Below are 227,664 nucleotides of genomic sequence, written 5' to 3'. Positions count from 1 at the left end.
GGTGCCGGGGCCGAGGACGGCGATGCCCTGCCGCGCCGTCTCGGCGAGCTGGGCCTGGGACCGGGCGGCGGCGATCATGCCCTGGAACCAGAGCTCGTTGTCGACGAGATAGCGGTCGCGGCGGCGTTCGTCGCGCTCCCGGCGGATGAGGTCCAGTCCTTCGAGGAACGTCGTCGCCTTGGAGATGGACGCCGGGCTGACCTGGAGGCGCTGGGCCAGCTCGGACGCGGTCAGGCTGCCCGCGTCGGTGGTGTAGAGACAGGCCAGCACCCGGGCCGTCATCTTGGGCAGCCCCTGCTGCATGAAGAGGGTCGTGAACGTCTCCACGTACTCGCGCACCGCCTCGGAGTCCCGCCCATGGGCCTGCGGGGGCGCCTTCGGGTCCCGGGGCGCGGCCTGCCGACGCCGGTGGGCGCGGTGCTCGGTGGCGCGGTGGGCGAGGTCGGCGCGGTAGGCGGTGGGCCCGCCGTTGCGCATGACCTCACGGGTGACGGTCGAGGTCGGGCGGTCGAGACGTCTGGCGATCTCCGCGTAGGCGAGGCCGTCGGCCAGTCCCAGCGCGATCTGCTGCCGTTCCTGCTGGGTGAGTCTGCCTCCCGGCATCGCGGTTCTCCTTAGTGGTCCATGGAGTGCTCAGCATAGCGTTCACTCCCGAATCATTGCAACGAGTGAGATGTGTCTTGTTGCATTAGAATCAGACTCATTGCAATGAAATCTAGGCTATGAGCTGCACAGATAGAGGTGATGTGCAACGAGTGTGTTGCTGATTTCATGAACGCAACGTAGCGTTTCCAATGTCAGAAACGGAAACGAGCACAGGAGCACACACCATGCAGAACTTCGACACCACCGCCCCGATCTCCGTCGTCCTCGACATCCCGGCCGGGCACATCCGGCTCATCGCCGCCGACCGCACCGACACCACGGTCGAGGTGCTGCCCGCGAACGCCGCCAAGAGCCGTGATGTGAAGGCGGCCGAGCAGATCGAGGTCGCCTTCGCCGACGGAGTGCTGCGGATCTCGGCGCCGGCGGCGAAGAACCAGTACCTCGGCCCCTCCGGATCCGTCGAGCTCACGGTCCAGCTGCCCACCGGCTCCCGGCTGGAGGGCAAGGTGGCCGCCGGTGAACTCCGGGGCGTCGGACGGCTCGGCGACGTCACCTTCGAGACCGCTCAGGGCCCGGTCAAGCTCGACGAGACCTCCGGTGCCCGCCTCACCGTCCTCGACGGCGACATCTCGGTCGGCAGGCTGAGCGGCCCCGCGGAGATCAGCACCCAGCGGGGCGACATCCGCATCGCCGAGGCCGTGCGCGGCGCGGTCGTCCTGACCACCCAGCAGGGCGACGTGTCCATCGAGGCCGCTCGCGGCGTCTCCGCCTCCCTCGACGCGGGCACCGGATACGGCCGTATCGACAACGCCCTCAAGAACGCCGACGGCACCCCCGCACTGACCGTCCGCGCGACCACCTCCCACGGGGACATCACCGCCCGCAGCCTCTAGTCACCCGCGGGCCGGCAGAGGCAGGTCGGCCGATGGGTGGCCCAGGGCGTGGAACAGGCCCGTCGCCAGCACCATGCCCTCGCGGGCGATCGACGCGAGCAGATGCTCGTCGGGGGCGTGCTGGCGGCAGCCGGGATAGGAGTGCGGCAGCCAGAGGGTCGGCAGGCCCAGGACGTCGGTGAAGACGGCATTCGGCAGGGAACCGCCGATGTTGGGCAGGACCGCGACCGGCCGTCCGGCGACCGACTCCAGCGCCGAGCGGGCCCAGTGCGCCCACGGGTCGTCGAGCGGTGTACGGCTCGCGGCGAAGCTGCCGAGGAGCCGGACGTCGACCATCGGATACCCGTGCTCGGCGAGGTGCCCGGCGACGGCCCGGGCCGCCCCGTCCACGTCGGTGCCGGCGACGTACCGCAGTTGAAGGACCGCGCGGGCCCTGCCGGGTATCGCGTTGACGGGGTGCTCGACGTCGCCCGCGCCGATGCCGAGCACCTCCAGGGTGTTCCACGCGTACAGCCGCTCGGCGGCGGACAGACCGGGCTCGCCCCAGCCCTCGTCCGGCACCGGATCGCCCGGCTCGCCCGCGACCGTGACACCGCTGAGCGCCGCACGGACCGTGCCCGGCACGGCGGGCGGCAGCAGCGCCGGTACGCGGATACGGCCGTGACCGTCGACCAGAGTGGCTATCGCGCCCGCGAGGGTGGTGGCGGGGTTGCGCAGTACGCCGCCCCAGTTGCCCGAGTGGTACGAACCGTTCCGTAGATCGGCGTCGAGGAGGAGCTGGACCCCGCCGCGCGAGCCGAGGAACAGCGTCGGGGTCGTGGCGTCCAGGCGCGGTCCGTCCGAGGCGAGCAGGACATCGGCCCGCAGCTCCTCGCGGTGCGCGGCGGCGAACTCGGCGAGGCCGGGGGAGCCGACCTCCTCGCCCGACTCGAACAGGAACTTCAGGTTGAAGCCCAGCGCGCCCCGCTCGGCGAGCAGCAGCCGCAGCGCCGCGAGATTGACGAGGTGCTGGCCCTTGTTGTCGGCGGCACCGCGCCCGTACCAGCGCTCGCCCTCGGCGATGAGCGTCCACGGATCGCGTCCCTCGCTCCACCGGCCGGCCTGTCCGTCCACGACATCGGCGTGGCCGTAGCACAGCACGGTGGGCAGATCCGGTGACTCGATCCGAGTGCCCAGCAGGAAGGGACCGGCGGCATCGGCGCTCTCGTACCGGGTGACCCGGCAGCCGAGTCCCGTCAGCGCGGGCGCCAGGACCTCGTCCAGGTATGCGTCCAGAGCAAGGCGGCCTTCCGGGCGGGCGCTCTCCGTCGGGTACGCGACCATCGAGGCGAGCTCCTCGAAGAAGCCACCCGAGTCGACGAACTCCTCGGCCTTGCACACCAGTTGCTCGGGAACCACAGGCAGATCCTCCAGGGATTACGGCGTCGTCCCCGCAGCGTAGGACGGATTCCCGGTCCGCGGCCATTGCCGTTTGTGCCTCTCCGCGTTCTACTTTCGGCAAGGCGGCGGTTGTTGATTGCTGGAGGAGAGCCGATGCGGCTGTTGCCCGTGAACCTCACGTACTTCCTGGAGGTCGCCCGCTCCGGGTCGGTCACCGAGGCGGCGCAGGTGCTGGGTGTCGCGCCGTCGGCGGTGAGCCGGCAGATCGCCAAGCTGGAGTCAGGGCTCGGTGTCCCTCTGTTCGCCCGGCATCCGCGCGGCATGACCCTGACCGACGCCGGTTCCCGGCTGCTGGCCCACGCCCGCCGCACCGAGACCGAATCGGCGGCGCTGGTCGAGGAGCTGAGGACGGGCGGCGGGGCCGAGGAACGCGCCGTCCTGGTGGCCTGCTCGGAGGGGTTCGCGCGCCGTCTCGTACCCCGGGCGATGGCACGGTTCCGGCACCAGCACCCCGACGTGTCGTTCCGCCTCGACGTCGTGCCCCGCCAAGAGGCGACGCGCCGGGTGGTGGAGGGCGTCGCCGACGTGGCCGTCACCTATGCGATGGGGCCGCAGCACGACGTCCGCGTGGAGTGCGCGGTCGTGGTGCCGGTGTGTGCCGTGGTCCCGCTCGGCCACGAGCTGGCCGGCCGCGACCGGATCGGCCTCGCCGAACTCTGCGCCCATCCGCTGGCGCTGGCCTCACCCGGCTCCAGCCAGCGCGAACTCTTCGACATCGGCGCACAACTGGAGGGCCTGACCGTACGCCCCGCCCTGGTCTGCGACTCCCTCGCCCCGCAGTACGAGTTCGTACGCTCCGGAGGCGGCCTCGCCCTCGTCGGCGACCTCGGCGACGCGCAGCGGGACGGCGATGCCGAGGGCGTGACCCACGTCCGCGTCGACCACCCGGTCTTCCGGCAGCGCGAGGCCCAGGTACAGACGGCGGCGGGGCGACGATTGCCGGGGGCTGCCGCCCGGTTCAGCGCGTTGTTGGGGGCGATGCTGAGTGGGGGGGCGGGGTGCGGGTTCAGGGTGAGCAGGAATTCGCGGGCTCGTGGGGGTGGGGGTACGGCTGCGGGGTTTGGCGGGTGTGGGGCATCTTGCGGGCGGGGGTTGTAGGGCGGGTGTCGGACGCTTCGTAGGGGTGGATCGGTTCGCGGCTGACCGACGGATCACGGGTGGCGGGACCTGCGCCGGTGGCCGGGGGGTGGGGCGTGGCGGGGGTCTGGTGCGTGGCTGGGGCGCGGTGCCTGGTGGTGCTCGCGTGGGTGGCCGATGACTCGCCCGTGCCCGACGACTCGCCCGTAGCCGATGCCTCGCCCAAGGCTGAAGCCTCGCCCGTGGCCGGGGTCCTGGCCGTGGTTGGAGTTTCCCGTCCGGGTGTGGTGCGGCTCGTGGTCGGAGTTTCTCCTCCCGGCGAGGTCCGGCTCGTGGTCGGAGTCTCTCCTCCGGGCGCAGTCCCATCCGTGGCCGGAGTCTCCCGCACGGGAACAGTCCCGCCTGTCGCTGCAGCCTCTTGCCCGGCGGCAGCCCCTAGCCCGGGCGCAGCCCCTTGCCCGGCCGCGGCCCCCTGCCCAACCTCAGCCTCACGCCCAGCCCCACCGCTCACAGATGCCCCACCCGCAGCGTCCGGCATCTCCCGCCCCGCCGGCATCCGCAGCAGCAACAGCGCCGCGTCGTCGTGCAGGCGGCCGCCCACGTGGGTCTGGAGTTCGTTGTGCAGTGCGGTGACCGTGTCGACCGGCTCGTCGCAGGTGTGGCGGGCCAGGGCCTCGGCGAGCGGGTAGAACTCGCGGTCGTGGTTACGGGCCTCGGTGACGCCGTCGGTGTAGAGCAGCAGTTGGTCCCCGGCCGAGAAGGGCAGGACGTGCAGTGCGGGCGTCTCGCCGGACAGGGCGCGCAGGCCGAGCGGCGGGGCGGGGCGGGCCGGGTCCACGGGGACGACGGTGGAGTCGCGCACCAGCAGCGGCGGGGCGTGACCGCAGTTGACGACCTCCAGCTGGCCCTCCCGGGGATACCCGGCGACCACGGCGGTGACGAAGTCGTCGCTGCCCAGGTTGCGCGCGAGGCTCCGCTCGATCCGCGCGACGACGTCGAGGAGATCGGGCTCGTCATGGGCGGCCTCCCGGAACACGCCGAGCACCAGGGCCGCCGTACCCACGGCCGGCAGTCCCTTGCCGCGTACGTCGCCGACGATCAGCCGGACCCCGTACGGGGTGGACACCAGCGCGTACAGGTCGCCGCCGATCCGGGCCTCCGCCGCGGCGGCGCTGTAGCGGACGGCCACCTGGAACGGGCCGACGGTCGCCGGTACGGGCTGCAGCAGCGCGTGCTGGGCGGCCTCGGCGACCGAGCGGACGGCGGCCAGCACCCGCTCACGCCGACCGCGCAGCGCGCTGGTCGCACCGCAGGCGAGGGTGACGACCAGCAGGGCGCACAGCGCGACCGCGAGCTGGCTGTCCGGGGCGTCGCCGCGCAGGCCGAGGCTCACGCCCACGGCGGCGGACAGCAGCCCCACGCCCAGGACGGCGCGCGGGCCGCAGGTGGTGGTGGCGGCGAGCGCGGGTCCCGTGGCGAGCAGCGGTACCCATGTCATCTCCGATCCGCCGACGAGATCGACGAGCACGAGGGCGGTGACGATCACGATGGGCAGGAGGGGCGAGGCGGCGATCAGCCGCTTCGGCCAATGGTCACGACCGTGGTCGGGGGCGTGGCTCATGTCTTGTCCGCTGTCCTCACCTGGGTGTGGGGGCATGCGCCCGGGGATATGTCCGCTTTATTTAGGAAATCGGTTCGACCCCGGGTGGGACAAGGACTCGGATTTCAGATAGTGAGCGACAGCCCCCTGGTCACGCGGTTCGCGGTCGGCAGCAGCCGCGCCCGGACCTCCTCCAGTCGCGCGATGGTCTCCTCCAGCCGGGAGCGCCGGTCGGCGCGCAGCGAGACACCGAGCGAGCCGAGGGTGTCTCCGCTGTAGACGGGCACCGCGACACAGACCGTGCCGAGGGCGTACTCCTCCATGTCCGTGACCGCGGGGGCCAGCGGCGAGGAGTCCAGCCGCCGCAGCAGCTCCGGGGTGTCGGTGATCGTCCTCGGTGTGAGGTCGGCGAGCGCGTGCCGCGACAGGTAGTCCTTGCGCGCCTCGTCGTCCAGCTCCCGCAGCACCGACTTGCCCAGCGCCGTGGCGTGCCCCGCGTCCTCGAACCCCACCCACAGGTCGACCCGGGGAGCGCGCGGACCGTCGACGATCTCGGCGACCCGGATCTCGCCCTCCTCGTAGAAGGTCAGATACGCGGCGCTCGACAGTTCGTCCCGCAGTGCGGTGAGCGTGGGCCGGATCCTGCTGAGCAGTGCCTGTGTACGGCCCGCCGTGTGCAGCGTCTGGAGCCGCTCGCCGAGGATGAACCCGCCGTCGTCGAGCTTGCGCACATAGCCGTCATGGACCAGCGTCCGCAGCAGGTGGTAGGCCGTGGCCAGCGGCAGCTCCGTCTCCCGGGCCAGCTGCTTGGCCGGCGCACCGTTCTCGTGCGCGCTCACCGCCTCCAGCAGACGGAAGGCACGCTGCACCGAGCCGATGAGCGTAGGGCCGTCCTGGGCACCCATAGGAACAGCGTGCGCCGGGCACACGGCACGGGCAAGGCGGATCGGGTCCCACCCGGCGGAGCGCTACTGGACCCGGGCCACCAGCAACGCCACATCATCGTGGTCGTCAGGATGCCGCAGCCCGTACAGCAGCAGGTCGCACGTCTCCTCCAGGGGCCTGCGCGGCTCGTCCAGGAACCCGAGCAGGACGTTCAGCCGGTCGTCGATCGAGTGGTGCCGGGTCTCGACCAGACCGTCGGTGTACAGCACCAGCAGATCCCCGGACCGCAGATCGACCGTGGTGGTCCGGAAGGCGATCCCGCCGACCCCGAGCGGTGCACCCGTGGGCAGCTCCAGCAGCCGCGGTGCCTCGCCGGGGCGGGCCAGGGCGGGCGGCATATGGCCGGCGTTGGCGATGTGGCAGCGGCCGGTGTGCGGGTCGAACACCGCGTACAGGCAGGTGACGATGTAGTGCTCCAGATCGCAGGTGATCTTGTCCAGGTGCCGCAGCACGGCACCCGGATCGAGGTCGAGGTCGGCGTAGGCGCAGGTCGCGGTGCGCAGCCGGCCCATGGTGGCGGCGGCGTCGATGCCGTTGCCCATGACATCGCCGACGACCAGCGTGGTCTTGTCGTCCTCCAGCGGGATCACGTCGTACCAGTCGCCGCCGACCTCGCTGGTGGCCTGCGCGGGCTGGTAGCGGGAGGCCAGTTCCAGGCCGGTGTGATGCGGCGGATGGTCGGGCAGCAGGCTGCGCTGGAGGGTGAGCGCGGTGTTGCGGACGCTTTGGAACCAGCGGGCGTTGTCGATGGCCACGGCCGCCCGGCTGGCCAGCTCACCGGCCAGCACCACGTCGTCCTCGTCGAACGGCGCCGGATTGCGCGTCCGCTTCAGATCGAGGGCGCCCAGCACCTCCCCGTGCGCGATCAACGGCACCGCGAGATAGGAGTGCACGCCCGCCCGCGCCAGCAGGGAGGTCGCCTCGGCGTCCCGGGCGATGCGCCGCAGATCGTCGTCGCCGACATGCCGTACCAGCACCGGCCGCCCCGTGTGGACGCACAGGGTGACCAGCCGGTCCCCGTCGTACGCCGCGAGATCACCGGGCGGGTCGGCGGCGCGCAGCGCCACGCTCGGGTACGACGCCTTGAGCGCGAGCGCGCGGAACAGCTCGGGGCCGTTGTCGGGGCTGCGCATCCGCCGGCACGCGAGCGCGGAGTCCAGCACATCGACGGCGACCACGTCGGCCAGCTCAGGCGAGGCCACCTCCGCCAGCTCGCGCGCGGTGCGATCGACCTCCAGCGTGGTGCCGACCCGGGTGGAGGCGTCGGCGATCAGGGCGAGGCGCCGCCGGGCCCGGTCGGCCTCGGCGGCGGCCCGGTGCCGCTCGGTGACGTCGACGAACGAGACGGCCGCGCCCAGCACCCGCCCGCCGGGGTCCTCCAGCCGGTAGAAGGACAGCGACCAGGCGTGCTCGCGCTCGGGGTCGGCCGGCGGGCGGCCCACGTGGTACTGGTCGAGCAGCGGGGTGCCGGTGGTGAGCACCTGACGTATGCAGGACTCGATGGTGTCGATGTCGGGCAGCGGCAGGGTGTCGCGCAGCGGGCGGCCCACATGCTCCTCGGCGGGGGTGCCGTCGATGCGCTCCAGGGCCGGGTTGACCAGCAGGAAGTGCAGATCGGGGGCGACCAGGGCGAGACCGATCGGGGACTGGTTGATCAGGCGTTCGCACAGCGCCAGGTCCGTCTCGACGCGCTGCAGCAGCGAGTGGTCGGCGGCGATGCCCAGGGCGTAGACGTCCCCGAGGTCGTCGAGGAGCCGCATGTTGCGGAACTCCGTCAGCCGGGTGCTGCCGTCCTTGTGCCGCACCGGGAACGCCCCGGCCCAGCTGCGGCCGGTCTCCAGCACCTCGGTGAACAGCTGCACCACGGCCGGCAGATGCTCGGGGTGGATGAACAGCCGGGCCGCGGGCGTGCCCAGCGCCTCCTCCGCGGTGTAGCCGAAGAGATCCTCGGCCTGCGGGGTCCAGAACACCACGCGTCCGTCGGCGTCCACGACCACCGCCGCCACGCTCAGCACATCGAGCAGACCGGTCGGCCGGGGCGGCTCGGCACCGTACCCTCGACCGTCGGACTCGAAGGACTCGGCTGTCATCCCAGCGCCTCCTCCACCGGCCGGCAGGGCACACCGGCGGTGACTGCCGTGTACCACGGACGCGACGACCTGCACCTCCATGCTCCCCCCAGCCCGCCGCCCTGCCCAGTCAAGGCCCGATGCCCGCCGCCCCGTGCACATCGGGCGGACAAGCAGGAACATGGGTCGTGTCAGAGGATGGGACCCATGGACGTTGCGTGAGGACCCGTGGACGCTCCGCGAGAAAGCCCAGACGACTCGACGTCCGCCGAACCGCGGACGCCCTTCGACGCGTCCAGCGACGCCGCGGCCGTGGTGTCCGGACACGGAGTCGTGCTCGGCTGGACCCGGGCCGCCGAGGAACTCCTCGGCCACTCCGCGCCGGAGATCGTCGGGGCCTCGGCCTCCCGGCTGCTGGCCATGCCCGGCGATCCGGCCCGGGTCACCGGGATCGCGGAGCGCTGCCGGGCCGGTGTGGGGTGGAGCGGCCACATCCCGCTGCGCCATCGCGACGGCCATCGCGTCGACGTGGATCTGCGGGTCTCCGCGTCCTTCCGGATCGGCGCCGACGAATGCTTCCTGATCTCGGCGCGCGAGCAGCGCCGCCCGTGGGAGGTGGGCCAGTCCGTCCTCGACGGATTCCTGACCCGCTCCCCGGTCGGCATGGCCGTGATGGACACCCAGCTGCGCTACATCTGGCTCAACGACACCCTGGAACGCTTCGGCGGCGTCCCCCGCGAGCAGCGCCTGGGCCGCCGGCTCAGCGAGGTCCTGCCCGGGCTGCAGGCGGAAACCATCGAGGGCCTGATGAGCAAGGTCCTGGACACCGGGGTCCCGGTCACCGAGTACGAGTACGTGGGCTGGAGCTGGGCCGATCCACGCCGCCAGCACGCCTACTCGACGTCGTTCTTCCCCCTCGTGGGCACCGGCGACACGATCACCGGCGTCTGCTACATGGTCTCGGACGTCACCGAGCGGTGGAACGCCCGCCAGCTGCTGTCGCTGGTCAACGAGGCAGGGACGCGCATCGGCACCACCCTCGACGTGTTGTGGACGGCACAGGAACTGGCCGACTTCGCCGTGCCCCGGTTCGCGGACTTCGTCGTCGTGGACCTGCTGGAGCCCGTGCTCAGCACCGAGGGGCACGGGGCATGGCTGACCGACGCGGGCCCGGCGCCCGCCAAGCCGGTGATGCGCCGGGCCGGTCTGAGTTCGGTGCGCGAGGGCGCCCCGGAGGCCGTGGCACGGGTCGGGGAGCGGGTGGACTTCGTGCCGCCGCCGCACGACGCGCATCTGCTCATCGACGGCGAACCGATCCACATCCCCGTCCTCGACCCGTCCGACGAACTGTGGGTCGCCGAACAGCCCGCGCGGGCCGCCAGCATCCGCGAGTTCGGCCTGCACTCCCTGATCTCCGTGCCGATGCGGGCCCGCAACACCGCGCTCGGCCTCGCCACGTTCATCCGCTCCCTCAACCCCGTCTCCTTCCAGCCCGACGACGTACTCGTCGCCCAGGAACTGGTGGCCCGGGCCGCGCTGTGCGTCGACAACGCCCGCCGCTACACCCGGGAGCACACGGCGGCCGTCACCCTCCAGCGCAGTCTGCTGCCGCAGGCCCTGTCGGGCGGTACGGCACTGGAGGTGGCCTCCTCCTATCTGCCGGCGGACCCGACGGGTGGCGTCGGCGGCGACTGGTTCGACGTGATCCCGCTGTCCGGCGCCCGCGTCGGCCTCGTCGTCGGCGACGTGGTCGGGCACGGCATCACCGCCGCGGCGACCATGGGCCGGCTGCGCACCGCCGTACAGACCCTCGCCGACATGGAGATGCCGCCCGACGAACTGCTGGCCCACCTCGACGACCTGGTGCTCCGGCTCAGCGAGGAACGAGCCGACGGCGGGCCCGAGGCCGCCCAGCGGGACACCACGGGCATCCTCGGCGCGACCTGTCTGTACGCCGTCTACGACCCCGTCACCCGACGCTGCACGATGGCCCGCGCCGGACACCCGCCGCCCGTCGTCGTAGCCCCTGACGGCCAGGTCTCCTTCCCCGAGCCCCCGCCCGGCCCACCGCTGGGGCTCGGCGGCATGGGGTTCGAGGCCAGCGAGATCGAGCTCGCCGAGGACAGCCTGTTCGGCCTGTACACCGACGGACTCGTCGAGGCCGCCGACCGTGACATGGAGCACGGCATGACCCGGCTCGGCGCGCTGCTGTCCCGGCGCGGACTCGACCTCGACACGCTGTGCTCGTCCGCGGTGCGCGAACTGGTGCCCGCGCCACAGCCCGACGACATCGCCCTGCTCCTGGCACGCACCCACGCCCTGGGCGCCGAGCACGTCGTCTCCTGGGAGGTGCCCGTGGACCCGGCCGCCGTCGCCGACGTCCGGGCCCGCGCGACCCGCCAGGTGGCGGCCTGGGGCTTCGGGGAACTCGCCATGACGACCGAGCTGATCGTCAGCGAGCTGGTCACCAACGCCATCCGCTACGCCGAACCCCCCATCCGGCTACGGCTGCTCCGTGACTCCCGGCTGACCTGCGAGGTCGCCGACGCCAGCAGCACCGCCCCGCGTCTGCGCCACGCCCGCAGCACCGACGAGGGCGGCCGCGGCCTGTTCCTGGTGGCCCAGCTCGCCCACCGCTGGGGCGCCCGCTACACGGCCGACGGAAAGATCATCTGGGCCGAGCAGGAGATCCCTTAACGCACGGCATCCGAAAGGGACTTGACGCCGCCATGCGCGGTGAGACCCCCGTCCACCGGGATCTCCGCACCCGTGATGAACGACGCGTCGGCGGACAGCAGGAACACCACCAGCGGGGTGATCTCGTCCACCGTGCCGGTGCGGCCGAGCGGCGTCTCGCGGATGTTCGCCGCGCGGAAGGCGGGGGCAGCGGAGGCCGTCATCTCGGTCTCGATATAGCCGGGGTGGATGGTGTTGACGCGGATCCCGCGCGGTCCGAGCTCCAGCGCCGCCGTCCTCGACAGACCCCGCAGCGCCCACTTGCTCGCCGTGTACGCCACCGGATAGTGCCCGGTGAGCGCGGCCGTCGAGCCGACGTTCACCACGGACGACCCAGGCGGCATCAGCGGGGCGAGACGCTGGATGCCGAGCAGCGGACCGGTGACATTGACCGCATGTACACGGCCGAAGTCCTCCGGACGTACGTCACCGAGCCGGGCCCGCCAGGTGATGCCCGCGTTGTTGACCAGGCCGTCGACCTGGCCGTACGACTCCCCGAGCTCGGCGGCGAGTTCGGCCCACTCCTCGTCGCTGGTGACGTCGAGCCGCCGGCAGCCGGGGGCGTCGGTGACGTCCGTCGCGATGACCCGGGCACCCTCCCGGGCGAGCGCCTCCGCCTCGGCCGCCCCCTGTCCCCTGGCCGCCCCCGTGACGACGACGACCTTCCCGAGGAGCCGCAGGGGATTCACGGCCGCTCCCGACCACGTCGGCGCCCGGCCGGCAGCGGCACCGGATCGACGCCGCCGACCACGGTGTTGGACACGGACCCGATGCCCTCCACCGTGAGCGTGACGGTGTCGCCGGGCTTCAGCGGCGGGGGGTCCCGGCGCCCGCGCACGCCCCACAACTCCGCGAGACAACCGCCGTTGCCGCAGGTCCCGGAGCCGAGGACGTCTCCGGGGCGCACCCAGGTCCCGCGCGAGGCGTAGGCGACCATCTCCTCGAACGTCCAGCTCATGTGGGACAGCAGATCCTCGCCGACCACCTCGCCGTTGACCTCGGCGGTCAGCGCCAGCCGCAGAAAGCCGTCGGCGTCGCGGTACGGCTCCAACTCGTCGCCGGTGACGAGATACGGCCCCAGCGTCGTGGCCGTGTCCTTGCCCTTGCAGGGGCCGAGGCCCACCTTCATCTCCGCCGACTGGAGATCACGGGCTGACCAGTCGTTGAAGACCGTGTAGCCGAGGATGTGCTCCCGCGCCCGCTCGGGCGTCAGGTCGCGCCCCTCGCGGCCGATCACCGCGGCGACCTCCAGCTCGAAGTCGAGCACCGCCGACCCCGGCGGCACGGGGATGTCGTCGTGAGCGCCGTACACCGCGTAGGGGTTGGCGAAGTAGAAGGTCGGCGCCGCGTACCACCGCTCGGGCACTCCCGACGCCCCGTCCACGGAGCGCCGTACGCCCTCCACATGCTCCTCGAAGGTGACGAAGTCCCGCACGGTGGGCGGCTGGAGGGGCGGCAGCAGACGTACGTCCGTCAGCGGGACGGCCGGGCCCACGGGGCGGGTGGCGGCGGCGTCGAGGGGGGAGGTGCCGTCCGGGAGGGCCCGGACGACGGTGCCCTCCACGATCCCGCAGTGCCGGCGCCCCTCGTACTCGTAACTGGCGATGCGCAACGGTCCGCGCCCCCTCACACCGGCGGGGCGACGAACACGCCCCGGTCGACGTCGTTGAACGACTCCTTGGCGACCAGCTCGTTCATCGGGTTCGCCGTGCCCCACTGGTCGGTGACCTCGGGCCGGGAGAAGTCGTAGACGTGCGGATGCCAGGTGTCCTCGTCGAGTTCCTCCAGCTCGGTGGTGTACTCGACGGTGTTGCCGTGCGGGTCGAGGAAGTACGTGAAGGTGTTGTCCCCGGCCATATGCCGCCCGGGGCCCCAGATCTTCTGCGCCCCGGCCCGCATCACCCGCCCCGAGCCGCGCATGTACTCGTCCAGTCCGCGCATCTCGAAGGAGATGTGGTGCAGGGAGGTGTGCGGGCACTGGGCGATGGCCATCGAGTGGTGCTGGTTGCTGATCCGCATGAAGTGCATGACCTCGCCCATGTGCGGCGAGCTGAGGGTGTCGGAGAGACGGAAGCCGAGGTGGGTCTCGTACCAGGCGCGGGTCTTGTTCAGATCGGGGGAGTTGAGGACGACGTGCGACAGCCGGACCGGGATGGCCTCCTTCTCCTCGATACGGCGGTGCTGCCGGGCCTCGACATCGGCGGACACCTCGATGGTGCGCCCGTCACCGTCGAAGAACCGGAAGCCGTAGCCGCCGCCGGGGGTGTCCACTTTCCCGGGCTGTGAGATCAACTGCACGCCCTGGGCGAGGAGTTGCTCGGCGAGAGCGTCCACATCGGCGGGGCTGCCGGCGCCGTAGGAGACGAGGTCGAGCCGCTTCTCCTCGGCCTTGCGCAGCCGTACGACGTACTGCTCGGGCGAGCCCTCCGCCGCGAGGAAGGAGATACCGGAGTCCTCGGCGACCTTGGTCAGGCCCCAGACACCGGCGTAGAAGTCGAGCTGCTTGTCGTAGTCCGGCACGGCGAGGTCGACGTGCCGGAGGTGGGTGAGCAGACGATTGGTCATCGGGGGGTGCCTCCTCGGGCGAGGTTCAGCAGGGCGGCGGCGTTGCCGCCCCGCACCGCGTGGAAGTCGTGGTCGGGCAGACCGGCCGCGCGCAGGGCGCCCAGCGGATCGTCGGTGCCCATGTCGAAGGGGAAGTCGGAGCCGAGCAGGACGCGGTCTGCGCCCGCGACGCGGATCAACTCCCGCAGTACGTACGGGTCGTGGACGAGGGAGTCGAAGTAGAGCCGGCGCAGATAACTGCTCGGTTCATGGGCGCAGGCCCGTGCGTCGGGGCGGGTCCGCCAGGCGTGGTCGGAGCGGCCGATGTGGGTGGGGAGGTAGCCGCCCCCGTGCGCGGCCAGCAGCTTCAGTCCCGGATGGCGGTCCAGGACCCCGGAGAAGATCAGATGGGACAGGGCGACGGCGTTCTCGGTGGGCTGGCCGACGGTGTTGGACAGGTACCACTGGTCGAGACGGGCGTCGAGGGTGCAGCCGAAGGGGTGCAGGAAGATCAGCGCGCCGGTCCGCTCGGCCCGCGCCCAGAAGGGGGCGAGGCGTGGGTCGGACAGCTCCACGTCCCCCGCGTGCGAGGAGATCTCGACGCCCCGCAGCCCTTGCTCCAGAGCGTGATCGAGCAGGGGGGCCGCGAGGTCGGGGTGCTGGAGGGGGACGAGGCCGAGGCCGTACAGCCGGTCGGGGGCCTTGGCGCAGTGCGCGGCGGTGCCTTCGTTCGCCAACTGGCTTACAGCGTCGGCTAGTTGAGGATCCGCCCAGTAGTGGTAGTGGTTGGGTGAGGGGCTCACGAGCTGTATGTCCACGCCGGTCGCGTCCATGGCCGCCAGGCGGACGTGGACGTCCGTCAGCCGCGGCAACCGTGCGGCCACCATGGGGCCGTTCACCGCGAGGGCCGCCGGGCCGTTGCGGCGGGCGTCCAGGGCGCGGGCCTCCTCGTGGCCGGGGTGTCCGGCGACGGTCTCCTCGATCTCCGGGAGGAGGAGGTGGGCGTGGACGTCGATCGTCGGGGTCGCGGTCACGGGTGTTCCTTCAGCGCGGTCATGGTGCGGTCCATCAGCGCCGCCACGTCCCTGCCGCGCTCCTGGTCGGGCGCCCGGTCCAGCAGCCACCGGCCGATCTGCACGGAGGTGTCGACCACCATGCGCACCCGGGGAAGCCGTCGGCCGTGGTAGTCGTGGAAAAGCCGCTCGTCCCAGTCACCGCGGCCGGTCAGCAGCTCGGCGAGGACCAGGACGTCCTCCAGGGACATCGCGGCACCCTGGGCGAGAGTGGGCGGACAGCAGTGGACGGCGTCACCGACCAGCACGACCCGGCCGCGATGCCAGGCGCCCTCGACCAGAAGCCGGTCGAAACAGGCGTAGTTGACGACCTTCGGGTCGGTGAACGAGGCGCGTATCTCCTCCCAAGCCCCGCCGTAGCCCTCGCTGAGGCGTCGCATCTCGTCGGCGTATGTGTCGGGATCCAGCTCGGCCCGGTCGCGGGCGGGTTCGACGAGGTAGGCGTAGACCGTGTCCTCGCTGGTCGGGCAGTATCCGGCGACGAAGCACCGGCCGCTGTAGACCATGTCGGTACGGGTGACCCCGGCCGGCCGGGGCGCGGGGGCTCGCCAGATGGCCATGCCGGTGGGTTCCGGTTCGTCCGTGATGCCGATCATGCGGCGGGTCGCGGAGTGCAGTCCGTCGGCGCCGACGACCAGGTCGTAGCGGCGGGCCGTGCCGTCCGAGAAAGTGACGTCGACGCCCTCACCGTCCTGCCGGAACGCGGTGGCCCTGGTGCCGAGCCGGACATCGGCACCCGAGGCGCGCACCTGCTCGATGAGGAGCTGCTGGAGACGGGGCCGCTGCATGCCGATGTGGGCGGGCAGGTCGTCGCCGCCGGTCCGGAAGTCCGGGTGGGCGGCGAGCTCGGTGCCGTCACAGGCGAGGATCCCGACGCCGTCGACGGCACAGCCGTCCTTCTCTATACCGTCGAGGACACCGACCTCGCGCAGCACGCGCAGGGCATTGCCCTGAAGGGTGATGCCGGAGCCGGCCGCGGACTTCCAGTCCGGGCTGGCCTCGACGAGATCGACGGCGATCCCGGCGCGGCGGAGCAGCACGGTCAGGCTGTTGCCGGAGGTGCCGCCTCCGATGACGAGGACGGAGCGGGGGCTGGGAGTGTCGGTCATTTCGGGGTCCCTCCCGAGGTCGGTCCACCCGGCGGCGAGCGGGGCTGACGGGTGGTGGTTTGGGGCCTGCCGGCCTGCGGATGCGGCTACTTGACGGCGATCGGGTTGACGGGTGACCCGACCGCGCCGGTGATCGGCAGGGGCGCGGCGGTCAGCCAGAACTCGTGGATCCCGTCCGCCGCACAGTCCTCGGCGAGCTCCTCCAGGTCCCACATCTCGCCGATCAGCAGCCCCATGTTGGGGATGACGACCTGGTGCAACGGCTGGAAGGCGTTCTCGAATTCGTTCGGCCGCACCTCGAAACCCCAGGTGTCGGTGGCGATCGCGGCGATCTCCGTACGGTGCAGCCACCCGGCCGTGCCGAACGACAGCCCCGGCGCGGGCCCGCCCGCATAATCGCCCCACCCGTCGCGGCGCACCCGGGCCAGCTGCCCGGTCCGTACGACGACGAGGTCACCGCGGCCGACACGCACTCCGTGCGCCTCGGCGGTCGCGGTCAGATGCTCCTCGGTGACGGCGAACCCGTCGGGCAACTCGCCGTCTGTGCCCACGACTCGGCCCACATCCAGCAGGACACCGCGCCCGGCGACGTACGGAGCCATGTGCTCGATACCGGTGACCAGGTCACCGTCGGAGGTGACGACCTTCTCGGCGGCCCGTCCGTTCCAGGCGTGGCCGTGGTCGAAGATGTGCCCGAGCCCGTCCCACTGGGTGGAGCACTGCAACGGCATCGCGATCACGTCGTCGGCACCGCCGATACCGTGCGGGAAGCCCTGATTGCCGAGGGCCGCGTCGGTACCGGTGTCGAGCATGGTGTGGACGGGATTGGTGCGCCGGCGCCAGCCCTTCTGCGGCCCGTTCATGTCGAACCGCTGCGAGAGGGAGAAGCTCACCCCGCGCCGTACGAGTGCCGCACCCACGCGCCGCTTGGCCGCGTCGAGGAAGTTGAGGGTGCCGAGCACATCGTCCGCGCCCCAGCGCCCCCAGTTCGAGTACGCCTTGGCGGCCTCGGCGACGGCGCCCTCGGGATCGTGCCGGTTCAACGGGTTCATGAGGTCTCCTCGACACAACGCGTGCGCTGCGCGCCCAGCCCCGTGATCGACCCCTCCATGACGTCGCCGTCGCGCAGCAGCCGCCCCCAGTGGATGCCGTTGCCCGCCGGACTGCCGGTCAGCACCAGGTCACCCGGCAGGAGCCGCGCGGTCCGCGAGATGTACGACACCAGCCGCGCGACGCCGAAGAGCATGTCCTTGGTGGACTCGTCCTGCATGGTGTCGCCGTTGAGCCTGAGGGTGACCTGCAGATCACCGGGGTCGGCGACGGATTCGGCGGGCACCAGCCAGGGCCCGAGCGGGGTGAACCCCGGGGCGTTCTTGCAGCGCAGCCAGTCGGTGCCGATGGCCTTCATGTCCCGCCGGAAGACGGTGGCCCGGTCGGTGAGGTCATTGGCGATCGTGTACCCGGCGACGTACTCCAGGGCCTCCTCGACGGACACCCGGTACGCGGGCCTCCCGATCACGGCCGCCAACTCCAGCTCCCAGTCGGGCTGTTCGGCCCAGTCCGGTAGGACGACATCGTCGTACGGCCCGGCGACGGTGCTCGGCAGCCCGATGAAGACGTACGGCAGATCCTCGGCGGCCCGCCGGTCCATCACCGCGGCGATCTCGGCCCGCGCCTCCTCCACCGTGCGCGGATCGTCGGGGGAGCGGTGGGCGACCTCCAGGTCGATCACATGCTGCCGGTAATTGGCACCGGACTGGAAGATCTGCCGGGGCTCGACGGGGGCGTGCACCCGCAGCCCCTCCAGCGCCCGCCAGTCCCGGGTGTCGTCGTCCGCCAGGGCGCGCAGGGCGGGGAGCGTCTCCTCCCACCGTTCCAGTACGGCACGTATGCCGGACGGGGCCCAGCCCAGGGCGCCGCCGCTCAGATCGAGGACCCGTTCCTCGGCCAGGAGACCGGGGAACGGATCCCCGTCCGGGGCGGAGAACGTGCCGAGCGCGAACCGGCCGGCAGGTTGCACGAGCGTGGCCATCAGATTTCCTCCTGCTGGGTTGCGGTCTACTCTGGCGTCGATCGACGGATCACGGAAATAGATCCTGTGGATGAGAAGTATTCGTGCGTTGGATGGCTCTGCTTATGGCTCTGTCTGCCCTGTGCTCTGGTGGTGACCGGTGAACCTGTCTCGACTCGACCTCAACCTCGTGCTCGCCCTGCGTGCCCTGCTGGAGGAACGCAACGTCACGCGGGCCGGTGAGCGCGTCGGGCTGAGCCAGCCGGCGATGAGTGCGGCACTGTCCCGGCTGCGCCGCCACTTCGACGACGAACTCCTCGCCCGAACCGGCAACTCCTACGAACTCACCCCGCTCGGCGTCGCGTTGCGGGACCGCAGCGCCACCGCGTGCGATCTGCTGGAGCGCGTCTTCGCCAGCCAGGCCGACTTCGACCCGGCCGCCGAGAGCCGCGAGTTCACACTGCTCGCCTCCGACTACGGCGCGGCCGTGTTCGGCGCCGCGCTCGCCCGCGCCCTGCACCGGGAGGCACCCGGGATCCGGCTCACGTTCCAGCATTCGACGCCCGCGGTGGTCGAGAACACCGGGACGGTGCTGAGTACGGTCGACGGGTTGTTGCTGCCGCACGGGATCATCGACGGCTTCCCGGCTGTCGATCTGCACCAGGACCGTTGGCTGTGCATGGTCGCCGACGACAATCCGGAGGTCGGTGACGAGCTGACCCTCGACCAGCTGTCGCAGCTGCCGTGGGCGGTGTATCAGCGGCCCTACGACGCCCCCGCCGCCCGCCAGCTCAGCATGATCGGCATCAGCCCACGCGTCGAAGTGTCCGTGCAGACCTTCCAGTTGCTGCCCCATATGGTCGAGGGCACCCGGCGGGTCGCGATGATCCAGGAACGGCTGGCTCGGGGCGCGGTGCGGGCGGCGGGGGTGCGGGTGCTGCCGTGTCCTTTCGAGGCGGTGCCGGTGCAGGAGGCGATGTGGTGGCATCCGGTGCATGCGCAGGATGCGGCGCATATTTGGTTGCGGGGGAAGGCGACCGAAGTTGGGGCGACGTTGGGGTGAGTGCCGCGACTGGTTGTGGTTTGGCTGCGGCGCCGTCGTGGCTGGTCGCGCCCACGCGGCGGAGCCGCAAATCGATACAGCCCCGCGCCCCTTAAGGGCGTTGCAGCGAAGCCAACCGATTTGGTTGCCGCCTCGCGGCTGTCCGTAGTCCCACCGCAACCAGTCCCGTGGTCAGCCCCAGCACACCCACCGCCCCCGCCAGGCTGCCCACCGCCGACTCCCCGGCCAGCAGCACCAGCGGGCATACGAACTCTCCGCCGAAGAACGCCGCCATCCACAGGCCCGTCCCACGTCCACGGTCCTCGAAGGCCAGGCGGGACATGGCGCTCGTCAGCAGGGCGGGCAGCAGCATGCCCGTGCCCAGGCAGTTGATCACCGCGCCTATGACGAGCAAGGGCGCATTGCCCGCCAGGAACATGACCCCGAAGCCGGTCGCGCACAGGGCGAGGACGGTGGGCAGCAGCGGGCCGGGGGCGCGTTTCAGGCGGGCGAAGGTGATCGCGCCGCCCACGGTCGCGGCGCTGGCGACGGCGGTGGACAGGCCGATCACACCGGAGTTCTCCACGCCGAGGTCGTCGAGCAGGTACGACATCTCGACGGGGACCGTGTAGAAGACCATCGCGCCGAAGAAGGTGAGGGCACAGATGCCCGCCATCTGCCGTAGGGGGAAGGGGCGGTGGGGTTCAACGGTCCTGTCGCCTGCCTCGCGTGCCGCCGGATTGGGCAGCGCGGAGGCCATCAGCGGGGCGAGGACCAGACTCACGGCGTAGATCCAGAAGGGCACCTTCCAGCCCGCCGCGCCCACCGCACCGCCGAGCACGAAGAAGACGGTGGCCGATGCGGAGGCGCACATGGTCTGCAGGGCGAGATACCGCACCCGCTGGTGACCGCTGTAGTAGTCGCCGATCAGCGTGGTGCAGCAGGTCATGATCGCCGCCTCGGCGACACCCACCAGGGCGCGGCTGGCAATGATGCCGCCGAGCGAGTCCAGCCAGAGGGGCGCGGTGCCGAACACGGCGTACAGCAGGGTCGTGACGATCAGCAGACGCTTACGGCCCAGCCGGTCCACGATCACCCCGGCGAACGGGGCGAGCAGCGCGAGCGACAGCGCCGGCACGGTGAGTGCCAGCGGTACGAGTGCCTTCGCGCCGGGTGTCGAGGCGAAGTGGTCCTGCATCCTCGGCAGCACCGGGGCGATCAGTACGGCCCCCAGGATCGGCAGACAGCTGCCCGCCATCAGCAGCGTCACGCGCAACCGATGGGCCGGGCCGGAGACGGGCAGGGTCGAGGAGACGGCGTCGTCGACCGCGGCGGGCGGCGGGACGGAACCGGGCATGGCGACTCCAGGGGACGGATTGCGGGAGCGGGCATGCCGGTCACGGGCGCCTACGACGCACGGCATGCTGTTTCGGGGGCCGCACGACTGCGGCTGGTCCGGACAGCGGCGTGCGGTAGCCATGACTATGGGCCGCCCGATTCGCCGCCGCCATCCTCCGGACGATCCGAATCCCGTATCCACTTCATCCACGACATGGATGAGCAGCCTCCACCCCACGCCGTCCGCGATCACACCACAAGGGCGATGCCGGGCCCGGACACTCCGGACCCGGCATCACCGGGGCTGCACCAGCGAGGATCAGCTGCTCCTGGTTACCACTGGTCCTTCTGGTGCTTGGTGTGGGTGGGCTTGGACGGGTAGTCGGGCTTCACGGGGTGAGCCGGCTTGCTCGGGTAGTCGGGCTTCGCCGGGTGGGCGGGCTTGGAGGGGTAGTCAGGCTTGGCGGGGTGAGCGGGCTTGCTCGGGTAGTCGGGCTTGGCGGGCTTCGCGGGGTACGCGGGCTTGGACGGGTAGTCGGGCTTCGCCGGGTGGGCCGGCTTCGACGGGTAGTCGGGCTTGGCGGGCTTGGCCGGGTACGCGGGCTTCGACGGGTACTCGGGCTTGGCGGGCTTCGCGGGGTAGGCCGGCTTTGACGGGTAGTCGGGCTTGGCGGGCTTGGCCGGGTACGCGGGCTTCGACGGGTACTCCGGCTTCGCCGGCTTCGCCGGATACGCGGGCTTGCTCGGGTAGCTGGGCTTGGCCGGGTACTCGGGCTTGGCCGGCTTCGCAGGATAGGCAGGCTTCACCGGGTAAGCAGGCTTGGCGGGATAGGCCGGCTTCGCGGGCTTGCTGGGGTACGCGGGCTTCGACGGGTAGTCGGGCTTCGCGGGCTTGGCCGGGTAGGCCGGCTTGCTCGGGTACTCGGGCTTGGCGGGCTTCGCGGGGTACGCAGGCTTCGCCGGGTACGCAGGCTTCGCGGGGTACGCGGGCTTTGACGGGTAGTCAGGCTTGGCGGGCTTGGCCGGGTAAACGGGCTTCGCGGGGTAGCTGGGCTTGGCCGGGTACTCCGGCTTGACCGGCTTGGCGGGGTAGACGGGCTTGGCGGGATACACCGGCTTCGCGGGCTTGGCCGGATACACGGGCTTCGCGGGATACGCGGGCTTGACCGGCTTCGCCGGGTACTCGGGCTTCACCGGCTTGACGGGGTACTCGGGCTTGGCCGGCTTCGCGGGATAGGCCGGCTTCACCGGGTGCGCGGGCTTGCTCGGGTACTCCGGCTTGACGGGCTTGGCCGGATAAGCGGGCTTCGCCGGGTGCTCGGGCTTGGCCGGATACACGGGCTTCACCGGATGAGCGGGCTTCGCCGGGTGGACCGGCTTGGCAGGGTGTTCCGGCTTCGCCGGGTAAGCGGGCTTGCCCGGGTGCACCGGCTTGCCGGGATGGGCCGGCTTCGCCGGGTACTCCGGCTTGGCGGGGTGGCCCGGCTGGCCCGGGTGGCCCGGATGTGTGGGCTTTGGTGCGTGGGCCGGGCTGCTCGGGTACGGCGGGTGTGGGTTCGTGTGGCCATCGGCGTAGGCGGCGCTTCCGCTCGCCAGGGCGGCTGCGGCTAGCGCGGCGGCCATGGCTGGCGTAAGAACAGATCGCCATCTCGGCGATGTCGTCATCTTCCACTCTCCTCGACTTGGTTCAGGGCCTTGTGACGGCTGGTCAGCACCAAGAGCCGGACAGTGGAATGGATAGGAAATCGGCTGATATGAAAAACACTGTGGGGCCAGAAGCCCCCGGATGGTGTAGTGCGGGGAGGCCAGTTGGCCCGGCGTCACGCCGCCGGACGCACCAGACCGGACTCGTACGCGAAGGTCACCGCCTGCACCCGGGCCCGCGCCCCGATCTTGGTGAGGATGTTGCTGACATGCGTCTTCACGGTGGTCGGCGCGATGGACAGCCGCTCAGCGATCTCGGCGTTGGACCAGCCGGAGGCGACGGCGACGAGGACGTCCCGCTCACGTCCGGTGAGGACGTCGAGCCCGGACGCGCGCGGCAGGATGCGTGCGGCGCGCTGGTCGCGGACGGCATCGATGAGTGCGCGGGTCAGGGCCGGGGTGACGACGGCGTCCCCGGCGGCCACGACCCGGACGGCCGAGGCGAGCTCGTCGGGGGCGGCGTCCTCCAGGAGGAACCCGTCCGCACCGGCGCGGAGGGCGGCGTAGGCGTGGTCCTCGTCGCCGGCCGGCGTGAGCAGCAGTACGCGCGGGGTGTGCGGTTCCGTGTCCGTGGCCGGGAGGGGCTGAGGGAAGGGGCGCCGGTGAGTGAGGCGCCGTACCGTCTCGATGCCGTCCGTGCCCGGGAGGTGCCCGGCGATCAGGACGACGTCGGGGCGGAGCCGTGCGTTCATCCGGATCGCCTCGGCGCCGCTGGTGGCCTCCCCGGCGATGCTCAGGTCGGGCTCGGCGCCCAGGAGCATGCGCAGGGCGAGGCGCTGTAGGGACTGGTCGTTCACCACGAGTACGGAGACCATGGCTGTCTTCTTCCTGGCCGGTGGAGGCGGGTGGCGGCCTGCCCTGCGGAACGAAACGGTTTCGTTCACCACGTTAGCGTAGCTCGTGTAAAGGCGGAGTAGGAGGCCGGTCAGGACTTCGCCCGTACCAGCCCGGCGTCGTAGGCCATGATCACGGCCTGGACGCGGTCGCGGGCGCCGATCTTGGCGAGGACCCGTCCGACGTGCTTCTTCACGGTGGACTCGGTGAGGACCAGCTGCTCGGCTATCTCCGAGTTGGTCCAGCCCTGGGCGATGGCGACGAGCACCTCGCGCTCGCGGTCGCTGAGGGTGCGCAGGCGGGGGTCCTCGGGCAACGGGGCGTCGGCCGGGGCGAGGACTTGATGGGCGTAGGCGTCGAGGAGGCGGCGGGTCAGGCGGGGCGCCACCACGGCGTCGCCGGTCGCGACCGCGCGGATGCCCGCGACGAGTTCCTCGGGGCGGGCGTCCTTGAGCAGGAAGCCGCTGGCGCCGGCGCGCAGTCCGTCGTAGGCGTACTCGTCGAGGTCGAAGGTGGTGAACGCCATGACCTGCGGGACGAGATACGCGGCCACCGTGAGGCCGGCCAGGACGTCGCCGCGCAGCCAGGAACGGCGGTAGCCGAGCAGGACGACGACCCCCGGCACCAGGCGACGCCACCCCGGAACCCGCCCCTCCTTGCCCTGTCCCATCAGCCACCCTCCTCCGCCCGGCGGCCCCTCAGGATCCACCGCCCCGCCCCGAACCGCGACAGCCGAGCCGCGGGCGGCCGGTCATGCACCCCGAAGTGCGTTGCGTACAGGGCCGGTCGGCCCCTCGCGGGGACTTGCGGCCCCTGCCGGCGGTCCCGTCCGCGGACCAGGCTCGCATCGGCGGGCCCGATGCCAGGACGCGGAGAACTCCGGGGAGTTGAGGATGACGGACATGCCGACCGTCGTCGGCGTCGACGGCTCCGAGCCGAGCCTGCGGGCCGTCGACTGGGCGGCCGACGAGGCCGCCTCGCCCAAGTGGACGTGACCGCTGAAACCCCCGACCAGGAGGGGGCCGGTGCCGCCGATCACCGGTCCCCTCCGTCGGGAACATGGGCACGGCGGGCGTCGTCGTCCGGTCCGGTCACCTCCCCGCACCACCCCCGCCCGAAGTCAGCAGCATGCCCGTCACCAGGTCGGGTCGGATGCGGATCGCCTGGTCCATGGTCTGGTCGATCCACGGGTGCACCAGGGTTCGGCAGTGGGCCAGGTCGTCGGGGTCGGTCACGAGGCGGGCGTAGCCGGTGACCACGACGCTCCAGCCGAGGTGGGTCCGTGGGTCGGGGGCGTCCGCTTCGTAGGCGACGACGACTCCGGGGCCGTCGGCCCGTTGGGTGTGCGAGGTGAGTGCGGAGCCCTCGTGGGTGCGGATGACGATGTCGCCGCGGTCCAGGGCGTGGTTGACCGGGCGTACGGTCGGCAGCGCGTGGCGGGTGAAGACGATCCTGCCCAGCGACACACTGCCGAGCAGCCGCAGCGCCTCGGCGCCGTCGAGCTCGATGCGGTGGCGCGGTTCCGAGAGGACCGGCCGGCTGTCGTCGTGGACCATGACGGGCTTCCGTTGGGGTGCGTTGCTGACGGGGCGGCCCGGACCCGCGGCTCGCCCTTCGGCCCGGATGCGCACGGAGCGACACCGCGGGGGATCGGTGCCGCTCCTGACTCCACTGTCCCCCTCGCCACGGCCGCTGCCAAGGGCCGATGGGCCCGGGTGCGGGCCGAACGGCCCAGGTGTCCGGCCGGGGTGCGCGCTCCGGACCCCGGATGCCCCCAGGGGTCGATTCCATGCCGTCCGCTCGTGGAGGCCGGTAGCGTGAGCCGTAACCGGAGCGACGGGTGTCGGACCGCCCACGGGACCGGAGGAGACGCAGGTGGGAAGCCCTGAGGAGGCCGGGGAAGCCCGCATACGGCTGCCGCAGCTGAGGCTGGACGAGCTGCTGGAGGAGCTCCAGGCCCGGCTGGACGCGGCCCGCGGCACCCGTGACCGGGTGCACAGCCTGCTGGAGGCGGTGCTCTCGGTGGGCAGGGAGCTGGATCTGGAGCAGGCCCTGCACAGCATCGTGGAGGCCGCCGCCGTACTGGTCGACGCGGAGTACGCGGCCCTCGGGGTGATCGGACCGGACGGGCGGCGGCTGTCCGGTTTCCACACGGTCGGGGTGAGCGAGGAGCGGATCGCCCAGATCGGCCACTATCCGGAGGGCCACGGCATCCTCGGCGAGCTGATCCGCCACCCCGAGCCGCTGCGCCTGGCCAGGATCTCCGAGCACCCGGCGTCGTACGGTTTCCCGCCGAACCATCCGCCGATGAACACCTTCCTCGGCGTCCCCATCCGGGTGCGCGACCAGATCTTCGGGAACCTGTATCTGACCGAGAAGCGGGGCGGGGCCCAGTTCGACGACGAGGACGTCTCGGTGACGTCGACGCTGGCGGTCGCGGCCGGTGTCGCCATCGACAACGCGCGTTTGTACGAGGAGTCCCGGCTGCGTGAGCGGTGGCTGCGGGCGACCGCGGAGATCACCCACCGGCTGATGTCGGGCAGCGAACAGGGCGAGGTCCTCGGGCTGATCGCCGACCGGGCCCGGGAGATCACGGGAGCGGCGCTCGCCGTGGTCGCGATGCCGATGCGCGACACCGGCTCGCTCGGCGTGGAACTCGCCATAGGGCCGGGTGCCGAGACCCTGCGCGGCCTGGTGCTGCCGGCCGACGCGGGCCTGATCGGCGAGGCCTTCTCGACGGCCGCCCCGGTCACCACCGCGGACGTCTCCGCCTCCGACCCGCCGCGTTTCGCGGGCCTCGGCCCGGCGGCAGCCGTTCCGGTGGGGACGGGGGACGGCGGCGTACGGGGAGTGGTGCTGCTGGTCCGTGAGGCGGGGCGGACGGTTTTCACGCACAAGGAGATCGAACCGCTGCTGGGTTTCGCGGCGCAGGCCGCCGTGGCGATGGAACTCGCGGAACGCCGGCAGGACGCCGAGGAGGTCGCCGTGCTCAAGGACCGCGACCGTATCGCCCGCGATCTGCACGATCTGGCGATCCAGCGGCTGTTCGCCACGGGGATGACGCTGCAGAGCGCGGGCCGTTTCATCGAGCATCCCGAGGCGTCCGAGCGGGTGGTGCGCGCCGTGGACGACCTGGACGAGACCATCAAGATCATCCGGTCGACGATCTTCGGCCTGCGTTCCCGCGAGGGCGCCGCCGGTGCCGGACTGCGGGCCCGTGTGGTCCGGGTCGCGGGCGAGGCCGCGCCGGTGCTCGGATTCGCCCCCAGCGTGCGGATGGAGGGCCTGGTCGACACCCGCGTCCCGCGCGAGATCGCCGACCATGTGATCGCCGTCCTCTCCGAGGCCCTCACCAACATCGCCCGCCACGCCCACGCCGACCGGGCCGACATCGCCCTCACCACGGACCCCCACCGGATTCGCCTCACCGTCTCCGACAACGGCGTCGGCATCCCGGCGGACGGCCGCCGCAGCGGACTGCGCAACATGGCCGAACGCGCGCACCAGCTGGGTGGCGAACTCGAACTGACCAGCCCGCCCGGACAGGGCACCACACTCGTGTGGCAGGTACCGACACCACCCGAGTGACGACACCGAGGAGAACAGGTACGTGGAAGACCGGAAGCAACAGGAACAGGCGAGCCCCGCGGTCCGCAAGCGCGTCCAGGACAACTTCGACCGGCAGGGTCTGATGGCGCACCTCGGCGCTCGGATCACCGAGATCGCACCGGGCCGTGTGCACATCGTGCTTCCGTCCCGTCCCGAGGTGTCCCAGCAGCACGGCTTCATCCACGCCGGCGCCACCAGCGCGATCGCCGACAGCGCCGGCGGCTACGCGGCGCTCACGCTGCTCGCCGACGACAGCGAGGTCCTCACCGTCGAATACAAGATCAACCTCCTCGCGCCCGCCGTCGGCGACCACATCGAGGCGATCGGTACGGTCCTGAGGTCCGGACGGACCCTGACCGTCTGCCAGTTGGAGGTGTACGGCGTCCGCGACGACGGCGAGCGCAAGCTCGTGGCAAACGGCCAGCAGACGCTGATCCGCGTGAGCGGAGACGGGGGCGGTACCAGGTGAGCGACGCAGTCGAGGCCGCCGAGGTCCGTCGCTTCTGGGGGGAGCTCGGCCTCCCCGGCCTGATCGACGTCCACACCCACTTCATGCCCGAGCGTGTCCTGCACAAGGTCTGGGAGTACTTCGACACCAACGGACCGCTGATCGGCGGCCTGGACTGGCCGATCGCCTACCGCACACAGGAGACGGAACGGACCGCCCTGCTACGGGAGTTCGGCGTCCGTGCCTTCACCTCGATGCTCTACCCCCACAAGCCCGGCATGGCCCGATGGCTCAACGAATGGGCCGCCGACTTCGCCCGCCGCACACCCGACTGCCTGCACACCGCCACCCTCCACCCCGACCCGGACGTCGAGACCTACGTCCGCGAGGCCATCGAGGCAGGTGCGCGCGTCTTCAAGGCGCATGTGCAGGTGGGGGCGTACGACCCGGCCGACGACCGTCTCGACCCGGCGTGGGGACTGCTCGCCGAGACCGGGATCCCCGTGGTGACGCACTGCGGCTCCGGTCCCGCGCCCGGCAAGCACACCGGCCCCGAGCCCATCGCGCGCGTGCTCGCACGGCACCCGCGACTGCGGCTGATCGTCGCGCACCTGGGCATGCCCGAGTACGAGGAGTTCCTCGACCTCGCCGAGCGGTACGACGAGGTGCGGCTGGACACGACGATGGCGTTCACCGACTTCACGGAAGGGTTCCTGCCGTTCCCACGCCGGGCCCTGCCCCGGCTCGGCGCCCTCGGCGACCGCATCCTGCTCGGCACCGACTTCCCCAACACCCCGTACCCCTATCTGCACCAGCTCCAGTCCCTGGAGCGCCTGGGACTCGGCCGGGAGTGGCTGCGGGCGGTGTGCCACGACAACGCGGCGAGGTTGTTCGGCCTGTAGCGCGGTCGGAACACGGCGTACGCCTTCGCGTCGGCGACGGAGACCCGCAGGAAGCAGTGAAAATTGCTCCCACTGAACGCGGACGACATCGCCGCCGGGAGGCATGGATGAGTGCACGATCCGAGATGGTCCAGGCATGGCTGGAGCCGCGGGCCGGGGAGATGGTGGACTTCCTCGCCCGTCTCGTTGCCGAGCCCACCGAGAACCCGCCCGGGGTGGGGCTCGGCCGGTGTGCGCGGGTGCTGGGCGAGGAGATGCGGGGGCTGGGTCTGGAGCCGGAGCTGCTCGACATCACGGGGGCGCACAGCCTGGAGGACCCCTACGTCGTGCGCGGCACCGCGGGGGAGGGAGGGAAACTGCTCTACTTCCACGGCCATTACGACGTGGTCCCGGTGCAGGACCGCGAGCAGTTCGCCATGCGGCGCGAGGGCGGCAGACTGATCGGCCGCGGCACGGCCGACATGAAGGGCGGCATCGTCAGCATGGTCTACGGGGCGGCGGCCGCGAAGGATCTGGGGCTGATCGGTGACGGCCGGATCGTGATCCATCTCGTCCCGGACGAGGAGACCGGCAGCGTCGTCGGCGCGGGCCAGCTGCGCGAGCACCACCTGATCGACCCCTCCGCGATGGCGATGGTCACCGGCGAGCCCAGCGGCGGCAACATCTGGAACGCCGCGCGGGGTGCCATCAGCCTCAAGGTCGGCTTCGAGGGCCGCGAGGCGCACGTCGGACAGGCCTCGTTCGGCATCAACACCTTCGCGCACATGGTCCATGTGGCCCGGCCGCTGCTGGCCTACGCCGAGGAGATGGCCGCCCGCCCCACCGGCTACGCCATGGACCCCGCCGACCCGACGGGGTCGATGGTCGTCGTCGGCGGACTGTCCGGCGGCGGGTCGAACTTCAACGTCGTACCCGCCGACGCCTGGTTCACCGTCGACAGCCGCTTCAACCCCGAGGAGGACCTGGACGCCGAATTGGAACGGATGACCACGATCATCCGCGAGGCGGCGGCCGAGGTCGACGCGAAGGTCACCATCGACGTCACCCAGTTCCAGCCGCCCGCCGGAACCCCCGCCGACCATCCGGCGGGAGCGGCGCTGGCGCGCTGTGTCGGCGAGGTCCGCGACGAGCCGGCCAGGTTCGAGATGTGCGGCGGGATCCTGGAGAACCGCTGGTACGACCAGCTGGGCATCCCCGCGTTCGGATTCGGCGCCGGCCGTCTGGACGTATCCCACGGCCCCCATGAGCACGTCGACGAGCGGGAGTTGTTCCGGGTCGCCGCCGTCTACGCCCTCTACGCCGGCGAACTCCTCGGATGACGGTTCCGCCGGAGGCGTTCAGGCAGCGGTGTGCGGTAATCGGGCAGCAGCCCCTGCGCGCGCAACGCCGACCTCAGGAAGATCCGGACGACCCGCTCGCGACGGGCGGTCATCCAGCCGATCCCATGGAGCCGGCAGACGCGTTCGCCGGCGAGGTAACGCGTCACGTCCCTGCCGAACGGCCGTAAGGGCGCCGGGAACCAGCGCTCGGCGAAGAAGTCCATCATCGCGGTCGCCACCCGCCGGCCGGCCTCCGTCCGCTGGTACGGCCGGGCGTCGAACTTCGCGGCGAACTCGTTCATCGCGTCCCAGTCCTCGGGGAACGCCTCGTCGGCCAGCGGCCCGGACGAACGCTCCAGGAGCCGGAACAGCGCCCGCGCCCAGTGGTGCCAGGCGGTCTTCATCGGCTCGCCGATGCCGGGCAGCCCCAGCGAGGTCCGCAGCCGGTCGCCGGAGGTGGCCAACAGGACCAGGGGATATACGAAGTCGTCGACGCCGTCGAAGTTGCCGGGCAGGTGCGGGGTCCCGCGGTCGACGGCCCGGTGGATACGGTTCAGCCGCTCGGCGGCCTCGCGGCCCGCCGGGCTGGACAGGCCGTCGACCATCCATGCCGTCAGGAACGCGTTGCCGTCGTGGAAACGTCTGTGGGGCCGCGTCTCCAGCTTCGACGTATGCGCGAGGGTGGCGGCCGTCGCACTCGGCTGCATCATGCGCATCGTGCCCGGATAGATCATCATCGCGAGGCCGAACTCCGGGACACGATGGCCGACATAGAGCGAGACCATCCGCTCCCAGTCCCGCTCCGGATCCATCCGCGCCAGCTCACGGTCCACCCACCTGTACCCACGGCGCACTGTCGATTCCCTTGGTCTCGTGGCCCCGTGAGAGGAGGACGCGCGCGCCTTCACCGTCCGATGCCGCGATCCCGTGTGACGTGAGCCACATTCCCCTGCGGTGGCGTTCAGGGCATCGACGGTCATCCCGGGATACTGGCCGCATGGATGAGGTCAAGGTCGTCGTCGCCCACTCCGAGCGCGCGACCCTGCGCGTCGGCGATGTGTTCCTGAAGGTGGACGCCGATCAGGCGCGTATCGACGTCGAGGTCGAGGCGATGGCCCTGGCGCCGGTCCCGACCCCGGAGATCCTGTGGCGCGAGCCGCCCGTGCTGGCGATCGCCGCAGTCCCGGGGACGGTGCTCGGCCGCCTCGGTGAGCCGTCGACCGCGTCGCCGGCGGTATGGGCCGCGGCGGGCGCCGCCGTCCGGAAGCTGCACGACGCGCCGTTGCCGCCCCGGCCCGGCGGGGCGGGTCGGGCCCTCGACGAGCTGACGGAGGAACTCGACCGCGAGTGCGAGCTGCTCGTGGCGAGCGGCGCCCTGCCCGCCGACCTGGTCACACGCAACCGCCAGGTCGCCCAGGCCGCGCTCCGCCCATGGACCCCGGTGTTCACCCACGGCGATCTGCAGATCGCCCATGTGTTCCTCGACGGCGACGAGGTCACCGGCATCATCGACTGGTCCGAGGCGGGCCGGGGCGACGCCCTGTACGACCTCGCCACCCTGACGCTCGGACACGAGGAGCACCTCGACGACGTCATCGCTGGCTACGGCACCGACGTCGACCGCGATGTGATCCGCGCATGGTGGTCGCTGCGAAGCCTGCTGGCGGTCCGCTGGCTGATCGAGCACGGCTTCGACCCGTCGGCGCCGGGCTGTGAGGTCGATGTGCTGAGGGCCCGGATGTGAGGGGAGCGAACCTGGTGGGGGATGTGGCGACGGGACCGCCGGCAGCGGATCTGGCGCAGGTCGGCCACGGCGTCGTCAGTCCTCCCGCACCGGGCCCGCGCACCATCGAGTGCGACGCCGCCGCCTCCCGAGCGGGCATCAGTCTCCCGGCGTCCTTCGCCCAGGGCAGTGCGGCACCTGCAGGACGACCCTCGTCTCCGGCACCGTCGACATGCGGCACAACGGAGGCATAAGGCCCCGAGAGTTCGCCCGGAACAATATCCTGCTCTGCTGCCCGAAACCCGGGATGGCCCGTTCCGGCTGCCGACCCCCGCGCGCGCGGATACAGTGCTGCCGACCAGTGGGGGAGACGACATACATGGACGAGCTGACCTTCACCGCGACGACGGTGTTCGCGGCACTTCTCGGCCAGGCGACACAGGACACCTACGCCAAGGCGCGGGACATCATCCAGCGCCTGCTGCGACGCGGCGACCAGCCGGACGCCGCAGCCGAGTTGGCCCGCCTCGACCGGGATCGTGCGACCGTGGCCGAGTGCTCCGCGTCCGAGCGGGAAGAGGTGGCGCGCAGGGCGGCGGCCGGGTGGGCGCTGGGCCTGGAAGGACTCGTACGCGCGGACCGTGAGGCCTTCGAGGAGCTGCGGGCGCTCGTGGAGCGGGACGGGCCGACCACGGTGGTGAACCAGCACAACCACGGCACGGGCACCTTCATCAACGGCAGTGTCGCCGGGGGGCTCACCATCAATCACGGTGCGGCGCATGGCAGAGACACCTGAACCCCCGGCCAGGCTGGACCAGCACAACCACGGACCCGGCATCTTCATCGCCGGTGACGTCATCGGTGACGTCATCGGCGATGTGCACCACCATCCTTCGTCCCGGCCGGCCTCCCACCGGACCGGGCCCGTCGAGGCGCCAGCGCCGCACGAGAACGAGACGGACAGGAAGAGCCCGCTCAAGTCCCTGATGGGGAACGGCTTCGGGGCCTTCATGCTGTTCGGCACGGCCGGCTACGGTCTGGCAACCGTGTTCATGCCGACGCATCCGACATCGGAACGCGTCATGTCGGTCCCCTTGGCGGCTGCTCTGGCCTTGGGCGGTCTGGTGCCCCTGGTATCCGCACTCGCCGCGCTCGCCGAACTCTGCGCCACGGGCGCGGCCAACGCGGCCCACGCGGCCGGTTCGGCGGGCGCACGAGCACGGGACGGCCGACGTACCGCCGCCCACTTGGGCCTGCGACACGCACAGCTGCTCGCCCGCACGGCCCACTTCAGCGCGGTGCTCGCCGGTTTCGTGCCGGTGCTCATCGGCTTCTGGGCCCCGAGCGGAAGGGCGGCGAACCGCGCCCAGGACGCCGGTGATCGTGCGGAGTCGGCGGTCGCCGAGGCGCGTGAGGTTCTTGAGCGGCGTGATCCTGGCAGGTGACGGCGGCTACTCCGTGCCGTCCGCCGGCAGGCGCTCCGGCAGCCCGAGCCGCGGGAACCGGTCGTCGTGGAACGTGACGATCTCGGTGATCGTCCCGCCGGTGACGCGCAGGACGTCGATCGTCAGCGGCAGGTACGCGCCCTCCTGCTTGTGCCAGAGGTAGAAGGCGACGGCGGGCTGGCGGTTCACGGAGGTGAGGACGGTGCGCAGGCCCCGCATGCCCTCGAAGCCGCTGTCGACCCAGTCCTTCACCACGGCGTCACGGCCGACGAACAGGCCCGGCGTGGGCGGCATCGAGCAGCGGACGTCGTCCCGGAGCAGGGTGGCGAGCCTGCCGATGTCCGTGGCCACGCTGGCGTCGGTGTAGCGGCGCACCAACTCCCGTGTCCCGGCGTCCTGTTCGCCGCCGGTCCAGTCCTGCCGCTCGGCGGGCAGATGTTCCCGCATGCCGGCGCGGGCCCGCTGCAGCGCGCTGTTCACGGAGTTGACGGAGTCCCCGAGGAGCTTCGCGACGTCCTTCGCGGGCCAGCCGAGCACGTCCCGCAGGATCAGCACGGCCCGTGGGCGCGGCGCGAGGTGCTGGACGGCGACCACATACGCCAGCTCGATCGTCTCCCGCGCGACGGCCACGGACTCCGGCTCGTCCGCGTCACCCGCGGGCAGCTCGTCGAGCAGCCGGTCCGGGTAGGGCTGCAGCCACAGCACCTCGCCGCCGGTCGCGGGCTCCGGGCGGTGCTTGGCGAGCAGGTCGAGGCAGGCGTTGGTGGCGATCCCGTACAGCCAGGCCCGGAACGTCGACCGCCCCTCGAAGGTCTCCCGGCGCCGCCAGGCCCGGAGGAACGTCTCCTGCACGGTGTCCTCGGCGTCCTCGAACGACCCGAGCATCCGGTAGCAGTGCACATGCAGCTCCCGCCGGTGCCGCTCCGCCAGCCCCGAGAACGCCCGCTCGTCGACCTCGCCCAGCCCGCTCACGCCCTGCTCCGCACTCATCACGTCATCCTTCCACCGCGTCGTGTCCCGACGTAGGTGTGACGGGTACGGGCGCGAAAACTCATCACCGGGTCGGCGGCGGCGCCGGCCGGACCGGGACGCCCGTGGCGCCCCGGCCCCCTGGAAACCCCGTGGTCAGGGTGCGGGCGGCAGCTCGCCTCGGACCCTGCGGGCGGCGCTGACCAGGTTCTCCAGCGACGCCCGGGTCTCGGGCCAGCCGCGGGTCTTCAGGCCGCAGTCGGGATTGACCCACAGCCGCTCGGCCGGGATCGCCTCCAGGCCGGTGCGCAGCAGCTCCGTGGCCTCCTCGGCGCTGGGGACACGGGGTGAGTGGATGTCGTAGACACCCGGTCCGGCCTCGCGCGGATAGCCGTGCGCGGCCAGCTCGCGGGCCACCTGCATATGGGAGCGGGCCGCTTCCAGGCTGATGACGTCGGCGTCGAGGTCGTCGATGGCCTGGACGACGTCCCCGAACTCGGCGTAGCACATATGGGTGTGGATCTGGGTGTCCGGCCGCACTCCGGCTGTGGTGAGCCGGAAGGCCTCCGTGGCCCACTCCAGATACGCGGAGCGGTCGGCGGCGCGCAGCGGCAGCGTCTCCCGCAGGGCCGGTTCGTCGACCTGGATGACGGAAGTGCCGGACGCCTCAAGATCGTCGACCTCGTCGCGCAGGGCGAGGGCGACCTGGCGGGCCGTCTCGCCGAGCGGCTGGTCGTCGCGGACGAAGGACCAGGCGAGCATGGTGACCGGCCCGGTGAGCATGCCCTTGACCGGGCGGGCGGTGAGGGACTGGGCGTACGTCGTCCAGCGCACCGTCATCGGCTCGGGCCGGGAGATGTCGCCGGCCAGGATCGGCGGACGGACGTACCGGGTGCCGTAGGACTGGACCCAGCCGTGCTGTGTCGCCAGATACCCCGTCAGCCGCTCGGCGAAGTACTGGACCATGTCGTTGCGTTCGGCCTCGCCGTGCACCAGCACGTCAAGGCCGGCCTTCTCCTGGAAGGCGATGACCTCCCGGATCTCGGCCTTGACGCGCTCCTCGTAGCCGGCTGTGCCGATCCGCCCGGCGCGCAGGTCCGCGCGGGCCACGCGCAGTTCGCCGGTCTGCGGGAAGGAGCCGATGGTGGTGGTCGGCAGCAGCGGCAGCCCGAGGTGGGCGCGCTGCGCCGTGGCGCGTTCGGCGTACGGCTGGGCGCGTCGGGCGTCGGCGTCGGTGACCGCCCCGGCACGGTCGCGTACGGCCGGGTCACGGGTGATCGGCGAGCCCGCGCGGGACGCCAGGTCGGCGCGGTTGGCGGCGAGTTCGGCGGCGATGGTGTCGGTGCCCCGGGCGAGGCCGCGCGCGAGGGTGACGATCTCGGCGGTCTTCTGCCGGGCGAAGGCCAGCCAGCGCAGGATCTGCGGCTCGATGTCCCGCTCGGCGGATGCGTCGAGCGGCACATGGAGGAGGGAGCAGGAGGCGGCGACGTCGACCCGGTCCGCGAGCCCGAGGAGGGTGCCGAGGGTCGTGAGGGACTTCTGGAGGTCGTTGATCCAGATATTGCGGCCGTTGACGACCCCGGCGATCAGGCGCTTGCCGGGGAGCCCGCCGACGGCGGCCAGGCCGTCGAGGTTGGCGGCAGCGGACTCGGTGAAATCCAGGGCGAGACCCTCCACCGGGGCCTTGGCCAGGACGGGCAGGGCGTTGCCGAGCCGGTCGAAGTAGGAGGCGATCAGCAGCTTCGGGCGGTCGGGGAGGGCGCCCAGTTCCCGGTAGGCACGTGCGACGGCGTTCAGCTCGGCCGGGGTGCGGTCCTGCACGAAGGCGGGCTCGTCCAGCTGCACCCACTCGGCGCCGGCCGCCCGCAGGTCGGCGAGCACTTCCGCGTACACCGGCAGCAACCGGTCGAGGAGGCTGAGCGGCTCGAAGTCCGCGGGGACGCCCGGCGCGGGCTTGGCGAGGAGGAGGTAGGTGACGGGGCCGACCAGCACCGGCCGCGCGGTGAGACCGAGGGCGAGGGCCTCCTTCAGTTCCGCGACCTGCTTGGCGGAGTTCGCGGTGAAGCCGGTGTCGGGGCCCAACTCGGGGACCAGATAGTGGTAGTTGGTGTCGAACCACTTGGTCATTTCCAGCGGGGCGACGTCCTGGGTGCCACGGGCCATGGCGAAGTAGCCGGCCAGCGCGTCCGCCTCTACGGCGGATCGGTGGCGCTCGGGGATCGCGCCCACCATGACGGTCGTGTCGAGCACATGGTCGTAGTACGAGAAGTCACCGGTCGGCACCTCGTGGATGCCGGCGTCGGCGAGCTGCCGCCAGTTGGCGGCACGCAGACCGGTGGCGGTGGAGCGGAGGGCGTCGGCGGTGACGCGGCCCTTCCAGTAGCCCTCGATGGCCTTCTTCAGTTCCCGGTTCTGTCCCTGGCGGGGGTAGCCGTACACGGTGGCCCGTGCTGCCGCGGCTGCGGACTTGCTGGTCACGGAGATCTCCTTCGCGAGACGATTCCCTGAGATCCCGGAGACGGGACGAGAACGCGAAGGGGTGACGAACCGGACGGATTCGATCTCGCGCGGCTAAGCACGGTCGTCCGCCTGGTATGTACGCCGACCCGCCCTCGAGGTCACCGGGATCTCCGTGCGCGGAACGGTCCGCGCACGGGCAGTTGGCAGGTCTTCGGACTCGCGGGCCCGCCCTCCTGACCGGAGGACACCTACTGGCCGTCGCTTCCCGGGCCCGGTATGTCGGACCCAGTGCGTATGACGGCGGTCGTTCCCGCTCACCGCTGCGGGGCAGTCCCGGATTCCCACCGGGTTCCCTCTTGCGACACCCCGTCTGGCGGACGGGGCGAACCAGCTGCTCACGCCAGCCTATGGGTTCTCACGCCGCGGGGAAGAACGACGTCCAGCATCCGGAAGGTGACGCGGAACACGCCGGAAGCGGTGCGCCGAAGGGACGGGAAGCGGTGCGCGAAGGGCGGGAAGCGCCGCACACGCGCCTCCCGCCCCTCTTCCCAGTCGCGCCGCGCGGGGCCCTCACCCCCGCGGCGGATGCGGGCCCCTCAGCCCGCGTCGTAGCAGGCCCTCAGTCCTGGTCGTAGGTGTGAAAGCCCCGGCCGGTCTTCCGGCCCAGCAGTCCCGCCTCCACCATCCGCTGGAGCAGCGGGGGAGGGGCGTACAGGGGCTCCTTGAACTCGTCGTAGAGGGACTCGGCGATCGAGGCGACGGTGTCCAGGCCGATCAGGTCCGCGAGCTTCAGCGGCCCCATGGGATGGGCGCAGCCCAGCTCCATGCCGGTGTCGATGTCGCCGGCGGTGGCGAAGCCGGACTCGGCCATGCGGATCGCCGACAGCACGTACGGCACGAGCAGCGCGTTGACGACGAAGCCCGCCCGGTCCTGGGAACGGATCACGGTCCTGTCGAGGACGCGGGTCGCGAAGTCCTCGACCGTGGCGATGGTCGCGGCCGAGGTGTGCAGCGAGGTCACCACCTCCACGAGCGGCAGGACCGGCACCGGGTTGAAGAAGTGCAGGCCCACGACCCGGTCCGCGCGTCTCGTGGCCATGCCGAGCCGCATGATCGGGAAGGAGGAGGTGTTGGAGGCGAGCACGGCCGACGGATCCTCGACGATCTTGTCGAGCGCGGCGAAGACTTCCGACTTGGCGCCGGCGTTCTCGACGACGGCCTCGACGACGAGCTGCCGGTCGGCGAGTTCGTCCAGGCCGCCGGTGAAGGTGAGCCGGGCGAGGGCGTCGCCGGCGGCCTCCTTGCTCAGCTTGTCCCGCCGTACGGCCCGGTCCAGGGAACCCGCGACCCGGTCCCGGGCGGCACGGGCGGCGATCGCGTCCGCCTCGCACACCACGGTGTCCAGCCCGGCCCGCGCGCACACCTCGGCGATCCCGGCCCCCATCTGCCCGCCCCCGACCACGCCGACGCGTCCGATCACCGTACTCATGCCTGCGCCTCCGTCCGCCGCACGAGGTGCCGGGTGTAGGCGTCCGGCGTGAAGAACAGCGGCAACTCGCCTGCCAGGGCGATCCGTTCGAAGAGTGCGCGGATGTCGTCGACGGGCGCCCACGGGTACTCGGCGCCCAGCGCCACCACCTCGTCGTCGAGCACCCGCTCCACCGTCTCCCGGTCGACCACCCGGTGCCGCAGCCACTGCCAGATCTGCACCCGGGCGATCTCGGCGGTGGCCGCGTCCTCCATCAACCCGTTTACGGCGACCGCTCCCTGCCCCCGCAGCCAGGCGGCGAAGTACCGCAACGCCACAGCGACGTTGGTGCGCACCCCCTCCGCCGTGGGCGGCCCGCTGACCCGCCGCACCGACAGCAGCTCGGCGGCGGTCACCTCGACATCGTCGCGCGTCCGGTCGATCTGGTGCGGCCGGTCGCCGAGGACCCCGTCGAAGACCTCGCGGCAGACGGGGACGAGGGCGGGGTGGGCCACCCACGATCCGTCGAATCCGTCCTCCGCCTCCCGCTCCTTGTCCAGCCGCACCTTGGCGAGCGCCGCCTCGTTCGCGTCCGGGTCATTTACGGGCACCTGCGCGGCCATGCCACCGATGGCATGCGCGCCGCGACGGTGGCAGGTGCGCACGAGGAGTTCCGTGTAGGCCCGCATGAAGGGCGCGGTCATCGTGACCTTCGCCTGGTCGGGCAGGAGGAAGTCCGTACGGTGCCCGAAGGTCTTGATCAGGCTGAACAGATAGTCCCAACGGCCCGCGTTCAGCCCGGAACTGTGCTCGCGCAGCTCGTGGAGGATCTCCTCCATCTCGAACGCGGCGGTGATCGTCTCGATCAGGACGGTCGCCCGGACCGTGCCGCGCGGGATGCCCAGCAACTCCTGGGCCAGCACGAAGATGTCGTTCCAGAGCCGGGCCTCGTACCTGTTCTCCAGCTTCGGGAGGTAGAAGTACGGACCGTGGCCGGCGTCGATCTGACGCCGAGCGCAATGGAAGAAGTACAGCCCGAAATCGACGAGCGCGGCGGGCACGGGTCGGCCCTCGAACTCCAGATGCTCCTCGTCGAGGTGCCAGCCGCGCGGCCGGACGACGATGGTGGCGAGCCGCTCGTGATCGCCGAGCCGGCGCTCGATGGCGTCGAGCAGGGTGAGCTGCCCGTCGATCAGATTGCCCCAGGTCGGGGAGGTGGCGTCCTCGAAGTCCGCCATCCACACCCCGGCCCCGGAGTTGAGCGCGTTCACCGCCATACGCCGGTCCGGCGGCCCGGTGATCTCCACGCGCCGGTCGACCAGTCCCGGGGCGGGCGGGGCGACTTGCCAGGTCGGGTCGGCACGGACGGCGGAGGTGACCATGGGGAAGTCGAGAGCGGAGCCTGCGGCGAGCCGGAGGGCCTGTCGTCGACGTTCCTTGAGCAGTTCCCGCCGCCGCTCCCCGAAGGCGGCGGCAAGGTGGCCGATGAAGTCGAGGGCGGCGGGGGTGAGGATCTCGTCGTGCCGCTGACCGGCAGAGGCGAGGACGCGGACATGGTGTGTCAGTGCAGCGGTGGACATGGGGTCTCTCTCCTGATCAGGCGCGGGGGAGCGCCCCTTTCTTGGGGGCGCGGGGCTGAATCGGTATGCGGCTCCGCCGCGGGGCGCGACCAGCCCCCATACACCCGCACACGACAACCGGACCTAGTGGAACTGCTCTTCCTCCGTAGAACCGGCCAGCGCAGTCGTAGAAGACGCAGGATTCACAGCCGTAGACACAAGATCGAAATACCCCGTCCCAACCTCCCGCTGATGCTTCACCGCCGTAAATCCCCGTGCCTGCGCGGCGAACTCCCGCTCCTGCAGATCGACATACGCGGTCATCCCCTGCTCGGCATAACCCCGCGCAAGATCGAACATCCCGTGATTCAGCGAGTGGAACCCGGCCAGCGTGATGAACTGGAACCGATACCCCATCGCCCCCAACTCCCGCTGGAACTTGGCGATCTGGTCGTCGTCCAGCGCGGCCTTCCAGTTGAAGGACGGCGAGCAGTTGTAGGCGAGCATCTGGTCCGGGTACCGCGCGTGAATGGCCTCGGCGAACTCACGGGCCTGCGCGAGGTCCGGCGTCCCCGTCTCCACCCAGATCAGATCGGCATACGGCGCGTAGGCGAGCCCGCGTGCGATGACTGGCGCCATGCCGTTGCGGACCCGGTAGAAGCCCTCGGCGGTGCGTTCACCGGTGACGAACTCGGCGTCACGCTCGTCGACATCGGTGGTCAGCAGGTTCGCGGCGAGGGCATCGGTGCGGGCGATGATGACCGTCGGCACACCGGCGATGTCCGCGGCCAACCGCGCCGCGTTCAGGGTGCGGATGTGCTGCGAGGTCGGCACCAGCACCTTGCCGCCGAGGTGCCCGCACTTCTTCTCCGACGCGAGCTGGTCCTCGTAGTGGATGCCGGCGGCCCCCGCCGCGATCATCGCCTTGGTCAGCTCGAAGGCGTTCAGCGGGCCGCCGAACCCGGCCTCGGCGTCGGCGACGATCGGCGCGAGCCAGTCGGTGGTGTCCTCGCCGCCCTCCGCGGTGGCGATCTGGTCGGCGCGCAGCAGGGCGTTGTTGATCCGACGGACCACTTGGGGAACGGAGTTGGCCGGGTACAGGCTCTGGTCGGGGTAGGTGTGCCCGGCCTGGTTGGCGTCGGCGGCGACCTGCCAGCCGGAGAGGTAGATCGCCTGGAGGCCGGCCTTGACCTGCTGTACCGCCTGGCCGCCGGTGAGCGCGCCCAGCGCGTGGATGTAGTCCTGCTCATGCAGCTGCCGCCACAGCCGTTCGGCGCCTCGTCGGGCCAGGGTGTGCTCCTCGCGGACGCTGCCGGACAGCCGTACGACGTCCTCGGCACCGTAGGTGCGCTCGATGCCCTGCCAGCGCGGGTCGGTGGCCCAACGCTGGGCCAGCTCCTCGGCCGCCGGGGTCCTCGCTTCTGCCATGACTGTCACCGTTTCCTCGGTCTGTACTGGCGGATGGCACTGCGTGTCGTCCTACTGCGATGCGGCCCGCCGTCATCCCGAGGGCGAAGCTGAGCAATGCCGGGTCCGGCGGGCCGCACTGAAGACTCTGGCACTGGCACTGAGTGCCAACAACCTTGGCTCAATGCCAACTTCTGCGAATCTTCGCGCCGCAATTTGCCAACTTTGCGAAGCCCTGAGCAGAGGGATCCGTGCCATACGCTGACCCGGTCGGGATGCCCGGTCCGTAGGAGGAGCGCAGGTGAGCAAGACGTACGCGGGTGCGCGGCTGCGGCGGCTGCGCGAGGAGCGGCGGATGAGCCAGGCCGAACTCGCCCGCACGCTCGGCATCTCCCCGAGCTATCTGAACCAGATGGAGCACGACTCCCGCCCGCTCACCGTGCCCGTCCTGCTCCGGTTGACGGAGACCTTCGGCGTCGACGCCGCGTTCTTCTCCGAGCGCGACACCGCCCGCCTGCTGGCCGATCTGCGTGAGGCGATGACGGGCGAGATCGCCGCCGCCCGGGTCTCCCCCTCCGATCTGGCCGAACTGGCGTCACGCATGCCCGCGGTCGCGCAGGCCCTGCTCGACCTGGGCCGCCGCAACCAGCAGCTGTCCGAGCGGCTCTCCGGAGCGGCCGACGGCCGTGAGGCGGGCGTCGACCTGCCCCGCTCACCCCACGAGGAGATCAGGGACTTCTTCTACCGGCGCCAGAACTACCTCCACGACACCGACCTCGCCGCCGAGCGGCTGGCCGCGAGCATCGGCATCCGGCCCGGCGAGGTGATCGGGGCCCTCACCGCGAGACTCTCCGAAGCCCACGGCATCCGTCTCGACACCGAGACCGGCGAACGACTGCACCGCTACGACCGCGGAAGCCGCACCCTCCACCTCTCGACCCGTCTGCGCCCAGGCCAGCGCGCGTTCCGCATGGCCACCCAGCTGGCCATGCTGGAACACGGCGAGGACCTCGACCGGCTCGCCGCCGAGGACTTCCCACCCGGCACACCCAGCCACGCCCTGGCCCGCATCGGCATCGCCAACTACTTCGCCGCCGCGCTGATCCTGCCGTACACCGCCTTCCACACCGCGGCCGAGGAGTTCCGCTACGACATCGAACGCCTCACCGACCACTACGGCCTCGGCTACGAGACCGTCTGCCACCGCCTCAGCACCCTCCAGCGCCCGCGCCTGCGCGGTGTCCCCTTCTCCTTCGTCCGGGTCGACCGGGCCGGCAACATGTCCAAACGCCAGTCCGCGACCGGCTTCCACTTCTCCCGCGCCGGCGGCACCTGCCCGCTCTGGAACGTCTACGAGGCGTTCACCTCACCCGGCCGCATCCATGTCCAGATCGCCGAAATGCCCGACGGCCAGCGGTACTTGTGGACGGCACGGGCCCTCACACGGCACGGCGGCGGCTGGGGGGAACCCGGTAAGACCTTCGCCATCGGCCTCGGCTGCGAGATCCGCCACGCCCACCGACTCGTCTACTCCGACGGCCTCGACCTCATCAGCCCCTCCACCGCCACCCCCATCGGCATGGGCTGCCGCGTCTGCGAACGCCTCAACTGTGCCCAGCGCGCGGCACCGCCCCTGGGCCACACCCTGCGAATCGACCAGAACAGCACCACCTTCGTGCCGTATCCGGTGACGGGCTCCGCGACCTGAGGGTAGGAATCGCTCCAGCAGAAGCCCGTCACCGCCGCCCGATGTCCGTGAGCGCCTCGCCGAGGGCGCTGAGCAGCCGGTCGGCATCGTTGCTGTCGACGCCTCGGAAGCAGCCTGGGTGCTGTCGACCCGCGTGGAAGCAGCGTCCGTCATACGGCCGTCCTCCTTGGCCGGTCCGGCCGGTCAGCGGCTGGTGAAGATCACGTCGTGCCAGGGCTTGTGCTGTTCGCCGGTGATCTCTGACATGACGTGCTTGATGTTCGTGTACTCGTCGAAGGAATACGCCGACATGTCCTTGCCGAAGCCGGATGCCTTGTAGCCGCCGTGCGGCATCTCGCTGATGATCGGGATGTGGTCGTTGATCCAGACGCACCCGGCCTGGATCTCGCGGCTCGCCCGCCCGGCGCGGAAGACATTGCTCGTCCAGGCCGAGGCGGCCAGACCGTACGGGGTGTCGTTGGCGAGCCGGAGGGCCTCGTCGTCGGTGTCGAAGGGCAGCGCGACCAGAACCGGGCCGAAGATCTCCTGCTGCACGATGGCGGAATCCTGGGCCGCGTCGGTGATGAGGGTCGGTTCGTAGTACGCGCCGCCGGCGAACGCGCCGTCCGCCGCACGGCCACCGCACACCACCGTGGCACCGGCCCGGCGGGCGGCTTCGACCATGGCGGCGACCTTGTCGCGCTGCTTCAGCGAGATCAGGGAGCCCATGTCGGTGGCGGGGTCGTCCAGGGGGCCGAGGCGTACGTCGTCCATGAGTACGGCGACCCGGGCCACGAACGCCTCGTGCAGCGGCCGTTGGACGTACGCGCGCGTGGCGGCCGTACAGTCCTGGCCCGCGTTGATGAGGGCTCCGGCGACCGCGCCGCGGGCGGCGGCCTCCAGGTCGGCGTCGTCGAAGACGACGAAGGGGGCCTTGCCGCCGAGTTCGAGATGGACGCGTTTGACGCTGCCGGCGGCTTGGGCGGCGACCTGGCGGCCTACGGCGGTGGAGCCGGTGAAGGAGACCATGGCGACGTCGGGGTGGGTGACGAGGGCCTGCCCGGCGACCGGGCCGGTGCCGGTGACGATGTTGATGACGCCGTCGGGGATGCCCGCCTCCTGGGCCGCCTCGGCGAACAACACCGAGGTCAGCGAGGTGAGTTCGGAGGGCTTGAGGACGATGGTGTTGCCGGCGGCGACGGCGGGCAGCACCTTCCACGCGGCCATCTGGAGCGGGTAGTTCCAGGGGGCGATGGAGCCGATGACGCCGATGGGTTCGCGGCGGATGGTGGAGGTGTGCTCGGCCGAGTACTCGGCCGAGCCCCGGCCCTCCAGATTGCGGGCGGCTCCCGCGAAGAAGCGTACGTTGTCGATGGTGCCGGGGACGTCGAACCCCTCGGTCAGCCTGATCGGCTTGCCCGCGTTGACGCTCTCGACGCGGGCCAACTCCTCGGCCCGTGCGTCGAGTTGGTCTGCCCAGCGCAGCATCGCCTCGGAGCGCTCGGCGGGCGTGGCCCGTGACCACTCGGCGAAGGCGGCGCGAGCGGCGGCCACCGCCTCGTCCACGTCCTCGGCGCCGGCCAGGGTCTCGGTGACCAGTACCTCGCCGGTCGCCGGGTTGGTCACCGCGTACTGCTCGCCCGACGTTCCGGAGCGGCGCTTGCCCGCGATGAACTGCTGTCCAGAGGTTTCCATCAGTGCTCCAGATCGGTGTCGGCCGGCGGCGAGGCCGGCTCGCCCCACAGGTCGCCAAGGGTGTAGCCGTACGGGAAGGGATCGGTGTCGTGCAGGACGAACTGGCTGAACGCGGTGATCCAGCCGCGTCCACCGATCGTCGGCAGGACGGCGTCGTACGGGCCGACGGCCGCGGTGTCCAGGAGGGTGCCGGTGAAGGTGGTGCCGATGATCGACTCGTGGACGAAGGGGGTGCTCAGGGCGAGTTCGCCTCGGGCGTGCAGTGCGGCCATACGGCCGCAGGTGCCGGTGCCGCACGGGGAGCGGTCCAGCGTGCCGGTCCAGGTGGCCGGATCGGCCAGGTCCACCTCGCCGTTGGGGATGACCACCGCGTTGCGGCCGGAGGCGCCCGGCGTCGGCGACGGGCCGTGGATCATCGTCAGGGCGACCTGGTTGATGCCCGGGTTGAGCGGGTGGCTGACCGGGAACTGCCGCTGGGCGGCGGCCCGCAGCACCGCTCCGGCGCGGGTGAGCTGTTTCGCGGCGGAGGGATCGAGCGGGATGCCGAGATCCTCGGCGCGCGCCTGGACGAAGAACTGCCCGCCGAAGACGATGTCGACCGGCACCCGCCCGTACTCGGGCAGGTCCAGTTCGTGGTCGAGGGCCACGGCGAAGGCGGGGACGTTCGCGAAGGTGACCCGGGTCGCCCTGCCGCCGGACACCTCGGCCCGCACCCCGACCGGACCGACCGCGGTGTCCACGGTGAGCGCGGTGACCGGCTCGGTCACCGGCACCGCGCCCGTCTCCACCAGGGCGGTGACCACACAGATGAGGTTGGAGCCGGACATGGGGCGGAAGCCGCCCTGTTCCAGCACCACCATGCCGAAGTCGGCGGCCGGGTCGGCCGGCGGCAGGACCAGGACGCCGCACAGGGCCGGATACCCGCGCGGCTCCTGGAGCAGGAGCCGGCGCAGGTCGTCCAGGTGCTTCTCGCAGTACTGCAGCCGCTCGGCCATCGTGGTGCCCTTGACGTGCAGATGTGTGCCGATCAGGACGCGGCTGGGCTCACCCTCGGCGTGGGTGTCGATCGCCTGGATACGGGGGTGGCGCACCATCACGCGGCCACGTTCGCGTCCGCCACGGCCACTCCGGCCGCGATCAGCAGGTCGCGCAGCTCGGCGCGGTACGGCGGGGCCAGCGGCAGGACCGGCAGCCGGGTCGGGCCCGCGCTGACGCCGACCAGGTCGACTCCGGCCTTGATGCCGGCGCAGTAGTTGTGGGACTCCAGGAACTGGCAGATCGGGAAGATCCTGGCCCACAGTTCCCGGCCGGCCGCCAGGTCACGGCGTACGGCGACGGCGTCGTACAGCTCCGCGGCGAGCTGGGGAATGAAGCTCGCGGCGCCCCACACTCCGGCCCGCGCGCCATTGGCGAGGGCGGCGAAGGTGAGGGTGTCCCAGCCGTTGAGCGCGGTGATGTCCGCCGCGTGCTCCTGCTGGACCGTGGACAGCCACACATAGTCGCCGCCGGTGTCCTTGTAGCAGGTCACCGCGGTCTGGCGGGCCAGCTGCGCCAGCTGCTCCGGGGTGAGGCTGACGCCGGAGACCGACGGGATGTTGTAGTACATGACCGGGATGTCGATCGCGTCGGACACCGCGCCGAAGTGGGCCAGCAGTTCGTCGAAGGACGGGGCGTCGTAGAACGGCGGCACGATCATCACGGCGGCGGCGCCCGCCTTCTCCGCGTGCACGCTCAGCTCCACGGTCTGCGCGGTGCTCAGCGCGCCCGTGCCGGCGACCACGGGGACGCGGCCGTCGGCGGCCTCGACGTACAGCTCGGCGACCTGCTTGCGCTCGTCGAGGCTCAGCGTGGTGAACTCCCCGGTGCTGCCGCCCGGGACGAGGCCGTGGATGCCGCCGCCGATGATGTGGTCGGCCTGGCGCCTGATGCCCTCGGCGTCGACGGCGGAGCCGTCCGCGGTCAGCGGGGTGACGACGGCGGCGAGGATGCCGGTGAACTGCTGGGCGGTCATGGGTGATCTCCTGAGGTCAGAGAAGGGGGGACAGGGGGGTTGCGGAGCTGATGAGTTCAGCGCCGGGCGAAGCGGCGTGGCGAGAAGGTCTCGGCGAAGGCCGGAACCCGCCGCCGGGTGATGGCCTCGGTGATGATCTCGGCGGTGGCGGGGGCCAGGGTGAGCCCGAGCATGCCGTGACCGGAGGCGACGTACACGTTGGGGAGCGGGGCGAGGCGGCCTATGACCGGCAGTCCGTCGGGGGTCATGGGGCGCAGTCCGGCCCAGGGAGCGGCCTCTCCGGGCGGGTCGTCCCAGCCGGTCAGGTAGTCGGCGGCGGCCTGCTTGATGGCGGCGACTCTGCGCGGGTTGACGTTCTCCTCCAGCCCGCCGAACTCCATGGTTCCCGCGAGCCGCAGGAAGCCGTTCAGCGGCGTCACCGCGACCCGTGCGTCCTCCAGGGTGAGGGGCGTGCGCAGCGGTACCGGGGAGGGCGAGTAGTCGACGCTGTAGCCCTTGCCCGGCCGGATCGGCAGTGGGACGCCCAGCTGGGCGGCCATCCGGGCGGTCCACACGCCGCCCGCCAGCAGCAGGGTGTCGCCCCTGTGCTCGCCCTTGTCGCTGACGACACCGGTGACGGCCTCGCCCTGGCGCAGGAAGCGGCGTACCGGTGTGTGTTCGTGGATCTCGACACCGAGTTCCGTGCACCGCTTGAGCAGGCCCTGGGTGAGGGAGTCGGGCTCGACCTGGCGGTCGTCGGGGAAGAACAAGCCGTGCTTGATACGGCTGTTGAGCACGGGTTCCCGGTCCGCCACGGCGTCTCCGTGGAGGTGTTCGGCGATCATGCCGAAGCTCTCGAAGATGTCGAGGGAGGCGAGCTGCTCCTCGTAGCGCTCCCGGGTCTCGAAGGCCAGCAGGATGCCCGCCTTGTGCATCTCGAAGGCGATGCCGTCCCGGGTCCAGTCGTCGAGGAGGTCCATGGTGCCCTCGGCGAGACGCAGGGTGGTCTCCAGGCCGTGGCGGAAGTCCCGGGCGGTGCAGTGCCGGGCCATGGTCAGCATGAACTTCACGAACGCCGGGTTGAGCGAGGGCTTCACGTACAGCGGGCTGTCCGGCTTCAGCATCCACTTCAGGGACTGCAGGATCACGCCGGGCGCCGGCACCGGACCGCTCTCCGCCAGCGCGATCTTGGCCGCGTTGCCGTGCGAGGCTGCGGAGCCCGCGCGCCGGGCGTCCAGGACGACGACCTCGCAGCCGTCCTTGGCCAGCCGGTAGGCGGCGGCCAGACCGACGGCTCCTGCCCCTACAACGATGATGCGCATGGCGTCGTACACCTCCTGACAGGGCGCCCGGGGCGCCTCCTACTTCAGAGCTCGGGTTCCCAGGGGCGTCCCACCACGAAGCCGTCCGGGAACGGGTCCGTGGGGTCGAGGACCAGCTGGTTGAACGAGGTGATCCAGGCCCGCCCGGACACGCTCGGTACGACGGCGTCATACGGCCCGACCGTGGTCGTGGACTCGATACGGGCGTCGAACCGGCTGCCGATGAGCGACTCGTGCCGGAAGAGCTGCCCTGGTCGCAGTCGGCCCTTCGCGTGCAGGACGGCGAGGCGGGCGCAGGTGCCCGTGCCGCAGGGGGAGCGGTCGATGCGGCCCGGGGAGACTACGGTCGCGTTCCTGGAGCGGATCAACTCGGTGCCGTCCTCGGCCCGTTCGCGGTGGAGCGGCCCGGTGAACACCGTGTTGGTGATGCCGGGGATCAGCGGGTTCTCCGGGTGGCTCACCTCCAGTTGACGCACGGCCGCCTTCTTCAGACGCTGCCCGAGTTCGCACAGTGCCGCCTCCTGGCTCACGTCGAGCTTGAAGCCGACCGACTCGGCATCCACGAGGACGAAGGTCATCCCGCCGTAGGCGATGTCCACGGTCACCCGGCCGAGACCGGGAACGTCCAGATCCGCGTCCTTGTGATAGACGAAGGCGGGCTGGTTCACCAGCCGCACCCGTCGCACCTTGCCGTCGGCGCACTCGCACTCGACGCGGATCAGGCCGGCCGGGGACTCCAACGTGAGCAGGGTGACCGGCTCGGCCATGGGCAGCATCCCGGTCTCCAGCAGCACCGTGGCCACGCACATGGTGTTGGAGCCGGACATCACCGGGTACTCCGTCGACTCCAGGATGATGTAGCCCATGTCGGCCTCGGGATCGCGTGACGGCAGCACGACGTTCGCGTTGTGCCACATCGCGCCGCGCGGCTCCTGCAGCAGGAGCTTGCGCAGCTGGTCGTGGTGCTCCTCGAAGTACCGCATCTGATCGAAGGCGCTCTCGCCCGGGATGGGCCCGATGCCGCCGACTACGACTTTGCCCGATTCGCCCTCGGCGTGCGCGTCCACCACGTTCAGGGTTCGGCTGAACCTCATGGGCTTCCTTTCGCCGCGACTCTTTCACCGCGACCCTGCAAATTGCCAAACAATCCGCAGGATGCAGGTGACGCTAGACATCGTCGGGCGGCGCCGTCAATACCCTCGGCGGAACCCTGCTGGCCGAACAGCCCCCTATGGGTGACCGGGTCAGTGATGCCCTTGTCGAACATCCGGCGTCCCAGCCATTGACACGGCCGGACCGCATTCCTAACCTCTCCCCATCTCGCTGTCTGTCAGACAATCTTCCTGGTGGGTCTGAATGAGAGCTCAACATCTGTTCCAGTGCGTCGACTCGCACACCGCCGGAAACCCCACCCGCACCGTCCTGTTGGAGACCGGCCAGGTGCCGGCGCTGGAACCGGAGACCCACCTGCGCTTCGACACCCCGGCCGGGCTCGTCGACGTCACGGTGGAGGTGTCCGACGGCCGCGTCGGACTCGTCCGGTTCCTCTCCCCGCCGTCCTTCCTCCTTCACGAAGGCGTCGAGGTCACGCTGCCCGGCCACTCTCCGGTCACCGCCGACATCGCCTACGGCGGCAACTTCATCGCCGGGCGCGCCCATCTCACCGCGACCTCGACGCAACTCCTCGACCCCGACGACCCTCCCCCACTCTCGGCTTCGCTCGCGCGGCGGGCCCCCATCGGCACGGGTTCCTGGTCACCTGACGCGCTCGGCAGGCAGCAGCCGTACTCAACCCTCTAGCACTGGAGCACCAGCCATGGCCCTCACCAAGCAGAGCAGATACACCTTCTATGTCATCGGCGTCCTCATCCTGGCCTGGCTGGCCGGCTACTTCGGCGGGAAGGCGGGCTCGGACGGGGGCTCGACGCAGGCCGTCGCCGCCTCCGGCGACTCCGGCAAGGCCGCCTGGGTCGACGGGATCAAGAAAGCGGGCGAGCTGCGGGTCGGCTGTGCCGACGCCCCGCCCACCATCGTCGTCAAGGCGGACGGCACCTGTACCGGGCCGGACCTGCTGCCCCTGCAGTCCTTCGCGGCGGGCATCGGGGTCAAGGTGAAGACGGTGGCGACGACCTGGCAGAACATCGTCGCCGGGCTCCAGGCCGACAAGTACGACGTCGCCGCCGACCTCGACCAGACCGTCGAGCGCAGCCTCGCGATCCGCTTCACCAAGCCCTCGTGGTCCTACCCGGGAGTGTTCCTGGTCGAGCGCGACAGCAGTTACACCAGCAGCACGCAGATCCTCGACGCGGACAAGCCGATCGCCACCTCACAGGGCACGGCGCTGGACGCGGCGCTCCAGCAGGCCAAGGCCAACGAACTGCGCGTGGACACCTACCAGAACGCGGCCGCCGGTGTGAAGGCGGGCAAGGCCATCGCCGTCTTCACCGACCTGGGCACCGCCGTCGACATGGCGACCAAGGACAAGTCCCTGGGCATCGTCGTACCCGACCCGGCGGTCTTCGTGCACCACGTCGCCTACGGCGTCCGCGCCGGCATCGACTCCCGCTCCATGGACATCCTCAACGTCGCCATCGACAACTCCGTGGCCAGCGGCGAGATCGACCGCGCCTTCGCCGAGGCCGGATACCGCGACGTGGACGCCCTGGGCGACCTCGAGATCAAGTCCTGACCCGGCCTCGCCGCCCTCCCGGAGGTAGTCCGCGATGAATTCCGTGACCCTCGCCTACTCGTTCGACTGGAGCGTCGTCGGCCCCGCACTGCCCACCCTGCTGGACGGGCTGTGGCTGACCCTGAAGATCTCGACCATCGTGATCGTCGCGAGCGCCGTCCTCGGATTCCCGCTCGCCGTGGCCCGTATGTCGAAGATCGAGGTCATCCGCTGGCCGGCGCAGCTCTATATCGAGGTGTTCCGCTGTACGCCGCTGCTGGTCCAGTTGCTGTGGGTGTTCTACGCCCTTCCGGCGCTCCTCGGCGTCGACCTGCCCGGTGAACTCTCGATCATCATCGCGCTCACCGCGCACCTGACCGCGTTCATGTCGGAGACCTACCGCGCCGGAATGCAGTCGGTGCCCGTCGAGCAGATCGAGGCGGCGCAGATGCTGCGCATGAACCGGGTGCAGATCCTGCGGCACATCATCGTGCCGCAAGCATTCCGCCAGCAGATCCCCACGATCCTGTCCCTGAACGTGAGCATGTTCAAGGACACCTCGCTGGTCTCCGCGCTGGGCCTTGCGGACCTGACCTTCCAGGGCAACATCCTGTCGAGCCAGACGTACCGGCCCATGGAGATCTTCACCCTGGTCGCCCTCCTGTACTTCGCGATCGCCTTCCCGGCGACCCTGTTCACCAGCTACATCGAACGGCGTCTGCTCACCAGCGGCTCGCGGGGCGCACCGCCGCCCGCCTCGGGGCTGCGCGGCACCCTCGCCCGGATACGCCCCGGACAGCGGCCGCCCTCTCTCGCCAACCCGTCCCTCAAGTCCCTGCTCAAGCCGGAAGGTGTCTGATCGCGATGACAGAGACCAACCCGATCCTCGACAAGGCACCGGACACCGACAGCGATGCCGGGCCCGACGGCGCGTTCCTGCGCACCCGCGGCGTGAGCAAGTCCTTCCACGGCCGCCCCGTCCTCAAGGAAGCCGACTTCCGCATCGGCAGCGGCGAGATCGCCGTCCTCATCGGCAAGAGCGGCTCCGGCAAGAGCACCCTGCTGCGGGTGATCGCCGGACTGGAGGAGCCGGACGCCGGGGACATCGACCTCGCCGGTGAGACCGTCGTGCACGACGGCGAGTACCAGGACGCGTGGAAGGATCTCCGCGGCCAGATCGGAATGATCTTCCAGAGCTACACCCTGTGGCCGCACATGAACGTCCTCGACAACCTCACCATCGCGCCCCGCCTCACCCTCGGCGAGTCCAAGGGGGAACTGCTGGAGCGGGCCGAGCAGGCCCTGACCGAGGTGGGCATGGCACGCCATCTGCGCAGCCGCTGCACCCAGCTCTCCGGCGGCGAACGCCAACGGGTGGCCATCGCCCGCGCGTTGATGATGCGACCGCGCCTGCTGCTGTGCGACGAGATCACCTCCGCGCTCGACCCGCCGGTGGCGGCTGAGGTGCTGGGTGTGCTGACCAAGCTGAAGGAGGAGGAAGGAATCGCCTGCGGCATCGTCACCCACGACATGGCCTTCGCCTCCAAGGCCGCCGACCGCATCTGCTTCTTCGAGGACGGCCTGATCAAGGAGGACGTGCCACCGGAGCAGGCCTTCAACGATCCCCAGACACCAGGACTGCGGGCGTTCATCGACGCCGTCCGCTTCTGAACACCTGCCCCGCTCGGAAAGGACCCCCGGCATGCATCGACTCTCCGAATTCGCCCGCAAACTGGCCTCGGGCCCGAACTTCGCGACAGTGGCCACCATCGGCAGGAACGGTCTGCCCCAGCAGAGCGTGGTCTGGGTGACGGCCACCGACGAGGGGATCGCCTTCTCCACCGTCGAGGGCCGCGTCAAGCACCTCAATCTGCTGCGCGATCCGCGCGCCAGCGTGCTGATCACCGACCGCGACAACGGCTACGCGTACGCCGTCGTACGCGGGCCCGTGACCATGACCCGGGAGGGCGGCCCGGAACTGATCGATGAACTCTCCCGCAAGTACGAGGGCAGGCCCTGGCGGGAGACGGCGACCGCGCCCAGGCTGGTCGTGACGATCCACGCCGAGCGCGTCACCGAGTACGGCGCCTGACGCCTCCGTCGGCCCTTGAGGCCCTGAACAGGCTCAGCCTCCGTGGTGCACGGCGGTGCCCTACGATGTGGTCTGACAATCTGCGGAGGATCGATGAGTGAGCACGCGCCCCAAGCGACCACCGGGCCCCGGCCGGTCTCCAACCAGACCCGCCGGGACGCCGTCGTCAACGAGTTGCGGCGTGCCATCCTCGCCGGTGAGCTGGAGTCCGGGCAGCGGCTCAGGGAAGTCCAGATCGCCCAGCAGATGGGGGTGAGCCGGCCGACCCTGCGCGAGGCCGTCTACCAGCTGATCCATGAGGGACTGCTGGAGCAGCAGCCGTACCGCGGCGTCGTGGTCACCGCGATCGACGAGAAGTTCATCAAGGACGTGGCCGCCGTCCGGGTCGCCCTGGAGCAACTGGCCGCCCGCGCCCTGGCCGACGACCCCGACGGCTCCCGTACGGCCAAGCTCCGTCAGAGCTGGGAGCAGTACAAGGCCGCCCACGCCTCCCAGGACGCCGACCGGCTCCACCAGGCCCACATCAATCTGCACTGGACGATCTGGACGGCCTCGGAGAACTCCATGCTCGAACGCATGTGGCCCACCGTCGAGGCACAGATCAACATCGCCATCACCGTCGACGAACGCACCCGCTCGGACCCCGACCGCGCCCTCCGCGTCCACGAACGCCTGATCGACGCGATCCTCGACGGTGATCCCCGGCTCATCGACGCGGAGGTCGAGCGGCACACCATGTCGAGTGCCGCGGAACTCATCGAAATGATCGCCGACCGGCGAAAGAACGCCGGCTAGAGGAAGCTGACGTTCTGGGCGAGGGCGAGCCGGCTGGAGTAGTTGATGGTGTTCGTCGCCGGGCGCATGTACGCGCGCCAGGCGTCGGAGCCGGACTCGCGGCCGCCGCCGGTCTCCTTCTCACCGCCGAACGCGCCGCCGATCTCCGCTCCGGAGGTCCCGATGTTGACGTTGGCGATGCCGCAGTCGGAGCCCTCGCAGGACAGGAAGCGCTCGGCCTCCTGCTGGTCGCGGGTGAAGATGCTGGAGGACAGGCCCTGCGGCACGTCGTTGTGCAGGGCGATGGCCTCCTCGAAGGTGTCGTAGGTCAGGACGTAGAGGATCGGGGCGAAGGTCTCCTCCCGTACGACATCGGTCTGTTGGTCGACGCGGACGATGACCGGCTCGGCGTAGGCCGCGTCCGGGGCGGTGTCGGCCAGTCGGCGACCGCCGCCCACGAGGACCTTGCCGCCCTGTGCCTGTGCGCGGGCGACGGCGTCCCGCATGCCGTCGAGGGCGGCGGTGGTGATGAGGGGTCCGACGAGGGTGTTGTGGTCGAACGGGTCGCCGATGGGAAGCTTGGCGTACGCGGCCGTCAGTCGGGCGACGAGTGTGTCCGCGATGTCGCGGTGGACGATGAGGCGGCGCAGGGTGGTGCAGCGCTGGCCCGCGGTGCCGGCGGCGGCGAAGACGATGCCCTGGACGGCGAGGTCGAGGTCGGCCGAGGGGGCGACGACCGCGGCGTTGTTGCCGCCGAGCTCCAGCAGCGTGCGGCCGAAGCGGGCGGCGACGCGCGGACCGACCTCGCGGCCCATGCGGGTGGAGCCGGTGGCGCTGACGAGGGCGACGCGCGGGTCGTCCACGAGCCTCTCGCCGACGGTGCGGTCGCCGAGGAGGAGACGGTGTACGTCACGGGGAGCGCCGACCTCCTCGGCCGCCCGGTCCAGCAGCCGGTCGCAGGCCAGGGAGATCAGCGGGGTCAGCTCGGACGGCTTCCAGATCACGGTGTCGCCGCAGGCCAGGGCCACGGCGGTGTTCCACGACCACACGGCGGCGGGGAAGTTGAACGCCGAGATGACACCGACCACTCCGAGCGGGTGCCAGGTCTCGGCGAGGCGGTGGCCGGGGCGCTCGGAGGCGATGGTGCGGCCGTAGAGCTGGCGGGACAGGCCGACCGCGAAGTCGCAGATGTCGATCATCTCCTGGACCTCGCCGAGCGCCTCCGAGCGGATCTTGCCCGCCTCGATGATGATGAGGTCGGCGAGGTCGCTCTTGTTCTCGCGCAGCAACTCGCCCAGCCGGCGGACGAGTTCGCCGCGTCGCGGGGCCGGTGTGGTGCGCCAGGCGTGGAACGCCTCGCGGCTGGCGGCGAGCGCCTCCTCGACATCGGTGGCCGTGGCGGCGGCCAGACCGAACAGGTCCTCGCCGGTGATGGGCGTACGGGCCTGGAAGCCGGCGCCCTCCGGGACGGTCGCGCCGATCCGCTCCAGGCTCGTGCGGGCGCGGGCGCGCAGGTCCTCGGTGGTGGGCAGGGCGGTGCCGGTCATGCTGCTCCCTTGCGGGTGGTGAGGCGTACGTCGAGTTCCGCAGCGACCCGCGCCAAGGACTCGCTCTGCTGCCGCTCGTACAGGGCGAAGGGGTCGAGGACTTCACGGCCGATGGCGCCGGAGAGCCAGTCGCTGTCGTAGGCGGCGCCTTGTTGTTCGTTGTCCCGGGAGCCGGCGTCGCTGAGGTTGGACTGGAAGATGCCGGCCGCCGAGCGGGGCAGGAAGTCCTCGTAGACGATGGGCTCGGCCCGTACCCAGCCCTGGGCCAGCAGGTCGTCGAGGGCTTGCGGCGGACGGCTGCCGTCCTGCGGCCGGTCGGGTACGACGTGGTAGGTGAAGTACGCCAACTCCCGTGCGGCCAGCTCGCGTTCGGTGCCGGGGACGTGCTCCGTCCACAGGGTGCGGGCTAGCTCGGCCCGGTCGGCGGCCTGCTGGTCGAGGAGGGTGAGCAGACGGTCGTAGAGGGCCCGGCCCTCCCGCGTCACGGCGATCCCGCGCGCCTCGACCTCGCCGAACCGCACCCGTAGGGCGCCGCTGGTCACTTGGCCGTCCGGGGTGCGCAGGGCGCGGGGTTCGGCCAGGGCCCGGAAGGACGTCTGGCGCAGCAGCAGGTCGGGCCCCTTCCACCTGGGCGGTCCCTGGATGGTGTCGATCATCTCGATGCCGCGCTCGGTCATACGGCGGTACAGCTCGTCGATGTCCAGGACGCGCGGGGTGAGGTGGTTGATGTGGGTGCTGCGGACGCCGCCGATGTCCGCGGCGACGGCGGAGACCCGCTCCAGGGTCTCGTACCAGGCCCTGTCGATCGGTTCCGTCGACAACTCGAAGGCGGTGACGGCCAGTTGGAGAAACCGCTCGGCGTCGTCCTCCGGCAGCTCCCGCTCCGCCTCCGCCCGGTCGGCCAGGGCGAGCAACTCCGGCGGGAAGAGTTCACGCCCGGCGAGGAACGTCTCCAGACGGGCGCGCAGGTCGGCGTCGAAGAACCGGGGGTCGGCCGGAGTGAGCATGGAGGTGAAGACGCGAAAGGGGTTGCGGGCCAGTTCCTCCCGGTCGACGGGACGGAACGCGGTCGACACGACGGGCACCGCGCTGGCAGCGGCCTCGCGCAGGTCGTAGAAGCCGACCGGACGCATACCGAGGGCGCCGAAGACCCGGGCGACCTGGGCCAGTTCGGCGGGGGTGCCGACGCGGATGGCGCCGTGGCGCTCCGCGGTCACCCGGCCGATGGAGCCGAGCCGCTCGGCGTCGGCGCCCTGGGCGCGCAGCACGTCCTCGTTCACTTCGCGCGAGACGTCCACGAGCGTGGTGTAGGCGGGGACCTCCCGCCCGTACATGTCGGAGAGCCGCGCGGCGAAGGCGGCACGCAACTGCCACTGGCTGATCATGGAAGAGGGCCTTCCTGTAGAGGAGTTCAGAGGGGTTCACACCACGTGGGCTTCCGGGCGGATCTCGGCTCCCGTCCGGAAGCGGTCGGCGCTGAGCGGAGAGATGTCGACGAAGGGCTCGCGGCCCAGGTGGAGGTCGCACACGATCTCGCCGACGGCGGGGGCCTGTAGGAAGCCGTGGCCGGAGAACCCGGTGGCGTACAGGAAGTTGGGCAGCTCGCCGCAGCGGCCGATCAGCGCGTTGTGGTCGGGGGTGACCTCGTACAGTCCGGCCCAGCCGCCGGCGATCCCCATGTCGGCCAGCGCGGGGGCTCGCTCCCGTACGACGTCCCGGAAGAGGTCCAGCCACTCAGGAGTCCAGGTGGTGTCGAAGCCGTCCTTCTGGCCGGGGTCGGCGAGACCGAACAGCAGGCCGTCGTCGCTGTTGTGGAAGTAGGCCGACGACGCGAAGTCGATGGTGAAGGGGATGCGGGGCGCCGGGGGAGCGAGCGGCGTGGTGAAGGCGAGCTGGCGGCGCACCGGCCGCACCGGCAGGTCGACGCCCGCCATGGCACCGATCTGCCCGGACCAGGCGCCGGCCGCGCAGACGACGGTGGAGCAGTCGATCCGGCCGCGGTCGGTATGGACCGCGGTGACCCGGTCGCCGGCGGTGTCGAGGCCGGTCACACACGTGTGGGTGGCGAAGGTGACGCCGGCCCGGGCCGCGGCCTCGGCGTATCCCCGTACGACCAGGGCGGGGCGGGCGTGGCCGTCGGCGGGGGAGAAGGCGGCGGCGAGGAGTCCTTCGGTGCTGACGTAGGGGCACAGCCGCCGTGCCTCGTCCGGGCCGATCACGCGGGTGGGGACGCCCAGCGAGTTCTGGACGCCGACGCTCGCCTCGAAGTCCGCGGTCTGCCGGTCGGTGGTGAGCAGGAAGAGATAGCCCACGCTGTCGAGGCGGATGTCGGCGCCGGGGCGGTGCGGGAAGTCCTCGAACGCGCGCAGGCTGCGGCTGCCCAGCTCGATGTTGAGCGGATCGGAGAACTGGGCGCGCACCCCGCCGATCGGCTTCCCCGAACTGCCGCAGCACAGCTCGCCGCGCTCGACCACGACGACGTCGGTCACGCCCGCTTCGGCGAGGTGGAAGGCGATGCTCGCACCCATCACCCCACCACCGACGATCACGACATCGGCGGTGGTCGGAACGGTGCGGAAGATGGAGGAGCTGGACAAGGGCCGTCCTTCCAGAGGATGGGAGAAAGACGCTGATCAGCTGGCTCCCCGTCATGGTGGCGCACCCCGACCGTTGACGTCCATGAACAGTTCGTTCTTCCGATCTATTAGCTTCGCTATATGGACTGGACGAGTTCACAGCTGCGTTCCCTGGTGGAGCTGACCCGGCGCGGCACCATCACCGCGGTAGCCCAGGCCCTCGGATACACCCCCGGCGGGGTCTCCCAGCAGATCGCCGCGCTGGAGAAGGCCACCGGCATGGAACTGCTGCGACGGGTCGGCCGACGAGTGGAACTGACCGATGCCGGGACGACGCTGGCCCGGCACGCCGAGCGAATCCTGTCCACGGAGGCCGAGGCCGTGGAGGCACTGGAGCGCAGCCGTGGCGAGGTCTCCGGAGCGCTGCGGGTCGGCCTCTTCGCCACCGCCGCCGCGGAGATCCTGCGGCTCGCCCTGCGGCGCGTTCACGAGACCCACCCCGGGCTCGACGTGCACAGCCGAGACATGGACGTGGACGAGGTGTACGACGCCGTCGCCTCGGGCGCCGTGGATCTGGCGCTCGGCCTGGACTACCCCGACGTACCCATCCCGCGTGACCCCGTCCTGCGGGTGACGAAGCTGTACCGGGAGAGGTTCTCCCTCGCCGTACCCACCGGGTCGATGGGCGCACGCGAGGAGATCTCCCTGACCGAGACCCAGCACCTGCGCTGGATCCTGCCGTGGGCCGACAGCTACTACGGCCGCGCCGTGCGCACCGCTTGCCGACGTGCGGGCGTCGAGCCGGACGTACGCCACGAGGTGACCGACACGGCGGCCACCCTGGCGCTGGTCGAGTCGGGCATCGGGGTGAGCACGGTGACGGATCTGATGCTCAGACTGCGCGCCTCGCGCTTCGACGTGGTGCGGCTGCGCGAGACGATCGAGCGGCACATCGTGGTGGTGTTCCGCTCCGCCGCGGAGGGCCGGCCCACGGTGGCGGCACTCCTCGACGTGCTGCGGGTGGTGGCCGCTTCCAGGCGAGACACCTCGGAGTAGCTCAGTCCGGGCGGGCCGTTACCGGTTCACCAGGGGCAATGGCGCAAAGGTGTGCCGCTCCCACAGCCGACGGGAGGCCTCCTCGGGATAGGCGGCGACCGTGGGCTCGGTGTCGAGGAGTTGAACGAGGCGGCGCTGGGTGTCGTAGGCCGGCCAGCCGGGGGCTCCGGTGGCGGCGAAGGCGGTCCAGGCCGAGCGGAAGCGGGCTGACAGCGCCTCGGTCTCCGGCGGCGGCGTGGGGCCGATCAGCATGTCGCCGAGACCACCGTAGACGCCGAAGGTCAGCGGTACGTCGAGCCCATGGCAGGCACCCAGGGCGCCGCCGTTCGCCGGGGCGTTCCAAGTGAGCTCGTACATATGCGCCCGCCCGCCGCCGGCGACCTGAGCCTCCGCCAGATGCAGCGAGGGCATACGGAACAGCCAGTCGGACTGCACGAGTTCGAACAGATACTCCGCGGAGGCGTCCGGGAACGCGGCGCGATAGGCCTTCTCTGCGTCCGGGGTCGGTCCGAACAGACCGAGGGTCAGCGACGCCATGCCCTCGTCCACGCGGCCGAGCAGCCCGCCCAGCAGAAGGAAGAGCCGGAACTCGTCCTGGTTGTGACCGACGACGAGCTCGACGTCCCGCGCGGCACCGCTCGCCAGCGCCTCCCAGGGCGTAGTGGGCAGGACATCGCCGTCGACGACGGGGGAGAACGGCGTCGGAGTGTAGGCGACGGCGCCCCACCGATGCGCGTACTCACGCATCCGGACACCCAGCGCGGCCCCCGCGTCGGGCAGCTCGCGCGGGTCCACGGTGGACAGGTCGGCCACCGTGGGGCGCAGCCCGATCCCGTCGGCCAGGGTCTCGGCGATGTCGGCGGCCAGTGCGTCCGAGAAGAAGGTGCCCGGCACACTCTGGGCGATGGCCCGCCGGAAGAGCCCCCGGGCGCGCGGCATGGCCATCAGCCCGGCGATCGACCCGGCGCCGGCCGACTCACCGAAGACGGTGACCTGGTCCGGGTCACCACCGAAAGCGGTGATGTTCTCGCGCACCCACTCCAGGGCGGCGATCTGGTCGAGCAGGCCGCGGTTCGCGGGCGCGCCCTCGATCCGCAGGAAACCCTCGATGCCGACCCGGTAGTTGAGAGTCACCACGACCAGCTCACCGTCGCGGGCGAGGCGGCTCGCGTCGTACGCCGGGTCGTCGGAGGAGCCGAATTTGTAGGCACCGCCGTAGATCCACACCATCACCGGCCGACGCGCGGCCGGATCCGCGTCCGGGGTCCAGACGTTGACGGTCAGCCAGTCGTCGCCGGCCGGAGGGCCGACGGCAGGCGCTGCGCCGGGGTCGAGCGGCTCCTGCGGGGGCGGCGGACCGAATGCGAACGCCTCCCGCACACCGTCCCAGTGCTCCACGGGGCGCGGCGCCATGAAGCGCGCCTCGCCCACTGGCGGCCGCGCGTACGGAACACCGCGGAAGACCGTCAGGTCCCCCTCCCGTCGGCCGCGAACAGCGCCCGCCCTGGTCGTGACCTGTGGGAACTCGGCATCGCTCATGATCGCTCCTCAGGTGACCGCCACTCGGCAGCCGGTCCGTAGACGGGGACAAGCCCCTTTCCTGCCACGCCGCGAGGACGGGCCCACAGGAAGTCCCTCGCTCCACACCATTGACACTCGCCCCACGCGCCCCGACACTCATGGCCAGCTCAAAGTGAACCACATTTCACCAGACGAACAGACTGAATGCACCGAACACACCGACCAGACCGCTCCTGTCGGTGAGCCTTCCCCATCTCCAAGGACGAAGATGAACTCCACCCCCGCGTCCGCCGCACCCCGTCCCTCCCACACGTTCCGCACCGTGTTCCCGGTCCTCGCCCTGTGCTGGCTGGCCGTCTTCTTCGACGGCATGGACGTCAACATCTACGGCGCGGTCATGCCGCACATGCTCGACGACTCCGGTCTCGGCCTGACCCCGGCCAGTGCGGGCACGATCGGCAGCTGGACCACGTTCGGCATGCTCATCGGCGCGCTCACCGCCGGGAACCTCACCGACTGGCTGGGCCGGCGGCTGATGCTCGTGGCCAGCGTGAGCCTGTTCTCGGTCGGCTCGGCGGTCTGCGCCGTGGCCGCGGGAGTCGGCGTGTTCGGCTTCGGCCGCTTCGTCTCCGGCCTCGGCCTCGGCGGACTGATGCCGCTGTGCCTGGCCATGGTCATGGAGTTCGCGCCGCCGCGCCGGGCCGCCCTCACCACCGGCCTGCTCATGACCTCGTACCACTTCGGCGGCATGGCGGCGACCGGCCTCGGCCTGACCCTGGCCCCGGCCGCCGGCTGGCGCTGGGTGTTCTGGGCCGGTGTCCTCCCGGCCGTGATCGCCGTACCGCTCCTGCTGAAGCTGCTGCCGGAGTCGCCGGGCGTGCTGCTGGCGCGCGGCGAGCGCGACAAGGCCGACTCGGTCGCAGACCGCTACGGGCTGCCCCGGCCCACCGCCGTCGCCGCCCCGGCCGCCGGTGCGGCGGGCCGACTGGCCGCCGTACGCGAGCTGTTCCGCCCCGAATCGCGGTGGGCGACGCCGCTGCTGTGGCTGGCCTCCTTCTGCGGCCTGCTCCTCGTCTACGGGGTGAGCACCTGGCTGCCGCAGATGATGCGCGCCGAGGGCTACGGCCTGAGCTCCTCGGTCAGCTTCCTGATGGTGATCAACGCGGGCGGCATCGTCGGCCTGCTGATCGCGGGTCGTACCGCCGACAAGTTCGGTCCGGTGCGGGTGTCGGCGATCTGGTTCGTACTGACCGCCGCCGGGGCCCTGCTCCTCAGCACCCACCTCCCCCTCGCCGCGACATACGCCGTCGTCGCCGTCACCGGCGTCTGGCTGTTCAGCGCGCAGGTCATGGTCTACGCCGCCACCAACACCGTCTACCGCGACAGCGAGCGGGCCGCCGGTCTCGGCTGGGTCACCGGAGTGGGCCGTACCGGCGCAGTCGTCGGCCCCTGGCTGATCGGCGTGCTGGCTACGAACGGCAACCAGAGCTGGGGCTTCACCACCTTCGCCCTGGCCGGGATCGTGGGCGCGGCCGCGATCGCCCTCGTGCCCCTCGCCCGGCGGATGGACCGGACCGAGCCCTCGGCCATAGCCCCCGTCACGGCCACGGCGGGCGCAAGCGCCACGGAGGCCTGACGCACAGGGCTCCTTCGTTCCGGACCACGCTCACTCGAATCCCCCCCACGCGACGAGGAGCAGGCGCGATGCTTCGACGCCGACGAAGCGCAGAATCCCGCCTGCACCGGTGGCGCTCGGCGGACGGCACGGTTCCCGTCCCAGTTGTACGACATCGCGCTGGAGGGCGACGTCGGAGTCCGCGGTCCATCCAACGCCGTCCAGGCGGCCGTGCCGTTCCACCCGCCGAACGCCCCCTACTCGGCAGCCAGGCTCTGCGTACCGATCACCGCCAGCAACTCCAGCTTCTCGGCGTCCTCGGTGCCCGGCTCGGCCGAGTGGCCGAGGATGCGCAGGCCGCTGCCGTCCATCCGGAGCACGTTGCAGTCCAGGGTCAGCAGGCCCACCTGCGGATGCTCGATCGTCTTGCGTGAGACCTCCAGGCTGCCGACGACGCCCGCCTCCCACAGCTCGGCGAACCGCTCGCTGTCCGCGCGCAACTCGCTGATCAGTCGCCGCAGTTGACGGTCGGCGGGATACCGGGCGGCGGCGGACCGCAGCTCGGAGACCATGCCGACCTCCAAGGTGCGCTGTTCCTCCTCTGAGTGCCGGACCCGGCTGGACGACCCCAGGAAAACGCCCCACGCCCCGTTGCGTTCGAGGCCGCGCGAGCCTGACATGTCGCCCAACAGCGCCTGGTACAGCGGGTTGGCCATCAGCACCGTCAAGGCCGCGTCGGTGACCGCGACCGGGGTGTCCACCAGCCGGTCCAGCAGCCGCAGGACGCTCGGCGGGATGTACGACGGCACCACCTCCGGGCCCGGCAGCACCAGCCCGCCAGCCCGAAGAGGTACGCCCGCTCGTCTCCTGTGAGCCGCAGTGCCCGCGCCAGGGCCTCGACGATCTCTGCGGAGGGGTTGGCCGCCCGGCCCTGTTCGAGACGGGTGACGTAGTCGACCGAGATCCCGGCCAGCAGGGCCAGTTCCTCGCGCCGCAGCCCGGCCGCCCGCCGCTGTCCGCCGATGCGCAGCCCGGCCGTGTCGGGGGAGAGCCGGTCGCGCCAGCGCCGCAGCGCCTGCCCGAGTTCGGTCGTGGTCATGTCCGTAGTGAACACCGTCGGTCGGGGTGCGTGCCTGGTACTGGCAGTCCCAGGAAGAAGGGTCTTCTGGCTGTCCGCCAGGCCGGGCGGGAGTGTGGCGGCATGACAACGACGCTGATCACCGGAGCCAACAAGGGGCTGGGCTTCGAGACCGCCCGCCGTCTCATCGCCGCCGGCCACACCGTCTACGTCGGTGCCCGGGACGCCGAGCGCGGCCGCCGTGCCGCCGACGAACTCGGCGCCCGGTTCGTCCAGCTCGACGTGACCGACGACGCCTCAGTCCAAGCCGCCGCCAAGACCGTCGAGGCCGACGGCGGCCTCGACGTGCTGGTCAACAACGCCGGCATCGAGGTGCGGGACGAGGACAACAGGGTGCCCAGCCCCGCGGAGGTGACCGCCGACCAGGTGCGGACCGTCTTCGACACGAACGTGTTGGGCGTCGTCCGCGTCACCCACGCCTTCCTCCCACTGCTGCGACGCTCGGCCGCGCCGGTCGTGGTCAACCTCAGCAGCGCACTCGGCTCGGTCGGCTACGTCTCCGACCCGGAACACCCGGCGCACCGCTACCCGGGCATGACCTACGCGGCCTCGAAGGCCACGGTCAACATGCTGACCGCGCACTACGCGAAGGCCTACCCGACCATGCGGATCAACGCCGTGGCGCCCGGTTTCGCGAAGACGGACCTCAACGGCCACACGGGCATGCAGTCCGTCGAGGAGGCCGCCGAGATCATCGTGCGCATGGCGCAGTCGGGCCCCGACGGCCCGACCGGCGGCTTCTTCGACACCCAGGGCACGCTGCCCTGGTGAGGTGGCGTGAACTCCCAGCTGCCAGCTTCCAGTTGACCGTCTGTCCCCCCCCACACTCCCCCCACCTCACCGATTTGCCGAAGTTCGGCATGTCGGGCAGACCACCTTTGGGCCGGCCTTGATGAAGAAACTCGGAAACATCCGTACGTTCGCCGTGCTGCTGACTCCTGTCCCCGTCACAGCCCTGGTACTCGCCTTCGTCGTGATGCAGCCCCGGACGACGGCTCTCCAAGCTCCGGGTCCGACAGGCCAACGGGCTTACGGCGACGGCGTCTATACGGTGCGGCTCGCCGACACCGTGGACACCGCGCCCAGTGGCTGCACCGTCCGGCTCACAGGCCGCGGGGCCCCTGCTCCCGTTCCCTCCCCTTCTCCCTTGCCCGCGCCTCCGCAGGGTTCCCGGTGAGTTGCCGAACTTCATGCCGCACAACGCAAGAAGCGCCTTGTCCACGTCGATCCTTCCGAGCCAACGGAGACGAACCATGAACGTGCCTCGCCGAAAGCTGCTCACCGGGGCGGCGGCCACCGCGGCCGCGGTCGCCCTGGCCTCGTCACCGGCGGCCGCCTCGCCCGGCGGACGTCAACACCCCGGCTCCGCACACCTGGCGAGGGAGACGGGCGCTGGCATGCCGAAGGGCCGGATCCTGATCCGCAACGGCCATGTCATCGACACCGAGCCCGAGCCGGTCGTCCATGCCCGCACCGACGTCCTGATCGACAGGGGCAGGATCACCGCCGTCGGGCGCGGCCTCCGTTCCGACGGCGCCATGGTCATCGACGCCACCGACCACATCGTGCTCCCGGGCTTCGTCGACACCCACCGGCACATGTGGCACTCGGCGCTGCGCAGTGCGGCCGTGGACGTCGACCTCGACGCCTACTTCCGCCTTCTGGGGCAGGTCGGCCCGAAGTTCCGGCCGCAGGACGTGTACAACGCGACCCTGGCCGGCGCGCTGGAGTGCCTCGACTCCGGCGTCACCACCCAGCTGGACTTCGCACACATCGCGTACTCGCCCGAGCTCGCGGACGCCGCCGTCGACGCCCTGAAGGCGGCCGGACTGCGCGCGGTCTTCGGCTACGGCACACCGATCGACGTCACCGGGGGCGGCAAGCTCGCCGACGTGCGCCGGATCCGCGAGCGCCTGGCCGACGACGATGCCCTCGTCACCATGGCGTACGCCCCGCTCGGCCCCTTGTCCACCCCGATGGCGACCGTGGCCAAGGACTGGCGCATAGCCGACGAGTTGGACCTGCCGCTGACGATCCACATCGCCAGCACCCCCGTCAACGAACAGCCCGTCTTCGCCCTGCGAGACGCCGGCCTCCTCCGCGAGAGGACCCTCTACGTCCACGCCAACGGCATCGGCGACGACGAGCTGAAACTGATCGCCGACTCGGGCGCCACCGCCTCGGCCTCGCCCGGCGACGAGGCCGGCCGCCTGCGCCGCGCCGGTATCACCACCGGCACCGGCGTCGACACCGTCGCCTTCGCCCCCGGCGACATGTTCTCCACGATGCGGGCAGCACACCTCGCCGGGCAGATCGCCGAAGATCCCCGGATGACCGCCAAGGACATCCTGCGTATGGCCACCCTCGACGGCGCCGCCGCGATGGGACTGGCCGACCGCACCGGCTCACTGCGCCCCGGCAAGCAGGCCGACATCATCATGCTCCGCCTGGACGACCTCAACATGCTCACCGCCGAACGCGACCCCATCGGAGCCGTGGTCATGGCGGCGCAGCCGCACAACGTGGACACGGTCCTCGTAGCGGGCAGGGTCGTGAAGGCCAGGGGCCGGCTGGTCCACGCCGACCTCCGCCGTACCGCCCGGGCCCTGCGCGCCACGGCAGCCGCGATCAGCACTCGCTGACCGGAACCCACTGCAACGGGGCACGGGGCACCGTCGCGGAAGGGCACGGCCACCACCAAGCCCCTGACCACCACCCGTACCCCCCCCAGCCGAGGGAGAGCGTTGACCTCAGGCGATAGAGAGGGGCGCGAGCGTTCCGGCGGGAATCGTCTGCTGACGCGCGCTCAGGACGGGGTGTCGAGCAGGCGCTTGGGGTGCATGCCCTCGACCATCCCGATGAAGGGCGGATGGATGCTGTAGCCGAGCATCCGGCGGATGTCCTCGGACACCACTCGGACGGTGTCGCGGGTGGTGGAGAGAGTGAACGCCTCCTGCGGCCGCAGCCATGGCTCGCAGTACTGGGCCGTAACCGCCAGGCGGGCCTGGTCGGATGCGTTGGCGCCGCCCCTGTGCCACAACGTGCCGACGAAGAAGACGCATGAGCCGGGCGGCATGACGGCCTTCACCCGGGTGTCGCCGTCGGCCGGTTGGCGGCCGTCGCCCCAGTGGTGACTGTCCGGCAGGACCACGGTGGCGCCGTTTTCCTGGGTGAAGGCGTCGATGGACCACACCGTGGCGGCGCTGAGCGGCGGTCGGGGGCGGGGCACGGGGTACATGCCGTCGTCGTGGTGCAGCAGTTGGGCGTCCTCGCCGGGAAGGATGTTGATGACCTGGAGTTGGGAGAGCAGGTAGTTGGGCAGGAGCAGCCGGTCCAGCAGGGCCAGCACTCTCGGGTGGTCGACCATGCGGTCACAGGCTCGGGTCTTGTTGAGGACGCTGTAGACGCGCTGCGTCAGGCGGCCCTCGAAGGTGTTGCGCCCGGTGTTGTCCAGCAGGGGCGCCACGGCTGCCCGGATTTCCTCGCACTCGGTTTCGGTGAGGAGGTTGTCCAGGATGACGTATCCGTCGCGCTCAAGGGCGGCGAGATCGGCGGCGACCACAGTGTCGGGGACTGCGGTTCCGCTGCTTTGTGTGGCCCGGTGCCGTCGAGCCAGGTCGGCGTGGAGGCCGTCGAGCGAGTCGATGGTGTCCACGCGGTTGTTGCCGGAGGCAGGGGCGGGCTTGTGAGACACGGTGTTGTGCTCCCCTCAGGAGGAGGACGGTGGTGGGATCAGTCCCACGGCACCGGAGACGAAGGCCCACAGCTGGGCGACGAGGTCCTCGGACGGCGGGCGCGGGGTGCGGGTGAGGGCTGTGGAGATCACGGCGTGAGTGCCGCCGAGCGTGGCCGCGGCCAGGAACTCGGGATGGCGGTCGGCCGGGAGTTCGCCGGCGTGCTGGGCGTGGGCCATGTTGCGGGCGCCCAGTTCGATGAGCGTGTGCAGTTGTCGTGTGTTGGCCGCGGCGACCTCCGCGTCGCCGGTCAGGCCTCCCAGTAGAACGGGCGCCAGGGGTTCGGCGTACAGGAAGGCCACCCAGTTGCGAATCCGCTGCTGTTCCCGCTCGGCCCAGGTGGTGGAGTCGTACTCGCGCAGGGCCGCCGCGGCACGGTACGGGTGCCCTGTGCGTAGGTGACGCCGCCGTCCGCCGCGCAGAGGCGGAAGCCGTACGTCAGGCTGGTGGTTGGAGCCACGCGCGCTCGGCCAACAGGGGGTGGCGCGCGTTGTGCAGCATGCCGAGCGCGTCGCATCCCGATGCATCGCGGGGCACCTCCGGTCGCCCGCCGGTACCGTCGTCGGGCTCGTCCAGCAGGACCTCTCCGTCCTTGTCGAGCGGGCCGCCGCGGCAGTCGGCGACGTTTCCACTTCGTAGATCGTCGCCGGAATGCCGTGGACGTGGAGGACACGGGCGAGTGTCAGTCCTCCGAGCCCCGCGCCGATGATCGTCACCGTCGTTGGGCGGACGCCCGGCAGGTCACACCTGGAACCGATGTTCCAGTGACGGCCTCGCCCGCGCCGGGCACGCCCCGAATTCAGAGGTGGATCACCAGGCCATGACCCCGTGGCGGTCTCGGAAGGTTCCGGTCGGTCCGTCCGTCCCGATGGTGGCGAGTTCGACGATCGCGTCGGTGCCCTCGGTCACCGTCTGCGGGCCGCTGTGCCCGTTGAAGTCGGTCGCGGTGTAGCCGGGGTCGGCCGCGTTCACCTTCACATCCGGCCAGGACTTCGCGTACTGCGTGGTCAGCATGGACACGGCAGCCTTGGATGCCGTGTAGAGCGGCGCGAGGTTGACCGACTCGATACGCCCGGCGTCATGGGTGGCCGCGAACGACCCCATGCCGCTGGACACATTGACGATCACCGGGTGCGCGGACTTGCGCAGCAGGGGCAGGAACGCGCGCGTCACCCGGACGATCCCCACGACGTTGACCTCGAACACGGCGGACGCGTCGGCGGCCGTGAGCTGCTCGGCGGGAAGGTGCGGCCCGAAGACACCCGCGTTGTTGATCAGGACGTCGATGCCGCCCTCGCTCGCCGTGATGTCGGCGGCGGCCGCGGCGACCGACGCGTCGTCGGTCACGTCGATCTGCACGAAACGAGCGCCGAGGGCGTCGGCGGCGGCCTGTCCGCGCTCCGGATCACGCGCGCCGATCAGGACGGTGTGGCCGGCCTCGATCAACCGGCGGGCGGTCTCGTAGCCGAGGGACTTGTTGGCTCCTGTGATGAATGTTGTGGTCATGCGTCCAGCCTCGGCCGGTGGCGAGAGGACAACCAGTGCCCCCTGCGACGGTAGGACTGCCAGTACCAGGCACAACGCCCGCCCGGCGGACACAATGGCCTGGTGGACGAGACTCTGGGCACGGCACTGCACCGCTGGCGCGACCGTCTTTCCCCCGCCGACGTCGGACTGACCTCACGGCCCGGACGGCGCGCGGTGGGGCTGCGACGCGAGGAGCTGGCCGAACTCGCCGGGCTGTCGGTCGACTACGTGGTCCGCCTGGAGCAGGGCCGCGCCACGAGCCCATCGGCGCAGGTCGTCGCGAGCCTGACCAGGGCACTGCAACTGCAGCCCCTGGAGCGCGATCACGCCTACCGGCTGGCCGGCCTCCTCCCACCCCAGGAGGGAACGGTCTCCACGCATGTTCCGGCCGGGGTCCAACGGATGCTGGCCCGTCTCGGGGGATTCCCCGTGGGGGTGTTCAGCGCCGACTGGACCCTGCTGACCTGGACCCCCGCCTGGGCCGTACTGATCGGCGACCCCAGCGCACGCACACACGACGAGCGCAACCTGGCACGAGCGGTCTTCGCCACAGGGCCCAGCCGGCTCGCTTCCTGGCCCGTGCTCCAGGACGACGACGCCCTGAAAATCGCCCTCGTCGCCGACCTGCGCACAGCTCTCGTCAACTACCCCCGCGACCGCGGCCTGAGCGACCTCGTCGAGGAACTGCGTTCCACCGGCGGGGAGTTCGCCCGGCTGTGGGACGAGGGCACGGTCGGACCGCACGTCTCGGCCCGCAAGACCGTCGTACACCCCCAGGTGGGTGAGGTGATCTGCGACTGCGATGTGCTCACCGTCCCGGGCTGCGACATCCGACTCGTCGTCTACACGGTGGCCGCGGGTTCCGCCGACGCGGAGAAGCTGGAGTTCCTGCGGGTCACGGGCGGCGTCCGCGCCGACGGCGCCGCGCCTTCGGGACCCGGCCTGTTCTCCACGCCGTAACGACGAGATGCCCTGGTGATCCACCCCTCACCTTCAGTCGTGTAGCCTGCCGCTCTATAACGACTGTCATAGGAGGCTGTCATGACGATCATCACCGTGAACGCCCCAAACGGGCGCCTGGATCTTGAGCAGCGCAGAGAGTTGGCCGAGACGCTGACCGACGCGGTGCTGGTGCCCGAGGTCGGGCAGCATGCTCCGGCCGCCAGGGCCGGGTTCCAGGTGCACTTCGTCGAGCGGGAGCGGGACATGATGGCCATCGGCGGGCGGCTGTTGGCCGACGCCGCTCATGACCTCGACGTCATGGTGATCGACGTCGCGGTCATGGACGCCGCGTGGCAGCGGGACGTGCGGGCCGCGGTGATCGAGCGGGTGCTGGCCGCGCTCGCGACGGCCTGTGGGCTGGAGAAGCCGTCGCCGGCCTGGTGGGTCAATTTCAGGGTGATCGACGAGGGCAGTTGGGGGTCGTCAGGTCGCGTGCTGTCCGTCCTGCCGCTCCTCGAGAGCGGGGTCTTCACCGAGGAGCGGGCCAAGGCCGTCCGCGCGGCACTCGGGGCGTGAAGTCGGTCCTCGATCGCGGCGAGGATCACGGCCTGCGGCGACTGCTCAGAGCCAGTCCTTGCGCTTGAAGATGATGTACAGACTGGTGCATACGACGGCCATCAGGGCGATGGCGAAGGGGTAGCCGAAGGACCAGTGCAGCTCCGGCATGTCGTCGAAGTTCATCCCGTAGATCGTCCCGACCAGCGTCGGAGCGAACAGAATCGCCGCCCAGGACGAGATCCGTTTGATCTCCTCGTTCTGTTCGAACCCCGCCTCCGCCAACGCCCGCATCTCCGCGTTCTGTTGCTGGGTGACCAGGGTCGCGTTGACCGTGAGGATCTCGGTGAGGGCCTGCCGGAAGCTGTCGACGCGTTCGCTGGTGTGGGTGACGTGGTCGGCCACGTCGCGCAGGTAGCGCTGGAGTTCCTCGTCCGTGCCGTATTTGGAGAAGCCCGCCATCAGGCCGTGCAGCATGCCGACGAGGGGGCGGGTGGCGCGCTGGAACTCGACCGTTTCGCGGGAGAGTTCGTAGATACGGCGGGAGACCTCGGGGTCGCCGCGGAAGACCTCGGTCTCGATCTCGTCGATGTCGATCTGGACGCCCGTCACGACCGGCTCGTAGCCGTCGACCACCGCGTCCAGTATCGCGTAGAGCACCGCCTCGGGGCCGAGCTTGAGGAGCTCCGGTGTCTCCTCCATACGGCGGCGCACCGCGGAGAGGTCGGGGGCCGCGCCATGGCGGACGGTGATCACGAAGTCGGGGCCGACGAAGACATGCAGCTCGCCGAAGTCGACCTCTTCGGGCGCGTCGAGATACCGGGCCGCGCGCAGCACCACGAAGAGCGTGTCGCCGTAGCGCTCCAGCTTCGGCCGCTGGTGTGCCTCCATCGCGTCCTCGACCGAGAGCGGATGCAGATCGAACTCCGCGGCCAGGGAGAGCAGCTCCGCCTCGGTGGGGCGGGCCAGGCCGATCCAGGCCATGCCGGACGGCTGTTCACGCAGTTCGCGGAAGGTCTCGGCGAGGGTGACGGGGGTGGAGACGCGTACGCCGTCCCGGTACAGCGCCGACTGTACGACGCTCACCACCTCCGACGGATCCGGAGCGGTGGCGGGCGCCGGGGGCGTGGTCGCGGGGGGCTCCGCCGGTGGTGCCGTCAGGCCGCGGCGCCACACGGACTTCATGGGGTTCTTCGAGGCGGGTCGGGGGCGTCGCTCGGACATTGCGGCTCCCTCCCGATCAGGGCGACGGGTGCAGGTGCGTGATCACCGAGCAGGATATACGGGGCGAATGACGTGGGCGGGGCGAGGCGGGATGAGGTGATCCTGGATTCCGTGAGAGTTGCGGACAGAAGGTGTCCGCAAGCCTCGCTAGCGTGCTCAGCATGACGAAGCGGACCACAGCGGAAACCGTCCTCAGCACCCGCGCCCTCAACCGCGCCACCCTCGACCGGCAACTCCTGCTGCGCCGCTCGCCGATGTCCGCCCTGGCGGCCGTGGAGCACCTGGTCGGCCTCCAGGCGCAGGAGGTCAAGCCGCCGCACTACGCGCTCGCCGCCCGTCTCGACGGCTTCACGCCCGAGGAGCTGTCCGGTCTGCTCGCCGACCGCTCGGCCGTACGCATCGTCACCATGCGCTCGACGATCCATCTGCACACCGCCGACGACAGCCTCTCCCTGCGCCCGCTGGTGCAGCCCGCCCGGGACCGTGAGATCAACTACTTCCGCAAGGGCCTGGTCGGCGTTGACCTGGACCGGCTCGCCGACATCTCCCGTGAGCTCGTCGAGGCCGAGCCCCGCACGATGAAGCAGCTGCGCGAGGCCCTGAGCGTCGAGTGGCCGGACGCCGATCCCCAGTCCCTGGCCGTCGCCGCCCGCTGCAAGCTGCCCCTCGTACAGGTCACCCCGCGTGGGATGTGGGGCCGTAGCGCCCAGGTCTCCCTCACCACCGTCGAGCACTGGCTGGGGCGTCCCACCGAGCCCGCCGCCACGCCCGACGCCACGGTCCTGCGCTACCTGGCCGCCTTCGGGCCGGCCTCGGTGAAGGACTTCCAGACCTGGTCCGGCCTGACCCGGACCCGCCCCGCCTTCGAACGCCTCCGCCCGCAGCTGCTGACCTTCCGGGACGAGAGCGGGGTGGAACTCTTCGATCTCCCGGACGCGCCGCGCCCCGACCCGGACACCCCGGCCCCGCCCCGCTTCCTGCCGGAGTTCGACAATCTGCTGCTGTCCCACGCCGACCGCACCCGCGTCATCCCGCCCGCGAACCGCGGCCGCACCTGGCAGGCGAACACCGTCTACTGCCCGTTCCTCGTCGACGGCTTCCTCGCCGGAGTGTGGCGCATCCTCGGCGACGCCCTCGTCATCGAGCCGTTCGGCGACCTCGGCAAGGCCCAGCGGGAGGACGTGACCGAGGAAGCGGCGCGGATGCTTCAGGTCATGCACCCGGAGCAGTCGTACGACATCCGGTTCGGGACCGTCCTTCCGTAGGACGAGGACCCCTCAGTCCGCCCGGCCCGTCACCGCCACCGTCACCCCGAGGCCGATCATGGTGCAGCCGCCCGCGCCGCCTATCAGGGACAGCCGTCGGTCGGAGCGGGCGAACCAGGTGCGGGCCGCCGACGCGGTCAGCCCCCACAGGGTGTCCGTGATCAGGCCGATGGAGATCGGGACCAGGCCCAACAGCAGCATCTGGAGCGGGACATGGCCCGCGGAGTGGTCCACGAACTGGGGGAGTACGGCGGCGAAGAACACCACGCCCTTGGGGTTGGTGACCCCGACGAGGACCCCGTCGAGAACCGTACGGAGGTCGCCGCGTGCGGGGCCGGGCTCCTGGGCGCGTATCGCCGATGCCTTCAGTTCCTTGCGGTGCCGGAACGCCTGCACGCCCAGATAGACGAGGTAGGCCGCGCCCGCCAGTTTCACGGTCAGATAGACCGTCACGGACCGCTCGACCAGCGAGCCGACGCCGACCGCGACGGCGACCACCAGCAGATACGAGCCGAAGACATTGCCGAGTGCGGTCGCCACCGCGGTACGGCGGCCGTGCGCCAGGGCGCGGCCGATCACGAACAGGACGCTCGGCCCCGGAATCACGATCACCAGCAGCGACATCGCCGCGAAGGCCAAGAAGCGGTCCGTGGACACCATGCCCATCACCCCCATCCGGCACCCATTGAAACAGCCCCCACTGACAACGGACATGGATAGGGGGCGTTGCGGGCCGCTCGTGGAGTCCCGCAACGCCCCCTGGTCTTTCACCGGACGAGACCGGTCAGGACTCGACCTGCTCGGTCACCTCGTCCGAGAACGTGGTCAGCCGGGTGTAGATGCCCGGGTAACCGGCCTGGGCGCAACCCTCGCCCCAGGAAGTGATCCCTGCCAGGACGCCCCCGATGAGCAGGGGACCGCCGCTGTCGCCCTGGCAGGTGTCGGTGCCGCCGGAGGTGTATCCGGCGCAGACCATGTCGGACGCGATGAAGTCCGAACCGTAGGAGCTGGAACAGCTGGAGTTGGACACGGTCGGCACGGTCGCCGTGCGCAGCTGGTTGGAGGAGCTGCCGCCCGAGGAGGTGGTGCCCCAGCCGAGGATGCGGGCCGTGGTGCCGGCGGCGTAGACGCCGGTGTCCGAGGAGTCGACGTACGACGCCGGGGTGTACGGCATCGAGGTCGACAGGGTCAGGACGGCCACGTCGTTGCCCTCGGTGACGTCCTGGTAGTCCGGGTGGATCCAGATGTCGCTGACCCGGGCCACGGTGCCGTTAGTGCCGTTGAGGTAGGTGCGGCCGCCGACGACGCGCACGCTGCTGTTGGACTCGCCGACCATGCAGTGGGCCGCGGTGACGACCTTGGTGGCGGAGACCAGGGTGCCGCCGCAGAACTGATTCTGCGAGGCGTCCGTGATCTGCATCATGAACGGGTACGCGGTCGTCGTGGTCGTCGAACCGCCCACGATGCGGGAGTCGGCCGCCTCAGCGGTGGGGGCGCTGAGCAGGGCCGCCGACGCGGCGGCGACGGTGGCCGCCACGGCGGCCGTCTTTCTGGCACGGGTGAGCCCGAACATGAGACTCCTCAAGGGGGATTGCCGGTGGGGGGTCGCGCGGGTGTGGGGGGAGTGCACGGGGGGCGCGGGACCGACCCCCGTGTGCCCGAGCGAGCGGCACATCCATAAGGTAGGTCCCGGAAGTTCCCCTTCCCAATGAGGGATGCCCCTAAGGGAGTTGGGCAGGGAAAACCCTCGGTCGGGTACCGCTAAACCCGCGCGGACCGGCGAGTACGGGTGAATTCACGTCGTACGGCGCCCCGCCGCCAGTCTGACGATGTCGACCCGCGATCGGATCCCCAGCTTGCGATAGACCCGGGTCAGGGTCGCCTCGACCGTCTTGACGCTGATGAACAGCCGCGCCGCGATCTCCCGGTTGGTCGCGCCCTCCATGACCAGTGCGGCGACCTGACGCTCCATCGAGGCGAGCCCGTCCAGGGCGTCGGGCGTGACGGCCGGGGAGGGCGGCGTCTCCGCGGGACGCGCGGCCGTCGCCGCCTCCACCTGCCGCAGCCACGGCAGCGCCCGGCAGCGCCGGAACAGCCGGGCCGGCTCGTCGTACGACGTCGGGCCCGAGGCGCCGGTGCGCAGCTGGGCCAGGGCGAACGCGGCCCGGGCCTCCTCCAGGCCGTAGCCCAGCTTGGCGAGCCGGTCCTGCGCCGACGTCAACTGGGCCACGGCGGCGTCCTGTTCACCGCGTGCCGCGCGCAGCAGCGCCTCCGCCCGGTCCAGTACGGCCAGCACGCTCTCACGGTCGAGACGCAGCGCCTGCTCGCGCGTGACGTCGATGACGTCCTGGGCCTCGGCGGTCTCGCCGGTGCGGACCAGGGCCTCGGCGAGGTCGCCGTGCCAGCGGCCGCGCGCCGGGTCGGTGATGCCGAGGCCCTGCTCGACCTCGCGCACCCGGCGCAGCGAACGCACCGCCGCCTCCGTGTCCCCGGCCACCAACTGGGCGTGCCCCAGAGCGGCCAGGGCACGGGAGACGTACATCTGGTCTCCGTCCTCCTCGGCGTGCTCCATCGCCTCCCGGGCCAGCGTCAGGGCCCGCTCCAGCTCACCGCCGGCCGCCTCCGCGAGCGAGGTCAGCACGGCGGAGGCGACCTCGCCGATCCCGGTGTCGCGGGCCAGGCGCAGGCTCTCGCGGGCCAGGTCCAGGGCGCGTCCGCAGTGACCGGAGTGCAGTTCGGTCTCGGCGACGCCCCGCAGGAAGTGCACCTCGCTCTCGACCCAGCCGTGTCGGCGCACCTCGCGCAGCAGCGCGGTGACCGCCGCGCGGGCCTCGGGGAGCTGGTCGCTCATGATGAGCCAGCGGAAGCGGGAGTAGCCGGCGCCGTTGTGATGGCAGGCCACCCTCGGGTCCTGGGGCTCCTCCAGGGCACGCCGGATGGTCGCGGGCGCGTCCGTATGGCCCATCAGGGTCTCGATCTGCGCCTTGAGGGCGAGGGCCAGGAGCTCGGTGTAACGGTCGCCGGCCCGTGCGGCCAGCTCCGCCGCGTACCCGGCCTCCTCGCGGGCCTCGTCGAAGTCGCCCTCCACGAGCAGGGCGCGCCAGGTCAGTTGGTAGTGGACCAGCGCGAGCAGCTTCGGGTCGTCGCCCGCGTCGGCCAGCGCCTGCGGGAAGATCGAGTCGACCTCGGTCATGGCGTGGCCCGCCGTCTCGATCACCGCGATCCAGGCCCGCACCCGCTCCGCCGGTACGGCCGTACGGGCGAGCACCTCGCGGGCGATGTCCCGGGCGAGATCCAGCTCACCGGCGGTGATCGCGTCCTCGGCGGCCTCCAGGTGCAGCACGTCGGGGTTCGGTGTGCCGTCCGCCGGAGTGTGCCGGGCGGCGAGCAGGGCGAGCTGCGCGGCCACCGACGGAGCGCCGCGGTCCCGGGCCAGGGTCGCGGCCTCGGCGAGGCGCGCGGCGACCTCCGGGTCGGTGCCGGTGGTCGCCAGGGCCAGGTGCCGGGCGCGTTCGATGGGGTCGGAGGCGGCCGTGGACAGCGCGGCGTGCGCGGCCCGGCGTTCCTGGGCGGGAGCCTCCGCGTACAGCGCGGCGGAGATCATCGGGTGCGCGAACCGTACGGCGGGACCCTCGGGCTCGGTCGCCAGCAGCCCGAGTTCGGCGGCCTGCGCGGTCTCGGCCTCGGCGTTGTCACGGCCGGCCGCGTGCAGCAGGGCCAGCGTGGGGCGGGCGCCGGCGCTCGCGACCAGGAGGGTGCGGCGGGCCTCCTCGGACAGCATCTCCAGGCGGTTCAGGACCAGGGCGCGCAGCGAGGTCGGCACCGGCAGGGGCTCGCCGGGGCGGGGCGGGGTGGCGTTCTCGGCGAGGGCGCGGCCCAGCTCGAGGGCGAACAGGGCGTTGCCGCCGCTGGTGCGGTGGATGTCCCGGACGGTGGAGCGGGGCAGGCCGGTGTAGCCGCGGTGGTCGAGGAGGGCGGACATCTGGGCGCGGGATAGCGGGCCGAGCCGTACGGCGAGGGTGTCCGGCGGGGACGCGCGTAGATGGCGGTCGTACTCCTCGCCCTCGGTCCGCGCCGCGCACAGCATCCGCACCGGGGTGTCGCCGAGGCGGCGGGCGGCGAAGCCGAGGAGTTCGGCACTGGCCGGATCCAGCCACTGGAGGTCGTCGGCGACGACGAGGACGGGGCCGCTGTCGGCGAGGGCGCGCAGGGCGGACAGCACGGCGAGGCGCAGGGCGAGGCCGTCGCGCTGGAGGGTGGACTCGCCGCGTCCGGTGAGCGCCGACTCCAGGGCGGTGAGCTGGGCGGCCGGGAGCCGCGCGGACACCTCGTCCAGGACGAGGCCGAGGAGGTCGGCCAGGGCGAGGAACGGAAGGTGGGATTCGGACTCGGTGGGCGAGCAGCGCAACACGGTGCGTGCCGCGTGGCCGTATTCCTCGGCCAATGCCCGCAGCACGGTGGACTTCCCAATTCCGGCAGGCCCGTGAAGCAGCACGCTGCCGCCCCGCCCGAGCTGCTCCCGCGCGGCGGCGAACAGCTCCTCCCTGCCGATGACCTGGTCGGGGCGGCATCTCGCAGGCTCCTTGAAGTCCCGTCGCACGGTCACCGCTCCCCTCCGTGTGTCGTGTCCGGGCCAATATTAGGCAACGGTTCTTTGAAATTCGGACCGACCGCGTGGTGAGGCAAATAACAGCCGGGGAGCATGGGGAAATTCAAAGCGCGGATGAATGAATGGGGGGTTGTCGAGGTGGGCTGGACCACACCCCCAGAATCTTGGAAGCGGCGTGACCGAACCCCCGGTCCGCCCTCGCCCGCAGGGCTACGGCAGCAAGCCCGCCCGGCGGGCCGTTGACACCGCTTCTCCGCGGGTGTGGGCGGAGAGTTTTCGCATGGCTGAGCGGAGGTAGCCCTTGACCGTCTCGGCGCGCAGGCCGAGGCGTTCGGCGGCGGTCGCGTTCGTCGCGCCCGATGCCACGCAGGCCAGGACGTCCAGTTCGCGGGGGGCGAGGCGTACGACGTCGGGGGTGGGGCCCTCTGTCAGGAGGCCGCACGCGGCGAGGAGTTCCGCGCGCAGGGTGGGGTCGTCGATGCGCGGGGCCAGGGCGCGCAGCGCCGCGTGGGCCTCGCGGACCTGCTCCCACGCCGGGCCCCGCTCGGGCGGCACCGGCCGTGCCGCCGCCAGCAGGTCCCGCACCTCCTCGCGCACCACCAGCGCCTGCTCCACGTCCCGCGCCGCCTCCACCGCCGCCGTCAGCGTGCGGTCGCCCAGCGGCTGGGCCGTGCGCAGGGCGCCGTACAGGACACCGCGGACCCGGCGCCGTACCACGACCGGGACCGCCAGCACCGAGCACAGCCCCTCCATGGCGACGGCGGCGTCGTACTCATGGGTGATCTGCCGCGAGGCGGAGTAGTCCGTGACCGCGCAGGGGCGGGCGAGGGCGACCGCCTTGCCGCCGAGGCCGTTGCCGGTCGTCACCGCGATTCTGCGCAGGGAGTCGGTGGATGTGCCGTTCAGTTCGCTGATGCGCATCCGCCGATGGCCGGAATCCACCAGGCCGCCGAAGGCGACGGGGAGCCCCGTCGCGCGGCGCAGGCGCACCAGCGCGCTGCCTATCTCCACCGACGTGTCCACCGATTCGGCCGCGTCCACTGCCAGTACTCGCCCTTTCGCTGCGGCGTTTCCGGAGCGCACACCCCCGTTCGGGGGTAGTGAGACCCACGTCACGGATTACACGATGACAGAGAGCCGCCCGGCAAGGTCCGGAAACCAGGAGGACAGATGACGACGGGGACGGAGCCGTTCCGCAGTGCGCGGGACTTCCTGCTCACGCACCGAGAGGACTACGCCACCGCCTACGAGGGTTTCACGTGGCCTCGGCCCGACCGGTTCAACTGGGCGCTCGACTGGTTCGACGTCATCGCGGACGGAAACGACCGCACCGCCCTGCACATCGTCGAGGAGGACGGCAGCGAGGTCCTGCTGTCCTTCGCCGAGATGGCCGAACGGTCGGACCGGGTCGCCAACTGGCTCCGGGGCCGCGGGGTCCGGGCCGAGGACCGTGTCCTCGTCATGCTCGGCAACCAGGCCGAGCTGTGGGAGATCGCCCTCGCCGCCATGAAACTCCGCGCCGTCGTCATCCCGGCCACCCCGCTGCTCGGCCCGGCCGACCTGCGCGACCGGGTGGAGCGCGGACGCGTCCGGCACGCGCTGGTGCGGGCCGAGGACACCGGCAAGTTCGACGACGTGCCCGGCCGGTACACACGCATCAGCGTGGGCGGGGCACGGGACGGGTGGCAGACGTACGAGGACGCCTACGCCGCCTCCGCCGAGTTCACGCCCGATGGGCCGACCGCCGCCGACGACCCCCTGATGCTCTACTTCACCTCCGGCACCACCGCCCGCCCCAAGCTGGTCGAGCACACCCACTCCTCGTACCCGATCGGGCATCTGGCCACCATGTACTGGATCGGCCTCAAACCCGGCGACGTGCATCTGAACATCTCCTCACCCGGCTGGGCCAAGCACGCCTGGTCCAATCTCTTCGCCCCCTGGAACGCCGAGGCGACCGTCTTCATCCACAACTACACACGCTTCGACGCGGCCCGTCTGATGGCCGAGATGGACCGCGCGGGCGTCACCACCTTCTGCGCCCCGCCCACGGTCTGGCGCATGCTCATCCAGGCCGACCTCGGCGCACTGCGCACCCCGCCCCGCGAGGTCGTCGCGGCGGGCGAGCCCCTGAACCCCGAGGTCATCGAGCAGGTCCGGCGGGCCTGGGGCGTGACCATCCGGGACGGCTTCGGGCAGACCGAGACCGCCGTCCAGGTCTCCAACAGCCCCGGCCAGCCCCTGAAGACCGGCTCCATGGGCCGCCCCAGCCCCGGCTTCCGCGTGGAACTCCTCGACCCGGTCTCCGGCGCACCCGGCGCCGACGAGGGCGAGATCTCCCTCGACCTGTCGTCCCGGCCGGTCGGCGTGATGACCGGTTACCACGGCGACGCCGACCGTACGGCGGAGGCGATGGCCGGCGGCTACTACCGGACGGGCGACATCGGTTCGCGGGACGCCGACGGCTACATCACCTACGTCGGGCGCGCCGACGACGTCTTCAAGGCGTCCGACTACAAGATCAGCCCCTTCGAGCTGGAGAGCGCCCTGCTGGAGCACGAGGCGGTGGCCGAGGCGGCCGTCGTGCCCGCGCCGGACGAGCTGCGGCTCGCGGTGCCGAAGGCGTACGTCGTCCTCGCGGAGGGCTGGGAGCCGGGCCCCGACACGGCCAAGGTGCTCTTCGAGCACTCGCGGGAGGTCCTCGCGCCGTACAAGCGGGTGCGCCGGCTGGAGTTCGCGCCGCTGCCCAAGACCGTCTCCGGCAAGATCCGCCGCATCGAGCTGCGCGAGGCCACGGCCGCGGGGTCGGACGCCGAGTACCGCGAGGAGGACTTCCGATGAGTTCCTACGCCCACGGAGTCGGGGAGACGCCGCTGCTCGGCGACACCATCGGAGCCAACCTCGACCGGGCCGTCGCCGCCTGGCCGGACCGGGAGGCGCTGGTCGACGTGCCGTCCGGGCGGCGCTGGACCTACGCCGAGTTCGCCGCGGACGTGGACGAGCTGGCGTACGCGCTGCTCGCGAGCGGGGTGGCCAAGGGCGACCGGGTGGGCATCTGGGCGGTCAACTGTCCCGAGTGGGTCCTGGTCCAGTACGCCACCGCCCGCATCGGCGCGATCATGGTGAACATCAACCCGGCCTACCGCACCCATGAGGTGGAGTACGTCCTCAACCAGGCCGGGATCTCCCTCCTCTTCGCCTCCGTCAGCCACAAGACCAGCGACTACCGGGCGATGGTCGAGCAGGTGCGCGGCAAGTGCCCGCGACTGCGGGAGACCGTGTACATCGGGGACCCGAGCTGGCAGGCGCTGCTCGCACGCGCGACGCCGACCGCGTTCGAGGAGCTGTCCTGCGACGACCCCATCAACATCCAGTACACCTCGGGCACGACCGGCTTCCCCAAGGGGGCCACCCTCTCCCACCACAACATCCTCAACAACGGCTATTTCGTGGGGGAGTTGATCGCGTACGACGAGCAGGACAGGGTCTGTATCCCGGTCCCCTTCTACCACTGCTTCGGCATGGTGATGGGCAACCTGGCCGCCACGTCCCACGGCGCCTGCATGGTCATCCCCGCCCCGTCCTTCGACCCGAGGGCCACCCTGGAGGCCGTCCAGCAGGAGCGCTGCACCTCGCTCTACGGCGTCCCGACCATGTTCATCGCGGAGCTCAACCTCCCCGACTTCGCGACGTACGACCTCTCCAGCCTCCGCACCGGCATCATGGCGGGCTCGCCCTGCCCCGTCGAGGTGATGAAACGGGTGGTCGCCGAGATGCACATGGAGGAGGTCTCCATCTGCTACGGCATGACCGAGACGTCCCCGGTCTCGCTCCAGACCCGCAGGGACGACGACCTCGAACACCGCACCGGCACGGTCGGCCGGGTCCTGCCGCACATCGAGGTGAAGATCGTCGACCCGGCGACCGGCGTGACCCGCCCGCGCGGCACGGCGGGCGAGCTGTGCACCCGTGGCTACAGCGTGATGCTCGGCTACTGGAACGAGCCCGAGAAGACCGCCGAGGCCGTCGACGCCGGGCGCTGGATGCACACCGGTGACCTCGCGACGATGCGTGAGGACGGCTATGTCGAGATCGTCGGCCGCATCAAGGACATGATCATCCGGGGTGGCGAGAACATCTACCCGCGCGAGATCGAGGAGTTCCTCTACGGCCACCCCAAGATCGCGGACGTCCAGGTCGTCGGGGTCCCGCACGAGCGGTACGGCGAGGAGGTGCTGGCCTGCGTCATCCCGCGCGACCCGGCCGATCCGCCGACGCTGGAGGAGCTTCGGGCCTACTGCGACGGGCAACTGGCGCACTACAAGATCCCGAGCCTGCTGCGGATCCTCGACTCCTTCCCGATGACGGTGTCCGGGAAGGTGCGCAAGGTGGAGCTGCGGGAGAGGTACGCCGGGTAGTCGGAGGCGGGCTCTCAGGCGCCCGGCTCGAGTACCACGCAGCAGCGGCCGTCCTGGGGGGCGAGGCAGGCTTCGAAGCCCGTCTCGCCCAGTCCGCGCAGCACACCGCGCAGCAGGTGGAGGTTCATCCCGCACACGGTCTCCGTGTGCTCCCGGGCCAGCGCGTGGAAGGGGCAGTTGGCCAGGACGATCGTGTCGTCCTCGCGCCGGGGTTCGAACCCGTGCCGCTCCAGCAGGTCGATGAGCACGGCATCGCCCTGCCCTCCCAGCTGTGAGCCGAGTTCCTCCGCCTTGCGGTGCAGCACGTCCCGCACCGGCTCACCCGTGGCAGCCGACTCCTCGACCGCCTGGGCCAGGAGCCGTCCGGCCAGTTCGTAGCGCCGGTCCGGCAGGCTGACGGCGACCTGTCGCTTGGAGCGGCGGTAGAGCTTGGCGGGCCTGCCCGCGCCCGGACCGGTCCGTCCGCTGCGCCGCTCATAGACCACGTCCAGCAGGGACTCCTCGGCGAGCCGGTCCAGATGGAAGGCCGCGGTCTGCCGCGCGAGCCCGAGCGCTTCGGCCGCCTCGTCCCGGCTGACCGGGCCCGGCCGGCGCACCACATGGTCGTACAGCCGCCTGCGGGTCGGCTCGTCGAGCGCGGCGACGGCCGAGACGTCGGCGGTGTTCGCGTCGGCGTCGGGTACTTCCTTCGGGGCATCCACGAACACCAGTGTAAAACCCATGGCCATTGACTAAAGGAATCGTCCGCGCTTCTATAGTCAATGAGAGTCATCTATAGAAGGAGCTCGTCATGGTTTCCGCACCCACCGGCGCCGCGACCGCCGTGCCCCGGCGTGCCGCGCTCGCCGACCCCGGCTACCAGGCCTTCCTGATCCTGCGCATCGGCTTCACGGTGGCGCCGATCCTGTTCGGGCTGGACAAGTTCGCCAACCTGCTCGTGGACTGGCCCGGCTACCTCGCGCCCTGGATCGACGACGTCGTTCCGGGTAGTGCCCAGTCGGCCATGTACGCGGTGGGAGTGGTCGAGATCCTGGCCGGTGTCGTCGTGGCCCTGGCCCCGCGCTTCGGGGGGTGGCTGGTGGCCGGCTGGCTGGCGGCCATCATCGTCGACCTTCTCACCATCCCCGACTACTACGACATCGCGCTGCGGGACTTCGGCCTGCTCCTCGGCGCGGTGGCCCTCGCACGGCTCGCGGTGCGGTACCACGGCACCCGGGAGCGGTGAACCCGCCGTCGCGTGAACGCTGTTCGAGCGGGGGTGCCGCGCGGCGCCCCCGCTCTTTCCGTGCGTGAGCCGGCTACCGGGCGCCCGTCGAGTCCAGCTCGTCGGCGAGGGCGTTGACCGGCTGGGGCGTGCCCGTGAGGTCCAGGACGAAGAGGGGGACGCCCAGGCTGTCGGCGCGGGCACGGGCGTCGGGGGCGTAGCCGGAGAGGGAGAAGTAGGCGCAGGCCGTGGATTCCGTCATGGCCGTCAGCCACAGGCACTCCACGTCCCGTAGGGAGGCCGGGCTGACCGTCGGGTCGACGTGGGCCAGCAGGCCGTGGGCGGCGATGCCGACGCCGGAGGTGGGGCGCTGGTCGGCGCGGCGGATGTCGCGGTAGCCGAGCCAGCGCAGATAGACCGCGGCCGCGGTGACCGCGTCACGGGCGGTGCGGATGGTGATCGGCTGGAAGGCGCGGCGTGCCGTCTTGGGGGGCTCGGCCCGGCCCGTGCCCGTCCGCGCCACCGGGACGCGCAGTACCGCGCCGCAGTCGCAGCCCAGCTCCGGGCGGGGCCACTCGCCGTCATGGCCGCACGCCGTACAGCGCACGGTGATCCACTCGTCGTCCCAGGCGCGATGGGTGACCGCCGTGGCCGTCCCGTCCGGGTCGAGCGGTGGCATGACGAGCGCCCCGCACTCACAGGGATACGCGGGTGCCGCGTACTGATGCTCGCGCCGGCAGGCCGGGCAGCGCACCGACACGCTCTCGGACATGGCCCTCATGGTCCTCCAAGAGGCCCCGGCTTGTCCCTCTCTTGACGGCATTCGCGCACCCTCCTACATTACTTCCAGATAGTAGAAATTCATTTCCACGATACGGAAGAGCTCACCGCGGGGCGCGACGGGAGTGCGAATCCGACAGTCGAAGCAGGAGTACTCAATGGCTCGTATGACCGCTGCCCGAGCGGCAGTCGAGATCCTCAAGCGCGAGGGCGTCAGCAACGCGTTCGGCGTGCCGGGCGCGGCGATCAACCCCTTCTACGCGGCGCTCAAGGCGTCCGGCGGGATCAACCACACCCTCGCCCGCCATGTCGAGGGCGCCTCGCACATGGCGGAGGGCTACACCCGTACGCACCCCGGCAACATCGGTGTCTGCATCGGTACGTCCGGTCCCGCCGGCACCGACATGATCACCGGTCTGTACTCCGCCATCGGTGACTCCATCCCGATCCTGTGCATCACCGGCCAGGCACCGACCGCCGTGATCCACAAAGAGGACTTCCAGGCCGTCGACATCGCCTCGATCGCCAAGCCGGTCGCGAAAATGGCGGTCACGGTGCTGGAGGCCGCACAGGTCCCCGGCGTCTTCCAGCAGGCCTTCCATCTCATGCGCTCCGGCCGGCCGGGCCCGGTCCTCATCGACCTCCCCATCGACGTCCAGCTCACCGAGATCGAGTTCGACCCGGAGACGTACGAGCCCCTCCCCGTCTACAAGCCGGCCGCGACCCGCGCCCAGATCGAGAAGGCCATCGGTCTCCTCAACGCCGCCGAGCGGCCGCTGATCGTCGCCGGTGGCGGTGTCATCAACGCCGACGCCGCCGAACTGCTCGTCGAGTTCGCCGAGTTGACCGGTACGCCCGTGGTCCCGACCCTCATGGGCTGGGGCCTGCTCCCCGACGACCACGAGCTGAACGCCGGCATGGTGGGCCTCCAGACCTCGCACCGCTACGGCAACGCGACCTTCCTGGAGTCCGACTTCGTCCTCGGCATCGGCAACCGCTGGGCCAACCGCCACACCGGCAAGCTGGACGTCTACACGGACGGCCGCAAGTTCGTCCACGTCGACGTCGAGCCCACCCAGATCGGCAAGATCTTCGCCCCGGACTACGGCATCGCCTCCGACGCGAAGGCCGCCCTGGAGCTGTTCGTCGAGGTGGCGAAGGAGTTGAAGGCGGCCGGCAAGCTGCCCGACCGCTCCGCCTGGGCCGCCTCCGCGCAGGAGCGCAAGGCGAGCCTCCAGCGCCGTACCCACTTCGACGACATCCCGATCAAGCCGCAGCGTGTCTACGAGGAGATGAACAAGGCCTTCGGCCCGGAGACCCGGTACGTCTCCACCATCGGCCTCTCGCAGATCGCCGGCGCCCAGATGCTGCACGTCTTCAAGCCGCGGCACTGGATCAACTGCGGCCAGGCCGGCCCTCTCGGCTGGACCATCCCGGCCGCGCTGGGCGTCGCCAAGGCCGACCCGGAGGCGCAGGTCGTCGCACTGTCCGGCGACTACGACTTCCAGTTCATGATCGAGGAGCTGGCCGTCGGGGCGCAGCACAAGATCCCGTACGTCCATGTCCTCGTCAACAACTCCTATCTGGGCCTGATCCGTCAGGCGCAGCGGGCGTTCGACATCGACTTCCAGGTCAACCTGGAGTTCGAGAACATCAACTCGCCCGAGCTGGGCGTCTACGGCGTCGACCACGTCAAGGTCGCCGAGGGCCTCGGCTGCAAGGCGATCCGGGTGACCGACCCGGCCGAGCTGGGCGCCGCCTTCGAGCAGGCCAAGAAGCTCGCGCAGGAGTACCAGGTCCCGGTGGTGGTCGAGGCGATCCTGGAGCGGATCACCAACATCTCCATGTCCACGACGAACGACATCAGCAACGTCGTCGAGTTCGAGGAGATCGCTACGGAGCCGGAGCACGCGCCCACGTCGATCAAGACGCTGAAGGTCTGACGCGTCCGCACACAGAAGGGGCGGTCCAGCCGAAAGGCTGGACCGCCCCTTTGCCGTGCTCCCCCGTCGGGGCCCGCCGCCCCCGTGTCGGCGGGCCCCTTGATGAGGACAATGTGCCCCGGTACGACGGTGGTTGAAGCCCCTTGAACAAGGTTCAGAGCTTGATTTGAGGTTTGCGTAGATCTCCTACGTCTCCTCCTACGCTCCTCCTCCGTCTTCTCCTATGCCTCCTCGTGATGCTCCGACAGCCCTGGCCAGTCGTCGGGGCCGCCGCCCTGCCATTCGATGAAGTCGCTCTCCGAGATGTCCGTGACATACAGATCGGCGAGCCGCAGGATCTCGCTCACGTCGTCCACGTGCGTGGCGATGCCCAGCGTCTCGTCGCCCTCGGTGACCCGCCGGGAGCCGTCCAGCGCCGGCGGATGCACCACGACATGATGCTGCTCCGTTGGATGTGCCATGCCTTCAGCCTCCTGCGGAAGCCGCCCCCGCGCACGCCGAAGAGCGCCGGGTACGGGACCGTCCGTACCCGGCGCTCTTCAGCCGGTGAGGTCTTCGGTTGTGGCCGTCCGGCGGCGCGAGGCTGGGCGCGACAGGACGTTCGCGCCGCCGGACGGGGTCTTGGGGGCTACGGACCGCGGCGGCAGCGATGGAACCGGGGGCTCCTTCCCTCTGGTCGAAGAAGGAGGCCGGGACCTTCACCACCGCACTGGCTCGCACGCCGCCGCGGTCCTCGCGTTGCCCGCGCCTTCGCCGGCGACCACCCCTCATCCGGGTCGCTCGGTGTCGTGCGCGGGCGGTGCGTCCGGCTCATGACCTCCCGTCAGGAACCGTACGCAGTCTGGGTGTTCAGTCCTCGCGCAGGGCGCGGACCGCCTCCTCCACGCGCTTGCCGTACTCGGGGTCGGCGGCGTGGAAGTGGGCCAGGTTCTTCTCGATCACGTCGTCGCGGGAGACCTGGGAGAGGCCACCGGCGATGTTCGCGATCAGACGGGACTTCTCCTCGGCGGACATCAGGCGGTACAGCTCGCCGGCCTGGAAGAAGTGGTCGTCCTTGGTGTGGAGCGGGGCCTCGTGGGTGCCGGTGTGGCCGGTCACCGCCAGCGGCGCCGACAGGGGGCGGCCGGTCTCCGCGGGGCCGTCGTAGGAGTTCGGCTCGTAGTTCTTCGCACCGCGGCCCTGGGAGTTGCTCGCCATGAGGCCGTCGCGACCGTAGTTCTGCGCGGTCGTCGCCTTGGGCGCGTTCACCGCGAGCTGAGTGTGGTTGACGCCCAGGCGGTAGCGGTGGGCGTCCGCGTAGGCGAACAGGCGGCCCTGGAGCATCTTGTCGGGGGAGGGGCCGATGCCGGGCACGAAGTTGTTCGGCGAGAACGCGGCCTGCTCGACCTCGGCGAAGACGTTGTCCGGGTTGCGGTCGAGGACCAGGCGGCCCACGCGCTGCAGCGGGTAGTCCTTGTGCGGCCACACCTTGGTGAGGTCGAACGGGTTGAAGCGGTAGTCCGCCGCCTCGGCCGCCGGCATGAGCTGGACGTAGAGGGTCCAGGAAGGGTGCACGCCCCGCTCGATGGCCTGGAGCAGGTCCGTCTGGTGCGAGTTGGCGTCCTTGCCCGCGAGCTCGGCGCCCTGCTCGGCGCTCAGGCAGCGGATGCCCTGGTTGGTCTTGAAGTGGTACTTCACGAAGAAGGCGTCGCCGTCGGCGTTCGTCCACTGGTAGGTGTGCGAGCCGTAGCCGTTCATGTGGCGGTAGGACGCCGGGATGCCGCGGTCGCCCATCAGCCAGGTCACCTGGTGCGTGGCCTCGGGGGCGTGCGCCCAGAAGTCCCAGACGTTGTCCGGCTCCTGCTTCCCGGTGAACGGGTCGCGCTTCTGTGAGTGGATGAAGTCGGGGAACTTGATCGGGTCCTTGATGAAGAACACCGGGGTGTTGTTCCCGACGAGGTCGTAATTGCCCTCGGCCGTATAGAACTTCAGGGCGAAGCCGCGCGGGTCACGGACCGCGTCCGCGCCGCCGAGGCTGTCGGCGACCGTCGAGAAGCGCAGGAACACCTCGGTCCGCTTGCCCACCTCGCTCAGGAAGTCGGCGTGGGTGAAGCCGGTGACGTCGTCGGTCACCTCGAAGTGGCCGTACGCACCCGAGCCCCGGGCGTGCACCACGCGCTCCGGGATGCGCTCGCGGTTGAAGCGCGCCAGCTTCTCCAGCAGGTGCTGGTCCTGGAGGAGGAGGGGGCCGCCGACGCCGGCGGACGCTGAGTTCTGGTTGTCGGCGACCGGGGCGCCGGCCTCGGTCGTGAGCACGCGCTTCGACATCGGGGACCTTCCGTGCGGTGGCACTTCCGTGCTGGTGGCAGCGGAAAACTATTTCCGCTTGGTGGAGCCTAGAAGTGAAGGAATCTGGGCGTCAACAGTTTGTTGAAGCTGTTTGCAGCATTGATTCCGGGCGGCGCCCCGCCTGGGCGCGACAGGACAGGTGTCAGCGGGGCGCCGCCCGGAAGTCTCGGGGGTGTGGGTCCTGGGTCAGACCTGGGCGCCGGACAGGCGCTCCACGGCCCGCAGCAGGGCCGAGTGGTCCAGGCCGCCGTCACCCTGGGCGCGCAGGGACGCGACCAACTGGGCGACCACGGCGCCGACCGGCAGGGCGGCACCGACATTGCGGGCGGCGTCCGTGACGATGCCCATGTCCTTGTGGTGCAGGTCGATCCGGAAGCCCGGCTTGAAGTCGCGGTTCAGGAAGTTGTCCTTCTTCCGCGTCAGCACGGTCGAGCCCGCCAGGCCGCCGTTTAGCACGTCCAGGGCCGCCTGGAGGTCCACGCCGGACTTCTCCAGGAAGACCACGGCCTCGGCGCACGCCTGGATGTTCACGGCGACGATCAGCTGGTTGGCCGCCTTCACGGTCTGACCCGAACCGTGCGGACCGCACAGCACGATGGTCTTGCCGAGGGCTTCGAGGATCGGCTTCGCGGTGTCGAAGTCGGCCTGCTCGCCGCCGACCATGATCGACAGTACGGCCTCGATGGCACCGGCCTCACCGCCGGACACCGGTGCGTCAAGGACGCGGATGCCCTTGTCCTTGGCCGCCTTCGCCAGGTCGACCGAGGTCTGCGGGGTGATCGAGGACATGTCGATCAGCAGGGCGCCGGACTTCGCGTTCTCCAGGATGCCGTCGGGGCCGTAGGAGATGGCCTCGACATGGGGGGAGGCCGGAACCATCGTGATGACGACGTCGGCATCCTTCACGGCCTCGGCGATCGAGGCGGCGGCGGTACCGCCGGCCGCGGCGAGGCGGTCCAGCTTGTCCTGCTCCAGGGTGAAGCCGGTGACCTGGTAGCCCGCCTTGATGAGGTTCTCGGACATGGGGGAGCCCATGATGCCGAGGCCGATCCAGGCGATCTTGGGAAGCGTGTTGCTCATGATGGGGTGCCTTTCGGGTAACGGGTTCAGCGGGGCAGCCAGTCGAAGGCCTCGGCGCTCGGGCGGTCGCCCGGCTTGTACTCGAGGCCGACCCAGCCGTCGTAGCCCGCCTTCTGCAGCTGGTCGAGGAGCTCTTCGAGGGGGAGCGATCCGGTACCCGGCGCGCCGCGCCCCGGGTTGTCGGCGATCTGGACGTGGCCGGTCTTCGCCGCGTACTCCTCGATCACCGCCGGGAGGTCCTCGCCGTTCATGGACAGGTGGTAGAGGTCCATGAGGAACTTCGCGTTGTCCAGGCCGGTCGCCTCGTTGACCTTGTCGACGACGCTCACCGCGGCCGGTGCGCTGACCAGCGGGTACAGCGGCGACTCGGGCTCGTTGAGGGCCTCGATCAGCAGGATCGCGCCGATGCGGTCGGCCGCGCGGGCCGCCAGGGCGAGGTTCTCCAGCGCGAGCGCGTCCTGCTCGGCCGGGTCCACGCCCTCGACGCGATTGCCGTACAGGGCGTTGAGCGCCGTGCAGCCCAGCGAGGCGGCGAAGTCGGCGGCCACGTCGATGTTGGCGCGGAACCTCTCCGACTCCTCGCCCGGGATCGACAGGGCGCCGCGGTCGGGGCCGGGCAGCTGACCGGCGTAGAAGTTCAGACCCGTGAGCTGGACGCCCGCGTCCTCGATCGCCTTCTTCAGGGCGTCGAGCTCGGAGCGCTCGGGAGTGGGGGAGTCGACCCAGGGCCACCACAGCTCGACCGCGGTGAAGCCCGCCGCGGCGGCGGCCGCGGGGCGCTCCAGGAGCGGGAGTTCCGTGAAGAGGATCGACAGGTTGACGTTGAAGCGCTGCTCTGCGAATCCCATGGGGGTCGGCGCTCCCTTCCGTGTCAAGATTCCGTATTGCGGAAGTTCGTTTCTGCTTAATGGAAGATTGCCGTTCTGGGCTGTGCCTTGTCAAGACCTGTGACTTCCCCCACCCGGTCCTGCCCGGGCCAGGAAGCCCTACCTACGTTCGATGAAATGCCCTCCCACCGCCCCGCTCCGTTCGAATTCGACGTCGACCTGAGCGCTCACGAAATGCTCCGGCGGGCCCACGTCCTGGACGCGCTCGGCCCCGACTGGGACCCCGTCGCGGCCCTGCGCGGTGAGGAGGAGGCGTATGAGCTGCTGTACTCCGGCCTCGACGCGGACCAGCGGCGGATCTACGACGAGCTGGTCTCGGCCGGTGTGCTCCCGCCGCGAGGAGGCGGGCATGCTGCCGCGTGACCCCCAGGCCGACATAGGCCGCGGCGCCTGGGTGGCCTGCCCGAACTGCGACGACCGTCAGGGGTGCGGCGACTGCGAGCAGAACCGCACCTGCTCCGAGCACTGGCGCTATCTGCTCTCCCACACCGGCAGCCTTCTCCATCTGCAGTGCCGCTCCTGCACCCACGTCTGGACCCACGAGACACGTGAGCTCACCCTCGCCCGGCAGCGGTCCGTGCCCGTCGCCGCGCTCACCGCCGACCTCGCCACCGAGAACGACGCGACACGGCTCGCGCGTTCGGGGGCCCCGGTCAAGCAGGTGCTCACCGACGGGCTGTGCCATCTGGAGGCGGCGATGCTCGCCGGGCAGCTGGAGGGATGGCTGCCCGAGAACACCCGGCTGCTGTTCGTGGAGAACGTCGGCAACCTGGTCTGCCCCGCCTCCTACGACCTGGGGGAGACCCTGAGGGTCATCCTGGCCTCCGTCACCGAGGGCGAGGACAAGCCGCTCAAGTACCCCACCGCCTTCGGTCTGGCCCAGCTGGTCGTGGTGACCAAGACCGACATCGCGGAGGCGGTCGAGTTCGACGAGGCCGTGTTCCGCGCGAACGTGGAGCGGGTCAATCCGGGCGTGGAGGTGGTGCTGACCTCGGTACGCCGGGGGCAGGGCATCGGCACGCTGCTCGACCGGGCGCTGGCCGCCGCGGAGGGGGCGACGCCGCATACGCCGGTCATGGCCCGCGCGGCCGCGGCTCCGGCTGCCGTCCGCCCGTGAGCGCGCCACCGCACTCGCCCGCCGTCCCCGCGGATCCACCGCACCGCCGTCGGGTCGTCGTCCGGGGCGTGGTGCAGGGCGTGGGCTTCCGGCCGTACGTCTACGGGCTCGCCACCGAACTCGCCCTCGTCGGGCATGTGACCAACACGCCGGAGGGCGTCATCGCCGAGGTCGAGGGCAGTGCCTCGGCCGTGGCCCGGTTCTGCGACCGGCTCGCGGTGCAGGCTCCGCCGCTGGCCCGAGTGGAGTCCGTCCAGCATCAGGAGCTGCCCGCCGCCGGGGACGCGGCGTTCACCATCCTCGCCTCCCGCGTCGGCGGCCCGGCCCGCACCCTGGTCTCCCGCGATGCGGGCCCACCCCCTGGGCGCGGGCTCCGTGATCGTCGGCGAGGCCGTCGAGGCCCATCCGGGCATGGTCGTGGCCCGGACCGGCCTTGGCGGGACGCGCGTGGTCGACCTGCCGCTGGGGGAGCAGCTGCCGCGGATCTGCTGAGCCGTGACCGGCGCCGGAGGGGCTGCCCGAACGATCGCGGGCGCGTTAGGTTGAGCGCGTGCGATTGAGAGTGGAGTTCACGACCGAGCCCTTCGACCTGGATGAGGCGCCCGCGCACGCGCTGGCCGCCCGCGAGGTCATCGAGGCCGCCGAGCTCGACGCGGTGGACGTCGGCCCGTTCGGCAACACGGCGGAGGGCGGCACCGACGCCGTGCTCACCGCCGTGGACGCTCTGCTGCACAAGGCCCTGGAGGCCGGCGCCACCCGGATCTCGCTCCAGGTCAACGTGGTCGGGGAGGGCACGGAGTGACCGGCACCGGCGACGAGCCCTTCATCGCGGCCGTGAAGCCGCTGGTCGACGCCATGGGTGGCGAGATCCTCCCGCCGGACGAGGCGAGCCCCGAGGACGTCGTGCTCTCCTGGGAGGGCGCCGACGTCGTCGCCGTACGCCTGCCCCAGCTCGCCGACTCCCTCGATCACATCCTGGCGGCCATGGAGCGCAGGAAGGGCAAGCCGCTCGCCGACCTCGACCGCAAGGCCAAGCAGGAGGTCGTACGGATACTGGAGGCGCGCGGCGCCTTCTCCGTGCGGCACGGCGTGGAGACCGTGGCGAGCGCGCTCGGCGTGAGCCGCTTCACGGTCTACAACTACCTCAACCGTGAGAAGGGCGCCTGACGCGTCACTCTGTGTTTCGGATTGTTTCGAGACCGCGAATTTTCAACAAAGTGTTGACGTCTCGTCGTCGTAGGGCGTTAGCTATCGGCACGCCAGTTCAGCACGAAGGCCCTTCGCGGCCACGGAGGCTCCCGTGACGTCGAAATCCACGCCCCCGGGCCTGACCCGGTTCAACGCCCTGGAGGAGCACGCGGCCCACGCCGCCCTCCATGAGGCGTGCGCCTCCACGGCCTGGGTGAAGCGGCTGCTCGCCGCCCGCCCCTACGCCACCGTCGGCGACCTCTACGCCACCAGCGACGCCGCCATGGCCGAGCTCACCGCCGATGACCTCGCCGAGGCCATGGCCGGGCACCCGCCGATCGGCCGCCCCAAGCCGGGCGACCCGACCTCGGCCCGGGAGCAGAGCGGCATGGCCGGCGCCTCCGAGGAGCTCAAGGCGGAGCTGCTCGAACTGAACCTGGCCTACCAGGACCGGTTCGGCCATGTCTTCCTGATCTGCGCCACCGGCCGGACCGGCGAGCAGATGCGCGACGCGGTCAAGGAGCGGATCGGCAACTCGCCGGAGCAGGAGCGGGAGATCGTCCGCACCGAGCTGGGCAAGATCAACCGTATTCGGCTCGCCCGCATCGTCGACATCGTCGAAGAGAAAGCCTGACCCATGAGCACCAGCACCACCGCTTCCGTGTCCACGCACATCCTGGACACCAGCGTCGGCCGCCCCGCCGAGGGCGTCGCCATCGAGCTCTCCGCCCGCAGCGGCCGGGATGCCGTATGGCAGGCACTCGGCGGCTCCGCGACCGACGCGGACGGCCGGTGCAAGGACCTCCCGGCGCTGCCGGAGGGCACCACACACGTACGGCTCGACTTCGCGGTGGAGCCGTATTTCGAGAAGAAGCAAGCCGATGCGCAGCAGGACGCCCCCGCGAATCGGGACAGCGGTGCCGTGTTCTTCCCCGAGGTGGCGATCACCTTCGCCGTGAAGCCCGGGGAGCATTACCACGTGCCGCTGCTGCTCAACCCGTTCGGCTACTCCGTTTACCGAGGGAGCTAGCAGACATGCCCACGATCCTGGGACAGAACCAGTACGGCAAGGCCGAGAACCGAGTCGTAAAGATCACGCGGGACGGCGCCACCCACTACATCAAGGACCTGAACGTCTCCGTGGCCCTGTCGGGCGACATGGACGAGGTCCACTACTCCGGCTCGAACGCCAACGTCCTGCCGACCGACACCACCAAGAACACGGTGTACGCGTTCGCCAAGGAGCACGGCATCGAGTCCGCCGAGCAGTTCGGCATCCACCTCGCCCGCCACTTCGTGACGAGCCAGGGCCCGATCCACCGGGCCCGGATCCGCATCGAGGAGTACGCCTGGGAGCGGATCGAGGCCTCCGACGCCAACTCGCAGTTCATCGGCGCCGACGAGGTGAAGCACTCCTTCGTCCGCCAGGGCCAGGAGACCCGGCTCACCCAGATCACCTACGACGGTGAGTCGTGGGAGGTCATCTCGGGTCTGAAGGACCTCGTCGTGATGAACTCGACCAACTCCGAATTCTGGGGCTACGTCAAGGACAAGTACACGACGCTCAAGGAGGCCTACGACCGCATCCTGGCCACCCAGGTCTCCGGCCGCTGGCGCTTCAACTGGACCGACGACGAGCAGCGGATGCCCAACTGGGAGAAGTCCTACGAGCAGACCAAGAAGCACATGCTCCAGGCCTTCGCCGAGACGTACTCCCTCTCGCTCCAGCAGACCCTGTACCAGATGGGTTCGCGGATCATCAACAACCGCAGCGAGATCGACGAGGTCCGCTTCTCCCTCCCGAACAAGCACCACTTCCTGGTGGACCTGGAGCCGTTCGGGCTGAAGAACGACAACGAGGTGTACTACGCCGCCGACCGCCCCTACGGCCTGATCGAGGCCACCATCCTGCGGGACGGCTGCGAGGCGAAGATCCCCATGGACCTCACCAACCTGTAGCAACTCCCCATATCGGCACCCGCGGCCGGTGCGCTCCCCCGAACCGGCCGCGGCACTCAAATCCCCCAGGGTCCTGCCGTGCCCTCTCCACATCAGCGCAAAGGACGAATCATGGCAGCAGCCCAGCGCATCGTCATCGAGAACTGTTCGATCGCGACGGTGGACGCCAGTGACACCGAGTACGCGAGCGGCCATGTCGTCATCGTCGGCAACCGCATCGAGTCGCTCGGCGCCGGCAGGGCCCCCGAGGGCCTGGAGAACGTCGTACGCCGTATCGACGCCACCGGGCACCTGGTCACCCCCGGCCTGGTCAACACCCACCACCACTTCTACCAGTGGATCACCCGGGGCCTGGCCACCGACCACAACCTCTTCAACTGGCTCGTCGCCCTCTACCCGACCTGGGCCCGCATCGACGAGCCGATGGTCCGCTCCGCCGCGCAGGGCTCGCTGGCGATGATGGCCCGCGGCGGTGTCACCACCGCCATGGACCACCACTACGTCTACCCGCAGGGCTCCGGTGACCTGTCCGGCGCCATCATCGGCGCCGCCCGCGACATGGGCGTCCGCTTCACCCTCGCCCGCGGCTCCATGGACCGCAGCGAGAAGGACGGCGGGCTGCCGCCGGACTTCGCCGTCGAGACCCTCGAAGGTGCCCTCGCCGGGACCGAGGAGACGGTGAAGCAGCACCATGACTCCTCCTTCGACGCGATGACCCAGATCGCCGTCGCCCCGTGCTCGCCGTTCTCCATCTCCACCGAGTTGTTGAAGCAGGGTGCCGAGCTCGCCCGTCGCCTCGGGGTGCGCATGCACACCCACGGTTCGGAGACCGTGGAGGAGGAGAAGTTCTGCCACGAACTGTTCGGCATGGGCCCGACCGACTACTTCGAGTCCACCGGCTGGCTCGGCGAGGACGTGTGGATGGCGCACTGCGTCCACATGAACGACTCCGACATCGCCGCGTTCGCCCGTACGAAGACGGGTGTCGCCCACTGTCCTTCGTCGAACGCCCGCCTGGCGGCCGGTATCGCCCGCGTCCCCGACATGCTCGCCGCCGGCGTCCCGGTCGGCCTCGGCGTCGACGGCACCGCCTCCAACGAGTCCGGCGAACTGCACACCGAACTGCGCAACGCGCTGCTGATCAACCGCCTGGGTGCGCACAGGGAAGCGGCTCTGAACGCCCGGCAGGCCCTGCGTCTCGGTACGTTCGGCGGGGCCCAGGTCCTCGGCCGCGCCGCCGAGATCGGCTCGCTGGAGCCCGGCAAGCTCGCCGACCTGGTGCTGTGGAAGCTGGACACCCTCGCCCACGCCTCCATCGCCGACCCGGTGACCGCGCTGGTCTTCGGCGCGGCGGCCCCGGTCACCGCGTCCTTCGTGAACGGCCGGCAGATCGTCGAGGACGGGCGGCTGCTCACGGCCGACGAGGACGCGATCGCCCGCGCGACGCGCGAGCAGGCGCAGCGGCTGGCCCGCATCGCCGCCGGACAGTAACTCCCCCTTGCTGTACGGCACTTGAGCTCCGACCGGGAGGGACGGCTCCCGGTCGGACAGCCGTGGACCCGAGCGGGGTTCATGGCGGCCGTCTCCGGGGCGTGCGTTGGACGCGTGCGCCCCGGAACGGTCACCGTCCTTCGGTCCCGCACGACCGCGTACCACCTCCCTGAAACCACACGTCAGAGCCGACGTGTTACCCGACCGGAGGAGCCGCCCGTGTCCGCCCACCCCGTCGACGAGAAACTCCCCGCCCTCAAGATGGCGACCACCGGCCTCCAGCACGTGGCCGCCATGTACGCCGGAGTCGTCGCCCCGCCCCTGATCGTGGGCGCGGCCATCGGCCTGACCCCCGCCGAACTGACCTTCCTCACCGGCGCCTGTCTCTTCACCGCGGGTATCGCCACCTTCCTCCAGACCCTCGGCATCTGGAAGATCGGCGCCCGGCTGCCCTTCGTCAACGGCGTCACCTTCGCCGGTGTCGCCCCCATGACGGCGATCGTCGCCTCCACGGAGGACAAGTCCGACGCCCTGCCGATCATCTTCGGCGCGGTGATCGTCGCCGGTCTGCTGGGCTTCCTCGCCGCGCCCTTCTTCAGCAAGGCGGTGCGCTTCTTCCCGCCGGTGGTGACGGGCACGGTGATCACGCTCATAGGTGTGTCGCTGCTGCCGGTCGCCTTCGGCTGGGCACAGGGCCCGAATCCGGCGGCCGAGGACTACGGCTCGATGACGAACCTGGGCCTGGCGGCGGCGACGCTGCTGATCGTCCTGATCCTCCGCCGCTTCACCCGAGGCTTCGTCAAGCAGATCGCGGTGCTGCTGGGCCTGGTCATCGGCACGCTCCTCGCGATCCCGTTCGGCGTCACGGACTTCGCACCGGTGGCGGACGCGGACGTCATCGGCTTCCCGACCCCGTTCCACTTCGGCGCCCCGCAGTTCCAGCTCGCCGCCATCGTTTCTCTCTGCGTGGTGATGGTGGTGTCGATGACGGAGTCGACGGCCGACATGCTGGCGCTGGGCGAGATAGTCGACCGCCCGGCGGACGAAAAGACGATCGCGGCGGGTTTGCGCGCAGACACCCTGGGTTCGGCGATCAGCCCTCTGTTCAACGGCTTCATGTGCAGCGCCTTCGCCCAGAACATCGGCCTGGTGGCGATGACGAAGATCCGGAGTCGCTACGTCGTCGCCACGGGCGGTGGCTTCCTGGTGCTGATGGGCCTGTGCCCGATGGCGGCGTCGCTGATCGCGGTCGTACCCCGCCCGGTCCTCGGCGGAGCGGGCGTGGTCCTCTTCGGCTCGGTGGCCGCGAGCGGCATCCAGACCCTGGTCCGGGCCGGCCTGGACAAGGACAACAACGTCCTGATCGTCGCCGTCTCCCTGGCCGTCGGCATCGTCCCCATCACGGCACCGGAGTTCTACCACGCCTTCCCCGAGACGGTCCGCATCGTCCTGGACTCCGGCATCTCGACGGGCTGCGTGGCGGCGGTGGCACTCAACCTGGTCTTCAACCACCTGGGCAGGCAGCCGGAGGCCCAGGACGTCACCCACCCCATGGAGGCGGGGGAGGAGATCACCGGGGCGACCCGGGCCCCGGCCACGCCATGAGGTTGGCGAACAGCTCGGCCTGCCGCAGATCACCGGCTGGGGCCCCGCTCAACTCACGGACCCGGCCGGTGAACTCGGCGAGTGCGACGGCAGGTTCGCAGCCCTCCCGGGCCGTCGCTCCCGCTAGAGCCCGAACAGGCTCGGATCCGTCGACAGTTCCTTGAAGTAGTCCTGTGGATTCGCCACCAGCTTGCGTTCCTTCAGGTTCAGCAGGCCGCCGACGCCCGTGAGTTCGGCCGCGATCGTGCCGTCCGTCTTGCTTATGGTCTGGCGGACGGTGAAGGTCCTGCCGTCCGACCAGTCGAAGGCGCAGGTCACGTCTATCTCGTCACCGGCGAGGAGTTCGCGTTTGTAGCGGATCGTGGTCTCCAGGGCGACGGGGCCCACGCCTTGGCCCATGAGGCCCGTCTGGCTGATGCCCGCGGCCTGGAGCAGCGACCAGCGCGCGTGCTCCGCGTAGTTGATGTAGACGCTCTGGTTGACGTGGCCCTGAGTGTCGGTCTCGTAGCCGCGGACGGTGATCCGGACGGAAAACGGCTCGGTCACTGCTTCCCCTTCTGACTGGCGATGCCCCCTCGGCACCGATCTTGACATGTACGTCACGCTCGACGCGGGGATGCCAGCAGATAGCGCGCCCGGGTGCGAGGCTCGGTGTACTCGCCGACCTGCCAGCCCGCCTCTTCCAGTGTCGCCGCGCAGCCCCGCAGCCGCGCCCCGTCGCTATCGCGCACGGCGACCGCCTCCGGCTGCGGGGTCGCCCGCACCAGGTAGCCGTCCTCGCTGTCCGCCCCGGCCGGGGTGTGCCCGGCGGCCTCCAGGGCGAGGGCCGCGGCCTGCACCAGATGGGTGCGCTCCCAGCCGCAGGGCCGGTCCGTCGCCCCGTCCGGGTTGGTCATCCGACGCAGCTCCAGCAGCCCCTGCCAGGCCCCGCGCACCTCACGGAGACGGGCCGGACCCGGTTGCGGGGCGTCCTCCTCGCCGCCGATCCGCGCGGCGAACACCCCGTCGGCCGTGGAGACGGAGGGCTCCGGTGGCGCCGTCGGCTCGGCCTCCCGTATCCGGTGCCCGGCCGGCGTCAGGAAGTGGTCGTGCGGTGGCCGCGGGTGCCGGAAGGCCAGCCCCCGCTTCACCAGCGCCGCGAGCTGTGCCTCCGTACCCCTCAGTCGCCCGGTGTCGGGATCGGCGGCGTCGATGACACGCCGCTGGGCAGCGGTCGGTGGTCTGGTCACGGCGTGCTCCTCCCCGGGCGCTCGGGAATCCGCCCCACCGGCACCGATCCCCACTGCCAGGAAGGCTACGACCCGGGTCTGACATTCCACCCGGCGATCACCGGCCGCCCGTGCTCGGTGCCCAGCCGGCACAGCGTCCCTGTGGCCAGCTGGAACAGCGCCCCGTCCGAGGGCGGCAGCCCGAGCCGCCGGGCCGTGAGCACCCGCAGGAAGTGCCCGTGCGCCACCAGCACCACGCACCCCTCCGTGTTGGCGAGCGCCGCGTCCACCTTGGCCAGCATCCGGTCGGCCCGCTCCCCGACCTCCTCCGGGCTCTCCCCGGGATGGTCCGGCGGCCCCGGCGCGACCCCGTCCGAGAACAGGAACCAACCCGGCCGCTCCCGCTGGATCTCGACGGTCGTGATGCCCTCGTAGCCGCCGTAGTCCCACTCCCGCAGATCGACGTCGACCCGCACGTCGTGCAACCCGATCAGCTCGGCCGTCTCCCGGGCCCGCTGCGCCGGGCTGACGAACGCCGCCCCGATGCGATGCGAGCGGATCAGCGGCACGAGCCGCCGGGCCTCCTCACGGCCGTGCTCGGTGAGGGGTACGTCGGTCGAGCCGGTGTGCCGTCCGGAGCGGGACCACTCGGTCTCGCCGTGCCGGACAAGAAAAAGATCGCTCATGCCTCACAGGCTAAGAGCCCAGCGTTCCAACTCCATGAAGTCGCCCTCCCGCAGCCCCCTCCGCGCGTCCACCGGCAGCAATAGCGCCGCCCCGTCGTGGTGCGCCGCGACATGCCGTACGTCGAGGTCGGTGATCATGTCGTCGACCCAGACGAACGGCCGCCCCGCCGCCCACGCCACCACATGCCGGGTCTTCCAGTACAGCCCCTCGGGATCCGTGCCGAACAACTCGGGCCACTCGATCACCGGCAGATCGGCCGGCAGCCCGATCACCGGCGCGATCATCTCGTTGGCCTGGTGCTGCCAGGTGGTCGCCCATGCGAGGTCGTAAGGCAGGGTCAGGAGCCGTGCCCCGTGCCCCGGATGCAGGCGCACCTTCAGGCCCCGCCGCAGCCGCCGCGAGCCCGGTGTCTGGCGCGCCGCCCAGTTCGCCGGGCTCAGCCGCCGGGTGACATAGCCGCGGTGGCGGAGGAACGGGGCCCGGAAGGGGTTCAGGGGGCCGTCCACGTCCAGGAGCAGCAAGGGGCGAGTACTCATGGACGTGTCCTACCCATCCGGGCGGTCAGCTCTGCCGGTACCCGCTCAGGAACCGCCCGATCCGCCCGATCGCCGCCTCCAGGTCCTCCGCGTACGGCAGGGTCAGGATGCGGAAGTGGTCGGGGGCCGGCCAGTTGAAGCCCGTGCCCTGGACGACCTGGATCTTCTCGCGCAGCAGCAGGTCCAGGACGAACTTCTCGTCGTCGTGGATCTTGTGCACCTTGGGGTCGAGGCGCGGGAAGGCGTACAGCGCGCCCTTCGGCTTCACGCAGGACACGCCGGGGATCTCGTTGAGCTTCTCCCAGGCGACGTCGCGCTGTTCGTGCAGACGGCCGCCGGGAGTCGTCAGATCCCGGATGGACTGTCGGCCGCCGAGGGCCGCCTGGATGGCGTACTGGGCGGGCGCGTTGGCGCACAGCCGCATGGAGGCCAGCATGGTCAGGCCCTCCAGATAGTCCTTGGCGTGCTGCTTCGGACCCGTGACGACGAGCCAGCCGGAGCGGAAGCCCGCCACCCGGTACGTCTTCGACAGGCCGCAGAAGGTGAGGACCACCAGGTCGGGGGCGAGGGTGGCGACCGAGTGGTGCACGGCGTCGTCGTAGAGGATCTGGTCGTAGATCTCGTCGGCGAACACCATCAGGCCGTGGCGGCGGGCCAGGTCGAGGATGCCCTCCAGGATCTCCTTGGGGTAGACCGCGCCGGTGGGGTTGTTCGGGTTGATGATGACCACGGCACGGGTGCGGTCCGTGATCTTCGACGCCATGTCCTCCAGGTCCGGGTACCAGTCGGACTGCTCGTCGCAGAGGTAGTGGACCGCCTTGCCGCCGGCGAGGGTCGTCACCGCCGTCCACAGCGGGAAGTCCGGGGCGGGGATGAGGATCTCGTCGCCGTCCTCCAGCAGTGCCTGTACGGCCATGGAGACCAGCTCGGACACGCCGTTGCCGAGGAAGACGTCGTCGACGCCGACCTCCAGGCCGAGCGTCTGATAGCGCTGGGCGACGGCGCGGCGGGCGGAGAGGATGCCGCGCGAGTCGGTGTAGCCGTGCGCCTGGGGGAGCATCCGGATCATGTCCTGGAGGATCTCGTCCGGCGCCTCGAAGCCGAAGAGCGCGGGATTGCCGGTGTTCAGGCGCAGCACGCTGTGGCCCGCCTCCTCCAGCGCGTTCGCGTGCTCGATCACCGGGCCGCGGATCTCGTAACAGACCTCGCTGAGCTTGCTCGACTGCCGGAACTCCATGCGCGCTCGCCTCTCCGGTTTCGTGTGTTGCTTGGTTTTACCAAGTTCGAGCTTGGAAAGTCCAACAACATGTCTAGACTGCGTCGCATGTCACCTCGCCGAAGCTACGACCAGTTCTGTTCCGCCGCCCGCGCGCTCGACGTCGTCGGCGACCGCTGGACCCTGCTGATCGTCCGGGAGCTGCTGGCCGGCCCGCGGCGCTACACCGACCTGCACGCCGACCTGCCCGGCGTCAGCACGGACGTGCTCGCCTCCCGGCTGAAGGACATGGAGCGCGACGGGATCAGTACGCGGCGACGGCTGCCGCCGCCCGGTGCGGCGTACGTCTACGAAATCACCCCGCGCGGGCGGGAGTTGCTGCCCGTGCTCCAGGCGCTGGGCGAGTGGGGACAGGTCGAGCTCGGTGAGCGGCGGCCCACCGACGCGGTGCGCGCGCACTGGTTCGCGCTGCCGCTGTCGCGTGCCCTGGAGGGGGAGGGGGTCGTCGAAGTGCGGCTGGAGGAAGGGGAGTTCCACCTGTACGTCGGCGCCGAGGACGGGCCGGTCTACGGGGACGGGCCCGCACCGGGCGAGCCGGACGCGCGGCTGGTCCTGGACTCCGGGACCTGCGAGGCCGTCGCGCGCGGGGAGTTGCGCGTGACCGACGCCGTACGGGACGGTCGTATCGAGGTGACCGGCGAGGGCACGCTCGCGAAGGTGCTCAGGGAGGCGTGAACGGCAAAGGGGCCCACCGCCCCCGCGGTGAGCCCCTTGTGAGGAGGGGTCAGACGCCCGTAGGCCGCCCCGTCCCCCGCGTCAGCGCATAGCCGCCGACACCCGCCAGCGCGGCCAGCGCACCGCCGATCGCCGTCCACACCCACCGGTCGGACCACCAGCCGGACGCCCAGCCGTCCTCGGGCTCGATGCTGGACAGCACCGCCGAGGCCGACGAACTCTCCTCGTCCTCCTGCGACTTCACCGCGACACCCGGCACGAGGGGCTCCGCAAGCGAGCCGTCCACCGCCGCCGAACCGCCGATGTCCTTCGAGTCGACCCGGACCGAGGCGTCCATCGGCAGACCGAGGTCGGAGGTGGGTACGTCCACGGCCGTCAACCGGATGTAGTACGTGCCCGGCAGCGGGTCATTGGCCCACTGCTCCGACCAGGCCCGGACCGTGCGCAGCACACAGGTCAGCTCCACGGAGGCGGCACCGGCCGCGGCGGTGCGCGTCTGGGCGCCGTACTGGCAGGCCTGGCGGCGCCGCAGACCGTCGTACACATCGATCTGCCAGCTCTCGGCGGCGTGCGTGTCCGGCAGCTTCACCGTGGCCTTGACGGTGGGGCGCTGTCCGGCGTCGGCCGGGAAGGACCAGTACAGGTAGTCGCCCGTGGAGGCGCTCGCGGTGGCCTCCTGCCCCTGCTCGACCTCGGTCGCCGTACGGAAGGAGGTGCCCGCCGTGGTCGGCGCGCTCCCGTCCTGCGAGGCGCTCGGGGACGGCGTGGAGTCGGCGACGGCCGGGGCGGCCGCCAGGCCCAGCATGAGCAGCGCGGTGCTCAACACACGTGTGATCCGCATCAGTTGGTCCTCCAGACCGCGACCCGCCAGCGTGACACCCAGCCCCACACGAGACCGGCGAGGAAGCCGGTGAGGACGAGCGCGCCGAGCAGCCACCAGCCGCGGCCGAGGCCGAAGGAGGCCACGTCGCTCGACGTCGACGGTCCGTTCACTACGTCGACCGTCAGCTCCAGCGGCAGCCCGGGCGTGGTCTGCACACCGGACCCGGCCGAGAAGGAGTGGGTGACCTGGAGACACACGGTCTCGGCGGTCGCGGTGTCCTCGTCGTCGGCCTCGGCCTTCGGGTGGCGCAGTCCGGTGGACACGACGTCCGTACGGCCGTTGCCCGCCGCCTCGCCGCGCACCATCTCCCGGCCGCGCTCGGTCACGGCACGCAGCAGCACCCCGTAGGTGGGGTTCACCGCGCGGTCGGCCGACACGCTCACGGACGCCCGCAGCTCCTGGCCGGGCTCGACGTCGACCCGGTACCAGCGCTGCTGGCCGAACTCCGCGCGGTCGGTGTACAGGCCGGACTTCAGCGTCGGCGCCTTGGCGCACTGGTCCGCGCCCGTCGTCGCGACGGGCGTCACCACCGGATCGGCCGCCCGGTCCACCAACTGGTTAACCTTGTCGGCGAGTTCGTCGGTGTGCTCGACCGAGGTGAAAGTACCGCCGGTCGCCTCGGCGATACAGCTGAGCTGCTGCCGCAGCTTGGTGTTGGGTACCAGGCCGAGCGTGTCGATGGTCAGGCCGATGCCCTTGGCCGCGATCTCGCGGGCCACCTCGCACGGGTCGAGCGGGGCGCAGGTGTCCTCGCCGTCACTGATCAGCACGATGCGCTTGGAGCCCTCGCCGCCGTCCAGGTCGTCGGCCGCCTTCAGCAGCGCGGGGCCGATCGGCGTCCAGCCGGTCGGCGTCAGGGTGGCCACCGCCGTCTTGGCCTCGGTGCGGTCCAGCGGGCCGACCGGGTAGAGCTGCGCGGTGTCCTTGCAGCCCGTCTTGCGGTCGTCGCCCGGGTAGTTGGCGCCGAGGGTGCGGATGCCGAGCTGGACCTCCTCGGGGGTCGCGTCCAGCACCTCGTTGAAGGCCTGCTTCGCCGCGGCCATCCGTGACTGGCCGTCGATGTCCTTCGCCCGCATCGAGCCGCTGACGTCGATCACGAGATCGACTTTCGGAGCGGTGGCGGTGGTCTCGTCGGCGACCGCCCCGGCCGGGAAGGCTATCCCGGCCGTGAGCGCGGCGAGCAGGGCACAGACCCCGGCCGCCAGCCGTGTTCTTGTGATCATCGGCGGATCCTATTGAGCCCAGGTGTCCCGTTCCAAAACGGGTTCAGAACACCTCGCTGACCAGCGGATTGGGCAGATCGGCCCACTGATCCCCGGCCGTCCCCGGCGACAGCCGCATCAGCGACAGCGCCTTCGTCGGCACCGGCTCCTCGCGCAGTGCCGCCAGATCCCCGGTCCGCGGCAGATCCCGTACGACCGCCTCCAGCGCCCCGCGCAACGCCGCGCCCGAGCCCGCCGTACCCGCCAGCCCGCCCGCCACCAGCGAGCCGAACAGCTTGCGGCGCAGGGTCGGTACATCGTCCGTGACGATCCGGCCGGACAGCTCCGGCACCGGGATGCCGTGCCCGGCCAGCCGCGCCGGGCTCACCCGGATGTCGGCGAGGTCGCGGTAGACCAGCCGCACCGGCCGGCCGTCGGCCGACAGCACCACCAGCAGATTCTGGCCATGCGCCTCCAGCGCGACCCCCAGCTCCAGCAGCCGCAGCCCCACGGTGAGCGCGAGACGCGTGAACTCGGCGAACCAGACGGGCGATTGCTTGATCGTCGCCAGCGCGGCCACCGGCACGACCCGCTCACCGGGCCCCGCGTAGGCCTGCGGCGACTCCCGCACCACCGCCGCCAGATCCGGCGAGCCGGCGGTGGCGGCCCCCAGAGTGCGGGTCATGTGCAGCAGCCCGTCCGTGCGCGCCGCCAGGGTCTCCGCGAAGTCAGACAAGATCGCCGACAGACCGATGGAGTACACCGAGATGTCCCGTACCGACGACGTCAGCCGAGCACTCAACGCGGTCTTGACATGCGGCCCGCCGGGCAGCGCGAGGGTGCGCAGGGACATCAGCGGATGCGCGGCGATCCCGGTGTCGTAGGGATCGCGGGGCCGCTTGAGCACATGCTCGGCCTGCCATGGATGCACCGGGATCAGCAGCCGCTCCCCGTCCCGCATCCCGTCCGGCCACGCCCCGGTCACCAGGCATTCGTCCGCCCGCACCGGCATCAGCCCCAGCGTCACCACCGGCCGGTGCTCGGGCCCGTACGCCAGCTGCTCGGCGACCGAGAACCCGGGCCTGGAACGGCAGTTGGGATGGAACGGATGCCCGTCCACCACCCGCTGCTCCCACTCCCACTCCAGCACCGGCCACTCCTTCGAGTGGCCCTCCTGGCCTGCCCGCGAGAGCGCCAACGAGGCGACACTGTGGCCGAGTTCGGCCGCGAAGGCCGCACCGTGCGGCACGGCGAGGTCGGTCAGCAGCCGGGCCGGATCGTCGTACGGCGTCCCGTCGAGATCTACGGCGGTGACATACGCGGCGGTGGCGTACGGGTCGGCACGCGGGCCGTGCAGCCGGCGGCCGTCCGAGAGGCGCAGCGTGAGACCGTCCCGGGAGGGCTCGCGGCGGGCCACCCAGGGCAGCGGCTCATGGGCGAGCGCACGCCACAGCCGGGTCAGTACGGCCGCTCGGGCGCCGGGCAGTTCGGCGGCGTGGCGCGGGGCGAGCTCGGGTCGGACATCGGCCAGTTCCGCGGCGACCTCGGCCTCGTCGCTGGAGGGACGGTGCACGGGCGGGCTCCTCGGGTACGAGTAGGGCGTCGGCACAGGCACCGACGACGGACATACTGATCGTCATCCCACCTGAACGGACCGTAGAGAACGAGTGGATCGCGTGCACCTCACCCCTCCGACCGCGGCCGACATCGCGGAACGCGCCGACGCCCGCGCGATGGCGCCCCTGCTCAACTGTCTGCTGCGCGAGGTGGCCGAACCGCATGGTGCGTCCGGCGGCCGGTACGTTCACCGGCTGCGCGGCACGGGCCGGCTGCTGCGGGTCCTCGGCGAGCGGCGGCCCGCCGAGCCCGAGGTGCGGGTGTCCGGCGGCTGGCAGCGCATCGGGCACACCGAACTGGTCAAACTCGTCGCCGACGAACTGCGCCGCCACACCGGTCTCTCCAACCACGAGCTGCCCGCCGAGATGGTCGACAGCCGGGACGCGGTGGTCGCGCTCCTCACGGCACGCACGCGTGCCACGCCGCCCGCCGACCTCTACCTGCGTTCCGAGCAGTCCCTCCTCACCGGCCACCCCCACCACCCCGCCCCCAAGGCACGCGGCGGCGGCCCGGTCGCGGCCTGGCTGCCGTACGCCCCCGAGGCCCACGCCCGCTTCCCGCTGACGCTGCTCGGCGTGCGCGAGGACACGGTCGTCGAGGAGGGCGACACGGCCGCCTTGGACGCCCTCGGCGAGGCCCCGCCCGGCTACCGTCTGCTGCCCGCGCACCCCTGGCAGCTGGATCTGGTCGGCCGGGAGCTGGCGGACGCCTTCGCCGACGGCAGGCTGGTGCGGCTCGGCACGACTGGCTTCGACGCCTGGCCGACGGCCGCGATCCGCACGCTGTACGCCCCCGAGGACGATCTCTTCCTCAAGTTCAGCCTGGATGTGCGCATCACCAACGACATCCGCCGGCTGTGGCGCCACGACCTGCGAAGACTCCGCCGCACCGACACCGCCGCGGCCACGGCCCTGGACGGTGGTCCCGCCGTCTGGCTCGCGGACCGCGGCTACCGCACCGCCGACTTCGCCTTCGAGGAACTGGCGGTCCTGGTCCGCGACGGGCTGCGCGAGAACGTCCTCCCGGGCGCGACACCGCTGCTCGCCGCCGGGCTCGTCGAGGGCTTCGAGGGCAGTCCACTGGACGTCGTCCGGGACCCGGCGGCCTGGTGGGAGGCGTATCTGGCCCAGGTCGTGCCGCCCGCGCTCGCCGCCTTCGCCGACCACGGCGTCGTACTGGAGGCGCACCTCCAGAACACCCTGGTCGCCGTCGACAGCGACGGAATGCCGGTGCAGGCGCTGTTCCGGGACGCCGAGGGCGTGAAGCTGGTGCCGGAGGTGTCCCGGTCGGCGGGCTGGGAGCGGCTGGTGTACTGCCTGGTCGTCAACCACCTCGTCGAGATCGCCGGGGCCCTCACCGCCCGCCACCCGGCGCTGGACCCCTGGCCCGCCGCCCGCCACGAGCTGGCCCGGCACGACCTCCCCGAGATCCGGGCCCTCCTGACGGCCCCCACCCTCCCCGGCAAGACCAACCTGCTGCTGCGCTGGACGGGCGCGGACGGCGCCGACGCCCGCTATCTGCCGCTGCCGAACCCACTGGCGGGGTGAGCCGCGGGTTCAGTACCGGATCTCGACGGCGCGGCCGTCCACGTCCAGCTCGGGCACTTCCGGGATCCGGCCTGCCCTACCGAGCGCGATCCGGTGGGCCGACCAGGCCGCTGCGGTGGCGTCGAGGACATCGTCTGGCGGACCCGCTGGCGGGTTGAGCCGCGGGTTCAGTACCGGATCTCGACGGCGCGGCCCTCCGCGTCCAGCTCGGGCACTTCCGGGATCCGGCCCGCCGTACCCAGGGCGATCCGGTGGGCCGACCAGGCCGCCGCCGTGGCGTCGAGGACATCGTCCGTGGGGACACGATCCGCCTCGCCCAGCTCGTCCGGCAGGACGAGTCCGGCCCCGGCCAGCAGGGAGCGGCGCAGGTGCTGGCCGCGCCAGGTCTTCTTGGCGTACGCCGGTGGCGTCCCGTCGGCCAGGGCGCGGAAGGACAGCTCCGGGTGGACCTCATGGATCCGGTCGTCGGCGAGGCGGCACGCCCGGGCCTCCAGGAGCTTCGGGGCCAGCGCCCACGCCTGCCGGCTCAGCCGCTGCCCGGTCAGCTCCTGGCACCGGTCACCCGCCGCCGTGAACTCCGACTCCAGCCACGCGGGGCGCGGCGCCACCAGGAAGACCGTGCTGCGCCGTTCCCGCAGGAGCGCCCTCGCGCCGAGGTCCGCGGCCCGCCAGCCCTTCTCGACCAGGCCCAGCGGCATGTCCACGGCGATCACGGCCACCCCGCCGGCCCGTCCGATCAGCGCGTCCAGCCGGACGTCGACCAGACTGCCCGCGTACGCGCCGTCCGCGAGCCGGATCCCCACCCATCCCTGCTTGCCACAGGCATCGACACCCAGGACTTCCATGTCACCGTCACCCCTCGCCACCGCGGAAAATCTATCCCTCGCCGACCGTCACCCCCGGTTACTATGGTCATTTCATGCTGGAGGCACGGATAGAGCTACGGACAGGGCTGGTGACCTGACAGATGCTGAGAGAGGTCACCGCGACTCGTTACCTCGCCCCGCTGCGCTCCGGCGGCTCCGTCCCCGGTGTCGTCGAGGCCGACGACCTCGGCACCTACGTCGTCAAGTTCACCGGCTCCGCACAGGGCACCAAGGCGCTGGTCGCCGAGGTGATCGTCGGTGAGCTGGCCCGCGCCCTGGGGCTGCGCTTCCCCGAGCTGGTCCTGGTCCACTTCGACCCCGCCGTCGCGGACAGCGAGCCGCATCAGGAGGTGCGCGAGCTGCACGCCGCCAGCGCGGGCGTCAACCTCGGCATGGACTTCCTGCCGGGCGCGCGGGACTTCACCCCGGAAGTCGCCAGGACCTTCCGCGTGGACCCGCTGGAGGCCGGCCGGATCGTCTGGCTGGACGCCCTGACCGCCAACGTCGACCGTACGGTCCACAGCTCGAACCTGATGATCTGGCCCACCCTCGGCACCGTCCCGGCGCGGCTGTGGCTGATCGACCACGGTGCGGCCCTGGTCTTCCATCACCGCTGGGACGCCTCGGACCCCGAGAAGGCCTACGACTTCCGCCATCACGCGCTCGGCCACTACGCCCCCGACGTGCGCGCCGCGGACGCGGAGCTGGCGCCGAGGGTGACACAGGAGCTGCTGCGGGCGGTCGTCTCCGAGGTGCCGGACGCCTGGCTCACGGGCTTCGCCACGCCGGACGAGGCGCGGGCGTCGTACGTCGACCACCTCCACGCGCGCGTGCGGGCGTCCGCGGCCTGGCTCCCCACCGACTTCCCCACCCGGGAGGAACTCGCCGCCGAGGAGGCCCTCAGGGCGGCGAGGACACAGCAAGGCCGGCCGAAATGGCTGAAGCGGGTCCCCGACCTGCACGGCAAGCCGGCCGCGGAACAGGATTGGTCGGTGCACCTCGGATGAGTGGCCGCACAACGCATGGCCGTGTCGAGATCGAGTACTGCACCCAGTGCAAGTGGCTGCCGCGCGCGGCCTGGCTGGCGCAGGAACTGCTCACCACGTTCGAGGCGGAGCTGTCCGAACTGGCGCTGAAGCCGGGCAAGGGCGGGGTGTTCGTCGTGCGCGTGGACGACGAGGTGGTCTGGGACCGCAAGGAGCGGGGCTTCCCCGAGCCGACGGCCGTGAAGCAGGCCGTACGCGACCGAGTGGCCCCGGGGAAGTCCCTGGGCCACTCGGACAAATGACGGTGCGTCAGCCGCGCAGCTGCTCGTACGCGGGCAGCGTCAGGAAGTCGGCGTAGTCCTCGTCGAGGGAGACCTCCAGGAGCAGGTCGTGGGCCTGCTGCCAGTGGCCGGCCGCGAAGGCCTCCTCGCCGATCTCGGCGCGGATGTTCGCCAGTTCCTCGGCGGCGACCTTGCGGGCCAGTTCGGGCGTGGCGTGCTCGCCGTTCTCGAACTCGACGCCCGCGTTGATCCACTGCCAGATCTGGGAGCGGGAGATCTCGGCGGTGGCCGCGTCCTCCATGAGGTTGAAGATGGCGACCGCGCCGAGACCGCGCAGCCAGGCCTCGATGTAGCGGATACCGACCTGGACGGCGTTGATCAGGCCCGGGTACGTCGGCTTGGCGTCCAGTGAGTCGACCGCGATCAGGTCGGCCGCCTCGACGTGGACGTCCTCGCGGAGGCGGTCCTTCTGGTTCGGCTTGTCGCCGAGGACCTTGTCGAAGGACTCCATGGCGATCGGGACCAGGTCGGGGTGGGCGACCCAGGAACCGTCGAAGCCGTCGCCGGCCTCGCGGTCCTTGTCGGCGCGGACCTTCTCGAAGGCCACCTTGTTGACCTCGGCGTCCCGGCGCGACGGGATGAACGCCGCCATGCCGCCGATCGCGTGCGCGCCGCGCTTGTGGCAGGTGCGGACGAGGAGTTCGGTGTACGCCCGCATGAACGGGGCCGTCATCGTGACCGCGTTGCGGTCCGGCAGGACGAACTTGGCGCCGCCGTCACGGAAGTTCTTGACGATGGAGAACAGGTAGTCCCAGCGTCCGGCGTTCAACCCCGAGGCGTGGTCGCGGAGTTCGTAGAGGATCTCCTCCATCTCGTACGCCGCCGTGATCGTCTCGATCAGGACGGTCGCGCGGACGGTGCCCTGCGGGATGCCGACGTAGTCCTGCGCGAAGACGAACACGTCGTTCCAGAGGCGGGCCTCCAGGTGCGACTCCGTCTTCGGGAGGTAGAAGTACGGGCCCTTGCCGAGGTCGAGCAGGCGCTGGGCGTTGTGGAAGAAGTACAGGCCGAAGTCGACGAAGGCGCCGGGGACCTGCTCACCGTCGACCTGGAGGTGACGCTCGTTGAGGTGCCAGCCGCGCGGCCGCATGACGACGGTGGCGAGTTCGTCGTTCGCCTTCAGGGCGTACGACTTGCCGGACTTGGAGTCCGTGAAGTCGATGTTCCGGGTATAGGCGTCGGCCAGGTTGATCTGCCCCAGGACGACGTTCTCCCAGGTCGGCGCGGAGGCGTCCTCGAAGTCGGCGAGCCAGATCTTCGCGCCCGAGTTGAGGGCGTTGATCGTCATCTTGCGGTCGGTGGGGCCGGTGATCTCGACCCGGCGGTCCTGCAGCGCGGGCGGGCACGCGGCCACTCGCCAGGAGTCGTCCGCGCGGATCGCGGCGGTCTCCGGGAGGAAGTCGAGCGTGGAGGTGCGGGCGATCTCGGCGCGGCGCTCGGCACGACGGGCGAGGAGTTCGTCACGGCGGGGCGTGAACCGGCGGTGCAGCTCGGCCACGAAGGCGAGGGCCGCCTCGGTAAGGACCTCCTCCTGCCGCGGCAGGGGCTCGGCGTCGACGATGGCCAGCGGGGACGGCGCTGGTGCGGACATGAGCTGTCACTTCCTTCAGCGGTGGCACCGGGTGCCAGTCGAACCGGGTACGGCGAGGAACGCCCCTGGAGCGGTGGGGCGCTTCTGAACAGTGGATACTAGTTTCCTCATCGTGGAACTTCAATGGTTTGTTGACATCGAGATTCTCTGAGTCGAGGGATAGTGGCGCTCAGTGCCATCCCGCTCACTCAAGGTGGACCAGATCGGCCTCCGTGTCGATGTCGTACGGCCGTGCCACGTCCCCGCACTCGACGAGCGTGATCGCCCCCTCGTGCTCCTTCAGGTACGCGCGCGCTCCCCGGTCGCCGGTCGCCGTCGCGGCGATGCCGTCCCAGTGGGCGGCGCCGAAGAGAACGGGATGACCGCGTACCCCGTCGTAGGCCGCCGAGACGAGCGACGTCTGGTCCTCGTAAGCGGCAAGCACACGCGCGGCCGCCTCCGCTCCGATGCCGGGCTGATCGACCAGCGAGACGAGCGCGGCCCTTGCTGCTGTACCGGCGAGCGAATGGAGCCCCGCGCGCAGGGAGGAACCCATCCCGTCGGCCCAGTCCGGGTTCTCCACCAGGACGCAGTCGCCGAGCTCCGCCTGCTCCCGTACGGCCGCCGCCTGGGCGCCCAGCACCACGTGGACGCGGGTGCAGCCGGCCGTGCGCAGCACCCCGACCGCGTGCTCGACGAGCGGCCGGCCGCGATGCCGGAGCAGGGCCTTGGGGCGCCCGCCGAGCCGACGGCCACCGCCCGCGGCGAGCACGAGACCGGCGACCGGTGACGCTTCCTTCTCAGTCATACGTCCTGCATACCTGACGCCTGCGCGAGCGCCCGACTTCCTACGACTGAATTTCCGTCCGCGCGGTGGCGCTTCGGCATCGGGTGGCGTTTACTGACCCGCGTCCCCGGCGCCCGAGCTGTGCCAGGGGTGCTCGGCGGGGGACGCGCGACCAAAGGCGCACAACGGCGTGCGAGGGGGGAGAGCTTTGTTGCGGAGCTTGGGGCAGAGGCCGGTGACGGGCAGCGACGAGGACCCTAGGGTGGCGGAACTGCGGACGGCGGTGTCCCGTTTGCGCCGCGAACTCGCCGCGCATCCAGCCGAGTTCCCGGACCGGGGCATCGCCGAGGACGAACTCGCCGCACTGGCCGCGATGGTGATCTCCGGAGCACCGGAGACACCCCGCCTACGCCGGTCCCTGCTGCTGATCGCGGGCGCGATCGGCTCGGTGAGCGCACTGTCCCCGGGGCTGACGCAGGTGCGCGACGCGGTGGAACTGTTCGGACAGCCACCGCGGGGGCGGGGCTAGCGCCGTCGAACTGCTGTCCGGTGCCTGACAGGCAAACTTGGGGGGCGCTCGGCGTAGCCCCGGCGTCAGGCCTGGTTCTGGCTGGCCAGTGCCTCGGAGAGTTCGCCGGCGACCTGCTGGAGTACGGGCACGATCTTGTCCGTGGCCGCCTCGGTGACCCGGCCCGCCGGGCCGGAGATCGAGATCGCGGCGGCCGTGGGGGAGTCGGGGACGGAGACCGCGAGGCAGCGCACTCCGACCTCCTGCTCATTGTCGTCGATCGCGTAGCCGTTGCGCCGTACGTCCTCCAGGGCCGCGAGGAAGCCGTCCGCAGTGGTGATCGTCTTCTCCGTGGCGGCCGGCATCCCGGTACGGGACAGCAGCGCGCGCACCTCCTCCGGCGGGAACGAGGCGAGCAGCGCCTTGCCGACGCCGGTGGAGTGCGGCAGCACACGCCGGCCGACCTCGGTGAACATGCGCATCGAGTGCTTGGACGGCACCTGGGCGACGTAGACGATCTCGTCGCCGTCCAGCAGGGCCATGTTCGCCGTCTCGCCCGTCTCCTCGACCAGCCGCGCGAGGTAGGGGCGGGCCCAGGTGCCGAGGAGCCGGGACGCGGACTCGCCGAGGCGGATCAGGCGCGGGCCGAGGGCATAGCGGCGGTTGGGCTGCTGGCGGACGTATCCGCAGGCCACGAGGGTGCGCATCAGGCGGTGGATGGTGGGCAGCGGCAGCCCGCTGCTCGCGGACAGCTCGCTGAGGCCGACCTCGCCACCCGCGTCCGCCATCCGCTCCAGCAGATCGAAGGCGCGCTCTAGGGACTGGACCCCGCCGCCGTTGGACTTGGCGGAGTCGGTGGTGCTGGCGCTGGACGTCGGCACGGCACGTTCCTTTCGGGACCGGAGGGAAGGGCAGAAGCCTACCCGTCGGTCGGTTGACTCCCCGCTTGTACGTAGCTACGTTCTGCTTGCTGGAATTGTAATTCCGCTTTGTGGAAACGTCCAGAGAGTGCCGAGCGGGTGCACTGTGGAGAAGTGTGCCCTTGACGGCGCTGAAGCGGGAGTGAAGACTCCTTCAACAGAAAGTTGAATTCCGTTTCGCGGAAGTGGCGGAAGCAACGCGGAAGCGGTAGTGCGGCTGAGAGGGGTCCGGGTGTCCGACGCTGAACTGGTGCTGCGCTCGACGCGCGTCATCACCCCGGAGGGGACGCGGGCCGCCTCGGTCGCGGTCTCCGCCGGCAAGATCAGGGCCGTACTCGGGTACGACGCCGAAGTCCCGTCCGGCGCCCGGCTGGAGGACCTCGGCGACGACGTCCTGCTGCCCGGCCTGGTCGACACGCACGTGCACGTCAACGACCCCGGCCGCACCGAGTGGGAGGGCTTCTGGACCGCCACGCGCGCCGCGGCGGCCGGCGGCATCACCACCCTCGTCGACATGCCGCTCAACTCCCTCCCGCCGACCACCACGGTCGACAACCTCCGTACGAAGAAGGACGTCGCCGCCGACAAGGCGCACATCGACGTCGGCTTCTGGGGCGGCGCCCTGCCGGACAACGTCAAGGATCTGCGCCCCCTGCACGAGGCCGGGGTCTTCGGCTTCAAGGCGTTCCTGTCGCCGTCCGGCGTGGACGAGTTCCCGCACCTCGACCAGGACCGGCTCGCCCAGTCCCTCGCCGAGATCAGCTCCTTCGGCGGCCTGCTGATCGTGCACGCCGAGGACCCGCACCACCTCGACGCGGCCCCGCAGCAGGGCGGCCCCAAGTACGCCGACTTCCTGGCCTCCCGTCCCCGCGACGCCGAGGACACCGCCATCGCCCAGCTGATCGCCCAGGCGAAACGCCTCCACGCGCGCGTGCACGTACTGCACCTGTCGTCGTCCGACGCGCTGCCGCTGATCGCCGAGGCCAAGCGGGAGGGCGTACGGATCACCGTCGAGACCTGCCCGCACTACCTCACGCTCACTGCCGAGGAAGTCCCGGACGGCGCCAGCGAGTTCAAGTGCTGCCCGCCGATCCGCGAGTCCGCCAACCAGGACCTGCTCTGGCAGGCGCTGGCCGACGGCACCATCGACTGCGTCGTCACCGACCACTCGCCCTCCACGGCCGACCTCAAGACCGACGACTTCGCCACCGCCTGGGGCGGCATCTCCGGACTCCAGCTGAGCCTGGCGGCCGTATGGACCGAGGCCCGCAGGCGCGGACACGGCCTGGAGGACGTCGTCCGCTGGATGTCCGCCCGGACGGCACAGCTCGTCGGGCTGGACCAGAAGGGCGCCATCGAGGCGGGCCGCGACGCCGACTTCGCGGTCCTCGCGCCCGACGCGACCTTCACCGTGGACCCGGCCGCGCTCCAGCACCGCAACCGTGTCACGGCGTACGCGGGCAAGACCCTGTACGGCGTCGTGAAGTCCACCTGGCTGCGCGGCGAACGCATCGTCGCGGACGGCGAGTTCACCGACCCGAAGGGGCGACTCCTCACCCGGACCAACTGAATCGCACCCATCGATCTCGAAAGGCAGCACTGATCACCGTGACGGCGATACCCAGCTTCACCGGCGACGCGAACCCCTACGGAGGCGGCGACCCGTACGCGGACTACCGCACCGCCGACTTCCCCTTCACCCAGTACGCCAACCTCGCCGACCGCAGGCTGGGCGCCGGAGTCATCGCCGCGAACGACGAGTTCTTCGCCCAGCGCGAGAACCTGCTGGTGCCCGAGCGGGCCGAGTTCGACCCCGAGCACTTCGGGCACAAGGGCAAGATCATGGACGGCTGGGAGACCCGGCGGCGCCGCGGTGCCTCCGCCGGGCACCCGTGGCCCACGGCCGAGGACCACGACTGGGCGCTGGTGCGGCTCGGGGCGCCGGGTGTCGTACGCGGGATCGTCGTCGACACCGCCCACTTCCGGGGCAACTACCCGCAGGCGGTGTCCGTCGAGGGCGCGTCGGTGCCGGGTTCGCCGTCCCCGGAGGAGCTGCTCGGCGACGACGTGAAGTGGACGACGCTGGTTCCGCGCACGGCGGTCGGCGGGCATGCGGCGAATGGTTTCTCCATCGAGGTGGAGCAGAGCTTCACCCACCTCCGGGTCAACCAGCACCCGGACGGCGGCATCGCCCGACTGCGTGTGTACGGCGAGGTCGTGCCCGACCCCGAGTGGCTGTCGGCGCTGGGCAGCTTCGATGTGGTGGCCCTGGAGAACGGCGGCCAGGTCGAGGACGCCTCCGACCGCTTCTACTCGCCCGCCACCAACACCATCCAGCCGGGCCGCTCCCGCAAGATGGACGACGGCTGGGAGACCCGCCGGCGCCGCGACCAGGGCAACGACTGGATCAGCTACCGGCTGGCGGCACAGTCCCAGATCCGGGCGGTCGAGATCGACACGGCCTATCTGAAGGGCAACAGCGCGGGCTGGGCGTCGGTGTCGGTGAAGGACGGCGAGAGCGGGCAGTGGACGGAGATCCTCCCGCGCACCCGCCTCCAGCCCGACACCAACCACCGCTTCGTCCTGCCGGCCCCCGCGGTGGGCACGCACGCGCGCGTGGACATCTTCCCGGACGGCGGCATCTCCCGCCTGCGCCTGCACGGCTCGCTGACGGAGCAGGGCGCGGCCGGCCTCGCGGCACGGCACCAGGAGCTGGGCGGCTGAACCCGTGGGGCGCACCGGATCTCCAACTCCGGTGCGCCTCGCTATCGTTGACCTGGTTGTCGTAGAAGGACCAGGGGGGACGCGATGGGCGTGCTGTTGTACTACCCGACGGTGACTCCGCCCGCCGAGGTCGTCCACCAGGCCCTGCTCTACTGGGACGGTCTCGCCTCGGTCGTGCCACGCGACCCCCGCGTGTACTCGTCGCTCGTCGGCAGGGAACTGCGGCGGCTGGAAGAGCGTGAGCTGTACCGGCCGCTGGCGTTCACCCCCGAGTCCCTCGACGTCCTGGACGGCGACGGGCGCTCGCCCCGCACGGGCCAGAACTGGTCCCTGCTGACGCGCGAGCTCGAACGGATCGCGGCCCTCCCGGACCCGCCTCGACCCACCTCGCCGCCCGAAGCGGTCCTCTTCACATCGAAGATCACCTACCCCCTGAAGCAGCAGCTGCTGGAGCTGGGGCTGGCCGCCAACCTCGGGCCCTCGGACCTGAGAGCGGAGCTCTCCGTCTCCAAGGAGGTCCAGAATCTGGTCGTCGGCGTACTGGCCCGCGAGCTCGCCGCCACCACGGACCTCGCCCTCTTCCCGTACACCGACAGCGAGGGCGCGTACCGCAACAGCCTGCGCCCGGTGTCGCCGACCCGCGGTCTCGCCTGGGAGATGGAGCTGGGCCGGCTGCTGCCCGTCCCGGCGCCGGACACCGCGACCGAGGACGTGCTCGCCTTCCGGGAGGCGTACGCCGACGAACGACGGCGCCTGATGCGGGCCCTGCACCGCATGCTGGGCGATCTGCGCCGTGACTACGAGCATCCGGCGGACGTCTTCTCCCAGCTGCGCACGGAACTCTCCGAGGCGGTCGAGGACTACGAAGCGGCGCGCCGCGGCAGCCGTATGGCCTGGGTGCACCGTTCCGTCACGGTGTCGGTCGCGCTGGCCGCGGCGGCCGGCGGCGCCCTGCTGCTGCCGGACCTCGGCTGGTTGCTCGGCACGATCGGCGGCTACGCCCTGAACGTGGCCACCCGCGAGATCCGCCCGCTGGCCAAGGCCCGGACCGACCACGACTTCAGCTATCTGCACCGGGTGCGCAGCGCACTGGCCTGAGGGAGGACCACACCGTGGCACTGGCGACGAGACACCCCGGCAGCGCGCGACTGGAGGAAGGCCGCCCCTGGAGCGTCCGGATCACCTATGCACAGGGGTGGCACGGGCTGCGCCTCCCGTCCGCGATGACCGAACCGACGTGGGACGACATCGACGGCATCCTCGCGGAGAACGGCTACGTCCGCCAGGGCGTGGCGCCCGGTCACGCACCCCGCGCGGGCGACGAGTTCGACGTCACGGGCTGGAGCCCGCGCTTCTTCGCGGGACCGCGCCGGTGGGACGAGGACCCAGGGCCGGCCGGACCGCCGCAGGACGTCGCGGTGGCGCTGCCCCTGGCGGAGGTGGGGGAGATACGGCAGGCCCTGGACACCTTGCGCACCCACCACCTTCACCCCGACCGGACCGCCCAGGCCTCCGCGCTGATCGACGCCCTGGACGCGATCGGCACGGTGACGGTGACCCTCCCCACCGCGACGGCGAACACCCTCTACTACACGCTGTCGACGATCGGCCCCTGGACCGAGGACCTGGACGAGGACACCGTGCGCACCGTGGACGCCCTCACCCGGCACCTGGACCTGTCACACCCCGTCGCCGGCTCCTGGCCGCACGTCCGCGAAACCCTCCACCACGCCCTCCACGAGGCCCTCTCCCTCCCCGGCCCCGAGGGCCTCACCGCCCGCGACGACCTCCTCGACGTCCTCCGCAGATTCACCGACGCCCATGGGACGGCGGTGGCGGCGGGGGATGCGGAGCAAGGGCGGTTGCAGGCGGGGAGGGCGGAGCCTTAGGGGTTGGGGCGGTGCCGGGGTGTCGTGCCGCGTGTTGCCGTCCGTGCGGAAGAGTTGGCACGGGGATCGGGCGGAGTTCCTCGTTCCGCCGCCACCGCCCGGGCGGCGGGGCGCATGGCGGGTATCGGCCGTCGCCGCGGAGACGGGCTTCGGGGGACGGGCGGGGTCCCTTGGTTCCGCCTTGACGGTCCTGGGCGGCGCCCGGATGTCGCGCCCTGTGCCCCCGTCACCACCCGGCCGTCACGCCGCGTGCCCCCCGTCCACCGCGAACTCCGCGCCGGTGATGAACTCCGCCGCGGCCAGGTACGCCACCGTCGATGCCACCTCCTCGGCCGTGCCGAAGCGGCCCAGGGCGGTCATGGCCGACTGGGCCGGTGCGAAGGGGCCGTTCGATGGGTTCATGTCGGTGTCGATGGGGCCGGGGTGCACGATGTTCGCGGTGATGCCGCGGGGGCCGAGTTCGCGGGCCAGGGCCTTGGTCAGGCCGATGAGGGCCGACTTGCTGGTGGCGTAGAGCGTTCCGCCGGGACCCGGCACGCGCTGGGCCATGCAGCTGCCGATCGTGATGATCCGGCCCCCGGCGCCCATGTGGGCGGCAGCCGCCCGGGAGGTCAGGAAGACGCCCCGGACGTTCACGGCGAGGACCTGGTCCACGTCCGTGAGCGACAGGTCCTCCAGCGGGCCCAGGACGCCGACGCCGGCGTTGTTCACCAGCACGTCGAGCCTGCCCAGCGCCTCCGCCGTACGGCGCGCCGCGCCCGCCGCCTCGTCGGGGTCGGCGGAGTCCGCCCGCAGGGCCACGCCCCGCCGCCCGAGCGCCTGTACCGCCTGCACGACCTCCTCGGCGGCCTCCTTGCCGTTCACATACGTCACGGCGACGTCCGCGCCCTCCCGGGCGAGCCGCCGTGCCGTCGCCGCGCCGATGCCGCGGCTGCCGCCGGTGACCAGGGCGACCTTGCCGTGCAGGGTGCCGTAGGGGTGCGTGTGTGTCGTGGATTCGTCAGTGGTTGTCATGGGTCCATCCCAGCGCCGCGCGGGCCGGGACGCTGGCGGCGAACGGACACCGACATCGGACGCGGCGATGAGTTGCGGGCGCCCGTGGGGTCTGAGGTGATGACAGCAGACCTCACTCCGGAAAAGAGGCACTACTCATGGGCAAGCTCGTCTCCACCCTCTTCGTCACACTCGACGGTGTCTACCAGGCGCCCGGCGGCACCGAGGAGGACACTCGCGGCGGCTTCGAGCAGGGCGGCTGGGTCTTCCCGTACGCCGACGACGACTTCGGTCGGTTCATCGGCGAGGTCTTCGCACGCCCCGCCGCCTTCCTCCTCGGACGCCGTACGTACGACATCTTCGCCTCGTTCTGGCCCAAGGTGACCGACCCGGCCGACCCGGTCGCCGGCAAGCTCAACGCCCTGCCGAAGTACGTCGCCTCCTCCACGCTGACCGACCCCGAATGGGCCGGCACCAGCGTGATCAGCGGTGACCTCGGCAAGGAGGTCACAGCCCTCAAGGAGCGCACCGACGGCGAGCTCCAGGTCCATGGCAGCGGCGCCCTCGTCAGGTCCCTGCTGGCCCTCGGCCTCGTCGACACGCTCCATCTGCTGACCTTCCCGGTCGTGCTCGGCGCGGGGCACCGCCTCTTCACGGAGGGGGCCGTACCCACACGGTTCACCCACGCCGGCGGCCAGGCCACCGGCAGCGGTGTCGCCATCAACTCCTACGACCTCGCGGGCAGCCCGGAGTACGGCACGTTCGGCCTGCCCGAGGGCGAGTGACCGGCCGCGCGGTCACCTCCAGGAAGCGCCGGTGGATCACGGGTCGGTCACCGACGCCCGCACGAGATGGGCCGCCAGACACGCGGCGTGCATCGCGGCCGACGACATGCCCTGCCCGTAGATGGGGTTGCACGAGGCCAGGGAATCACCGGCCGCGACGAGCCCGGCGGGGAAACGGTCCAGGAGATGGAAGTCGCGCCTCCTGTTGTCCGGGTGCCGGTAGGCGGCCGGATCTCCGATCGGTTCGGCTTCCTCGGCCAGCTGACGGAACGCCGCCGCGGGGTCCTGCTTGCAGCGCAGCAGGAACTCGTAGCCGCTACGGCCCGGGCGGTCGTCCGCGTAGCCGGCCGTCAGGACGATCCAGCGATCGCCCTCGACGCGGCCCAGGGTGCTCATCCGCAGCCGGCCGTCGGGCAGGGTGGTCAGCGACTGGGCCAGTGTCGCGTCAGGCCGGCCCGCGGGGCGGGGGAACAGCGCGGTGGTGTAGCCGAGGTCGACGTGCATGCGGCGCGTCGTGGCCTCGGGCCAGCCGCCCTCGCGCAGCCAGGTGCCGATCCTCGTCACCCACATCCATGCCCGGACCCGCGTGGCGCACTCCGCCGACCCGGTCGCCCGCGAAAGTCAGGCCGCGCACAACGCCGTTGACCAGGCCCACGTTGCCGAGCGACAGCACCCTGCGGCGGAGATGTGCCTCCAGGAAGGGGCGCGTGGCGCCGGCGGCGACGAGTTCGGCGGCGAACTCGGGGAACCAGGGGTCGATTCTGCGGCGGCAGCATGGTCGGTACCGTCAGCGAGATCTCCCCCTTGCGGACGGAGGAGGTGATCACCGGTCGAGCGAGGGCGTGGACGACCTCAGCCAGGTGGCGGGGAAGCCGACGACGACCGTGGCCATGGACTTCGGCAGGGTCACGATCAGCCGTGAGCTGGTGCTGTACGTCTTCGGCACGCCGGGTCAGAACCGCTTCTGGTTCATGTGGGACGAACTGGCCCTGGACGCGCCGTCAACCGCTTCGACGGTGCCCGTGACTACGAGGCCGACGATGTGCGGTACACGCTGGACCTCGACCCGCAGGTGACGGTGGTGATGTGCGACGTGCGCTCCCTGGCGCTGGCGGCCGTTCGCTGAAAGGGAGCTGGAGATCCGGCCGGGGGGCCGGACCTCCAGCTGGTCGCGCCGTTCCTCGACGCCGACCGTGGTCTACGGGCTCAGCAGCCGTAGTTGACCAGGTCGAACGACTCGTAGTGGTCGGCCGTGTAGTAGTCCTCCTGGTTCTTCTCACCGGTGACGATCCGGCGAGCACCGCGCGTGGAGGAACCAGGGGTCTTGACCGTGTACTCGTGGTAGTACCCGGACGACTGGCTCGGCAGGATGCCTTCCCGGTTCTGGAAGACGGTGCCGTCCTGGTCGTACGGGTAGGGGCCACCCTGCTCGATCAGTTCGAGCGTGTCGTACGCCTGGGAGGGCAGGTCGCTGTAACAGATGCTGCCCACCGCCGCGGCGGCCGGAGTGGCGGTGACGGTGCCGCCGATGAGAAGGGCGGACAGGACGGCGGCCGAGGCGCCGATGCGAGTGATTCGTGGGGGGAATCTCATGGCTTCATGATGACGCGCGTAGACAGTGGCATGTCAATGACAACCCCGGAGAATTGCCCGTCCCGTCCGATGATTTTCCGCGAAGTTAACCTGGCGCGCGACGGCTCCATGAGACCTGCACGCGCGTGTGCCGACCTCAGCGGGCCTTCCGGCTCTCGGCCGCGGCGAACAGGGCGACCGCCAGCACCAGCAGGGCGACGCTCGCATAGATCTCGTAGCCGTCGAGGAAGTCGATCGCCTGTACCAGACCCCAGTCCCAGTCGGTGAACTCGTGCACCAGGCCCGCGACGCCCTGCACGAAGGCGATGAACCCGAGAATCTCCAGCAGCTGCTTCATGCCACGACTCTCCCCCGAGGACCCGCCCACGCTCATCGGCCGCCGGGCGCGCCAGGGCTGACGGAAGTCCATGTTCCGGGTGGTCCGGCGCACCCAAAGTCGCAGGTGGTACGACTTTGGTCGGCGATCACCCGGAGGACGCGCGCCGAAGGCCGGACAATGCGTAGATTTGTCGACCGTGAGTCATGACGAGCCGCAGCCCGCCCAGCAGGTGTTCCCAGGACGCCGCTGGCTGCTGCCGTCGGCTCTGGTGAAGGAACTCGACCCCGACGCCGGTCGCTCCGGGCGCCCCCGGCGCACCGCGCGCGACTGGGTGGTCGACTTCCTGTTCTTCCTGCTCGCCGTGTTCATCGGGCTGATGGCCGCCGACACCCTGCGCCATGAGGACCTGCCGCAGGGCTACGCCAAATTCGACCAGGTGGTGGGCGCGCTCTCGTGTGCCGCGGTGTGGCTGCGGCGTCGCTGGCCGGTCGGGCTCGCGGTCGCGATGGTCCCGGTCGGCTTCGTGTCGAACACCGCGGGCGGCGCGAGCGTGGTCGCCCTCTTCACGCTCGCCGTGCACCGGCCTTTCCGGTACGTCGCGTGGGTGGCCCTGGCGGACCTGGTGCTGGTCCCGGTGTTCTTCTGGCTGCGTCCCGAACCCGATCTGCCGTACGTCTGGGCGACGCTCTTCGGCGTGCTGCTGACCGGGGCGATCGTCGGCTGGGGCATGTTCGTACGCTCCAAGCGCCAGCTCATGCTGAGTCTGCGTGACCGCGTCCGGCGCGCCGAGACCGAGGCCGGGCTGCGCGCCGAGCAGGCCCAGCGGCTCGCCCGTGAGGCCATCGCCCGAGAGATGCACGACGTCCTCGCCCACCGGCTGACGCTGCTCAGCGTGCACGCGGGCGCGCTGGAGTTCCGGCCCGACGCGCCCCGCGAGGAGATCCAGCGGGCGGCGGGCGTGATCCGGGAGAGCGCCCACGAGGCCCTCCAGGACCTGCGGGAGATCATCGGCGTCCTGCGGGCGGGCGACACCGACGACTCCGGGCGACCGCAGCCCACCCTCGCGGCGCTGGAGGCCCTGGTCACCGAGTCCCGCGAGGCCGGCATGAAGGTCACCCTCGACCAGCGCGTCACCGACCCCGCCGCCGTCCCCGCCTCCGTCGGCCGCACTGCCTACCGCATCTCCCAGGAGGGCCTCACCAACGCCCGCAAGCACGCCCCCGGCACCGAGGTCACGGTCACGGTGACCGGAGCACCGGGCGAGGGCCTGTCCGTGACGGTGCGCAACCCCGCCCCCGAGGGCGAGGTGCCGCATGTCCCCGGCTCCGGCCAGGGCCTGATCGGCCTCACCGAACGCGCCACGCTGACAGGCGGCCGGCTGGAGCACGGGCCGGTGGCGGACGGGGGGTTCGAGGTGCGGTGCTGGCTGCCATGGGGATGACGCCGGTCCAGGCAGTCCGGTCCCTTGACGCCGTACAACCGTGATTACGTAAGGCACATGACTGCGATCAGACTCCTCCTCGTCGACGACGACCCGTTGGTCAGGGCCGGGCTGTCCTTCATGCTGGGCGGCGCCGACGACATCGAGATCGTCGGTGAGGGGGCCGACGGCGCCGAGGTCGAGGCGCTGGTCGACCGGACCCGGCCGGACGTGGTGCTGATGGACATCCGGATGCCGTCGGTCGACGGCCTCACCGCCACCGAACGGCTGCGCGGCCGCAAGGACGCCCCGCAGGTCGTGCTGCTGACCACCTTCCACGCCGACGACCAGGTGCTGCGGGCCCTGCGCGCCGGTGCCGCCGGGTTCGTGCTGAAGGACACCCCGCCCGCCGAGATCGTCGACGCGGTGCGCCGTGTCGCGGCCGGCGACCCGGTCCTGTCGCCCACCGTCACACGGCAGTTGATGGCCCACGCGGCCGGTGCCGCCGCCGACACGCGCCGCACGCGCGCCCGCGCGCGCCTCACCACGCTCAACGACCGCGAACGCGAGGTCGCCGTCGCGGTGGGCCGGGGCCTGTCCAACGCCGAGATCGCCGGCGAACTGTTCATGAGCGTCGCCACCGTCAAGACCCATGTCTCCCGCGTCCTGGCCAAGCTCGACCTCAACAACCGTGTCCAGATCGCCCTGTTGGCGTACGACGCGGGACTTCTGGAGGAAATGGAGGACAACGGGCACTAGACGGGAAGCCTGTGCGTTCTTTGTGTGGCGAGTCGGTTTCGGGCGGGGGAGCGCGATGGCGGAAGTGATCGACCTGGGGGAGTACGGCGACGGGTTCCGGCGGGACCCGCACCCCGTGTACGCGCGGTTGCGCGCACGCGGCCCGGTGCACCGGGTGCGGCTCCAGCCGCCCGACGCCCACCATGAGACCTGGCTGGTCGTCGGGCACGAGGAGGGGCGCGCGGCGCTCGCCGACCCGCGGCTGGCCAAGGACGGCAGCAGGATCGGGGTGACCTTCCTCGACGAGCAGCTGATCGGCAAGTATCTGCTGGTCGCCGACCCGCCCCAGCACACCCGGCTGCGCGGCCTCATCACCCGCGCGTTCACGATGCGCCGGGTGGAGGAACTCCGGCCCAGGATCCAGCAGATCACCGACGAACTGCTCGACGCGATGCTCCCGGGCGGCAGGGCCGACCTCGTGGATTCGTTCGCCTACCCGCTGCCCATCACCGTGATCTGCGAGCTGCTCGGCGTGCCCGAGATGGACCGCACCGCGTTCCGCGAGATCTCCACGGAGGCGGTCGCCCCGACGAGCGAACAGAGCGAGTACGACGCCTTCGTGCGGCTCGCCGAGTATCTGACCGAGCTCATCGAGGACAAGCGCTGCGCCGGGCCGAGCGCCGATCTGCTGAGCGACCTGATCCGCACCACCGCGGAGGACGGCGACCGGCTCTCCCCTCAGGAACTGCGCGGCATGGCCTTCGTCCTGCTCATCGCGGGCCATGAGACGACGGTCAACCTCATCACCAACGCCGTCCACGCCCTGCTCACCCACCCGGACCAACTGGCCGCCCTGCGCGCCGACATGACCCTGGTCGACGGCGCGGTCGAGGAGGCGCTGCGGTACGAGGGGCCGGTGGAGAACGCGACGTTCCGATTCGCCGCCGAGCCCCTGGAGATCGCCGGAGTGCCGATCGCACAGGGCGACGCAGTGATGATCGGCCTCACGGCAGCCGACCGCGACGGGGCCCGCTTCCCCGTCCCGGACCGCTTCGACATCCGCCGGGACACCCGCGGCCACATCGCCTTCGGCCACGGCATCCACTACTGCCTGGGCGCACCCCTGGCCCGCATGGAGGCCCGCACGGCGATCCGGTCCCTGCTGGAACGCGCCCCGCGACTGGCCCTGGACGGAGCCCCCGGAGACTGGCTGCCGGGGGTGCTCATGCGTGGGGTGCGGAGCCTGCCGGTGCGGTGGTAGGGGCGGGCACGCATGACCTTCGGGCTCCCACTCGGCCTCCGGCCCCCGCTCTCACAGCGCCGCGGCCGACGCCCCGCCCGCGATCTCGCCGAGGGCGACCGGTCTTCGCTCGCGTCTCGACACTTCGCAGGCCTCCGAGATCCGCAGCGCCTGCAGGGCCTCCCGCCCGTCGCAGGGGTTGGCCCGCTCGCCGTGCACGACCTCCACGAACGAGTTCAGCTCCGTCTCGTACGCGGGCCCGAACCGCTCCAGGAACCCCGGCCACGGCTTGTCCGCGGCGGGCGGCCCGGTCGGCTCGGTGGACGCGACCGGCGTACGGTCGTCAAGCCCGACCACGACCGTGTCCAACTCCCCGGCCAGCTCCATCCGTACGTCGTACCCGGCGCCGTTCAGCCGCGTCGCCGTGGCCGTGGCGAGGGTGCCGTCGTCCAGCGTGAGCACGACCGCCGCGGTGTCCACGTCACCCGCCGCACGGAACATCGCGGGCCCGGCGTCCGACCCGGCCGCGTACACGTCGACGACCTCACGCCCGGTCACCCAGCGCAGAGCGTCGAAGTCGTGGATCAGCGTGTCCCGGTACAGCCCGCCGGACAGCGGCAGCCAGTCGGCCGGCGGCGGCTCCTGGTCGCTGGTCAGCGCCCGCACGGTGTGCAGCCGGCCGAGCCGCCCCGACCGCACCGCCTCACGCGCGCCCACGTACCCCGCGTCGAAGCGGCGCATGAACCCCATCTGGAGGATCGTCCCGGCCGTCTCCACCTCCCCGATCGCGTGCAGGGTGCCCGGCAGATCGAGGGCTATGGGCTTCTCGCAGAAGACCGGGAGCCCCGAGCGTGCTGCCCGACCGATCAGTTCGGCGTGGGCCGAGGTCGCCGTGGTGATCACCACGGCGTCCACCCCCCACCGGAAGATCTCGTCCACCCCGGGCGCCGCCGTCTCGCCCAGCCGGTGGGCGAGCTCCTGGGCGCGCGTCGCGTCCGCGTCCGTGAGGATCAAGGAGCCGACGTCGCGGTGGCGACTGAGCGTGTTGGCGTGGATCGTGCCGATGCGGCCCGTACCGATGACCCCGATGCGCATGGAAACAAAGTGCGGGTTCAGTGCGTACGCTGTCAATGCAAATGTCCGGACAATCAAACTACACGACTTCCCGTCAACAACGCGTAGAGCTACAGTCAGGCCGTGCCGAAACAGGAAGTGGACCCGACCGTGGAACTCGAGCTCAGCGTGGACCGGAGCAGTCCGGTGCCCTTGTACTTCCAGCTGTCCCAGCAACTCGAGGCCGCGATCGAGCACGGAGCGCTCACCCCCGGCAGTCTGCTGGGCAACGAGATCGAACTCGCCGCACGCCTCGGCCTGTCCCGGCCGACCGTCCGCCAGGCCATCCAGTCGCTCGTCGACAAGGGCCTGCTGGTACGCCGCCGGGGCGTGGGGACGCAGGTCGTGCACAGCCAGGTCAAGCGGCCGCTGGAGCTCAGCAGCCTCTACGACGACCTGGAGTCGGCGGGGCAGCGCCCGGCGACCAAGGTTCTCGTCAACACCGTCGTCCCCGCGTCCGCCGAGGTCGCGGCCGCGCTCGGGGTGGCCGAGGACAGTGACGTCCACCGCATCGAGCGGCTCCGCCTCGCGCACAACGAGCCGATGGCGTACCTCTGCAACTTCCTGCCGCCCGGCCTGCTCGGCCTGGACACCGCGCAACTGGAGGCCACCGGCCTCTACCGCCTGATGCGCACCGCCGGCATCACCCTGCACAGCGCCCGCCAGACCATCGGCGCCCGCGCCGCCACCGCGGCCGAGGCCGAACGCCTCGCGGAGGAGGAGGGTGCTCCGCTCCTCACCATGCAGAGAGTGACGTTCGACGACACGGGGCGGGCGGTGGAGTACGGCACGCACACATACCGCCCGAGCCGCTACTCGTTCGAGTTCCAATTGCTCGTACGGTCATGAGCGGACCGTTTGGTACGTAGCAATGTCAGGACAATTAAGCGCCCCAGGCCGCAACGCCCCGTTCCCCCGTACGGCACCCGTACCGACGGTGAGGCAGAATCGGCCGTGATGAGCACCTACCGCGACCTAACCGCCCCCATCGGTTCCCGCCGAGCCCCCGTGCTCCGAACGGTCGGCCCCCGGGAACGCCGCTCACACCTGTCGGCACCCCGCGTGCCCACGGTCGGCATCGACATCGGCGGCACCAAGGTGATGGCGGGCGTCGTGGACGCCGACGGCAACATCCTGGAGAAGCTCCGCACGGAGACGCCGGACAAGTCCAAGAGCCCGAAGGTCGTCGAGGACACCATCGTCGAGCTCGTCCTGGACCTGTCCGACCGCCATGACGTGCACGCCGTGGGCATCGGAGCGGCCGGCTGGGTGGACGCCGACCGCAATCGCGTCCTGTTCGCCCCCCACCTGTCCTGGCGCAACGAACCGCTGCGCGACCGTCTCGCCGGCCGTCTCGCCGTGCCGGTCCTGGTCGACAACGACGCCAACGCCGCCGCCTGGGCCGAGTGGCGCTTCGGCGCCGGCCGCGGCGAGGACCACCTCGTCATGATCACGCTGGGCACCGGCATCGGCGGCGCGATCCTGGAGGACGGCCAGGTCAAGCGCGGCAAGTACGGCGTCGCCGGCGAGTTCGGCCATATGCAGGTCGTGCCCGGCGGACACCGCTGCCCGTGCGGCAACCGCGGCTGCTGGGAGCAGTACAGCTCCGGGAACGCGCTGGTCAGGGAGGCACGCGAACTGGCCGCCGCCGACTCGCCGGTGGCCTACGGGATCATCGAGCACGTCAAGGGCAACATCGCCGACATCACCGGCCCGATGATCACCGAGCTGGCCCGCGACGGCGACGCCATGTGTATCGAGCTGCTCCAGGACATCGGCCAGTGGCTCGGCGTCGGCATCGCCAACCTCGCCGCCGCCCTCGACCCGTCCTGCTTCGTCATCGGCGGCGGTGTGTCGGCCGCCGACGAGCTGCTGATCGCCCCCGCGCGGGACGCCTTCAAGCGGCAGCTCACCGGCCGCGGCTACCGCCCCGAGGCCCGTATCACCCGCGCCCAGCTCGGCCCCGAGGCCGGCATGGTCGGCGCCGCCGACCTGGCCCGCCTGGTCGCCCGCCGCTTCCGCCGCGCCAACCGGCGCCGGGTGGAGCGGTACGAGCGCTACGCGCGGTTCGCCGAGGCCCGTCGAGCATCGCAGGGGTCCGCGTAACCGTGTCCGTACCGCACCAGGCAGACTCCCCGGACGGGCCGCAGCGGCCGGCCGAGGACCGTCGCCACATGATCCGCCGCAGGGCACTCACCCTGCTCATCATCGGGCTGCTCATCGGCGTCCCCGCCGGCTATCTCGTGATCTCCGCCAACCAGAGCCGCGAGAGCGGCAAGGACAAGGAGGAGAAGTACGCCGCGACCGGCCTCACCCCGCACTGGCCGTCGAGAGTCCAGCGCCGCGTCTACCAGGTGACGATCCCGGTCCCGTCGTACAACGTCGGGTACTACGAGACGAACAACTGGCGGACCAGCCGTCTCTACGTCCAGTTCCAGACCACGGACGACAACCTGGACGCCTATCTGAAGACCATGGGCCTCGGCCGGGACGACCTCGACTCGGACGACATCTCCATCAGCGCCCGCGACCAGAAGATCACCGGCTGGGACTTCACCGGACCCGGCCCGTGGTACAGCCTCATCCACAAGCAGAAGAACCCGGCTCCCACGCACGACATCGTCGTGAGCATGGCCGACCCGAAGAATCCGTTCGTGTACGTCGTCTCCCGCACGGTCCCTTGATCGCCCCGTGAAGACATCGGCGTCGCACCGGCCGCCGGGGCCGATTGTCAGACCCCGCCCGTAGAGTCGAAGACGGTTGATCCGACTCGAGGACGGGAGGTGACAGGACGTATGAGCGACGGCGCTGTGGTGGCCGAGCGTGCGGTGACGGACGTACCGGTGCGGCTCGCTACTGTCTTCCTGCCCGCGTCCCTCCCGCGCGAGAGCCGGATCGCCTTCTGGGACCCGGAGGGCGGCCCACTGCCCGCCGAGGACACCGAGCTCACCGTCGTACGACGCCATGGAGCCGGAGTCCGCCGCAGAACCACCCCCGCGCTGTCCCTGCCGCTCGGCGAGGCGCTGCCGCTGCTGGTGCGGGCCCGCCGCGACCCCGCCGCCCATCCCGCCACCGCCTGCTGGGGCGCGGCCGCGCTGCACGCCCTGCGGCTCACCGCGCGCGGCCGGCTGCTGCCCGGCCTGACCCCCACCGGCCACGACGCCTGGCGGGCCGGCCCGCTCGACCCCGACGACATCGCCCACCTGCGAGCGATCGCCGCGGCTCTCCCCCACGAGGGTCACGCGGTCCCGCTGCCAGGTCCCGGCCCGCTACGGCTTCCCGAGCCGGAGGCCCTCGTCCGCGCCTTCCTGGACGCCGTCGCCGACACCCTGCCCCGCACCCCCGCCGCACCGCATGCCTCGGGCAGGCCCTTCGCCGCACGCGAGGCGCAGCGCCTGCCCGGCGCGCAGGACTGGGCGGCCGAGGTCGCCGCGGGTATGGACGCGGGCGTACGGATCTCACTGCGCCTCGACCTGTCGGCGTACGACCTCTTCGACGACCGCGAAGACGGCGCACGGAGCGCGGGCGCGGCCGTCGTCCAGGTGCACAGCCTCGCCGACCCCACCCTGGTGGCCGACGCGACCGCCCTGTGGTCCGGCGAGGCGGACGCGGCCTTCGGCCCCCGCGCGCGGGTCGACGCGGCGCTGGCGGTGCGCCGCGCGGCCCGGGTGTGGGCACCGCTGGACCGCCTCTCCGAGCAGGACGTACCCGACGTACTGGCCCTGTCCGACGAGGAGTTGGGCGACCTGCTGGGCGTCGCCACCACCAGGCTCGCGGCGGCCGGGGTGGCGGTGCACTGGCCCCGGGACCTGGCGCAGGACCTCAGCGCGGCGGCGATCGTACGGCCCGCGCCGGGCTCGGCGACCGACGGCACCGGCTTCTTCGAGAGCGAGGAACTGCTCCAGTTCCGCTGGCAGTTGGCCATCGGCGGCGACCCGCTCACCGAGGCCGAGATGGACGCGCTCGCCGAGGCGCACCGCCCGGTCGTCCGGCTGCGGGACAGCTGGGTCCTGGTCGACCCGGCCCTCGTCCGCAAGGCCCGCAAGCGCGAACTGGGCCTGCTCGACCCGGTCGACGCCCTGTCCGTCGCCCTCACCGGCAGCGCGGAGGTCGACGGCGAGACGGTCGAGGCGGTACCGGTGGGCGCGCTGGCGACCCTGCGGGACCGACTGACGGCGGGCGTACGACCGGCCGAGCCGCCACCCGGCCTCCGGGCCACCCTCCGCGACTACCAACTCCGGGGCCTGGCCTGGCTGGACCTCATGACATCCCTGGGCCTGGGCGGCTGCCTGGCCGACGACATGGGACTCGGCAAGACGATCACGGTCATCGCACTGCACCTCAAGCGCGCCCGGACCGCCCCGACCCTGGTCGTCTGCCCGGCGTCACTGCTGGGCAACTGGCAGCGGGAGATCACCCGTTTCGCCCCCGGCGTCCCTGTGCGCCGCTTCCACGGCCCGGACCGCACCCTGGAGGACATGGCCGGCGGCTTCGTCCTGACGACCTACGGCACCATGCGCTCGGCGGCCCCGACGCTGGCCGCGTACACCTGGGGCATGGTCGTCGCCGACGAGGCCCAGCATGTGAAGAACCCGTACTCCGCGACGGCGAAGGCATTGCGCACGATCCCGACGCCCGCGCGGGTGGCGCTGACCGGCACACCGGTGGAGAACAACCTCTCCGAACTCTGGGCCCTGCTCGACTGGACGACCCCGGGCCTGCTCGGCCCCCTCAAGTCCTTCCGCGCCCGCCACGCCCGCGCGGTCGAGAACGGCGAGGACGAGGAGGCCGTGGACCGGCTCGCCCGCCTGGTCCGCCCCTTCCTCCTCCGCCGCAAGAAGTCCGACCCCGGCATCGTCCCGGAACTGCCGCCCAAGACGGAGACCGACCACCCGGTCCCGCTCACCCGTGAACAGGCCGCGCTCTACGAGGCGGTGGTGCGGGAGTCGATGTACGCGATCCAGACGGCGGAGGGCATGGCGAGGAGGGGCCTGGTGCTGAAGCTCCTCACCTCCCTCAAACAGATCTGCAACCACCCGGCGCTGTACCTCAAGGAGGAGACGGGGACTGCGACCGAGCGACTGGCCGTCCGCTCGGGCAAGTTGACCCTGCTGGACGAACTGCTCGACACCCTGCTGGCCGAGGACGGCTCGGCGCTGGTCTTCACCCAGTACGTCGGGATGGCCCGCATGATCTCCGCCCATCTCGCCGCGCGGGCGGTTCCGGTGGACCTGCTCCATGGCGGTACGCCGGTGCCGGAGCGCGAACGCATGGTGGACCGCTTCCAGAGCGGCGCCACGCCCGTCCTCGTCCTCTCCCTGAAGGCGGCGGGCACCGGCCTCAACCTCACCCGCGCGGGCCATGTCGTCCACTTCGACCGCTGGTGGAACCCGGCCGTCGAAGAACAGGCCACCGACCGCGCCTACCGCATCGGCCAGACCCAGCCCGTCCAGGTCCACCGCCTCATCACCGAGGGCACCATCGAGGACCGCATCGCCGAAATGCTCGAATCCAAGCGCGCCTTGGCCGACGCGATCCTGGGTTCCGGGGAGTCGTCCCTCACGGAACTGACGGATCGTGAGCTGTCGGACCTCGTGTCGCTGAGGAGGGAGGCGTGATGGGGGAGAGCGGCAGTCCGGCCGACGTCGCGCGACGGGCGTTGCGGGCCGCCCGGGAGGAGCGGGACGGGGCCTCGTCGTCATCCGAGGAGCGGGCCACGGACGAGTCGCACGGCTCCGAAGCCCGGCCGGGTGATGCGGCCCGCGCGGCACTCAGGCGTGCCATGGCCGCCAGACGGGGTGGGGGCGTAGGTGAGGAGAGCGATGGATCGTCTTCTTCCGTTGCGGTGCCCGAGAGGCGCCCCGATGCCCCGGAGCAAGCCGATGAGGCGGATTCGGAGCCCGTAGCGGACGCTCAGGAGCCAGTCGGCCCCGGGATCCCGTCCGCGTCGCGTACGTCGTCCGACCTCGACCCCTCGGGCCGGGCGCGGCGCGCGGCGGACGGCGCCCGTGAGGCACTGCGCGCTGCCCGGGAGGAGAGGGAGCGGACGCGGTCGGACGAGGCCGCCCGAGGGGCATCGGGCACTCGACGGCCGCATCGGCCCGCGTCGACCGGTTCCGGGAGCCGACGGGATCCCGGGTCCGACAGCCTCCGCAGCCGCGACGTGCGCGGCCTGCTGGCCGGTGCCTTCCGGATGCCTGCCGATGACTCGCCGCAGGGCGAGGACACTTCGATGCCGGGAACGGCCGCACAGCAGGAGCACGAGCCGACGAACTCCGGCTCGCCTTCCCCCTCGCAACCGGCGGAGCAGCCGTCCGAGGCCTCTGCGGCTCCCCCGGCAACTCCCCAACTCCCCCTCACCATGGCCGCCCCGACCCGCGACGGTGACCTCCGGCGCACCTTCCCCGCCTTTCCGCCCCGCCCGGCCGACGGCGACCGGTTCGCCGAGAGCTGGTGGGGTGACGCCTGGGTGCGGGCGCTGGAGGAGGGGGCGCTTGATCGTGCTCGGCTCGGGCGTGGGCGGGGGTATGCGCGGGAGGGGCATGTCGATGCCATCACCGTGACGCCGGGGCTGGTGTTGGCGTATGTGCGGGGGAGCCGGCCGCGGCCGTATCGGGTGCAGGTGCGGCTGCGGACGCTGGACGACGCCGACTGGGCGCGGTTCCTGGACGCCGTCGCCTCGCGGCCGGGGCATATCGCGGCGCTGTTGGACAAGGAGATGCCGCAGTCCCTCGCCGAGTGCGGGGTGCCGCTGCTGCCGGGACCGGGCGATCTGGACCCCCGTTGCAGCTGCCCCGACCGCGGCCACCCCTGCAAACACGCCGCCGCCCTCTGCTACCAGACCGCACGCCTCCTGGACGCCGACCCCTTCGTACTGCTCCTGCTGCGCGGCCGCGGGGAACGCCAGTTGCTCGACGCGCTGTCTCGCCTCAGCGCCGCCCGCGCCGCCCGCGCGGCGCAGGAGAAGGAACCGGCGCCCCTCGCGGGCGTACGCGCGACCGAGGCCCTGGACCCGCAACGCCGACTGCCGCCCCTCCCGGCGCCGTTGCCCCCGCCCCCGCACCCCGAGCAGCCGCCCGCCTACCCGGCGGCCCCGGGCGGCCCCGACCCCTTCGCACTGGACCAGTTGGCGACCGACGCCGCAGCCCGCGCGCACGCCCTGCTCACCTCCGGACGTGACCCCGTCGGCGAACTGACCCTGTGGCAGGACGCGGTCCGGCTCGCCGTCGCCGCCGCCCGCCCCGGTTCCGGCCTCACCGCGGCCACCCGCGCCCTGTACGCCTCCCTCGCTTCCGCCGCCGACCGCACCACGTCCGACCTGGCCCGCGCGGTCGCCGCTTGGCGTCAGGGCGGCCTCGAAGGGCTCGCCGCACTCGAAGAACCCTGGGACCCGCCCGCCGGCCGCTTCGACCGGGCCCGCCCGCTGCTGCTCGCCGCCGACCTCCCCGCCTTCCGTCCCTGGCGCAACCGCCTCACCCACCCCCGCGGCCATCTCCAGCTCCGCCTCGGCCACGACGGCCTCTGGTACCCGTACGAATCCGAACCGGGCCACGACGACTGGTGGCCGCGCGGCACCCCCGACCTCGATCCGGTCGGCGCCCTCACCGGCCTCGACTCGGCCGGAGCCGTACCGGAGGCATGACCCGGCGATGGCCCGGTGATGGCCCGGTGATGACCGGGCGGATGACCTGGTGTATCAGCTCTGTCCCATCCCCATATCGGCTGCCGCCCGCGCCCCAGGTGCAACTACACTGCCGCGAAGTCGCAAGGCGGCACACAGCAACTGGCCGGAAAAGAACGGTGGGAGAGGTCATGGCATCGGGGGGATGGGGTCCTGGACCCGGCTCGGGGCAACCGGGCGGCAATGGACCCGGCGGACAGGGCTGGGGCGCCCCGTACGGACCGAACAATCCATACGGGCCCAACAACGGCGGCAACCCGTACGGCACGCCTCCGCCGCAACCGGGGCCGTACCCGAACCAGCCGCCGTACCCGCAGCCGAATCCCTACCCCTACGGCCCGCAGCCCACGAGGCCCGCCGCCCGGCGTCGCAGCGGCTGCCTGTCGTTCGGGCTCGTCGGCGCGATCCTGCGCTCCGCGCACCGTGTCGCCACCCGGCTCTTCAACGCGGAGGGCGACGGCCGGATCGTGGACCGCACCGTGGACCGCGTCCAGGTGGCCCGTACGGTGCTCGGTGCCGCCGCCACCATCGGCCTGATCCTCGCGTACAACGTGAAGCCGGACCGCTGGGAGGACGCGGCGTACGGCGGTGCCGCCCAGCTCATCCTCGCCCCGTTCGTGCTGATCATCGCCGCGCCCCTGGTCATCATCGGCTTCATCTACTACGCGCCCTCGCACCTGCGCCCGCATCTGCGCTCCCGGCTGCGCGCCCCGCTCAAGGCGGTCGCCTGGTACGTGCTGACGCTGGTCGTGATCGGCGGAATCTTCACCCTGACGGCCAAGGTCGCCAACTACGAGGACGGGAAGGACTACTGGTGGGAGTACGTACTGGCCGTCACCTGCCTGATCGTGTTCGTGTGGGGCTTTCCGTTCTTCTTCATGGCGTCGCTGTACTCGGCCCGCAGCGCCTTCAACACCGCCCAGGTCCACCCGATGCTGCCGCCCGTGCTCACCACGACGCTGGTGTGGGTGTTCGCGGCCTTGAGCCTGACCGACGGCCTGCCGGCGGGCCCGCCCCTCGTCCAGTTCAGCTCCGCGCTGGGCGGGCCTCTGTCGGTGACGGCCGTGTCGCTGTGGGAACTGCGGCGGATGAAGACCCGGTTCGGGGTCACCCTCCGCACCTGAGTCGGCCCTGGCAGGCCTCGCTCCCGGCGAACCCGGGATCTCCGGTGAAGGCAGTGTGAGGGTTCACCGAAGATCCGCGGGAGTGAGGTGTAAGTACGTGGGGCCCCTCGTCCGGGAGGCAAGAAAAGGCGGTTAGCGTGGAGCGGTGAGTGAGACGAAGACCCCTGCCCTCCAGTACCGCTTCGACGGCCCGGAAGACGCCCCGGTCCTCATCCTCGGCCCCTCGCTCGGCACCACTTGGCACATGTGGGACCGACAGGTCCCCGAGCTGACCCAGCAATGGCGCGTCTTCCGGTTCGACCTGCCCGGACACGGCGGCGCGCCCGCGTACCCGGCGGGCTCCGTCACCGACCTGACCGAACGGCTGCTCGCCACCCTCGACGGCCTCGGCGTGCAGCGCTTCGGCTACGCGGGCTGCGCGCTCGGCGGCGCCATCGGCATCGAACTGGCCCTGCGCCACCCCGAGCGCATCGCCTCGCTCGCGCTGATCGCCGCCTCGCCGCGCTTCGGCACCGCCGACGAGTTCCGCCAGCGGGGTGTGATCGTGCGCACGAACGGCCTCGACCCCATCGCCCGTACCTCGCCCGACCGTTGGTTCACCACCGGCTTCGCCGCCGCCCAGCCCGCGATCACCGAGTGGGCGGTGCAGATGGTGCGCACCACCGACCCTGGCTGCTACATCTCCGCCTGTGAGGCCCTGGCCTCCTTCGACGTACGGCCGCAACTCGGCGGCGTCGCCGTGCCCACGCTCGTCCTCGTCGGCTCGGACGACCAGGTCACCGGCCCCGCCGAGGCCCGCACCCTGGTCGCCGGCATACCGGACGCCCGGCTCGCCGTAGTCCCGGGCGCCTCCCACCTCGTCCCGGTCGAGCAGCCCGCCGCCGTCACCGACCTGCTGGTCCGGCACTTCTCCACCGCCTGGCAGCCCGCGTACGACACCAACACCGGGCAGATGGCCATCGTCGCCGCCCCCGTCAAGCCGGCCCTCACGCCGGTGCCGCCGCAGCCCGCCCCCGTCCCCGTAGCCGAGATCGCCCCGGCCATCGTGCCGCCGCCGACCACGACGGGCCGGCCGGACCCGTACGACGCCGGGATCAAGGTCCGTCGCGAGGTGCTCGGCGACGCGCATGTCGACCGGGCGCTGGCGCAGGCGGACGAGTTCTCGGGGGACTTCCAGGAGTTCATCACCCGCTACGCCTGGGGCGAGATCTGGGACAGACCGGGCCTGGACCGGCGGTCCCGCAGCTGTGTCACCCTGACCGCCCTGGTCGCGGGCGGACACCTGGACGAACTCGCCTTCCACGTCCGCGCCGCCCTGCGCAACGGCCTCACCCCGGACGAGATCAAGGAAGTGCTGCTGCAGGCGGCGGTCTACTGCGGTGTGCCGGCGGCCAACAGCGCGTTCAAGGTCGCCCAGCAGGTCATAAGGGAAGAGACGACACCCCAGGAGTGAGCGTCCGGTGCGGGCGCGCGCCAGGATGGACCCATGAAGCTCACGAAGATGTCGCACGCCTGCGTCCGTCTCGAAAAGGACGGACAGACGCTCGTAGTCGACCCCGGCGGGTTCAGCGAGGAGGACGCCGCGGTCGGTGCCGACGCGATCCTCGTCACACACGAGCACCCCGACCACTTCGACGAGGCCCGGCTGCGGGCGGCCATGGAGGCCAACCCCGCCGCCGGGATCTGGACGCTGAAGTCCGTCGCGGAGCAGCTCTCGGCGGCGTTCCCGGGCCGCGTGCACACCGTCGGCCACGGCGACACCTTCACCACCGCCGGCTTCGACATCGAGGTCCACGGCGAACTGCACGCCGTCATCCACCCGGACATCCCGCGCATCACCAACGTCGGCTATCTCATCGACGGCGGCCGCGTCTTCCACCCCGGCGACGCCCTCACCGTGCCCGACCGGCCCGTCGAGACGCTGATGCTGCCGGTCATGGCGCCCTGGAACAAGATCGCGGAGATCATCGACTACGTCAGGGAGGTCAAGCCGCATCGCGCCTACGACATCCATGACGCCCTGCTCACCGACCTGGCCCGGCCCATCTACGACCGTCAGATCGGCGGCCTTGGAGGCTCGGCACATCTCCGCCTGACGCCGGGGGACTCGGCGGAGCTGTGACCGGAGCGGTGACCGGAGCTGTGAGCCGGTGCTGTGATGGGTGCCACCCCAGGCGGGGCCGGGTTGTCAGTGCCGCCCGGTAGGTTGTGAGACATGCGCATCGCGACCTGGAATGTGAACTCGATCACCGCACGCCTGCCGAGGCTCCTGGCCTGGCTGGAGAGCAGCGGCACCGATGTGCTCTGCCTCCAGGAGGCCAAGGTCGCCGAGGACGCGTTCCCGTTCGACCCGCTGCGCGACCTCGGCTACGAGGCGGCGGTCAACGCCACCGGACGGTGGAACGGCGTGGCGGTGCTCTCCCGCGTAGGCCTCAAGGACGTCGTGAAGGGCCTGCCCGGCGACCCCGGCTACGACGGCGCCGAGGAGCCCCGCGCCGTCTCCGCGACCTGCGGCCCGGTCCGCGTCTGGTCGGTGTATGTGCCGAACGGCCGTGAGGTGGACCACCCCCACTACGCGTACAAGCTCCAGTGGTTCGAGGCCCTCAGGGCCGCCGTCGCCGGCGACGCGGGCGGCAGCCGCCCCTTCGCGGTGCTGGGCGACTACAACGTGGCACCGACGGACGACGACGTCTACGACCTGGCCGCCTTCGAGGGCCTCACCCATGTCACCCCCGCCGAGCGCGCCGCCCTCGCCGCCCTGCGCGAGTCCGGCCTGTCCGACGTGGTCCCGCGCCCCCTGAAGTACGACCACCCGTACACCTACTGGGACTACCGCCAGCTCTGCTTCCCCAAGAACCGCGGCATGCGCATCGACCTGGTGTACGGCAACGAGCCGTTCGCCAAGGCGGTCACCGACTCCTACGTGGACCGCGAGGAGCGCAAGGGCAAGGGCGCGTCGGACCATGCGCCGGTGGTCGTGGACCTGGACGTGTGACCAAGGCGGGGAAAGTCACGGCACCAACGCCCGCAGGTCCACCGACCCGGCCAGCGCGGCGAGACCCGCGTCCCCCGGATGCAGATGATCCCCGCTGTCGTACGCGGGGAGCATCCGGGACGGCCGCGCCGGATCCCGGACGACGGCGTCGAAGTCGAGCACCCCGTCGTACACCCCGGCACCCCTGATCCAGTCGTTGATCTCAACCCGCTCCGCGTCCACGGCCGCCGTGCACCGCACCTCCCCCTCGCAGGGCAGCAGCGTCGCCGCCAGCATCCGCAGCCCCCGCGCATGCCCCCGGTCAGCGATCTCGCGCAGCCCGGCGATCACCTGCTCCGCCGTGGTGCCCGCGCGTACGTCGTTGATGCCCTCGAACACCACCGTCGTACGCGCCGCCGTCTGGGCCACGACATCCCGGTCGAACCGGTACAGCGCACTCACTCCGGCCGTGTCGGTGGAGACCCCGTCCCCCGGGTAGCGGTCCGAGACCACACGGTTCCCGGAGATCCCCTGGTTGAGCACCCCATAGCGCGGGACCACACTCTGCTTCAGCAGCCGTGTGGCCAGCACATTGGGCCACCGCCGGTTCGCGTCCACCGTCGACTTGTCGCCGTCCGTGATGGAGTCCCCGAGCAGCACCACGGACCCCGGCCCACCCCCGACATCGACACCGGTCAGCAGCGGCCAACTGGTCAGGACGGTGCCGTACGGCGTCCCGGACGCGTCGGCCGTATAGTCGCCCGCCCCGCTCACATACGACCGCTGCTGCGCGAGCCGGTGCACGGGCGCGGCCGGCACCGTCCCCGGCAGGTGGAAGCTCACCAGCAGATTGCCGTCCGCGGGCACGGTGAACCCGAGCGGATCGCTGTACGCCTGCGCCCCCGCCGGGATCTCGACGCCCGCCGCACCCCCGAACCTCACCCGCACCGGCGCCGCCTTCGCCGCCGCCCCCGACCGCTGCACCGCCACCGTCGCGCTCCCGATCCGCACCGGCCCCGCCGCGAACGTGTTGTCGAAGCGCAGCCGCACCCGCGGCCCGCCCACCGAGGTGTGCACCACCAGCCGCAGCGTCCGGTCGGTCCACGGCCCCACGGTCGGATAGCCGCCGGTCGCCGTGGTCCAACTCCCCGTCCAGCCCGGGGCAGGGGCCCGCACCGCCAGCCCGAACACATGCAGCCCGGACGCCTGCGGCAGCCGTACGGCCGCGACCTCGCGCCCCACCAGGAGCGGCACCGTCACGACGTACAGCCGTGCCCGCTCGGCGAGTTGGCCGCCGGGAGTGTTGATGTGCGGCAGGGCGACCGCCTTGGTGGCGAGCGGGCCGTTGCGCCAGTCGGGGGCGGTGAGCGCATAGGCGGACCGGGCGCCGTCGGCGTACAGCACCGTCCCCGAGCCACCGACGTCGGCCCCCGCCGTGCCCGCGACCAGGAAGGCGAGGGCGTCGCCATGGCCGTGCACGCGCACCTCCTGCCCGTTGGCCAGGACGTTGTCCGGCTCGCCCGGCTGCCGGTTCGGCCAGGTCAGGCGGGCGCCCTGCACGGTGAGCGCGCGGCCGGGCGTCCAGTCGGCCGCCCTCAGATCCTGTGCCGACAGCGAGGCGCCCGACCCGTCGAAGTTCGCTGCGGCGGGCCGGGCGTCGTCGCTGACGGCCGTGTTGTCGAAGAGCCGCTCCAGGGGGAGCGGCGCGGCTCTGCGCCCGTCGGCCGCCTGCGCGGCGACGCTCGGCACCAGGGCCGCGAAGAGGGCAAGGACGACCGCGGAGATCCACACACATCGGCGCACGGCCGACTCCTCCCGTTCACGACTGCTCAGGACCACGTATGGCTGCGCATGACAAGTTCAGACGGGACGTAACGCGCAGGGAGAAATTAGAGAGGCACCCGTGACCCGTCAACGAGCCATGCCACAAGTCGGCGTGAACTCGCCCGGAATCGACGGCCCGCGCGCCTGTGGTGCGTTCGGCCGTGCGAATGACACGCTGTGCGTATGAAGATCCCTTTTCTGGGCCACCGGCCCGAGAAGCGTGGGACCCCCGACCCCGAGGGCATCGCCGAACTGCTCTCCGAGTGCGAACTGCTGCGCTCGCACGCCTCCAGAGCCGGGATCCAACTGGACGACACGGCCGCCTCGTTGGAGGCCCTGGATCAGTTGCTGCCGCGCTGGCGGGACGACGAGGAGATCCTGCCCTGGCTGGGCAATGACGCCGGGCTGTACCTCGGCACCGTCATCGTGCGCACCGTCGCCGGGGCCGCCTGGGAGATCTGGCCGGACGGCCAGCCGGTCGTGCGGCTCGCCTCCGGACGGGAGTTCGACGTCGTGACCTCGGGGCGGGAGTGGGCCGTGAGCGGGGTTCCCGAGCTGTCGCAGCTGTACGCGGAGGTCGCGGAGGCGTGAGGTCTCGTCCGGGACCTTCGGGATCCGACATAAGGTCGACGTAAATACGGCTTATGTCCGAAAAGTGCGTGTCGCGCATTAAGTTCATTCTTGCCCGGATAGTTTGCGGCCATCAATGAGCCGAAATCCTCGCCGTGTCCGACCTCGACTACGATGTTCCGTCCGTCCCCAGGGACGCTGCTGCCGGGTGGGGATCCCCCCACAGCCCCTAGGGCCTGTCTGACGCAGGGGCAGCAGGGGGCAGCAGTCACAGAGCCATACCCGTCCGGCGCCGGCCGGAGATCACTGTTCGCGCAGTGGAATCGACACGTACGACGGGTCGTTCGCCGGCGAGGAGAAGGTCAGCCGCGCGCCGGACGGGTTGTGCTCGATGTAGAGCGGGTCGACCGTGTCGACGACCAGCGCGAGACGGTGCCCGGCCGGGACGTCGTAGGCCGTGGAGTACAGCTCCAGGTCGACGCCGAACGGCTGTCCGGGCGTACGTCCGTGGAAGGTGTACGGCGCGTTGCTGACCAGCTTGCCGAGGCCGAGCGGGCCCACGTCGTACAGATAGGCGACGAGGGTGCCGCTCTCCTCGGTCGGGGTGACGGTGGTGTGCAACTTGGCGGTGCCGCGCACCTGTTGGGCCGTCGGGTACTTCTCGGACTGCCATACGGCCGCCCAGCGGCGCGGCAGCAGCGGGATCGAGGCCATCGGGGGCAGTTGGGCCACCTGGTCGAGGATGCTGGACAGGAAGACGACCCCGCCGTTCGCGCCCGAGTCGACGTTCGTACGGATCGTGGTCGAACCGGCGAGGGCGAGCTTCCGGTTCGTCGCGCCGACCGACTTCCAGTCCGGGTAGCCCTCGTAGTCGCCGCCCGCGCGGGACTTGAGCCGCACCGGCAGCTCGCGGTTGATGCCGTTGTCCTCGCCCTTGAGGTAGTGGTCGAACCAGCGTGCGGTGTCTTTCCACACGTCGTTGGGCAGGCCGAACAGCCCGGTGAGCTCGGCGGTGGCGTGGTCGCCGGGGCGGAACTCCAGCCGCTTGGGGCCGGTCAGCTTCTCGTAGAAGTCCGCGTACTGGTTGGGCGGGAAGATCGTGTCGCCCCAGGCGTTGGCCATCATGACCGCTGCGCCGCTGTCGTTGAGTTGGTCCAGGTATGTAGCGACCGAACGTTTCTTCCCCCAGTTGATGATGTCCTGTTCCTTGGACAGGTTGGAGGCGTAGAAGTCGTTGAAGATCTGCCGCAGTTCGGCGCTCTGCCGACCCGTGACCAGGCTCGCCCCGTCCAGCAGCCCGGCGGCCTGGACGTGCTGGGTGCGGCCGGCGTAGATCGAGCCGATGAGGTCGGCCCAGCCGCTGAGGGCGGCGACGGCCCTGACCCGCTTGTCGTGCGCGGCGGTCAGCAGGCTGATGCCGGCGCCGTACGAGACACCCGCCATGCCCACGTGTTTCGCGTCGGCCGGGGTGTTGGCGAGCGCCCAGTCGATGACCTTGGACGCGTCGGCTATGTCGGGCGGGCCCGCCACTTCTATCTCGCCGCCGGACTGCCAGAAGCCGCGCACGTTGTAACTGACCACGATGTAGCCCGAGTTCGCGAGCTTCTGGGCCTGCGCGACATACTCGACCTGGGGCAGGCCCCAGCTCGTGGGCATCACGAGCAGCGGGTAGCGGCGCGTGCCGTCGGCGCCGGCCGGGGTGATGACGTTCGCCTTGAGGGTGATGCCGCCGTCGCCGGTGATGTCGACGAAACGGACGCTGTTCGGGGCCGCTTGGGCCACGGGGGCGAGCCCGAGGGCGCTTCCGGCGACCAGGGTCGCGGAGACGGCGCCCACGGCGGTCGTGCGCAGGGCCTTGCGATGGGTTCCCACGGGTCACTCCTCACTCGTGTCAATGCAAAGTGACCGAACGGTAACCGTGCCCCCTTACCGTAAGTAACCCGTGGGTAAGTTACGTGCCAGTAACGATTAGTGGAATATGACGGACCTCAGGAGGCACGGTGTGAGTTGCGTGCGGGAACGGCCTCCGTGGCAGGTGGCGGGGCCTGCGAGGCCCGCGTGACATCCGCGACCAGCTCCACCACGTCCGGGCCGTACGCCTGCGAGTTGACGACCTTCAGGAGCAGTACGAAGGTCTTGTCCCCGTGCTTGCGGGCCAGCCGCTCGTGGTGGCGGGCGAGATAGCGGGTCGCGGCCTGGTTGGTGATGGCGCGCTGTCCGCAGAACAGGAACACCGGCCGCGCCTCACGCCGTTCACCCGCGGTGAGGCGGGCCAGCAGGACGTACTCCGTGACACCGGCCTCCAGGCGGTACCGCTCGCTGCCGATCTGGAAGGCGCCCCGGTCCGGGCCCGGTTCCGGGTCGATGTTGACGCGCACCCCGGGCAGCATCGCCGCCATATGGGCCAGCATGCGGCGGTTGGAGGCGGGGCCGCCGACGCAGAACTCGGTGCGTTCACCGAAGCTCTGCTGGACGTTGTCCTGGGTCACCATCTGCACATGCGCCCCGCAGTCCTTGATCAGCGCGGCGAGCTCCAGCAGGGCGTACACGTCGAACCGGTGGACCGCGGGCTCGGAGGTGGCCGGGTCGCGATTGACGACGAGCAGGGACTCGGAGTTCTGCGGCAGCCCCAGGAACGCCTGCTTGCGGCGGAGCTTCCGGTTCCACAGATAGGTACGGGCGAGCCAGCCCAGCCCGGCACTGATGCCGGCCGCGACCAGGCCCAGGACGATGTTGCGCACGTCGTCATTCATGGGCGCGCATGCTAGCGGGCCCACGCAAACCCGTGTTCGACGCGAGCCGACGAGGCAGGGCTGACGCGGGCATGTCGATCGCATAGGCTGCGCGAACGGTCCCTGACTGGAGGTGCGGATGCGTCGCCCTGTCGCGCGGAAACTGTCGGTCCTGGCGATCTCGGCCGCTGTGGTGTCCGTGGGAGCGGCACCGCCCGGCACCGGCCCCGTCGAGAAGGTTCCCGTCGCCGTCGGCCACGGCGGCGCCGTCTCCAGCGTCGACGCGGACGCCTCCGCGGCCGGCATCGAGGTCCTGCGCAAGGGCGGCAACGCCGTCGACGCCGCCGTCGCCACGGCCGCCGCGCTCGGCGTCACCGAGCCCTACTCCGCCGGCGTCGGCGGAGGCGGCTACTTCGTCTACTACGACGCCAAGTCCCGTAGCGTGCGCACCCTCGACGGCCGCGAGACCGCGCCGCTGAGCGCCGACTCGGGCCTGTTCACGGAGAACGGCACCGCGATCCCGTTCGCCGAGGCCGTCAGCAGCGGCCTCAGCGTCGGCACCCCCGGCACGCCCGCCACCTGGGAGCAGGCCCTGGACAAGTGGGGCAGCAGGAGCCTCGGGTCGGTGCTGAAGCCCGCCGAGCGCCTCGCCCGGGACGGCTTCACCGTCGACGACACCTTCCGCGCGCAGACCGCCGCCAACGAGACCCGGTTCCGCTACTTCCCGGACACCGCCAAGCTGTTCCTGCCGAACGGCGCCCTCCCTGTCGTCGGCTCCACCTTCAAGAACCCCGACCTCGCCCGCACCTACGCCGAGCTGGCGCGCAAGGGTGCCGGGGCGCTCTACCGGGGCGATCTCGCCGACGACATCGTCGACACGGTCAACAAGCCGCCCGTGGACCCGAGTTCGGGTTGGAAGGCCCGCCCCGGCGACCTGACCGCCAAGGACCTGTCCGCCTACCGCGTCAAGTCACAGGCGCCCACCAGGACCTCGTACCACGGTCTCGGCGTCTACTCCATGGCACCCTCCTCCTCCGGCGGCACGACCGTCGGCGAGGCCCTCAACATCCTTGAGAACACGGACCTTTCGAAGGCGAGCGAGGTCCAGTACCTGCACCGCTACATCGAGGCCAGCCGCATCGCGTTCGCGGACCGCGGGCGCTGGGTCGGCGACCCCGCCTTCGAGGACGTACCCACGAAGGAACTGCTGTCGCAGCGGTACGCCGACTCGCGGGCGTGCCTGATCAAGGACGACGCGGTGCTGACGAGCCCGGTGGCGCCGGGCGACCCCCGTGACCCGGCGTCCTGCGACGCGCGCGGCACGGCTGCCCCGACCACCTACGAGGGCGACAGCACCACCCATCTCACCGCGGCCGACAAGTGGGGCAACGTCGTCTCGTACACCCTCACCATCGAGCAGACCGGCGGCAGCGGCATCACCGTCCCGGGCCGGGGCTTCCTGCTCAACAACGAGCTGACGGACTTCTCCTTCGCTCCGGCGAGCCCGGCCGTCCACGACCCGAACCTGCCGGGCCCGGGCAAGCGCCCGCGTTCGTCCATGTCGCCGACGATCGTCCTGGACCGGCACGACAAGCCCGTCGTGGCGCTCGGTTCGCCCGGCGGGGCCACCATCATCACCACCGTCCTCCAGACCCTGACCGGCTTCCTCGACCGGGGTCTGCCGCTGGTCGACGCGATCGCCGCACCGCGCGCCAGCCAGCGCAACGCGGCCACCACGGAACTCGAACCGGGCCTCTACGACAGCCCGCTCAGGGCTCAGCTGGAGGACATCGGGCACGGCTTCAGGGCCAACCCCGAGATCGGTGCGGCCACCGGCGTGCAGCGGCTGCCGGACGGCAAGTGGCTCGCCGCGGCGGAGACGGCACGGCGGGGCGGCGGCTCGGCGATGGTGGTGCGGCCGGCGCCGTAGCGGCTCAGAGCTCGGGGGCGGGCGGCAGGTCTTCCGTGCGGAAGGCCAGCTGCCCGTCCGCCACATCCACCGTGACCCGGCCGCCCTCGCCGATCCGGCCGTCCAGGAGCAGCCGGGACAGCTGGTTGTCGACCTCCTTCTGGATGGTGCGGCGCAGCGGCCGGGCGCCGTACTCCGGCTGGTAGCCGCGCTCGGAGAGCCAGTCGACGGCCGCATCCGTGAACTCGACCGCGACGCCCTGGGCGTGCAGCAGCCGGCGGGTCTTGTCCAGCAGCAGGTTGGTGATCCGCTGAAGCTGCTCGGGGGTCAGCCGGCGGAAGACGACGATCTCGTCGATGCGGTTGAGGAACTCGGGCCGGAACTGCTGCCGCAGCGGCCGCAGGATCCGCTCGCTGCGCGCCTCCTCCTCGGCCGTCTCATCACCCGAGCCGAACCCGATCCCCGCCCCGCCCCGGCCGATCGCCTCCGAGCCGAGGTTGCTGGTCATCACGATGACCGCGTTGGTGAAGTCCACCGTGCGGCCCTGGGAGTCGGTCAGCCGGCCGTCGTCCAGCACCTGGAGCAGGATGTTGAAGACATCCGGGTGCGCCTTCTCGATCTCGTCGAGCAGCAGCAGCGAGTACGGGTGCCGCCGCACCACCTCAGTGAGCTGGCCCGCCTCCTCGTGACCCACATATCCGGGCGGGGCGCCGATCAGCCGGCTGACGGTGTGCCGTTCCTGGTACTCGCTCATGTCCAGGCGGACCATGCGCTCCTCGCTGCCGAACAGCGACTCGGCCAGGGCCCGCGCCAGTTCGGTCTTGCCGACGCCGGTCGGGCCGAGGAAGAGGAAGCTGCCGATAGGCCGGTCGGGGCTCGCGAGCCCGGCCCGTGAGCGCAGCACGGCATCGGATACGACGCGCACAGCCTCGTCCTGTCCGACGACCCGCTCGTGCAGATGCTCCTCCAGGCCGAGCAGCCGGTCCTTCTCCTCCTCGGTGAGACTGCTCACCGGGATGCCGGTCTGCCGGGACACGACCTCCGCGATGGCCTCGGCGGTGACCTCCAGGTCGATGCCCTCGTCGACCTCCTCGTCGCCGGAGACGTCCACGATGCGCTTCTTCAACTCGCCGATACGGTCCCGCAGTTGGGTCGCCTGCTCGTACTGCTCGTCGGCGACGGCCTGGTCCTTGTCCCGGGTCAGCTGCTCGACCTCGCGCTCCATGGCCCGTACGTCCGTGCCCTTGGTCCGCGCACGCAGCCGCACCCGGGCGCCCGCCTGGTCGATCAGGTCGATCGCCTTGTCCGGCAGCCGTCGGTCGGTGAGATACCGGTCGGACAGCTCCACGGCGGCCACCAGCGCCTCGTCGCTGTAGCGGACCTGGTGGTGGGCCTCGTAGCGGTCGCGCAGGCCGCGCAGGATCTCGATGGCGTCGGTGGTGGTCGGCTCGGGGACCAGGATCGGCTGGAAGCGGCGGGAGAGCGCCGCGTCCTTCTCGATCCGCCGGTACTCCTCCAGCGTGGTCGCGCCGACGACGTGCAGTTCGCCGCGGGCCAGCGCGGGCTTGAGGATGTTCCCGGCGTCCATGGAGCCGCCCTCGCCGCCGCCTCCGGCGCCCACGACGGTGTGCAACTCGTCGATGAAGACGACCAGTCGGTCGGAGTTCGCCCGGATCTCCTCCACGATGTTGGTGAGCCGCTCCTCGAAGTCCCCCCGGAATCGGGTGCCGGCGACGACTCCCGTCAGGTCCAGCGCGACCACCCGGCGGCCGCTGAGCACATCCGGTACGTCGCCGTCGGCGATCCGCTGGGCCAGGCCCTCCACGATCGCCGTCTTGCCCACGCCCGCGTCACCGATCAGCACCGGGTTGTTCTTGCCGCGCCGGGACAGCACCTCGACGGTCTGCTCGATCTCCTCGTCCCGGCCGATCACCGGGTCGATACGGCCCTGGCGGGCGAGGTCGGTGAGGTCGCGGCCGTACTTGTCGAGGGTGGGCGTACCGGTGTCGACACGTGGCCGCTGGTCGACGCCGGGGCGGGGCTGTGCGGCGTCCGGTGCCTCGGGCGGCATGCCGGAGGGGGCGAACCGGGCCGCGTTCAGGATGTGCCCGGCCGCCGAGTCGGGGTTCGCGGCCAGCGCGCTGAGCACATGCTCCGGGCCGATGTAACCGGCGCCGCGCGCCCGGGCCAGGTCGTGCGCGTCCAGCAGGGCGCGCTTGGCTGCCGGGGTCAGGGACAGTGAGGTCGGCGGCGGGCCCTCGCCCGGCGGGTGCTGGGTCGGGCCCGAGCGCTCGTCGATCTCCGTCGCGAGCGAGTCCGGATCGGCGCCGGCCCGGGTGAGCAGGCTCCGGGTCGGCTCGGCGGACAGCGCGGCGCGCAGCAGATGCTGGGTGTCGAGGTCACGGCTGCCGTGCTCGGCGGCGTACTGCGCGGCGCCGCGCACCAGCTCCCGGGCCGGCTGACTGAGCAGCCGGCCGATGTCGATCTGCCTGGGGCCGGGGCGCGGTCCGCCGAAGAAGCGGGCGAGGAACTCTCCGAAGGGGTCGTAGCCCTCCGGGCCACCATTGAAGCCGCTGGTCATGGCGTTCCCATCCGGCGTCCCTGCGCGGGCAGGGTCGCCCTCGCTGATCGACGTGCCGGAGTCGGGTAACCCGGGCGGAAGCCGGTTACACCTGGCCGCGTTCGTAGAACACCTTCGCACGAACGATGGCGGCGGGCACCTTCAGGGAACAGCGGCGGCCGGTGCCGGTCAGCGCGCCGTCAGGATGCGCGGCCCCGCGTCCGTGATCGCGACCGTGTGCTCCGCGTGCGCGGCGCGCGAGCCGTCGTTGGTGCACAGGGTCCAGCCGTCCGGGGCCGCGTGGTAGCCGTCCTTGCCGCTCGCGATGAGCATCGGCTCGATGGCCAGCACCATGCCGCGCCGCAGCGGCATGCCCCGGCCCGGGCGGCCCTCGTTCGGCACCCCCGGGTCCTCGTGCATCTTGCGGCCGATGCCGTGGCCGCCGAACCCGTCCGGGACGCCGTACCCCGCCGACCGGCACACCGAGCCGATGGCGTGGGCGATGTCGCCGATGCGGTTGCCGACCACGGCCGCCTCGATGCCGGCCGCGAGCGCCCGTTCCGCGGTCTCGATCAGCCGTACGTCCTCCTGGCGGGCCCGGCCCACGGTGAAGCTGATCGCCGAGTCGCCGGCCCAGCCGCCCAGTTCGGCACCGCAGTCGATGGAGACGAGATCGCCGTCGCGCAGGCGGTAGCCGGTCGGGATGCCGTGCACGATCGCGTCGTTCACCGAGGCGCAGATGACGGCGGGGAAGGGGGTGGGGGCGAAGGAGGGCCGATAGCCGAGGAAGGGCGACGTCGCCCCCGCGGCGCGCAGCACCTCGCGTGCCACCTCGTCCAGCTCCAGCAGGGAAACCCCCACGTCAGCGGCCTTCTGCACGGCCGTGAGGGCCTGGCCGACGACCTGTCCGGTCACATACATCTCGTCGATCGACTTGTCCGTCTTCAGTTCCACCATGCCAATTACTATACCGGTATTTGAATGGGGTCGGCGGTTGGGTCGGCCGTCGGGGTGGTGGCCGGGGGCGGTATTAGAATGGGCGTCATGGTGCGCACCCCTCTCACTCCCGAAGAGCGCGAACGCGGCGAGCGGCTCGGTCGGCTGCTGCGTGAGGCCCGCGGCGGCCGCAGCATGGCGGAGGTCGCGGCGAACGCCGGGATCTCCGCGGAGACGTTGCGCAAGATCGAGACCGGGCGGGCCCCGACGCCGGCCTTCTTCACGGTGGCCGCGCTGGCGGCGGCCCTCGGGCTGTCGATGGACGAGCTGATCGGGCAGTGCGCGCCGGTGGTCGAAGCGGCCGCCTGAGCGGGGCGCACGTCACGTTCCGACAGCTGCGGCGCACTCTGCGTTCAGTCGGAAAACTTCCCGTAGCACGTCCGTAACACGGTTGGTGTTGCCTGACGGACCGGAGTGTTCCGGTCTGGCGGGAGTTGGGATGTCAGTGGATCAACTCCCGGCTCAGGTGCGGGAGTTCGTGAACTACCTGGACGGCCTCTTGGCGCGCCTGGACCAGGGCGGCGGCTGGTGCGGGGTGTTCTGGCAGCGCGACCCGGAGGGCATGCGGGCCTGTCTGTCCGGAAGTGAAGTCCCGCCCTGGGATGTGCTGGAGTCCCTCCTCCACGACCTCGCCGCCCAGTACGGCCCCGGCGGCCCCGCCCCCGAGACGGAACGCGCCCGCGTCCTGCACACCGCCGCCCTCGCCGCGTACGACGCCCGACCCGGCGGGCACGACGCCCTCGGCGACCGCCTCGACGTCATGCTCCGCGAACAGCGCTATGCCGCCGAACGGCAGGCGGAACTGAGCCGCTTGCTCGCCTCGGCCGCCACCCGTGAACAGGCCGACGCCATCCGTATCGACCTTGCCTGGGCTCGCGACGACCATGAACGGGCTACTGCGCGGTGTGGGGAACTCCGGGGGCGGATGGGGGACTTGGAGCGCAGGGGTGGAGGTGATGGTTCGGGGGCCGGGTGGTTCGGGGGTGGGGGCCTTCAGGGGGATGGGTTCGTTGAGGGTTGGGCTCGCGGTGACGGGGTGACCGGGGGGCTCGGTTCGGATCAGGTGCGGGCTGCTGGTTCGTATGTCGTGGAAGGTGTCGTCGGGGTGCCCGGGGATCGGACCGAGGCGCTCGGTCCGGATCAGGTACGGCCTGCCGGTCCGTACGTCGCCGAAGGTGTGGCCGGGGTGCCGGGCCGCCCGGACGCGCAGGACCCGCCCGCCCCCAAGCAGCGCAAACGCCGCCGAGGCGGTGCCCGCTTCGCCGGGATGGTCGAGGAGGAGACCGTCGCCCCCGTCGTCGTACCGCCGACCGCCGAGCCCGTCCTGCCGACCCTCCCCGCTCAGCCCGCCGCCACCACCGGCCGTACCCCGCGCGGTGCCCGGTTCGCGGGGGCCGCTGCGGAGGAGGTGGCCGTGACCCCGGTGGAGCCGCAGACGCAGGCGTTGGACCCGGCGGACCGGCGGGAGGTCGGCGGGATCGTGGAGGCGCTGGTGCGGCTGCGGGGCGAGGGGCGTAGCGGTGAGGCGCACGTGCTGCTCGTCGAGGCCGCGCACTGGCCCGCCGTACGCCTGCCGCTGCTCGCCGCCGAGATGCAGCAGGCCGGGCTCGGCGCGGACTGGGCGACCCTGCTGTGGGAGGCCGCCTCGCTGCCGGCCGAGCGGCTGGTGGCCGCCGCCGACGCGCTGACCGCGGCGGGGCGGGCCGAGGACGGCGAGCAGATCCTGCGACAGGGCGTGCTGCGGCCCGCGCCCGAGATCGGAAGGGCCGTGCTGGGGCTGGCCGGCGAGGGGCGCCGGCGCGAGGTCCGCGCGCTGCTCGACGCGTACGTCCGCGTGCGCACCCCGGAGGAGGCAGCCCGCAGCGTCGAGACCAACCCGAGAACACTCGTACCGCTCCTGCTGGAGGCCGCCCAGGGCGTCTCCGACGAGCGTCAGTGGGACCTGGTGCACGCCCTGAGGGTCGCGGGCTTCACGGCGTGACCTGTCGGTTCGCCGCTCTTGCTGGAAGCTGCCCGTGGGCGTGTCCCGTGCTGTGAGGGTCGGAGGCTTCGCCGTGTGAGCGGATCCCGTAGGAGCCGCCCCCCCCGGGCTCACCGACCCCGTCCATCGGCTCCCCGCCCTTGCTGGAGGCTGCCCGGGGACATGTCCCACGCTCCGCGGGTCGGAGGCTTCGCCGTGTGAGTCGATCCCGTATGAGCCCCCCGGCTCACCGGCCCCACCCATCAGCTCGCCCCCCGCCGGAAACCACCCGAGGACACATCCCACGCTCCACAGGTCGGAGCCCCCGCCCCCCTCCAGCAAACCGCACCACCCACCCCACCCCTCCCACCGGCCCCATCCATCACCCACAGGAGGGTGAAACCTGATCGACTCAGCGGGTTAACGGCGATGGTCTTGGCAAGGCTGTCCCAGGGGCTTACTTTCGAGCCTCTACGGCCCCCCTCTACGGGCGTAGAGGCTCTGACGTCCCGTCGAAGGAGCAGCTCATGGCCAACGTCGTACGCGCCGCTCTGGTCCAGGCCACCTGGACCGGCGACACCGAGTCCATGGTGGCGAAACACGAGGAGCATGCCCGGGAGGCGGCCCGGCAGGGTGCGAAGATCATCGGGTTCCAGGAGGTCTTCAACGCTCCCTACTTCTGTCAGGTCCAGGAGCCGGAGCACTACCGGTGGGCCGAGCCGGTCCCCGACGGGCCCACTACGCGCCGTATGCAGGAGCTGGCCCGCGAGACCGGCATGGTCGTCGTCGTGCCGGTCTTCGAGGTCGAGCAGTCCGGCTTCTACTACAACACCGCCGCCGTCATCGACTCCGACGGCACCTTCCTCGGCAAGTACCGCAAGCACCACATCCCGCAGGTCAAGGGGTTCTGGGAGAAGTACTACTTCAAGCCGGGCAATGTGGGCTGGCCGGTGTTCGAGACCGCCGTAGGCAAAGTCGGCGTCTACATCTGCTACGACCGCCACTTCCCGGAGGGCTGGCGGCAACTCGGGCTCAACGGGGCCCAGTTGGTGTACAACCCGTCCGCGACGTCCCGCGGTCTGTCCTCCTATCTCTGGCAGCTGGAGCAGCCCGCGGCGGCCGTCGCCAACGAGTACTTCGTGGCCGCGATCAACCGGGTGGGGCAAGAGCCGTACGGCGACAACGACTTCTACGGGACGAGCTATTTCGTCGACCCGCGTGGGCAGGTTGTCGGGGAGATCGCCAGCGACAAGAGCGAGGAGCTCGTCGTACGTGACCTCGACTTCGACCTGATCGACGAGGTGCGGCAGCAGTGGGCCTTCTACCGCGACCGCCGCCCCGACGCCTATGAAGGACTGGTGCAGCCGTGACCAAGGACCTGATGGGACGCCACCGAGCCGTCATGCCGGACTGGCTCGCCCTGTACTACGAGGAGCCGCTGGAGATCACCCACGGCGAGGGGCGTCATGTGTGGGATGCCGAGGGCAACCGGTACCTCGACTTCTTCGGAGGCATCCTCACCACGATGACCGCGCACGCGCTGCCCGAGATCACCAAGGCGGTGAGCGAGCAGGCCGGGCGGATCCTCCACTCCTCGACCCTTTACCTCAACCGGCCCATGGTCGAACTCGCCGAACGCGTCGCCCGGTTGAGCGGCATCCCTGACGCCCGTGTCTTCTTCACCACCTCCGGCACCGAGGCCAACGACACGGCCCTCCTGCTCGCGACGACATACAAGCAGAGCAACTCGATCCTCGCGATGCGCAACAGCTACCACGGCCGCTCCTTCAGCGCCGTCGGCATCACCGGCAATCGGGGATGGTCTCCGACTTCGCTGTCGCCGTTGCAGGCCCTATACGTTCACGGTGGGGTGCGGACCCGTGGGCCCTACGCCCATCTCTCCGACGACGACTTCATCGCCGCCTGCGTGGAGGATCTGAAAGACCTCCTCGGGCACACCCGGCCGCCCGCCGCCCTCATCGCCGAGCCCATCCAGGGCGTCGGTGGCTTCACCTCGCCGCCCGACGGGCTGTACGCCGCTTTCCGCGATGTTCTCGCCGAGCGCGGCATTCTCTGGATCGCCGACGAGGTGCAGACCGGCTGGGGGCGTACCGGCGACCACTTCTGGGGCTGGCAGGCGCACGGGCAGTCCGGGCCGCCCGACATGCTGACCTTCGCCAAGGGCATCGGCAACGGCATGTCCATCGGCGGCGTCGTCGCCCGCGCCGACATCATGAACTGCCTTGACGCCAACAGCATTTCGACCTTCGGCGGCACTCAGATCACCATGGCCGCCGGCCTCGCCAATCTGTCGTATCTGCTGGAGCACGACCTCCAGGGCAACGCCCGACGGGTCGGCGGACTGCTCCTGGAGCGGCTGCGGGCCGTCGCCGCGCAGGTGCCGCACGTCCGGGAGGTGCGCGGCCGGGGCCTGATGCTGGGCATCGAGCTGACCAGGCCCGGAACCGACGAGGCCGACCCCGCCGCCGCTTCCGCGGTGCTGGAGGCGGCCCGCGAGGGCGGACTGCTCATCGGCAAGGGCGGCGGCCACAACACCACGTCCCTGCGGATCGCCCCGCCCCTGTCCCTGACCGTCGCGGAGGCCGAGGAGGGCGCCGCGATCCTCGAGAACGCTCTGAGGAGCATCTAGCCGCCGCATCAGCACAGTCAGTAAGGGAACGTCGCCATGACCACCACCCCGGAGCCCCTGGAACCCGCGCTCTCCGTCCGGCAGGTCCTCACCCTGGAGCGGGTGCTGGCCGGGGAGCCCGAGGTGGTGGCCGGTGCCGGTCAGCTCGACCGGCCGGTGCGCTGGGTGCATGTCGCCGAGGCACCGGACGTCGGGGTGATGCTCACCGGCGGCGAGATGGTCCTCACCACCGGCGTGCTGCTCGCGGGGGACGAGGACAAGCAGGCCGAGTACATCCGGTCCCTGCACCGGGCGGAGGCGGCGGCCGTCGTACTGGGTCTGGGGCGGGCGTTCCCGGCGCCGCCCGACGTGATGCGTCGCGCCGCCGAGCGCTGCGGGCTGCCCATGGTCGTCCTGCACCGGCCCTTCCCCTTCGCCGAACTGACCGAGGAGGTCCAGTCCAGGCTGGTACGGCGCAAGTACGCCGCCGTCAGCCTCTCGGAATCCGTACGGACGGCCCTGACCGCGCTCATCACCGCCGGTGCCCCGCTGCAGAGCCTGCTCGACGAAGTCGCCTCGCACGCCGCCTGCCCCGTCGTCGTCACCAACCTCGCCCACCGCGTCCTCGCCACGGCGGGGGAGCGGCCGGCGGTGGACGACGTGCTGCGCGACTGGGAGCGCATCGCCCGGCAGGCCGGCGGCAGCGAGGGGGATGGATGGATCCGCGCCGAGTTGGGTGGGCGCGGGGAGCGGTGGGGGCAGATCGTGCTGTGCGGGCATCGGGGGGACACGGCCACGGGGCGGCTGCTCGCCGACCGGGCCGCCGAGGCCCTCGTCCTGCATCGCATGCTCGGCGGGAACTCCGCGCACACCTGGGAGGAGCAGTCCGCGCAGAGCCTGCTCACCGATCTCGTCAGCGGGGTCGTACCGGCACGCCAGCTGCTGCCGCGGGCGCGGGCGGCCGGGCTGCCCGTCAATCGGCGGACGTTCGTGCCGATGGTCGTGCGGGACGTCGAACCCGACCAACTCGACCGCGTCCTGCGGATGGTGGGGCTCTCCGGCCTGGTCGCCGAGCTGGCCGACGGGGCCGTGGCCGTGCTGCTCAGCCTCGCCCGGGACCAGGACGCCCCGGTGCTGACGGCGAACTTCGCGGCCCGGGTGCACTCGGAGGCCGCCCGCACCGTCGTGGCCGCCGCCGACCCCCGTACCGCCTGGGACGACGTGCCCACCGGGCTGCGCGAGGCCCAGCACGTCGCCGACGCCGTGGCCGACTCCCGGGACGCCCTCGACCTCCCCGCCGTCGTCCGCCTCAAGGATGTCCATCTGCGCGGACTGATCCGGCTGTTGCGCGACGACCCGTACGTCCAGTCGTTCGCGGAGCGGGAGTTGGACGGGCTGCTCTGCACGTCCGATGAGGACATGCTGAGCGTCCTGCGGACCTATCTCGCCACCGGCCGCAACAAGTCCCGCACCGCCCAGCTACACCATGTCTCGCGGCCCGCGCTCTACCGCCGCCTGGAGGCGATACAGACACGGCTCGGCGTCGACCTCGACGACTTCGAACAGGCCGCATCCATGCACATCGCACTCCTCGCGCATGACGCGCAACAGCGCTGAAACCTGCCACGACCTGGGAAAACGGCGGTGAAACATGGGATCAGGAGAGCGTGACACCGTGGCACGCCACAGGCGCCCAGACGTGACACCGTGCAACTCAAACCGCCGCCCCGGACTTCCTAGCCTTCTCGCACACCGAGCGAACCGAGCGACCGGAGGTCCCGATGAGCCGAGTGATTCGTGCCGCCCTCTTCCAGACCGCGTGGACCGGCGACAAGGAATCCATGATCCAGGTACACGAGCAGGCGGCCCGCGATGCGGCCGCGCAAGGCGCTCAAGTGCTGTGCTTCCAGGAGCTCTTCTACGGGCCCTACTTCTGCCAGGTCCAGGACAAGGCGTTCTACGAGTACGCCGAGCAGATCCCCGAGGGCCCGACCGTCCGCCGCTTCCAGGCACTCGCCAAGGAACTGGGCATCGTCCTGGTCCTGCCGATGTACGAGGAGGAGCAGCCCGGCGTCCTCTACAACACCGCCGCCGTGATCGACGCGGACGGCTCCTACCTCGGCAAGTACCGCAAGACCCACATCCCCCAAGTCCAGGGATTCTGGGAGAAGTTCTACTTCCGGCCGGGGAACAGCGGCTGGCCGATCTTCGAGACGGCCGTGGGCAGGATCGGCGTCTACATCTGCTACGACCGCCACTTCCCGGAGGGCTGGCGGGCGCTGGGCCTCGCCGGTGCCGAGATCGTCTTCAACCCCTCGGCCACCTCCCGTGGGCTCTCCCGCTATCTCTGGCAGCTGGAGCAGCCGGCGGCAGCCGTCGCCAACGAGTACTTCGTGGGCGCGATCAACCGCGTCGGCGTGGAGGACCTCGGCGACAACGACTTCTACGGCACCACGTACTTCGTGGACCCGGAGGCCCAGTTCGTCGGGGAGGTGGCGAGCGACAAGGAGACGGAACTCGTCGTACGGGACTTGGACCTGGCGAAGCTACGGGAGGTTCGGGACCGCTGGCAGTTCTACAGGGACCGGGCGCCGGGGGCGTACGGCCCGCTTACGGCCCCGTAAAAGCACCGGCAGGGAAGCCAACTCAGGGGCGCGGGGAACTGCGCGACCAGCCACAAACGACCCGCACGCGACCACGAGGGAGAGGACCCATGACCGGCCGAACAGTAATCCGCCACGGCCTCGTCATCACCGCGTCCGACGAGATCCACGCCGACGTCCTGATCGAGGACGGCCGAATCGCCGCCCTCGCCGCAAGCGGCACGCCGGCGGCCAACGCATGGACCGCCGACCGAACCATCGACGCCACCGGAAAGTACGTCATCCCGGGCGGCGTAGACGCCCACACCCACATGGAGCTGCCGTTCGGCGGCACCTTCGCCTCCGACACCTTCGAGACCGGCACCCGGGCCGCCGCCTGGGGCGGTACGACCACGATCGTCGACTTCGCGGTACAGAGCGTCGGCCACAGCCTCCGCGAGGGCCTGGACGCCTGGCACGCCAAGGCCGAGGGCAACTGCGCGATCGACTACGGCTTCCACATGATCGTCTCCGATGTGAACCAGGAGACGCTCAAGGAGATGGATCTGCTGGTGGAGGAGGGGGTGACCTCCTTCAAGCAGTTCATGGCCTACCCCGGCGTCTTCTACTCCGACGACGGCCAGATCCTGCGCGCCATGCAGCGCTCCGCCGAGAACGGCGGCCTGATCATGATGCACGCCGAGAACGGCATCGCGATCGATGTGCTGGTGGAGCAGGCGCTGGCCCGTGGCGAGACCGATCCCCGCTATCACGGCGAGGTCCGCAAGGCGCTGCTCGAAGCCGAGGCCACTCATCGGGCCATCAAGCTCGCGCAGGTCGCGGGTGCCCCGCTGTACGTCGTGCACGTCTCGGCGATGGAGGCAGTCGCCGAGCTGGCACGCGCGCGTGACGAGGGGCTCCCGGTCTTCGGCGAGACCTGCCCCCAGTACCTCTTCCTGTCCACCGACAACCTCGCCGAGCCCGACTTCGAGGGCGCGAAGTACGTGTGCAGCACCCCCCTGCGGCCCCGCGAGCATCAGGCCCAGCTGTGGAAGGGGCTCAGGACGAACGACCTCCAGGTCGTCTCCACCGACCACTGCCCGTTCTGCTTCGTGGGCCAGAAAGAACTCGGCCGCGGGGACTTCTCGAAGATCCCCAACGGCCTCCCCGGCGTCGAGAACCGCATGGACCTGCTCCACCAGGCCGTGGTCGACGGGCACATCAGCCGCCGCCGCTGGATCGAGATCGCCTGCGCGACCCCGGCCCGGATGTTCGGCATGTACCCGAAGAAGGGCACCATCGCGCCGGGCGCCGACGCCGACGTCGTGATCTACGACCCGCGGGCCGAACAGGTCATGTCCGCCGACACCCACCACATGAACGTCGACTACTCGGCCTACGAGGGCAGGCGGACCACCGGCCGGGTCGAGACGGTCCTCTCGCGCGGCGAACTCGTCATCACCGAGCGGGAGTACACCGGTCACGCCGGCCACGGTGTCTACACGCCCCGCTCCACCTGTCAGTACCTCAACTAGGAGCGGAGCTCATGGACTTCGGACTCGTCCTGCAGACCGACCCGCCCGCCTCGCGGGTCGTCAGCCTGATGAAACGCGCCGAGCGCAGCGGGTTCAGCTATGGCTGGACCTTCGACTCGGCCGTGCTGTGGCAGGAGCCGTTCGTCATCTACAGCCAGATCCTGGCCAACACGGAGCATCTGACCGTCGGCCCCATGGTGACCAACCCGGGCACCCGCACCTGGGAGGTCACCGCCTCCACCTTCGCCACCCTCAACGACATGTTCGGCAACCGCACGGTCTGCGGCATCGGCCGCGGCGACTCGGCCATGCGCGTCGCGGGGCGCAAGCCCAACACCCTCGCCCGGATCAGTGAGGCCATGAAGGTCATCCGGGCGCTGGCCGGCGGCCAGGAGGCCGACCTCGGCGGCGGTACGGTCGTGCGGTTCCCGTGGATCAAGGAGGGCGCCCAACTCCCCGTATGGATGGCGGCGTACGGGCCGAAGGCCCTGAAGATGACCGGCGAGGAGGCCGACGGGTTCATCCTCCAGCTAGCCGACCTCTATCTCACCGAGTACATGGTCAAGGCCGTGAAGGACGCGGCGGTCGCCGCCGGACGTGACCCCGCCGAGGTGAAGATCTGCGTCGCCGCCCCGGCGTATGTCACCGAGGACGACTCGCCCGCCGCGCTCGCCCACGCGCGGGAGCAGTGCCGCTGGTTCGGCGGGATGGTCGGCAACCATGTGGCCGACCTGGTCAGCAAGTACGGCGAGCACTCGGCCGCCGTACCCGATGAACTCACCGACTACATCAAGGCCCGTGAGGGCTACGACTACTCCCACCACGGGCGCGCCGACAACCCGGACACCGCGTTCGTGCCCGACGAGATCGTCGACCGGTTCTGTCTCATCGGCCCGGTCGAGAAGCACATCGAGAAGCTGAACGCCCTGCGCGAGCTGGGCGTCGACCAGTTCGCCCTCTACGACATGCACGACGCACAGGAAGCGGTGATCGACGCGTACGGCTCGTCGGTCATCCCGGCGGTCAACTCCTGATCTCCACCGCCGAGTTCACACCGCAACAGGCCGCACCGACCCCCCACCCCCTGGTCACCCTCCCCGCTCCCCCGGGGAGGGCCCAAGGCCCCCGCACGGCCACTCCCGTCCCGTCTGATCGATTGGCCTGCCCATGACCAACACAGTCCCCACGGGGTCACCGATATCCCAGTCCGCCGGCAACGGCGGCCGCATCGAACTCGCCCCCGAGGCGTTCCCCGCCGACAGCCCCTTCGCCAACGAGGATCTGCGTCCCGTCCCGGTCGCCGAGCGCAAGTGGACGACGTACAACTTCGCCGCCCTGTGGATCTCGATGGCCCACTGCATCCCCAGCTGGACCCTGGCCTCCGGCCTGGTCGCGCTCGGGATGGACTGGAAGCAGGCCGTCTTCACCATCGCGCTGGCCAATGTCATCGTGCTGCTGCCGATGCTGGCCACCGGGCATGCCGGGCCCAAGTACGGCATCCCCTTCCCGGTCCTTGCGCGGGCCTCCTTCGGGCTGCGCGGCGCCAATATCCCGGCGATGATCCGGGCGGCCGTGGCCTGCGGCTGGTTCGGCATCCAGACCTGGATCGGCGGCAGCGGCATCTTCGCGCTGGGCTCCAAGCTCACCGGGGGGCACTGGGAGAACGCGGGCAAGATCGCCGGCAACCCCTGGCCGCTGTGGCTCTGCTTCCTTCTGTTCTGGGCCGTGCAGATCGCGATCATCTACCGCGGTATGGACTTCCTGCGGCACTTCGAGAACTGGGCCGCACCCTTCGTGATCGTCGGCGCGCTGGTGCTGCTGGTCTGGATCGCGGTCAAGGCGGACGGTTTCGGCGCGCTGCTCGACCAGCCGTCGAAGCTGGGCTGGGGCCCCGACTTCTGGCCCGTCTTCTTCCCGTCCCTGATGGGAATGATCGGCTTCTGGGCCACTTTGTCCCTGAATATCCCTGACTTCACTCGCTTCGGCGCCAGCCAGAAGGCACAGACCTGGGGCCAGTCGCTCGGCCTGCCCACGACGATGACCCTCTTCGCGATCCTCGCCGTCCTCGTCACCTCGGGCTCCGAGGTCGTCTACGGCGAGGCCATCTGGGACCCGGTCACGCTCGCCGCCAAGACGGACAGTGTCTTCGGGCTGCTCTTCGCGCTCATCGTGGTGCTGGTCGCCACCATCTCCGTGAACATCGCGGCGAACGTGGTCTCCCCGGCGTACGACCTCGCGAACCTCGCCCCGAAGCTCATCAACTTCCGTACGGGCGCGCTGATCACCGGTGTCGTCGGCATCCTGATCTTCCCGTGGAAGCTGATCTCCACCCCCGAGTTCTACATCTTCACCTGGCTCGGAGTGGTCGGCGGGCTGCTCGGCACGGTCGCGGGCATCCTGATCGCCGACTACTGGATCGTCCGCCGCACGGTCCTGCACCTCGCCGACCTGTACACACCCGGCGGGCGCTACTGGTACTCCTCCGGCTGGAACTGGCGCGCGATCGCGGCCTTCGTCGTCGGCGGTGTGCTCGCGGTCGGCGGCTCGTACTCGGGTGTGGGCGCCGACGGGGCGAAGACCGGGCCGTTCCCGACGGACGGGCTGATCCCGTTCCTCAAGCCGCTCGCCGACTACGGCTGGGCGGTGGGCCTGGGCGCCTCGCTGGTGCTGTACGTGGTGCTGATGGGCGGCCGTAAGGAGCGCGCCGAGGCCTGAGAAGCGCCGGGGAGGACGGTCGGTCTGCCTACTGGCCGTCCTCCAGGGCCGCCACCGCCTCCTTGGCCGCCTTGATCGCACCCTTGTTGATCTCGTCGGTGCTGGGCGCTTCCTTCGACTCGAAGTCGCTGCCGCTGTAGGTGATGGCGACCAGCGCGTTGGAGGCGCGGATCATCACGGTGCCCTCGCGGGTCTTCTGCTTGTCCTCGGTGGTGAGGTTGACGACGGAGTAGCCGGCGTCGCCGACGCCGGGGACGGCGCCTCCGCCGCCCTTGTTCGCGATGCGCTCCTTGTAGGACTCCTCGGCGGCCTCGTCCGACGCGGTGATCTCGTACGACACATCCAGCCACCGGTAGTCGTAGCCCTTGAGCGCGTTCCAGGAGCAGGTGCGGCGCACCTTGGAGTCCGTCGACGGGAGCTCCTTGCCGGCCGTCTTCGCGCCCGGCACGAGGTCCTTGATCGACTTCGAGCTCAGGCTGCCGCACGGCGAGGGAGCCGCGGAGTACGTCTTGGACGCGGCCGCCGTCGCCGGAGCCGAGGGCGAGTCGTCATCCGTCTTCTGCGTCGCCGTCCGGTCCTCGGCGGCCGGCGTCGTGGCGGGTCCTGACGACAGCGCCCAGCCCGCCGCGGCGAGCACGACGACGGGAGACAGACGCGCGGTGAGGGCGAGCGGCAAGGAAAGAGGACGCACGGCGCACTTTTCGTGGGGGACGGTGCGGAGGGAGTCCGCACTGCGGACGGGACGCCAGTGTCACACGACTCCCTGTGGGGTGGAAGTGCCAACTCGCTCCGTGCTGACGCCGTCACAGAAGGACCGCAATTACGGGATGGCCTGGGCGAGTTACAGGGCCTCCTGGATGATTTGGGCGGAGATAGCGCTTTCAATTCGGTCCACGGCGAGAAAGGCCCCGTAGGCCACGAGATGCACCAGACAGTGGTCCGTGTGCTCCGGCCGACGCCACGCCGCCACGTCCTCGTCCGTGATCCGGTACGGCGCGAGGGCGGCCAGCAGCGCGAGGCGCGCCCCCGGTCGCTCCCGGCGGTCCGGGAAGCCGTCCGGGGCGAGCGGCGGATGCGACCCGTCCCAGTCCTGGAGGGCCGCCTCCACTACGTCGTGGTCATCGGCGTCGAGCAGGCCCGCGCCCCTCATGGCCGCCCTGAGCAGTGACGCGTACGCCAGGCCGATGGGTGTGCCGGCCGCCCACGCGGGCGCCTCGCCGGGATCGATGTCGTCGAGCAGCGCGAGGGACTGCCCGGGGCGGGCGGTGCGGCGCACGGTCCGGGAGAGCGTGCGGCCCGCGATGCTGCGTACGGCGCGCAGGCGCTGGGCGCCCGCCGGGAGCAGGTTCTCGGTGAGCAGGGCCGACGCGATCCGGTTGATGAAGTGGAAGGTCAGCGCGGTGCCGATCTGGGCGGGGGCGTGCTCACGCGGGAAGGGATAGGGCTCCAGTTCGGCGGCGGGCACACGCGTGTGCCGCCCCCAGTCGAGCAGGCGCGCGTGCTGCTCGCTCCGCGGCGGCTCACCGCGCGCCACCCGCTCGGCGAGCGCGTGGTCGCCGGTGGCGTGCAGCAGCACGGTGTGCGCGTCCACGCAGAACGGGCACCTGTTGGCGAGCGACACCCCGAGCGCGACCAGTTCCTTGTCGGTCCGGCTGCCCGCGCCCGCGATGAGGGACTCGCGGAGCAACGCCCAGGTGGGGGCGAGGAGTTCGGGCGCGGAGGACAGGACCACGAAGGTGGCGGGCTCGGCGATGCCGAAGTCGAGGGCGATCTGCGCGTACACCTCGGCGACGGTGCCGACGGCGGAGCGCGGCGGGAGGGGTTCGGTGTGACGGAAGGGTGTGGGCATGGCAGTAGCGTGCGCCGGTTCCGTGGTGCGGGGCGTCGTACCGGCGAACGGAGTCGGGGCTGCGCCGACGGGGCGGGCCAGGGGTGTTTCCTACTACGCCGGGAGTAGTCCGGGAGCCGTCCACAGGGCTGACGTGACTGTCAGTGGGGCGGTCTAGTGTGCGGAGCATGAGCGGGCATCACCTCACACGCGAGCGGTCCGCCGACCTGGCCGTCGCGGTCGTGGTCGGCGTGATCACCATGCTCGCCGCGGTGGCGGACGACCGCGCCGGGCTCCTCGACTGGGCGCTGATCGTGGCCGGTTCGCTGGCCCTGGCCGCGCACCGCACCGCCCCGCGCGTGGTCCTCGCGATCACCACCGCCTGTCTGCTCGCCGAGGTCGTCCACGTCGGACCCGCCGCAGGCCTGGCCGTCCCCGTCGTGGGCGCGGTCCACACGGCCTCACGGACCGGCCACCGGGGAACGGCCGCCGCAGCGGCCGCGGCCTTCCTCGGTGTGTATGTGGCGGCGGGCTCGGCGACCTCGGACGTCATACGCGAGACCCTGCTCCTCACCGGCTGGTTCCTGGTCGCGGTCGTCACCGGCCTCGCCGACAGCAACTGGCAGGCCTATCTGCGGCAGACCGAGCAGCGCGCCCTGGAGGCCGAACGCACCCGCGAGGAGGCGGCGTTGCGCCGGGCGGGCGAGGAACGCCTCCGCATAGCCAGGGAGTTGCACGACTCCCTCACCCACAGCATCTCCATCGTCAAGCTCCAGGCGGGCGTCGCCGTCCACCTCGCCCGCAAGCGCGGCGAGGACGTGCCGCCCGCCCTGCTCGCCATCCAGGAGGCGAGCGGCGAGGCCATGCGCGAACTGCGCGCGACGCTGGAGGTACTGCGCACGGACGAGCCGACCGGCACGCCTGCGCTGCTCGTGGAGCGGGCGCGGGCGGCCGGGCTGGCGGTCGATCTGACGGTGACGGGTGACGAGCGGCCGCTCGCGGCGACCGTCGACCGCGCCATGTACCGCATCGTCCAGGAGGCGCTGACCAACGCGGCACGGCATGCGGGACCGGCGAAGGTGAGTGTGCAACTCACTTATGGTGAGGGTGACTTGGCGATATGCGTGGAGGATGACGGCACCGCCGATCCCTCGCGTCCGCCCATGCGGGGTATCGGCCTGACGGGGATGCGCGAGCGCGTCACGGCGCTCGGCGGGACGCTGGATGCCGCCCCGCGCGAGGAGGGCGGGTTCGCGGTGCGGGCGCGGTTGCCGTTGGGGGAGGCGGGATGACGGATGTCGGGGCGGTGGGGGACGTGATCAGGGTCGCGCTCGTGGACGACCAGGCGCTGATGCGCGCCGGCTTCCGGGCCCTGCTGGACGCCGAGGACTGTATCGAGGTGGTCGGTGAGGCGGGGGACGGTGAGCGTGGCCTGGAGCTGATCCGTGCGCAGGTTCCCGACATCGCGCTGATCGACGTACAGATGCCGGTGATGACAGGCATCGAGGCGACCCGGCACATCGCCGCGGACCCCGCCCTCGCCGCCGTCCGCGTGGTGATCCTCACCAACTACGGCCACGACGAGTACGTCTTCGAGGCGCTGCGGGCCGGTGCGAGCGGCTTTCTGCTGAAGGACACCGAACCGGCCGACCTGCTCCAGGCGATCGAGGTGGTGGCGCGCGGCGAGGCGCTGCTGTCCCCGGCGGTCACCCGCACCCTCATCGGCGAGTTCGTCTCCCGCCCTCCCGACCGGGCCACGGCACCCGGCCTGGAGGGGCTGACGCGCCGCGAACGCGAGGTGACGGCGCTGGCGGCGCGCGGGCTGACGAACGAGGAGATCGCCGAGCACATGGTGATCAGCCCGTTCACGGCGAAGACTCACATCAGCAGGGCGATGACCAAGCTGGGGGCGCGGGACCGGGCCCAACTCGTCGTGTTCGCCTATGAGTCGGGGCTGGTGGCGCCGCGGGGGTCCGACACCTCGGTGTGCTGATCGCGTACGCCCTCGAACGCCGCGAGGATCCGCTCGGCCGCCAGGGTCGCCGTCAACTCGCCTTCCCTGACCTGCTGTTCGAGTCCCGGCGCGACCGTCCGCACCGCCGGGTTCGCGTGCAGTCGGCCCAGCAGCTCGTCGCGGACCATGTTCCACGTCCAGTCGACCTGCTGGTCACGCCGCTTGGCGGCGAGCCCGCCCGTGGAGTCGAGCAGGGTGCGGTGCTGTTCGAGCCGGTCCCAGACGGCGTCCAGGCCGATCGACTCACGGCCGCTGCAGTGCAGCACGGGCGGCGTCCAGGCGGCGTCCTTGCCGTGCATCAGCCGCAGGGCGCCCGCCAGTTCACGCGCGGCGGCGCGGGCGTCGCGCTCGTGCGGACCGTCGGCCTTGTTGACGGCGAGCACGTCCGCCAGTTCCAGGACGCCCTTCTTGATGCCCTGGAGCTGGTCGCCGGTGCGGGCCAGCGTCAGCAGCAGGAAGGAGTCGACCATGTTCGCGACGGCGGTCTCGGACTGGCCGACGCCGACCGTCTCGACCAGGATCACGTCGTAGCCGGCCGCCTCCATCACCACGATCGACTCCCGGGTGGCCTTGGCGACCCCGCCCAGCGTGCCCGCCGTGGGGGAGGGGCGGATGAACGCCGCCGGGTCCACCGCCAGCCGCTCCATCCGCGTCTTGTCACCCAGGATCGACCCGCCCGTACGGCTGGACGACGGGTCGACGGCCAGCACCGCGACCCGGTACCCCAGCCCCGTGAGCATCGTCCCGAACGCGTCGATGAACGTCGACTTCCCGACCCCCGGCACCCCGCTGACGCCGATGCGCCGAGCCTTCCCGCTGTGCGGCAGCAGTTCGGTCAGCAACTGCTGTGCCAGCACCCGGTGCTGGGGCCGGGTGGACTCGACGAGGGTGATGGCGCGCGCGACGATCGCCCGCTTCCCGTCGAGCACGCCCTTCACAAAGGTGTCGAGATCGATCACAGCTCGTGCCCGAGGTCGCCCGCCAGCCTCCGTACCAGGTCGTAGGCCGCGTCCGGGATCACGGTCCCGGGCGGGAAGACCGCCGCCGCGCCCATCTCCAGGAGCGTCGGCACGTCCTGCGGCGGGATCACACCGCCGACCACGATCATGATGTCCTCGCGGCCCTCCTCGGCCAGCGCCTCCTTGAGCGCCGGTACGAGGGTGAGGTGACCGGCGGCCAGCGACGACACCCCGACGATGTGCACGTCGGCCTCGACGGCCTGGCGGGCCACCTCGGCGGGCGTCTGGAACAGCGGGCCGACGTCGACGTCGAAGCCGAGGTCGGCGAAGGCGGTGGCGATCACCTTCTGGCCGCGGTCATGGCCGTCCTGGCCCATCTTGGCGACCAGGATGCGCGGGCGGCGCCCCTCGGCCTCCTCGAAGTCGGACACGAGGGTGCGGGTGCGGTCCACGGACGGCGACTCCCCGGCTTCGTTGCGGTACACGCCGGTGATGGTACGGATCTGGCTCGCGTGCCGGCCGTACACCTTCTCCAGGGCGTCCGAGATCTCCCCGACGGTGGCCTTCGCACGGGCCGCGTTCACGGCCAGCTCCAGCAGATTGCCCTCGCCGCCCGCGGCCCGGGTGAGCGCGTCCAGCGAGTCCTGACAGGCCCGCTCGTCCCGCTCCGCCCGCAGCCGCCGCAGCTTCTCGATCTGCTGGGTGCGCACGGAGGAGTTGTCGACCTTGAGGACGTCGATCGCCTCGTCGTTCTCGACGCGGTACTTGTTGACGCCGATGACGGGCTGGCGTCCGGAGTCGATGCGGGCCTGCGTCCGGGCCGCGGCCTCCTCCACCCGAAGCTTCGGGATACCGGCGTCGATGGCCTGCGCCATGCCGCCCGCCTGCTCGACCTCCTGGATGTGCTGCCAGGCGCGGCGGGCGAGGTCGTACGTCAGCTTCTCCACATACGCGCTGCCGCCCCACGGGTCGATGACCCGGGTCGTGCCCGACTCCTGCTGGATCATCAGCTGGGTGTTGCGCGCGATCCGGGCCGAGAAGTCGGTGGGCAGCGCGAGCGCCTCGTCGAGGGCGTTGGTGTGCAGCGACTGCGTGTGGCCCTGCGTCGCAGCCATCGCCTCGACACACGTACGCGTGACGTTGTTGAACACGTCCTGCGCCGTCAGCGACCAGCCCGACGTCTGCGAATGGGTGCGCAGGGAAAGGGACTTGGTGTTCTGCGGGTCGAACTGCTTCACCAGCTTCGCCCACAGCAGGCGCGCCGCGCGCAGCTTGGCGACCTCCATGAAGAAGTTCATGCCGATCGCCCAGAAGAAGGAGAGGCGGGGCGCGAACGCGTCCACGTCCAGGCCCGCTTCACGGCCCGCGCGGATGTACTCCACGCCGTCCGCGAGCGTGTACGCCAGCTCCAGGTCGGCCGTCGCACCGGCCTCCTGGATGTGGTAGCCGGAGATGGAGATCGAGTTGTAGCGCGGCATCCGCTGCGAGGTGAACGCGAAGATGTCGGAGATGATCCGCATCGACGGCTTCGGCGGATAGATATAGGTGTTGCGGACCATGAACTCCTTGAGGATGTCGTTCTGGATGGTCCCGGCCAACTTCTCGGGCGGTACGCCCTGTTCCTCCGCCGCCACGATGTACAGCGCCAGCACCGGCAGCACGGCGCCGTTCATCGTCATCGACACGGTCATCTTGTCCAGCGGGATGCCGTCGAAGAGCTGCCGCATGTCGTAGATCGAGTCGATCGCGACACCGGCCATACCGACATCGCCCGTCACGCGCGGGTGGTCGCTGTCGTAACCCCGGTGCGTGGGCAGGTCGAAGGCGACCGACAGGCCCTTCTGACCGGCCGCCAGATTGCGCCGGTAGAAGGCGTTGGACTCCTCGGCGGTGGAGAAGCCCGCGTACTGGCGGATCGTCCAGGGCTGGTTGACGTACATCGTCGGGTACGGGCCGCGCAGATACGGCGTCATGCCCGGGTAGGTGCCGAGGAAGTCCAGGCCCTCCAGGTCACGGCCGGTGTACAGCGGCTTGACCGCGATGCCCTCCGGGGTCTCCCAGAAGGCCCCGTCGTTCCCGGCCGCCTTCCGCCACTCGTCGACGCCGACGTCGGTCCTCGGCTCCCCGAGTCCGATTTCAGAGAAGTCGGGGATAGCCATCAGGAGACTCCCATGCGGTCGAGGGCGGCGGACAGCACGGCGACGGCGTCGCAGCCGGCGAAGACGTACGAGTCGACACCGGGGTGATTCCCGGGCCGCCCGGCGAGGAACACATGCGAGGCACCGGCGCCCTTCAGCTGACCGGTCACCGCCTCCGCCTGCTCCTCGTACACGGCGTCACTGGAGCACAGACACACCTCGGTGGCACCGCTCTCCTCGAACGTGCCCTCGGTTACGGGCTCGATGCCGCCCGCCTGGAAGAGGTTCGAGGCGAAGGTGAGGCGTGCGGTGTGCGCTGCGGCCGGGCCGAGTGCCGCCAGGAAGATCCGGGGGCGGGCGCCGGTCGCGGCCAGGTGGGCGTCGGAGCGGGCGCGCAGCGCCTCGTACGCCTCGTCGCGCCGGACGCGGGGGAGGCCGCCCGTGCGGGGCTCGGGGGCGGGTTCGCGCTCCACGAGCTTCTCGGCGAGGTTCGGGAACTCGCTGACTCCGGTGACCGGTTCGCGGCGCTTGGCGAGCTTGCCGGTGCGGGTCTCCCAGGTGGCGGCGAGGTCCTGGCCCAGCTGACCGGAGCGCAGGGCGGCAGCTTGGCCGCCGGCCCGCTCGATGCGCTGGAAGAACTCCCAGCCCGCCTCGGCCAGTTCGTCCGTCAGCCGCTCCACGTACCAGGAGCCGCCCGCCGGGTCGATCACCCGGGCCAGGTGCGACTCCTCTATGAGGATCGTGGACGTGTTGCGGGCGATACGGCGCGCGAACGCGTCCGGCAGGCCCAGCGCGTGGTCGAACGGCAGCACCGTCACGGACTCGGCGCCGCCGACCCCGGCGGCGAGCGTGGCGACCGTCGTGCGGAGCATGTTCACCCAGGGGTCGCGGCGCGACATCATCACCGGCGAGGTGACGGCGTGCTGGACCTGCGCGCTCGGCGCCCCGCACACCTCGGTCACCCGCGCCCACAGCCGGCGCGCGGCGCGCAGCTTGGCGATGGTCAGGAACTGGTCGGCGGTCGCGGCGTAGCGGAACTCCAGCTGCGCGGCGGCCTGTTCGACCGTCAGCCCGGACTCGGTCAGGTCCCTCAGATAGGCGACGCCGGTCGCCAGCGAGGCGCCCAGCTCCTGCGCGGCCGAGCCACCGGCCTCGTGGTACGGCAGCGCGTCCACGGTCAGCGCCCGCAGCCCCGGGTACTCCTCGGCGCACAGCCGGGCCAGCGCGGCGACGGGGGCGAACTCGGAGGACTTTCCGGTACGGGCCTCGTGGCCCAGCGGGTCCGCGCCGAGGTTGCCGCGCGCCGCCTCCTTGGCGACGCCCCGCTCCTCGTACAGCCGCAGCAGTTCACGCGCGGCGGGCTCCGTCTCGGTGCCGGCGTCCAGGACGATCGGCGCGAGGTCGAGGTAGACGCCGTCCAGGGCTCGGCTCATCGAGGTGACCGGGATGCCGCCCTCGCCGAGGACCAGCCAGAGCGAGGTGACGCCGTTCTCGAGGTCCGCGAGCACCACGCCGTCGTCCGTGAGCGCCGTGTGCCGCTGCCGTACGTCCCAGCCGCCGGCCGTGTTGCCTTCGGCGCGAGAGCCCCGTACGAACGGGGCGAACCCGGGCAGACCGGCATCGGGCGCGGTGTCACGCGCGCTGTACAGAGGGCGGGTGCGCAACCCGTCCTCCAGGGCAGTGGACAAAGCTTCTTCCGCGGCCGAACCCGAGACGTCCTTGCCCGCCTTGCGCAGCACACCTGCCACCAGGTGTTGCCACTGCTCATGGGTTGCGTCAGGGAACTCGGCGGCCAGCGAGAGCCCGTCGTCAGGCAGGACCGTCATGCTCGGATGCTAGGTCAGATCGACAAAGGAGCAGCAGAGGGCACGGCTGTGACCTTGCCCTCTCCCTGATTGTGACCTGGGTCTCCGGGGTGCGTGCGGCCTCCGGGGAACACTTCAGGAACAGGAGTTCTGCGGCTTTTGCCGCAGGTAAAGGTTCGGTCAGGGTGGGGTGCTCATGGGCCCCCGGGCATTGGTCATGTCCTGGTCGAGCAGTACGGTCGGTGCGATATCGACGACGGCAGGACGGAAGCCGGTGGGAATCCGGCACGGTCGCGCCACTGTGTGCCACCCGCTCTCAGGAGGGGTGGCGAGTCAGACCCGTAGCCGTCGTCATGTGCATCACCGAAATGGGACGCGAACTCCCGGAGGAGCCCTGCCATGGCGCAGCACGTCGCACCGCCGACTGCCACCACCCCCGTTCTCCCCGCCAAGCTGCCGATCGGCGCGATCGTCCCGTGGGCGGTCTTCTTCGGCATCCTGATGCTGGTCCTGCTGTACTTCGTCGGCGCCGAACAGGGCGCCACCTCCGTCGTCTCCGGCGAGGACGTCCATGAGTGGGTGCACGACGCCCGCCACCTGCTCGGCTTCCCCTGCCACTGACGCCGGGGAGCCACCACCCTCATGAACTCCGCAATCGTGAGAAACCTGCTCGTGCGGGGCATGCTCGCCGGCCTCGGCGCGGGCGTGCTCGCGCTCGTCGTCGCCTACGTCCTCGGTGAGCCGAGCGTCGACAAGGCGATCGGCTTCGAGGAGGCCCACGCCCCCGCGCACGGGCACGAGGTCGAACTCGTCTCCCGCAGCCTCCAGTCCACCGCCGGCCTCGCCACCGGTGTCCTGATCTACGGCGTCTCCTTCGGCGGCATCGCCGCCCTCGCCTACTGCTTCGCCCTCGGCCGCGTCGGCCGCTTCACCCCACGGGCCACCGCGCTGCTGCTGTCCGGCTGCGCGCTGCTCGCCGTCTATGTGGTGCCGTTCCTGAAGTACCCGGCCAACCCGCCCGCCGTCGGCGACCCCGACACCATCGGCAAGCGGACCACCCTGTACTTCCTGATGATGGTGCTCAGCGTGCTCATCGCGGTCGCCGCGACGATCCTCGGCAAGCGGCTCGCCCCGCAGCTGGGCACCTGGTACGCCACCGTCGTCGCGGTGGCCGCGTTCGCCCTGGTCATCGGTCTGGCGTTCGCGTTCCTGCCGGCCGTCAACGAGGTGCCGAGCGACTTCCCGGCCACCGTGCTGTGGCGGTTCCGGCTGTCCGCGCTGGCCATGCAGGTCACCCTGTGGGCCGGCTTCGGGCTCCTCTTCGGCGAGCTGGCCGAAAGGCTGCTCGACCCCAAGCCGGCGGCGGCCCCCACCTCGGCGGTGACCGCCCCCAGCTGACCGGGGATGCTACTGCGCTGCCGTTACCGTCAGGCGCGGCAGCGCAGCATCTCCAGCGGAGGGTTGGCGACATAGTCCGCCCAGAAGTCCGCGCCGAACTCACGCAGACCGGCCTCGGACACCTCCAGCGGAACCCAGGTCACCTCATGGAATCCGGCCGCCCGCAGGCACGCCTCATAGACCTCGCGGCGCGGGACGGCGGCCACGATGCTGATCGGCGGGTCGAGCAACGCCGTGACCTGGAAACGCGGCCCGGTCTCGGACTCCTCGCCGGTCGGCTCGCAGAGGAAGCCGTACTTCTCCAGGGACACCTCGTCGGCACGGAAGTCGGGCGACTGGCCGAGCACGAAGAACTCGCCACCCGGCACCAGGCTCCGGTGCACATTGCGGCACATCCGCTCCATGGCGGCGACGTCCGGCGCGTAGTTGAGCATCTGCACCGCCAGCGCGACATCGAACTGTCGCTCAAGAGGCCGCAGTTCGGCCACATCGCCCACCTCGTAGCGCACACCCAGCGGCTCGCGCCTCTCCAACTCCTGTGCCGCCGCGACCATTTCGCCGGAGATGTCGATGCCGAGCACCTCCGAGGCGCCGCGCCGACTGAACTCCCTGCTGTAGAAGCCGGTCCCGGAGGCCAGGTCGAGCACCGACTTGCCCCGCACGTCCCCGACCATGGCCAGAAAGCCCGGCACCTCCGTGTACCGCGTCAATGGCAGGGACTTGAAGCCCTCGAACGCCTCACCGATCTTGTCGTACTGCTGCACGCTCACCGCGTCGTCCTCCCGTGTGCCGCGTCATCTCCTCGGCGTCGTCCCCGCGCCCCGGGACACACCGTGGCTTCCGGCGGGAAGTCTTGCCGCAGCCCGGCCCACGGTCGTACTGGCAGAAGCCACAAAGATCCGGACCCCGGTACCCGGATTCCTATACAGGCGGGTGCAGCGGCCGGCCGGCGCCGAGGTTCCAGCGCCCCGACCGACCGCTGATCGCGGTCGCGGTGAGAGGCCGTACATCGACGCGCCAGAACGCCGCCGCAGGGGCGCCCAGCACATGCACCACCACGGCCCGTACGACCTCCGGCTCCACCACGGCCAGCGTGCGGCCGTCGGTCCGTGCCATGGTGTCCAGCCAGTACCCGACCCGCGCGCACAGGTCCCGTACGGACTCCCCGCCGTGCGGCGCGGACCCCGGGTCCGTGAGCCACCCGGCCACCGCCTCCGGCTCGACGGCACCGACCTCGTCGAGGGTGCGCCCCCGCCAGCGGCCCGCGTCCAGACCGGCCAGTTCCGCCACCGGCTCACCCGCGCCGAGCCCCAACGCCTCGGCGGTCTCCCGGCAGCGAGTGCCCGGGGAGGTGACCACACGGGCGGAGGCCGAGGAGAGAGCCCCGGCCGCCGCGTGTGCCTGTGCCGCGCCCATCTCGTCGAGCGAGGCGGTCCCGTCATCGAAGCGGGCCTCGCGCAGCGCCGCGCTCAACGCGGGGGAGACGAAGGTGAGGCGTCTGGTCAAGGGGTCGCTCCTGCCGTCAGGGACAGAGACCGCACGCGGCGCGGCCCGGTCGCGAAACTAGCATCCGCGCAGCACACCGCCGCCTTCGTGCCGTACCCCGTGACGGAGCGCACGAGCTGACCGGCGTACGGACTTGGTAGCCTCGACGGGCCAGTCGAGCCACAACCGAGGCCAGGGAATCCGGTGCGAATCCGGAACTGACGCGCAGCGGTGAGGGGGACGGGCGGGGCACTGCACGCCACTGGGAGACCGGGAAGGCGCCCCGACCGGACGAACCCGAGTCCGAAGACCTGCTGGCACCTCCGCGCCGCCGGGCGGGGAGGACATCCGTAGGCCAGGCTCCGCGTACGAGCCCCGACCCCCGAGGCATGCCCGTGCTCCGCACCCCCGTCCTGCTGCTCGCTTCCGCCCTGTTGCTCACCGCCTGCGGCGGCGGTTCCACGCCCGACACCGCGAAGGCCGCCCTCACGATCGACAACTGCGGCCACGAGGTCACCCTCAAGTCGGCCCCGAAGCGCGTCGTCTCCCTCAACCAGGGCACCACCGAGATCCTGCTCTCCCTCGGCCTCGCCGACCGCGTCGTCGGTACGGCAACCTGGACGGACCCGGTGATGAAGGGCCTGGAGAAGGCCAACGCCTCCGTGCCCCGGCTCGCCGACGACATGCCCTCCTTCGAGAAGGTCCTCGACGCCGAACCCGACTTCGTCACCGCCTCGTTCGTCTCCACCCTCGGCAAGGGCGGCGTCGCCACCCGCGAACAGTTCGAGAAGCTGGGCGTGCCCACGTACGTCTCGCCCTCCGACTGCGGGGCCGGCAAGGACAACGACAGCGGCGGCGACGGCTCGCGCGCCACCCCGCTCACCCTTGACGACGTCTACGGCGAGATCCGCGACCTGGCCCGGGCGTTCGGCGTCGACAAGCGGGGCGAGAAGCTCGTCGCCGAGCTGAAGGAGCGGGTGCGCAAGGCCACCGACGGGCTCGACGCCTCCGACGTCTCCCTCATGTACTGGTTCGCCAACTCCCAGTCGCCCTACCTCGCCGGCTGCTGCGGCGCGCCCGGTGCCATCACCCGCGCGGTCGGCGCGAAGAACGCCTTCTCCGACACCCATGACGAATGGCCCCAGATCAACTGGGAGACCGTCGCCGACCGCGACCCCGACGTCCTCGTCATCGGCGACCTCACACGCAAGCAGCAGACCGCGGAGAGCGCGAAGGCCAAGATCCGCTTCCTGGAGACCAACCCCGCCACCCGCAACCTCACCGCCGTGAAGAAGAAGCGGTACGTGCTGCTCAGCGGTCAGGCGATGAACCCGTCCATCCGTACGGTCGAGGGCATCGAGCAGGTCGCCGCGGGACTGCGCGACTTCGGGCTCGTCAAGTGAGTCTCCGTACGCTGCTGTTGACCGTCGGGGGTCCCGCCGCGCTGCTCCTGTCGGTCGCCGTCGCGGTCACCATCGGGCCCGCCGACATCTCCACGGGCGATGTCTGGGCCTCCGTGGCCGCCCATCTCGGGTTCGGCGAGAGCACGTTGGCTCCGCTCAGGGACGGCATCGTGTGGAACCTGCGGATGCCGCGCACCCTGCTCGCCGCCGTGTGCGGCGCCGGGCTCGCGGTGTGCGGGGCGGTGATGCAGTCGTTGCTGCGCAATCCGCTGGCCGACCCGTTCGTGCTCGGGGTGTCCTCGGGCGCGTCGACGGGCGCCGTGGCCGTGGTCGTGCTGGGGGTCGGTGGGGGAGTGGTGTCGCTGTCGGCGGGCGCCTTCGTCGGCGCGCTGCTCTCCTTCGCCATGGTGCTGCTGCTCAGCCATGTCCTCGGCGGCAGCACCGACCGGGTCGTGCTGTCCGGGGTGGCCGCCATGCAGCTGTTCTCCGCGCTGACCTCGTTCATCGTGCTGACCTCGGCCGACGCCGAGACCACCCGGGGCGTGCTGTTCTGGCTGCTCGGTTCGCTCTCCGGCGCCGACTGGGGGCAGGTGGTGCTGTGCGCCGTCGTCCTGGCCGTGGTCCTCGCCGTCTGCCTCGGGTACGCCCGCACCCTGGACGCCTTCGCCTTCGGCGACGACGCCGCCGCCGGACTCGGCGTCCGGGTCGCCCGCACCCGCCTGGCCCTGCTCTGCGCCACCGCGCTGCTCACCGCCGCCCTGGTCAGCTGCGCCGGAGCGATCGGCTTCGTCGGCCTGGTCCTGCCGCATGCCACCCGTGCCCTGACCGGCTCCGGCCATGCCCGCCTCCTGCCGGTCACGGCGCTGACCGGGGCCGTCTTCCTGGTGTGGGTGGACACTGCCGCCCGCACCGTCCTCGACCCCCAGGAGGTCCCGGTGGGCGTGGTCACGTCCCTCATCGGCGTACCGGCGTTCGTGGCCGTGCTCTACCGGGGACGGGGGAAGGCATGACCAGCCTCCAGGCCCAGGATGTCGTACGCCGCATCGCCCGCCAGGTCATCGTCGACGGCGTCACCCTCACCCTGCGCCCCGGCGAGACCGTCGGCCTGCTCGGCCCCAACGGCTCCGGAAAATCAACCCTGTTGAGGCTCCTCGCCGGAGTCCTCGCGCCCACCACCGGCGTCGTGACCCTGGACGGCCGCCCCCTCCCGGACGTCGGCCGCCGCGCCACCGCCCGCCGTATCGCCACCGTCGAGCAGCACGCCCACACCCAGACCGAACTCACCGTCCGCGACGTCGTCGCCCTCGGCCGCATCCCGCACCGCCGCGCCTGGACCCCCGCCACGGCCGCCGACACCGAGGCGGTGACCGCCGCCCTGGCCCGCACCGGCCTGACCGACCGGGCCGACCAGTCCTGGCACACCCTCTCCGGCGGCGAACGCCAGCGCACCCAGATCGCCCGCGCTCTCGCCCAGGAGCCCCGCGAACTCCTCCTGGACGAACCCACCAACCACCTCGACATCCAGCACCAGCTAGACCTCCTGGACCTCGTCGCGACCCTCCCCGTCACCACGGTGATCGCCTTGCACGACCTCAACCTCGCCGCGATGTACTGCGACCGACTGCTGGTCCTGAGGGAGGGGCGCGCGGTGGCCGAGGGCACCCCGGCGGACGTCCTGACCCCCGCCCTCATAGAGCAGGTCTACGGCGTCCGTGCCGAGGTCACCGACGAACCCGGCCACCCGGTGATCCGCTTCCTGCGACGGCGGTACTGACGTGAACACACCCTCCGAACAGCCGGTGCCCAGCCGGATCGTGGTGTGCCGGGACTGCTGTTGCGGCACGGCGAAGGTGCCCGGAGTCGACCACGCGCAACAGACGGCACGCCTCGCCGAACACGCGCCCGTGCGCGTCTCCGACTGCCTCGGCGTCTGCGAACACGCCAACGTGATCGTCGTCCAGCCCTCCCGCGCGGGCCGCGCCGCGGGCGCCCGCCCCGTCTGGCTCGGCCTCGTCAACGACCCCGAGGCCACCGAGGACATCCTCACCTGGGTCCGCGCGGGCGGCCCCGGCATCGCCCCCTGCCCCGAGGTACTGGACCTCTACACCTTTGTCCCGGCCAAAAGGTTGAAGCCCGAACAGGGAGGACAGGAAGGTCAGGAGGCATAAGAAGATCGGATGGACCGATCCACGCCGTCGACCGCGAGGTGAGAGACCCGATGTTCACCACCCGACCCACCCTCCAGGGCTCCTTCGGCATGGTGTCCTCCACCCACTGGCTCGCCTCGCAGTCCGCGATGGCCGTGCTGGAGCGCGGGGGCAACGCGTACGACGCCGCCGTGGCGGGCGCGTTCGTGCTGCACGTCGTCGAGCCGCACCTCAATGGGCCGGCCGGTGAGGTGCCCATCCTCATCGCCCCGGCGGGCGGCGAGGTACGGGTGCTGTGCGGACAGGGTGTGGCACCGCGCGGGGCGACCGTCGCGCACTACCGGGGCCTCGGACTGGACCTCGTACCCGGGACGGGACCGCTCGCCGCCGCCGTGCCCGGCGCCTTCGACGCCTGGATGCTGCTCCTGCGGGACCACGGCACCCGGACACTCGCCGAGGTCCTGGAGTACGCCATCGGGTACGCCGAACACGGGCACGCGCCCGTGGAGCGCGTCGGCGAGACCGTCGAGACGGTACGGGAACTGTTCGAGACGGAGTGGACGTCGTCGGCAGAGGTGTATCTCCCGGGGGGCAAGGCACCGAGCCCCGGGGAGCTGTTCCGCAACCCCGCCCTCGCCGCCACCTGGAAGCGGCTCCTCGCCGAGGTCGCCGGGGCCGGGGACCGGGTCGCGCAGATCGAGGCCGCGCGCGAGGTGTGGCGGTCCGGCTTCATCGCCGAGGCCCTCGTACGGCAGGCTGGGCGCCCCACCCTGGACACCAGCGGCGAGCGGCACTCCGGCACCCTCACGGCCGCCGACCTCGCCGGCTGGTCCGCGACCTACGAGGCGCCCGCGACGTACGACTGGAACGGCTGGACCCTGTGCAAGGCCGGACCCTGGAGCCAGGGCCCCGTCCTCCTCCAGCAGCTCGCGCTGCTCCCGCCGGAGCTGCCGCGGTACGGGTCCGCCGAGTACGTCCATCTGCTGATCGAGGGCTGCAAGCTGGCGATGGCCGACCGGGAGGCCTGGTACGGGGACGCGGCGGAGGTGCCGCTGGGGGAGCTGCTGTCGGAGGAGTACAACGCGGCTCGGCGGGAGCTGGTCGGGGAGAAGGCGTCGCATGAGTTGCGGCCAGGGGAGCCGGGTGGGCGTGCCCCGCGCTTGTGTGCGCACGCGCGCGTGGTGGCCTCTGACGATCCCGGGTTCGATGTGCTGGGCGTGGGGGAGCCGACGGTGGCCCGGCGCCCGGCGGAGCCCGATGTCTCCGCCGACGGCGGTACCCGGGGCGACACCTGCCACCTCGACGTCGTCGACCGGTGGGGCAACATGATCGCGGCCACGCCCAGCGGAGGCTGGTTGCAGTCCAACCCCGTCGTGCCCGAGCTGGGCTTCCCGCTCGGCACCCGGCTGCAGATGACCTGGCTGGAAGAGGGTCTGCCGAACTCCCTCACACCGGGGCGCCGCCCCCGCACCACCCTCACGCCCTCCCTCGCCCTGCGCGACGGTGTGCCCGTGATGGCCTTCGGCACGCCCGGCGGGGACCAGCAGGACCAGTGGCAGCTGCACTTCTTCCTCGCGGTCGCCCTGCGCGGGCAGGTCCGCGGCGGACTCGACCTCCAGGGCGCGATCGACGCCCCGAACTGGCACAACGACAGCTTCCCCGGTTCCTTCTATCCGCGCGGAATGCGGCCGGGCAGCGTGACCGTGGAGTCCCGCATGGACGCCGGTGTGGTGGCGGAGCTGCGGCGGCGCGGTCATGAGGTGACCGTCGGCGACGCATGGTCGGAGGGGCGGCTGTGCGCGGTGGCACGGGATCCCGAGACCGGCGTTCTGTCGGCGGCGGCGAATCCGCGGGGGATGCAGGGGTACGCGGTCGGGCGCTGAGCACCACGGGCGGGGTGGCCCTGACCTGCGGTGGAGCGCCCCTGGAATTCATGCCGGTGCCATCCGGCGGTCACCGGGCGGGCGGGGTTTGTCAGTGGGGCGTGTTCTCATTGACACGTGATCGAATACAACGAAACCATCGACGAGTTTCTCGCACAGTACTCAGCCGACGTCGAGGAAGCGGTCCGCAAGGCGGCCGCGGCCGAGATCATGCCCCGCTTCCAGCAGCTCGCCGACCACGAGGTCGACCAGAAGAGCGGCCCCCACGACCTGGTGACCGACGCCGACCGGCTCGCCGAGCAGTACCTCACCCAGGCACTCGGCGCCCTCCTGCCCGGCTCGGTCGTCGTCGGCGAGGAGGCGGTGCACGCCGATCCGGCGTCGTACGAGGCGATACGCGGCGACGCCCCGGTCTGGATCGTCGACCCCGTCGACGGCACTCGCCAGTTCGTGCACGGCGACGACGGCTTCTGCACGCTGGTCGCGCTCGCACAGCGCGGCGTGCTCCTCGCCTCCTGGACCTACGCTCCGGCCCGTGACCAACTGGCCACCGCGATACGGGGCCAGGGCGCCCACCTCGACGGGGTACGGCTGCGCTCCGGTGCCCCGGACCCCGGCCGCGACCTCCAAGTCGCCACATCCCACCCGGACTACACGACCGACGAGCAGAAGCGCGAGCTGCTCGGCCTGTGGACCGAGGGTGTCGCACCCCGGGTGTGCGGCTCGGCGGGGCTTGAGTATCTGGCCGTGGCCCGCGGCGAGTTGGACGCGACCGCGTTCAGCTGGGAGGCCGCCTGGGACCACGCCGCGGGCATCCTCCTGGTCGAGGAGGCGGGCGGCGCGCACCTCACCCACGCGGGCGAGCCGTTCCGCATCACCGGCGGCAATGCCCTGCCGTTCACCGCGGCGCGGGACGCGGCCACGGCTCGGCGGGTGGCGGGACTGCTGTCGGGCGCAGCCTGATCTGAGGGTGGGAGCCGCCGACACGCAGGTCGACCACCTCGAATTCGGCGGGCGTGCCCTCGGCGGGCCACTGACACCCCGCTCGCAGGAGGACCGCGGCATCCACGAAGCCCGGCGCGGGCAGACCGACGTCGACGAACACACCCGTCACGCCGGGACCCCACGGTGAGACGGTGAAAGTGCCGGTCAGACGGGTGCCGACGGGCAGGGGGCCGCTGTCATGGCGCACCTCGCACTGCCGGTGGGAGCGGGCACGGCCCCACGCCAGGTCGAAGTCCCGCCCCTGAACCGTCAGCGCGTCCGAGGGCTCCGCGACCGGTTCGCGCGACGGCACTCCGTACACCACCGCGTACAGCCGCACACCCCAGTCCCCGCACGCCTGCCGGGTCAGTGCGAGCTCGGCCGTCTCGACGGCCACCACGGGCACACCGGCGGGTCCCCGGAAGGAGATCTGCCGCATCACCCGGCCCGTGTCCCCCACCTCGAACCAGTGCCAGATGTCGTCCTCGGGCACATGGAAGCGGAAGCGGTGCGTCACCCGGCGGACTTTACCCACGCCCCGGCGTTGTCAGTACCCAGGCATATCCTGACCTTCAATGGCCATCGGCTGACGAAGGAGTCCGAAGGTGCCGTCGATGCTCGATGCGGTCGTGGTGGGTGCGGGGCCGAACGGACTGACCGCTGCCGTGGAGCTTGCCCGCCGCGGCTTCTCCGTGGCCGTGTTCGAGGCACGCGACTCCGTGGGCGGGGGAGCCCGCACGGAAGAGCTGACCCTCCCCGGCTTCCGGCACGACCCCTGCTCGGCCGCCCACCCCCTCGGCATCAACTCCCCGGCGTTCCGCGCGATGCCGCTCGACCGCTACGGCCTGGAGTGGCTGCACCCCGACCTGCCGATGGCCCACCCCTTCACCGACGGCACCGCCGCCGTGCTGTCCCGCTCCGTCGCCGAGACCGCCGCCTCCTTCGGCCCACGAGACGCGGGCCCGTACCGCAGACTGGTCGAGCCGTTCCTGGCCAAGTGGGACACCCTGGCCCGCGACTTCATGTCCCTGCCGCTGACCGCGCTCCCCCGGGACCCGGTCACCCTCGCCCGGTTCGGCCTGGCGGGGCTGCCCCCGGCCACCTGGCTGATGCGGCGCTTCAAGGACGAGCGGGCCAGGACCCTGTTCTCAGGCCTCGTCGCCCACGTCATGGCCCCGCTCGACGGCTTCGCCACCGGCGCCATCGGCCTGGTCTTCGCCCTCGCCGCGCACGCCCGCGGCTGGCCCGTGGCCCGCGGCGGCTCCCAGTCGATCTCCGACGCCCTCACCGCGTATCTGAAGGACCTCGGCGGCACCGTCCACACCGACTACGAGGTCAAGCGACTGGACGACCTGCCGCCCGCGCGCGCCTACATCTTCGACACCTCGCCCACCGCCCTGGCGCGAATCGCGGGCTTCGGCAACTACTACGAGGGCTATCGCTACGGCCCCGGTGTCTTCAAGATCGACTACGCGCTGGACGGCCCGGTGCCGTGGACCGCGCCGGAGGCCCGTCGTGCGGGCACCGTGCAGATCGGCGGGAACACCGCGGAGATCGACGCCGCGCTGCGCGCCGCCTCCCGGGAGGGCCGGGCGCCCGACAAGCCGTTCATGATCACGGTGCAGCCCGGTGTCGCCGACCCCGGCCGGGCACCCGAGGGCAAGCAGGTCTTCTGGGCGTACGGCCATGTGCCCAACGGCTGGACCGGTGACCTCACGGACGCCATAGAGCGCCAACTGGAGCGCTTCGCACCGGGGTTCCGCGACCTCGTCCTCGCCCGCGCGACGGCCGGCCCGGCCGAACTCGCCATCCGCAACGCCAACTACGTCGGCGGGGACATCGGCTCCGGAGCGGCCTCCGGAATCCAGCTCCTGCTGCGCCCCAAGCTCTCACTGTTCCCCTACACCACCCCGCACCCGGCGGTCTATATCTGCTCCTCGGCCACCCCGCCCGGACCGGGCGTGCACGGCATGTCGGGGCACAACGCGGCCAAGGCGGTGTGGCGGCGGCTGCGGCAGGAGCCGTGAGGCAGGAGCGGTGAAGCCGCTCAAACGACCCACGTTTACCGTCAGTTCAGGCCCTGCGGTAAGAACAATTTCGTGTCTTCTTTGTCACTCCTCTTACCGGGGGGTAGGTACCGGAATGCCGAACTGCCGCGAGTAGGGTGCCGCCATGAAAGATCGGAAAGCGGTTGCCCGCTTCGGATCCCGGTCTGCCGTGCGCCTCGCCGACCTCGCCCTGCTCGTCAGAGCGCCGGCCGCGCTGAGTGTCCCCGGTGACGTGATCGCGGGAGCGGCCGCCGCCGGACGCCCCCTGAACGCCCGTACCCTCGGAGTGATCGGTTCCTCCGTCTGCCTCTACTGGGCCGGCATGGCCCTCAACGACTATGCCGACGCGACGGTGGACTCCGTCGAGCGGCCGGATCGGCCTGTGCCGTCAGGGCGGGTTCCTCGGCGGGCTGCGCTTGCTGTGGCTGGGGGGCTGACTGTGGCGGGGCTTGGGCTTGCCGCGGTGGCGGGGGGTCGGCGCAGTGTGGGCGCCGCGGTTCCTCTGGCCGGGCTGGTGTGGGCGTATGACCTGAAGCTGAAGTCCACGCCGTGGGGCGGGGTTGCCATGGCGGGGGCTCGGGTTGTGGACGTGTTGGCCGGGGCGGTTGTGCCTGGGCGCGGTGCGGGGTCGGTCGGGGGTGCGCTTCGGCGGGCGGCCGTGCCGGCGGGGCTGGTCGGTGTTCATACCGGGACGTTGATGGCGTTGAGTCGGTATGAGGTCGGTGGGGCGCCGGTTCGGGTTCCTGCGGCGACGCTGGCTGTGTCGGCGGTGACTGCGGTTGCTACCGGCCTTTCGGTTGGGCGGGGTGCCGCGAAGGGTGCGTTGTCGGGTGCGGTGCCGTCTGGGCTGGTCGCGCCCCGCGGCGGAGCCGCAAATCGACACAGCCCCGCGCCCCTTAAGGGTGTTGCCGGCGCCGCTCGTTCCAAGAAGCTCGTCGCTGCCGCGGGCGCTCTCGCCTACCTCGGCACCTACGGCACCGCCCAAGTCCGCGCCCTGCGCCAGCCCTCGGCCGAGAACGTACAACGCGCCGTCGGTGCCGGAATCCTCGGACTCATGCCCCTCCAAGCGGCGCTCACCGCTCGTGGTGGGGCGCCCGGTCTTGCCGCTGCCCTCGGTGTTGTTCATCCCCTCGCTCGGCGGCTCGCCCGGCGCATATCCCCCACCTGAGACCTACCCACCTCCGTGTGAGGAACCCAGCACCATGAGACCTCCCCCCACTCCACCCCCACTGAAATTCGGCTACGGCACCAACGGGTTCAGCCATCACCGGCTCAGCGATGTCCTCGCCGTTCTCGGCGACCTCGGCTATGACGGCGTCGCCCTCACCCTCGACCACAACCACCTCGACCCGTACGCCGAGGACCTGCCCCGCCGTGTCACCGCCCTCGCCCGGCAACTCGCCCGGCACGGGCTGGACATCACCGTGGAGACCGGTGCGCCCTACTTCCTCGACCCTTGGGGCAAGCATCTGCCCACGCTGATGTCGGACGGCGCCGAGCTGAGGGTCGATCTGCTGCGCCGCGCACTGCGGATCGCCGCCGACCTCGGATCGCCCACCGTCCATCTGTGCAGCGGGCCCGCGCCGGACGGGCTGCCGGAGCAGGATGTGTGGAAGCGGCTCGCGTCCGGTATCGAGGTCGTGTTGGAGAGCGCCGAGAAGTACGGGGTGGCGCTGGCCTTCGAGCCCGAGCCGTACATGTTCGTCGATACCGTCGAGCGCTGCTTGCGGCTTGCCCAACTCGTCGACAGGCACCCGTTGTTCGGGATCACTCTGGATGTCGGGCACGCGCACTGCGTGGAGGAACGGCCCGTGCTCGACTGTGTGCGACTGGCCGCGCCGCTGCTGCGCAACGTGCAGATCGAGGACATGCGGCGCGGCGTGCATCAGCATCTCGAATTCGGCGCCGGTGAGATCGACTTCCCGCCCGTGCTGGCCGCTCTGCGCGACCTCGGGCACTCCGGCCTCGTCTCCGTGGAGATCCAGGGCGGCTCGCTCGACGCGCCCGAGGTCGCCCGCCGATCCATCGAGTTCCTGCGGCGCGCGGTCGCATAGGACACCGTCCCCACCCCTCACTTCCCTGGCTCGTCATCTCTCCGGAACCGGAAGTTGTCCCCATGGCTGTCACCACCGCCTCCCCTCCCGACCCCCGAACCGCCCTCGACCCCACCGCCCACGCCTGGCTGGACGAGAGCACCACCAAAGTCGCCGCCAAACCCGCCGCCCTACGGCGACTCTTCCCCGCCGCCCGACGGCGCTGCGGCCACGGCCGTCTCACCGAACACTGGACCGTCGACGAGGCCGCCCGCGCCGTACTGCTCATCGCCCTGCCCCTGCGCGGCCAGCCCCTCGCCGACGAGGTGACCCTCCTCCATCGGCACGGCGACCCTGCCGAACAGCGTGCGATCCTGCGAACCCTGCCGCTGCTCGACCTCGGCGACCTCGCCCTGCCCCTCGTGCGGGAGACCCTGCGCGGCAACGACACCACGCTGATCGAGGCCGCCCTCGGCCCGTACGCCGCCGCGCACCTCGCGGACGCCGAGTACCGGCAGGCCGTACTGAAGTGCGTCTTCTGTGAGATCCCGCTCGACCGGGTCAGCGGGCTCGACAGCCGTGCCGACCGCGAACTGGCCCGGATGCTGGCCGACTTCGCGCATGAGCGGATCGTCGCGGGGCGGGCCGTACCCCCGGACATCCGACCTCTCGTCCTCGCCTTCCCGGACGTCATCGGCGGCCGAGCAGAACTCCAGCACGCACTCAAGGAAGAGGGCTGACCGTGCCCCGTATCTTCGACCCCCATATCCACATGACCTCCCGGACCACCGACGACTACGAGGCCATGTATGCCGCCGGGGTGCGTGCCGTCGTCGAGCCCGCCTTCTGGCTCGGGCAGCCCCGCACCTCGCCCGAGAGCTTCTACGACTACTTCGACGGGCTGCTCGGCTGGGAGCCGCACCGGGCCGCCCAGTTCGGCATCCAGCACTTCTGCACGATCGCGCTCAACCCGAAGGAGGCGAACGACCCGCGCTGCCTCCCGGTCCTCGACGAACTGGACCGCTATCTCGCCAAGGACCGCGTCGTCGCCGTCGGTGAGATCGGCTACGACTCGATGACCCCGGAGGAGGACGAGGCGCTCGCCCGGCAGCTCCAGCTGGCCATCGAACATGAGCTGCCCGCCCTGGTGCACACCCCGCATCGCGACAAGGCGACCGGGACGCGGCGCACCCTCGATGTCGTGCGGGAGTCCGGCATCGCGCCCGAGCTCGTCGTTCTCGACCATCTCAACGAGCTCACCGTAGGCATGGTCCTCGACAGCGGCTGCTGGGCCGGGTTCTCGATCTACCCCAAGACCAAGATGAGCGAGGACCGCATGGTCGAGATCCTCCGTGAGCACGGGACCGAGCGGGTGCTCGTCAACTCCGCCGCCGACTGGGGGCGTTCCGATCCCCTGAAGACACGGAAGACCGCCGACGCCATGCTCGCCGCCGGGTTCGACGACGATGACGTCGACAAGGTGCTGTGGCGCAATCCCGTCGCCTTCTACGGGCAGAGCGGGCGGCTCGAGCTGGAGGATCCCAAGCCGGACGAGGCGGCCACCTTCCAGGGCAACTCCATACGGCGCGGGGGAGCGTGAGCGTGCCATGCGTTTTCGGCATCCCGACGGCAGCACCGTCCACCTCGGCTACTGCAGCAACGTCCACCAGGCGGAGGACCTGGAGGGCGTGATCGCCCAGCTCGCCGACTACGCCGAGCCCGTGCGGGAGCGCCTCGGCGTCGACCGGCTCGGCATCGGGCTGTGGCTGGCGCAGCCCGTGGTCAGTGAACTCGCCGATGATGGTGGGGCGTTGGAGCGGTTGAAGAGTGAGCTGCGGGTGCGCGGGCTGGAGACCGTCACCCTCAACGCCTTCCCTTACGCCGGGTTCCATCGCGAGGTCGTCAAGAAGGACGTGTACCTGCCCGACTGGGCCGACGAGGCCCGGCTGAAGTACACCCTGGACTGCGCCCGCGTCCTCGCCGCCCTCCTCCCGGACGACGTCGACCACGGCAGCGTCTCCACCCTGCCGCTCGCCTGGCGCACCCCGTGGCAGCGTGCCTGCGCCGAGGAGGCCCGTCGCGCCCTGGACCGGCTCACCGCCGGGCTCGCCTCGCTGGAGTCGTGGACGGGACGCCGTATCCGCGTCGGATTCGAACCGGAACCCGGGTGTGTCGTGGAGACCACCACCCAGGCCGTGCGTGAGCTCGGCGGACTCGATTCCGACCGGCTCGGGATCTGCCTCGACGCCTGCCATCTCGCCGTCCAGTTCGAGGAACCGGCCGAGGCGCTGCGGCGGCTCGCGGAGGCCGGGATGCCCGTGGTCAAGCTCCAGGCGTCCTGCGCGGTGGAGGCCACCGACCCGGCCGACCCCGCCGCCCGCGCCGCCCTGCACCGGCTCGCCGAACCACGGTTCCTGCACCAGACGCGCACGGTCACGGACGGGGGTGTCGTCGGGGTCGATGACCTTCCCGAGGCCCTCGACGGCGGGCTGCCCGACACCGACGGCGGCTCCTGGCGCGTCCATTTCCACGCCCCGCTGCACACCGAGCCCGAACCCCCGCTGCGTACGACCTCCGCCCAGCTCGACCAGGTCCTCACCGGTCTGCTGGGCGGTGCCTCGGCCCACTGCGACCACATCGAGGTCGAGACCTACACCTGGTCCGTCCTGCCCGAACCCCCCACCGACCTGCCCGGCGGCATCGCCGCCGAACTCGCCTGGGCCCGCGACCGGTTGACCGGCCTCGGCCTCAAGGAGGACCCCTCATGAACCGCGTGGTCGTACTCGACATCGTCGGCCTGACCCCGAAGCTCCTGAAGCACATGCCGTCCGTCGCCGCCCTCGGCGAACGCGGCTTCCAGTCCCGGCTCGACACCGTGCTCCCCGCCGTCACCTGCACCGTCCAGTCCACCCTCCTCACCGGCGAACCCCCGTCCACGCACGGCGCCGTCGCCAACGGCTGGTACTTCCGCGACCTCGGCGAAGTCATGCTCTGGCGCCAGCACAACGCCCTCGTCGGCGGCGAGAAGATCTGGGAGACGGCCCGCAAGGCGAACCCCGACTACACCGTCGCCAACATCTGCTGGTGGTACGCGATGGGCGCCGACGTCGACTGGACGGTCACCCCGCGCCCCATCTACTACTCGGACGGCGCCAAGGAACCCGACTGCTACACCTGGCCGCCCGCCCTGCACGACGAACTCGTCGACCGGCTCGGCCCGTTCCCCCTGTTCACCTACTGGGGCCCCAACGCCGGCATGCCCTCCACCCAGTGGATCCTGGCCGCCGCCCGCCAGATCTTCGACGAGAAGCGCCCCGACCTCACCCTCGTCTACATCCCGCAGATGGACTACGAGCCCCAGCGCTCCGGGCCGGATTCACCGGAGACCATCCAGGCCGCACGCCAACTCGACGCCGCCCTCAGCCCGTTGCTCGACCACTTCCGGCGCGAGGGCGCGACCGTCGTGGCGCTCAGCGAGTACGGCATCGCCCCCGCCTCCCGCCCCGTCGACATCAACCGCGCCCTGCGCCGGGCCGGGCTGCTGGAGGTCTACACGCAGGACGGCATGGAGTACCTCGACCCATGGACCTCCCGCGCCTTCGCCGTCTCCGACCACCAGGTCGCCCATGTGTATGTGCGCGACCCGGCCGACACCGAGGCGGTCGCCAAGCTCGTCGATGAACTCGACGGTGTGGATCGGGTGTTGGACGCGGAGGGCAAGGCGGTCCACGGTCTGGACCACGAACGTTCCGGTGAACTCGTCGCCCTCGCCGACCCCGACGCCTGGTTCACCTACTACTACTGGCTCGACGACGACCGCGCCCCCGACTTCGCCCGTCAGGTCGAGATCCACCGCAAGCCCGGCTACGACCCCGCCGAGCTGCTCTACGACGAGACGGTCCCCGCGGTGAAGCTGCGCGCCGTCGGGCAGGTCGCCCGCAAGAAGCTCGGCTTCCGGTACCGGCTGAAGACCGTGCCGCTGGACCCGTCCGGCGTGCGCGGCAGCCACGGTCGGCTGCCCGCCGACCCCGCCGACGGCCCCGTACTGCTGTGTTCGGAGCCCGAGCGGGCGCGGGAGGCGTATGCGGCCACCGAGGTGAAGTCCCTGCTCCTTGGCCTCGCGGGCCTGAACGACGAAGGAACCGAGAAATGACGACCCACCCGTCCCTTCCCACCATCCGCCCGCTGCTGGACCCGGCCCCCGAGTACGCCAAGTGGCAGGCTGAGGCTCCGATCCGCCGGGTGACGATCTGGGGCGACAACAGCCCCTGGCTGATCACTGGCCACGAAGACGCCCGTACCGTCCTCGCCGACTCCCGCTTCAGCGCCGACGCCAACCACCCGAACTTCCCCCACACCCGCCCGGGCGCGCCCCCGCAGGCCCCCGGCCTGTTCCACCAGATGGACCCGCCGGACCACACCCGGCTGCGTCGCATGCTGATCCCCGACTTCACCTTCCGGCGCATCGAGCAGATGGAGGGCGCGATCCAGCGGATCTGCGACGACCTGCTGGACGCGATGACGGACGCCGGTGCGACGGAGGCCGACCTGGTGGCCTCCTACGCCCTCCCCCTCCCCACCTTCGCCATCTGCGAACTTCTCGGCGTCCCCTACGAGGACCACGGCTTCTTCCGCGAGAAGTCCAACGCCCTCACCAGCGTCGCCGGCGACCCGGCGGAGGCCATGTCCGCCCGCATGGCGCTCTACGGCTATCTGCGCGCCCTCATCGACCGGCGCGCCCAGGACCCCGCCGACGACCTGATCTCCCGGCTGGCCACGGAACGCGTGGCGACCGGCGAGGCCACCCTCGACGAGGCCACCGGCATGGTCTCCCTGCTCCTGCTGGCGGGCCACGAGACCACGGCGAACATGTTCCCGCTGGCCGTGATCGCCCTGCTGCACAACCCGACCCAACTGGGCGCACTGCGCGCCGACGACTCCCTGTGGCCGGGGGCGGTGGAGGAGCTCCTGCGCCATCTGACCGTCATCCATTCGGGGATACGGCGGGTCGCCATGGAGGACGTCGAGCTGTCCGGGGTGCGGATCCGCGCCGGAGAGGGCGTGGTGGTGGCGCTGCAGTCCGCCAACCGCGACCCCTCGACGTACGCCGACCCGGACGCCCTGGACGTCCGCCGTGACGCCTCCGGCCATCTGGCCTTCGGACACGGTCTGCACCAGTGCATCGGCCAGTCGCTGGCCCGCGCCGAGCTCCGCCTGGGCCTGTCCACCCTGTTCCGCAGGCTCCCGGCGCTGCGCATGACCGCCCCGCCCGATTCGCTCGCCCTGTCGACGAGCACGGTCCACGGAGTGCGGTCGCTGCCGGTCGCCTGGTAATGATCGGTAATCGGTGGTCATGGCTGCTATAGAGGCAGCCATGACCACCATCAGGCTCGTCCAGGGCGACATCACACGAGAGTCCGCCGACGCGATCGTCAACGCCGCCAACTCCTCCCTCCTGGGCGGGGGAGGAGTCGACGGCGCCATCCACCGACGCGGCGGCCCCGCGATCCTCGCCGCATGCCGTGACCTGCGGGCCTCCCGGTACGGCAAGGGCCTGCCGACGGGGCAGGCGGTCGCCACGACCGCCGGGAACCTGGACGCCCGCTGGGTGATCCATACGGTCGGGCCGGTGTACAGCCGGAGCGAGGACCGCTCCGAGCTGCTCGCCTCCTGCTACCGCGAGTCACTCCGGGTGGCCGATGAGCTGGGGGCGCGCACGGTCGCCTTCCCCGCTATCTCCACCGGCGTCTACCGGTGGCCGATGGAGGACGCGGCACGTATCGCGCTGGAGACCGTGCGGGAGACCTCGACCGGCGTCGAAGAGGTGCGGTTCGTTCTCTTCGACGAGCCGGCGTACGAGGTGTTCGCCCGGCAACTCGACTGATCCCGCCGCGTGACGCGGCGGCCGCTCAGGTCAGCGGCCCGTCGAGCCGTCGATCAGTTCCCGGAGGATGTCCGCGTGGCCCGCGTGCCGGCCGGTCTCCTCGATCATGTGGGTGACTGCCCAGCGGACGCTGGGGGCGGGGCGGCCCGGCCTCGGCCGGGGGACCGGGGCGCCGAGATCGGTGCATCCGTCGAGCAGTTCGTTGGCACGCTGGACCGCATCGCGGTAGCGGGTCACGACATCGGCCACGCTGTCGGCCGGCGCGGCCTCGAAGGTCGCCTTCCAGTCGGTGACCTCCTCCCCGAGGAAGATCGAACGCTCCACGTACGTCAGATGGTTGAGCAGACCGAGCAGGTTCGTGCCCGACGGCACCTCGGCGGTCCGTACCCGTGGCTCCGGTGCGCCGTCGACCTTCGCGGCCATCGACGTCCGGAGGTAGTCGAGGAAGCCGCGAAGGACCTCGCGCTCGCTGCCGCCGGTCCGGGGCGGCGGGGTGTCGCGGTGACGGGTGCGGCGGGTGCGGCGCGTGGTGCTGGACACGGTGGTCTCCCCTTGCGGCTGCCGGCGTCGGTCAGCACTCAGTCTCGCCAGCCACCGCACGGCCCGCACGCCCTCTTGCGGTATCGGCAAATGTGCTCGGCGAGCGGCTCAGCGCACGGGCGGCATGTCGGTCGGGCTGGAGTCGAGCCCCGGGCGCCGGGCGGACCAGGCGCCCCGCGTGAAGTCCGGGATCTCGACCGGGCGGCCGTCCCTCGCCAGGGACGCCGCGCTCAGCGGGACCGCGGAGCACCAGGCGGCCGAGTCGTAGACGTCGATGTCGGGCACGAGACCAGCGCGCATCAGTTGGACGGTGCGCCACTGCAGGACGTAGTCCATACCGCCGTGCCCGCCGTTGTTCGCGGCGTCGTCGCCGACCTTCCGCCACAGCCAGTGGTCGTACTCCTTGCCGTAGTCGGCGAAGTCGCGCCAGGTGTGGCCGGCGTGGTCCGGTTCGAGATAGACGCGCGCGCCGGTCGGGGCGGGCCCGGCGTAGTCCTCGACGATCCCGCGGCTCCCGGCGAGCGTGTTGATCCTGCTGTACGGGCGGGGCGAACTCACGTCGTGCTCGGCCCGGATGACCCGGCCTCGCTCGGTCTCGATGAGACAGGTGACCAGGTCGCCGTTGATGTACGTCTCCTTCCAGGACGGATGGTCCCGGGGGATGTTGCGCTCGCGGTAGTCGGCGAGCCCCTTCGGCGCGGTCGCGGTGGCGCGCAGGGTGGTCATACGGTCGCCGCGGTTGATGTCCATGGCCGCCGCGATCGGGGCCAGCCCGTGCATGGGGTAGAGGGACGCGGTGCTGCGGGTGTGCCACAGCCGCCGCCAGGAGTCGGTGTAGTACGTGTCGGAGAAGAGGAGTTCACGCAGGTCGTGGAGGTAGCCGCCATGGCCGTTGGTGATCTCTCCGAACACACCGGCGTGGGCCATCCTGAGCATCGCGAGTTCATTGCGGCCGTAGCTGCAGTTCTCGGCGAGCAGCAGGTGTCTGCGGGTGCGCTCGGAGGTGTCGACCAGGTCCCACAGCTGGCGCAGTTCGGTCGCGACGGGGAGCTCCACCACCGCGTGGCGGCCGCTCAGCAGCGCCGCTCTGCCGTGCTCGTAGTGGAACTCCCACGGCGTGGCCACATACACCAGGTCGATGTCGTCGCGCCGGAGCATCCGCGCGTAGGCGTCGGCCGAACCGCCGTACTCGGCGGGGCGGGGCTCGCCCTTGCTCACCAGCCGGTCGGCGGCGCTGCGGGCGCGGTCGGCGCGGATGTCGCAGACGGCGGTCACGGTGCAGCCGGGGACGGCCGCCCAGCTCATCACCATGCCGCCGCCGCGGTTGCCGAGCCCGATGACGGCGACTCGGACGGTTCTGTGGACCTCGAAGGGCACGCCGATCATCGACTTCTGACCGGGCCGGCGGCGTGGCGCCGGCCCGGTCGCGGCGGTCGCGGCCGGCGCCGTGGCGGTCATCCCGGCCGCGAGCGCGCCGGTGGCCATGGCACCGCCCAGAAGCAGTCGGCGTGAGACAGCGGGTGTTTCGGACATGACGGCAACACTCCTCGGTGGGGTGGCTTGCATCACTGCCGGTGCACTGTCGTGACTGTGGTGACTTTCGGGGCACGACTCTGGAGGCTGTGAAGTGTCATGTCAATATGTGCTCGTAGAGATGCTGTTCCGAGCACGATCAATCATCAGCGGGTGTTTGACGGATGGTCAGCGGGCGTGGTTGTGCATGACGTGCTTGGTGCGGGAGTAGTCGTCCAGCGCGTAGATCGACAGGTCCCGGCCGTAGCCGGATCCCTTGAAGCCGCCCCAGGGGACCTCGCTGGCCAGCACCAGATGGGAGTTGACCCAGACGGTTCCGAAGTCGAGGCGTGCGGCGACGGCGTGGCTGCGGCGCGCGTTCTCCGTCCACACGGATGCCGAGAGGCCGAAGGGGACGTCGTTGGCGCGGCGTACCGCCTCGTCCTCGTCGGTGAAGGTCTCGACGGTGACGACCGGGCCGAAGATCTCCTCGCGGGCGGCCTCGGCTCCCTCGGGTACGTCGGTCAGGACGGTCGGGGCCACGAAGTAGCCCGGTCCGTCGATGGGTCCGCCTCCCGTGGCCGCGCGGATCCCCTCCTTCCGCGCCCGCTCCAGGTACCCGGTGACCCGCTCGAAGTGGGCCTTGGAGACCATGGGCCCGACCTCGACGTCATCACCGGCGAGCGGCTCGCCGACCACCAACTCGCCCACCTCACACGCGAGTTGCTCGACGAACTCCCCGGCGACCGACTCATGGACGAGGACGCGGCACGCCGCGCCGCACTCCTGGCCCGAGTTCCAGAACCCGGCCACCCGCAGCGCCTGCGCGGCGGCCGTCAGATCGGCGTCCGGGAAGACGACGACCGGGGCCTTGCCGCCGAGTTCGAGGTGGACCCGCTTGAGTGTGTCGGCGGCGGCCCGGGCGACGGCACGGCCGCTGGCGACCGAACCGGTCAGGGCGATCATGTCGAGGTCCGGGTGCTCGGCGAGCCGGGCGCCGACGACGGGGCCGTATCCATTGACCACGTTCAGCACGCCGGGCGGCAGCAGATCGGCGACCAGCTCGGCGAACTTCAGCGTCGTCAGCGGGGTCTGCTCGGACGGCTTGAGGACCACGGTGTTGCCGGCCGCGAGGATGGGTGCGATCTTCCACGCCGCCATGAGCAGGGGGTAGTTCCAGGGGGTGACCACACCGATCGCGCCGAGGGGTTCGCGCAGGACGACCGAGAGGTGGTCCTCGGCGTAGTCGCCGGCGGCCAGGGAGGTGGCCGCGCGCACCGCCCCGGCCATGAAGCGGAACGTGTCGACGGTCTGGCCGATGTCGTCCCGGGAGACCGCGAGCGGCTTGCCCGTGTTCGCCGACTCCAGCCTGGCCAGCAACTCGGTGTTCCCGGCCACCCGGTCGGCGATCGAGTGAAGGATCTCGGAACGCTCCTTGGGGACCCGCCGTGCCCACTGCTCCTTGGCCGCCACGGCGGCGACGACCGCCCGGTCCACCTCCTCGACGGTCCCCTCCGGGATCCGGGCGACGACGTCCTCGGAGCTCGGGTCGATCACATCGATGAGGCGCTCGGACGCTCCGTCGACGAACTCGCCGTCGATGAACTGCCGCAGCGGGGGGAGGTCGGCCGCCGTGATCAAGGGCGGTGCGTCCACCGCGCGGCGAACCGAAGCCGTAGTGGAGGTGGTCATGATCAGCGACTCCCTGGGTGTGGTCGGGTGGGAGGGGACAGGCGGGTTCGGGTCTCGCTCGGTGGGTGACGTCACGGCCGCAGGGCCTGGACCAGCGCGGAGATCCTGGCGTTCGTCGTGGCGTCGAGGCCGAGCAGCGGCTCACGGGGACCGCCGACCGGGAATCCGGCCGCGTCCAGGGCCGCCTTGACCGCCGGGATGAACGGGGCGGACATGATCGCGTCCATCAGCGGATAGATCCGCGCCCACTCGGCCCGCGCACGGTCCAGTTCGTCGGCGCGCAACGCGCGGTGGATCGAGACGAGTTCGGCGGGCATCACATTCGCGGTCCCCGCCATGACACCGGCGGCACCCTCGGAGACCGCCTGCAACAGGAGGCTGTCCCAGCCGACGAACGTGGAGATGACATCGCCGTGACGGTGGATCAGCTGCCCGGCCTGCGCCATGTCGGCACTGGTGTCCTTGATGTACCGGATGTTCTCGACCTCGCGGGTGAGTGCGCCGACGGTGTCGGGGGAGAGGTTGACGCCGGTCGCCCCCGGCAGGTTGTACAGCATGATCGGGATGTCCACGGCATCGGCGACGGTCCGCAGATAGCGCAGCGTCTCGTCGAGCGTGAGCGGCTCGTAGTACGGCGCCACCACCATCAGTACGGAGGCCCCGGCGGCCTGCGCGTGCCGGGAGAGTTCGACCGCCTCCCGGGTGCTGAGCGCACCGGTCTGGGCGACGACCGGCACCCGGCCGGCCGTCTGGTCGATGACGGTCTCGATCAGATGGCGCCGTTCCGCCGCGCTCATCGCCGCGAACTCGCCGGTGGAGCCACAGGCGACGACGCCGTCCACCCCGCCGTCGATGCTGCGGTCGACCAGGCGGCGCAGTGTCTTCTCGTCGATCTCCCCGTCCGGGGCGAACGGGGTGGCGAGGGCGGTCAGGACACCGCTCAGCTGTGCCGACATGGATGAATCTCCTCAGGTGAAGCTGCGAAGGGTGAACAGGGAGGCGGCGGATACGGGATTACGGGGCCACCGGCGTCAAGTCGCGCCGCGCGCACTGCCGTTCGCTCGCCAGCAGGCTCCGGGCCTCCTGCGCGGCCGACAGACCGGTCTGGATCGCGGTCTCGGTGTAGAGGGTGCCGAGATAGTCACCGGCCAGGAGCACCCGGCCACTGCGCCGGGTCAGCGTCTGCTGGAGCCTGCCGCGACCGGGGAAGCAGTACGGCGCACCCGTGGGCCAGCGCTGCACCTCGGCCTCGACGACATGGTCGGCGAAACCGGGCAGGACCTGGTCCAGGTCGTCCAGGTGGATCCGGCGGATCTTGTCGTCGTCGTGCTCCAGCAGCTCGCGCGCCAGACCGCCCGGCGAGAAGGTCATGAAGCTGCTGCCGGGCCGCCGCTCCCGCGCATAGCCGTGCACGACGTTCGACATGTTCAGCGCCACGGCGAACGACCGCTTCGGCGCGGCGATGCCGTAGGCGCCGTCCCAGACCTGACGGCCGGTCTCGTCGCTGAGGAACGCGGCGCTCACATAGGGGCCGTACACGATCTTCGACAGGGCCTCGCGGACGTCGCGGTCGAGATCCACCGCGATCCGGTGGCTCACCGTGGCCGGGGTGGCGAGCACGACGTAGCGTGCCTCGACCTCCCGCTCGACGCCGCCCTGCCGGTAGCGGACGACGACGCGGTCCTTCTTCTGGACGATCTCGTCGACGGTCGCGTCGAGCCGCACCCGGTACGCCAGCGCCGCGGCGATGCTCTCGGTGAGGGTGGAGGGGCCGCCGAGGATGCTCTGCGAGAGTCCCGCCCCGATGTTCCACACCAGGCTGAAGTAGCCGACGCCCGCGCCGGCCGAGAGCTGGTCGATGTCGGCGGAGGAACGGGTGACCGTGGGCTTGAACAGGGCCTCGGCGTCCTCGGGCAGATCGCCGATGAAGTCCTTGAAGGAACGGTCGTTCATGAAGTCGTAGATCCGCTGCTGGCGTTGGGCCTCGGACTCGCCGCGCCGCCGCTGCACGATCCGGGCGTAACGCGCCACGTGCAGCGCGACCTTGGCGCCCGCCTTGACCATGCCCACCCGCGCCTGCGTCGACATCGGGATACGGAACGGGTAGCTCTCCACCCGGCCCTTGAGCAGCAGCCTGCCGTTCATGGACAGCCCGGCCAGCGAGCCGGGCACCGGTGCCGCGTCGACGCCGGTGCTGTTCAGCAGCCACGACGTCGCCGAGTCGCCGCCGGCGTAGACGTGGCCGCCCCAGTTGAGCCAGTACGGTCCGCGGCGCTCCGAGCGGATACGGCCGCCGACCCGCGACTCGGACTCCAGCAGGAGCGTGTCCCAGTGCCGCAGTCGCCAGCCCGCGGACAGTCCCGCGATACCGCCTCCCACGATCACCACGTCTTTCATCGATGCCCTCCTGCGGATTCACGGGTGTGGTGCTCGGCGGGGCGGGGAGCCCCGCCGAGGGTGTGCGTGCTGTGGATGGTCAGACCTCGGCCGGGCGGCTCGTCGGCTCCTTGCGGACGGCCGGGGTCAGCGCGGCGGCCTCGTGCAGGGCCATGCCGCGGGTCTCCGGCGCCCAGAAGACGGAGACGACGGCGCCGAGGAGGCTGATCGCGGCGGCCGCGAGCATGGTGCCGCCGACGCCCCAGCCGGTCAGGGCCATGGGCACGAGATAGGTGCCCACGGCGGCGCCGATACGGCTGGCCGAGGAGGCGAGGCCCACGGCGGAGCCGCGCACCTCGGTCGGGAACAGTTCGTTCGGGTAGATCCACTGGAGGATCTGGGTGCCGCCGATGATGACCGCGTACAGGGCGAACAGCGTCATGATCACGCCGGACGGGGCGTCGGGGAAGATGCCGAGCAGCAGCAGGGCGAGGCCCGACCAGAGGAAGCTGTGGATGACCAGCGGACGCCGGCCCATCTTGTTCACGCCGAACAGGGCGACCACACAGCCGATGAGGAACATCACCGTGATCATGGCCTCGCCGATGTTGGCCAGGCCGCCCTCCAGCTTCAGCGCGTCCAGGATCTTCGGGCCGAAGGCGTAGATGGCGAAGAGCGGCACGATCGAACAGGTCCAGAAGACGGAGATGTAGAGCATCCGGCCGCCGTACCCGGACCGCAGGATCGCCTTGATGTCGACGTTCTCGCGCTCCTCCGCCTCGTCCGGCATGTCGGCTACCGTCACGTCGGGGCCGTAGACCTTCTGGAGGACGGCGTTGGCGTCTTCGGTGCGGCCCTTGTTGGCCAGCCAGCGCGGGGACTCGGGTGTGCCGTGGCGCAGCAGCACGATGATCGTGGCGGGCAGGGTGGCGCTGGCGAGCATCCATCGCCAGCCGTCGTCACCGACGTTGAGCAGGATCTCGCCGACGATGTACGCCACCGCGGCGCCGACGAACCACATGACGACCAGGCCGCCCAGCAGCGGTCCGCGGTACCGGCGCGGGGTGAACTCGGCCAGCAGTGAGGTGGCGATGGGATAGTCCGCGCCGACCGCCATGCCGATCAGCAGCCGCAGGACGAACAGCCACACCGGGTCGTCGGCCCAGAACTGGGCGACCGAGCAGACGATGATGGCGATCAGGTCGATGGTGTAGAGGAGCTGCCGGCCGAACTTGTCGGTCAGCCAGCCGCCGGCGAACGCGCCGAGGAAGATACCGATGAGCGCGGACGCGCCGATCAGGCCCTCGGCGGAGTCGGACAGGTTCAGCTGCGGCGAGATCTGCGTCATGGCGACGCCGATGATGCTCAGGACGTAGCCGTCGAGGAACGGGCCCCCGGAGGAGTACAGCGCGAGTTTCTTGTGGAAGCGCGACAGGGGCGCGTCATCCAGTCTGTTTCCTGCGTTTACGGTCATCACAGCCTCCGGGAGCGGTTCCCGGACTTGCCCGTGCGAGGGTAGGTCCAGGCCTGGTCGGGGTTGATGTGCGGTTCCGACGGCGAGTGCCGCCCGGCATGGGTGTCGGCTCGGGATCGCGGCGAACTCGCGGTGTCATGGGGACGCCGGCGGTGTGGCCACCGGATGGCAACGAAGTATGTGAAGGCCGGAGGGGGCCAACAATGCCCCGGTCGCCGGACGGTGCGCGGGGCTGTTTCCGAGTCAGAAGTTCGGCTACGTTTGCCGCCATGGCCGGTCGCCCCCGCAACGCCGTGGTCCTCACCGAGGACGAGCGGGCCACGCTGCTGACGTGGACCCGCAGCCGCACCTGCGCCCAGGCGCGGGCCCTGCGGGCGCGGATCGTGCTGGCCTGCGAGGAGGAGCCCACGAACTCCGATGTGGCCAGGCGCCTGGGCATCTCCCGCGACATGGTCGCCAAGTGGCGCGCCCGCTTCGTCGCCGAGCGGCTGGCCGGCCTGGACGAGCAGCCCCGTGCCGGACGGCCCCCCACGGCCGACGACGACACCGTGGCGCACGCCCTGCTGCGCACCCTCACCCCGCCACCGCCCGGTGTGCGGAAGACCTGGTCGAGCCGTTCCATGGCCGCCGAGACCGGGCTGAGCCAGAGCACCGTGAACCGGATCTGGCGGACCTACCGCATCCGGCCGGGAGCGCGCGCCACCGCCGGGCCGCGCGAGGCCTGGTCCCTGCCCGAGCACACCGAGGACGTGGTCGGCCTGTTCATCGCCCCACCGGTGTGCGTGCTGGCGGTGACGGCCCGGGCGGGGCGCACCGCCGTGGCGACCGGGGCGGGCCGGCTCTTCGGCCATGACCTGGAGGCGCCGCACGTCTTGGCCGTGGCCTGCGCTTTCGCGGCTCTGCGCGGCGATGGGCAACGATCCGGCACTCTCGGCACGGACGCGCCGGGCTCCGGCGACCTGGGCGCGTTTCTCCGGCAGGTGCGTTCGACGGCGGGCCCCGGAGCGGCTGTACACCTGCTGGCACACGGCATTCCGGCACCGGCTCCGGCCGTCCCGCGTACGCGCTGGCATCACACGCCGGGCCCGGCGGAGTGGGCCGACGAGACCCGGCGCCTGCTCGCCGCCGACGCCCAGGCCGCCGCCGACGCCGCACCCGACCCGCACCGCCTCCGTGACGCCCTGCTCACCTGGTCCACGACCTGGACCCGGTCCGCGGCCCCCTTCACCCGGGTCGCCGGGCCGCGTCCGGCGTACGACATCCCGGCCAACTGCGGCCGTGACGATGACTCGAACGCTCGCGACGGGCGCGCACTCGCCGACGCGACCGGGATCCCCCACGATGGTCCGCCGGGCGCCCCCGACACCACCGACCCCGTCGTCGGCCTACTGCGCGACGCCGTGCTCGCCGGGGGCCACCGGCCCGGTGACCGCGTCCGGGAGACACCGCTCGCCGCAGGGCTGGGGCTCTCCCGCCGGGTCGTCCGCGCCGGACTGCAGACGCTCGCCGAGGAGGGCATGCTCGATCTGCTCCCGGGCGGCGCGACCGCCGTCCCGTCGCTCACGGCGAAGGACGTCCTCGACCTGTACGCCCTGCGCGCCAGCCTCGGCGCGCTGCTCATCCGCCGGGTCGCCATGCTCGGCCCCGACCGGCTCGCTCCGGCCTCAGCGGCACTGGCGGAGGTCCGCGCCGCCGCCCGTGCCCGGGACTACGTCGGGATCCGCGAGGTCGACCTACGTTTCCAGGACGCCCTCGCCCGAATCGCCGACCTCCCCCAAGCCGCTGTCACCTTCGAACGCCTCACCGCCCGGCTGCGGATGTTCGTCGCCCTGCTGGACATGGACTACAGCCAGGCCTTCGAAACCATCACCAACGAGGACACGGCCGTCTACGACGCCCTCCAGGACGCCGACGGCAACGAGGCCGCCCGCCTCTGGCGCGTCAAGATCGAACGCTGCGTGCGCTACATGATTGCCCAACTCCCCGAGGACGACGTGGCCCCCCACCTGTGGACCACCCTGGCGGGGAGGCCCCGGCTGCGGCCGGGGGAGTCGCGGGATGGGGGGCACTGAGCGGGGGGTTCTGGGGGGGGGCGGGGCTGGGATGCCGGGAGGGCTGAGGACGGCGTCCGGCCCGAGGGTCGTGGGCTCAGAGCGCCGCTGCCTCGGCAGCCTGTCGCCGGGGATGCCGGCCGATCCAGGCGTCTGTTGGCTCTGAGGGCCGCTGGCTTGGAACCCTGACCTGGCAAGGTTGGCGGCTCAGACGCTCGCCGGCCCAGAGGGCCACCGCCCCAGCCGCCCGCCAACTCCGAGACCCTCGCCCCAGCCCTCAGCCGAAGGTGCCGCACCGGAGCCCGTCGCGGATGGCGCGACAGACGCCTCCGGCGAGGGACAGCCCCTAGTCCCCGGGCTCGATCCCCGTCCACTGCACGGGCGCCCCCTTGACCCGTCCGCCCGACCTCCCATACCGTGTCGCAAAGTTTGATATATCAGTTGCGCATTAGTTGGCCCCCAGGATGGTGCACCCATGGCAACCAGCCCGTCGACCAGCACACTCACCCCCTCTTCGCTCTCGGCCCCGCTCGGCGAGCTCGACCCGGACGTCGCTGCCGCGGTGGCGGACGAGCTGCGTCGCCAGCAGTCCACGCTCGAGATGATCGCCTCGGAGAACTTCGCCCCGGCCGCCGTCATGGAGGCCCAGGGCTCGGTGCTGACCAACAAGTACGCCGAGGGTTACCCCGGTCGGCGCTACTACGGCGGCTGCGAACACGTGGACGTCGTCGAGCAGTTGGCCATCGCGCGGGTGAAGGAACTCTTCGGCGTCGAGGCCGCGAACGTGCAGCCTCACTCGGGCGCCCAGGCCAACGCGGCGGCGATGTTCGCGCTGCTCCAGCCCGGCGACACGATCCTCGGTCTCGACCTCGCGCACGGCGGTCATCTGACCCACGGCATGCGGCTCAACTACAGCGGCAAGCTGTACAACGTCGTGCCGTACCACGTCCGCGAGTCCGACATGCGCATCGACATGGACGAGGTCGAGCAGCTCGCCCTCGCCCACCGGCCGAAGATGATCGTCGCCGGCTGGTCGGCCTACCCCCGGCGGCTGGACTTCGCCGCGTTCCGCCGGATCGCGGACGCGGTCGGCGCGTATCTGCTGGTGGACATGGCGCACTTCGCGGGGCTGGTGGCCGCGGGGCTCCACCCCAGCCCCGTGCCCTACGCCGATGTCGTCACGACCACCACGCACAAGACCCTCGGCGGGCCGCGCGGTGGTGTCATCCTCAGCCGTGCCGACCTCGCCAAGAAGATCAATTCGGCGGTCTTCCCGGGGCAGCAGGGCGGTCCGCTGGAGCATGTCATCGCCGCCAAGGCCGTGGCCTTCAAGGTGGCGGCGGGGCAGGAGTTCAGGGAGCGCCAGCAGCGCACCCTGCACGGCGCCCGCATCCTCGCCGGGCGGCTGCTGGCCGACGATGTCGCCGAGACCGGTATCACCGTCCTGACCGGTGGCACCGAGGTCCATCTGGTCCTGGTCGACCTGCGCCGTTCCGAACTCGACGGGAAGCAGGCCGAGGACCGGCTGCACCGCGTCGGCATCACCGTCAACCGCAACGCTGTGCCGTTCGACCCGCGCCCGCCGATGGTGTCGTCGGGCCTGCGCATCGGTACGCCCGCCCTGGCCACCCGGGGCTTCGGCGACACGGAGTTCCGCGAGGTCGCCGACGTGATCGCCGAGACCCTGAAGGGCGAACGGCCCGACGGCGAACTGCGCGCCCGCGTCGCGAAGTTGGCCTCCGCCTTCCCGCTCTACCCGCACCTGAACGGAGGCGCGGCATGACCGCCGAGGCGCTGCCCGAGCACCCCGACTTCCTCTGGCGCAACCCCGAGCCGCGCTCCTCGTACGACGTCGTCATCGTCGGCGCGGGCGGCCACGGCCTCGCCACCGCCTACTACCTCGCCAAGAACCACGGCATCACCAATGTCGCCGTCCTGGAGAAGGGCTGGCTGGCCGGCGGCAACATGGCGCGCAACACCACGATCATCCGCTCCAACTACCTCTGGGACGAGAGCGCGGCGATCTACGAACACGCCCTCAAGCTGTGGGAGCGGCTCCCCGAGGAGCTGGACTACGACTTCCTCTTCAGCCAGCGCGGTGTCCTCAACCTCGCCCACACCCTCCAGGACGTCCGCGAGGGCATGCGCCGCGTCAACGCCAACCGGCTCAACGGCGTCGACGCCGAGTGGCTGGAGCCGGACGAGATCGCCAAGGTCTGCCCCATCCTCAACGTCTCGTCCCGCACCCGCTATCCGGTGCTCGGCGGCACCTTCCAGCCCCGGGCCGGCATCGCCAAGCACGACCACGTCGCCTGGGCGCTGGCCCGGCGGGCGGATGAGCTGGGCGTCGATCTGATCCAGGGCTGCGAGGTCACCGGCTTCCTCAAGGACGGCGACCGGGTCGTGGGCGTCGACACCAACCGGGGCCGTATCCACGCCGGCCGGGTCGGGCTCGCCGCCTCCGGGCACAGCAGCGTGCTGGCCGAGCGGGCGGGCGTACGGCTGCCGGTGCAGTCGTATCCGCTCCAGGCGCTGGTGTCCGAACTGCACGAACCCGTCCACCCCACCGTCGTCATGTCGAACCACGTGCACGTCTATGTCTCCCAGGCCCACAAGGGCGAGCTGGTGATGGGCGCGGGCGTCGACTCCTACAACGGCTACGGGCAGCGCGGCTCCTTCCACATCATCGAGCGGCAGATGGCCGCCGCCGTCGAGCTGTTCCCGGTATTCGCGCGGGCGCATGTGCTGCGCACCTGGGGCGGCATCGTCGACGTCACTCCGGACGCGTCCCCGATCATCGGTGCCACCCCGGTCGAGAACCTCTACGTCGACTGCGGCTGGGGCACCGGCGGTTTCAAGGCCACCCCCGCCGCCGGCTGGACCTTCGCGCACACCATCGCCACGGGCGAGCCGCATCCGCTGAACGCCCCCTTCGCCCTCGACCGTTTCCGGACGGGCGCGTTGATCGACGAACACGGCGCCGCCGCCGTGGCCCACTGAGGAGGACACCGTGCTGCTGATCAGTTGTCCCTGGTGCGGTCCTCGCGACGAGACCGAGTACCACTACGGCGGACAGGCCCATGTCCCCTACCCCGAGACCCCGGCCGACCTCACCGACGAGCAGTGGGCCGAGTACGTCTTCTACCGCGACAACCCCAGGGGCCCCTTCGCCGAGCGGTGGATGCACAGCATCGGCTGCCGCCGCTGGTTCAACGTTCTGCGCGACACCGCCACCCACGAGGTGCTCGCCTCCTACCGGCTCGACGAGCCACGCCCCGGAGGGAACCGATGACCGACCAGCACTTCCGGCTCCCCAGGGGCGGCCGTATCGACCGCACCGCCCTGCTGCGGTTCACCGTCGACGGACGGGAGCTGACCGGGCACCCAGGCGACACCCTCGCCTCCGCGATGCTGGCGAACGGCGTCGTCGAGGTCGCCCCGTCGCTCTACCACGGCCGGCCGCGTGGCGTCGTCGCCGCGGGCGTCGAGGAGCCCAACGCCCTGGTGCAGATCGACGGTTCGTGCTCCGAGGGCATGCTCCCGGCCACGACCCTGGAGCTCTACGACGGCCTGTCCGCCACCACCCTCTCCGGCATGGGCCACCTCGACCCCACCCCTGATCCTGCCGTCTACGACAAGAAGTACGTCCACACCGACGTCCTCGTCGTCGGCGCCGGACCCGCCGGGCTCTCGGCCGCCGCCGCTGCCGCCGCCTCCGGCGCCCGGGTGATCCTCGTCGACGAACAGCCCGAGCCCACCGACTGGGAGCGCGCCGCCGAACTGCGCGCGGTGCTCGACGCCGCGCCCGAGGCCGTCGTACTGCGGCGGACCACGGCCTTCGGGTCGTACGACGACAACTATGTGCTGGCGCTGCAACGGCGCACCGACCACCTCGGAGCCGACGCCCCGGCCGGCGTCTCGCGGCAGCGGCTGTGGCACATCCGCGCCCGTCAGGTGATCCTGGCGACCGGCGCCCACGAACGCCCGCTGGTGTTTGCCGGGAACGACCGCCCCGGAGTGATGCTCGCCGGGGCCGTGCGCACCTACCTCGAACGGTACGCGGTGGCCCCCGGTTCGCGGGCCGTGGTGAGCACCACCAACGACAGCGCGTACGACACGGTCACCGCCCTGCACGCCGCGGAGATCGACATCGCGGCCGTCGTGGACGCGCGCCCCGAACTGTCCGCGCGGGCCGCCGAGGTCGCCCGCACGACCGGGGTGCGGGTGCTGACCGGGAGCGCGGTGAGCGACACCGCGGGCGACGGGCGGCTCACCGGCGTCACGGTCCGGTCGCTCGACGTGGACGGTCCGCCGCAGTCGTTCGACTGTGACCTGCTCGCCGTATCCGGCGGCTGGAGTCCCGTCGTCCATCTGCACAGCCAGCGGCAGGGGCGGCTGCGCTGGGACGAGGACCTGATCGCGTTCGTGCCCGACGGCGTCGTACGGGACCAGCAGGTCGTGGGTGCGGCGCGCGGGACGTACGACCTCGACGGCTGTGCTGCCGAAGGGGCGCGGGCCGGGGCGCTGGCCGCGACCGGGGCCGGGTTCCCGGTGCCCGTGCCGTCGTCCGTTGATGCCCGGGGCTCGGGTCCGGTGCGGGCGCTGTGGCTGGTGCCCGGCGACTCCTGGGACACCCACTTCGTCGACCTCCAGCGCGATGTCACCGTCGCCGACGTCCTGCGCTCCACCGACGCCGGCATGCGCGGCGTCGAGCACGTCAAGCGCTACACCTCGCTCGGCACCGCCAACGACCAGGGCAAGACGTCCGGGGTCAACGCGATCGGTGTGATCGCCGAGATCCTCAAGGGCTCGCTGGGCGAGATCGGCACCACCGCCTACCGGGCGCCGTACACGCCGGTCGCCTTCGCCGCGCTCGCCGGGCGGGAGCGCGGCGAGCTGTTCGACCCGGAGCGGACCACGGCCATCCACAGCTGGCATGTCGCGCAGGGCGCCGAGTTCGAGGACGTCGGCCAGTGGAAGCGCCCCTGGTACTACCCCCGGCCCGGCGAGGACATGGACGCGGCCGTGGCCCGTGAGTGCCGGGCGGCGCGTGAGGGCGTGGCGTTCATGGACGCCTCGACCCTCGGCAAGATCGAGATCTGGGGTGCGGACGCGGGGGAGTTCCTCAACCGGGTCTACACCAACGCCTTCAAGAAGCTGAAGCCCGGCATGGCCCGCTACGGCGTCATGTGCAAGCCCGACGGCATGATCTTCGACGACGGTGTGACCCTGCGCCTCGACGACGACCGCTACTTCATGACCACCACGACCGGCGGCGCCGCGGGTGTCCTGGACTGGCTGGAGGAGTGGCTCCAGACCGAGTGGCCCGAACTCGACGTGCACTGCACCTCGGTGACCGAGCAGTGGGCGACGATCGCCGTCGTCGGCCCCAAGTCGCGCGAGGTCGTCGCCCATCTCGCCCCCGACGTCGACCTGTCCGCCGAGGCCTTCCCGTTCATGGCCTTCCGCGAGACCACCCTCGCCTCCGGCATCCCGGCCCGCATCTGCCGGATCTCCTTCTCCGGCGAACTCGCCTACGAGATCAACGTCTCCGCCTGGTACGGCCTCGCCGTCTGGGAGGAGGTGGACGCCATCGGGCGGCCCTACGACATCACGCCGTACGGCACCGAGACCATGCACGTCCTGCGGGCCGAGAAGGGCTACATCATCGTCGGCCAGGACACCGACGGCACCGTCACCCCGCAGGACGCGGGCATGAGCTGGGTCGTCTCGAAGCAGAAGGACTTCATCGGCAAGCGCTCCTACACCCGCGCCGACACAGCCCGCCCCGACCGCAAGCAGCTCGTCGGCCTGCTGCCGAGCGACCGCACGACCCGGCTGCCCGAGGGCACCCAACTCGTCGCCCCGGAGGTCGACTTGGAGACCGTGCCGGTGCCGATGCTCGGCCACGTCACCTCCAGCTACCACAGCCCGGCCCTCGGCCGCCCCTTCGCCCTCGCCCTCGTCGCCGACGGGCAGGCGCGCAAGGGCCAGACCCTGCTCGCCCCGGTGGGCGACGACCTGGTGCCCGTCGAGGTGACCGACTTCGTCCTCTACGACCCCGAAGGGACCAGGCGAGATGGCTGAGACCGGCCCCGCAGTACTGTGCAGAAGCCCGCTGGCACACCTGGAGGAGCGGATGCGGGCCGCCGGCGTCACCGGCACCCGTGGTGTCACGCTCGTCGAGCGCCCGTTCCTGACCATGCTGAACCTGCGTGTCGACCCCGCGTCCGAGGCGGCCGGCCGCATCGGCGGGACCCTGGGCGTGCCGCTCCCGGGCGAGTGCGGCCGTACCGCCGCGTCCGGCGACCGTACGGTCCTGTGGCTCGGCCCCGACGAATGGCTCGTGGTGTCCGAAGGGCCCGCTGCGGACGCCGAGTTGACGGCGGCCCTCGACGGCGGACCGGGCTCGGTCGTGGACGTCTCCGCCAACCGCACCACGCTGGAACTGAGCGGCCCGGCCGCCCGGCAGGTACTGGAGAAGGGCTGCCCCCTGGACCTGCACCCCAGGGCCTTCGGCCCCGGCCGCGCCGTGTCGACCACCGTCGGCCCCGTCGCCGTACTCCTGTGGCAGGTCGACGACACCCCCACCTACCGCCTGCTGCCCCGCTCGTCGTTCGCCGACTATCTGGCCCGCTGGCTCATCGACGCGATGAGCGAGTACCGGGGCCCGGAGGTGCCGTGATGGAGTTCGTCCTCACCCTCGACTGCCCCGAGTCGCCCGGCATCGTCGCCGCCGTCTCGCAGTTCCTGCTGGAACAGGGCAGCGACATCATCGACAACCACCAGTTCGGCGACCGCAGGGACGGCCACTTCTTCATGCGGGTACGGTTCACCGCGCCCGGCGGTGAGGACACCCTGCGGGGTGAATTCGCCGCCGTGGCCGCGCCGTTCGCCATGCGATGGCACCTGGAGCCGGCCGGTACCCGCCGACGCGTACTGATCATGGTGTCCCGCTACGGCCACTGCCTCAACGACCTGCTCTACCGCACCCGCAGCGGCGATCTGCCCATCGACGTGGTCGCCGTCGTCTCCAACCACCGCGACCACGAGGCACTCGTCACCTGGCACGGCATCCCGTTCTTCCACGTGCCGGTCACCGCCGCCACCAAGCCCGATGCCGAGGCCCGGCTCCTGGAACTCGTCGACTCGCTCGACGTCGATCTGATCGTGCTGGCCCGCTATATGCAGGTGCTCTCCGACGAGCTGTGCGGGCGGCTGGCCGGGCGGACGATCAACATCCACCACTCGTTCCTGCCGAGCTTCAAGGGCGCCAAGCCCTACCACCAGGCACACGAACGGGGCGTCAAACTCGTCGGCGCCACCGCCCACTACGTCACCGCCGACCTCGACGAGGGCCCGATCATCGCCCAGGAGGTCATCGACGTCGACCACAGCCACACCCCCGACGACCTGGCCGCCATCGGCCGGGACGCCGAGTCGGCGGCCCTCGCCCGGGCGGTGCGGTGGCACTGCGAGGGCCGGGTGTTCGTCCAGGGCCGGCGCACGGTGGTGCTGCGCTGACCCGGGGCGACTCAGCGAGGTCCGTGCGGCCATCCCCTGACCGCACGGACCCCGGTGCGCCCTGACTCCCGCTGTCAGGCGCTCTGTTGCAGTCTCAACAGCGACGCGACGAGCTGGTCCACCTCCTCGGACGTGTTGTACAGGGCGAGAGAGGCGCGGGCCGCCGACTCCAACCCGTAGTGGGTCAGGGCCGGTTGGGCACAGTGGTGCCCGGCGCGGATGGCGATTCCGTCGGCGTCGAGCCAGTCGGCGACGGTCGCCGGGTCATGCCCGGCGAGGGTGAAGGTGAGCACCGCGATCCGGTCCGGCGCCGAGCCGATCAGTTCGAGCCCGGGCACCGCGGCGAGCGCCTCGTGCGCATAAGCCATCAGCCCGTCCTCGTACGCGGCGACGGCCCCCCGGTCGAGGGACGTCAGCCAGTTCACGGCGGCGAGCAGTCCCACCACTCCGGAGATGTGCCCGGTACCGGCCTCCATCCGATGCGGTACGGCCGCAAATGTGGTCTCCCCGAACTCCACCGACTCGATCATGTTGCCGCCGCCCTGCCACGGCGCCATGGCCGCGAGGAGTTCCGGCTTCGCGTACAGGGCACCGATGCCGGTCGGCGCGAACAGCTTGTGGCCGGAGAAGGCGTAGAAGTCCGCGTCCAGGTCCCGCACATCGACCGGGAAGTGGGCGACGGCCTGGGCGCCGTCCACCAGCACTCTGGCGCCGTAGCGGTGGGCCAGTGCCGTCATCTCCTTGACGGGCGGGACGGTGCCCAGGACGTTCGAGGCGTGGCTGATCGCGACGAGCCGGGTGCGTGCGGACAGCAGATCCGCGTACGCGTCCTGGTCGATCGCGCCGTCCGGCGTGAGCGGGACCGGCACCAGCCGAGCCCGGGTCTCCTTCGCGACCATCTGCCAGGGCACGATGTCCGAGTGGTGCTCCAGGACCGGCACCAGGATGTCGTCCCCGGGCCCGAGGCTGGCCCGGCCCCAGCTCTGCGCGACGAGGTTGATCGCCTCCGTGGTGCCCCGTACGAAGACGACGGTCTCCGGGCCCGGGGCACCCAGCAGCCCGGCGACTGCGGCCCGGCCCGCCTCGTACGCCTCGGTGGCCTCCCGCGCCATGGTGTGGGCCCCGCGGTGGATGTTGGAGTTGGCGGCGCCGTAGTAGGCGGTGAGCGCCTCGATGACCTGGCGCGGCTTCTGTGTGGTGGCCGCGTTGTCGAGCCAGACGAGGGGATGGCCGTTGACGGTCCGGTGCAGGATCGGGAAGTCATGGCGCACCGACTCGGCCGTGAAGCCGCCCGACCGGCGCGGCGGCGCCGTGACGTCAGGCGTAGTCATGGTACTTGGACACCTCGACGTTCTGGAGTACGGCGATGGCGTCGTCCACCAGCACGGCCGTGTTGAAGTAGGCCGTCATCAGATACGACGTGATGCCCTTGGCGTCCATGCCCATGTTCCGCATGGACAGCCCGGGTTCGACCTCGTCCGGCACACCCGCCGGCCGCAGGCCGACCACGCCCTGCTCGGCCTCGCCGGTCCGGATCAGCAGGATCTCTGTCGTCCCGGTCATGGAGCCGGTGGGGCACGGCACCTTGTCGGACGGCAGCAGCGGCACGCCCCGCCAGGTCAGCAGGGGACTGCCGAACCGGCTGTCCGTGACCGGGGGCACGCCCCGCCGCGTACATTCGCGTCCGAACGCGGCGATCGCCCTCGGGTGCGCCACGAAGCAGGCCGGCTGCTTCCACACCCGCGCGAGCAGCTCGTCCAGGTCGTCGGGGGTCGGGGCGCCGGTGCGCGCCTGCACCCGCTGGCCGGCCGGGACGCTGTGGAGGAGCCCGAACTCCGGGTGGTTGAGCATCAGGTTCTCCTGCCGCTCACGCAGGGCCTGGATCGTCAGGTTGGCCTGGGTACGGGTCTGGTCCATCGGCCCGTTGTAGAGGTCGGCGACACGGGAGTGGACCATCATCCGGGTCTGGGCCAGCGTCATGTGGTACTCGCGCGGCATGTCCTCGTAGTCGACGTACGTGCCCGGCAGATCGACCTCACCGACATGGCCGCCGCTCAGATCGATCGGCGCCTCGCTGCCGGGCGCGGGCATGCCGCCCGCCGTGTACGACTCCACCGCCCCGCGCAGCGCCGCGTCGTGCTCCATGAGCCCGGCGAGGGCGGAGCGCTCGGCACGCAGGGCGACGCCGGGGGTGACGGCCCTGACCGTGTACGGCATGGGCTCGCCCCTGGTCCACGCCTCCAGGTCGAAGTACTGCCCGTCGCCGATGACCTGGATCAGCGCCTCGTCGCCGTACCGCCCGGCGGCACGCTTCTCGGCGCGGCCCCGCACCAGCACCCACAGATGCTCGGCGGCGTCGCCCTCCTGGACCAGCACCTGCCCGGCCTCGAAGCTCATCTCGGTGAACGAGTCGGCCAGCCGGCCCAGCAGCGCGTCCTCGGAGTCGCGCAGATAGGCGATCTCGCGTAAGTCGCCCGGGACGACGCGTGGTGTCCCGTCGTCGGTGTGGGTGCTGATGCGGTCGTCGCCCAGGACGTAGGTACGGCGCCGGTTGACGCGGTAGACCCCCGATTCGACGTCGACCCAGGGCAGGGCGCGCAGCAGATAGCGCGGGGTGATGCCGCGCATCTGCGGGGTCGTCTTGGTGGTCGTCGCGAGTTGCCGTGCGGCGTCGGGGCTGAGGGTGATGCGGTCGGTCGTCACGGTGGCCTCCTCAGGCGAAACGCTCCGAGAGCGGACTTGTGTACGAGCGACGCCGATCGTGCAGGGGGCGACGGGCCCTCACAAGACGCGACGGCCCGGGCTCCGCGGAGCCCGGGCCGAAAACACTCGACGTGGGGGAGGGAAGGGCCCGGCATCACACGCGCCGAGCGGTCCGACGCTCGCTCACATCGCCTGCAGACGACTTGATTTGGCCCCGTATCACAGCTTTTGGAATCCTAAAGAGGTGCTTATACGAACCGTCCGCAGGCCGTGTTTGCCTGAACCCGCAACTACTCGCGGCCCTGGTGCGGCAACGGCTCGGTCAGATCCTGGTCGGCGATACGGCTCATGTGCCGCGCGAACACATCCGGCGCCTCCGGGTTCATGCGCCTCAGCGCGACCATCCCGGTGACGATGACGTCACAGATCTCGGACTCCACGTCCTCCCAGGTGTGCGAGTAGCCCTTGCGGGGGTTCTGTCCCGTGGCGCCGATCACGGCTTCGGCGACCTCACCCGCCTCCTCCTGGATCTTCAGCAGCTGGAGAAGGATCCGCTGCTCGCGAGGGAGCGTGGAGTGGTCTTCGAATCGGGCGGCGAGGCGGTCGATGGTCTGCCAGACGTCGGGCAGCGAGGTGTCGGTCACGGGCACAGCATCTCGCATTGGCCGGATCTGGCCGCAACTCGCGTAATTCTGACGGGAGTTGGCGCGACTTCCTGGAGAGACTCTTGAGGCGGGCGGCACAGGGGGAGGGGGACCCGGGTGAGTGGTGCGGGGGACGGGGCGCCTGCGAGGCGGCGCATGAGCGCGGGAGAAATCGCCGCGTTGGTGTCGGCGGCCACGGCCGTCGTGGGCCTGCTGCTGGCGGTGTTCGGAGTGCCGCTCCTCGGGGGTTCGTCGCCGGGGCGGCCCGTGGGCGGCGGCGCTGCGGCGGTATCGGACGCGCCGGCCACACCGCGAGCGTCCCCATCGCTCCCGCTGCCCAGCGGCTGGCGTCCTGTCGCCGCACCCCGCCTCAGGGCGTCCTTCGCCCTTCCCGACGACTGGACCCAGGACCGCGACAGTGCCATCCAGAGCAATTGGAGTTCCCCGGACGAGGAGCACGTCATGAGCCTCAAGCGTGACTCGTCCTACGGACCGACTCCGAAGGACGCCGTCGCCGGGCAGCTGGAGTGGTACCGCGACACATCCGAGTCCTCCATGGCGGACCTGAAAGCCGCCACCCACCCCACCCGGCAGAACGGCAAGGAAGCCCTCCTGCTGGAGATCGACTACCACTACGCCGATCGCCCGGAGGTCCGCAAACGCCTGGAGGTGTTCGTCGCGGGCAAGGCGGGCCAGGTCTACCAGCTGCTCTTCGACACCGTCGCCACCCCAGAGAGGCTGGCGGCCCAGAAGCGACTGCTCGCCACCGCCAGGGCCCGGCTGCTGATCGACACGAGCGTGCAGGGGCGGTAGGAGAGCGGCCGGGCCCGTCTACCGTTGAACCCATGACGTCACCGCTGGACGTGCTGGTCGTGGGAGCCGGGCCCACCGGGCTCGCGCTCGCCGCTCAACTGCGCTCCTACGGAACCCGGTTCCGGGTCGTCGACCGGTCCTTGGACCGGGTGCGGGAGTCCAGGGCGCTCGGCATCCAGCCCCGCACGCTGGAGGCGCTCGCCGGGTTCGGGGTGAGCGGGGAACTCGTGGAGCGGGGCAACACGGCGATGGGGCTCCGGCTGCATCTGGGCGGGCGCACGGTGTCCGTGCCGCTCTTCGACATCGGCGCCCCTGACACCCCGTACCCCTTCCTGCTGTTCCTCGCGCAGGCCGAGACGGAGAGCGTGCTCGGTGAGCATCTGGCCGCGCGGGACGTGACCGTCGAGCGCGGTACCGAGGTCGTGGGACTGGAGCGGCAGGGGCCGTATGTCGCAGCGCGGCTGCGCGGCCGGGACGGCACGGAGGAGACCGTGACGGCGCGCTATGTCGTGGGCTGCGACGGCGCCCACAGCACGGTGCGCGCCCGGGCGGGCATCGGCTTCGAGGGCTACGCCTATCCGCAGACGTATCTCCTCGCCGACCTGGAGGTCGACGGCCTGGAGCCGGACGCCGTGCACTCGTACATGACCGGTCGCGGCATGCTGTTCTTCTTCCCGCTGGGCTCGCCCGCCCCCTGGCGGATGCTCGCGATGCGGCCCTCCGACGCCCCCGACGACAAGGTGACGCTGCCGCTGCTGCGGCACATCGCCGAACGGTACGGCGCGGAAGGACTGGTCCTGCGGGATCCCGTCTGGATGACCGACTTCCGCCTCCACAACCGCGGCGCCGCCCGCTACCGCTCCGGCCCCTTCTTCCTCGCGGGCGACGCGGCCCACATCCACAGCCCGGCCGGCGCCCAGGGCATGAACACCGGCATCCAGGACGCCCTCAACCTGGGCTGGAAGCTGGCCCTCGTCTGCCGGGGCGCCGCGCCCGAGGAACTGCTGGAGACGTACGGCGCCGAGCGCGCCCCGGTCGGCCGTGACGTGCGGCGCTTCACCGACCGCGCGTTCGTCATCGCCACCAGCCCGCACCCGGTCCTGCGATTCGCCCGCGCCCGCCTCGTACCGCACCTCGCCCCGCTGGCGCGGTACGCGACCGCGCCCCGCCGCCGCGTGTTCCGCGCCGTCTCCGAACTCGGCATCCACTACCGCCGCAGCCCCGCCTCGACGCCCGGCACCCGACCGCCACGCCGTGGACCGCGCGCCGGCGACCGGCTGCCCGACCTGCCCCGCGGACTCCAGGCACGGACCGCCGCCCCCGGCTGGCATCTGCTCCTGTCCGGCCCGCCGCACCACTGGCCGGACGAGCGACTCGCCCCGATCCTGACCGGCCGGACCGATCTGATCACCGTGCACCGCCTCGCCGACCGAAGCCCCTGGCCCGGCCTCGCCCAGGGACTCGTACGGCCCGACGGCCACCTCGGCTACGTCGCACGCGGCGCCGGACTGGACGGGCTGCGGGCCTACGTCGACCGCTGGCTGCCGGCGTGAACACCGACCGGCCTTGATCCGTACCCCTTTTCGTGCAGTCACAGCGAGGAAGCCGAGGAAACAGAGCAAGCACCGGTCTCGTCGCCGCAGCCGGCGGGCTGGTTCTCCTGCTCACCGCGACCGCGTGCGGTGGTGGTGACGACAAGGGAGCCTCCGCGCAGAGCAGCCCGACGAACGTCTCCGCCACCGTGGCCGGCGTCGTGGCACCGGCGAAGATCGAGGTGATCGCCGACCTGACCGGCTGCAAGGTCAAGATCAGGACCGAGGCGGACGAACTGCGCGAGGGCGTCTGCCACACCGCGAAGGGCAACTACCTCATCACGACGTTCCCCGAGGAGAAGTACAAGCTCACCTGGCTGGACACGGCCTCCGTCTACGGCGGCAAATACCTCGTCGGCCCCCGCTGGGTGGTCAGCGGAAAACCGGCGCTCCTCGACGGTCTCCGGCCGCAACTGGGCGGCACCATCCAGCAGTTGAGCGGCATCGGACCGGCTCCGGGCGCCAGCGCGTCGTAGCGCGACGCGGCTCAGTCGGCCGTGTCGCTGATGCCCAGCCGCAGATGCTCGACGTGGTACACGGCCTGGTCGAGCAGCTCGGCGACATGGTGGTCATGCAGCGCGTACACCACGGAACGGCCGCGCCGCTCGCCCACCACCAGCCCGAGATTGCGCAGCAGCCGCAGCTGGTGCGAGCAGGCCGACTGCTCCATGCCGACCTCGGCCGCCAACTCCGTGGCCGGCAGCGGCCCCTCGCGCAGCCGGGCCAGGATCAGCAGACGGGAGGGCGTGGACAGGGCCTGGAGGGTGGTGGCCACCTTGGCCGCGTTGCCCGCGTCCAGGCGTACGCGCTCGGGGGCGTCCTGCGCGGCGGTGACGGCTCCATGACCCATGAGGGGTATCTTACCCATCGTACATGTACACATGAATGATGATTCATGCGTCCTGGTCGGCGCGGGACTGGTTGATGTCGGATTCCCGCCAGCCCCGATTCTCCTCCGTGGCCGATGCTGGATGCATGCAGAAGGGGATGCACACCGACACGGAGCGCTGCGTGCGCGCCGTCCAGTCCAAGGACGCCCGCTTCGACGGATGGTTCTTCACGGCGGTCGTCACGACCGGGATCTACTGCCGGCCCAGCTGCCCGGTGGTCCCGCCCAAGCCGGAGAACATGCGGTTCCACCCGAGCGCGGCCGCCTGCCAGCAGGCCGGGTTCCGGGCCTGCAAGCGCTGCCGCCCGGACACCAGCCCCGGCTCCCCGGAGTGGAACCAGCGCGCCGACCTCGTGGCCCGCGCGATGCGGCTGATCGCCGACGGAGTCGTCGACCGCGAGGGCGTACCCGGCCTCGCCGCCCGGCTCGGCTACAGCACCCGGCAGATCGAACGCCAGCTCCTCGCCGAACTCGGCGCCGGCCCGCTCGCCCTGGCCCGCGCCCAGCGCGCCCAGGCGGCCCGCCTCCTCATCGAGACGACGCCGCTGCCCATGGCGGACATCGCCTTCGCCGCCGGCTTCGCCTCCATCCGCACCTTCAACGACACCGTCCGCGAGGTCTTCGCCCTCGCCCCGACGGATCTGCGCGCCCGCGCGCCCCGCGGCAACCCCGGCAGCGCCACCGGCGCCCTCACCCTGCGCCTGCCGTTCCGCGCCCCCCTCAACCCCGACAACCTCTTCGGCCACCTCGCGGCGACCGCCGTACCCGGCGTCGAGGAGTGGCGGGACGGCGCCTACCGGCGCACGCTGAGGCTGCCGTACGGCCACGGCATCGTGTCCCTGACACCTCGGCCCGACCACATCGCCTGCCGCCTCACCCTCGGTGACCTGCGAGACCTGACGGTCGCCATCAGCCGGTGCCGCCGGATGCTCGACCTGGACGCCGACCCGGTCGCCATCGACGACCAGCTGCGTACGGATCCCCTGCTGGCGCCCCTGGTCGACAAGGCGCCCGGCCGCAGGGTGCCGCGCACGGTCGACGAGGCCGAGTTCGCCGTACGGGCGGTGCTGGGCCAGCAGGTCTCCACGGCGGCGGCCCGCACCCACGCGGCCCGCCTCGTCACCGCGCACGGCGAGCGGGTCGACGACCCCGAGGGCGGCCTCACTCACCTGTTCCCGTCCCCGGAGGCGCTGGCCTCGCTGGACCCGGAGTCCCTGGCGATGCCCCGCACCCGCCGCACGACGTTCACGACACTCGTACGGGGGCTCGCCGACGGTGAGCTGCGCCTGGGCCCGGACAGTGACTGGCCGGAAACCCGGGCCCGGCTGTTGGAGTTGCCGGGCTTCGGCCCCTGGACGGTCGACGTCATCGCCATGCGCGCCCTCGGCGACCCCGACGCCTTCCTCCCCACCGACCTCGGAATCCGCCGCGCCGCCGAGGAGTTGGGCCTGCCGTCGACCCCGGCGGCTCTGACCTCACGCGCGGCGGCCTGGCGCCCTTGGCGGGCGTACGCCGTCCAGTACCTGTGGGCGACGGACAGCCACCCGATCAACTTCCTTCCCGTATAAGGAAATCCAGGTAAGGAAATCCAGTGAAGCAGCACACCGTCATCGACAGCCCCTACGGCCCGCTCACCCTCGTCGCCGAGGACGGCGTCCTGTGCGGCCTCTACATGACCGACCAGCGCCACCGCCCACCCGAGGAGACCTTCGGAGACCGCGACGAGACGCCCTTCGGTGCGATCGTCGACGAGCTGGAGGCCTACTTCGCGGGCGACCTCAAGGATTTCACCGTCGAACTGCGCCTCAACGGCACCGAGTTCCAGCGCCGCGTCTGGGACCAGCTGCGCCGCATCCCGTACGGCGAGACCCGCTCCTACGGCGAACTCGCCGACGCCCTGGGCAACTCCGGCGCCTCCCGCGCGGTCGGACTCGCCAACGGCAAGAACCCGATCGGCATCATCGTCCCCTGCCACCGTGTCGTCGGCGCCAACGGCAGCCTCACCGGCTACGGCGGCGGACTGGACCGCAAACAGCGCCTGCTGGACTTCGAGAGCGGAACGGCCTTGTTCTGAGCCCCTCAGCCGCCGTCCCGCTCCGCGGCGCCGCGCTCCACACAGAACTCGTTGCCCTCCGGATCGGCGAGGACCACCCAGCCCCTGCCGTCCGGCCGGCGCCGGTCGTCGACCAGCGCGGCACCGAGGGCGAGCACCCGCTCGACCTCCTCGTCCCGGGTGCGGTCCTGCGGCTGAAGGTCGAGATGCACACGGTTCTTGACGCTCTTGGGCTCGGGGACGGTGACGAACAACAGCCCCGCCCCCTCGATCAGCACATCCTCGTCTCCCGGCTTGTCGTCCTCGTGCACGGGCAGGTCGAGCACCTGGGACCAGAAGCCGGCGAGGCGGTAGGCGTCGGCGGAGTCGATCGTCACATGGCGGATCCGAGAAGTCATGGGAGGGATTCTGATCCGCTCACCCTGCCGCACGCAGCTGATTTCTCACCGGCGGGTCTGTCTCGGAGTCCCCGACCCGAGGCGACCGAGCAGCGCCGGCAGGGCCGTGCCGATCGGCTCCCGGACGATTTCGTCGGCCAGTTCGTCGTACGGAGTCGGCTCCGCGTTGACGATGACGAGCCGGGCGCCATGGTCGGCGGCGATACCTGCGAGCCCTGCGGCGGGCTGGACCTGGAGGCTGGTGCCGACGGCGATGAAGACCTGGCAGGCCTTGGTGATGGCGACCGCCTCACCCAGGACCGACGGATCGAGGCGCTCGCCGAACATCACCGTCGCCGACTTCAGGATCCCGCCGCACTCCAGACACGGCGGATCGGCCTCACCGGCCTCGACACGGGCCAGGGCGTCCTCCATCGGCCCGCGCGCATCGCACTTCGTGCACAGCACACTCCGTGCGCTGCCGTGCAGTTCGAGCACCTTGCGGGCGGGCATCCCGGCGAGCTGGTGCAGCCCGTCCACGTTCTGCGTGATCACCCGCACCGGCACGCCCGACCGCTCCAGCTCCGCGACAGCCCGGTGCCCGGCGTTCGGCTCGGCCCGGAGGGCGCGGTTCTTGCGCCGCAGCTGCCAGGAACGCCGCCGGATCTCCGGGTCGCCCATGTAGTACTCGTACGTCACGAGCTTCTCGGCCTCCGGATCCCGGCGCCACAGCCCGTTCGGCCCGCGGTAGTCCGGGATCCCGGAGTCCGTGCTGATACCGGCGCCGCTGAGGATCGCGACGAGGGGCGGCTTGGTCATGGCATCGAGCGTAGGACAGTCCTGGTAGTCAGTCGTTGTCGTTTTCGGGGCGGGGCGGGCCGAAGGGCTCGATACGGGGGTTGGCGTACGGGCCACCGGCCCCGGGGATTCCCCGGAGCCGCTCGCCGGCGCTCTGCGTGACCAGCAGGGCGTACAGATGGCGGGCCGGGTCGACGAGGACCAGGCCGTACGCCGTGTCCACCTCGTCCTCCGCCAGCCGCAGCCGGCGCACGGCGTCCCGCAGCGTGGCGCCCGGCCAGAGCGTCACGCTGATCAGGACGGTGGGGCTGTCGGCAGCCATGGGCCTCCTAAGAACGGCCGCTGTTCTTGCCGCGCAGGCGCAGCGCCTCCACGATCGACGCTGTGCTGATGGTGCCGTACCCGTAATCATGGTCGTAGCCGGCGATTCCGGCGTCGTTGGCGGTCCGCCGCAGCAGGGTGCGCATCCCGGCGGGGGACAGCTGCCGGGGCGTGAGCCGGGTGCGCACCGCCGCGACGACGCCCGCCGCGACCGGGCAGGCCGCCGAGGTGCCCGAGTCGGGGCTGCCCGCGCCGAACGCCCCCGAGCCGGAGAAGTGGGTGTACGTGGCGAGGTCCGGCTTGCGTGAGGCGAGCCTTCCGGGGCCCTGGGACGAGTAGCCGACCCGGTTGCCGTGCACGTCGACGCCGGCCACCGAGAGCACCCGGGGATGCGAATTGGCCCCGGTGATCGGCCGGCTCGGGAAGGCGCACCTGCCGTCGGGACAGTCCCGTCCGCAGTTTCCGGCGGCGAAGAGAATGTCGGCACCGGCCTCTTCCAGCGCGGCGACGGCCAGGTTGAACGGGTGGGCGCGGTTGTCGGAGTAATTGCCCGGATGCCCCGGCGGGAAGTCCCAGGCCGGGCTGAACGAACCCCAGCTGTTGCTGACGACGAGCGGGGAGCGGTCCTTGCGCGGCACGGCCTCCAGCAGCGACCGCAGATGCGCGAACGCGGCGACCGCGTCGGACAGCAGGCCGTCCAGGGCGGTGCCGCCCTGCCGCCGGGACAGCAGCACGGGCACATCGACCAGGTCCGCCCGCTCGGCGACGATCAGCGCGTCGAAGGCGCACATCGTGCCGTGGTGCACCGGGAACCGGCCGAAGTCCCCGTCGACCCCGGCGGGTTTCCAGCTGAGGTCCTCCCTGAGCGACACCTCCCGGCCGCCTAGGGCCCGGCTCACATGGGCGGTGTTGATTCCGGTGTCGACGACGGCGAGGGCGACACCCTGCCCGTCGAGACCCTCGGCGGCGAGGAGGTCCGTGACGCTGTGCCGGACGTCGTTCCAGTCGCCGACGGGGGGAGTGCCGCCGCAGACCGGGGTCGTCTCGATCACCGGGTCGGAGGAGATGCCGACGATGTCCGGACGCGCCGCGGACAGCAGAGCCAGCCGGCCCGCCAGGTCGTCGTCCTGGATCTCCCCGCGGACCAGCACACTCGCGTCTTCGGGGGCCAGGGAGAACACGAGCGGCTGGTCCAGCGACAGCGGATCGCCGCCGGACTCCGCGGGCCGCGGCCGGGGCACCGGAACCGGCACGAACGCCGGATCCAGGATCAGCCCGGGAACCTCGCCCGCCACTTCGACGGCCGGCGGGGTGGGAGTCCGGGAATCGACCACGGCAGCCACCACATCGCGCTCGGGCCGCATTTGAATCATTACGCGCATGACGCCCCCGCTCGTAGCGGAATGAGAATCCCGGGATATCACCGGGACAGGAATGCGAAATGCATGCGTTCCGGATAGAGGAACGCGGTCCTGGTGCATCGGCGACGGTCATATTAGACCCGGCCGCAAGGGCGTCAAGGCAGCCGATTCATGATTCCGACAGTAATCCGGCAGTGATTACGACTCAGCAGGCTCGGAATTCACTCGGTGCCCATTCTCCAGCTCCACCGTCCCGCCGCCGTCCGCGAGAACGTCCAGCGCGGCCAGGACACGACGGCCCAGGGCGCCCGGCAGAAGCGTGGTGAGCTCGTCGCGCTCGACCAGCCGCCAGGACAGCAGCTCCTCCTCCTGCAGCCGAATCGCCTTGAAGTCGTCCTCCTGAAGGACCCCGCCGTCGTACAGATACGCCACCAGCGGCGGCCAACCCGACCGGTACACCCAGTCCACCGCGAGCAGCCGACCAAGTACCCGGTCGAGCCCGATCTCCTCCAGCGTCTCGCGATGGGCGCCCTGGCGCGGTGTCTCACCGTCGTCGGACTCGATGGTGCCGCCCGGAAGCGCCCAGCCTTCCCGGTAGTTGGGCTCCACCAGCAGGACTCGGCCCTCGGCGTCCCGGAAGAGGGCGGCGGCACCGGAGAGGACGCGGGGGAGACCCGCGATGTACGTGGCGAAATCTGACGTCGTGGTCATTGGGGAAGGGTAACCAGCCCCGCGGCGCCACAGCCCCCGCGCAAGGAGGCACCCCGGCGCACCACGCCAAGCACCCCGCGCCTGCCCTCTACCCCTCCGCCTCCGCTCCCGTCTCCGCCAGCCGCACCGTCCGCTCCGCCAGCTCGCTGATCCGCGCCCCGTCGAACCCGAACACCGCACTGCGCACCATGTCCTCCAGCGGCCCCGTCCACTGCTCCGGGATCGCCTCCGCGCCGGTCAGCACCCCCGCCACCGACCCGGCCGTCGCCCCGTTGGAGTCGGTGTCGAGCCCGCCGCGGACGGTGAGGGTGATGGTGCGGGTGAAGTCGCCGTCGCCGTAGAGCAGCCCGGCGGTGAGCACGGCCGCGTTGGGGATGGTGTGGATCCAGCCGAGCCCCGCGGTCTCCTCGGCGACCGTGGTGAGCGTGTCCTCCCAGGTCATCCGGGTGTCGTGCAGCGAGACGACCCGGCGCACGGTGCGCGCGAGGCGACAGCTCGCCGGAATCACCGCGAGCGCCTCGTCGACCGCCGCACGGATCGTGCCCGCCCTGAACGCCGCCGCGATCAGCGCCGCCGCCCACATCGCGCCGTACACGCCGTTGCCGGTGTGCGACAGCACCGCGTCCCGCCGGGCCAGGGACGCGGCACGGCGCGGGACGCCCGGACAGGTCCAGCCGTAGATGTCGGCGCGGATGAGGGCGCCGATCCATTCCTGGTACGGATTGTCGTACGTGGCGGTGAGCGGCGGCTTCAGCCCGTTGGCCAGATTGCGGTACGCGGCCCGCTCCGCGGTGAAGGTCTGCAGATACGGCAGCCGCAGCAGCCACAGCTCCCCGACCTGCTCGGTGCTGAAGCCGAAGCCATGGGTCTCCAGCAGATCCAGGCCGAGGATGGCGTAGTCGACGTCGTCGTCGCGGCAGCTGCCATGGATACGGCCGCGCACGCACTGGCGCCACTCGGGACGCAGCTCGAAGCCGTCGTCCTCGCCGGCCGGCTCCGGGAGATAGTCGGTGAGGGGCAGGGCGGCGGCCTGCCTCAGATACTGATCGATACGGTCCCGCGTCCACAGGTCGCCCTGCTCGACCGGCTTGCCGAGCATGTTGCCCGCGATCCGGCCCAGCCAGCCCCCGAGGACGCGGTCGGCGAGCTCTGGCTCGCTGCCCACAGGGGTCATAGAACCGGTCTACCCAATTCCGGGCGCGTCCGCTCGGGGTTCTCAGGCTCCGGGCAGGGAATGACGGCATGGGCCTCCTCCGGTTAAGGTCGCAGCGGCGCGACTGGCCTTGACGTGCGCGAGGCCCGGAGAGCAAGGGGAAATCAGGTGACACAGCGCGTGCTCATCGCCGCGGACAAGTTCAAGGGCTCGCTGACGGCCGTGCAGGTCGCCGAGCGGGTGACGGCCGGCCTGCGCCGGGTCGTGCCTGACGTCGAGGTGGAGGCCATGCCTGTGGCCGACGGCGGCGACGGGACCGTGGACGCGGCGGTCGCGGCCGGATTCGAGCGGCGTGAGGTCCGTGTCGCCGGGCCCCTCGGACACGAGGTGACGGCGGCGTTCGCGCTGCGCGGCGACACCGCGGTCGTGGAGATGGCAGAGGCGAGCGGCCTCCAGCGGCTGCCCGCAGGCGTCTTCGCCCCGCTCACGGCGTCCACCTACGGCTCCGGGGAGCTGCTGCGGGCCGCGCTGGACGCCGGGGCCCGCACGATCGTCTTCGGCGTCGGCGGCAGCGCCACGACGGACGGCGGCGCGGGCATGCTGACCGCGCTGGGCGCCCGCTTCCTGGACGCGGACGGGGAGCCGGTGCCGCCGGGCGGCGGCGGCCTGGGCGACCTGGCCACGGCCGACCTCTCCGACCTGGACCCGAGGCTGGCCTCAATCGACCTCGTCCTCGCCAGCGACGTCGACAACCCCCTGACCGGCCCCAAGGGCGCCCCGGCCGTGTACGGCCCGCAGAAGGGGGCCTCGCCGGACGACGTGGAGACCCTGGACGCGGCGCTCGCGCACTTCGCGAAGGTGCTGGAGGAGTCGGTCGGCCCGAAGGCGGCGGAGCATGCCGCGTCGCCGGGTGCGGGGGCCGCGGGCGGCATCGGGTACGGCGCCCTGCTCCTCGACGCCCGGTTCCGCCCCGGCATCGAGGTCATGCTGGACGTCCTGGGCTTCGCCCCCGCCCTCGACCGTGCCGACCTCGTCATCACCGGCGAGGGCTCCCTCGACGAGCAGACCCTCCACGGCAAGGCCCCGGCCGGCGTCGCCGCCGCCGCCCGCGCCGCCGGCAAGGAGGTCGTCGCGGTCTGTGGCCGCCTGGCCCTGGCTCCGGAGTCGCTGGGCCGGGCCGGCATCCGACGCGCGTACCCCCTGACGGAGATCGAGCCGGACGTGGCGAAGTGCATCGCGGACGCCGGCCCGATCCTGGAACGCTCGGCACAACGGATCGCGACGGACTTCCTGACCTGACCCGAACGTTTCCGTTCTTCAGCCCCTCCGGCGTTTGAGGACGAGGCCCGTTCAGGGCCGATAGCGGGGGTCCGGGGGCGGCAGCCCCCGGGGACGGGACGGGTAGGGGCGGCGGGGCGAAAGAAGCTGGGATCCCGAACCCGCACATGCGAAGGGCCCCGAACCGAACCCGGTCCGGGGCCCCACCCAGCGGAGCGCTACGGCAGCTGCGCCGCCCGCGCCTCCCGCCGATTGTCACGGAAGTTGTTCACCCGCCGAGCCGTGGCGAACAGCGGAATCACCGCGCCCGTCACCAGCTGAAGCGCACACCCGGTCTGCAGCAGCAGCTGGCCGCTGGGCGCATCGAAGGCCCAGGCCGCCAGCAGACCCATCGACACGACGATCCAGGACAGCATGGCCACGGCCAGCCGACCGCGCGGCTTCGGGTACTCGACCCGGCTCACCATCAGCCAGGCCGTCCCCAGAATCGCCAGCAGCGTCGCCACGAAGGGCAGCTCCAGCAGCACGATCGAGACCACAGTCAGCGCCCCGAACGGCGACGGCATGCCCTGGAACATGCCGTTCGGCACGGTGACGCACGAGAACCGCGCGAGTCTCAGCACCACCGCCAGCAGAACGACGATCGCGCCGACCGCCGCCACCCGCTGGTGCGCGTCGTCGGCGACCATGCCGTAGACCAGGACGAAGTACGCCGGCGCGAGGCCGAAGCTGATCAGGTCGGAGAGGTTGTCCAGCTCGGCGCCCATGGGGGAGGAGCGCAGCTTGCGCGCGACGAGGCCGTCGAACAGGTCGAAGACCGCCGCGCAGAGCATGAGGATGACCGCCGTGGCCGCGCTGTGGCGGGCCATGCCGGTCTCCTGGCTGCCGGTGAGGTGCGGGATCAGGATGCCGGTGGTGGTGAAGTACACCGCCATGAAGCCGCACGTCGCGTTGCCGAGCGTCAGGGTGTCCGCTATCGACAGGCGAAGAGAAAGAGGCATCTCCTCCTCTTCGTCGACCTCGTCGGCCTCGGGCACCCAGCCCGGCTGGGTCTCAGGATCAATCACGGTCAATGCGAGTCACCCCAGCCACGGTCTTCTGCCCGACCTCGACCGCGACCTCCACGCCCTCGGGCAGGTAGATGTCCACACGCGAGCCGAAGCGGATCAGACCGATACGGTCGCCCTGCTCGACCTTCGTGCCCTGCGGGATGTAGGGGACGATGCGGCGGGCCACCGCGCCGGCGATCTGGATCATCTCGATGTCGCCGAGTTCGGTGTCGAAGTGCCAGACTACGCGCTCGTTGTTCTCGCTCTCCTTGTTGAACGCCGGAACGAAGCCGCCGGGGATGTGCTCCACCGAGGTCACCATGCCGGAGAGCGGCGCACGGTTGACGTGGACGTTCAGCGGGCTCATGAAGATCGCGACGCGGGTGCGGCCGTCCTTCCACGGCATGATGCTCTGCACCACACCGTCGGCGGGCGAGATGACCCGGCCCTGGGCGATCTCGCGCTCGGGGTCGCGGAAGAACCACAGCATGCCCGCCGCGAGAGCGGTGGCGGGCACGGCGACGGCCTTGGCGACGCCGGAGCGGCGTGCGCGCAGCAGGCTGACGGCTGCGGTGGCGACGGTCGGGAGAAGCCACGGCGATGCTCCGCGCGCGAGGCGTACGCCGCCGACCTGGCTGTCGCGTGGTGCAGAGGTTTGGCTGTGGGGCATGGATGACCTTCGTAGCGGATGATGCCGCGCGGTATCAGGGGACGGCGGCTTTCCCGGGATCGTACCGGTCGCGGGCCACAACTGGGCAAGCCAGGAAGCCGAGTCGGCGGCTGAAGAGTGTTGACGGGGTGTGATCTTCTTCTCCAAGAAAACACCCCGTATCCGGACATTCAGCCCTGGAAGCGATACTCTTCGAGCAACCGGCGACCGATGATCATTTTTTGGATCTCGGCAGTTCCTTCACCGATCAGCAGCATCGGAGCCTCACGGTAGAGGCGCTCGATCTCGTACTCCTTGGAGAAGCCGTAGCCGCCGTGGATCCGGAAGGCATCCTCCACGACCTCCTTGCAGTACTCGGAGGCGAGGTACTTCGCCATCCCAGCCTCAAGGTCGTTTCGTTCCCCGGAGTCCTTTTTGCGTGCCGCGTTCACCATCATGGCATGGGCGGCCTCGACCTTGGTACCCATCTCGGCCAGCTTGAACTGAATGGCCTGGTGCTGGGCGATCGGCTTGCCGAAGGTGTGTCGCTGCTGGGCGTACTGGACGCCGAGCTCGAAGGCACGCTGAGCGACGCCACAGCCACGCGCCGCCACATTGACGCGCCCGACCTCGACGCCGTCCATCATCTGGTAAAAACCTCGGCCGGTGACGCCGCCGAGCACACGATTGGCCGGAATACGCAGGCCGTCCATGATGAGCTCGGTCGTGTCGACGCCCTTGTAGCCCATCTTGTCGATCTTGCCGGGGATGGTGAGGCCGGGACGGACCTCTCCGAAGCCGGGCTCCTTCTCGACGAGGAAGGTCGTCATCGACTTGTGGGGGGCTGTGCCCTCGGGGTGTCCTTCGTCACTTCGCACGAGTACGGCGACCAAAGAGGAGGTTCCGCCGTTCGTCAGCCACATCTTCTGGCCGTTGAGGACGTACTCCTCGCCGTCCTTCACCGCCTTCGAGGTGATGGCCGACACATCGGAGCCCAGGGCCGGCTCCGACATCGAGAAGGCACCGCGGATGTCGCCGGCCGCCATACGCGGCAGGAAGTGGTCCTTCTGCTCCTGCGTGCCGTGCTGCTTGAGCATGTACGCCACGATGAAGTGCGTGTTGATGATGCCGGACACCGACATCCAGCCGCGGGCGATCTCCTCGACGCACAGGGCGTACGTGAGGAGGGACTCGCCCAGGCCGCCGTACTCCTCCGGGATCATCAGGCCGAACAGGCCGAGTTCCTTGAGGCCGTCGACGATCTGCTGCGGGTACTCGTCGCGGTGCTCCAGCTCGGTGGCGACCGGGATGATCTCCTTGTCCACGAAGTCGCGGACGGTGGAGAGGATCTCCTGCTGGATGTCGGTGAGACCGGCGGTCCGGGCGAGACGTGCCATGGCTACTTCTCCTGCTGCTTGAGCTCCGGGCGGCCGGGCTGCTCGCCGCCGCGCTCCTTGATGTACGTCTCGGTCGGGACCATCACCTTGCGGCGGAACACGCAGACCAGCGTGCCGTCCTGCTTGTAGCCCTTGGTCTCGACGTAGACGATGCCGCGGTCGTTCTTCGACTTGGACGGCCACTTGTCCAGCACCGTCGTCTGGCCGTAGATCGTGTCGCCGTGGAAGGTCGGCGCCACGTGCTTGAGCGACTCGATCTCCAGGTTGGCGATGGCCTTGCCGGAGATGTCCGGCACGCTCATGCCGAGCAGCAGCGAGTAGATGTAGTTGCCGACGACGACGTTCTTGCCGAAGTCCGTCGTCTTCTCCGCATAGTTGGTGTCCATGTGGAGGGGGTGGTGGTTCATCGTCAGGAGACAGAAGAGGTGGTCGTCGTACTCGGTGACCGTCTTTCCCGGCCAGTGCTTGTACGTCGCGCCGACCTCGAACTCCTCGTAGGTGCGTCCGAACTGCATCGCGCTCAGGCCTCCGGGATCTCGAACTTCGACGTGCGCTGCATGCCGGCGGCCCGGCCCTTGCCGGAGATGACCAGGGCCATCTTGCGGCTCGCCTCGTCGATCATCTCGTCGCCGAGCATCGCGGAGCCCTTCTTGCCGCCCGCCTCGGACGTGTAGTAGTCGTACGCGTCCAGGATCAGCTCGGCGTGGTCGTAGTCCTCCTGCGAGGGCGAGAAGATCTCGTTGGACGCCTCGACCTGGCCCGGGTGCAGCACCCACTTGCCGTCGAAGCCGAGCGCGGCGGCGCGCTGGGCGACCTCGCGGTAGCCGTCGATGTTGCGGATCTGCAGGTAGGGGCCGTCGATCGCCTGGAGGTTGTTGGCGCGGGCGGCCATCAGGATCTTCATCAGGATGTAGTGGTAGGCGTCCGCCGGGTACCCGGGCGGCTGCTCGCCCACGACCAGCGACTTCATGTTGATGGACGCCATGAAGTCGGCCGGGCCGAAGATGATCGTCTCGACGCGCTGGGACGCCGTCGCGATCTCGTTGACGTTGTTCAGGCCCTGCGCGTTCTCGATCTGCGCCTCGATGCCGATCTTGCCGACCTCGAAGCCCATCGTCTTCTCGATCTGGGTCAGCAGGAGGTCCAGGGCGACGACCTGCTGGGCCGTCTGCACCTTCGGCAGCATGATGCAGTCGAGGTTCTGGCCGGCGCCCTCGACGACCGTGACGACGTCGCGGTACGTCCACTCGGTCGTCCAGTCGTTGACGCGCACGACCCTCGTCTTGCCGGTCCAGTCGCCCTCGTTGAGGAACTTGACGATGGTGTGCCGCGCCTCGGGCTTGGCGAGCGGGGCGCACGCGTCCTCGAGGTCGAGGAAGACCTGGTCAGCCGGGAGACCCTGCGCCTTTTCGAGGAAGCGCGGGTTCGAGCCCGGTACAGCCAGGCAGGAGCGCCTCGGGCGAAGGCGGTTGACGGTCGTCATGCGGAGACCTCCAGGGGGTCGAGCTTGTTCGCTTTCCGGATCTCGTCGACGATGCGGCCGATGATTCCGGTGATGTCGAAGTCCTTCGGGGTGAAGACGGCGGCCACACCGGCGGCCCTGAGCTGCTCGGCGTCACCATTCGGGATGATGCCACCGGCGATCACGGGTATATCTGTGGCACCGGCCACACGGAGTCGTTCCAGCACGTCAGGAACCAGCTGGGCGTGCGATCCGGAGAGGATCGACAGGCCGACCGCGTGCACGTCCTCGGCGAGGGCCGCGTCCACGATCTGCTCGGGCGTCAGCCTGATGCCCTGGTAGACCACCTCGAACCCGGCGTCACGGGCCCGCACGGCGATCTGCTCGGCGCCGTTGGAGTGCCCGTCCAGGCCGGGCTTGCCGACCAGGAAGCGCAGCTTGCCGACGCCCATGTCCTGGGCGGTCAGATCGACGCGGCGGCGGACGTCGGCCATGGCCGAGCCCTCCTCCGCGGGCACCGCGACCGGCGCCGAGGAGACGCCCGTGGGCGCCCGGAACTCGCCGAACACCTCCCGCAGGGCCCCGGACCACTCACCGGTCGTGACACCCGCGCGGGCGCACTCCAGCGTGGCCTCCATGAGGTTGCCGGTGCCCTTGGCGGCCTCCTTCAGCTTCTCCAGCGCCTTGCACGGGCGTGGGTGGTTGAAGGGCGGCTGGTAGCGGGTGTCGCGCCAGTGCTGGAGGCCGGCGATGACGCGAGCCTCGACGGCCGGGTCGACCGTCTGGATGGCCGTGTCGAGATCCGCCGTCAGCGGGTTCGGCTCGGTCGTCTCGAAGATGTTGACGCCGATGATCTTCTCGCGGCCGGACTCGATACGGGCCCGCCGCTCGGCGTGCGAGGAGACGAGCTGCGACTTGAGGTAGCCGGACTCGACGGCGGCCATCGCGCCGCCCATCTCCTGGATCCGCTCGATCTCCGCGAGGGACTCCTCGACGAGCTTGCTCACCTTCGCCTCGATGACGTGCGAGCCCTCGAAGATGTCCTCGTACTCCAGCAGGTCGCTCTCATGGGCGAGGACCTGCTGGATGCGCAGCGACCACTGCTGGTCCCAGGGCCGGGGGAGGCCGAGGGCCTCGTTCCAGGCGGGCAGCTGCACGGCACGCGCGCGTGCGTCCTTGGACAGCGTCACGGCCAGCATCTCCAGGACGATCCGCTGGACGTTGTTCTCCGGCTGCGCCTCGGTCAGACCGAGGGAGTTGACCTGGACGCCGTACCGGAAGCGGCGCTGCTTGGGGTTCTCGATGCCGTAACGCTCGCGCGTGACCTGATCCCAGATCCGCCCGAACGCCCGCATCTTGCACATCTCCTCGATGAAGCGGACGCCCGCGTTCACGAAGAAGGAGATACGGGCCACGACGTCCCCGAACTTCTCGGCGGGGACCTGCCCTGAATCGCGTACGGCATCGAGAACCGCTATCGCGGTGGACATCGCGTACGCGATCTCCTGGACCGGCGTGGCGCCCGCCTCCTGCAGGTGGTAGCTGCAGATGTTGATCGGGTTCCACTTCGGGATGTGGGAGACCGTGTACGCGATCATGTCCGTCGTCAGCCGGAGTGAGGGCCCCGGCGGGAAGACATGCGTCCCCCGCGACAGGTACTCCTTGACGATGTCGTTCTGGGTCGTGCCCTGGAGCTTGGTGATGTCGGCGCCCTGCTCCTCGGCGACGACCTGGTAGAGCGCCAGCAGCCACATGGCGGTGGCGTTGATCGTCATCGAGGTGTTCATCTGCTCCAGGGGGATGTCCTGGAACAGCCGGCGCATGTCACCGAGGTGCGCGACCGGCACGCCGACCCGGCCGACCTCGCCGCGGGCGAGGATGTGGTCGGAGTCGTAGCCGGTCTGCGTCGGCAGATCGAACGCGACCGACAGGCCGGTCTGGCCCTTGGCGAGGTTGCGCCGGTACAACTCGTTGGACGCCTCGGCGGTGGAGTGCCCGGCGTACGTGCGCATGAGCCACGGCCGGTCCTTCTCCCGCGCGCCTTCGGCGGGCTGACGCTCAGTCATCTATGACCCCGGGTGTCTCAGATGTTGCGGAAGCGGTTGATGCCGTCGATGTGCTTGGCGCGCATCTCCTCGTCGCGCACGCCGAGGCCTTCCCCGGGGGCGAGGCACAGGACGCCGACCTTGCCCTGGTGGAGGTTGCGGTGCACGTCGAACGCGGCCTGGCCGGTCTCTTCCAGGGAGTAGACCTTCGACAGGGTGGGGTGGATCTTGCCCTTCGCGACCAGCCGGTTGGCCTCCCAGGCCTCGCGGTAGTTGGCGAAGTGGGAGCCGATGATCCGCTTCAGCGACATCCACAGGTAGCGGTTGTCGTACTCGTGGTTGTAGCCCGAGGTGGAGGCGCAGGTGACGATGGTGCCGCCCTTGCGCGTGACGTAGACGGAGGCGCCGAAGGTCTCGCGGCCGGGGTGCTCGAAGACGATGTCGACGTCCTCGCCGCCGGTGAGCTCACGGATGCGCTTGCCGAAGCGCTTCCACTCGCGCGGGTCCTGGGTGTTCTCGTCCTTCCAGAACTTGTAACCCTCGGCGTTGCGGTCGATGATCGCCTCGGCGCCCATCGCGCGGCAGATGTCCGCCTTCTGCGGGCTGGAGACGACACAGATCGGGTTGGCGCCACCGGCCAGCGCGAACTGGGTGGCGTAGGAGCCGAGTCCGCCGCTGGCGCCCCAGATCAGGACGTTGTCGCCCTGCTTCATGCCGGCGCCGTTGCGGGAGACCAGCTGGCGGTACGCGGTGGAGTTCACCAGGCCCGGAGCGGCGGCCTCCTCCCAGCTCAGGTGGCCCGGCTTGGGCATCAGCTGGTTGGACTTGACCAGGGCGATCTCGGCGAGGCCGCCGAAGTTGGTCTCGAAGCCCCAGATGCGCTGCTCGGGGTCGAGCATCGTGTCGTTGTGGCCGTCCGAGGACTCCAGCTCCACGGACAGACAGTGCGCGACGACCTCGTCACCGGGCTTCCAGGAGTTGACGCCGGGGCCGGTGCGCAGGACGACGCCCGCGAGGTCGGAGCCGATGATGTGGTACGGCAGGTCGTGGCGCTTGGTGAGCTCGCTGAGGCGGCCGTAGCGCTCGAGGAAACCGAAGGTCGACAGCGGCTCGAAGATCGAGGTCCACACCGAGTTGTAGTTGACGCTCGATGCCATGACGGCGACCAGGGCCTCGCCCGGGCCGAGTTCCGGCACCGGGACGTCGTCCAGGTGGATCGACTTGCGCGGGTCCTTGTCGCGGGTCTGAAGGCCCGCGAACATCTCCGTCTCGTCCTTGTGCACGGTGATCGCGCGGTACGACTCGGGCAGCGGCAGGGCGGCGAAGTCGGCCGGCGTCGAGTCCGGCGACTGGATCGCGTCCAGAATGTCCTTCACGGTCACGGTGTTGCCTCCGGCGATACGCACCCTGAGGGAGGGGTGCTGAGGGTTACGTCGGTGCTGCTGAGGGTTTTTTGGTGATTGCCGTCGGTTCGGCTGATGTTGCTGTTCGGCAGCGCTTTGTGGCGCGGGAGGTTGCCTGTGACGCAGGCGCCGGGCGCGCAGACCCCGGGAGGGGTTTGCGGGGACAGCCGACGTACGAAAGGTCTCTGCACGCCGGCCGCCCGGACACCTTCAACGTATGGCACCGCGTGTCACGTGGCAAGGCACCGAGTGCCAGAACTTGCTCTCAGATGAAATCTTTACGTAACAAATGAGCGATGATCGATCAAAGCTACCCGTGAGTTGGTACTAATCGGGCGCTATCGGTCGCCGCCCGCCGGTCACCTACAGGGCATCGGCCAGACATGCCAGGTACATGGCCATCGCGGTCCTCGGCTCCCGCACCCCGCGCCCGCTCAGCTCCTCGATCTTCGTCAGCCGGTAGAGCAGCGTATTCCGGTGGATTCCGAGCCGCTCCGCCGTCCTGACCAGCTGGAAGCCGCCCTCCGCCCAGGCGATCAGCGTCTCCCGCAGCACGGGCCAGTCCTCCCGCTCCCGCAGTCCCGCGAGGACGGCGGCCGCGTACCGGGCGCGCTCCTGCCGGACGACCGAGGCCACGAGCTGCGGCACCCGCAGATCGGCCACCGCGAAGACGCGCCCGTCCGGCTCCAACCGGGGCCCGGCACGCAGTGCCAGCGCCGCGTCCCGGTACGAGGCGTGCAACCCCGCGACGCCCCGGCCCGGCTCACCGATCCCGGCCCGCGCCTCGGCCGCGCGCTGCCCGCCGAGGCGCTCGACCAGGGCCCGGCACCGCTCGGCGAGCCCCTCGGTGCCGGCCCGCAGCACCGCGTACCGCCCGGCGGCCAGCTCCCCGGCCACGTCCTGGGCGGCGCCGAACACCTCCCGCACGGTCCGCAGCAGCGACATCCGGGAGACACCGCCCGCCCGGACCTCCAGCACCACCGCCGTGCGCGGGATCCGCGGATCGACCCCCAGCTCGGCCAGCCGTGCCTCGACCGTCTCGGCGTCGACGACCTCGGGGTCGTACAGCGCGATGTCCCGTACGCAGTCGTCCACGGCCCGCTCGTGCAGCAGCCGCGAGCGCAGCAGGACCGCCTCCTCCAGGAGGATCTCGGTCTGCCGCCGCACGACCAGGCCGAAGCGCCGCACCTCGTCCGGATCCCCGGTCAGACACACCGTGCCCACCGCCTCGGCGCCCACGGTGATCGGGAGGCTCATTCCGGACAGCACCCCGTGCATCCGCCGCGCCTGCTCCCGGGTGTGCGTGGCCGGCTGCCGGGTGCGCAGCACCTCGTACGATGCCTCGTGGACCGTGCCCAGCCGGCCGGTGTCGCCGCAGCCGATGACGACCGCCTCGCGATCGGTGATCAGCACGTTGAAGCCGGTGATGCGCCCGATGTCGCAGGCGATCTCCTGGGCGAGTTCGGGCGTGAGGACGTCACCGGCTGCCATGTACGGAAGGTACAGGCGGATCCCGGAATCCGGGGATGCGGTCATGCACTTCGTCCGATGACGACTTCGTCGTCGATCCCTACCTTTTTCGGCCATGTCCCCCTCATTGGAGAAGTCCCGGCCCACCAGAACCCATTGGCTCATCACCCTGTACGCAGGTGGCGGCGAGTTCTGCGACGGCTACATCCTCAGCATCATCGGTGTCGCCCTCCCGCT

General features: G+C 71.1%; 204 protein-coding genes, 8 pseudogenes and 2 riboswitches (2 of these 214 cut by a window edge). Of the genes and pseudogenes, 108 read left to right on the top strand and 104 right to left on the bottom strand.

Features of this window, described 5'->3' with window-relative positions:
• Window positions 1-603 carry the 5' portion of a helix-turn-helix domain-containing protein gene (locus tag IE325_RS03580; protein ID WP_190068150.1) on the bottom strand. Its footprint begins 141 nt before the window's first position, so 603 of the gene's 744 nt are visible here — the first part of the coding sequence; its start codon is at window positions 601-603; its stop codon lies off the left edge, out of view.
• A 227-nt stretch (window positions 604-830) separates the two neighbouring features.
• On the opposite strand from IE325_RS03580, the gene IE325_RS03575 reads away from it, so the two are divergent.
• Complete coding sequence (locus tag IE325_RS03575) at window positions 831-1,499, top strand: DUF4097 family beta strand repeat-containing protein (protein ID WP_190068149.1); 669 nt, start codon at window positions 831-833, stop codon at window positions 1,497-1,499.
• On the opposite strand, the gene IE325_RS03570 is transcribed toward IE325_RS03575, so the two are convergent.
• Entirely contained in the window at window positions 1,500-2,897 is a 1,398-nt protein-coding gene (locus IE325_RS03570) for a M20 family metallopeptidase (RefSeq protein ID WP_190068148.1), read from the bottom strand.
• A 135-nt stretch (window positions 2,898-3,032) separates the two neighbouring features.
• Between IE325_RS03570 and IE325_RS03565 the strand changes: the two genes are divergently transcribed.
• Window positions 3,033-4,037 (top strand): LysR family transcriptional regulator, encoded by a 1,005-nt coding sequence (locus tag IE325_RS03565; protein ID WP_190068147.1) that lies wholly within the window; start codon window positions 3,033-3,035, stop codon window positions 4,035-4,037.
• A gap of 517 nt (window positions 4,038-4,554) precedes the next feature.
• Here the strand turns inward: IE325_RS03565 and IE325_RS03560 are convergent.
• From IE325_RS03560 to IE325_RS03550, 3 genes and pseudogenes are all read right to left on the bottom strand, one after another.
• A pseudogene (locus IE325_RS03560) lies at window positions 4,555-5,637 on the bottom strand (PP2C family protein-serine/threonine phosphatase); the annotation flags it as partial.
• A 104-nt stretch (window positions 5,638-5,741) separates the two neighbouring features.
• A complete protein-coding gene (locus IE325_RS03555) occupies window positions 5,742-6,521 on the bottom strand; it encodes an IclR family transcriptional regulator (RefSeq protein ID WP_190068146.1) in 780 nt (259 codons plus the stop codon).
• Window positions 6,522-6,584: 63 nt separating this feature from the next.
• On the bottom strand, window positions 6,585-8,651 hold the full coding sequence (locus IE325_RS03550; protein ID WP_190068145.1) for a SpoIIE family protein phosphatase: 2,067 nt from the start codon (window positions 8,649-8,651) through the stop codon (window positions 6,585-6,587).
• A gap of 207 nt (window positions 8,652-8,858) precedes the next feature.
• Here IE325_RS03550 and IE325_RS03545 point away from each other — a divergent pair, with 207 nt between their 5' ends.
• Window positions 8,859-11,327, top strand: a complete 2,469-nt coding sequence (locus tag IE325_RS03545) for a SpoIIE family protein phosphatase (RefSeq protein ID WP_190068144.1) — start codon at window positions 8,859-8,861, stop codon at window positions 11,325-11,327.
• Here IE325_RS03545 and IE325_RS03540 read toward each other — a convergent pair.
• The 7 genes from IE325_RS03540 to IE325_RS03510 all read right to left on the bottom strand — a co-directional run bounded on the left by IE325_RS03540 (window position 11,324) and on the right by IE325_RS03510 (window position 18,124).
• The gene (locus IE325_RS03540) at window positions 11,324-12,055 is read right to left on the bottom strand and encodes an SDR family NAD(P)-dependent oxidoreductase (protein WP_190068143.1); all 732 of its coding nucleotides are present in this window, start codon (window positions 12,053-12,055) and stop codon (window positions 11,324-11,326) included. The genes IE325_RS03545 and IE325_RS03540 overlap by 4 nt on opposite strands.
• On the bottom strand, window positions 12,052-12,978 hold the full coding sequence (locus IE325_RS03535) for a fumarylacetoacetate hydrolase family protein (protein ID WP_190068142.1): 927 nt from the start codon (window positions 12,976-12,978) through the stop codon (window positions 12,052-12,054). The genes IE325_RS03540 and IE325_RS03535 overlap by 4 nt, the downstream gene beginning before the upstream one ends.
• Before the next feature lie 14 nt (window positions 12,979-12,992).
• Window positions 12,993-13,931, bottom strand: a complete 939-nt coding sequence (locus tag IE325_RS03530; protein ID WP_190068141.1) for a VOC family protein — start codon at window positions 13,929-13,931, stop codon at window positions 12,993-12,995.
• Entirely contained in the window at window positions 13,928-14,944 is a 1,017-nt protein-coding gene (locus IE325_RS03525) for an amidohydrolase family protein (protein WP_190068140.1), read from the bottom strand. The genes IE325_RS03530 and IE325_RS03525 overlap by 4 nt, the downstream gene beginning before the upstream one ends.
• A complete protein-coding gene (locus IE325_RS03520) occupies window positions 14,941-16,092 on the bottom strand; it encodes an FAD-dependent oxidoreductase (protein ID WP_190068139.1) in 1,152 nt (383 codons plus the stop codon). The genes IE325_RS03525 and IE325_RS03520 overlap by 4 nt, the downstream gene beginning before the upstream one ends.
• A gap of 86 nt (window positions 16,093-16,178) precedes the next feature.
• A complete protein-coding gene (locus IE325_RS03515) occupies window positions 16,179-17,144 on the bottom strand; it encodes a cyclase family protein (protein WP_190068138.1) in 966 nt (321 codons plus the stop codon).
• Window positions 17,141-18,124 carry a fumarylacetoacetate hydrolase family protein gene (locus IE325_RS03510; protein WP_190068137.1) on the bottom strand — a complete coding sequence of 328 codons (984 nt, stop codon included), beginning with the start codon at window positions 18,122-18,124 and terminating at the stop codon, window positions 17,141-17,143. Before IE325_RS03510 ends, IE325_RS03515 begins: the two co-directional genes overlap by 4 nt.
• 139 nt (window positions 18,125-18,263) lie before the next feature.
• Between IE325_RS03510 and IE325_RS03505 the strand changes: the two genes are divergently transcribed.
• Complete coding sequence (locus IE325_RS03505; protein WP_190068136.1) at window positions 18,264-19,166, top strand: LysR family transcriptional regulator; 903 nt, start codon at window positions 18,264-18,266, stop codon at window positions 19,164-19,166.
• Between the two features lie 91 nt (window positions 19,167-19,257).
• Here IE325_RS03505 and IE325_RS03500 read toward each other — a convergent pair whose 3' ends face one another.
• The 4 genes from IE325_RS03500 to IE325_RS03480 form a co-directional block, all read right to left on the bottom strand.
• The gene (locus IE325_RS03500; protein WP_190068135.1) at window positions 19,258-20,502 is read right to left on the bottom strand and encodes an MFS transporter; all 1,245 of its coding nucleotides are present in this window, start codon (window positions 20,500-20,502) and stop codon (window positions 19,258-19,260) included.
• Window positions 20,503-20,816: 314 nt separating this feature from the next.
• Window positions 20,817-22,106, bottom strand: coding sequence for a hypothetical protein (locus tag IE325_RS45945; RefSeq protein WP_229911629.1), 1,290 nt, complete (start codon window positions 22,104-22,106; stop codon window positions 20,817-20,819).
• A 197-nt stretch (window positions 22,107-22,303) separates the two neighbouring features.
• Window positions 22,304-23,002: a LuxR C-terminal-related transcriptional regulator gene (locus tag IE325_RS03485; RefSeq protein ID WP_190068133.1), complete on the bottom strand. Its 699-nt coding sequence runs from the start codon at window positions 23,000-23,002 to the stop codon at window positions 22,304-22,306.
• 110 nt (window positions 23,003-23,112) lie between these two features.
• Complete coding sequence (locus IE325_RS03480; protein ID WP_229911628.1) at window positions 23,113-23,691, bottom strand: LuxR C-terminal-related transcriptional regulator; 579 nt, start codon at window positions 23,689-23,691, stop codon at window positions 23,113-23,115.
• Between the two features lie 223 nt (window positions 23,692-23,914).
• Between IE325_RS03480 and IE325_RS03475 the strand changes: the two are divergent.
• Window positions 23,915-23,998 (top strand): annotated as a pseudogene (locus tag IE325_RS03475) (universal stress protein); the annotation flags it as partial.
• Window positions 23,999-24,112: 114 nt separating this feature from the next.
• On the opposite strand, the gene IE325_RS03470 reads toward IE325_RS03475, so the two are convergent.
• Window positions 24,113-24,577: a pyridoxamine 5'-phosphate oxidase family protein gene (locus IE325_RS03470; protein ID WP_190068132.1), complete on the bottom strand. Its 465-nt coding sequence runs from the start codon at window positions 24,575-24,577 to the stop codon at window positions 24,113-24,115.
• A 319-nt stretch (window positions 24,578-24,896) separates the two neighbouring features.
• On the opposite strand from IE325_RS03470, the gene IE325_RS03465 reads away from it, so the two are divergent.
• From IE325_RS03465 to IE325_RS03450, 4 genes are all read left to right on the top strand, one after another.
• Window positions 24,897-26,609, top strand: coding sequence for a GAF domain-containing sensor histidine kinase (locus IE325_RS03465; protein ID WP_190068131.1), 1,713 nt, complete (start codon window positions 24,897-24,899; stop codon window positions 26,607-26,609).
• A gap of 22 nt (window positions 26,610-26,631) precedes the next feature.
• Window positions 26,632-27,099 carry a PaaI family thioesterase gene (locus IE325_RS03460; protein WP_190068130.1) on the top strand — a complete coding sequence of 156 codons (468 nt, stop codon included), beginning with the start codon at window positions 26,632-26,634 and terminating at the stop codon, window positions 27,097-27,099.
• Window positions 27,096-27,980 (top strand): amidohydrolase family protein, encoded by an 885-nt coding sequence (locus IE325_RS03455; protein WP_190068129.1) that lies wholly within the window; start codon window positions 27,096-27,098, stop codon window positions 27,978-27,980. Before IE325_RS03460 ends, IE325_RS03455 begins: the two co-directional genes overlap by 4 nt.
• Before the next feature lie 107 nt (window positions 27,981-28,087).
• A complete protein-coding gene (locus IE325_RS03450) occupies window positions 28,088-29,299 on the top strand; it encodes a M20 family metallopeptidase (RefSeq protein WP_190068128.1) in 1,212 nt (403 codons plus the stop codon).
• On the opposite strand, the gene IE325_RS03445 is transcribed toward IE325_RS03450, so the two are convergent.
• Window positions 29,275-30,132, bottom strand: coding sequence for an oxygenase MpaB family protein (locus IE325_RS03445; protein ID WP_229911627.1), 858 nt, complete (start codon window positions 30,130-30,132; stop codon window positions 29,275-29,277). The two genes, IE325_RS03450 and IE325_RS03445, sit on opposite strands and share 25 nt — an antisense overlap.
• A gap of 164 nt (window positions 30,133-30,296) precedes the next feature.
• On the opposite strand from IE325_RS03445, the gene IE325_RS03440 reads away from it, so the two are divergent.
• The 3 genes from IE325_RS03440 (at window position 30,297) to IE325_RS03430 (ending at window position 32,467) form a co-directional block, all read left to right on the top strand.
• A complete protein-coding gene (locus tag IE325_RS03440) occupies window positions 30,297-31,043 on the top strand; it encodes a phosphotransferase family protein (protein WP_190068126.1) in 747 nt (248 codons plus the stop codon).
• Window positions 31,044-31,401: 358 nt separating this feature from the next.
• Window positions 31,402-31,818 (top strand): hypothetical protein, encoded by a 417-nt coding sequence (locus IE325_RS03435; protein WP_190068125.1) that lies wholly within the window; start codon window positions 31,402-31,404, stop codon window positions 31,816-31,818.
• The gene (locus IE325_RS03430; RefSeq protein WP_190068124.1) at window positions 31,802-32,467 is read left to right on the top strand and encodes a hypothetical protein; all 666 of its coding nucleotides are present in this window, start codon (window positions 31,802-31,804) and stop codon (window positions 32,465-32,467) included. The genes IE325_RS03435 and IE325_RS03430 overlap by 17 nt, the downstream gene beginning before the upstream one ends.
• A 6-nt stretch (window positions 32,468-32,473) precedes the next feature.
• Here the strand turns inward: IE325_RS03430 and IE325_RS03425 are convergent, their stop codons facing one another.
• The 5 genes from IE325_RS03425 to aceA form a co-directional block, all read right to left on the bottom strand.
• Entirely contained in the window at window positions 32,474-33,457 is a 984-nt protein-coding gene (locus tag IE325_RS03425) for an RNA polymerase subunit sigma-70 (protein WP_190068123.1), read from the bottom strand.
• Window positions 33,458-33,592: 135 nt separating this feature from the next.
• Entirely contained in the window at window positions 33,593-35,914 is a 2,322-nt protein-coding gene (gene metE, locus IE325_RS03420) for a 5-methyltetrahydropteroyltriglutamate--homocysteine S-methyltransferase (protein WP_190068122.1), read from the bottom strand.
• Between the two features lie 167 nt (window positions 35,915-36,081).
• A riboswitch (cobalamin riboswitch) is annotated at window positions 36,082-36,303 on the bottom strand.
• A 212-nt stretch (window positions 36,304-36,515) separates the two neighbouring features.
• Entirely contained in the window at window positions 36,516-37,385 is an 870-nt protein-coding gene (locus IE325_RS03415; protein WP_190068121.1) for a 3-hydroxybutyryl-CoA dehydrogenase, read from the bottom strand.
• The gene (gene aceB, locus IE325_RS03410; protein WP_190068120.1) at window positions 37,382-38,944 is read right to left on the bottom strand and encodes a malate synthase A; all 1,563 of its coding nucleotides are present in this window, start codon (window positions 38,942-38,944) and stop codon (window positions 37,382-37,384) included. The genes IE325_RS03415 and aceB (IE325_RS03410) overlap by 4 nt, the downstream gene beginning before the upstream one ends.
• Window positions 38,945-39,067: 123 nt before the next feature.
• The gene (gene aceA / locus IE325_RS03405; RefSeq protein WP_190068119.1) at window positions 39,068-40,351 is read right to left on the bottom strand and encodes an isocitrate lyase; all 1,284 of its coding nucleotides are present in this window, start codon (window positions 40,349-40,351) and stop codon (window positions 39,068-39,070) included.
• Between the two features lie 280 nt (window positions 40,352-40,631).
• Between aceA and IE325_RS03400 the strand changes: the two genes are divergently transcribed.
• Window positions 40,632-42,038, top strand: a complete 1,407-nt coding sequence (locus IE325_RS03400; protein WP_190068118.1) for a short-chain fatty acyl-CoA regulator family protein — start codon at window positions 40,632-40,634, stop codon at window positions 42,036-42,038.
• 183 nt (window positions 42,039-42,221) lie between these two features.
• Here IE325_RS03400 and IE325_RS03395 read toward each other — a convergent pair whose 3' ends face one another.
• Genes IE325_RS03395 through IE325_RS03375 form a run of 5 tightly spaced genes read right to left on the bottom strand, consistent with a single transcriptional unit; the run spans window position 42,222 to window position 48,118 of the window.
• Window positions 42,222-43,712, bottom strand: a complete 1,491-nt coding sequence (locus IE325_RS03395; protein WP_190068117.1) for a gamma-aminobutyraldehyde dehydrogenase — start codon at window positions 43,710-43,712, stop codon at window positions 42,222-42,224.
• The gene (locus IE325_RS03390; RefSeq protein WP_190068502.1) at window positions 43,712-44,806 is read right to left on the bottom strand and encodes a proline racemase family protein; all 1,095 of its coding nucleotides are present in this window, start codon (window positions 44,804-44,806) and stop codon (window positions 43,712-43,714) included. Before IE325_RS03390 ends, IE325_RS03395 begins: the two co-directional genes overlap by 1 nt.
• On the bottom strand, window positions 44,806-45,723 hold the full coding sequence (locus IE325_RS03385; RefSeq protein ID WP_190068116.1) for a dihydrodipicolinate synthase family protein: 918 nt from the start codon (window positions 45,721-45,723) through the stop codon (window positions 44,806-44,808). Before IE325_RS03385 ends, IE325_RS03390 begins: the two co-directional genes overlap by 1 nt.
• Window positions 45,724-45,779: 56 nt before the next feature.
• Window positions 45,780-47,024 carry an NAD(P)/FAD-dependent oxidoreductase gene (locus IE325_RS03380; protein ID WP_190068115.1) on the bottom strand — a complete coding sequence of 415 codons (1,245 nt, stop codon included), beginning with the start codon at window positions 47,022-47,024 and terminating at the stop codon, window positions 45,780-45,782.
• Between the two features lie 44 nt (window positions 47,025-47,068).
• Window positions 47,069-48,118, bottom strand: coding sequence for a proline racemase family protein (locus IE325_RS03375; RefSeq protein ID WP_190068114.1), 1,050 nt, complete (start codon window positions 48,116-48,118; stop codon window positions 47,069-47,071).
• A 262-nt stretch (window positions 48,119-48,380) separates the two neighbouring features.
• Here IE325_RS03375 and IE325_RS03370 point away from each other — a divergent pair, with 262 nt between their 5' ends.
• From IE325_RS03370 to IE325_RS03345, 6 genes are all read left to right on the top strand, one after another.
• Entirely contained in the window at window positions 48,381-48,824 is a 444-nt protein-coding gene (locus IE325_RS03370) for a proline racemase family protein (RefSeq protein WP_190068113.1), read from the top strand.
• Window positions 48,825-48,840: 16 nt separating this feature from the next.
• Window positions 48,841-49,713: a transporter substrate-binding domain-containing protein gene (locus IE325_RS03365; RefSeq protein WP_190068112.1), complete on the top strand. Its 873-nt coding sequence runs from the start codon at window positions 48,841-48,843 to the stop codon at window positions 49,711-49,713.
• Window positions 49,714-49,747: 34 nt separating this feature from the next.
• Window positions 49,748-50,551 (top strand): amino acid ABC transporter permease, encoded by an 804-nt coding sequence (locus tag IE325_RS03360; protein ID WP_190068111.1) that lies wholly within the window; start codon window positions 49,748-49,750, stop codon window positions 50,549-50,551.
• A gap of 5 nt (window positions 50,552-50,556) precedes the next feature.
• Complete coding sequence (locus tag IE325_RS03355) at window positions 50,557-51,363, top strand: amino acid ABC transporter ATP-binding protein (protein WP_190068110.1); 807 nt, start codon at window positions 50,557-50,559, stop codon at window positions 51,361-51,363.
• A 31-nt stretch (window positions 51,364-51,394) separates the two neighbouring features.
• The gene (locus tag IE325_RS03350; RefSeq protein WP_190068109.1) at window positions 51,395-51,784 is read left to right on the top strand and encodes a PPOX class F420-dependent oxidoreductase; all 390 of its coding nucleotides are present in this window, start codon (window positions 51,395-51,397) and stop codon (window positions 51,782-51,784) included.
• 93 nt (window positions 51,785-51,877) lie between these two features.
• Entirely contained in the window at window positions 51,878-52,579 is a 702-nt protein-coding gene (locus IE325_RS03345; RefSeq protein ID WP_190068108.1) for a GntR family transcriptional regulator, read from the top strand.
• On the opposite strand, the gene amaB is transcribed toward IE325_RS03345, so the two are convergent.
• Genes amaB through IE325_RS03330 form a run of 3 tightly spaced genes read right to left on the bottom strand, consistent with a single transcriptional unit; the run spans window position 52,576 to window position 56,702 of the window.
• Window positions 52,576-54,105 carry an L-piperidine-6-carboxylate dehydrogenase gene (gene amaB, locus IE325_RS03340; RefSeq protein ID WP_190068107.1) on the bottom strand — a complete coding sequence of 510 codons (1,530 nt, stop codon included), beginning with the start codon at window positions 54,103-54,105 and terminating at the stop codon, window positions 52,576-52,578. The two genes, IE325_RS03345 and amaB, sit on opposite strands and share 4 nt — an antisense overlap.
• Window positions 54,102-55,490 carry a 2-oxoadipate dioxygenase/decarboxylase gene (gene hglS, locus IE325_RS03335; RefSeq protein ID WP_190068106.1) on the bottom strand — a complete coding sequence of 463 codons (1,389 nt, stop codon included), beginning with the start codon at window positions 55,488-55,490 and terminating at the stop codon, window positions 54,102-54,104. Before hglS ends, amaB begins: the two co-directional genes overlap by 4 nt.
• A gap of 36 nt (window positions 55,491-55,526) precedes the next feature.
• Entirely contained in the window at window positions 55,527-56,702 is a 1,176-nt protein-coding gene (locus IE325_RS03330; RefSeq protein WP_190068105.1) for an NAD(P)/FAD-dependent oxidoreductase, read from the bottom strand.
• 120 nt (window positions 56,703-56,822) lie between these two features.
• Here IE325_RS03330 and IE325_RS03325 point away from each other — a divergent pair, with 120 nt between their 5' ends.
• The gene (locus IE325_RS03325) at window positions 56,823-57,737 is read left to right on the top strand and encodes a LysR family transcriptional regulator (protein WP_190068104.1); all 915 of its coding nucleotides are present in this window, start codon (window positions 56,823-56,825) and stop codon (window positions 57,735-57,737) included.
• An 18-nt stretch (window positions 57,738-57,755) separates the two neighbouring features.
• Here the strand turns inward: IE325_RS03325 and IE325_RS03320 are convergent, their stop codons facing one another.
• The gene (locus tag IE325_RS03320) at window positions 57,756-59,276 is read right to left on the bottom strand and encodes a carboxylesterase/lipase family protein (RefSeq protein WP_190068103.1); all 1,521 of its coding nucleotides are present in this window, start codon (window positions 59,274-59,276) and stop codon (window positions 57,756-57,758) included.
• 250 nt (window positions 59,277-59,526) lie between these two features.
• Here IE325_RS03320 and IE325_RS03315 point away from each other — a divergent pair, with 250 nt between their 5' ends.
• Complete coding sequence (locus tag IE325_RS03315) at window positions 59,527-60,894, top strand: MFS transporter (protein WP_229911626.1); 1,368 nt, start codon at window positions 59,527-59,529, stop codon at window positions 60,892-60,894.
• Window positions 60,895-61,130: 236 nt separating this feature from the next.
• Here IE325_RS03315 and IE325_RS03310 read toward each other — a convergent pair.
• Window positions 61,131-61,972, bottom strand: a pseudogene (locus IE325_RS03310) (helix-turn-helix transcriptional regulator).
• 102 nt (window positions 61,973-62,074) lie between these two features.
• Here IE325_RS03310 and IE325_RS03305 point away from each other — a divergent pair.
• Together IE325_RS03305 and IE325_RS03300 are read left to right on the top strand one after the other, a co-directional pair.
• Window positions 62,075-62,782, top strand: a complete 708-nt coding sequence (locus tag IE325_RS03305; RefSeq protein ID WP_190068102.1) for an SDR family NAD(P)-dependent oxidoreductase — start codon at window positions 62,075-62,077, stop codon at window positions 62,780-62,782.
• A gap of 482 nt (window positions 62,783-63,264) precedes the next feature.
• Complete coding sequence (locus IE325_RS03300) at window positions 63,265-64,653, top strand: amidohydrolase family protein (protein ID WP_190068101.1); 1,389 nt, start codon at window positions 63,265-63,267, stop codon at window positions 64,651-64,653.
• A gap of 164 nt (window positions 64,654-64,817) precedes the next feature.
• On the opposite strand, the gene IE325_RS03295 is transcribed toward IE325_RS03300, so the two are convergent.
• From IE325_RS03295 to IE325_RS03285, 5 genes and pseudogenes are all read right to left on the bottom strand, one after another.
• Window positions 64,818-65,705 carry a phytanoyl-CoA dioxygenase family protein gene (locus IE325_RS03295; protein ID WP_190068100.1) on the bottom strand — a complete coding sequence of 296 codons (888 nt, stop codon included), beginning with the start codon at window positions 65,703-65,705 and terminating at the stop codon, window positions 64,818-64,820.
• 15 nt (window positions 65,706-65,720) lie between these two features.
• Window positions 65,721-66,047 (bottom strand): hypothetical protein, encoded by a 327-nt coding sequence (locus IE325_RS46965; RefSeq protein WP_373315074.1) that lies wholly within the window; start codon window positions 66,045-66,047, stop codon window positions 65,721-65,723.
• Window positions 65,996-66,258, bottom strand: a pseudogene (locus IE325_RS46960) (hypothetical protein); the annotation flags it as partial. The pseudogene IE325_RS46960 and the gene IE325_RS46965, both read right to left, overlap by 52 nt.
• A gap of 15 nt (window positions 66,259-66,273) precedes the next feature.
• Window positions 66,274-66,485, bottom strand: a pseudogene (locus tag IE325_RS45940) (NAD(P)-binding protein); the annotation flags it as partial.
• Window positions 66,486-66,555: 70 nt separating this feature from the next.
• A complete protein-coding gene (locus IE325_RS03285) occupies window positions 66,556-67,251 on the bottom strand; it encodes an SDR family NAD(P)-dependent oxidoreductase (RefSeq protein ID WP_190068098.1) in 696 nt (231 codons plus the stop codon).
• A gap of 102 nt (window positions 67,252-67,353) precedes the next feature.
• On the opposite strand from IE325_RS03285, the gene IE325_RS03280 reads away from it, so the two are divergent.
• A complete protein-coding gene (locus IE325_RS03280) occupies window positions 67,354-68,232 on the top strand; it encodes a helix-turn-helix transcriptional regulator (RefSeq protein WP_190068097.1) in 879 nt (292 codons plus the stop codon).
• A gap of 81 nt (window positions 68,233-68,313) precedes the next feature.
• The gene (locus IE325_RS03275) at window positions 68,314-68,790 is read left to right on the top strand and encodes a tautomerase family protein (protein ID WP_190068096.1); all 477 of its coding nucleotides are present in this window, start codon (window positions 68,314-68,316) and stop codon (window positions 68,788-68,790) included.
• 45 nt (window positions 68,791-68,835) lie between these two features.
• Here the strand turns inward: IE325_RS03275 and IE325_RS03270 are convergent, their stop codons facing one another.
• Window positions 68,836-69,993 carry a magnesium and cobalt transport protein CorA gene (locus IE325_RS03270; RefSeq protein WP_190068095.1) on the bottom strand — a complete coding sequence of 386 codons (1,158 nt, stop codon included), beginning with the start codon at window positions 69,991-69,993 and terminating at the stop codon, window positions 68,836-68,838.
• 161 nt (window positions 69,994-70,154) lie between these two features.
• Here IE325_RS03270 and IE325_RS03265 point away from each other — a divergent pair, with 161 nt between their 5' ends.
• On the top strand, window positions 70,155-71,258 hold the full coding sequence (locus IE325_RS03265; RefSeq protein WP_190068094.1) for a winged helix DNA-binding domain-containing protein: 1,104 nt from the start codon (window positions 70,155-70,157) through the stop codon (window positions 71,256-71,258).
• A 12-nt stretch (window positions 71,259-71,270) separates the two neighbouring features.
• Here IE325_RS03265 and IE325_RS03260 read toward each other — a convergent pair whose 3' ends face one another.
• The 4 genes from IE325_RS03260 to IE325_RS03245 all read right to left on the bottom strand — a co-directional run bounded on the left by IE325_RS03260 (window position 71,271) and on the right by IE325_RS03245 (window position 76,914).
• Window positions 71,271-71,918, bottom strand: a complete 648-nt coding sequence (locus IE325_RS03260; protein ID WP_190068093.1) for a LysE family translocator — start codon at window positions 71,916-71,918, stop codon at window positions 71,271-71,273.
• A gap of 124 nt (window positions 71,919-72,042) precedes the next feature.
• Entirely contained in the window at window positions 72,043-72,831 is a 789-nt protein-coding gene (locus IE325_RS03255) for a S1 family peptidase (RefSeq protein WP_190068092.1), read from the bottom strand.
• Window positions 72,832-73,053: 222 nt separating this feature from the next.
• The gene (locus IE325_RS03250) at window positions 73,054-75,864 is read right to left on the bottom strand and encodes an AAA family ATPase (RefSeq protein ID WP_190068091.1); all 2,811 of its coding nucleotides are present in this window, start codon (window positions 75,862-75,864) and stop codon (window positions 73,054-73,056) included.
• 213 nt (window positions 75,865-76,077) lie between these two features.
• Window positions 76,078-76,914 (bottom strand): helix-turn-helix transcriptional regulator, encoded by an 837-nt coding sequence (locus tag IE325_RS03245; protein WP_190068500.1) that lies wholly within the window; start codon window positions 76,912-76,914, stop codon window positions 76,078-76,080.
• Window positions 76,915-77,037: 123 nt separating this feature from the next.
• Here IE325_RS03245 and IE325_RS03240 point away from each other — a divergent pair, with 123 nt between their 5' ends.
• Both IE325_RS03240 and IE325_RS03235 read left to right on the top strand, forming a co-directional pair.
• On the top strand, window positions 77,038-78,708 hold the full coding sequence (locus tag IE325_RS03240) for an AMP-binding protein (protein ID WP_190068090.1): 1,671 nt from the start codon (window positions 77,038-77,040) through the stop codon (window positions 78,706-78,708).
• Window positions 78,705-80,285, top strand: coding sequence for an AMP-binding protein (locus IE325_RS03235; RefSeq protein WP_190068089.1), 1,581 nt, complete (start codon window positions 78,705-78,707; stop codon window positions 80,283-80,285). Before IE325_RS03240 ends, IE325_RS03235 begins: the two co-directional genes overlap by 4 nt.
• Before the next feature lie 14 nt (window positions 80,286-80,299).
• Here the strand turns inward: IE325_RS03235 and IE325_RS03230 are convergent, their stop codons facing one another.
• Window positions 80,300-80,992 (bottom strand): helix-turn-helix transcriptional regulator, encoded by a 693-nt coding sequence (locus IE325_RS03230; protein WP_190068499.1) that lies wholly within the window; start codon window positions 80,990-80,992, stop codon window positions 80,300-80,302.
• Window positions 80,993-81,075: 83 nt separating this feature from the next.
• Here IE325_RS03230 and IE325_RS03225 point away from each other — a divergent pair, with 83 nt between their 5' ends.
• Window positions 81,076-81,510: a hypothetical protein gene (locus IE325_RS03225; RefSeq protein ID WP_190068088.1), complete on the top strand. Its 435-nt coding sequence runs from the start codon at window positions 81,076-81,078 to the stop codon at window positions 81,508-81,510.
• Window positions 81,511-81,583: 73 nt separating this feature from the next.
• Here the strand turns inward: IE325_RS03225 and IE325_RS03220 are convergent, their stop codons facing one another.
• Window positions 81,584-82,270, bottom strand: a complete 687-nt coding sequence (locus IE325_RS03220) for a hypothetical protein (RefSeq protein ID WP_190068087.1) — start codon at window positions 82,268-82,270, stop codon at window positions 81,584-81,586.
• 157 nt (window positions 82,271-82,427) lie between these two features.
• On the opposite strand from IE325_RS03220, the gene gcl reads away from it, so the two are divergent.
• Window positions 82,428-84,212 (top strand): glyoxylate carboligase, encoded by a 1,785-nt coding sequence (gene gcl, locus IE325_RS03215; RefSeq protein ID WP_190068086.1) that lies wholly within the window; start codon window positions 82,428-82,430, stop codon window positions 84,210-84,212.
• A gap of 221 nt (window positions 84,213-84,433) precedes the next feature.
• Here the strand turns inward: gcl and IE325_RS03210 are convergent, their stop codons facing one another.
• The 4 genes from IE325_RS03210 to IE325_RS03195 form a co-directional block, all read right to left on the bottom strand.
• Window positions 84,434-84,673, bottom strand: coding sequence for a hypothetical protein (locus IE325_RS03210; RefSeq protein WP_190068085.1), 240 nt, complete (start codon window positions 84,671-84,673; stop codon window positions 84,434-84,436).
• 388 nt (window positions 84,674-85,061) lie between these two features.
• The gene (locus IE325_RS03205; protein ID WP_190068084.1) at window positions 85,062-86,519 is read right to left on the bottom strand and encodes a catalase; all 1,458 of its coding nucleotides are present in this window, start codon (window positions 86,517-86,519) and stop codon (window positions 85,062-85,064) included.
• Window positions 86,520-86,726: 207 nt separating this feature from the next.
• Window positions 86,727-87,620: a 2-hydroxy-3-oxopropionate reductase gene (locus IE325_RS03200; RefSeq protein WP_190068083.1), complete on the bottom strand. Its 894-nt coding sequence runs from the start codon at window positions 87,618-87,620 to the stop codon at window positions 86,727-86,729.
• A gap of 26 nt (window positions 87,621-87,646) precedes the next feature.
• Entirely contained in the window at window positions 87,647-88,468 is an 822-nt protein-coding gene (locus IE325_RS03195) for a TIM barrel protein (protein WP_190068082.1), read from the bottom strand.
• 156 nt (window positions 88,469-88,624) lie between these two features.
• On the opposite strand from IE325_RS03195, the gene IE325_RS45935 reads away from it, so the two are divergent.
• The 11 genes and pseudogenes from IE325_RS45935 to IE325_RS03140 all read left to right on the top strand — a co-directional run bounded on the left by IE325_RS45935 (window position 88,625) and on the right by IE325_RS03140 (window position 95,867).
• Window positions 88,625-88,870, top strand: a complete 246-nt coding sequence (locus IE325_RS45935; protein ID WP_229911625.1) for a DUF6400 family protein — start codon at window positions 88,625-88,627, stop codon at window positions 88,868-88,870.
• Complete coding sequence (gene hypB, locus IE325_RS03185) at window positions 88,857-89,624, top strand: hydrogenase nickel incorporation protein HypB (RefSeq protein WP_229911624.1); 768 nt, start codon at window positions 88,857-88,859, stop codon at window positions 89,622-89,624. The genes IE325_RS45935 and hypB overlap by 14 nt, the downstream gene beginning before the upstream one ends.
• Window positions 89,621-89,974 (top strand): annotated as a pseudogene (locus IE325_RS03180) (acylphosphatase); the annotation flags it as partial. The gene hypB and the pseudogene IE325_RS03180, both read left to right, overlap by 4 nt.
• Window positions 89,967-90,116: pseudogene (locus IE325_RS03175) on the top strand (hydrogenase expression/formation protein HypE); the annotation flags it as partial. The pseudogenes IE325_RS03180 and IE325_RS03175, both read left to right, overlap by 8 nt.
• A gap of 58 nt (window positions 90,117-90,174) precedes the next feature.
• Complete coding sequence (locus IE325_RS03170; RefSeq protein WP_190068080.1) at window positions 90,175-90,426, top strand: YkoF family thiamine-binding protein; 252 nt, start codon at window positions 90,175-90,177, stop codon at window positions 90,424-90,426.
• Window positions 90,423-90,791, top strand: a complete 369-nt coding sequence (locus tag IE325_RS03165; RefSeq protein ID WP_190068079.1) for a helix-turn-helix domain-containing protein — start codon at window positions 90,423-90,425, stop codon at window positions 90,789-90,791. The genes IE325_RS03170 and IE325_RS03165 overlap by 4 nt, the downstream gene beginning before the upstream one ends.
• Before the next feature lie 133 nt (window positions 90,792-90,924).
• Entirely contained in the window at window positions 90,925-91,446 is a 522-nt protein-coding gene (uraD, locus tag IE325_RS03160) for a 2-oxo-4-hydroxy-4-carboxy-5-ureidoimidazoline decarboxylase (protein WP_190068078.1), read from the top strand.
• Between the two features lie 3 nt (window positions 91,447-91,449).
• Window positions 91,450-91,842, top strand: coding sequence for a hydroxyisourate hydrolase (gene uraH / locus IE325_RS03155; protein ID WP_190068077.1), 393 nt, complete (start codon window positions 91,450-91,452; stop codon window positions 91,840-91,842).
• 5 nt (window positions 91,843-91,847) lie between these two features.
• The gene (gene pucL, locus IE325_RS03150; RefSeq protein ID WP_190068076.1) at window positions 91,848-92,771 is read left to right on the top strand and encodes a factor-independent urate hydroxylase; all 924 of its coding nucleotides are present in this window, start codon (window positions 91,848-91,850) and stop codon (window positions 92,769-92,771) included.
• 111 nt (window positions 92,772-92,882) lie between these two features.
• The gene (locus tag IE325_RS03145; RefSeq protein WP_190068075.1) at window positions 92,883-94,262 is read left to right on the top strand and encodes an 8-oxoguanine deaminase; all 1,380 of its coding nucleotides are present in this window, start codon (window positions 92,883-92,885) and stop codon (window positions 94,260-94,262) included.
• A gap of 219 nt (window positions 94,263-94,481) precedes the next feature.
• Window positions 94,482-95,867: a nucleobase:cation symporter-2 family protein gene (locus IE325_RS03140; protein WP_190068074.1), complete on the top strand. Its 1,386-nt coding sequence runs from the start codon at window positions 94,482-94,484 to the stop codon at window positions 95,865-95,867.
• Between the two features lie 123 nt (window positions 95,868-95,990).
• Here IE325_RS03140 and IE325_RS03135 read toward each other — a convergent pair whose 3' ends face one another.
• From IE325_RS03135 to IE325_RS03115, 5 genes are all read right to left on the bottom strand, one after another.
• Window positions 95,991-96,413, bottom strand: coding sequence for an acyl-CoA thioesterase (locus IE325_RS03135; RefSeq protein ID WP_190068073.1), 423 nt, complete (start codon window positions 96,411-96,413; stop codon window positions 95,991-95,993).
• A gap of 53 nt (window positions 96,414-96,466) precedes the next feature.
• Window positions 96,467-97,096 (bottom strand): hypothetical protein, encoded by a 630-nt coding sequence (locus IE325_RS03130; RefSeq protein ID WP_190068072.1) that lies wholly within the window; start codon window positions 97,094-97,096, stop codon window positions 96,467-96,469.
• Between the two features lie 65 nt (window positions 97,097-97,161).
• Window positions 97,162-97,761: a histidine phosphatase family protein gene (locus IE325_RS03125; protein ID WP_190068071.1), complete on the bottom strand. Its 600-nt coding sequence runs from the start codon at window positions 97,759-97,761 to the stop codon at window positions 97,162-97,164.
• A gap of 3 nt (window positions 97,762-97,764) precedes the next feature.
• Window positions 97,765-98,298 (bottom strand): HAD domain-containing protein, encoded by a 534-nt coding sequence (locus IE325_RS03120; RefSeq protein ID WP_190068070.1) that lies wholly within the window; start codon window positions 98,296-98,298, stop codon window positions 97,765-97,767.
• Between the two features lie 25 nt (window positions 98,299-98,323).
• Window positions 98,324-99,535 carry a pyridoxal phosphate-dependent aminotransferase gene (locus tag IE325_RS03115; protein WP_190068069.1) on the bottom strand — a complete coding sequence of 404 codons (1,212 nt, stop codon included), beginning with the start codon at window positions 99,533-99,535 and terminating at the stop codon, window positions 98,324-98,326.
• A gap of 87 nt (window positions 99,536-99,622) precedes the next feature.
• Here IE325_RS03115 and IE325_RS03110 point away from each other — a divergent pair, with 87 nt between their 5' ends.
• Window positions 99,623-100,249, top strand: coding sequence for a winged helix-turn-helix transcriptional regulator (locus IE325_RS03110; RefSeq protein WP_190068068.1), 627 nt, complete (start codon window positions 99,623-99,625; stop codon window positions 100,247-100,249).
• Window positions 100,250-100,298: 49 nt separating this feature from the next.
• On the opposite strand, the gene IE325_RS03105 is transcribed toward IE325_RS03110, so the two are convergent.
• Genes IE325_RS03105 through IE325_RS03095 form a run of 3 tightly spaced genes read right to left on the bottom strand, consistent with a single transcriptional unit; the run spans window position 100,299 to window position 103,907 of the window.
• On the bottom strand, window positions 100,299-101,090 hold the full coding sequence (locus IE325_RS03105) for a hypothetical protein (protein WP_190068067.1): 792 nt from the start codon (window positions 101,088-101,090) through the stop codon (window positions 100,299-100,301).
• Window positions 101,090-102,355: a VWA domain-containing protein gene (locus tag IE325_RS03100; protein WP_190068066.1), complete on the bottom strand. Its 1,266-nt coding sequence runs from the start codon at window positions 102,353-102,355 to the stop codon at window positions 101,090-101,092. The genes IE325_RS03105 and IE325_RS03100 overlap by 1 nt, the downstream gene beginning before the upstream one ends.
• Window positions 102,356-102,398: 43 nt before the next feature.
• Complete coding sequence (locus IE325_RS03095; RefSeq protein WP_190068065.1) at window positions 102,399-103,907, bottom strand: IucA/IucC family protein; 1,509 nt, start codon at window positions 103,905-103,907, stop codon at window positions 102,399-102,401.
• 94 nt (window positions 103,908-104,001) lie between these two features.
• Here IE325_RS03095 and IE325_RS03090 point away from each other — a divergent pair, with 94 nt between their 5' ends.
• Window positions 104,002-105,498, top strand: a complete 1,497-nt coding sequence (locus IE325_RS03090) for an IucA/IucC family protein (RefSeq protein ID WP_229911623.1) — start codon at window positions 104,002-104,004, stop codon at window positions 105,496-105,498.
• A gap of 9 nt (window positions 105,499-105,507) precedes the next feature.
• Here IE325_RS03090 and IE325_RS03085 read toward each other — a convergent pair whose 3' ends face one another.
• Window positions 105,508-105,669: a DUF429 domain-containing protein gene (locus IE325_RS03085; protein ID WP_229911663.1), complete on the bottom strand. Its 162-nt coding sequence runs from the start codon at window positions 105,667-105,669 to the stop codon at window positions 105,508-105,510.
• Window positions 105,666-106,343 (bottom strand): DUF429 domain-containing protein, encoded by a 678-nt coding sequence (locus tag IE325_RS03080; protein ID WP_190068063.1) that lies wholly within the window; start codon window positions 106,341-106,343, stop codon window positions 105,666-105,668. Before IE325_RS03080 ends, IE325_RS03085 begins: the two co-directional genes overlap by 4 nt.
• Before the next feature lie 122 nt (window positions 106,344-106,465).
• Here IE325_RS03080 and IE325_RS03075 point away from each other — a divergent pair, with 122 nt between their 5' ends.
• Both IE325_RS03075 and IE325_RS03070 read left to right on the top strand, forming a co-directional pair.
• Window positions 106,466-107,371, top strand: a complete 906-nt coding sequence (locus IE325_RS03075) for a HipA family kinase (protein WP_190068062.1) — start codon at window positions 106,466-106,468, stop codon at window positions 107,369-107,371.
• Window positions 107,368-107,652 carry an Rdx family protein gene (locus tag IE325_RS03070; protein WP_190068061.1) on the top strand — a complete coding sequence of 95 codons (285 nt, stop codon included), beginning with the start codon at window positions 107,368-107,370 and terminating at the stop codon, window positions 107,650-107,652. Before IE325_RS03075 ends, IE325_RS03070 begins: the two co-directional genes overlap by 4 nt.
• 7 nt (window positions 107,653-107,659) lie before the next feature.
• On the opposite strand, the gene aceB (IE325_RS03065) is transcribed toward IE325_RS03070, so the two are convergent.
• Window positions 107,660-109,282, bottom strand: coding sequence for a malate synthase A (gene aceB, locus IE325_RS03065; protein WP_190068060.1), 1,623 nt, complete (start codon window positions 109,280-109,282; stop codon window positions 107,660-107,662).
• Window positions 109,283-109,466: 184 nt separating this feature from the next.
• Window positions 109,467-110,069 (bottom strand): nucleotidyltransferase family protein, encoded by a 603-nt coding sequence (locus tag IE325_RS03060; protein ID WP_190068059.1) that lies wholly within the window; start codon window positions 110,067-110,069, stop codon window positions 109,467-109,469.
• A 187-nt stretch (window positions 110,070-110,256) separates the two neighbouring features.
• On the opposite strand from IE325_RS03060, the gene IE325_RS03055 reads away from it, so the two are divergent.
• Window positions 110,257-110,577: a DUF5955 family protein gene (locus IE325_RS03055; protein WP_190068058.1), complete on the top strand. Its 321-nt coding sequence runs from the start codon at window positions 110,257-110,259 to the stop codon at window positions 110,575-110,577.
• Between the two features lie 65 nt (window positions 110,578-110,642).
• On the opposite strand, the gene IE325_RS03050 is transcribed toward IE325_RS03055, so the two are convergent.
• The gene (locus tag IE325_RS03050; RefSeq protein ID WP_190068057.1) at window positions 110,643-111,437 is read right to left on the bottom strand and encodes an IclR family transcriptional regulator; all 795 of its coding nucleotides are present in this window, start codon (window positions 111,435-111,437) and stop codon (window positions 110,643-110,645) included.
• 271 nt (window positions 111,438-111,708) lie between these two features.
• Here IE325_RS03050 and allB point away from each other — a divergent pair, with 271 nt between their 5' ends.
• The 4 genes from allB to IE325_RS03030 all read left to right on the top strand — a co-directional run bounded on the left by allB (window position 111,709) and on the right by IE325_RS03030 (window position 116,089).
• Window positions 111,709-113,046, top strand: a complete 1,338-nt coding sequence (gene allB / locus IE325_RS03045; RefSeq protein WP_190068056.1) for an allantoinase AllB — start codon at window positions 111,709-111,711, stop codon at window positions 113,044-113,046.
• A gap of 38 nt (window positions 113,047-113,084) precedes the next feature.
• Window positions 113,085-114,200, top strand: a complete 1,116-nt coding sequence (alc, locus tag IE325_RS03040) for an allantoicase (RefSeq protein WP_190068055.1) — start codon at window positions 113,085-113,087, stop codon at window positions 114,198-114,200.
• Window positions 114,201-114,284: 84 nt separating this feature from the next.
• Window positions 114,285-115,298 (top strand): hypothetical protein, encoded by a 1,014-nt coding sequence (locus IE325_RS03035; RefSeq protein ID WP_190068054.1) that lies wholly within the window; start codon window positions 114,285-114,287, stop codon window positions 115,296-115,298.
• Window positions 115,299-115,312: 14 nt separating this feature from the next.
• The gene (locus IE325_RS03030) at window positions 115,313-116,089 is read left to right on the top strand and encodes a hypothetical protein (RefSeq protein ID WP_190068053.1); all 777 of its coding nucleotides are present in this window, start codon (window positions 115,313-115,315) and stop codon (window positions 116,087-116,089) included.
• A gap of 240 nt (window positions 116,090-116,329) precedes the next feature.
• Here IE325_RS03030 and IE325_RS03025 read toward each other — a convergent pair whose 3' ends face one another.
• Entirely contained in the window at window positions 116,330-117,103 is a 774-nt protein-coding gene (locus IE325_RS03025) for an SDR family oxidoreductase (RefSeq protein ID WP_190068052.1), read from the bottom strand.
• A 137-nt stretch (window positions 117,104-117,240) separates the two neighbouring features.
• Here IE325_RS03025 and IE325_RS03020 point away from each other — a divergent pair, with 137 nt between their 5' ends.
• Window positions 117,241-117,867, top strand: coding sequence for a dihydrofolate reductase family protein (locus IE325_RS03020; protein ID WP_190068051.1), 627 nt, complete (start codon window positions 117,241-117,243; stop codon window positions 117,865-117,867).
• Between the two features lie 36 nt (window positions 117,868-117,903).
• Here IE325_RS03020 and IE325_RS03015 read toward each other — a convergent pair whose 3' ends face one another.
• On the bottom strand, window positions 117,904-118,431 hold the full coding sequence (locus tag IE325_RS03015) for a hypothetical protein (RefSeq protein ID WP_190068050.1): 528 nt from the start codon (window positions 118,429-118,431) through the stop codon (window positions 117,904-117,906).
• 210 nt (window positions 118,432-118,641) lie between these two features.
• Here IE325_RS03015 and IE325_RS03010 point away from each other — a divergent pair.
• A pseudogene (locus IE325_RS03010) lies at window positions 118,642-118,966 on the top strand (GTP-binding protein); the annotation flags it as partial.
• A 107-nt stretch (window positions 118,967-119,073) separates the two neighbouring features.
• On the opposite strand, the gene IE325_RS03005 reads toward IE325_RS03010, so the two are convergent.
• Together IE325_RS03005 and IE325_RS03000 are read right to left on the bottom strand one after the other, a co-directional pair.
• Window positions 119,074-119,460: a guanyl-specific ribonuclease gene (locus tag IE325_RS03005; RefSeq protein WP_190068049.1), complete on the bottom strand. Its 387-nt coding sequence runs from the start codon at window positions 119,458-119,460 to the stop codon at window positions 119,074-119,076.
• Window positions 119,461-119,596: 136 nt separating this feature from the next.
• The gene (locus IE325_RS03000; RefSeq protein ID WP_190068048.1) at window positions 119,597-119,797 is read right to left on the bottom strand and encodes a hypothetical protein; all 201 of its coding nucleotides are present in this window, start codon (window positions 119,795-119,797) and stop codon (window positions 119,597-119,599) included.
• Between the two features lie 178 nt (window positions 119,798-119,975).
• On the opposite strand from IE325_RS03000, the gene IE325_RS02995 reads away from it, so the two are divergent.
• From IE325_RS02995 to IE325_RS02985, 3 genes are read left to right on the top strand one after another with little or no spacing between them, the layout of a single operon-like run.
• On the top strand, window positions 119,976-121,220 hold the full coding sequence (locus IE325_RS02995; RefSeq protein ID WP_229911622.1) for a sensor histidine kinase: 1,245 nt from the start codon (window positions 119,976-119,978) through the stop codon (window positions 121,218-121,220).
• A gap of 57 nt (window positions 121,221-121,277) precedes the next feature.
• Window positions 121,278-121,958, top strand: coding sequence for a response regulator transcription factor (locus tag IE325_RS02990; RefSeq protein WP_190068046.1), 681 nt, complete (start codon window positions 121,278-121,280; stop codon window positions 121,956-121,958).
• A 55-nt stretch (window positions 121,959-122,013) separates the two neighbouring features.
• Entirely contained in the window at window positions 122,014-123,198 is a 1,185-nt protein-coding gene (locus IE325_RS02985; protein ID WP_190068045.1) for a cytochrome P450 family protein, read from the top strand.
• Window positions 123,199-123,249: 51 nt separating this feature from the next.
• Here the strand turns inward: IE325_RS02985 and IE325_RS02980 are convergent, their stop codons facing one another.
• Window positions 123,250-124,272, bottom strand: coding sequence for a Gfo/Idh/MocA family protein (locus tag IE325_RS02980; RefSeq protein ID WP_190068044.1), 1,023 nt, complete (start codon window positions 124,270-124,272; stop codon window positions 123,250-123,252).
• Window positions 124,273-124,401: 129 nt separating this feature from the next.
• On the opposite strand from IE325_RS02980, the gene IE325_RS02975 reads away from it, so the two are divergent.
• The 9 genes from IE325_RS02975 (at window position 124,402) to IE325_RS02935 (ending at window position 136,090) form a co-directional block, all read left to right on the top strand.
• Window positions 124,402-125,139 (top strand): GntR family transcriptional regulator, encoded by a 738-nt coding sequence (locus IE325_RS02975; RefSeq protein WP_190068497.1) that lies wholly within the window; start codon window positions 124,402-124,404, stop codon window positions 125,137-125,139.
• A 108-nt stretch (window positions 125,140-125,247) separates the two neighbouring features.
• Window positions 125,248-126,396, top strand: coding sequence for an ROK family glucokinase (locus tag IE325_RS02970; RefSeq protein ID WP_190068043.1), 1,149 nt, complete (start codon window positions 125,248-125,250; stop codon window positions 126,394-126,396).
• 68 nt (window positions 126,397-126,464) lie between these two features.
• Window positions 126,465-126,974 carry a sugar kinase gene (locus tag IE325_RS02965; RefSeq protein ID WP_229911621.1) on the top strand — a complete coding sequence of 170 codons (510 nt, stop codon included), beginning with the start codon at window positions 126,465-126,467 and terminating at the stop codon, window positions 126,972-126,974.
• A 111-nt stretch (window positions 126,975-127,085) separates the two neighbouring features.
• Complete coding sequence (locus tag IE325_RS02960) at window positions 127,086-129,908, top strand: SCO1167/SCO6262 family helicase (RefSeq protein ID WP_190068041.1); 2,823 nt, start codon at window positions 127,086-127,088, stop codon at window positions 129,906-129,908.
• A gap of 164 nt (window positions 129,909-130,072) precedes the next feature.
• Complete coding sequence (locus IE325_RS02955) at window positions 130,073-131,932, top strand: SWIM zinc finger family protein (RefSeq protein ID WP_434095392.1); 1,860 nt, start codon at window positions 130,073-130,075, stop codon at window positions 131,930-131,932.
• A gap of 170 nt (window positions 131,933-132,102) precedes the next feature.
• Complete coding sequence (locus tag IE325_RS02950) at window positions 132,103-133,095, top strand: hypothetical protein (protein ID WP_190068040.1); 993 nt, start codon at window positions 132,103-132,105, stop codon at window positions 133,093-133,095.
• 145 nt (window positions 133,096-133,240) lie between these two features.
• A complete protein-coding gene (gene pcaDC / locus IE325_RS02945) occupies window positions 133,241-134,548 on the top strand; it encodes a bifunctional 3-oxoadipate enol-lactonase/4-carboxymuconolactone decarboxylase PcaDC (RefSeq protein WP_190068039.1) in 1,308 nt (435 codons plus the stop codon).
• Between the two features lie 33 nt (window positions 134,549-134,581).
• The gene (locus IE325_RS02940; RefSeq protein ID WP_190068038.1) at window positions 134,582-135,217 is read left to right on the top strand and encodes an MBL fold metallo-hydrolase; all 636 of its coding nucleotides are present in this window, start codon (window positions 134,582-134,584) and stop codon (window positions 135,215-135,217) included.
• A gap of 93 nt (window positions 135,218-135,310) precedes the next feature.
• A complete protein-coding gene (locus IE325_RS02935; protein WP_190068037.1) occupies window positions 135,311-136,090 on the top strand; it encodes an exodeoxyribonuclease III in 780 nt (259 codons plus the stop codon).
• 15 nt (window positions 136,091-136,105) lie between these two features.
• Here IE325_RS02935 and IE325_RS02930 read toward each other — a convergent pair whose 3' ends face one another.
• Window positions 136,106-137,872 carry an SGNH/GDSL hydrolase family protein gene (locus IE325_RS02930; protein WP_190068036.1) on the bottom strand — a complete coding sequence of 589 codons (1,767 nt, stop codon included), beginning with the start codon at window positions 137,870-137,872 and terminating at the stop codon, window positions 136,106-136,108.
• A 204-nt stretch (window positions 137,873-138,076) separates the two neighbouring features.
• Between IE325_RS02930 and IE325_RS02925 the strand changes: the two genes are divergently transcribed.
• Window positions 138,077-138,484 (top strand): DUF6278 family protein, encoded by a 408-nt coding sequence (locus tag IE325_RS02925; protein WP_190068035.1) that lies wholly within the window; start codon window positions 138,077-138,079, stop codon window positions 138,482-138,484.
• 282 nt (window positions 138,485-138,766) lie between these two features.
• On the opposite strand, the gene IE325_RS02920 is transcribed toward IE325_RS02925, so the two are convergent.
• Together IE325_RS02920 and IE325_RS02915 are read right to left on the bottom strand one after the other, a co-directional pair.
• On the bottom strand, window positions 138,767-140,335 hold the full coding sequence (locus tag IE325_RS02920) for a CocE/NonD family hydrolase (protein ID WP_190068034.1): 1,569 nt from the start codon (window positions 140,333-140,335) through the stop codon (window positions 138,767-138,769).
• Window positions 140,336-140,451: 116 nt separating this feature from the next.
• A complete protein-coding gene (locus IE325_RS02915) occupies window positions 140,452-141,216 on the bottom strand; it encodes a hypothetical protein (protein WP_190068033.1) in 765 nt (254 codons plus the stop codon).
• Between the two features lie 118 nt (window positions 141,217-141,334).
• Between IE325_RS02915 and ggt the strand changes: the two genes are divergently transcribed.
• Window positions 141,335-143,125 (top strand): gamma-glutamyltransferase, encoded by a 1,791-nt coding sequence (gene ggt, locus IE325_RS02910; RefSeq protein ID WP_190068032.1) that lies wholly within the window; start codon window positions 141,335-141,337, stop codon window positions 143,123-143,125.
• A gap of 4 nt (window positions 143,126-143,129) precedes the next feature.
• Here ggt and IE325_RS02905 read toward each other — a convergent pair whose 3' ends face one another.
• On the bottom strand, window positions 143,130-145,685 hold the full coding sequence (locus tag IE325_RS02905; protein WP_190068031.1) for an ATP-dependent Clp protease ATP-binding subunit: 2,556 nt from the start codon (window positions 145,683-145,685) through the stop codon (window positions 143,130-143,132).
• A gap of 168 nt (window positions 145,686-145,853) precedes the next feature.
• Window positions 145,854-146,621 (bottom strand): type I methionyl aminopeptidase, encoded by a 768-nt coding sequence (map, locus tag IE325_RS02900; protein WP_190068030.1) that lies wholly within the window; start codon window positions 146,619-146,621, stop codon window positions 145,854-145,856.
• 87 nt (window positions 146,622-146,708) lie between these two features.
• Between map and IE325_RS02895 the strand changes: the two genes are divergently transcribed.
• The 9 genes from IE325_RS02895 to IE325_RS02855 all read left to right on the top strand — a co-directional run bounded on the left by IE325_RS02895 (window position 146,709) and on the right by IE325_RS02855 (window position 158,081).
• Window positions 146,709-146,969 carry a helix-turn-helix domain-containing protein gene (locus tag IE325_RS02895; protein ID WP_190068029.1) on the top strand — a complete coding sequence of 87 codons (261 nt, stop codon included), beginning with the start codon at window positions 146,709-146,711 and terminating at the stop codon, window positions 146,967-146,969.
• Window positions 146,970-147,099: 130 nt separating this feature from the next.
• A complete protein-coding gene (locus IE325_RS02890; RefSeq protein WP_190068028.1) occupies window positions 147,100-148,641 on the top strand; it encodes a hypothetical protein in 1,542 nt (513 codons plus the stop codon).
• 506 nt (window positions 148,642-149,147) lie between these two features.
• On the top strand, window positions 149,148-149,990 hold the full coding sequence (locus IE325_RS02885; RefSeq protein ID WP_190068027.1) for a nitrilase-related carbon-nitrogen hydrolase: 843 nt from the start codon (window positions 149,148-149,150) through the stop codon (window positions 149,988-149,990).
• Entirely contained in the window at window positions 149,987-151,270 is a 1,284-nt protein-coding gene (locus tag IE325_RS02880) for an aspartate aminotransferase family protein (protein ID WP_190068026.1), read from the top strand. Before IE325_RS02885 ends, IE325_RS02880 begins: the two co-directional genes overlap by 4 nt.
• 36 nt (window positions 151,271-151,306) lie before the next feature.
• On the top strand, window positions 151,307-152,866 hold the full coding sequence (locus tag IE325_RS02875) for a PucR family transcriptional regulator (protein WP_190068025.1): 1,560 nt from the start codon (window positions 151,307-151,309) through the stop codon (window positions 152,864-152,866).
• A gap of 164 nt (window positions 152,867-153,030) precedes the next feature.
• A complete protein-coding gene (locus IE325_RS02870; RefSeq protein WP_190068024.1) occupies window positions 153,031-153,873 on the top strand; it encodes a nitrilase-related carbon-nitrogen hydrolase in 843 nt (280 codons plus the stop codon).
• An 89-nt stretch (window positions 153,874-153,962) separates the two neighbouring features.
• A complete protein-coding gene (gene hydA / locus IE325_RS02865; protein ID WP_190068023.1) occupies window positions 153,963-155,366 on the top strand; it encodes a dihydropyrimidinase in 1,404 nt (467 codons plus the stop codon).
• Window positions 155,367-155,377: 11 nt separating this feature from the next.
• Complete coding sequence (locus IE325_RS02860; protein ID WP_190068022.1) at window positions 155,378-156,400, top strand: TIGR03842 family LLM class F420-dependent oxidoreductase; 1,023 nt, start codon at window positions 155,378-155,380, stop codon at window positions 156,398-156,400.
• Window positions 156,401-156,533: 133 nt separating this feature from the next.
• Entirely contained in the window at window positions 156,534-158,081 is a 1,548-nt protein-coding gene (locus IE325_RS02855; protein WP_190068021.1) for an NCS1 family nucleobase:cation symporter-1, read from the top strand.
• A 28-nt stretch (window positions 158,082-158,109) separates the two neighbouring features.
• Here the strand turns inward: IE325_RS02855 and IE325_RS02850 are convergent, their stop codons facing one another.
• Together IE325_RS02850 and IE325_RS02845 are read right to left on the bottom strand one after the other, a co-directional pair.
• Complete coding sequence (locus IE325_RS02850; RefSeq protein WP_190068020.1) at window positions 158,110-158,772, bottom strand: hypothetical protein; 663 nt, start codon at window positions 158,770-158,772, stop codon at window positions 158,110-158,112.
• Window positions 158,773-158,922: 150 nt separating this feature from the next.
• A complete protein-coding gene (locus IE325_RS02845; RefSeq protein ID WP_190068019.1) occupies window positions 158,923-159,930 on the bottom strand; it encodes a carboxymuconolactone decarboxylase family protein in 1,008 nt (335 codons plus the stop codon).
• A 167-nt stretch (window positions 159,931-160,097) separates the two neighbouring features.
• On the opposite strand from IE325_RS02845, the gene IE325_RS02840 reads away from it, so the two are divergent.
• Window positions 160,098-161,201 (top strand): sensor histidine kinase, encoded by a 1,104-nt coding sequence (locus IE325_RS02840; RefSeq protein ID WP_190068018.1) that lies wholly within the window; start codon window positions 160,098-160,100, stop codon window positions 161,199-161,201.
• The gene (locus tag IE325_RS02835; protein ID WP_190068017.1) at window positions 161,198-161,902 is read left to right on the top strand and encodes a response regulator; all 705 of its coding nucleotides are present in this window, start codon (window positions 161,198-161,200) and stop codon (window positions 161,900-161,902) included. The genes IE325_RS02840 and IE325_RS02835 overlap by 4 nt, the downstream gene beginning before the upstream one ends.
• On the opposite strand, the gene meaB is transcribed toward IE325_RS02835, so the two are convergent.
• The 3 genes from meaB to IE325_RS02820 are packed head-to-tail and all read right to left on the bottom strand — an operon-like array spanning window position 161,851 to window position 166,846.
• Window positions 161,851-162,882 (bottom strand): methylmalonyl Co-A mutase-associated GTPase MeaB, encoded by a 1,032-nt coding sequence (meaB, locus tag IE325_RS02830; protein WP_190068016.1) that lies wholly within the window; start codon window positions 162,880-162,882, stop codon window positions 161,851-161,853. The two genes, IE325_RS02835 and meaB, sit on opposite strands and share 52 nt — an antisense overlap.
• A complete protein-coding gene (gene scpA / locus IE325_RS02825) occupies window positions 162,879-165,041 on the bottom strand; it encodes a methylmalonyl-CoA mutase (protein WP_190068015.1) in 2,163 nt (720 codons plus the stop codon). Before scpA ends, meaB begins: the two co-directional genes overlap by 4 nt.
• On the bottom strand, window positions 165,041-166,846 hold the full coding sequence (locus tag IE325_RS02820) for a methylmalonyl-CoA mutase subunit beta (RefSeq protein ID WP_190068014.1): 1,806 nt from the start codon (window positions 166,844-166,846) through the stop codon (window positions 165,041-165,043). Before IE325_RS02820 ends, scpA begins: the two co-directional genes overlap by 1 nt.
• Window positions 166,847-167,224: 378 nt before the next feature.
• Here IE325_RS02820 and IE325_RS02815 point away from each other — a divergent pair, with 378 nt between their 5' ends.
• Together IE325_RS02815 and IE325_RS02810 are read left to right on the top strand one after the other, a co-directional pair.
• Window positions 167,225-167,446 carry a CbtB domain-containing protein gene (locus IE325_RS02815; RefSeq protein WP_190068013.1) on the top strand — a complete coding sequence of 74 codons (222 nt, stop codon included), beginning with the start codon at window positions 167,225-167,227 and terminating at the stop codon, window positions 167,444-167,446.
• 21 nt (window positions 167,447-167,467) lie between these two features.
• Window positions 167,468-168,223 carry a CbtA family protein gene (locus tag IE325_RS02810; RefSeq protein WP_190068012.1) on the top strand — a complete coding sequence of 252 codons (756 nt, stop codon included), beginning with the start codon at window positions 167,468-167,470 and terminating at the stop codon, window positions 168,221-168,223.
• 29 nt (window positions 168,224-168,252) lie between these two features.
• On the opposite strand, the gene IE325_RS02805 is transcribed toward IE325_RS02810, so the two are convergent.
• Together IE325_RS02805 and IE325_RS02800 are read right to left on the bottom strand one after the other, a co-directional pair.
• Entirely contained in the window at window positions 168,253-168,993 is a 741-nt protein-coding gene (locus tag IE325_RS02805) for a class I SAM-dependent methyltransferase (RefSeq protein ID WP_190068011.1), read from the bottom strand.
• A 151-nt stretch (window positions 168,994-169,144) separates the two neighbouring features.
• Window positions 169,145-169,729: a histidine phosphatase family protein gene (locus IE325_RS02800; protein ID WP_190068010.1), complete on the bottom strand. Its 585-nt coding sequence runs from the start codon at window positions 169,727-169,729 to the stop codon at window positions 169,145-169,147.
• Window positions 169,730-169,863: 134 nt separating this feature from the next.
• Window positions 169,864-170,041, top strand: a riboswitch (cobalamin riboswitch).
• Between the two features lie 56 nt (window positions 170,042-170,097).
• On the opposite strand from IE325_RS02800, the gene IE325_RS02795 reads away from it, so the two are divergent.
• The 6 genes from IE325_RS02795 (at window position 170,098) to IE325_RS02770 (ending at window position 176,104) form a co-directional block, all read left to right on the top strand.
• Entirely contained in the window at window positions 170,098-171,111 is a 1,014-nt protein-coding gene (locus IE325_RS02795) for an ABC transporter substrate-binding protein (protein WP_190068009.1), read from the top strand.
• The gene (locus tag IE325_RS02790) at window positions 171,108-172,121 is read left to right on the top strand and encodes a FecCD family ABC transporter permease (protein ID WP_190068008.1); all 1,014 of its coding nucleotides are present in this window, start codon (window positions 171,108-171,110) and stop codon (window positions 172,119-172,121) included. Before IE325_RS02795 ends, IE325_RS02790 begins: the two co-directional genes overlap by 4 nt.
• Window positions 172,118-172,885, top strand: coding sequence for an ABC transporter ATP-binding protein (locus IE325_RS02785; RefSeq protein ID WP_190068007.1), 768 nt, complete (start codon window positions 172,118-172,120; stop codon window positions 172,883-172,885). The genes IE325_RS02790 and IE325_RS02785 overlap by 4 nt, the downstream gene beginning before the upstream one ends.
• A gap of 1 nt (window position 172,886) precedes the next feature.
• A complete protein-coding gene (locus tag IE325_RS02780) occupies window positions 172,887-173,279 on the top strand; it encodes a (2Fe-2S) ferredoxin domain-containing protein (RefSeq protein ID WP_190068006.1) in 393 nt (130 codons plus the stop codon).
• A 50-nt stretch (window positions 173,280-173,329) separates the two neighbouring features.
• On the top strand, window positions 173,330-175,141 hold the full coding sequence (locus IE325_RS02775; protein ID WP_190068005.1) for a gamma-glutamyltransferase family protein: 1,812 nt from the start codon (window positions 173,330-173,332) through the stop codon (window positions 175,139-175,141).
• A 117-nt stretch (window positions 175,142-175,258) separates the two neighbouring features.
• On the top strand, window positions 175,259-176,104 hold the full coding sequence (locus tag IE325_RS02770) for an inositol monophosphatase family protein (protein WP_190068004.1): 846 nt from the start codon (window positions 175,259-175,261) through the stop codon (window positions 176,102-176,104).
• Here IE325_RS02770 and IE325_RS02765 read toward each other — a convergent pair.
• The gene (locus IE325_RS02765) at window positions 176,040-176,642 is read right to left on the bottom strand and encodes a hypothetical protein (RefSeq protein WP_190068003.1); all 603 of its coding nucleotides are present in this window, start codon (window positions 176,640-176,642) and stop codon (window positions 176,040-176,042) included. The genes IE325_RS02770 and IE325_RS02765 overlap by 65 nt on opposite strands.
• A gap of 97 nt (window positions 176,643-176,739) precedes the next feature.
• Between IE325_RS02765 and IE325_RS02760 the strand changes: the two genes are divergently transcribed.
• From IE325_RS02760 to IE325_RS02720, 9 genes are all read left to right on the top strand, one after another.
• Window positions 176,740-178,152 (top strand): phytoene desaturase family protein, encoded by a 1,413-nt coding sequence (locus IE325_RS02760; RefSeq protein ID WP_190068002.1) that lies wholly within the window; start codon window positions 176,740-176,742, stop codon window positions 178,150-178,152.
• A 145-nt stretch (window positions 178,153-178,297) separates the two neighbouring features.
• Window positions 178,298-179,341 (top strand): SCO3242 family prenyltransferase, encoded by a 1,044-nt coding sequence (locus IE325_RS02755; protein WP_190068001.1) that lies wholly within the window; start codon window positions 178,298-178,300, stop codon window positions 179,339-179,341.
• A gap of 34 nt (window positions 179,342-179,375) precedes the next feature.
• Window positions 179,376-180,227 (top strand): sugar phosphate isomerase/epimerase family protein, encoded by an 852-nt coding sequence (locus IE325_RS02750; protein ID WP_190068000.1) that lies wholly within the window; start codon window positions 179,376-179,378, stop codon window positions 180,225-180,227.
• Window positions 180,228-180,289: 62 nt separating this feature from the next.
• Window positions 180,290-180,946 carry an EboA domain-containing protein gene (locus IE325_RS02745; RefSeq protein ID WP_190067999.1) on the top strand — a complete coding sequence of 219 codons (657 nt, stop codon included), beginning with the start codon at window positions 180,290-180,292 and terminating at the stop codon, window positions 180,944-180,946.
• A complete protein-coding gene (locus tag IE325_RS02740; RefSeq protein WP_190068495.1) occupies window positions 180,943-181,806 on the top strand; it encodes a TatD family hydrolase in 864 nt (287 codons plus the stop codon). Before IE325_RS02745 ends, IE325_RS02740 begins: the two co-directional genes overlap by 4 nt.
• 7 nt (window positions 181,807-181,813) lie before the next feature.
• The gene (gene eboE / locus IE325_RS02735; protein WP_190067998.1) at window positions 181,814-182,974 is read left to right on the top strand and encodes a metabolite traffic protein EboE; all 1,161 of its coding nucleotides are present in this window, start codon (window positions 181,814-181,816) and stop codon (window positions 182,972-182,974) included.
• Window positions 182,971-184,359 carry an alkaline phosphatase family protein gene (locus IE325_RS02730; RefSeq protein ID WP_190067997.1) on the top strand — a complete coding sequence of 463 codons (1,389 nt, stop codon included), beginning with the start codon at window positions 182,971-182,973 and terminating at the stop codon, window positions 184,357-184,359. Before eboE ends, IE325_RS02730 begins: the two co-directional genes overlap by 4 nt.
• Window positions 184,356-185,540 (top strand): cytochrome P450, encoded by a 1,185-nt coding sequence (locus tag IE325_RS02725; RefSeq protein WP_190067996.1) that lies wholly within the window; start codon window positions 184,356-184,358, stop codon window positions 185,538-185,540. Before IE325_RS02730 ends, IE325_RS02725 begins: the two co-directional genes overlap by 4 nt.
• 40 nt (window positions 185,541-185,580) lie before the next feature.
• Window positions 185,581-186,090, top strand: coding sequence for an O-acetyl-ADP-ribose deacetylase (locus tag IE325_RS02720; protein WP_190067995.1), 510 nt, complete (start codon window positions 185,581-185,583; stop codon window positions 186,088-186,090).
• A gap of 30 nt (window positions 186,091-186,120) precedes the next feature.
• On the opposite strand, the gene IE325_RS02715 is transcribed toward IE325_RS02720, so the two are convergent.
• From IE325_RS02715 to IE325_RS02690, 6 genes are all read right to left on the bottom strand, one after another.
• Window positions 186,121-186,630 (bottom strand): DinB family protein, encoded by a 510-nt coding sequence (locus tag IE325_RS02715; RefSeq protein WP_190067994.1) that lies wholly within the window; start codon window positions 186,628-186,630, stop codon window positions 186,121-186,123.
• A 108-nt stretch (window positions 186,631-186,738) separates the two neighbouring features.
• The gene (locus tag IE325_RS02710) at window positions 186,739-188,163 is read right to left on the bottom strand and encodes a Gfo/Idh/MocA family protein (protein WP_190067993.1); all 1,425 of its coding nucleotides are present in this window, start codon (window positions 188,161-188,163) and stop codon (window positions 186,739-186,741) included.
• Window positions 188,164-188,331: 168 nt separating this feature from the next.
• A complete protein-coding gene (locus IE325_RS02705; RefSeq protein ID WP_190067992.1) occupies window positions 188,332-189,834 on the bottom strand; it encodes an aminobutyraldehyde dehydrogenase in 1,503 nt (500 codons plus the stop codon).
• A 71-nt stretch (window positions 189,835-189,905) separates the two neighbouring features.
• Complete coding sequence (gene dapA, locus IE325_RS02700; protein WP_190067991.1) at window positions 189,906-190,790, bottom strand: 4-hydroxy-tetrahydrodipicolinate synthase; 885 nt, start codon at window positions 190,788-190,790, stop codon at window positions 189,906-189,908.
• A gap of 58 nt (window positions 190,791-190,848) precedes the next feature.
• On the bottom strand, window positions 190,849-192,231 hold the full coding sequence (locus IE325_RS02695; protein WP_190067990.1) for a protoporphyrinogen/coproporphyrinogen oxidase: 1,383 nt from the start codon (window positions 192,229-192,231) through the stop codon (window positions 190,849-190,851).
• Between the two features lie 79 nt (window positions 192,232-192,310).
• Window positions 192,311-193,684, bottom strand: coding sequence for an MFS transporter (locus IE325_RS02690; RefSeq protein ID WP_190067989.1), 1,374 nt, complete (start codon window positions 193,682-193,684; stop codon window positions 192,311-192,313).
• 269 nt (window positions 193,685-193,953) lie between these two features.
• Here IE325_RS02690 and IE325_RS02685 point away from each other — a divergent pair, with 269 nt between their 5' ends.
• The 7 genes from IE325_RS02685 to purU all read left to right on the top strand — a co-directional run bounded on the left by IE325_RS02685 (window position 193,954) and on the right by purU (window position 203,259).
• Window positions 193,954-195,756 (top strand): helix-turn-helix domain-containing protein, encoded by a 1,803-nt coding sequence (locus tag IE325_RS02685; RefSeq protein WP_190067988.1) that lies wholly within the window; start codon window positions 193,954-193,956, stop codon window positions 195,754-195,756.
• Window positions 195,757-196,210: 454 nt separating this feature from the next.
• Window positions 196,211-197,518 (top strand): serine hydroxymethyltransferase, encoded by a 1,308-nt coding sequence (gene glyA, locus IE325_RS02680; RefSeq protein ID WP_190067987.1) that lies wholly within the window; start codon window positions 196,211-196,213, stop codon window positions 197,516-197,518.
• Window positions 197,515-198,735, top strand: a complete 1,221-nt coding sequence (locus tag IE325_RS02675) for a sarcosine oxidase subunit beta family protein (RefSeq protein WP_190067986.1) — start codon at window positions 197,515-197,517, stop codon at window positions 198,733-198,735. The genes glyA and IE325_RS02675 overlap by 4 nt, the downstream gene beginning before the upstream one ends.
• 10 nt (window positions 198,736-198,745) lie before the next feature.
• A complete protein-coding gene (locus tag IE325_RS02670; protein ID WP_190067985.1) occupies window positions 198,746-199,027 on the top strand; it encodes a sarcosine oxidase subunit delta in 282 nt (93 codons plus the stop codon).
• Window positions 199,024-201,822, top strand: a complete 2,799-nt coding sequence (locus IE325_RS02665) for a 2Fe-2S iron-sulfur cluster-binding protein (RefSeq protein ID WP_190067984.1) — start codon at window positions 199,024-199,026, stop codon at window positions 201,820-201,822. Before IE325_RS02670 ends, IE325_RS02665 begins: the two co-directional genes overlap by 4 nt.
• On the top strand, window positions 201,815-202,420 hold the full coding sequence (locus IE325_RS02660) for a sarcosine oxidase subunit gamma (protein WP_190067983.1): 606 nt from the start codon (window positions 201,815-201,817) through the stop codon (window positions 202,418-202,420). Before IE325_RS02665 ends, IE325_RS02660 begins: the two co-directional genes overlap by 8 nt.
• Window positions 202,420-203,259, top strand: coding sequence for a formyltetrahydrofolate deformylase (purU, locus tag IE325_RS02655; RefSeq protein ID WP_190067982.1), 840 nt, complete (start codon window positions 202,420-202,422; stop codon window positions 203,257-203,259). Before IE325_RS02660 ends, purU begins: the two co-directional genes overlap by 1 nt.
• Before the next feature lie 74 nt (window positions 203,260-203,333).
• Here purU and IE325_RS02650 read toward each other — a convergent pair whose 3' ends face one another.
• The 3 genes from IE325_RS02650 to IE325_RS02640 all read right to left on the bottom strand — a co-directional run bounded on the left by IE325_RS02650 (window position 203,334) and on the right by IE325_RS02640 (window position 206,606).
• A complete protein-coding gene (locus IE325_RS02650) occupies window positions 203,334-204,590 on the bottom strand; it encodes a cysteine desulfurase (protein WP_190067981.1) in 1,257 nt (418 codons plus the stop codon).
• On the bottom strand, window positions 204,577-205,962 hold the full coding sequence (locus IE325_RS02645) for a family 2B encapsulin nanocompartment shell protein (protein WP_229911620.1): 1,386 nt from the start codon (window positions 205,960-205,962) through the stop codon (window positions 204,577-204,579). Before IE325_RS02645 ends, IE325_RS02650 begins: the two co-directional genes overlap by 14 nt.
• Window positions 205,963-206,252: 290 nt before the next feature.
• Window positions 206,253-206,606 carry a MazG-like family protein gene (locus IE325_RS02640; RefSeq protein ID WP_229911619.1) on the bottom strand — a complete coding sequence of 118 codons (354 nt, stop codon included), beginning with the start codon at window positions 206,604-206,606 and terminating at the stop codon, window positions 206,253-206,255.
• A gap of 156 nt (window positions 206,607-206,762) precedes the next feature.
• Between IE325_RS02640 and IE325_RS02635 the strand changes: the two genes are divergently transcribed.
• The 3 genes from IE325_RS02635 to IE325_RS02625 are packed head-to-tail and all read left to right on the top strand — an operon-like array spanning window position 206,763 to window position 209,487.
• Complete coding sequence (locus tag IE325_RS02635; protein ID WP_190067979.1) at window positions 206,763-207,419, top strand: hypothetical protein; 657 nt, start codon at window positions 206,763-206,765, stop codon at window positions 207,417-207,419.
• A gap of 32 nt (window positions 207,420-207,451) precedes the next feature.
• Window positions 207,452-208,972: an FAD-dependent monooxygenase gene (locus tag IE325_RS02630; RefSeq protein WP_190067978.1), complete on the top strand. Its 1,521-nt coding sequence runs from the start codon at window positions 207,452-207,454 to the stop codon at window positions 208,970-208,972.
• Window positions 208,973-209,004: 32 nt separating this feature from the next.
• Window positions 209,005-209,487, top strand: coding sequence for a hypothetical protein (locus IE325_RS02625; RefSeq protein WP_190067977.1), 483 nt, complete (start codon window positions 209,005-209,007; stop codon window positions 209,485-209,487).
• A gap of 11 nt (window positions 209,488-209,498) precedes the next feature.
• Here the strand turns inward: IE325_RS02625 and IE325_RS02620 are convergent, their stop codons facing one another.
• On the bottom strand, window positions 209,499-209,861 hold the full coding sequence (locus IE325_RS02620) for an ArsR/SmtB family transcription factor (protein ID WP_190067976.1): 363 nt from the start codon (window positions 209,859-209,861) through the stop codon (window positions 209,499-209,501).
• Between the two features lie 125 nt (window positions 209,862-209,986).
• Between IE325_RS02620 and IE325_RS02615 the strand changes: the two genes are divergently transcribed.
• Together IE325_RS02615 and IE325_RS02610 are read left to right on the top strand one after the other, a co-directional pair.
• The gene (locus IE325_RS02615) at window positions 209,987-211,468 is read left to right on the top strand and encodes an AlkA N-terminal domain-containing protein (protein WP_308437613.1); all 1,482 of its coding nucleotides are present in this window, start codon (window positions 209,987-209,989) and stop codon (window positions 211,466-211,468) included.
• Window positions 211,469-211,491: 23 nt separating this feature from the next.
• Window positions 211,492-211,974: a methylated-DNA--[protein]-cysteine S-methyltransferase gene (locus IE325_RS02610; RefSeq protein ID WP_190067975.1), complete on the top strand. Its 483-nt coding sequence runs from the start codon at window positions 211,492-211,494 to the stop codon at window positions 211,972-211,974.
• A 5-nt stretch (window positions 211,975-211,979) separates the two neighbouring features.
• Here the strand turns inward: IE325_RS02610 and IE325_RS02605 are convergent, their stop codons facing one another.
• The 6 genes from IE325_RS02605 to IE325_RS02580 all read right to left on the bottom strand — a co-directional run bounded on the left by IE325_RS02605 (window position 211,980) and on the right by IE325_RS02580 (window position 216,695).
• Window positions 211,980-212,351, bottom strand: coding sequence for a VOC family protein (locus tag IE325_RS02605; protein ID WP_190067974.1), 372 nt, complete (start codon window positions 212,349-212,351; stop codon window positions 211,980-211,982).
• A 45-nt stretch (window positions 212,352-212,396) separates the two neighbouring features.
• Window positions 212,397-213,149 carry an SIR2 family NAD-dependent protein deacylase gene (locus IE325_RS02600; protein ID WP_190067973.1) on the bottom strand — a complete coding sequence of 251 codons (753 nt, stop codon included), beginning with the start codon at window positions 213,147-213,149 and terminating at the stop codon, window positions 212,397-212,399.
• Window positions 213,150-213,177: 28 nt separating this feature from the next.
• Window positions 213,178-213,450, bottom strand: a complete 273-nt coding sequence (locus IE325_RS02595) for a hypothetical protein (RefSeq protein WP_190067972.1) — start codon at window positions 213,448-213,450, stop codon at window positions 213,178-213,180.
• A gap of 7 nt (window positions 213,451-213,457) precedes the next feature.
• Window positions 213,458-214,813, bottom strand: a complete 1,356-nt coding sequence (locus IE325_RS02590; protein WP_229911618.1) for a S8 family serine peptidase — start codon at window positions 214,811-214,813, stop codon at window positions 213,458-213,460.
• A 195-nt stretch (window positions 214,814-215,008) separates the two neighbouring features.
• Complete coding sequence (locus tag IE325_RS02585) at window positions 215,009-215,521, bottom strand: NUDIX domain-containing protein (protein WP_190067970.1); 513 nt, start codon at window positions 215,519-215,521, stop codon at window positions 215,009-215,011.
• Window positions 215,522-215,609: 88 nt separating this feature from the next.
• Window positions 215,610-216,695 (bottom strand): ADP-ribosylglycohydrolase family protein, encoded by a 1,086-nt coding sequence (locus tag IE325_RS02580; protein ID WP_190067969.1) that lies wholly within the window; start codon window positions 216,693-216,695, stop codon window positions 215,610-215,612.
• 147 nt (window positions 216,696-216,842) lie between these two features.
• On the opposite strand from IE325_RS02580, the gene IE325_RS02575 reads away from it, so the two are divergent.
• Window positions 216,843-217,973, top strand: a complete 1,131-nt coding sequence (locus IE325_RS02575; RefSeq protein WP_229911617.1) for a glycerate kinase — start codon at window positions 216,843-216,845, stop codon at window positions 217,971-217,973.
• A 197-nt stretch (window positions 217,974-218,170) separates the two neighbouring features.
• Here the strand turns inward: IE325_RS02575 and pssA are convergent, their stop codons facing one another.
• From pssA to IE325_RS02535, 8 genes are all read right to left on the bottom strand, one after another.
• Window positions 218,171-218,989, bottom strand: coding sequence for a CDP-diacylglycerol--serine O-phosphatidyltransferase (gene pssA / locus IE325_RS02570; RefSeq protein ID WP_186285154.1), 819 nt, complete (start codon window positions 218,987-218,989; stop codon window positions 218,171-218,173).
• Window positions 218,990-219,011: 22 nt separating this feature from the next.
• Window positions 219,012-219,671 carry a phosphatidylserine decarboxylase gene (locus tag IE325_RS02565; RefSeq protein ID WP_190067968.1) on the bottom strand — a complete coding sequence of 220 codons (660 nt, stop codon included), beginning with the start codon at window positions 219,669-219,671 and terminating at the stop codon, window positions 219,012-219,014.
• Between the two features lie 170 nt (window positions 219,672-219,841).
• A complete protein-coding gene (locus tag IE325_RS02560) occupies window positions 219,842-221,047 on the bottom strand; it encodes an acyl-CoA dehydrogenase family protein (protein WP_190067967.1) in 1,206 nt (401 codons plus the stop codon).
• Between the two features lie 2 nt (window positions 221,048-221,049).
• Window positions 221,050-221,562 carry a MaoC family dehydratase gene (locus IE325_RS02555; RefSeq protein ID WP_062716551.1) on the bottom strand — a complete coding sequence of 171 codons (513 nt, stop codon included), beginning with the start codon at window positions 221,560-221,562 and terminating at the stop codon, window positions 221,050-221,052.
• Between the two features lie 5 nt (window positions 221,563-221,567).
• On the bottom strand, window positions 221,568-222,530 hold the full coding sequence (locus IE325_RS02550) for an HpcH/HpaI aldolase/citrate lyase family protein (protein WP_048579464.1): 963 nt from the start codon (window positions 222,528-222,530) through the stop codon (window positions 221,568-221,570).
• On the bottom strand, window positions 222,527-224,575 hold the full coding sequence (locus IE325_RS02545) for an ethylmalonyl-CoA mutase (protein ID WP_190067966.1): 2,049 nt from the start codon (window positions 224,573-224,575) through the stop codon (window positions 222,527-222,529). Before IE325_RS02545 ends, IE325_RS02550 begins: the two co-directional genes overlap by 4 nt.
• Window positions 224,576-224,592: 17 nt before the next feature.
• Entirely contained in the window at window positions 224,593-225,930 is a 1,338-nt protein-coding gene (gene ccrA, locus IE325_RS02540; protein WP_190068491.1) for a crotonyl-CoA carboxylase/reductase, read from the bottom strand.
• 390 nt (window positions 225,931-226,320) lie between these two features.
• Window positions 226,321-227,448 carry a CdaR family transcriptional regulator gene (locus IE325_RS02535; protein ID WP_190067965.1) on the bottom strand — a complete coding sequence of 376 codons (1,128 nt, stop codon included), beginning with the start codon at window positions 227,446-227,448 and terminating at the stop codon, window positions 226,321-226,323.
• A gap of 94 nt (window positions 227,449-227,542) precedes the next feature.
• Here IE325_RS02535 and IE325_RS02530 point away from each other — a divergent pair, with 94 nt between their 5' ends.
• Window positions 227,543-227,664: the beginning of an MFS transporter gene (locus IE325_RS02530; protein ID WP_190067964.1), read on the top strand. 1,234 nt of this gene lie beyond the right edge of the window; 122 of the gene's 1,356 nt are visible here — the first part of the coding sequence; the start codon lies at window positions 227,543-227,545; the stop codon falls past the right edge of the window.

Origin of the sequence: Streptomyces lanatus (assembly GCF_014655715.1) — a bacterium.
Taxonomy (GTDB): Bacteria; Actinomycetota; Actinomycetes; order Streptomycetales; family Streptomycetaceae; genus Streptomyces; species Streptomyces lanatus.
The sequence above is the reverse complement of the archived record's forward strand: the minus strand, read 5'-3'. Positions and strand labels throughout refer to the sequence as shown.

Coding starts and splice junctions, on each gene's coding strand:
- IE325_RS03575 (WP_190068149.1), top strand. CDS start 831: ATGCAGAACTTCGACACCACCGCCCCGATCTCCGTCGTCCTCGACATC.
- IE325_RS03565 (WP_190068147.1), top strand. CDS start 3,033: ATGCGGCTGTTGCCCGTGAACCTCACGTACTTCCTGGAGGTCGCCCGC.
- IE325_RS03555 (WP_190068146.1), bottom strand. CDS start 6,521: ATGGGTGCCCAGGACGGCCCTACGCTCATCGGCTCGGTGCAGCGTGCC.
- IE325_RS03550 (WP_190068145.1), bottom strand. CDS start 8,651: ATGACAGCCGAGTCCTTCGAGTCCGACGGTCGAGGGTACGGTGCCGAG.
- IE325_RS03530 (WP_190068141.1), bottom strand. CDS start 13,931: ATGACCAATCGTCTGCTCACCCACCTCCGGCACGTCGACCTCGCCGTG.
- IE325_RS03520 (WP_190068139.1), bottom strand. CDS start 16,092: ATGACCGACACTCCCAGCCCCCGCTCCGTCCTCGTCATCGGAGGCGGC.
- IE325_RS03515 (WP_190068138.1), bottom strand. CDS start 17,144: ATGAACCCGTTGAACCGGCACGATCCCGAGGGCGCCGTCGCCGAGGCC.
- IE325_RS03510 (WP_190068137.1), bottom strand. CDS start 18,124: ATGGCCACGCTCGTGCAACCTGCCGGCCGGTTCGCGCTCGGCACGTTC.
- IE325_RS03500 (WP_190068135.1), bottom strand. CDS start 20,502: ATGCCCGGTTCCGTCCCGCCGCCCGCCGCGGTCGACGACGCCGTCTCC.
- IE325_RS45945 (WP_229911629.1), bottom strand. CDS start 22,106: ATGGCCGCCGCGCTAGCCGCAGCCGCCCTGGCGAGCGGAAGCGCCGCC.
- IE325_RS03485 (WP_190068133.1), bottom strand. CDS start 23,002: ATGGTCTCCGTACTCGTGGTGAACGACCAGTCCCTACAGCGCCTCGCC.
- IE325_RS03480 (WP_229911628.1), bottom strand. CDS start 23,691: ATGGGACAGGGCAAGGAGGGGCGGGTTCCGGGGTGGCGTCGCCTGGTG.
- IE325_RS03470 (WP_190068132.1), bottom strand. CDS start 24,577: ATGGTCCACGACGACAGCCGGCCGGTCCTCTCGGAACCGCGCCACCGC.
- IE325_RS03450 (WP_190068128.1), top strand. CDS start 28,088: ATGAGTGCACGATCCGAGATGGTCCAGGCATGGCTGGAGCCGCGGGCC.
- IE325_RS03440 (WP_190068126.1), top strand. CDS start 30,297: ATGGATGAGGTCAAGGTCGTCGTCGCCCACTCCGAGCGCGCGACCCTG.
- IE325_RS03435 (WP_190068125.1), top strand. CDS start 31,402: ATGGACGAGCTGACCTTCACCGCGACGACGGTGTTCGCGGCACTTCTC.
- IE325_RS03430 (WP_190068124.1), top strand. CDS start 31,802: ATGGCAGAGACACCTGAACCCCCGGCCAGGCTGGACCAGCACAACCAC.
- IE325_RS03425 (WP_190068123.1), bottom strand. CDS start 33,457: ATGAGTGCGGAGCAGGGCGTGAGCGGGCTGGGCGAGGTCGACGAGCGG.
- IE325_RS03415 (WP_190068121.1), bottom strand. CDS start 37,385: ATGAGTACGGTGATCGGACGCGTCGGCGTGGTCGGGGGCGGGCAGATG.
- aceB (WP_190068120.1), bottom strand. CDS start 38,944: ATGTCCACCGCTGCACTGACACACCATGTCCGCGTCCTCGCCTCTGCC.
- aceA (WP_190068119.1), bottom strand. CDS start 40,351: ATGGCAGAAGCGAGGACCCCGGCGGCCGAGGAGCTGGCCCAGCGTTGG.
- IE325_RS03395 (WP_190068117.1), bottom strand. CDS start 43,712: ATGGAAACCTCTGGACAGCAGTTCATCGCGGGCAAGCGCCGCTCCGGA.
- IE325_RS03390 (WP_190068502.1), bottom strand. CDS start 44,806: ATGGTGCGCCACCCCCGTATCCAGGCGATCGACACCCACGCCGAGGGT.
- IE325_RS03385 (WP_190068116.1), bottom strand. CDS start 45,723: ATGACCGCCCAGCAGTTCACCGGCATCCTCGCCGCCGTCGTCACCCCG.
- IE325_RS03380 (WP_190068115.1), bottom strand. CDS start 47,024: ATGCGCATCATCGTTGTAGGGGCAGGAGCCGTCGGTCTGGCCGCCGCC.
- IE325_RS03375 (WP_190068114.1), bottom strand. CDS start 48,118: ATGAGGTTCAGCCGAACCCTGAACGTGGTGGACGCGCACGCCGAGGGC.
- IE325_RS03370 (WP_190068113.1), top strand. CDS start 48,381: ATGAGAGCTCAACATCTGTTCCAGTGCGTCGACTCGCACACCGCCGGA.
- IE325_RS03365 (WP_190068112.1), top strand. CDS start 48,841: ATGGCCCTCACCAAGCAGAGCAGATACACCTTCTATGTCATCGGCGTC.
- IE325_RS03360 (WP_190068111.1), top strand. CDS start 49,748: ATGAATTCCGTGACCCTCGCCTACTCGTTCGACTGGAGCGTCGTCGGC.
- IE325_RS03355 (WP_190068110.1), top strand. CDS start 50,557: ATGACAGAGACCAACCCGATCCTCGACAAGGCACCGGACACCGACAGC.
- IE325_RS03350 (WP_190068109.1), top strand. CDS start 51,395: ATGCATCGACTCTCCGAATTCGCCCGCAAACTGGCCTCGGGCCCGAAC.
- IE325_RS03345 (WP_190068108.1), top strand. CDS start 51,878: ATGAGTGAGCACGCGCCCCAAGCGACCACCGGGCCCCGGCCGGTCTCC.
- amaB (WP_190068107.1), bottom strand. CDS start 54,105: ATGACCGGCACCGCCCTGCCCACCACCGAGGACCTGCGCGCCCGCGCC.
- hglS (WP_190068106.1), bottom strand. CDS start 55,490: ATGATCAGCCAGTGGCAGTTGCGTGCCGCCTTCGCCGCGCGGCTCTCC.
- IE325_RS03325 (WP_190068104.1), top strand. CDS start 56,823: ATGGACTGGACGAGTTCACAGCTGCGTTCCCTGGTGGAGCTGACCCGG.
- IE325_RS03320 (WP_190068103.1), bottom strand. CDS start 59,276: ATGAGCGATGCCGAGTTCCCACAGGTCACGACCAGGGCGGGCGCTGTT.
- IE325_RS03315 (WP_229911626.1), top strand. CDS start 59,527: ATGAACTCCACCCCCGCGTCCGCCGCACCCCGTCCCTCCCACACGTTC.
- IE325_RS03305 (WP_190068102.1), top strand. CDS start 62,075: ATGACAACGACGCTGATCACCGGAGCCAACAAGGGGCTGGGCTTCGAG.
- IE325_RS03300 (WP_190068101.1), top strand. CDS start 63,265: ATGAACGTGCCTCGCCGAAAGCTGCTCACCGGGGCGGCGGCCACCGCG.
- IE325_RS03285 (WP_190068098.1), bottom strand. CDS start 67,251: ATGACCACAACATTCATCACAGGAGCCAACAAGTCCCTCGGCTACGAG.
- IE325_RS03275 (WP_190068096.1), top strand. CDS start 68,314: ATGACGATCATCACCGTGAACGCCCCAAACGGGCGCCTGGATCTTGAG.
- IE325_RS03270 (WP_190068095.1), bottom strand. CDS start 69,993: ATGTCCGAGCGACGCCCCCGACCCGCCTCGAAGAACCCCATGAAGTCC.
- IE325_RS03265 (WP_190068094.1), top strand. CDS start 70,155: ATGACGAAGCGGACCACAGCGGAAACCGTCCTCAGCACCCGCGCCCTC.
- IE325_RS03260 (WP_190068093.1), bottom strand. CDS start 71,918: ATGGTGTCCACGGACCGCTTCTTGGCCTTCGCGGCGATGTCGCTGCTG.
- IE325_RS03255 (WP_190068092.1), bottom strand. CDS start 72,831: ATGTTCGGGCTCACCCGTGCCAGAAAGACGGCCGCCGTGGCGGCCACC.
- IE325_RS03240 (WP_190068090.1), top strand. CDS start 77,038: ATGACGACGGGGACGGAGCCGTTCCGCAGTGCGCGGGACTTCCTGCTC.
- IE325_RS03235 (WP_190068089.1), top strand. CDS start 78,705: ATGAGTTCCTACGCCCACGGAGTCGGGGAGACGCCGCTGCTCGGCGAC.
- IE325_RS03225 (WP_190068088.1), top strand. CDS start 81,076: ATGGTTTCCGCACCCACCGGCGCCGCGACCGCCGTGCCCCGGCGTGCC.
- IE325_RS03220 (WP_190068087.1), bottom strand. CDS start 82,270: ATGAGGGCCATGTCCGAGAGCGTGTCGGTGCGCTGCCCGGCCTGCCGG.
- gcl (WP_190068086.1), top strand. CDS start 82,428: ATGGCTCGTATGACCGCTGCCCGAGCGGCAGTCGAGATCCTCAAGCGC.
- IE325_RS03210 (WP_190068085.1), bottom strand. CDS start 84,673: ATGGCACATCCAACGGAGCAGCATCATGTCGTGGTGCATCCGCCGGCG.
- IE325_RS03205 (WP_190068084.1), bottom strand. CDS start 86,519: ATGTCGAAGCGCGTGCTCACGACCGAGGCCGGCGCCCCGGTCGCCGAC.
- IE325_RS03200 (WP_190068083.1), bottom strand. CDS start 87,620: ATGAGCAACACGCTTCCCAAGATCGCCTGGATCGGCCTCGGCATCATG.
- IE325_RS03195 (WP_190068082.1), bottom strand. CDS start 88,468: ATGGGATTCGCAGAGCAGCGCTTCAACGTCAACCTGTCGATCCTCTTC.
- IE325_RS45935 (WP_229911625.1), top strand. CDS start 88,625: ATGCCCTCCCACCGCCCCGCTCCGTTCGAATTCGACGTCGACCTGAGC.
- hypB (WP_229911624.1), top strand. CDS start 88,857: ATGCTGCCGCGTGACCCCCAGGCCGACATAGGCCGCGGCGCCTGGGTG.
- uraH (WP_190068077.1), top strand. CDS start 91,450: ATGAGCACCAGCACCACCGCTTCCGTGTCCACGCACATCCTGGACACC.
- pucL (WP_190068076.1), top strand. CDS start 91,848: ATGCCCACGATCCTGGGACAGAACCAGTACGGCAAGGCCGAGAACCGA.
- IE325_RS03145 (WP_190068075.1), top strand. CDS start 92,883: ATGGCAGCAGCCCAGCGCATCGTCATCGAGAACTGTTCGATCGCGACG.
- IE325_RS03125 (WP_190068071.1), bottom strand. CDS start 97,761: ATGAGCGATCTTTTTCTTGTCCGGCACGGCGAGACCGAGTGGTCCCGC.
- IE325_RS03120 (WP_190068070.1), bottom strand. CDS start 98,298: ATGAGTACTCGCCCCTTGCTGCTCCTGGACGTGGACGGCCCCCTGAAC.
- IE325_RS03115 (WP_190068069.1), bottom strand. CDS start 99,535: ATGGAGTTCCGGCAGTCGAGCAAGCTCAGCGAGGTCTGTTACGAGATC.
- IE325_RS03110 (WP_190068068.1), top strand. CDS start 99,623: ATGTCACCTCGCCGAAGCTACGACCAGTTCTGTTCCGCCGCCCGCGCG.
- IE325_RS03105 (WP_190068067.1), bottom strand. CDS start 101,090: ATGCGGATCACACGTGTGTTGAGCACCGCGCTGCTCATGCTGGGCCTG.
- IE325_RS03100 (WP_190068066.1), bottom strand. CDS start 102,355: ATGATCACAAGAACACGGCTGGCGGCCGGGGTCTGTGCCCTGCTCGCC.
- IE325_RS03080 (WP_190068063.1), bottom strand. CDS start 106,343: ATGGAAGTCCTGGGTGTCGATGCCTGTGGCAAGCAGGGATGGGTGGGG.
- IE325_RS03075 (WP_190068062.1), top strand. CDS start 106,466: ATGCTGAGAGAGGTCACCGCGACTCGTTACCTCGCCCCGCTGCGCTCC.
- IE325_RS03070 (WP_190068061.1), top strand. CDS start 107,368: ATGAGTGGCCGCACAACGCATGGCCGTGTCGAGATCGAGTACTGCACC.
- aceB (WP_190068060.1), bottom strand. CDS start 109,282: ATGTCCGCACCAGCGCCGTCCCCGCTGGCCATCGTCGACGCCGAGCCC.
- IE325_RS03060 (WP_190068059.1), bottom strand. CDS start 110,069: ATGACTGAGAAGGAAGCGTCACCGGTCGCCGGTCTCGTGCTCGCCGCG.
- IE325_RS03035 (WP_190068054.1), top strand. CDS start 114,285: ATGGGCGTGCTGTTGTACTACCCGACGGTGACTCCGCCCGCCGAGGTC.
- IE325_RS03025 (WP_190068052.1), bottom strand. CDS start 117,103: ATGACAACCACTGACGAATCCACGACACACACGCACCCCTACGGCACC.
- IE325_RS03020 (WP_190068051.1), top strand. CDS start 117,241: ATGGGCAAGCTCGTCTCCACCCTCTTCGTCACACTCGACGGTGTCTAC.
- IE325_RS03005 (WP_190068049.1), bottom strand. CDS start 119,460: ATGAGATTCCCCCCACGAATCACTCGCATCGGCGCCTCGGCCGCCGTC.
- IE325_RS03000 (WP_190068048.1), bottom strand. CDS start 119,797: ATGAAGCAGCTGCTGGAGATTCTCGGGTTCATCGCCTTCGTGCAGGGC.
- IE325_RS02990 (WP_190068046.1), top strand. CDS start 121,278: ATGACTGCGATCAGACTCCTCCTCGTCGACGACGACCCGTTGGTCAGG.
- IE325_RS02985 (WP_190068045.1), top strand. CDS start 122,014: ATGGCGGAAGTGATCGACCTGGGGGAGTACGGCGACGGGTTCCGGCGG.
- IE325_RS02980 (WP_190068044.1), bottom strand. CDS start 124,272: ATGCGCATCGGGGTCATCGGTACGGGCCGCATCGGCACGATCCACGCC.
- IE325_RS02970 (WP_190068043.1), top strand. CDS start 125,248: ATGAGCACCTACCGCGACCTAACCGCCCCCATCGGTTCCCGCCGAGCC.
- IE325_RS02965 (WP_229911621.1), top strand. CDS start 126,465: ATGATCCGCCGCAGGGCACTCACCCTGCTCATCATCGGGCTGCTCATC.
- IE325_RS02960 (WP_190068041.1), top strand. CDS start 127,086: ATGAGCGACGGCGCTGTGGTGGCCGAGCGTGCGGTGACGGACGTACCG.
- IE325_RS02955 (WP_434095392.1), top strand. CDS start 130,073: ATGGCCGCCAGACGGGGTGGGGGCGTAGGTGAGGAGAGCGATGGATCG.
- IE325_RS02950 (WP_190068040.1), top strand. CDS start 132,103: ATGGCATCGGGGGGATGGGGTCCTGGACCCGGCTCGGGGCAACCGGGC.
- IE325_RS02940 (WP_190068038.1), top strand. CDS start 134,582: ATGAAGCTCACGAAGATGTCGCACGCCTGCGTCCGTCTCGAAAAGGAC.
- IE325_RS02935 (WP_190068037.1), top strand. CDS start 135,311: ATGCGCATCGCGACCTGGAATGTGAACTCGATCACCGCACGCCTGCCG.
- IE325_RS02925 (WP_190068035.1), top strand. CDS start 138,077: ATGAAGATCCCTTTTCTGGGCCACCGGCCCGAGAAGCGTGGGACCCCC.
- IE325_RS02915 (WP_190068033.1), bottom strand. CDS start 141,216: ATGAATGACGACGTGCGCAACATCGTCCTGGGCCTGGTCGCGGCCGGC.
- ggt (WP_190068032.1), top strand. CDS start 141,335: ATGCGTCGCCCTGTCGCGCGGAAACTGTCGGTCCTGGCGATCTCGGCC.
- IE325_RS02905 (WP_190068031.1), bottom strand. CDS start 145,685: ATGACCAGCGGCTTCAATGGTGGCCCGGAGGGCTACGACCCCTTCGGA.
- map (WP_190068030.1), bottom strand. CDS start 146,621: ATGGTGGAACTGAAGACGGACAAGTCGATCGACGAGATGTATGTGACC.
- IE325_RS02895 (WP_190068029.1), top strand. CDS start 146,709: ATGGTGCGCACCCCTCTCACTCCCGAAGAGCGCGAACGCGGCGAGCGG.
- IE325_RS02890 (WP_190068028.1), top strand. CDS start 147,100: ATGTCAGTGGATCAACTCCCGGCTCAGGTGCGGGAGTTCGTGAACTAC.
- IE325_RS02885 (WP_190068027.1), top strand. CDS start 149,148: ATGGCCAACGTCGTACGCGCCGCTCTGGTCCAGGCCACCTGGACCGGC.
- IE325_RS02875 (WP_190068025.1), top strand. CDS start 151,307: ATGACCACCACCCCGGAGCCCCTGGAACCCGCGCTCTCCGTCCGGCAG.
- IE325_RS02870 (WP_190068024.1), top strand. CDS start 153,031: ATGAGCCGAGTGATTCGTGCCGCCCTCTTCCAGACCGCGTGGACCGGC.
- hydA (WP_190068023.1), top strand. CDS start 153,963: ATGACCGGCCGAACAGTAATCCGCCACGGCCTCGTCATCACCGCGTCC.
- IE325_RS02860 (WP_190068022.1), top strand. CDS start 155,378: ATGGACTTCGGACTCGTCCTGCAGACCGACCCGCCCGCCTCGCGGGTC.
- IE325_RS02855 (WP_190068021.1), top strand. CDS start 156,534: ATGACCAACACAGTCCCCACGGGGTCACCGATATCCCAGTCCGCCGGC.
- IE325_RS02845 (WP_190068019.1), bottom strand. CDS start 159,930: ATGCCCACACCCTTCCGTCACACCGAACCCCTCCCGCCGCGCTCCGCC.
- IE325_RS02840 (WP_190068018.1), top strand. CDS start 160,098: ATGAGCGGGCATCACCTCACACGCGAGCGGTCCGCCGACCTGGCCGTC.
- IE325_RS02835 (WP_190068017.1), top strand. CDS start 161,198: ATGACGGATGTCGGGGCGGTGGGGGACGTGATCAGGGTCGCGCTCGTG.
- scpA (WP_190068015.1), bottom strand. CDS start 165,041: ATGGCTATCCCCGACTTCTCTGAAATCGGACTCGGGGAGCCGAGGACC.
- IE325_RS02820 (WP_190068014.1), bottom strand. CDS start 166,846: ATGACGGTCCTGCCTGACGACGGGCTCTCGCTGGCCGCCGAGTTCCCT.
- IE325_RS02815 (WP_190068013.1), top strand. CDS start 167,225: ATGGCGCAGCACGTCGCACCGCCGACTGCCACCACCCCCGTTCTCCCC.
- IE325_RS02810 (WP_190068012.1), top strand. CDS start 167,468: ATGAACTCCGCAATCGTGAGAAACCTGCTCGTGCGGGGCATGCTCGCC.
- IE325_RS02795 (WP_190068009.1), top strand. CDS start 170,098: ATGCCCGTGCTCCGCACCCCCGTCCTGCTGCTCGCTTCCGCCCTGTTG.
- IE325_RS02785 (WP_190068007.1), top strand. CDS start 172,118: ATGACCAGCCTCCAGGCCCAGGATGTCGTACGCCGCATCGCCCGCCAG.
- IE325_RS02775 (WP_190068005.1), top strand. CDS start 173,330: ATGTTCACCACCCGACCCACCCTCCAGGGCTCCTTCGGCATGGTGTCC.
- IE325_RS02760 (WP_190068002.1), top strand. CDS start 176,740: ATGCTCGATGCGGTCGTGGTGGGTGCGGGGCCGAACGGACTGACCGCT.
- IE325_RS02755 (WP_190068001.1), top strand. CDS start 178,298: ATGAAAGATCGGAAAGCGGTTGCCCGCTTCGGATCCCGGTCTGCCGTG.
- IE325_RS02750 (WP_190068000.1), top strand. CDS start 179,376: ATGAGACCTCCCCCCACTCCACCCCCACTGAAATTCGGCTACGGCACC.
- IE325_RS02745 (WP_190067999.1), top strand. CDS start 180,290: ATGGCTGTCACCACCGCCTCCCCTCCCGACCCCCGAACCGCCCTCGAC.
- eboE (WP_190067998.1), top strand. CDS start 181,814: ATGCGTTTTCGGCATCCCGACGGCAGCACCGTCCACCTCGGCTACTGC.
- IE325_RS02730 (WP_190067997.1), top strand. CDS start 182,971: ATGAACCGCGTGGTCGTACTCGACATCGTCGGCCTGACCCCGAAGCTC.
- IE325_RS02725 (WP_190067996.1), top strand. CDS start 184,356: ATGACGACCCACCCGTCCCTTCCCACCATCCGCCCGCTGCTGGACCCG.
- IE325_RS02720 (WP_190067995.1), top strand. CDS start 185,581: ATGACCACCATCAGGCTCGTCCAGGGCGACATCACACGAGAGTCCGCC.
- IE325_RS02710 (WP_190067993.1), bottom strand. CDS start 188,163: ATGTCCGAAACACCCGCTGTCTCACGCCGACTGCTTCTGGGCGGTGCC.
- IE325_RS02705 (WP_190067992.1), bottom strand. CDS start 189,834: ATGACCACCTCCACTACGGCTTCGGTTCGCCGCGCGGTGGACGCACCG.
- dapA (WP_190067991.1), bottom strand. CDS start 190,790: ATGTCGGCACAGCTGAGCGGTGTCCTGACCGCCCTCGCCACCCCGTTC.
- IE325_RS02695 (WP_190067990.1), bottom strand. CDS start 192,231: ATGAAAGACGTGGTGATCGTGGGAGGCGGTATCGCGGGACTGTCCGCG.
- IE325_RS02690 (WP_190067989.1), bottom strand. CDS start 193,684: ATGACCGTAAACGCAGGAAACAGACTGGATGACGCGCCCCTGTCGCGC.
- IE325_RS02685 (WP_190067988.1), top strand. CDS start 193,954: ATGGCCGGTCGCCCCCGCAACGCCGTGGTCCTCACCGAGGACGAGCGG.
- glyA (WP_190067987.1), top strand. CDS start 196,211: ATGGCAACCAGCCCGTCGACCAGCACACTCACCCCCTCTTCGCTCTCG.
- IE325_RS02675 (WP_190067986.1), top strand. CDS start 197,515: ATGACCGCCGAGGCGCTGCCCGAGCACCCCGACTTCCTCTGGCGCAAC.
- IE325_RS02665 (WP_190067984.1), top strand. CDS start 199,024: ATGACCGACCAGCACTTCCGGCTCCCCAGGGGCGGCCGTATCGACCGC.
- IE325_RS02660 (WP_190067983.1), top strand. CDS start 201,815: ATGGCTGAGACCGGCCCCGCAGTACTGTGCAGAAGCCCGCTGGCACAC.
- purU (WP_190067982.1), top strand. CDS start 202,420: ATGGAGTTCGTCCTCACCCTCGACTGCCCCGAGTCGCCCGGCATCGTC.
- IE325_RS02650 (WP_190067981.1), bottom strand. CDS start 204,590: ATGACTACGCCTGACGTCACGGCGCCGCCGCGCCGGTCGGGCGGCTTC.
- IE325_RS02635 (WP_190067979.1), top strand. CDS start 206,763: ATGAGCGCGGGAGAAATCGCCGCGTTGGTGTCGGCGGCCACGGCCGTC.
- IE325_RS02630 (WP_190067978.1), top strand. CDS start 207,452: ATGACGTCACCGCTGGACGTGCTGGTCGTGGGAGCCGGGCCCACCGGG.
- IE325_RS02620 (WP_190067976.1), bottom strand. CDS start 209,861: ATGGGTCATGGAGCCGTCACCGCCGCGCAGGACGCCCCCGAGCGCGTA.
- IE325_RS02615 (WP_308437613.1), top strand. CDS start 209,987: ATGCAGAAGGGGATGCACACCGACACGGAGCGCTGCGTGCGCGCCGTC.
- IE325_RS02605 (WP_190067974.1), bottom strand. CDS start 212,351: ATGACTTCTCGGATCCGCCATGTGACGATCGACTCCGCCGACGCCTAC.
- IE325_RS02600 (WP_190067973.1), bottom strand. CDS start 213,149: ATGACCAAGCCGCCCCTCGTCGCGATCCTCAGCGGCGCCGGTATCAGC.
- IE325_RS02595 (WP_190067972.1), bottom strand. CDS start 213,450: ATGGCTGCCGACAGCCCCACCGTCCTGATCAGCGTGACGCTCTGGCCG.
- IE325_RS02590 (WP_229911618.1), bottom strand. CDS start 214,813: ATGCGGCCCGAGCGCGATGTGGTGGCTGCCGTGGTCGATTCCCGGACT.
- IE325_RS02585 (WP_190067970.1), bottom strand. CDS start 215,521: ATGACCACGACGTCAGATTTCGCCACGTACATCGCGGGTCTCCCCCGC.
- IE325_RS02580 (WP_190067969.1), bottom strand. CDS start 216,695: ATGACCCCTGTGGGCAGCGAGCCAGAGCTCGCCGACCGCGTCCTCGGG.
- IE325_RS02565 (WP_190067968.1), bottom strand. CDS start 219,671: ATGCCCCACAGCCAAACCTCTGCACCACGCGACAGCCAGGTCGGCGGC.
- IE325_RS02560 (WP_190067967.1), bottom strand. CDS start 221,047: ATGGCACGTCTCGCCCGGACCGCCGGTCTCACCGACATCCAGCAGGAG.
- IE325_RS02555 (WP_062716551.1), bottom strand. CDS start 221,562: ATGCAGTTCGGACGCACCTACGAGGAGTTCGAGGTCGGCGCGACGTAC.
- IE325_RS02550 (WP_048579464.1), bottom strand. CDS start 222,530: ATGACGACCGTCAACCGCCTTCGCCCGAGGCGCTCCTGCCTGGCTGTA.
- IE325_RS02545 (WP_190067966.1), bottom strand. CDS start 224,575: ATGACTGAGCGTCAGCCCGCCGAAGGCGCGCGGGAGAAGGACCGGCCG.
- IE325_RS02535 (WP_190067965.1), bottom strand. CDS start 227,448: ATGGCAGCCGGTGACGTCCTCACGCCCGAACTCGCCCAGGAGATCGCC.